The sequence below is a fragment of the Tateyamaria sp. GN1-10 genome, from assembly GCF_055693845.1.
This window is the reverse complement of record NZ_JBVFUR010000004.1, coordinates 3359680-3587282: the sequence shown is the minus strand read 5'-3', so window position 1 is coordinate 3587282 and position 227603 is coordinate 3359680. Positions and strand designations below refer to the sequence as shown.

General features: G+C 58.7%; 214 protein-coding genes, 2 tRNA genes, 13 pseudogenes and 1 riboswitch (2 of these 230 only partly in view). Of the genes and pseudogenes, 124 read left to right on the top strand and 105 right to left on the bottom strand.

Features of this window, described 5'->3' with window-relative positions; translation table 11 throughout:
• Positions 1–516, top strand: the 3' portion of a protein-coding gene (locus ACZ1HN_RS19900) for an NAD(P)H-binding protein (protein ID WP_472728752.1). It extends 489 nt beyond the left edge of the window; only the last 516 of its 1005 coding nucleotides appear in the window; its start codon lies beyond the left edge, outside the window; its stop codon occupies positions 514–516.
• A 32-nt stretch (positions 517–548) separates the two neighbouring features.
• Here the strand turns inward: ACZ1HN_RS19900 and glyA are convergent, their stop codons facing one another.
• Positions 549–1844, bottom strand: a complete 1296-nt coding sequence (gene glyA / locus ACZ1HN_RS19895) for a serine hydroxymethyltransferase (RefSeq protein ID WP_299599312.1) — start codon at positions 1842–1844, stop codon at positions 549–551.
• 182 nt (positions 1845–2026) lie between these two features.
• On the opposite strand from glyA, the gene ACZ1HN_RS19890 reads away from it, so the two are divergent.
• Entirely contained in the window at positions 2027–2788 is a 762-nt protein-coding gene (locus ACZ1HN_RS19890) for an NAD kinase (RefSeq protein ID WP_299698723.1), read from the top strand.
• Positions 2789–2871: 83 nt separating this feature from the next.
• Here the strand turns inward: ACZ1HN_RS19890 and ACZ1HN_RS19885 are convergent, their stop codons facing one another.
• Genes ACZ1HN_RS19885 through ACZ1HN_RS19875 form a run of 3 tightly spaced genes read right to left on the bottom strand, consistent with a single transcriptional unit; the run spans position 2872 to position 4368 of the window.
• The gene (locus tag ACZ1HN_RS19885; protein WP_472728751.1) at positions 2872–3336 is read right to left on the bottom strand and encodes an SCO family protein; all 465 of its coding nucleotides are present in this window, start codon (positions 3334–3336) and stop codon (positions 2872–2874) included.
• Positions 3337–3355: 19 nt separating this feature from the next.
• Positions 3356–3919, bottom strand: coding sequence for a hypothetical protein (locus ACZ1HN_RS19880; protein WP_472728750.1), 564 nt, complete (start codon positions 3917–3919; stop codon positions 3356–3358).
• The gene (locus ACZ1HN_RS19875; RefSeq protein ID WP_472728749.1) at positions 3916–4368 is read right to left on the bottom strand and encodes a hypothetical protein; all 453 of its coding nucleotides are present in this window, start codon (positions 4366–4368) and stop codon (positions 3916–3918) included. Before ACZ1HN_RS19875 ends, ACZ1HN_RS19880 begins: the two co-directional genes overlap by 4 nt.
• On the opposite strand from ACZ1HN_RS19875, the gene ACZ1HN_RS19870 reads away from it, so the two are divergent.
• Positions 4367–5554: a M48 family metalloprotease gene (locus tag ACZ1HN_RS19870; RefSeq protein WP_472728748.1), complete on the top strand. Its 1188-nt coding sequence runs from the start codon at positions 4367–4369 to the stop codon at positions 5552–5554. The two genes, ACZ1HN_RS19875 and ACZ1HN_RS19870, sit on opposite strands and share 2 nt — an antisense overlap.
• Before the next feature lie 3 nt (positions 5555–5557).
• On the opposite strand, the gene ACZ1HN_RS19865 is transcribed toward ACZ1HN_RS19870, so the two are convergent.
• From ACZ1HN_RS19865 to ACZ1HN_RS19840, 6 genes are all read right to left on the bottom strand, one after another.
• Positions 5558–6856: an SPOR domain-containing protein gene (locus ACZ1HN_RS19865; protein ID WP_472728747.1), complete on the bottom strand. Its 1299-nt coding sequence runs from the start codon at positions 6854–6856 to the stop codon at positions 5558–5560.
• 65 nt (positions 6857–6921) lie between these two features.
• Complete coding sequence (gene upp, locus ACZ1HN_RS19860; RefSeq protein WP_299698728.1) at positions 6922–7554, bottom strand: uracil phosphoribosyltransferase; 633 nt, start codon at positions 7552–7554, stop codon at positions 6922–6924.
• Positions 7555–7699: 145 nt separating this feature from the next.
• Positions 7700–8869 (bottom strand): phosphopentomutase, encoded by a 1170-nt coding sequence (locus ACZ1HN_RS19855; protein WP_472728746.1) that lies wholly within the window; start codon positions 8867–8869, stop codon positions 7700–7702.
• Positions 8869–10176 carry a thymidine phosphorylase gene (locus tag ACZ1HN_RS19850; protein WP_472728745.1) on the bottom strand — a complete coding sequence of 436 codons (1308 nt, stop codon included), beginning with the start codon at positions 10174–10176 and terminating at the stop codon, positions 8869–8871. Before ACZ1HN_RS19850 ends, ACZ1HN_RS19855 begins: the two co-directional genes overlap by 1 nt.
• The gene (locus tag ACZ1HN_RS19845) at positions 10173–10571 is read right to left on the bottom strand and encodes a cytidine deaminase (protein ID WP_472728744.1); all 399 of its coding nucleotides are present in this window, start codon (positions 10569–10571) and stop codon (positions 10173–10175) included. The genes ACZ1HN_RS19850 and ACZ1HN_RS19845 overlap by 4 nt, the downstream gene beginning before the upstream one ends.
• A gap of 111 nt (positions 10572–10682) precedes the next feature.
• Positions 10683–11768: a cupin domain-containing protein gene (locus ACZ1HN_RS19840; RefSeq protein WP_472728743.1), complete on the bottom strand. Its 1086-nt coding sequence runs from the start codon at positions 11766–11768 to the stop codon at positions 10683–10685.
• 190 nt (positions 11769–11958) lie between these two features.
• Here ACZ1HN_RS19840 and ACZ1HN_RS19835 point away from each other — a divergent pair, with 190 nt between their 5' ends.
• On the top strand, positions 11959–14232 hold the full coding sequence (locus ACZ1HN_RS19835) for an NADP-dependent malic enzyme (protein WP_472728742.1): 2274 nt from the start codon (positions 11959–11961) through the stop codon (positions 14230–14232).
• Between the two features lie 595 nt (positions 14233–14827).
• Positions 14828–16717, top strand: coding sequence for an AMP-binding protein (locus tag ACZ1HN_RS19830; RefSeq protein WP_472728741.1), 1890 nt, complete (start codon positions 14828–14830; stop codon positions 16715–16717).
• A 26-nt stretch (positions 16718–16743) separates the two neighbouring features.
• On the opposite strand, the gene ACZ1HN_RS19825 is transcribed toward ACZ1HN_RS19830, so the two are convergent.
• Positions 16744–18282 carry a DUF427 domain-containing protein gene (locus ACZ1HN_RS19825; protein WP_472728740.1) on the bottom strand — a complete coding sequence of 513 codons (1539 nt, stop codon included), beginning with the start codon at positions 18280–18282 and terminating at the stop codon, positions 16744–16746.
• Between the two features lie 285 nt (positions 18283–18567).
• Positions 18568–20187, bottom strand: a complete 1620-nt coding sequence (locus ACZ1HN_RS19820) for an AMP-binding protein (protein WP_472728739.1) — start codon at positions 20185–20187, stop codon at positions 18568–18570.
• Between the two features lie 75 nt (positions 20188–20262).
• On the opposite strand from ACZ1HN_RS19820, the gene ACZ1HN_RS19815 reads away from it, so the two are divergent.
• From ACZ1HN_RS19815 to ACZ1HN_RS19805, 3 genes and pseudogenes are all read left to right on the top strand, one after another.
• Positions 20263–21195, top strand: coding sequence for a DMT family transporter (locus ACZ1HN_RS19815; RefSeq protein ID WP_472728738.1), 933 nt, complete (start codon positions 20263–20265; stop codon positions 21193–21195).
• Positions 21192–21837, top strand: a pseudogene (locus tag ACZ1HN_RS19810) (sulfotransferase family 2 domain-containing protein). The gene ACZ1HN_RS19815 and the pseudogene ACZ1HN_RS19810 overlap by 4 nt, the downstream one beginning before the upstream one ends.
• Positions 21838–22039: 202 nt before the next feature.
• Positions 22040–22675, top strand: a complete 636-nt coding sequence (locus tag ACZ1HN_RS19805) for a Hint domain-containing protein (RefSeq protein ID WP_299201806.1) — start codon at positions 22040–22042, stop codon at positions 22673–22675.
• Positions 22676–22685: 10 nt separating this feature from the next.
• Here the strand turns inward: ACZ1HN_RS19805 and ACZ1HN_RS19800 are convergent, their stop codons facing one another.
• A complete protein-coding gene (locus ACZ1HN_RS19800; protein ID WP_472728737.1) occupies positions 22686–23309 on the bottom strand; it encodes a LysE family translocator in 624 nt (207 codons plus the stop codon).
• Positions 23309–23701 carry a GFA family protein gene (locus ACZ1HN_RS19795; protein WP_472728736.1) on the bottom strand — a complete coding sequence of 131 codons (393 nt, stop codon included), beginning with the start codon at positions 23699–23701 and terminating at the stop codon, positions 23309–23311. The genes ACZ1HN_RS19800 and ACZ1HN_RS19795 overlap by 1 nt, the downstream gene beginning before the upstream one ends.
• A gap of 199 nt (positions 23702–23900) precedes the next feature.
• Here ACZ1HN_RS19795 and ACZ1HN_RS19790 point away from each other — a divergent pair, with 199 nt between their 5' ends.
• Positions 23901–24395, top strand: coding sequence for a GNAT family N-acetyltransferase (locus tag ACZ1HN_RS19790; RefSeq protein ID WP_472728735.1), 495 nt, complete (start codon positions 23901–23903; stop codon positions 24393–24395).
• Between the two features lie 80 nt (positions 24396–24475).
• On the opposite strand, the gene ACZ1HN_RS19785 is transcribed toward ACZ1HN_RS19790, so the two are convergent.
• From ACZ1HN_RS19785 to ACZ1HN_RS19755, 7 genes are all read right to left on the bottom strand, one after another.
• Positions 24476–26674 carry a 3-hydroxyacyl-CoA dehydrogenase NAD-binding domain-containing protein gene (locus ACZ1HN_RS19785; protein ID WP_472728734.1) on the bottom strand — a complete coding sequence of 733 codons (2199 nt, stop codon included), beginning with the start codon at positions 26672–26674 and terminating at the stop codon, positions 24476–24478.
• Between the two features lie 15 nt (positions 26675–26689).
• On the bottom strand, positions 26690–27901 hold the full coding sequence (locus ACZ1HN_RS19780; protein WP_299743594.1) for an acetyl-CoA C-acetyltransferase: 1212 nt from the start codon (positions 27899–27901) through the stop codon (positions 26690–26692).
• A 96-nt stretch (positions 27902–27997) separates the two neighbouring features.
• On the bottom strand, positions 27998–28630 hold the full coding sequence (locus ACZ1HN_RS19775; RefSeq protein ID WP_472728733.1) for a glutathione S-transferase family protein: 633 nt from the start codon (positions 28628–28630) through the stop codon (positions 27998–28000).
• A 306-nt stretch (positions 28631–28936) separates the two neighbouring features.
• Positions 28937–30085: an acyl-CoA dehydrogenase family protein gene (locus ACZ1HN_RS19770; RefSeq protein WP_472729356.1), complete on the bottom strand. Its 1149-nt coding sequence runs from the start codon at positions 30083–30085 to the stop codon at positions 28937–28939.
• Positions 30086–30114: 29 nt separating this feature from the next.
• Positions 30115–30327 (bottom strand): hypothetical protein, encoded by a 213-nt coding sequence (locus tag ACZ1HN_RS19765; RefSeq protein ID WP_299201830.1) that lies wholly within the window; start codon positions 30325–30327, stop codon positions 30115–30117.
• Between the two features lie 46 nt (positions 30328–30373).
• Positions 30374–32155, bottom strand: a complete 1782-nt coding sequence (locus ACZ1HN_RS19760) for an acyl-CoA dehydrogenase C-terminal domain-containing protein (protein ID WP_472728732.1) — start codon at positions 32153–32155, stop codon at positions 30374–30376.
• Between the two features lie 25 nt (positions 32156–32180).
• Positions 32181–32582 (bottom strand): MerR family transcriptional regulator, encoded by a 402-nt coding sequence (locus ACZ1HN_RS19755; RefSeq protein WP_472729355.1) that lies wholly within the window; start codon positions 32580–32582, stop codon positions 32181–32183.
• 227 nt (positions 32583–32809) lie between these two features.
• On the opposite strand from ACZ1HN_RS19755, the gene ACZ1HN_RS19750 reads away from it, so the two are divergent.
• A complete protein-coding gene (locus ACZ1HN_RS19750) occupies positions 32810–33256 on the top strand; it encodes a universal stress protein (RefSeq protein WP_299599268.1) in 447 nt (148 codons plus the stop codon).
• Between the two features lie 48 nt (positions 33257–33304).
• Here the strand turns inward: ACZ1HN_RS19750 and ACZ1HN_RS19745 are convergent, their stop codons facing one another.
• The gene (locus ACZ1HN_RS19745) at positions 33305–33676 is read right to left on the bottom strand and encodes a MerR family transcriptional regulator (protein ID WP_299201842.1); all 372 of its coding nucleotides are present in this window, start codon (positions 33674–33676) and stop codon (positions 33305–33307) included.
• 125 nt (positions 33677–33801) lie between these two features.
• Between ACZ1HN_RS19745 and ACZ1HN_RS19740 the strand changes: the two genes are divergently transcribed.
• The 3 genes from ACZ1HN_RS19740 to ACZ1HN_RS19730 are packed head-to-tail and all read left to right on the top strand — an operon-like array spanning position 33802 to position 36059.
• Positions 33802–34230 (top strand): PaaI family thioesterase, encoded by a 429-nt coding sequence (locus tag ACZ1HN_RS19740; protein ID WP_472728731.1) that lies wholly within the window; start codon positions 33802–33804, stop codon positions 34228–34230.
• The gene (locus tag ACZ1HN_RS19735) at positions 34227–34727 is read left to right on the top strand and encodes a PaaI family thioesterase (RefSeq protein WP_189369240.1); all 501 of its coding nucleotides are present in this window, start codon (positions 34227–34229) and stop codon (positions 34725–34727) included. Before ACZ1HN_RS19740 ends, ACZ1HN_RS19735 begins: the two co-directional genes overlap by 4 nt.
• Complete coding sequence (locus ACZ1HN_RS19730; RefSeq protein WP_472728730.1) at positions 34728–36059, top strand: MATE family efflux transporter; 1332 nt, start codon at positions 34728–34730, stop codon at positions 36057–36059.
• Positions 36060–36109: 50 nt separating this feature from the next.
• On the opposite strand, the gene ACZ1HN_RS19725 is transcribed toward ACZ1HN_RS19730, so the two are convergent.
• The 3 genes from ACZ1HN_RS19725 to ACZ1HN_RS19715 are packed head-to-tail and all read right to left on the bottom strand — an operon-like array spanning position 36110 to position 37922.
• A complete protein-coding gene (locus ACZ1HN_RS19725) occupies positions 36110–37153 on the bottom strand; it encodes a quinone-dependent dihydroorotate dehydrogenase (RefSeq protein ID WP_472728729.1) in 1044 nt (347 codons plus the stop codon).
• Entirely contained in the window at positions 37150–37578 is a 429-nt protein-coding gene (locus tag ACZ1HN_RS19720; protein WP_472728728.1) for a DUF1330 domain-containing protein, read from the bottom strand. The genes ACZ1HN_RS19725 and ACZ1HN_RS19720 overlap by 4 nt, the downstream gene beginning before the upstream one ends.
• Positions 37575–37922 (bottom strand): DUF952 domain-containing protein, encoded by a 348-nt coding sequence (locus ACZ1HN_RS19715; protein WP_472728727.1) that lies wholly within the window; start codon positions 37920–37922, stop codon positions 37575–37577. Before ACZ1HN_RS19715 ends, ACZ1HN_RS19720 begins: the two co-directional genes overlap by 4 nt.
• Before the next feature lie 141 nt (positions 37923–38063).
• Between ACZ1HN_RS19715 and ACZ1HN_RS19710 the strand changes: the two genes are divergently transcribed.
• Together ACZ1HN_RS19710 and ACZ1HN_RS19705 are read left to right on the top strand one after the other, a co-directional pair.
• Positions 38064–39623: a bifunctional metallophosphatase/5'-nucleotidase gene (locus ACZ1HN_RS19710; protein ID WP_472728726.1), complete on the top strand. Its 1560-nt coding sequence runs from the start codon at positions 38064–38066 to the stop codon at positions 39621–39623.
• Positions 39624–39791: 168 nt separating this feature from the next.
• Positions 39792–40464, top strand: a pseudogene (locus ACZ1HN_RS19705) (SOS response-associated peptidase).
• On the opposite strand, the gene ACZ1HN_RS19700 reads toward ACZ1HN_RS19705, so the two are convergent.
• Positions 40461–40811, bottom strand: coding sequence for a cupredoxin domain-containing protein (locus tag ACZ1HN_RS19700; protein ID WP_299201867.1), 351 nt, complete (start codon positions 40809–40811; stop codon positions 40461–40463). The pseudogene ACZ1HN_RS19705 and the gene ACZ1HN_RS19700 overlap by 4 nt on opposite strands.
• Before the next feature lie 227 nt (positions 40812–41038).
• Between ACZ1HN_RS19700 and ACZ1HN_RS19695 the strand changes: the two genes are divergently transcribed.
• Positions 41039–42262 (top strand): acyl-CoA dehydrogenase, encoded by a 1224-nt coding sequence (locus ACZ1HN_RS19695; RefSeq protein ID WP_472728725.1) that lies wholly within the window; start codon positions 41039–41041, stop codon positions 42260–42262.
• Between the two features lie 84 nt (positions 42263–42346).
• On the opposite strand, the gene ACZ1HN_RS19690 is transcribed toward ACZ1HN_RS19695, so the two are convergent.
• Positions 42347–42760, bottom strand: a complete 414-nt coding sequence (locus ACZ1HN_RS19690) for a hypothetical protein (RefSeq protein WP_472728724.1) — start codon at positions 42758–42760, stop codon at positions 42347–42349.
• Positions 42761–43474: 714 nt separating this feature from the next.
• Here ACZ1HN_RS19690 and ACZ1HN_RS19685 point away from each other — a divergent pair.
• From ACZ1HN_RS19685 to ACZ1HN_RS19580, 22 genes are all read left to right on the top strand, one after another.
• Positions 43475–44521 carry an ABC transporter ATP-binding protein gene (locus tag ACZ1HN_RS19685; protein ID WP_299698757.1) on the top strand — a complete coding sequence of 349 codons (1047 nt, stop codon included), beginning with the start codon at positions 43475–43477 and terminating at the stop codon, positions 44519–44521.
• 94 nt (positions 44522–44615) lie between these two features.
• A complete protein-coding gene (locus tag ACZ1HN_RS19680; protein WP_299698758.1) occupies positions 44616–45836 on the top strand; it encodes an ABC transporter substrate-binding protein in 1221 nt (406 codons plus the stop codon).
• 56 nt (positions 45837–45892) lie between these two features.
• Positions 45893–46057, top strand: a complete 165-nt coding sequence (locus ACZ1HN_RS19675; protein WP_299698759.1) for a hypothetical protein — start codon at positions 45893–45895, stop codon at positions 46055–46057.
• Complete coding sequence (locus tag ACZ1HN_RS19670) at positions 46054–47082, top strand: carbohydrate ABC transporter permease (protein WP_472728723.1); 1029 nt, start codon at positions 46054–46056, stop codon at positions 47080–47082. Before ACZ1HN_RS19675 ends, ACZ1HN_RS19670 begins: the two co-directional genes overlap by 4 nt.
• Entirely contained in the window at positions 47082–47438 is a 357-nt protein-coding gene (locus ACZ1HN_RS19665; RefSeq protein WP_472728722.1) for a hypothetical protein, read from the top strand. Before ACZ1HN_RS19670 ends, ACZ1HN_RS19665 begins: the two co-directional genes overlap by 1 nt.
• Positions 47414–48235 (top strand): carbohydrate ABC transporter permease, encoded by an 822-nt coding sequence (locus tag ACZ1HN_RS19660; protein WP_472728721.1) that lies wholly within the window; start codon positions 47414–47416, stop codon positions 48233–48235. Before ACZ1HN_RS19665 ends, ACZ1HN_RS19660 begins: the two co-directional genes overlap by 25 nt.
• A gap of 78 nt (positions 48236–48313) precedes the next feature.
• Positions 48314–48844 (top strand): ester cyclase, encoded by a 531-nt coding sequence (locus ACZ1HN_RS19655; RefSeq protein WP_472728720.1) that lies wholly within the window; start codon positions 48314–48316, stop codon positions 48842–48844.
• A 9-nt stretch (positions 48845–48853) separates the two neighbouring features.
• Entirely contained in the window at positions 48854–50182 is a 1329-nt protein-coding gene (hisD, locus tag ACZ1HN_RS19650; RefSeq protein ID WP_472728719.1) for a histidinol dehydrogenase, read from the top strand.
• 35 nt (positions 50183–50217) lie between these two features.
• Positions 50218–51264, top strand: a complete 1047-nt coding sequence (locus ACZ1HN_RS19645; RefSeq protein WP_472728718.1) for a nuclear transport factor 2 family protein — start codon at positions 50218–50220, stop codon at positions 51262–51264.
• A complete protein-coding gene (locus tag ACZ1HN_RS19640; RefSeq protein WP_472728717.1) occupies positions 51261–51896 on the top strand; it encodes a glutathione S-transferase family protein in 636 nt (211 codons plus the stop codon). The genes ACZ1HN_RS19645 and ACZ1HN_RS19640 overlap by 4 nt, the downstream gene beginning before the upstream one ends.
• On the top strand, positions 51893–52654 hold the full coding sequence (locus ACZ1HN_RS19635; RefSeq protein ID WP_472728716.1) for an SDR family NAD(P)-dependent oxidoreductase: 762 nt from the start codon (positions 51893–51895) through the stop codon (positions 52652–52654). The genes ACZ1HN_RS19640 and ACZ1HN_RS19635 overlap by 4 nt, the downstream gene beginning before the upstream one ends.
• 44 nt (positions 52655–52698) lie before the next feature.
• On the top strand, positions 52699–52929 hold the full coding sequence (locus ACZ1HN_RS19630) for a hypothetical protein (protein ID WP_472728715.1): 231 nt from the start codon (positions 52699–52701) through the stop codon (positions 52927–52929).
• Entirely contained in the window at positions 52929–53948 is a 1020-nt protein-coding gene (locus tag ACZ1HN_RS19625) for a LacI family DNA-binding transcriptional regulator (protein WP_472728714.1), read from the top strand. The genes ACZ1HN_RS19630 and ACZ1HN_RS19625 overlap by 1 nt, the downstream gene beginning before the upstream one ends.
• Positions 53945–54913, top strand: a complete 969-nt coding sequence (locus ACZ1HN_RS19620; protein ID WP_472728713.1) for an ester cyclase — start codon at positions 53945–53947, stop codon at positions 54911–54913. The genes ACZ1HN_RS19625 and ACZ1HN_RS19620 overlap by 4 nt, the downstream gene beginning before the upstream one ends.
• 16 nt (positions 54914–54929) lie before the next feature.
• Positions 54930–55211 carry a hypothetical protein gene (locus tag ACZ1HN_RS19615; protein WP_472728712.1) on the top strand — a complete coding sequence of 94 codons (282 nt, stop codon included), beginning with the start codon at positions 54930–54932 and terminating at the stop codon, positions 55209–55211.
• 3 nt (positions 55212–55214) lie between these two features.
• Positions 55215–55829, top strand: a complete 615-nt coding sequence (locus ACZ1HN_RS19610) for a pyridoxamine 5'-phosphate oxidase family protein (protein ID WP_472728711.1) — start codon at positions 55215–55217, stop codon at positions 55827–55829.
• On the top strand, positions 55826–56362 hold the full coding sequence (locus ACZ1HN_RS19605) for a DUF6653 family protein (protein WP_472728710.1): 537 nt from the start codon (positions 55826–55828) through the stop codon (positions 56360–56362). Before ACZ1HN_RS19610 ends, ACZ1HN_RS19605 begins: the two co-directional genes overlap by 4 nt.
• A complete protein-coding gene (locus tag ACZ1HN_RS19600; protein ID WP_472728709.1) occupies positions 56359–57324 on the top strand; it encodes a cupin domain-containing protein in 966 nt (321 codons plus the stop codon). The genes ACZ1HN_RS19605 and ACZ1HN_RS19600 overlap by 4 nt, the downstream gene beginning before the upstream one ends.
• Positions 57321–57923: a class I SAM-dependent DNA methyltransferase gene (locus tag ACZ1HN_RS19595; protein WP_472728708.1), complete on the top strand. Its 603-nt coding sequence runs from the start codon at positions 57321–57323 to the stop codon at positions 57921–57923. The genes ACZ1HN_RS19600 and ACZ1HN_RS19595 overlap by 4 nt, the downstream gene beginning before the upstream one ends.
• An 11-nt stretch (positions 57924–57934) precedes the next feature.
• Positions 57935–59059, top strand: coding sequence for a cobalamin-independent methionine synthase II family protein (locus tag ACZ1HN_RS19590; RefSeq protein WP_472728707.1), 1125 nt, complete (start codon positions 57935–57937; stop codon positions 59057–59059).
• 3 nt (positions 59060–59062) lie between these two features.
• A complete protein-coding gene (locus ACZ1HN_RS19585) occupies positions 59063–59755 on the top strand; it encodes an RraA family protein (protein WP_472728706.1) in 693 nt (230 codons plus the stop codon).
• Positions 59752–60282, top strand: a complete 531-nt coding sequence (locus ACZ1HN_RS19580; protein ID WP_472728705.1) for a CIA30 family protein — start codon at positions 59752–59754, stop codon at positions 60280–60282. Before ACZ1HN_RS19585 ends, ACZ1HN_RS19580 begins: the two co-directional genes overlap by 4 nt.
• Before the next feature lie 10 nt (positions 60283–60292).
• Here ACZ1HN_RS19580 and ACZ1HN_RS19575 read toward each other — a convergent pair.
• From ACZ1HN_RS19575 to ACZ1HN_RS19535, 9 genes and pseudogenes are all read right to left on the bottom strand, one after another.
• Positions 60293–61509: pseudogene (locus ACZ1HN_RS19575) on the bottom strand (mandelate racemase/muconate lactonizing enzyme family protein); the annotation flags it as partial.
• Positions 61510–61613: 104 nt separating this feature from the next.
• On the bottom strand, positions 61614–62708 hold the full coding sequence (locus ACZ1HN_RS19570) for a Zn-dependent alcohol dehydrogenase (protein ID WP_472728704.1): 1095 nt from the start codon (positions 62706–62708) through the stop codon (positions 61614–61616).
• A 73-nt stretch (positions 62709–62781) separates the two neighbouring features.
• Positions 62782–64011, bottom strand: coding sequence for a TCR/Tet family MFS transporter (locus ACZ1HN_RS19565; RefSeq protein WP_472728703.1), 1230 nt, complete (start codon positions 64009–64011; stop codon positions 62782–62784).
• Positions 64008–65330 carry a lyase family protein gene (locus ACZ1HN_RS19560; protein ID WP_472728702.1) on the bottom strand — a complete coding sequence of 441 codons (1323 nt, stop codon included), beginning with the start codon at positions 65328–65330 and terminating at the stop codon, positions 64008–64010. The genes ACZ1HN_RS19565 and ACZ1HN_RS19560 overlap by 4 nt, the downstream gene beginning before the upstream one ends.
• A 3-nt stretch (positions 65331–65333) precedes the next feature.
• Complete coding sequence (gene pcaD / locus ACZ1HN_RS19555) at positions 65334–66122, bottom strand: 3-oxoadipate enol-lactonase (protein ID WP_472728701.1); 789 nt, start codon at positions 66120–66122, stop codon at positions 65334–65336.
• A 4-nt stretch (positions 66123–66126) separates the two neighbouring features.
• Positions 66127–67317 (bottom strand): endonuclease/exonuclease/phosphatase family protein, encoded by a 1191-nt coding sequence (locus tag ACZ1HN_RS19550; protein WP_472728700.1) that lies wholly within the window; start codon positions 67315–67317, stop codon positions 66127–66129.
• Entirely contained in the window at positions 67314–68303 is a 990-nt protein-coding gene (locus ACZ1HN_RS19545; protein WP_472728699.1) for a threonine ammonia-lyase, read from the bottom strand. The genes ACZ1HN_RS19550 and ACZ1HN_RS19545 overlap by 4 nt, the downstream gene beginning before the upstream one ends.
• Positions 68282–69100 (bottom strand): alpha/beta fold hydrolase, encoded by an 819-nt coding sequence (locus tag ACZ1HN_RS19540; protein WP_472728698.1) that lies wholly within the window; start codon positions 69098–69100, stop codon positions 68282–68284. The genes ACZ1HN_RS19545 and ACZ1HN_RS19540 overlap by 22 nt, the downstream gene beginning before the upstream one ends.
• Positions 69097–69783: a haloacid dehalogenase type II gene (locus tag ACZ1HN_RS19535; protein ID WP_472728697.1), complete on the bottom strand. Its 687-nt coding sequence runs from the start codon at positions 69781–69783 to the stop codon at positions 69097–69099. The genes ACZ1HN_RS19540 and ACZ1HN_RS19535 overlap by 4 nt, the downstream gene beginning before the upstream one ends.
• 134 nt (positions 69784–69917) lie before the next feature.
• Between ACZ1HN_RS19535 and ACZ1HN_RS19530 the strand changes: the two genes are divergently transcribed.
• A complete protein-coding gene (locus ACZ1HN_RS19530; RefSeq protein ID WP_472728696.1) occupies positions 69918–70352 on the top strand; it encodes an FKBP-type peptidyl-prolyl cis-trans isomerase in 435 nt (144 codons plus the stop codon).
• A 43-nt stretch (positions 70353–70395) separates the two neighbouring features.
• Here ACZ1HN_RS19530 and ACZ1HN_RS19525 read toward each other — a convergent pair whose 3' ends face one another.
• Positions 70396–70683, bottom strand: coding sequence for a hypothetical protein (locus ACZ1HN_RS19525; protein ID WP_472728695.1), 288 nt, complete (start codon positions 70681–70683; stop codon positions 70396–70398).
• Between the two features lie 256 nt (positions 70684–70939).
• Between ACZ1HN_RS19525 and ACZ1HN_RS19520 the strand changes: the two genes are divergently transcribed.
• A complete protein-coding gene (locus ACZ1HN_RS19520) occupies positions 70940–71743 on the top strand; it encodes a sulfotransferase family protein (protein ID WP_472728694.1) in 804 nt (267 codons plus the stop codon).
• Between the two features lie 10 nt (positions 71744–71753).
• On the opposite strand, the gene ACZ1HN_RS19515 is transcribed toward ACZ1HN_RS19520, so the two are convergent.
• The 4 genes and pseudogenes from ACZ1HN_RS19515 to fabA all read right to left on the bottom strand — a co-directional run bounded on the left by ACZ1HN_RS19515 (position 71754) and on the right by fabA (position 74882).
• Positions 71754–72545, bottom strand: a complete 792-nt coding sequence (locus tag ACZ1HN_RS19515; protein WP_472728693.1) for an enoyl-ACP reductase FabI — start codon at positions 72543–72545, stop codon at positions 71754–71756.
• A gap of 9 nt (positions 72546–72554) precedes the next feature.
• The gene (fabB, locus tag ACZ1HN_RS19510) at positions 72555–73784 is read right to left on the bottom strand and encodes a beta-ketoacyl-ACP synthase I (RefSeq protein WP_472728692.1); all 1230 of its coding nucleotides are present in this window, start codon (positions 73782–73784) and stop codon (positions 72555–72557) included.
• A gap of 75 nt (positions 73785–73859) precedes the next feature.
• Positions 73860–74320: pseudogene (locus ACZ1HN_RS19505) on the bottom strand (GNAT family N-acetyltransferase).
• 52 nt (positions 74321–74372) lie between these two features.
• Positions 74373–74882: a bifunctional 3-hydroxydecanoyl-ACP dehydratase/trans-2-decenoyl-ACP isomerase gene (fabA, locus tag ACZ1HN_RS19500; RefSeq protein WP_299201973.1), complete on the bottom strand. Its 510-nt coding sequence runs from the start codon at positions 74880–74882 to the stop codon at positions 74373–74375.
• Positions 74883–75005: 123 nt separating this feature from the next.
• On the opposite strand from fabA, the gene ACZ1HN_RS19495 reads away from it, so the two are divergent.
• Entirely contained in the window at positions 75006–75791 is a 786-nt protein-coding gene (locus tag ACZ1HN_RS19495; protein ID WP_299743454.1) for a 2OG-Fe(II) oxygenase, read from the top strand.
• A 73-nt stretch (positions 75792–75864) separates the two neighbouring features.
• Positions 75865–76284, top strand: a complete 420-nt coding sequence (gene irrA / locus ACZ1HN_RS19490; protein WP_299201978.1) for an iron response transcriptional regulator IrrA — start codon at positions 75865–75867, stop codon at positions 76282–76284.
• 71 nt (positions 76285–76355) lie between these two features.
• Here the strand turns inward: irrA and ACZ1HN_RS19485 are convergent, their stop codons facing one another.
• The 3 genes from ACZ1HN_RS19485 to ACZ1HN_RS19475 form a co-directional block, all read right to left on the bottom strand.
• A complete protein-coding gene (locus ACZ1HN_RS19485) occupies positions 76356–77642 on the bottom strand; it encodes an MFS transporter (RefSeq protein WP_472728691.1) in 1287 nt (428 codons plus the stop codon).
• Positions 77643–77819, bottom strand: a complete 177-nt coding sequence (locus ACZ1HN_RS19480; protein ID WP_472728690.1) for a hypothetical protein — start codon at positions 77817–77819, stop codon at positions 77643–77645.
• A 144-nt stretch (positions 77820–77963) separates the two neighbouring features.
• Positions 77964–78830, bottom strand: a complete 867-nt coding sequence (locus tag ACZ1HN_RS19475; protein ID WP_472728689.1) for a hypothetical protein — start codon at positions 78828–78830, stop codon at positions 77964–77966.
• Between the two features lie 128 nt (positions 78831–78958).
• Between ACZ1HN_RS19475 and miaB the strand changes: the two genes are divergently transcribed.
• From miaB to ACZ1HN_RS19430, 9 genes are all read left to right on the top strand, one after another.
• Positions 78959–80281, top strand: coding sequence for a tRNA (N6-isopentenyl adenosine(37)-C2)-methylthiotransferase MiaB (gene miaB, locus ACZ1HN_RS19470; RefSeq protein ID WP_472728688.1), 1323 nt, complete (start codon positions 78959–78961; stop codon positions 80279–80281).
• 276 nt (positions 80282–80557) lie between these two features.
• Entirely contained in the window at positions 80558–81076 is a 519-nt protein-coding gene (locus ACZ1HN_RS19465; protein WP_299599679.1) for an OmpA family protein, read from the top strand.
• 10 nt (positions 81077–81086) lie between these two features.
• Positions 81087–81401: a hypothetical protein gene (locus tag ACZ1HN_RS19460; RefSeq protein ID WP_299201990.1), complete on the top strand. Its 315-nt coding sequence runs from the start codon at positions 81087–81089 to the stop codon at positions 81399–81401.
• Positions 81402–81573: 172 nt separating this feature from the next.
• A complete protein-coding gene (locus ACZ1HN_RS19455) occupies positions 81574–82539 on the top strand; it encodes a PhoH family protein (RefSeq protein WP_299202556.1) in 966 nt (321 codons plus the stop codon).
• A gap of 84 nt (positions 82540–82623) precedes the next feature.
• Positions 82624–83094 carry an rRNA maturation RNase YbeY gene (gene ybeY, locus ACZ1HN_RS19450; RefSeq protein ID WP_299599677.1) on the top strand — a complete coding sequence of 157 codons (471 nt, stop codon included), beginning with the start codon at positions 82624–82626 and terminating at the stop codon, positions 83092–83094.
• Between the two features lie 45 nt (positions 83095–83139).
• Positions 83140–84027 (top strand): hemolysin family protein, encoded by an 888-nt coding sequence (locus ACZ1HN_RS19445; protein ID WP_472728687.1) that lies wholly within the window; start codon positions 83140–83142, stop codon positions 84025–84027.
• Positions 84024–85538: an apolipoprotein N-acyltransferase gene (gene lnt / locus ACZ1HN_RS19440; RefSeq protein ID WP_472728686.1), complete on the top strand. Its 1515-nt coding sequence runs from the start codon at positions 84024–84026 to the stop codon at positions 85536–85538. The genes ACZ1HN_RS19445 and lnt overlap by 4 nt, the downstream gene beginning before the upstream one ends.
• A 9-nt stretch (positions 85539–85547) precedes the next feature.
• Positions 85548–85597, top strand: a riboswitch (SAM-SAH riboswitch).
• Positions 85598–85600: 3 nt separating this feature from the next.
• On the top strand, positions 85601–86782 hold the full coding sequence (gene metK / locus ACZ1HN_RS19435; RefSeq protein WP_472728685.1) for a methionine adenosyltransferase: 1182 nt from the start codon (positions 85601–85603) through the stop codon (positions 86780–86782).
• A gap of 117 nt (positions 86783–86899) precedes the next feature.
• Entirely contained in the window at positions 86900–87499 is a 600-nt protein-coding gene (locus ACZ1HN_RS19430) for a hypothetical protein (RefSeq protein WP_472728684.1), read from the top strand.
• A gap of 12 nt (positions 87500–87511) precedes the next feature.
• On the opposite strand, the gene ACZ1HN_RS19425 is transcribed toward ACZ1HN_RS19430, so the two are convergent.
• The 3 genes from ACZ1HN_RS19425 to ACZ1HN_RS19415 all read right to left on the bottom strand — a co-directional run bounded on the left by ACZ1HN_RS19425 (position 87512) and on the right by ACZ1HN_RS19415 (position 89217).
• Positions 87512–87997: a hypothetical protein gene (locus ACZ1HN_RS19425; protein WP_472728683.1), complete on the bottom strand. Its 486-nt coding sequence runs from the start codon at positions 87995–87997 to the stop codon at positions 87512–87514.
• A gap of 144 nt (positions 87998–88141) precedes the next feature.
• Positions 88142–88462: a hypothetical protein gene (locus tag ACZ1HN_RS19420; protein ID WP_299202010.1), complete on the bottom strand. Its 321-nt coding sequence runs from the start codon at positions 88460–88462 to the stop codon at positions 88142–88144.
• Positions 88463–88584: 122 nt separating this feature from the next.
• Complete coding sequence (locus ACZ1HN_RS19415; RefSeq protein ID WP_472728682.1) at positions 88585–89217, bottom strand: hypothetical protein; 633 nt, start codon at positions 89215–89217, stop codon at positions 88585–88587.
• Positions 89218–89700: 483 nt separating this feature from the next.
• Between ACZ1HN_RS19415 and rpsA the strand changes: the two genes are divergently transcribed.
• The 5 genes from rpsA (at position 89701) to trpB (ending at position 94232) form a co-directional block, all read left to right on the top strand.
• Complete coding sequence (gene rpsA / locus ACZ1HN_RS19410; protein WP_472729354.1) at positions 89701–91362, top strand: 30S ribosomal protein S1; 1662 nt, start codon at positions 89701–89703, stop codon at positions 91360–91362.
• Between the two features lie 273 nt (positions 91363–91635).
• Positions 91636–91920: an integration host factor subunit beta gene (ihfB, locus tag ACZ1HN_RS19405; RefSeq protein ID WP_076626727.1), complete on the top strand. Its 285-nt coding sequence runs from the start codon at positions 91636–91638 to the stop codon at positions 91918–91920.
• Positions 91920–92270 carry a LapA family protein gene (locus ACZ1HN_RS19400; RefSeq protein WP_472728681.1) on the top strand — a complete coding sequence of 117 codons (351 nt, stop codon included), beginning with the start codon at positions 91920–91922 and terminating at the stop codon, positions 92268–92270. Before ihfB ends, ACZ1HN_RS19400 begins: the two co-directional genes overlap by 1 nt.
• Before the next feature lie 9 nt (positions 92271–92279).
• On the top strand, positions 92280–92927 hold the full coding sequence (locus tag ACZ1HN_RS19395) for a phosphoribosylanthranilate isomerase (RefSeq protein WP_472728680.1): 648 nt from the start codon (positions 92280–92282) through the stop codon (positions 92925–92927).
• A 57-nt stretch (positions 92928–92984) separates the two neighbouring features.
• A complete protein-coding gene (trpB, locus tag ACZ1HN_RS19390) occupies positions 92985–94232 on the top strand; it encodes a tryptophan synthase subunit beta (protein ID WP_299202027.1) in 1248 nt (415 codons plus the stop codon).
• Between the two features lie 48 nt (positions 94233–94280).
• Here the strand turns inward: trpB and ACZ1HN_RS19385 are convergent, their stop codons facing one another.
• From ACZ1HN_RS19385 to ACZ1HN_RS19360, 6 genes and pseudogenes are all read right to left on the bottom strand, one after another.
• On the bottom strand, positions 94281–95807 hold the full coding sequence (locus ACZ1HN_RS19385) for a hypothetical protein (RefSeq protein WP_472728679.1): 1527 nt from the start codon (positions 95805–95807) through the stop codon (positions 94281–94283).
• Between the two features lie 187 nt (positions 95808–95994).
• Positions 95995–96363 (bottom strand): DUF2237 family protein, encoded by a 369-nt coding sequence (locus tag ACZ1HN_RS19380; RefSeq protein WP_299202032.1) that lies wholly within the window; start codon positions 96361–96363, stop codon positions 95995–95997.
• 3 nt (positions 96364–96366) lie between these two features.
• A pseudogene (locus tag ACZ1HN_RS19375) lies at positions 96367–97532 on the bottom strand (serine hydrolase domain-containing protein).
• 63 nt (positions 97533–97595) lie between these two features.
• Positions 97596–98567 carry a DUF2332 domain-containing protein gene (locus ACZ1HN_RS19370; protein WP_472728678.1) on the bottom strand — a complete coding sequence of 324 codons (972 nt, stop codon included), beginning with the start codon at positions 98565–98567 and terminating at the stop codon, positions 97596–97598.
• Between the two features lie 58 nt (positions 98568–98625).
• Complete coding sequence (gene pth, locus ACZ1HN_RS19365; RefSeq protein ID WP_472728677.1) at positions 98626–99309, bottom strand: aminoacyl-tRNA hydrolase; 684 nt, start codon at positions 99307–99309, stop codon at positions 98626–98628.
• A 365-nt stretch (positions 99310–99674) separates the two neighbouring features.
• Entirely contained in the window at positions 99675–100322 is a 648-nt protein-coding gene (locus ACZ1HN_RS19360) for a 50S ribosomal protein L25/general stress protein Ctc (protein ID WP_299599109.1), read from the bottom strand.
• 148 nt (positions 100323–100470) lie between these two features.
• Here ACZ1HN_RS19360 and ACZ1HN_RS19355 point away from each other — a divergent pair, with 148 nt between their 5' ends.
• On the top strand, positions 100471–101643 hold the full coding sequence (locus tag ACZ1HN_RS19355; protein WP_472728676.1) for an MFS transporter: 1173 nt from the start codon (positions 100471–100473) through the stop codon (positions 101641–101643).
• A gap of 63 nt (positions 101644–101706) precedes the next feature.
• On the opposite strand, the gene ACZ1HN_RS19350 is transcribed toward ACZ1HN_RS19355, so the two are convergent.
• Positions 101707–102870: an alpha-hydroxy acid oxidase gene (locus ACZ1HN_RS19350; RefSeq protein ID WP_472728675.1), complete on the bottom strand. Its 1164-nt coding sequence runs from the start codon at positions 102868–102870 to the stop codon at positions 101707–101709.
• Positions 102871–103029: 159 nt separating this feature from the next.
• On the opposite strand from ACZ1HN_RS19350, the gene ACZ1HN_RS19345 reads away from it, so the two are divergent.
• From ACZ1HN_RS19345 to ACZ1HN_RS19325, 5 genes are all read left to right on the top strand, one after another.
• Positions 103030–104175 (top strand): Acg family FMN-binding oxidoreductase, encoded by a 1146-nt coding sequence (locus ACZ1HN_RS19345; RefSeq protein WP_472728674.1) that lies wholly within the window; start codon positions 103030–103032, stop codon positions 104173–104175.
• The gene (locus tag ACZ1HN_RS19340; protein ID WP_472728673.1) at positions 104168–104614 is read left to right on the top strand and encodes a MarR family winged helix-turn-helix transcriptional regulator; all 447 of its coding nucleotides are present in this window, start codon (positions 104168–104170) and stop codon (positions 104612–104614) included. The genes ACZ1HN_RS19345 and ACZ1HN_RS19340 overlap by 8 nt, the downstream gene beginning before the upstream one ends.
• A gap of 72 nt (positions 104615–104686) precedes the next feature.
• Entirely contained in the window at positions 104687–105385 is a 699-nt protein-coding gene (gene trmB, locus ACZ1HN_RS19335; RefSeq protein WP_472728672.1) for a tRNA (guanosine(46)-N7)-methyltransferase TrmB, read from the top strand.
• Positions 105386–105532: 147 nt separating this feature from the next.
• Positions 105533–106879: a 3-phosphoshikimate 1-carboxyvinyltransferase gene (gene aroA, locus ACZ1HN_RS19330; RefSeq protein ID WP_472728671.1), complete on the top strand. Its 1347-nt coding sequence runs from the start codon at positions 105533–105535 to the stop codon at positions 106877–106879.
• 3 nt (positions 106880–106882) lie between these two features.
• On the top strand, positions 106883–107512 hold the full coding sequence (locus ACZ1HN_RS19325; RefSeq protein ID WP_472728670.1) for a (d)CMP kinase: 630 nt from the start codon (positions 106883–106885) through the stop codon (positions 107510–107512).
• On the opposite strand, the gene ACZ1HN_RS19320 is transcribed toward ACZ1HN_RS19325, so the two are convergent.
• The 3 genes from ACZ1HN_RS19320 to ACZ1HN_RS19310 form a co-directional block, all read right to left on the bottom strand.
• Positions 107509–107877 (bottom strand): hypothetical protein, encoded by a 369-nt coding sequence (locus ACZ1HN_RS19320; RefSeq protein ID WP_299698809.1) that lies wholly within the window; start codon positions 107875–107877, stop codon positions 107509–107511. The genes ACZ1HN_RS19325 and ACZ1HN_RS19320 overlap by 4 nt on opposite strands.
• A gap of 173 nt (positions 107878–108050) precedes the next feature.
• On the bottom strand, positions 108051–108845 hold the full coding sequence (trpA, locus tag ACZ1HN_RS19315) for a tryptophan synthase subunit alpha (RefSeq protein WP_299698810.1): 795 nt from the start codon (positions 108843–108845) through the stop codon (positions 108051–108053).
• Positions 108846–108904: 59 nt separating this feature from the next.
• Entirely contained in the window at positions 108905–109390 is a 486-nt protein-coding gene (locus ACZ1HN_RS19310; protein WP_299202070.1) for an acyloxyacyl hydrolase, read from the bottom strand.
• A 189-nt stretch (positions 109391–109579) separates the two neighbouring features.
• Here ACZ1HN_RS19310 and ychF point away from each other — a divergent pair, with 189 nt between their 5' ends.
• A complete protein-coding gene (gene ychF / locus ACZ1HN_RS19305) occupies positions 109580–110674 on the top strand; it encodes a redox-regulated ATPase YchF (RefSeq protein WP_472728669.1) in 1095 nt (364 codons plus the stop codon).
• Positions 110675–110719: 45 nt separating this feature from the next.
• Here the strand turns inward: ychF and ACZ1HN_RS19300 are convergent, their stop codons facing one another.
• Complete coding sequence (locus ACZ1HN_RS19300) at positions 110720–111565, bottom strand: NADP-dependent oxidoreductase (RefSeq protein WP_472728668.1); 846 nt, start codon at positions 111563–111565, stop codon at positions 110720–110722.
• A 357-nt stretch (positions 111566–111922) separates the two neighbouring features.
• Here ACZ1HN_RS19300 and ACZ1HN_RS19295 point away from each other — a divergent pair.
• From ACZ1HN_RS19295 to ACZ1HN_RS19260, 8 genes and pseudogenes are all read left to right on the top strand, one after another.
• A tRNA-Ser gene (locus ACZ1HN_RS19295) sits at positions 111923–112012 on the top strand.
• Positions 112013–112159: 147 nt separating this feature from the next.
• Complete coding sequence (locus tag ACZ1HN_RS19290; protein WP_472728667.1) at positions 112160–113341, top strand: tyrosine-type recombinase/integrase; 1182 nt, start codon at positions 112160–112162, stop codon at positions 113339–113341.
• Positions 113334–114035 carry a hypothetical protein gene (locus tag ACZ1HN_RS19285; RefSeq protein WP_472728666.1) on the top strand — a complete coding sequence of 234 codons (702 nt, stop codon included), beginning with the start codon at positions 113334–113336 and terminating at the stop codon, positions 114033–114035. Before ACZ1HN_RS19290 ends, ACZ1HN_RS19285 begins: the two co-directional genes overlap by 8 nt.
• 445 nt (positions 114036–114480) lie before the next feature.
• The gene (locus ACZ1HN_RS19280) at positions 114481–115257 is read left to right on the top strand and encodes a hypothetical protein (RefSeq protein ID WP_472728665.1); all 777 of its coding nucleotides are present in this window, start codon (positions 114481–114483) and stop codon (positions 115255–115257) included.
• A 177-nt stretch (positions 115258–115434) separates the two neighbouring features.
• Positions 115435–115785: a plasmid mobilization protein gene (locus ACZ1HN_RS19275; protein WP_472728664.1), complete on the top strand. Its 351-nt coding sequence runs from the start codon at positions 115435–115437 to the stop codon at positions 115783–115785.
• Positions 115782–116189, top strand: a pseudogene (locus ACZ1HN_RS19270) (relaxase/mobilization nuclease domain-containing protein); the annotation flags it as partial. The gene ACZ1HN_RS19275 and the pseudogene ACZ1HN_RS19270, both read left to right, overlap by 4 nt.
• 391 nt (positions 116190–116580) lie before the next feature.
• The gene (locus ACZ1HN_RS19265) at positions 116581–117126 is read left to right on the top strand and encodes a hypothetical protein (RefSeq protein WP_472729390.1); all 546 of its coding nucleotides are present in this window, start codon (positions 116581–116583) and stop codon (positions 117124–117126) included.
• Entirely contained in the window at positions 117127–117423 is a 297-nt protein-coding gene (locus ACZ1HN_RS19260; protein ID WP_472729389.1) for a hypothetical protein, read from the top strand. It abuts the gene before it with no gap.
• 97 nt (positions 117424–117520) lie between these two features.
• Here ACZ1HN_RS19260 and ACZ1HN_RS19255 read toward each other — a convergent pair whose 3' ends face one another.
• Complete coding sequence (locus tag ACZ1HN_RS19255) at positions 117521–119329, bottom strand: hypothetical protein (protein ID WP_472728663.1); 1809 nt, start codon at positions 119327–119329, stop codon at positions 117521–117523.
• A 36-nt stretch (positions 119330–119365) separates the two neighbouring features.
• A complete protein-coding gene (locus ACZ1HN_RS19250; protein ID WP_472728662.1) occupies positions 119366–119620 on the bottom strand; it encodes a helix-turn-helix domain-containing protein in 255 nt (84 codons plus the stop codon).
• 82 nt (positions 119621–119702) lie between these two features.
• Here ACZ1HN_RS19250 and ACZ1HN_RS19245 point away from each other — a divergent pair, with 82 nt between their 5' ends.
• From ACZ1HN_RS19245 to ACZ1HN_RS19200, 10 genes are all read left to right on the top strand, one after another.
• On the top strand, positions 119703–120335 hold the full coding sequence (locus tag ACZ1HN_RS19245) for a hypothetical protein (RefSeq protein ID WP_472728661.1): 633 nt from the start codon (positions 119703–119705) through the stop codon (positions 120333–120335).
• A gap of 69 nt (positions 120336–120404) precedes the next feature.
• A complete protein-coding gene (locus ACZ1HN_RS19240; protein WP_472728660.1) occupies positions 120405–120968 on the top strand; it encodes a metallophosphoesterase in 564 nt (187 codons plus the stop codon).
• Positions 120969–121018: 50 nt separating this feature from the next.
• The gene (locus ACZ1HN_RS19235; protein WP_472728659.1) at positions 121019–121234 is read left to right on the top strand and encodes a hypothetical protein; all 216 of its coding nucleotides are present in this window, start codon (positions 121019–121021) and stop codon (positions 121232–121234) included.
• Positions 121219–124371: a type I restriction-modification system endonuclease gene (gene hsdR, locus ACZ1HN_RS19230; protein ID WP_472728658.1), complete on the top strand. Its 3153-nt coding sequence runs from the start codon at positions 121219–121221 to the stop codon at positions 124369–124371. The genes ACZ1HN_RS19235 and hsdR overlap by 16 nt, the downstream gene beginning before the upstream one ends.
• Positions 124368–124661, top strand: a complete 294-nt coding sequence (locus ACZ1HN_RS19225) for a type I restriction-modification system subunit M N-terminal domain-containing protein (RefSeq protein ID WP_472728657.1) — start codon at positions 124368–124370, stop codon at positions 124659–124661. The genes hsdR and ACZ1HN_RS19225 overlap by 4 nt, the downstream gene beginning before the upstream one ends.
• Positions 124589–125842 (top strand): HsdM family class I SAM-dependent methyltransferase, encoded by a 1254-nt coding sequence (locus ACZ1HN_RS19220; protein WP_472728656.1) that lies wholly within the window; start codon positions 124589–124591, stop codon positions 125840–125842. The genes ACZ1HN_RS19225 and ACZ1HN_RS19220 overlap by 73 nt, the downstream gene beginning before the upstream one ends.
• Positions 125839–126765: a GIY-YIG nuclease family protein gene (locus ACZ1HN_RS19215; RefSeq protein ID WP_472728655.1), complete on the top strand. Its 927-nt coding sequence runs from the start codon at positions 125839–125841 to the stop codon at positions 126763–126765. Before ACZ1HN_RS19220 ends, ACZ1HN_RS19215 begins: the two co-directional genes overlap by 4 nt.
• The gene (locus tag ACZ1HN_RS19210; RefSeq protein WP_472728654.1) at positions 126762–128471 is read left to right on the top strand and encodes a restriction endonuclease subunit S; all 1710 of its coding nucleotides are present in this window, start codon (positions 126762–126764) and stop codon (positions 128469–128471) included. The genes ACZ1HN_RS19215 and ACZ1HN_RS19210 overlap by 4 nt, the downstream gene beginning before the upstream one ends.
• Positions 128468–130069, top strand: a complete 1602-nt coding sequence (locus ACZ1HN_RS19205; protein ID WP_472728653.1) for a restriction system-associated AAA family ATPase — start codon at positions 128468–128470, stop codon at positions 130067–130069. Before ACZ1HN_RS19210 ends, ACZ1HN_RS19205 begins: the two co-directional genes overlap by 4 nt.
• On the top strand, positions 130069–131157 hold the full coding sequence (locus tag ACZ1HN_RS19200; RefSeq protein WP_472728652.1) for an HNH endonuclease: 1089 nt from the start codon (positions 130069–130071) through the stop codon (positions 131155–131157). The genes ACZ1HN_RS19205 and ACZ1HN_RS19200 overlap by 1 nt, the downstream gene beginning before the upstream one ends.
• 916 nt (positions 131158–132073) lie before the next feature.
• Here ACZ1HN_RS19200 and ACZ1HN_RS19195 read toward each other — a convergent pair.
• A complete protein-coding gene (locus ACZ1HN_RS19195) occupies positions 132074–132925 on the bottom strand; it encodes an ergot alkaloid biosynthesis protein (RefSeq protein ID WP_472728651.1) in 852 nt (283 codons plus the stop codon).
• A complete protein-coding gene (locus tag ACZ1HN_RS19190) occupies positions 132918–133373 on the bottom strand; it encodes a nuclear transport factor 2 family protein (protein ID WP_472728650.1) in 456 nt (151 codons plus the stop codon). Before ACZ1HN_RS19190 ends, ACZ1HN_RS19195 begins: the two co-directional genes overlap by 8 nt.
• A 19-nt stretch (positions 133374–133392) precedes the next feature.
• Between ACZ1HN_RS19190 and ACZ1HN_RS19185 the strand changes: the two genes are divergently transcribed.
• The 4 genes from ACZ1HN_RS19185 to ACZ1HN_RS19170 all read left to right on the top strand — a co-directional run bounded on the left by ACZ1HN_RS19185 (position 133393) and on the right by ACZ1HN_RS19170 (position 136418).
• Positions 133393–134061, top strand: coding sequence for a TetR/AcrR family transcriptional regulator (locus ACZ1HN_RS19185; RefSeq protein ID WP_472728649.1), 669 nt, complete (start codon positions 133393–133395; stop codon positions 134059–134061).
• Between the two features lie 433 nt (positions 134062–134494).
• The gene (locus ACZ1HN_RS19180; RefSeq protein WP_472728648.1) at positions 134495–134617 is read left to right on the top strand and encodes an NmrA family NAD(P)-binding protein; all 123 of its coding nucleotides are present in this window, start codon (positions 134495–134497) and stop codon (positions 134615–134617) included.
• A 62-nt stretch (positions 134618–134679) separates the two neighbouring features.
• Positions 134680–135441, top strand: coding sequence for a YHYH protein (locus ACZ1HN_RS19175; protein ID WP_472728647.1), 762 nt, complete (start codon positions 134680–134682; stop codon positions 135439–135441).
• A 260-nt stretch (positions 135442–135701) separates the two neighbouring features.
• Positions 135702–136418: a hypothetical protein gene (locus ACZ1HN_RS19170; protein ID WP_472728646.1), complete on the top strand. Its 717-nt coding sequence runs from the start codon at positions 135702–135704 to the stop codon at positions 136416–136418.
• A 220-nt stretch (positions 136419–136638) separates the two neighbouring features.
• Here the strand turns inward: ACZ1HN_RS19170 and ACZ1HN_RS19165 are convergent, their stop codons facing one another.
• From ACZ1HN_RS19165 to ACZ1HN_RS19145, 5 genes are all read right to left on the bottom strand, one after another.
• Positions 136639–137511, bottom strand: coding sequence for an isocitrate lyase/PEP mutase family protein (locus ACZ1HN_RS19165; RefSeq protein WP_472728645.1), 873 nt, complete (start codon positions 137509–137511; stop codon positions 136639–136641).
• An 8-nt stretch (positions 137512–137519) separates the two neighbouring features.
• The gene (locus tag ACZ1HN_RS19160; RefSeq protein ID WP_472728644.1) at positions 137520–138794 is read right to left on the bottom strand and encodes a TRAP transporter large permease; all 1275 of its coding nucleotides are present in this window, start codon (positions 138792–138794) and stop codon (positions 137520–137522) included.
• Positions 138791–139288, bottom strand: coding sequence for a TRAP transporter small permease (locus tag ACZ1HN_RS19155; RefSeq protein ID WP_472728643.1), 498 nt, complete (start codon positions 139286–139288; stop codon positions 138791–138793). The genes ACZ1HN_RS19160 and ACZ1HN_RS19155 overlap by 4 nt, the downstream gene beginning before the upstream one ends.
• Positions 139289–139346: 58 nt before the next feature.
• Positions 139347–140339, bottom strand: a complete 993-nt coding sequence (locus tag ACZ1HN_RS19150) for a TRAP transporter substrate-binding protein (protein ID WP_472728642.1) — start codon at positions 140337–140339, stop codon at positions 139347–139349.
• 446 nt (positions 140340–140785) lie between these two features.
• The gene (locus tag ACZ1HN_RS19145) at positions 140786–141640 is read right to left on the bottom strand and encodes an NmrA family NAD(P)-binding protein (RefSeq protein WP_472728641.1); all 855 of its coding nucleotides are present in this window, start codon (positions 141638–141640) and stop codon (positions 140786–140788) included.
• A gap of 220 nt (positions 141641–141860) precedes the next feature.
• Here ACZ1HN_RS19145 and ACZ1HN_RS19140 point away from each other — a divergent pair.
• A pseudogene (locus ACZ1HN_RS19140) lies at positions 141861–142070 on the top strand (IS5/IS1182 family transposase); the annotation flags it as partial.
• Positions 142071–142128: 58 nt separating this feature from the next.
• Here the strand turns inward: ACZ1HN_RS19140 and ACZ1HN_RS19135 are convergent.
• The 7 genes and pseudogenes from ACZ1HN_RS19135 to ACZ1HN_RS19105 form a co-directional block, all read right to left on the bottom strand.
• Positions 142129–143274, bottom strand: a complete 1146-nt coding sequence (locus tag ACZ1HN_RS19135) for an iron-containing alcohol dehydrogenase (RefSeq protein WP_472728640.1) — start codon at positions 143272–143274, stop codon at positions 142129–142131.
• Between the two features lie 4 nt (positions 143275–143278).
• A complete protein-coding gene (locus tag ACZ1HN_RS19130; RefSeq protein ID WP_472728639.1) occupies positions 143279–144646 on the bottom strand; it encodes an aldehyde dehydrogenase family protein in 1368 nt (455 codons plus the stop codon).
• 3 nt (positions 144647–144649) lie between these two features.
• Positions 144650–146014 carry a glutamine synthetase family protein gene (locus ACZ1HN_RS19125; protein WP_472728638.1) on the bottom strand — a complete coding sequence of 455 codons (1365 nt, stop codon included), beginning with the start codon at positions 146012–146014 and terminating at the stop codon, positions 144650–144652.
• A 58-nt stretch (positions 146015–146072) separates the two neighbouring features.
• Positions 146073–147106 (bottom strand): annotated as a pseudogene (locus tag ACZ1HN_RS19120) (TRAP transporter substrate-binding protein).
• A 46-nt stretch (positions 147107–147152) separates the two neighbouring features.
• Positions 147153–148478, bottom strand: a complete 1326-nt coding sequence (locus ACZ1HN_RS19115) for a TRAP transporter large permease (protein ID WP_472728637.1) — start codon at positions 148476–148478, stop codon at positions 147153–147155.
• On the bottom strand, positions 148478–149047 hold the full coding sequence (locus ACZ1HN_RS19110) for a TRAP transporter small permease subunit (RefSeq protein ID WP_472728636.1): 570 nt from the start codon (positions 149045–149047) through the stop codon (positions 148478–148480). The genes ACZ1HN_RS19115 and ACZ1HN_RS19110 overlap by 1 nt, the downstream gene beginning before the upstream one ends.
• Entirely contained in the window at positions 149035–149811 is a 777-nt protein-coding gene (locus ACZ1HN_RS19105; protein ID WP_472728635.1) for an N-formylglutamate amidohydrolase, read from the bottom strand. Before ACZ1HN_RS19105 ends, ACZ1HN_RS19110 begins: the two co-directional genes overlap by 13 nt.
• Before the next feature lie 112 nt (positions 149812–149923).
• Between ACZ1HN_RS19105 and ACZ1HN_RS19100 the strand changes: the two genes are divergently transcribed.
• From ACZ1HN_RS19100 to ACZ1HN_RS19020, 17 genes and pseudogenes are all read left to right on the top strand, one after another.
• On the top strand, positions 149924–150796 hold the full coding sequence (locus tag ACZ1HN_RS19100; RefSeq protein ID WP_472728634.1) for a MurR/RpiR family transcriptional regulator: 873 nt from the start codon (positions 149924–149926) through the stop codon (positions 150794–150796).
• A gap of 403 nt (positions 150797–151199) precedes the next feature.
• On the top strand, positions 151200–152510 hold the full coding sequence (locus ACZ1HN_RS19095; RefSeq protein ID WP_472729353.1) for an ABC transporter substrate-binding protein: 1311 nt from the start codon (positions 151200–151202) through the stop codon (positions 152508–152510).
• A 103-nt stretch (positions 152511–152613) separates the two neighbouring features.
• Positions 152614–153561: a carbohydrate ABC transporter permease gene (locus ACZ1HN_RS19090; protein ID WP_299598966.1), complete on the top strand. Its 948-nt coding sequence runs from the start codon at positions 152614–152616 to the stop codon at positions 153559–153561.
• 115 nt (positions 153562–153676) lie between these two features.
• Positions 153677–154614, top strand: a pseudogene (locus ACZ1HN_RS19085) (carbohydrate ABC transporter permease).
• Between the two features lie 119 nt (positions 154615–154733).
• A complete protein-coding gene (locus tag ACZ1HN_RS19080; RefSeq protein ID WP_299202240.1) occupies positions 154734–154928 on the top strand; it encodes a hypothetical protein in 195 nt (64 codons plus the stop codon).
• 1 nt (position 154929) lies between these two features.
• Positions 154930–155298: a bleomycin resistance protein gene (locus ACZ1HN_RS19075; protein WP_472728633.1), complete on the top strand. Its 369-nt coding sequence runs from the start codon at positions 154930–154932 to the stop codon at positions 155296–155298.
• Positions 155291–156388 (top strand): ABC transporter ATP-binding protein, encoded by a 1098-nt coding sequence (locus tag ACZ1HN_RS19070; RefSeq protein ID WP_472728632.1) that lies wholly within the window; start codon positions 155291–155293, stop codon positions 156386–156388. The genes ACZ1HN_RS19075 and ACZ1HN_RS19070 overlap by 8 nt, the downstream gene beginning before the upstream one ends.
• Complete coding sequence (locus ACZ1HN_RS19065) at positions 156381–157379, top strand: ABC transporter ATP-binding protein (RefSeq protein ID WP_472728631.1); 999 nt, start codon at positions 156381–156383, stop codon at positions 157377–157379. The genes ACZ1HN_RS19070 and ACZ1HN_RS19065 overlap by 8 nt, the downstream gene beginning before the upstream one ends.
• A 14-nt stretch (positions 157380–157393) precedes the next feature.
• Positions 157394–159016 (top strand): dihydroxyacetone kinase subunit DhaK, encoded by a 1623-nt coding sequence (locus ACZ1HN_RS19060; protein WP_472728630.1) that lies wholly within the window; start codon positions 157394–157396, stop codon positions 159014–159016.
• Between the two features lie 6 nt (positions 159017–159022).
• Positions 159023–160075, top strand: a complete 1053-nt coding sequence (locus ACZ1HN_RS19055; RefSeq protein WP_472728629.1) for a LacI family DNA-binding transcriptional regulator — start codon at positions 159023–159025, stop codon at positions 160073–160075.
• 23 nt (positions 160076–160098) lie between these two features.
• Positions 160099–161157, top strand: coding sequence for a sugar phosphate isomerase/epimerase family protein (locus ACZ1HN_RS19050; protein ID WP_472728628.1), 1059 nt, complete (start codon positions 160099–160101; stop codon positions 161155–161157).
• 94 nt (positions 161158–161251) lie between these two features.
• Positions 161252–162381 (top strand): annotated as a pseudogene (locus tag ACZ1HN_RS19045) (Gfo/Idh/MocA family protein).
• Positions 162382–162444: 63 nt separating this feature from the next.
• Positions 162445–162518 (top strand) — tRNA-Gly (locus tag ACZ1HN_RS19040).
• An 85-nt stretch (positions 162519–162603) separates the two neighbouring features.
• Positions 162604–164415, top strand: coding sequence for an ABC transporter transmembrane domain-containing protein (locus ACZ1HN_RS19035; protein ID WP_472728627.1), 1812 nt, complete (start codon positions 162604–162606; stop codon positions 164413–164415).
• Positions 164416–164575: 160 nt separating this feature from the next.
• The gene (locus tag ACZ1HN_RS19030; protein WP_472728626.1) at positions 164576–166474 is read left to right on the top strand and encodes an acyl-CoA synthetase; all 1899 of its coding nucleotides are present in this window, start codon (positions 164576–164578) and stop codon (positions 166472–166474) included.
• Between the two features lie 324 nt (positions 166475–166798).
• The gene (locus ACZ1HN_RS19025) at positions 166799–166930 is read left to right on the top strand and encodes a hypothetical protein (protein ID WP_472728625.1); all 132 of its coding nucleotides are present in this window, start codon (positions 166799–166801) and stop codon (positions 166928–166930) included.
• On the top strand, positions 166927–167265 hold the full coding sequence (locus ACZ1HN_RS19020; protein ID WP_472728624.1) for a hypothetical protein: 339 nt from the start codon (positions 166927–166929) through the stop codon (positions 167263–167265). The genes ACZ1HN_RS19025 and ACZ1HN_RS19020 overlap by 4 nt, the downstream gene beginning before the upstream one ends.
• Before the next feature lie 182 nt (positions 167266–167447).
• On the opposite strand, the gene ACZ1HN_RS19015 is transcribed toward ACZ1HN_RS19020, so the two are convergent.
• The 7 genes from ACZ1HN_RS19015 to ACZ1HN_RS18985 form a co-directional block, all read right to left on the bottom strand.
• Positions 167448–168284 (bottom strand): alkaline phosphatase family protein, encoded by an 837-nt coding sequence (locus ACZ1HN_RS19015; RefSeq protein ID WP_472728623.1) that lies wholly within the window; start codon positions 168282–168284, stop codon positions 167448–167450.
• A gap of 144 nt (positions 168285–168428) precedes the next feature.
• Entirely contained in the window at positions 168429–170063 is a 1635-nt protein-coding gene (locus ACZ1HN_RS19010) for an ABC transporter ATP-binding protein (RefSeq protein WP_472728622.1), read from the bottom strand.
• 70 nt (positions 170064–170133) lie between these two features.
• Positions 170134–170952 carry an ABC transporter permease gene (locus ACZ1HN_RS19005; RefSeq protein ID WP_299202281.1) on the bottom strand — a complete coding sequence of 273 codons (819 nt, stop codon included), beginning with the start codon at positions 170950–170952 and terminating at the stop codon, positions 170134–170136.
• A gap of 93 nt (positions 170953–171045) precedes the next feature.
• Complete coding sequence (locus ACZ1HN_RS19000) at positions 171046–172002, bottom strand: ABC transporter permease (protein WP_472728621.1); 957 nt, start codon at positions 172000–172002, stop codon at positions 171046–171048.
• Between the two features lie 105 nt (positions 172003–172107).
• On the bottom strand, positions 172108–173700 hold the full coding sequence (locus ACZ1HN_RS18995) for an ABC transporter substrate-binding protein (RefSeq protein WP_472728620.1): 1593 nt from the start codon (positions 173698–173700) through the stop codon (positions 172108–172110).
• Between the two features lie 137 nt (positions 173701–173837).
• Positions 173838–175790, bottom strand: coding sequence for a CocE/NonD family hydrolase (locus tag ACZ1HN_RS18990; RefSeq protein ID WP_472728619.1), 1953 nt, complete (start codon positions 175788–175790; stop codon positions 173838–173840).
• 308 nt (positions 175791–176098) lie between these two features.
• Complete coding sequence (locus tag ACZ1HN_RS18985) at positions 176099–177199, bottom strand: glycerate kinase type-2 family protein (RefSeq protein WP_472728618.1); 1101 nt, start codon at positions 177197–177199, stop codon at positions 176099–176101.
• A gap of 220 nt (positions 177200–177419) precedes the next feature.
• On the opposite strand from ACZ1HN_RS18985, the gene ACZ1HN_RS18980 reads away from it, so the two are divergent.
• The 4 genes from ACZ1HN_RS18980 (at position 177420) to ACZ1HN_RS18965 (ending at position 185481) form a co-directional block, all read left to right on the top strand.
• The gene (locus ACZ1HN_RS18980; protein ID WP_472728617.1) at positions 177420–180590 is read left to right on the top strand and encodes an Ig-like domain-containing protein; all 3171 of its coding nucleotides are present in this window, start codon (positions 177420–177422) and stop codon (positions 180588–180590) included.
• A 144-nt stretch (positions 180591–180734) separates the two neighbouring features.
• Positions 180735–182072 (top strand): TolC family protein, encoded by a 1338-nt coding sequence (locus ACZ1HN_RS18975; protein WP_472728616.1) that lies wholly within the window; start codon positions 180735–180737, stop codon positions 182070–182072.
• Positions 182069–184303 (top strand): ATP-binding cassette domain-containing protein, encoded by a 2235-nt coding sequence (locus tag ACZ1HN_RS18970; protein ID WP_472728615.1) that lies wholly within the window; start codon positions 182069–182071, stop codon positions 184301–184303. Before ACZ1HN_RS18975 ends, ACZ1HN_RS18970 begins: the two co-directional genes overlap by 4 nt.
• Entirely contained in the window at positions 184300–185481 is a 1182-nt protein-coding gene (locus tag ACZ1HN_RS18965; RefSeq protein WP_472728614.1) for an HlyD family type I secretion periplasmic adaptor subunit, read from the top strand. The genes ACZ1HN_RS18970 and ACZ1HN_RS18965 overlap by 4 nt, the downstream gene beginning before the upstream one ends.
• Before the next feature lie 746 nt (positions 185482–186227).
• Here the strand turns inward: ACZ1HN_RS18965 and ACZ1HN_RS18960 are convergent.
• Both ACZ1HN_RS18960 and ACZ1HN_RS18955 read right to left on the bottom strand, forming a co-directional pair.
• Positions 186228–186854: a LytTR family DNA-binding domain-containing protein gene (locus ACZ1HN_RS18960; protein WP_472728613.1), complete on the bottom strand. Its 627-nt coding sequence runs from the start codon at positions 186852–186854 to the stop codon at positions 186228–186230.
• 298 nt (positions 186855–187152) lie between these two features.
• Complete coding sequence (locus ACZ1HN_RS18955; RefSeq protein WP_299202314.1) at positions 187153–187557, bottom strand: YbaK/EbsC family protein; 405 nt, start codon at positions 187555–187557, stop codon at positions 187153–187155.
• A 161-nt stretch (positions 187558–187718) separates the two neighbouring features.
• Here ACZ1HN_RS18955 and ACZ1HN_RS18950 point away from each other — a divergent pair, with 161 nt between their 5' ends.
• The 5 genes from ACZ1HN_RS18950 to ACZ1HN_RS18930 all read left to right on the top strand — a co-directional run bounded on the left by ACZ1HN_RS18950 (position 187719) and on the right by ACZ1HN_RS18930 (position 191563).
• The gene (locus ACZ1HN_RS18950) at positions 187719–188408 is read left to right on the top strand and encodes a GntR family transcriptional regulator (RefSeq protein ID WP_472728612.1); all 690 of its coding nucleotides are present in this window, start codon (positions 187719–187721) and stop codon (positions 188406–188408) included.
• A gap of 247 nt (positions 188409–188655) precedes the next feature.
• Positions 188656–189675: a polysaccharide deacetylase family protein gene (locus tag ACZ1HN_RS18945; RefSeq protein ID WP_472728611.1), complete on the top strand. Its 1020-nt coding sequence runs from the start codon at positions 188656–188658 to the stop codon at positions 189673–189675.
• Between the two features lie 187 nt (positions 189676–189862).
• A complete protein-coding gene (locus tag ACZ1HN_RS18940; RefSeq protein WP_472728610.1) occupies positions 189863–190390 on the top strand; it encodes a DUF4440 domain-containing protein in 528 nt (175 codons plus the stop codon).
• 81 nt (positions 190391–190471) lie between these two features.
• Positions 190472–191287, top strand: coding sequence for a class D beta-lactamase (gene blaOXA / locus ACZ1HN_RS18935; RefSeq protein ID WP_472728609.1), 816 nt, complete (start codon positions 190472–190474; stop codon positions 191285–191287).
• Positions 191288–191362: 75 nt separating this feature from the next.
• Complete coding sequence (locus ACZ1HN_RS18930; RefSeq protein ID WP_299698896.1) at positions 191363–191563, top strand: hypothetical protein; 201 nt, start codon at positions 191363–191365, stop codon at positions 191561–191563.
• 197 nt (positions 191564–191760) lie between these two features.
• Here ACZ1HN_RS18930 and ACZ1HN_RS18925 read toward each other — a convergent pair whose 3' ends face one another.
• Together ACZ1HN_RS18925 and ACZ1HN_RS18920 are read right to left on the bottom strand one after the other, a co-directional pair.
• The gene (locus tag ACZ1HN_RS18925) at positions 191761–192306 is read right to left on the bottom strand and encodes a dihydrofolate reductase family protein (protein ID WP_472728608.1); all 546 of its coding nucleotides are present in this window, start codon (positions 192304–192306) and stop codon (positions 191761–191763) included.
• 78 nt (positions 192307–192384) lie between these two features.
• On the bottom strand, positions 192385–193452 hold the full coding sequence (locus tag ACZ1HN_RS18920; RefSeq protein ID WP_472728607.1) for a zinc-dependent alcohol dehydrogenase family protein: 1068 nt from the start codon (positions 193450–193452) through the stop codon (positions 192385–192387).
• Between the two features lie 114 nt (positions 193453–193566).
• Between ACZ1HN_RS18920 and ACZ1HN_RS18915 the strand changes: the two genes are divergently transcribed.
• Positions 193567–194463 (top strand): LysR family transcriptional regulator, encoded by an 897-nt coding sequence (locus tag ACZ1HN_RS18915; protein WP_472728606.1) that lies wholly within the window; start codon positions 193567–193569, stop codon positions 194461–194463.
• A 106-nt stretch (positions 194464–194569) separates the two neighbouring features.
• On the opposite strand, the gene ACZ1HN_RS18910 is transcribed toward ACZ1HN_RS18915, so the two are convergent.
• Positions 194570–195418, bottom strand: a complete 849-nt coding sequence (locus ACZ1HN_RS18910) for a LytTR family DNA-binding domain-containing protein (RefSeq protein WP_472728605.1) — start codon at positions 195416–195418, stop codon at positions 194570–194572.
• Between the two features lie 246 nt (positions 195419–195664).
• On the opposite strand from ACZ1HN_RS18910, the gene ACZ1HN_RS18905 reads away from it, so the two are divergent.
• The 4 genes from ACZ1HN_RS18905 to ACZ1HN_RS18890 all read left to right on the top strand — a co-directional run bounded on the left by ACZ1HN_RS18905 (position 195665) and on the right by ACZ1HN_RS18890 (position 202542).
• Entirely contained in the window at positions 195665–196456 is a 792-nt protein-coding gene (locus ACZ1HN_RS18905; protein ID WP_299598872.1) for a MipA/OmpV family protein, read from the top strand.
• Between the two features lie 76 nt (positions 196457–196532).
• Positions 196533–197810: a fumarylacetoacetate hydrolase family protein gene (locus ACZ1HN_RS18900; RefSeq protein ID WP_472728604.1), complete on the top strand. Its 1278-nt coding sequence runs from the start codon at positions 196533–196535 to the stop codon at positions 197808–197810.
• A gap of 1129 nt (positions 197811–198939) precedes the next feature.
• The gene (locus ACZ1HN_RS18895) at positions 198940–200328 is read left to right on the top strand and encodes a hypothetical protein (protein ID WP_472728603.1); all 1389 of its coding nucleotides are present in this window, start codon (positions 198940–198942) and stop codon (positions 200326–200328) included.
• Positions 200329–200541: 213 nt separating this feature from the next.
• Positions 200542–202542: a DEAD/DEAH box helicase gene (locus tag ACZ1HN_RS18890; protein WP_472728602.1), complete on the top strand. Its 2001-nt coding sequence runs from the start codon at positions 200542–200544 to the stop codon at positions 202540–202542.
• A gap of 1007 nt (positions 202543–203549) precedes the next feature.
• Here the strand turns inward: ACZ1HN_RS18890 and dtd are convergent.
• The 11 genes and pseudogenes from dtd to ACZ1HN_RS18835 all read right to left on the bottom strand — a co-directional run bounded on the left by dtd (position 203550) and on the right by ACZ1HN_RS18835 (position 213459).
• The gene (gene dtd / locus ACZ1HN_RS18885) at positions 203550–203996 is read right to left on the bottom strand and encodes a D-aminoacyl-tRNA deacylase (RefSeq protein ID WP_472728601.1); all 447 of its coding nucleotides are present in this window, start codon (positions 203994–203996) and stop codon (positions 203550–203552) included.
• Positions 203993–204664 carry a nitroreductase gene (locus ACZ1HN_RS18880; protein ID WP_472728600.1) on the bottom strand — a complete coding sequence of 224 codons (672 nt, stop codon included), beginning with the start codon at positions 204662–204664 and terminating at the stop codon, positions 203993–203995. Before ACZ1HN_RS18880 ends, dtd begins: the two co-directional genes overlap by 4 nt.
• Entirely contained in the window at positions 204661–205782 is a 1122-nt protein-coding gene (locus ACZ1HN_RS18875) for a TFIIB-type zinc ribbon-containing protein (protein ID WP_472728599.1), read from the bottom strand. Before ACZ1HN_RS18875 ends, ACZ1HN_RS18880 begins: the two co-directional genes overlap by 4 nt.
• Complete coding sequence (locus ACZ1HN_RS18870; RefSeq protein WP_472728598.1) at positions 205779–206198, bottom strand: hypothetical protein; 420 nt, start codon at positions 206196–206198, stop codon at positions 205779–205781. Before ACZ1HN_RS18870 ends, ACZ1HN_RS18875 begins: the two co-directional genes overlap by 4 nt.
• A 160-nt stretch (positions 206199–206358) precedes the next feature.
• Positions 206359–207734 (bottom strand): annotated as a pseudogene (locus ACZ1HN_RS18865) (FGGY-family carbohydrate kinase).
• Positions 207731–208045 carry an L-rhamnose mutarotase gene (rhaM, locus tag ACZ1HN_RS18860; RefSeq protein WP_472728597.1) on the bottom strand — a complete coding sequence of 105 codons (315 nt, stop codon included), beginning with the start codon at positions 208043–208045 and terminating at the stop codon, positions 207731–207733. The pseudogene ACZ1HN_RS18865 and the gene rhaM overlap by 4 nt, the downstream one beginning before the upstream one ends.
• Positions 208046–209029: an ABC transporter permease gene (locus ACZ1HN_RS18855; protein ID WP_472728596.1), complete on the bottom strand. Its 984-nt coding sequence runs from the start codon at positions 209027–209029 to the stop codon at positions 208046–208048.
• A complete protein-coding gene (locus ACZ1HN_RS18850; RefSeq protein ID WP_472728595.1) occupies positions 209026–210009 on the bottom strand; it encodes an ABC transporter permease in 984 nt (327 codons plus the stop codon). Before ACZ1HN_RS18850 ends, ACZ1HN_RS18855 begins: the two co-directional genes overlap by 4 nt.
• A complete protein-coding gene (locus tag ACZ1HN_RS18845) occupies positions 210003–211553 on the bottom strand; it encodes a sugar ABC transporter ATP-binding protein (protein WP_472728594.1) in 1551 nt (516 codons plus the stop codon). The genes ACZ1HN_RS18850 and ACZ1HN_RS18845 overlap by 7 nt, the downstream gene beginning before the upstream one ends.
• 70 nt (positions 211554–211623) lie before the next feature.
• The gene (gene rhaS, locus ACZ1HN_RS18840) at positions 211624–212625 is read right to left on the bottom strand and encodes a rhamnose ABC transporter substrate-binding protein (protein ID WP_472728593.1); all 1002 of its coding nucleotides are present in this window, start codon (positions 212623–212625) and stop codon (positions 211624–211626) included.
• A 36-nt stretch (positions 212626–212661) separates the two neighbouring features.
• On the bottom strand, positions 212662–213459 hold the full coding sequence (locus ACZ1HN_RS18835; protein WP_472728592.1) for a DeoR/GlpR family DNA-binding transcription regulator: 798 nt from the start codon (positions 213457–213459) through the stop codon (positions 212662–212664).
• Between the two features lie 186 nt (positions 213460–213645).
• Here ACZ1HN_RS18835 and ACZ1HN_RS18830 point away from each other — a divergent pair, with 186 nt between their 5' ends.
• Together ACZ1HN_RS18830 and ACZ1HN_RS18825 are read left to right on the top strand one after the other, a co-directional pair.
• Entirely contained in the window at positions 213646–215748 is a 2103-nt protein-coding gene (locus tag ACZ1HN_RS18830; RefSeq protein WP_472728591.1) for a bifunctional rhamnulose-1-phosphate aldolase/short-chain dehydrogenase, read from the top strand.
• A gap of 9 nt (positions 215749–215757) precedes the next feature.
• The gene (locus ACZ1HN_RS18825) at positions 215758–217038 is read left to right on the top strand and encodes an L-rhamnose isomerase (protein ID WP_472728590.1); all 1281 of its coding nucleotides are present in this window, start codon (positions 215758–215760) and stop codon (positions 217036–217038) included.
• Here ACZ1HN_RS18825 and ACZ1HN_RS18820 read toward each other — a convergent pair.
• From ACZ1HN_RS18820 to ACZ1HN_RS18795, 6 genes and pseudogenes are all read right to left on the bottom strand, one after another.
• A pseudogene (locus ACZ1HN_RS18820) lies at positions 217001–218102 on the bottom strand (SPFH domain-containing protein). The gene ACZ1HN_RS18825 and the pseudogene ACZ1HN_RS18820 overlap by 38 nt on opposite strands.
• Before the next feature lie 72 nt (positions 218103–218174).
• The gene (locus ACZ1HN_RS18815) at positions 218175–218819 is read right to left on the bottom strand and encodes a DUF4241 domain-containing protein (RefSeq protein ID WP_472728589.1); all 645 of its coding nucleotides are present in this window, start codon (positions 218817–218819) and stop codon (positions 218175–218177) included.
• Positions 218816–219778, bottom strand: a complete 963-nt coding sequence (locus tag ACZ1HN_RS18810; protein ID WP_472728588.1) for a DUF2927 domain-containing protein — start codon at positions 219776–219778, stop codon at positions 218816–218818. Before ACZ1HN_RS18810 ends, ACZ1HN_RS18815 begins: the two co-directional genes overlap by 4 nt.
• A gap of 10 nt (positions 219779–219788) precedes the next feature.
• Positions 219789–220985, bottom strand: coding sequence for a toxic anion resistance protein (locus ACZ1HN_RS18805; protein WP_472728587.1), 1197 nt, complete (start codon positions 220983–220985; stop codon positions 219789–219791).
• A gap of 17 nt (positions 220986–221002) precedes the next feature.
• A complete protein-coding gene (locus ACZ1HN_RS18800) occupies positions 221003–221902 on the bottom strand; it encodes a 5-bromo-4-chloroindolyl phosphate hydrolysis family protein (RefSeq protein WP_472729352.1) in 900 nt (299 codons plus the stop codon).
• 259 nt (positions 221903–222161) lie between these two features.
• Positions 222162–223013 carry a pseudouridine synthase gene (locus tag ACZ1HN_RS18795; RefSeq protein WP_472728586.1) on the bottom strand — a complete coding sequence of 284 codons (852 nt, stop codon included), beginning with the start codon at positions 223011–223013 and terminating at the stop codon, positions 222162–222164.
• Between ACZ1HN_RS18795 and ACZ1HN_RS18790 the strand changes: the two genes are divergently transcribed.
• The gene (locus tag ACZ1HN_RS18790) at positions 223012–223461 is read left to right on the top strand and encodes a nucleoside deaminase (RefSeq protein WP_472728585.1); all 450 of its coding nucleotides are present in this window, start codon (positions 223012–223014) and stop codon (positions 223459–223461) included. The genes ACZ1HN_RS18795 and ACZ1HN_RS18790 overlap by 2 nt on opposite strands.
• A gap of 12 nt (positions 223462–223473) precedes the next feature.
• Here the strand turns inward: ACZ1HN_RS18790 and ACZ1HN_RS18785 are convergent, their stop codons facing one another.
• Positions 223474–224166 (bottom strand): metal-dependent hydrolase, encoded by a 693-nt coding sequence (locus ACZ1HN_RS18785; protein ID WP_472728584.1) that lies wholly within the window; start codon positions 224164–224166, stop codon positions 223474–223476.
• A 342-nt stretch (positions 224167–224508) separates the two neighbouring features.
• On the opposite strand from ACZ1HN_RS18785, the gene ACZ1HN_RS18780 reads away from it, so the two are divergent.
• Positions 224509–225180: a ceramidase domain-containing protein gene (locus tag ACZ1HN_RS18780; RefSeq protein ID WP_472728583.1), complete on the top strand. Its 672-nt coding sequence runs from the start codon at positions 224509–224511 to the stop codon at positions 225178–225180.
• On the opposite strand, the gene ACZ1HN_RS18775 is transcribed toward ACZ1HN_RS18780, so the two are convergent.
• Entirely contained in the window at positions 225159–225572 is a 414-nt protein-coding gene (locus ACZ1HN_RS18775) for a VOC family protein (protein ID WP_472728582.1), read from the bottom strand. The genes ACZ1HN_RS18780 and ACZ1HN_RS18775 overlap by 22 nt on opposite strands.
• A gap of 115 nt (positions 225573–225687) precedes the next feature.
• On the opposite strand from ACZ1HN_RS18775, the gene gatC reads away from it, so the two are divergent.
• The 3 genes and pseudogenes from gatC to ACZ1HN_RS18760 form a co-directional block, all read left to right on the top strand.
• A complete protein-coding gene (gene gatC, locus ACZ1HN_RS18770) occupies positions 225688–225975 on the top strand; it encodes an Asp-tRNA(Asn)/Glu-tRNA(Gln) amidotransferase subunit GatC (protein WP_472728581.1) in 288 nt (95 codons plus the stop codon).
• Positions 225975–227458: pseudogene (gene gatA, locus ACZ1HN_RS18765) on the top strand (Asp-tRNA(Asn)/Glu-tRNA(Gln) amidotransferase subunit GatA). The gene gatC and the pseudogene gatA overlap by 1 nt, the downstream one beginning before the upstream one ends.
• 34 nt (positions 227459–227492) lie before the next feature.
• On the top strand, positions 227493–227603 hold the 5' end (the start) of the coding sequence (locus tag ACZ1HN_RS18760; protein ID WP_472728580.1) for a hypothetical protein. 717 nt of this gene lie beyond the right edge of the window; only the first 111 of its 828 coding nucleotides appear in the window; the start codon lies at positions 227493–227495; the stop codon falls past the right edge of the window.

The following is a 227603-nucleotide window of genomic DNA, read 5'->3' as shown; positions in this document are numbered from 1 at the left end:
TATTTCAAGTCACTCTCCGGCCAGATCGCGCGGGTGCAGAGGGGCAAGCCGTACCTGTTGTTCGGGGGCGGTGAACTGACAGCATGTACGCCAATCAGTGACCGGGACCTAGGGGAATACCTTGTATCATGCCTCACCGATCCGGGGCTACGAAACCGTATCCTGCCCATCGGTGGGCCCGGACCTGCCCTGACCCCACGCGCGCAAGGCGAACACCTGTTCTCGTTGTTGGGGCGTAGGCCCAGGTTCAAACATGTCCCGGTTGGCATGATGCGCGGTATTGGAGGGGTACTGGGTGCAACAAGCCGCGTGGTGCCATCGCTGTCTGCAAAGGCTGAGTTCGCCCGGATCGGGCTGTACTACGCGACGGAGTCCATGCTTGTACTTGACCCCGAAACAGGCCGCTACGACCGCGCGGCGACGCCTTCAACCGGTCAGGATACACTGTTTGACTACTATGCCTCCGTCATCAACGGCGAAACCACTGTCGAGCGCGGAGAGCACAGCGTGTTTTGAAAGCCCCCGCGCGAAGCAGGGGGCTTTGTGATTTATAGGTTCGGATAGAGCGGGAAGCGGGCGCACAGCGCGGCCACTTCTGCTTTCACCTTGGCCTCAACAGCCGCGTTACCATCCTCGCCGTTTGCAGCCAGCCCATCAACAACCTCGATGATCCAGTCACCGATCTGACGGAACTCGGTTTCGCCAAACCCGCGCGTGGTGCCTGCGGGGGACCCGAGGCGGATACCAGACGTGATTGTCGGCTTTTCATCATCGAAGGGCACGCCGTTCTTGTTGCAGGTGATATGCGCCCGGCCCAAGGCCTTCTCGGTCGCGTTGCCTTTGACGCCCTTGGGGCGCAAGTCCACCAGCATCACGTGGGTGTCGGTGCCGTGGGTGACAGTGTCCAGACCGCCCTTGTGCAGTTGATCAGCCAGCGCTTGCGCGTTCTTAATCACCTGCTGCTGGTAGGTTTTGAAGGACGGGTCCAGCGCCTCGCCAAAGGCAACGGCCTTGGCGGCGATCACATGCATCAGCGGGCCGCCCTGGATGCCGGGGAAGATGGCCGAGTTGAACTTCTTGGCCAGCGCCTCGTCATTGGTCAGGATCATGCCTCCGCGCGGGCCGCGCAGGGTCTTGTGCGTGGTGGTCGTAGCCACATGCACGTGCGGGAAGGGTGAAGGGTACTCTCCAGCCGCGATCAGTCCGGCAAAGTGCGCAACGTCTGCCAGCACGTATGCGCCCACCTTGTCCGCAATCTCGCGAATGCGGGCAAAGTCGATCACGCGCGGAATGGCCGAGCCACCTGCGATGATCATCTGCGGCTTGTGCTCAAGCGCCAGCGCTTCGATCTGGTCATAGTCGATGTCCAGCGTGTCGCGGCGCACACCGTACTGAACGGCGTTGAACCATTTGCCCGACTGGTTGGGGCGCGCACCGTGGGTCAGGTGACCACCGGCGTCCAGCGACATGCCCAGGATGGTGTCACCGGGCTGTAGCAGCGCCTGGAACACACCCTGGTTCGCTTGGGAACCTGAGTTCGGCTGCACATTGGCAAAGCCGCAATCAAAAAGCTGTTTGGCACGTTCGATGGCGAGGTTCTCGGCCACGTCTACGAACTGGCACCCACCATAGTAGCGGCGTCCGGGATAACCTTCGGCATATTTGTTCGTCATCACCGAACCCTGCGCCTCAAGCACTGCGGCGGACACGATGTTCTCTGACGCGATCAGCTCGATCTCGTCCCGCTGACGGCCCAACTCATCGCGGATTGAGCCGAACAGCTCGGGGTCACGATCGGCAAGGCTCTGGGTGAAAAAACCATCTGTGCGGTGGGGCGCATTCATGGGAACTCTCCTGCGTGGACTGAGTCGATTTGATTTGCCGTTTCCTATCGGAAACTGGCCCTTTGAGCAAAGGATGTATCCCGACCATTTGCGCACTACCAGCGACAAAGCGCGCTCAGTACTGGTAAGGCGCGAAAAGATATGGTTCTTTCGGCGCAGAACGAACGCCATAGGAAACACCGATGTCTCTCAAGATCGCCTTTGCGGCCAGCCGCGCGCCGGTTGCGCAAACAGCGCGGGCGACATTGATCGGGCGCTATGGTGATGTGTCCACCGAAGCGGCGGACGTCATCGTTGCGCTGGGCGGCGATGGGTTCATGTTGCAAACCTTGCACGCCTCACAACATTTGAACGTGCCCGTCTACGGCATGAACCGTGGGACAATCGGCTTTCTGATGAACGAGTATGGCGAGACCGATTTGGAAGCACGCCTCGAAGCGGCCGAGGAAGCGGAATTGAACCCGCTGTCCATGACGGCTTTGGATACCGAAGGCAAAAGTCATCATGCGCTTGCCATCAACGAGGTGTCTATGCTGCGCGCGGGCCCGCAGGCTGCAAAGTTGCGGATCACTGTGGATGGCCGCCTGCGTATGGACGAACTGGTTTGTGACGGTGCGCTAGTGGCCACGCCCGCAGGCTCAACCGCCTACAACTATTCGGCACACGGGCCTGTCCTGCCCATCGGATCGGACGTGCTGGCCCTTACTGCTGTTGCCGCGTTCCGTCCACGCCGCTGGCGGGGGGCATTGTTGCCAAAAACGGCCAATGTCAGAATTGACGTGCTCGAGGGCGACAAACGCCCGGTCATGGCCGAGGCGGACTCTCGGTCTTTCCGCGACATTGCCGCGGTGGAAATTCAGTCGGAACCATCTGTCGTGCACCGTATCCTCTTCGACCCCGGTCACGGGCTCGAAGAGCGGCTCATTTCCGAACAGTTCAACTGATCTAGCCCTGTGGCGTGATGTAGCTTCTGGCGATGTTCGTGGCCTGCGTCACGTCCAGGATGGGCGGCAACAGGGTCAACAGTTCACCATCGCCATCCAGAAGGTGTACGAGAACTGCCATGGGAGTAGATCCAGCCGTATTCCGGGTCCTGAAACAGCGGCTCTACCTCGACCTTGAACGCATCATAAGCCACCTGCAAGGCATCTTCTTCGCCGGTCAAACCAATGAAATCGCGATGAATTTCAGCCAATGGAGCACCCATCGTATCAACCTGATCCTGGTCCGGGGCAACCGTGATCATCACTGGGGTGACTTCAATTCCATCAGCCGCCAGTTCGTCCACAACCTGCGCCATAAGGGGTAAGGCGGCTGAACAGATGTTCAGGCAATTGGCATAGCCAAAGAACAACAACTGGTGCTTGCCGTCCGGATCAGCCTGCGTGCGTGTCTGGCCGTTCTGATCCAACAGCGCGTAAGGCCCACCAATGTCCACCGGAAACGGGCTTTGGCTTGCGGCGGGCATCCCCGCCACAAGCGTGATCGCCATCAAAGCTGCGCGCACCACCTCAGAAGTTGTCCGCAATCCAGGCCTCATCGAGTTCAACTCCCAAGCCAAGATATCCTTCTTCAGCGATGATGGATTTGATGCGCGGATCTCGCCGGAACCACGGTCCCTTACCTTTCGCTTCGGGATGCTCGGCGGCCCAGTTCTTGGTCCACGTGTTCGCCTTGATCTTGTCGCCACCACCCGGCGGCACAATGGTTTGCACCAGGTAGACATTGTTGGCCCCAAGCTCGGGGTCATCAATCATCAGCCCGTCCACGGTGATGGTCTGGTTGCAGAAGGGCTGCAGTTCCACCGCCGCGCCGGTAAAGGCCGGCTGGCTGTTTTTCATAGGAAGGATCAGAGCATCATCAGCCGTGCGCAACAGACCCAACTGCCGCTTACCTGCACCGCAATCTGCGGGGCAATCGCCGGTGAACGTGCACAGCAGATCGACAACCGTCGCTTCGAACTTGGCGGGCACCTCGGCGTACAGGTTCCAACTGCGCGCCTCGGACCCTTCCGAGAAATCCTGCGCTGTGAGCGGGCTGGCCATCATGGCCAGAAAAGCAATCAGTTTCTTCATTTGTTCGGATCCGGGATCGAGAAGGGGGGCACGTTGCCGTAATCGTCGTGGTTCTGGTTGGTGATATCGAGGTCGGACACCACGTCAGCCACAACAAGGTAGTTCAGGCCGTCACGTTCATAGAGCATACCGTCGGCCTCGACCGTATGCGCCGCCAGCTTGAGTGTGGTGTCACCACCGGCTGTCTGGTCATCCTCACCCACCTTGAGCACCATGTAGACGGTGCCGTCCTCAGCGAGCAGGCCAACGGGGATACCGCCCGCACTGCACCACAAGGCGCAGGTGTGGTGTGCCGACCCCACAACCGCATCGGGACTGCCCATAACACCAGAGTAATAACACCAGGTGTCAATAATCTCCCCTGTCACCTGAATACGTGTGCCTTCCGCAGCCTGTCCTGCCAGCGGTAAGCTCATCGCAGCAAGCGCGCTCAGAATGAGTGATCGCATGATACGGCCTTTCCTGTTCAACTGTTTTTTTACGCTGACAGTTGTAACCAATCCGGTCAAATCACGCTTTTGGTTTCGACCATTTTGTGATCGCTTGGCGCTTGGCTACGGCTCTGTTATCCTGACGTCCAAAGACAGAGGCAAAGAACCCGCCCGCCGAAGTACAGGTATGACAGCACTCAGCAAATATGATCGGCTCGAAGCAACGGGCTTGTGGCGTGACACGGCGGATGCGCAACGGCGCGAAGTTATCGTGTCCATTGGGGATGCAACCTTGATCATCTCCGATCTAAATGATCGCGCCATCACCCATTGGTCTTTGGCTGCCGTCGAAAAGGCACCCGCCCCAGACAATGGGGGCGCGGCTTTTCATCCAGATGGAGATCCGGACGAGGTTCTGGAACTGGGAGCGGACGAGGCGGCGATGATCGACGCCATTGATACGTTGCGCCGCGCCGTTGCACGCGCACGGCCCAAGCAGGGCCGGCTGCGCTGGCTCGGGGCAGCGGTGTCCGTGTCTGCCGTAGCTGCGCTTGCGATTTTCTGGTTGCCTGGCGCACTGGTGGACCATGCCATGCGTGTGGTTCCCCCGGTCAAAGAGGCCGAGATCGGTGCGGCCTTACTGGCCAGGATCGAACGCGTGTCCGGTCAACCCTGCAAAAGTATCGAGGCACGCCCCGGTCTTGTTGCGCTCGCAGGGCGCACCGGGGTGGCACGTGTCGTGGTATTGCCCGCGGGCGTCCGAGAGGCATTGGCCTTGCCCGGTGGTACAGTGTTGGTGAACCGGACGCTGGTTGAAGACTACGAAGAACCGGATGTCGCGGCGGGGTACATCCTTGTCGAACAGACACGCAGCGCCGAAACACCACCTCTGCGCGCCTTGCTGGAACATGCCGGTCCGCGCGCCACGGGCACCTTGTTGACAACTGGATCGCTTCCATCCAGCGCGCTCGAAGCGTTTGCGGAGGACCAGTTGGCCAAAGCCGTTTTTGAAATGCCAGCCGAAACCCTTTTGCCAGCCTTTGCAGCAGCAGAGGTTCGCAGCACGCCTTACGCGCGGGCGCGCGACATTTCGGGCGAGGCGACCTTGCGGCTGATCGAAGCTGACCCGATGTCAGGTCAAGACCCAGTCCCCATTATGCAGGACCGGGATTGGCTTCAACTGCAGGCGATCTGTGAAAGCTGACCACTACTTCCTGACAAAGGCGTCAGAAAAACCCAACGCCCGGCTGCGCGTCAGCCCGTTTGACAGGTCAGCAGACGACCCGAACGGTCCGGCCAGGACAACCTGATATGATTTGCCGCCGCGCTTGAGCTTGCCAATGCGTGCAGGCAGACCAGACCGTGCAATGCGTTGTGCCGCAGCCTTTGCATTGGCCGGCACACCATAGGTTCCCACTTGAACATAACGGCCCGTGACCACTTGCGTTGACGCCTTGGGGACCGCGCGCGCGGCAGTTTTCACGACGGGCTCTTCAGCGGACCGCGTTGAAACGACAGGTTGCCGCGCCTTTTTGCGCGTCTTGCGCTGCACCCGTTTCATGAGCTGTCCGTCGCGCTTCACCAAGGTCACAGTGCCAAGGTCACGCTCTTGCGTCGCGACATCCACATATGGGTATACGAGTGGAACGGTCGCCGTGACATCACGACCTGTACGGCGGTCGATCAGGCGCCGTGGCACGGTACGTGTCCAGGCAAGTCGGGTTTGCGCAATGCCATTCAACGACTGCTCCGCACGTCTCCGGTTCAGACGGTCATCCTCCCAAACCGGTTGGTACCCCTCAGGTATCGGTGCGGGGCGCTGCGCAATCCTGTTGTCATACACGTGGAGTGGAACAACCCGTGTTTCGGGATCGACCGCTTTCGGTTGCGCGGAATTATTGATTGATGCGACCGGTACCCGACGAACAGTCGTGGTCTGGGCTACTCTGGCCTGTCTGACGGAAGGCACGGTCCTCTGTGGTGCAGGAGCCTGGGCGCGGGCGGGGGTCGTGGGTGGTGTCGCAACTTGCCGGGTCGGGGCTGTTGCCGATACGGACCGACGCACGATCACCCGCCGGGTTGGTTGCGCGGGCGCGGCCTGCACGGTCTGTGTCGTCCGCACAGTCGGGCGCGGTGCCGGTGTTGGTTGCACCGCTGTTACCGTGCCCGAGGCAGAAGGCGCGATTGTAATCTGCTCTGGTGCTGCCCCCGCCGATTGGTTCGGTGTGACACGCGCCGCAGCGGCAGCCACGGACGACAGGCTGGGTGTTTGCCCGCAAATCAACTGGCGCTGTCGATTGACCCGAGGGACCCAAGTCACATTCCCATCAATGCCTGCACGGACAAAGACACAGCCCTGGCTGTCGACATATTGTGTCCCTTTAAAGGACGCGGGTGGAAACTCGGCCGGAGCTTGCGCGTTTCGTAAGGATTGGGCGTGGCCAAACCCGATAGACAACGACGCCGCGATAACGGCCCAAGCTGCAATTCTAGTTACTTTCATCATATCCCCCACAAGATATGGGAAATACGATGCCTCAACACCCGGCGTGAGTAAAGCGGCGATACCTGCTATTTGGTGCCAAACATGCGATCGCCTGCATCGCCAAGTCCCGGAACGATGTATCCCACGTCGTTCAACTGATCATCGACGGCAGCCGTCACGATGGGCACGTCCGGATGCGCTTCCTTCATGCGTGCGATGCCTTCGGGGGCAGCCAACAGGCACAGAAAGCGGATATTGGTCGCTCCGGCCTCTTTCAACTTGTCGATGGCCGCGGCGGATGAATTGCCCGTGGCCAGCATCGGATCAACCGCAATGACCAGACGATCTTCCAATGATTCCGGCACCTTGAAATAGTATTCGACGGGTTTCAGCGTCTCTTCGTCCCGGTAAAGACCCACAAACCCGACCCGGGCCGATGGGATCAATTCCAGCACCCCGTCCAGCAACCCATTGCCCGCCCGCAGGATCGAAATCAGGGCCAGCTTCTTGCCATCCAGCGTCGGTGCATCCATCGCCTGCATCGGGGTCTCGATACGCTTGGTGGTCATCGGCAACCCGCGCGTCACCTCATAAGCAAGAAGTTGCGAAATCTCCCGCAAAAGCTGCCGAAACACGGCCGTTGGCGTGCCCTTGTCACGCATGATGGTCAGCTTGTGCTGGACAAGCGGGTGATCAACAACGGTCAGATGTTCGGACATGGCGCAGCTCCTTGGTGATGCCTTCTTCTGCCGTGTCGGGCGCGCGACGACAATCCCCAGTTTCTTCTGACCGTAAATACCACGGGGTTTGGGGCAGGGCCCCAACGCGCGTCAGCGCCACGCAATCGCGCGCGCCGTCAGGCGCTCATTTTGGTGAAACGCCCAAGTGCCGCGCCACCAAATGCGCAACATCCTGAAAGCCAATCAACCCCAGCGGCGCGCCATTCCCGCCATGCACCAGAACAGGCACCCGCTCGCGCGTGTGGTCGGTGCCCACCCAAGTGGGGTCATTCCCATGATCGGCGGTCAGAACCATCAGGTCATCGGCGCGCAATTGCGGCAGAAGACGACCAATCTCGGCATCAAACCACTCCAGATGACGGGCATACCCGGAAACATCCCGGCGATGCCCATACAGGCTGTCGAACTCGACAAAGTTGGCAAAGATCAGGCTTCCATCCTCAGCCGAGGCAACCAGATCAGCCAAATGCCCCATCAGGTCGGCATCCGCGCCCTTGCGCACCTCGTCAAAGCCCTGCATCGAAAAGATATCGCCAACTTTCCCAACGCCGTAGACCCGGTGCCCGGCATCCTGCACCCAATTCGTCAGAATGGGGGCGGGCGGCGTAATAGCATAATCCCGACGATTGACCGTTCGCTCAAATGCGCCCTCCACACCGACAAAGGGGCGGGCAATCACGCGCCCAACGCGCATCTTATGCAGTACCGGCGCCACGGCTTGGCATAGGTCCAAAAGTCGGTCCAGCCCGAAATGTTCTTCATGTGCGGCAATCTGGAACACGCTGTCGGCAGATGTATAGCAGATGGGTTTGCCAGATCGGATATGTTCGGCACCATGCTCGGCAATGATGGCGGTGCCCGGCGCGTGGCAATTGCCCAGTATCCCGTCAACACCGGCCGCGGCACAAACGGCCTCAACCACCTCGTCCGGAAAGGCCGGGCGCGTGTCAGGGAAGTAATGCCAATCCCAAGGCACTGGCACGCCCGCCAATTCCCAATGGCCCGAAGGCGTATCCTTGCCCTGCGACACCTCTGTCGCAGCACCCCAAGGCCCCGCAGTGCCATCTTGATCATTGGCAAGGGCCATGGCCTCAAACAACCCAAGCGCCTGCAGATGCGGCACATCCAACGCTCCGCTGCGGCCATCCTCTGCGCGGCCACCGGCACAGGCCTCGGCAATATGACCAACGGTATTGGCGCCGGTATCTGGCACATCCCCGTTGAAATACGCAGCCGCGTCAGGTGCCCCGCCAATCCCGGCAGAATCCATGACGATGAGGAATGCGCGTGGCATCAGCCGACCCGTTCCGCGATCAGGTCGGGTACATCCGGCGCTTGCCTGCCAATAGTGATGGCCCTGCGCACCGCAGCCTCGGCCCGATCCGCATCCGCCGGACGCGCCGCATGGATGACGCACAAAGGTTGCCCCTTGGAAAGTTTGCTGCCCAACCGCGCGACGTCAGACAGGCCAACGGCCGGATTGATCACGTCCCCTTCGGCCTTGCGCCCACCGCCCAGATCGACAACGGCCAATCCCAGCGCCTCGCCATCAATGGCGCAGATATATCCCGGGCCCCTCGCGTTGATTTCACGGATAACGGTCGCTTCCGGCAGGAACCTCGACCAGTTCTCGACAAAATGCAGAGGGCCGCCCATTGCGGCGATCATGGTCCCAAACCGTTCCGCCGCACGCCCATCTGAAATAGCGGCAACAATGGCATCTGCGCCCGCCTGCACATCGTTGACCAAGCCGCCATTGGCCAGAAGTACACCACCCAAAGCGGCTGAAATCTCGACCAGCGGCCCCTGTGCCGGGCCGGTCAGGGTGCGCATGGCCTCTGCCACCTCAAGGGCGTTGCCAAGGGCCGGGGCAAGGGGCTGCGACATGTCCGTGATCAGCGCCGTCGTCTTGCACCCGGCGGCATTGGCCGTCTTCACCAGCGCATCGGCAAGGGCGCGCGCAGCTTCCGCATCTTTCATAAAGGCGCCGGACCCGACCTTGACGTCCAGCACAAGCCCATCAAGGCCAGCGGCGAGCTTTTTCGACAGAATGGACGCGGTGATCAGGTCCATGCTTTCGACCGTGGCGGTCACATCGCGCACCGCGTACAGACGTTTGTCTGCAGGGGCGACCTTGGCCGTTGCACCAACAATGGCGCAACCGGCCTTGGTCAACACGTCCCGCAACCGCTGTTCGCTCAGCTCGGTCGATACGCCCGGGATGGCGTCCAATTTGTCCAAAGTACCGCCTGTGTGACCCAACCCGCGCCCCGAGATCATCGGAACGTAGGCCCCACAGGCCGCAAGGGCAGGGGCCAGCACAAGGCTCACGCAATCGCCAACTCCGCCCGTCGAATGCTTGTCGAGGACAGGACCATCCAGATCCCAGTCCAGAACCTGCCCACTGTCGCGCATCGCCATAGTCAATGCGACCCTGCCCACATCACCCAGGCCATTCAGACAAACAGCCATGGCAAAGGCCCCGGCCTGCGCATCGGTAACGGTGCCATCGGCCAGCCCCTGAGCAAACCAGCTCAGTTCCTCACGCGATGGGGTTTGACGTTGGCGAAGTTTTGCAATGATGGATCGTGCGTCACTCATGCATCGCCATCCATATGAGCGGCAACAAAGGCGCCAGGCAGCAATTCGGCCAGCGTCATCACCTGTTCCACGCCTCCGGTGGTGGCCATGGTCACGCGCACATCGCCCGCACCGAATTCTGCCAGCTTCTGACGGCACCCGCCGCAGGGTGTGACAGGCATCGCGCTGCCCGCGACAACATAGGCTTCGGTGATCGTGCCCTGACCGGCGGCCACCATGGCTGCGATGGCCCCAGCCTCGGCGCAGGTCCCCTCGGGATAGGCGACATTCTCGACATTGCAGCCCGCAAACACAGTGCCATCTGCCGCACGCAGGGCTGCACCCACCTTGAAATTCGAATACGGCGCATGTGCGTTTTCTCGCACGGCCAACGCCGCCTGCTTCAACTCGTCCATATGTATCCTCGTTTCGGAGCCCCGACACTAACCAAGCGTTCCAGCGTTGGCTACAGCTTTCAGATGGGCAAGGATCACGAGACACAGCCCGTCATCGCCAAACACGACATCCTAGTCGGTGCGCGTTCCGAACGCCCCCGGCAACGATACCTCAAGCAACTCGATGTCATCAGACAGGTTGGTGTACCGCGTGGCCATATCCGGTGGAATAACAAAGGCATCCCCCGCCTCGAGCACTTGCGGACCGCGCCCTTCGCCCTCAAGGGTCATCGCGCCTTCAAGCACAAAGGTGAACAGGATGTCGCTATCATGCCGGGTCCACGCAGTGTTGCCATGTCCCTTCCGCGCCACCTGAACGCCAGCAACACCAACGGTGCCCGCTGCAATACCAGTGTCGCGGGCCTCAAATCCCGGCAGGCGAAACGGCCCCCACGCTGCATCCTCGACCTTGTGGTGCACAAAGGACTGTCCCTGGAACCGCCGATCCGGGTTCGCCGGACCGTTCGGAAGCTCCATTTCGTGATCAATGGTCGTGACATGCTCTGCAGGCACACCGATCTCGATCACCTCGATATTTTCGCTCGCATACAGCACACGGTGTCGGATCTCGGGCGGCTGGATCACACAGCATCCCTCCGCTAAGCGAAACGGCTCCCCCTGATCCTCGTACACAAGGTCCACCCAACCGCGGTAGCAATAGATCAGCTGAAACCCGACGGTATGATAGTGGACCATGTCCGGCACCGGCCCGCCATCCGGAATGCGGATGTGGCTTGCAATGATCGACCCGCCGAGCCGATCCGGGATCAGATCGCGATAGTGCATACCGGCTCGCCCGATGATCCAGGGGGCCTGATCGGTCAGGCGCCGCACGACAAAGCTGTGCGCGGTCTTGGGCATGACCAAAGGCGGGTTCAGCCCATCAATCTCGACACGTGTGCCATTGGGGGCTGTCAGGATACGCTGACCGTCTGCAAACCCATCCGGATCATCGGTCAGAATGCGCAGCGTTCCCGGCGGCTCATGTGCGCCCGCTTCAATCCGCACCCGCAGCCCATGACCGGAAAACACGGCCACCGAAGGATCATCAGCGGGATAGATCATGTCCATCCGCATGCCCAACACTTTGGTAAAAAACGGAATGTCATCCCGCAATTCTTGCGTCGGCAACCGTATCTCGGCGCGTATCTCAGCCATTTCAATCCTCTTCACTTTGCCAAATAAACTTCGGGGGAATTGCGAATGCAATGGGGGCAGCGCCCCCTTAAAAAAGTCGTGCGCGCAGCGCTCATTTGGGTCACGATGGCTTGACGTGACCAAACGTTATTTGGCGACCTCGAAAAAATAGTTTAACGCTAAACCAAATCCGAACACCCAAGGGGATTCCATGTCCGATACACCGAACCTGCGCGACGCGGCACTTGCCTACCACGAATTCCCCAAACCCGGAAAACTCGAAATCCGCGCGACCAAGCCAATGGCAAACGGTCGCGACCTGGCCCGCGCCTATTCTCCCGGCGTTGCCGAGGCCTGTCTGGAAATCAAGGACGATGCCGCCAACGCCGCCCGCTACACCGCACGCGGCAACCTCGTGGCCGTGGTGTCGAATGGTTCAGCAGTGCTGGGCCTCGGCAATATCGGTGCTCTGGCCTCGAAACCGGTGATGGAGGGCAAGGCGGTCCTCTTCAAGAAATTCGCCTCCATCGACTGCTTCGATATCGAGGTGAATGAAAGCGACCCCGAAAAGCTCGCCGACATTGTCTGCGCGCTCGAACCCACCTTCGGCGCCATCAACCTCGAAGATATCAAGGCGCCCGAATGCTTTGTCGTTGAAAAACTGTGCCGCGAGCGCATGAATATCCCTGTCTTTCATGACGACCAGCACGGCACTGCCATCGTTGTGGGCGCGGCCGCCAAGAACGCACTGCACGTAGCCAACAAAAACTTCGAAGACATCAAGATCGTCAGCACCGGTGGTGGGGCAGCGGGCATTGCTTGCCTCAACATGCTCCTGAAACTGGGTGTGAAACGCGAAAACATCTGGCTGTGCGATATCCACGGCCTCGTCTACGAGGGCCGGACCGAAGACATGAACCCGGCCAAAGCCGCCTTTGCCCAAAAGACCGACAAGCGCACGCTCGATGACGTGGTCGACGACGCGGACCTGTTCCTTGGCCTCTCCGGCCCCGGCGTCCTGAAACCCGAGCACGTCCAGAAAATGGCGAAACAGCCCATTATTTTCGCCCTGGCCAACCCAACTCCCGAAATCCTGCCCGAAGATGCCCGCAGCGTTGCCCCTGACGCGATCATCGCCACGGGCCGCAGCGATTTTCCCAACCAGGTGAACAACGTCCTGTGCTTCCCCTTCATCTTCCGCGGCGCACTCGACGTGGGGGCCACCACGATCAATGACGAGATGCAGCTGGCCTGCATCGACGGTATCGCGGCACTCGCCCGCGCCACCACCAGCGCAGAGGCGGCAGCGGCCTACCAGGGCGAACAGCTCAACTTCGGCGTAGATTACCTGATCCCCAAACCCTTCGACCCGCGCCTTGTGGGCATCGTCAGTTCCGCCGTTGCCAAAGCGGCGATGGAGACGGGCGTTGCCACCAGACCCATCGAGGACCTCGATGCCTACAAGACCTCGCTTGACGGGTCTGTTTTCAAATCCGCCCTTCTCATGCGCCCCGTGTTCGAAGCGGCCCGCGTTACCTCGCGCCGCATCGTGTTCGCAGAAGGTGAAGAAGAGCGCGTGCTGCGGGCCGCCCAGGCGATGGTTGAGGAAACGACAGAACGCCCAATTCTGATCGGGCGGCCAGAGGTGATCGAGGCACGGATTGCCCGCGCAGGCCTCACGATCAAGATCGGCGATACGGTCGACCTCGTGAACCCCGAGAATGACCCGCGCTACCGCGACTACTGGGGCACCTATCACGAGCTCATGTGCCGTCGCGGCGTCACACCCGATCTCGCCCGCGCCATCATGCGCACCAATTCCACCGCAATCGGTGCGGTCATGGTCCACCGTGAGGAAGCCGATAGCATGATCTGCGGCACGTTCGGCGAATTCCGCTGGCATCTCAATTACGTGCAGCACGTGCTTGGTCGCGACTCCTACCACCCCGTGGGGGCGCTCAGCATGATGATTCTCGAAGACGGGCCGCTTTTCGTGGCCGACACGCAGGTGCATCTGCATCCCAATCCAGACGAGATTGCCGAGATTGCCATCGGTGCCGCGCGCCACGTGCGCCGCTTCGGCATCGAACCGAAAATCGCCTTCTGCTCGCAAAGCCAGTTCGGCAACCAGGGCGACGGCTCCGGCTGGCGCCTGCGCGAAGCGATCCGGATGCTCGACGCGCAGAACCACGATTTCTGTTACGAGGGCGAGATGAACATCGACACGGCGCTTGATCCCGAACTGCGCCAGCGTCTGTTCCCGGGCAGCCGGTTGGAAGGAGCCGCCAACGTGCTGATCTTCGCCCACGCCGACGCCGCTTCGGGTGTCCGCAACATTCTCAAGATGAAAGGGGGCGGGTTGGAGGTTGGCCCGATCCTGATGGGCATGGGCAACCGTGCCCATATCGTGTCGCCGTCCATCACGGCGCGCGGGCTTCTGAACATGTCGGCTGTGGCGGGCACACCGGTAGCGCATTATGGCTGATGACCGCATGCGCCTTTGCAATGGTCTGCAAAAAAATGCTTTTGCGCAGGTGTTTTGCCCGAGCGGGCCCACTATCTGAAGATGATAGAGACTGCGCGAGAGAGACATGCGACTGACTATAGTGATCATATCTTTGTTGTCCCTTGCCGCTTGCGCTGAACAGATCAGCGAAACACGCGGGACATATTCCGAGTTTGGGCGCACATTCCCAACGGTGACGCGCACGTATCGGGCAGATGACGGCAGCACCTATTCGAGGACCACGATCATCGTTGGGGCTCAACGTACCACGTGTATCACCGGTGATCGTTCTGACTGTAACGCAGCCTTGAACGTGATACTCAGCCGGACCGCGTCTCGCTAACTAAACATGTCGGCAATGGGCTGTGACCGGATTTTCAACACGTAGATCGCCTGAAATGGCACCAGAGGATCTAATTGATCCGCTCCGATGCCCCACGAGTTGCTGAGGTGGCTGCCGTCAATATCCTTCATGTCCACGTGATATTCTGCCACAGTTGGCGCTCTCAGCCCTTGCCCCCGACAGTTGTCGCCGCGTAACCCTGATGGAGACTATGACGGAGGAGTATGGGCCATGGGCTATCGGGCGGAGTATGACAGTTGGAAAGCGGACCCCGAGGGGTGGTGGATGCAGGCGGCGCAAGCCATCGACTGGGTCAAGGCCCCAACCAAGGCGCTGAGCCAACGCGGCGAACACCTCTATGACTGGTTTGCAGACGCGCAAGTGAACACCTGCTGGAACGCCGTCGACCGGCATGTCGAAGCGGGGCGTGGCGACCAGGTGGCCATCATCTATGACAGCCCAATCACCGGGGCCAAATCCAAGACAACCTATGCCGAGCTGCGGACGCAGGTCGCGTCGCTCGCCGGTGCGCTAGCTGCCAAGGGCGTCACGGTGGGGGATCGGGTCATCATCTACATGCCCATGGTGGCCGAGGCGCTGGTGGCCATGCTGGCATGTGCACGGATCGGGGCGGTCCATTCGGTTGTGTTCGGTGGCTTTGCTGCCCACGAACTGGCTGTGCGCATTGACGATTGCACCCCCAAGGCGATCATCGCCGCCTCTTGTGGCCTCGAACCGGGGCGGGTCGTGGAATACAAGCCGCTGCTCGATGGCGCGATCGAAGAGGCGGAGCATACCCCCGAATTCTGCGTGATCCTGCAACGCGAACAAAGCCCTTGCGACCTTGGCCCTCGCGATGTCGACTGGCATGCGGTGCAAGAGGGGGTAGACCCCGCACCCTGCACACCCGTTGCCGGGACCCATCCCGCCTATATACTCTACACGTCCGGCACCACCGGCGCGCCCAAGGGCGTTGTGCGGGCCACGGCAGGCCACCTCGTGGCGCTGAACTGGACGATGAAGAACATCTACCAGATGAACCCGGGCGAGGTGTTCTGGGCCGCCTCCGATGTGGGCTGGGTCGTCGGTCACTCTTATATCTGCTACGCCCCGCTGATCCACGGCAACACCACCATCGTGTTCGAGGGCAAGCCCATCGGCACCCCCGATGCGGGCACCTTCTGGCGCGTGATCGAAGAACATGACGTCAAATCCTTCTTCACCGCCCCCACCGCCATTCGGGCCGTGAAGCGCGAGGATCCCAAAGGCGAATATCGCGCAAAATACGACCTCAGCTGCCTGCGCGCGCTCTACCTCGCAGGTGAACGGGCGGACCCGGACACCATCGAATGGGCCAAGGACCTGCTGGACGTTCCGGTCTACGATCACTGGTGGCAAACCGAAACCGGCTACACCATCGCGGGCAATCCCGCTGGGCTCGAAGCATTGCCGGTCAAGGTGGGTTCACCCACCGTGGCAATGCCCGGCTACGATGTACAGATTCTGGATGATGCGGGGCACCCCGTCGCTCCCGGCGAACTTGGCGCCATCGCGGTCAAGCTGCCGCTGCCCCCAGGCACTCTGCCGACCCTCTGGAATGCAGAGGATCGGTTCATCAAGTCCTACCTCCACACGTTCCCCGGCTACTACGAAACGGGCGACGCGGGGATGATGGACGAAGACGGCTACCTCTACATCATGGCGCGCACCGATGATGTCATCAACGTCGCAGGCCACCGCCTGTCCACTGGTGCTATGGAAGAGGTGCTGGCCGGCCACCCGGATGTGGCCGAGTGCGCGGTCGTGGGCGTCTCGGACCAACTCAAGGGGCAGTCACCTGTCGGTCTGTTGTGCCTGACCAACGGCGTGAACCGGGCGCATGACGAGATCGTCACCGAATGCGTGAAGCGGGTGCGCGACCAGATCGGTCCAGTGGCCGCCTTCAAACAGGCGGTGGTCGTGGATCGCTTGCCCAAAACCCGCTCCGGGAAAATCCTGCGCGGTACAGTGGTCAAGATCGCGGACAATCAGGACTTCAAGATGCCTGCCACCATCGACGATCCCGCCATTCTGGACGAGATCAAGGACGCGCTGCAAACCATCGGCTACGCCAAGGGGTGACGGGCGGGGCGGAGGACACCTCCGCCTTACGACATATCGCCAAGCGCGTGAACCGCTGCGCTGACACCGCGCAACTCCAAAGGGCCCAGATCGGACAATCCGGTCTGACCCGCCGCCACCTCGTCCGTGACCATGATCGCGTGGCCCTGGCGCTTGCCCGCATCGCACAGGCGTGCGGCCACATTGGCGGCAAGGCCGATCACGGTGAAATCCAACCGCGTGCTTGACCCGATATTGCCATAAGTGACGCGACCAAAGGCGATCCCGATGGCGCAAGACGTTTGCGCTGTCACTTCGTCTTCTGCCACCTTGGCAACCACCTCCCGCGCCGCCTCAAGGGCCGAGGCACAGGCCGTCGCCGCATCCTCACCCGCGGGGAAGACTGCCAGCACAGCGTCGCCAATGAATTTCAGAACCTCGCCGCCATGCGCGTCCACGATGGTCGAAGTGATGTCCAAAAACGCGTTCAGAAGTGCAATATACTCATCCCGCGGCAACTCCTGCTCCAATCGGGTTGACCCGCGCAGGTCACAGAACATGATCGCCGCATCAATCTCGTCCCCATCGCCGCGCCGGATCTCTCCGCCCAGCACCCGCGCGCCGGACCGCTTGCCCACGTAAGTCTCCAGCAGCGCCTGCGCATTCTCGCGCTGCATGAACACTTCGTAGTACCGGCTGATGACGGTCGCACATTCAAACACCAGCCCCAGGTTCTCGGTCGTGAAACCGTCGGAGTGGTTCGTAGTCAGGGTCAGCACATTCGTGCGCCCATCGGAAAAGGGCAGGGGCATGGCCACATAATCGGTCGCCCCCTCGGCCCGCAGATCGTCCATAATGGGAAAGCGTGACGCCTCGTCCGTATCCCCCAACCGCTGTCGCACGCCGCCCAGACCCTTGGACACATGCTGCAATGGGCTGTTCACAAAGCCCGGATAGCTGTGAATGTCATAGGACGGGGCAAAGGTCTGCACGTCATCCGTATCTGCGCGCCAGATATAGTTCTTGCCCGCAATCATTGGATGCAGCGACCAGATCAGAACGGCAAGGCGTGATACGGCGATCCCGTTCTCACGCATCTTGGTGGCCAGGGCGCGTGTAAAAGCCTCCGGGTCGGGCAGCGTACCCGCCTCGCGCATCAGCCAGTCGACCAGCGGCCCGGTGATGTTGCCATCGCGCTCGGTCTGCAACTGATTTTCGCCCAATTCGACGCGCGTGGCGGCATTGGGCATGAAGCCGACATAGCCTTGAATGGCCTTGCTCTCGGGCAAGGCCGACACATAGGACCAGACACCGTTTTCGATGGTTTCACCATCCAGCAGAACATCATGATAGCTCGCCGTGCCCTTGAACGGGCAGAAAGTCTGAAGGCCGGTCTGGGGGCCAAGATCTACCAGAATATCCTCGCGCGGGACATAGATGGCTGTCGGCAACCGCGTTTCATACATCGCGCGGGCGCGCGAGGTGTCGGCCAGCAACACGTCGTTGTGCCAGATGCGCACCGGGCGCGTCAGCGGCTCTACGTCAATGCTGTAGCCACTGGGTTTGGGCAGGTCGTCAAGGCTCATGGCAAGTCCCCCTAAGCGTTCATCCTACATGGGCGCACAAGGTCAAACCACCAAGAGGGGGCAGGGCATTTGGAAAAACTGCGGCCTCTTGGCCGTCAGTTTGAAATTTTTTGGTTAAATTTAACTAAAACGACCGCTCGGTGGGGCAGGCTCTTGAAAACAGGCACAAATCAGAAAGCCATGAAAATCACGCAAAGGCTCAGAAGAGGTTGTCCCCGCGGGGACAAACCCCAGGGGGACAGCCTTTTTTGGTTCAAATGGCACCAGATACGACGAAAACGAGGATCACAAAGCGGCTGCGGATTTCCGCAATTCAAACTTCTGGATCTTCCCGGTCGAGGTCTTTGGCAACTCCTGAAACACAACCTGCTTCGGGGCTTTGAACCCGGCCAAAGTCTCACGCGAAAACGCGATCAAATCCGCCTCGCTCGGGTTGGTGCCGGGCTTCAATTCCACAAACGCACAGGGCACCTCACCCCATTTGTCGTCCGGTTTTGCAACAACAGCGGCAAGGTTCACATCCGGATGCCCCATCAGCACACCCTCCACCTCGACGGAACTGATGTTCTCCCCACCCGAGATGATGATGTCCTTGGCGCGGTCCGCGATCTGGATGTAGCCATCGGGATGCTGGATCGCGATGTCGCCAGAATGGAAGTACCCGCCCCCGAAGGCCTCCGCCGTCGCATCCGGGTTCTTCAGATACCCTTTCATGACCGAGTTGCCCCGGATCATGATCTCACCCTGCGCCGCGCTGTCCATCGGCACCTGAGCCATATCGGCATCCATGACGGTGATATGCTCCATCATCGGAAACGCCACACCCTGCCGCGCCTTGATGGCTGCCGTGTCCTCGGCCCCGTCCCAATCGCTGTTCCAAAGGCATTCGGTGACGTGGCCATAGGTTTCGGTCAGCCCGTAGACCTGCGTCACGTTGAACCCCAACGCTTCGATCTTGGACAGCGTGGCGGGGGCAGGGGGCGCACCAGCGGTGAACACCTCGACCACGTGATCAAAGGTCCGTCGATCCTCGTCCAGCGCGTTCACAATCATGTTCAGGACGATTGGCGCACCACCGAAATGGGTCACGCCTTCGTAGTGGATCGCATTGTAGATGGCCGTGGCCGTCACATCGCGGCAGCACACCAAGGTGCCGCCCAGCATCGGCATCATCCACGTGTGGTTCCAGCCATTGCAATGAAACAGGGGTACGATGGCCATGAACACCGGATGCAGAACCATGCGCCATGACACGACGGTGCCCATGGTCATTAGGTATGCGCCCCTGTGATGATAGACGACACCTTTGGGCCGTCCGGTGGTGCCCGAGGTATAGTTGAGGGCAAGGCTTTCCCATTCATCCTCTGGCATGATCCACTCAAAGGCAGGATCGCCTGCTGCAAGCAGATCCTCATAGGTCTGATGCCGTCCCGACGCGGGAAAACCGGCATGGGCATCCGGGCACTCGATCAGCACGGGCGCTGGTTCGTCCATCTGCTGCGCTGCGGCCTCCGCCAGCTCCAGGAACTGGGAATCCACCAGCACGACCTTCGCGCCGCCATGGTCAAAGATATAGGCCACCGTATCCACGTCGAGGCGGGTGTTGATCGTGTTCAGAACGGCACCGCATGCTGGCACGCCGAAATGTGCTTCTGCCTGGGCGGGCAGGTTGGGGATCAGGGTCGCCACGACATCGCCCGGAGCCACGCCCTTGGCGGCCAGCGCGGACGCAAGGCGCGTGCATCTCTCGTAGTACTGTGCGTAGGTCACGCGATGCGATCCGTAGATCACCGCCACCCGATCCGCAAAGACCGATGCCGCCCGCCGCAGATGCGACAGCGGTGTCAGCGGCACATAGTTCGCAGCCGTCTTGCCGAGGCCTGTTTCATCTGCCATCCAACCCATATCGGTCCTCCCCGTATCGTCTTGCGCAGCGATGTTGCGTCGTTATGGCGAGGGGCGCAAGCAATGGAAAGTCCCATGACGACATATCAGAGCCACCACCCGACAGCCGCTGCGCTGAACATGGTGGGGGCAATGTGCGTGATCGGTGCCATCGATATCTATGTCGCCGTGATTGCCGAGACGATTTCGGTGTGGCAGTTCCTGATCATGCGGCTGCTGCTCGCCGCCCCCATCGTGCTTGCCCTGTCAGCCTTGGGCTTTGGGACCTTGCGTCCCCGCAGGGTCGGCGCCGTGGCGTTTCGGTCCATGCTTATCGCAACCGGCATGTTCTGCTATTTCGGCGCACTTGCCTTCATGCCCATCGCAATGGCGTTGGCGGGGCTTTTCACCTCGCCCATCTTCGTGCTGCTGCTGACGGCCTTCGTGCTCAGGCAACGGATAGGTCCGTGGCGGATCATTGCCGTGGCTGTCGGCTTTGCGGGCATCCTTGTGGTTCTTGGCCCATCCGGGGGCACCCTCGGTTGGGTCGCGGCGCTGCCAGTGGTGGGCGGGATCCTCTACGCCTCCGGGGTCGTCGCGACGCGGGCGCTGTGCGATGGAGAAAGCACGCTGACTTTGCTGTTCGGTATCTTTGTCGCGCAGGGCGCACTCGGGACGGTCGTGCTTGCGCTCATCACCGTTCTTGATCCTCCGGTCGGTGCAGGGGGCATGGCCTTTCTGACGCGCGGTTGGGTCTGGCCCATTGACGCGGCATGGCCCTATCTGCTGGTGCAGGTGTTTGGGTCCGTGCTGGGCGTTGGCCTGTTGAATCGCGCCTACCAGATCGGCGAGGCCAGCCATGTGGCAGTCTTCGAATACTCGATCATGATCTTCGGGCCTTTCTTTGGCTGGATATTGCTGGGTCAGCCCGTCACTTGGCTGCAAGGTGCCGGAATTGCATTGATCGTGGCGGCCGGGTTCATCATCGCAGTGCGCAGCCGGGAAAGGGCGGCTAAGCTTGCGTCATGATCCTGAGCACTGGCCGCAAATACATCTTTGTCCACGCCCCCAAGACCGGGGGCACGGCCATGGCCCAAGCGCTTGAGGCGCGGGCAATGAAGGACGACATCATGCTGGGCGATACGCCCAAAGCATTGAAGCGGCGGCACAAGGTAAAGAACATCAAGGCGCGTGGCCGGTTGTGGAAGCACTCGACGCTGTCGGATATCGAGGGGTTGGTGCCCAGCCTTGACGGTCTTTTTGCCTTTGCCCTTGTCCGCAATCCCTGGGATCGGATGGTCAGCTATTATCATTGGTTGCGGGAGCAGAGCTTTGACCATCCCGCCGTCGCGCTGGCCGGTCAGATGGAGTTTTGCGATTTTGCCTGTGCGTCCCAGACGCGGTCGTCGATGCAGGCAAACCCGGCGCGTCGCTACATGATCGATGCTGCTGGGCGCGAGCGCTGCGATCTTTACATACGGCTTGAGCATTTTGACGCGGATGCTGAACCGCTTTGGGATCACTTGGGGTTTCGCCTGCAATTGCCCCCACGCGTCCAACGCGTCAGACAGGGTTGCAGATTACCGCGGTTATTACTCGGATGATGCACGTGATGCCGTCGCCGAAGCTTGCGCCGAGGACATCGAAAGATTCGGTTATTCCTTCGAATGACACCCCATTTACCCGCATGCGCTGAAAACTGTCCTTAATTTGTAAACAACGAGGCAGTGGCTGGGTCACTGGAGCCGTTTGGGGCGACAGTGCCTCATTCCCGCCCAGATTGCGGCCCGTCTTGGCCTTGGGAATCACTGCAATTGGCGACATCAGAACAAAACCGGCGCGCTGCCAGCGCCGCACCATGGGGATGGAAAAGATGTTTGGATGGGCAAAGACGCAAGCGCCACGCCGGATGCCGGAATCGACGGCAGCTTGGGATGGTGGGGTCATGACAACGCGGGGGCTGTTGGCAGGCACGCGGGTGGCAACGTCGATGGGGTGGCGGGCGGTGGATGCTTTGGCCGCGGGCGATCTGGTTCTGACATTCGACGCAGGTTTGCAGCCCTTGGTCGAGGTGCGGCGCGACATTTTCTGGACCGCAGATGCGTCGGTGCCTTCCGCCTATCATTCGGTCCTTGTCCCCGCGGGGACACTTGGCAACAGCGCTGATCTTGAGCTGTTGCCTGATCAGGGTGTGCTGGTGGAAAGCGACGCGGCTTGCGATGCATTTGGCGATCCGTTTGCGGTTCTGTCGGCTAAGTCGCTGGAAGGGTATCGGGGTGTCCGTCGCATGGCGCCGCGGACGCAAATCGAAATCATCACTCTGGTTTTTGCCGGGGAACAGGTTGTGTATGCCGAAGGGGGTGCTCTCGTTCATTGCCCCCGGCACATGATGCACCTTGATGAACTGTGCGCCGCGGTGCCGGGCTACGATGTGATCCCGGCCCGCGATGCGGCTTTCCTTGTTGAATGCATGAAGGTCGAAGACGCACGCTACGGGATTGTGGCCTGATCCGGGGGACTCAGGTGCCGGGCAGCGCCCGGTAGCCTTTGACAATCATTGTCAGGCCCACGCCCGTCAGCCCGGTCCCGGTTAGCACATGAGGGTTGAGCCAGCGTGAGGTCGCGCGGTTGACCGTGTGCATTGTCAAAAGGGCGTAACCGATGATCGACAGGGCATCGAGCACAAGAAAGATCGCCCCGTAGATCAGGGTTTGCACCAACACGCTGTGATCTGCCGAGATGAACGCCGGAAACAGCGCCACGAAAAACACGATGGCTTTCGGGTTTGAGACGCAGGCAAAGAAGCCTGCCCAGAACGTCACCTTGTCCGCAGGCTTTGCCCGGAACGTGGTGCCATTGCGCATGGCGACAAAGGATTGCAGGCCCATCCACACGATGAAGACCCCACCGGCGATTTGCAACGGCGGCAGGATCACATCGGACAGCGCCAGCAGTGTGGCCAGTGAACTGGCCGCAATGGTGATGTGAACGATCGTGCCCAGACCGTCCCCGGCGACAGTGATGAAGAGACCACGACGCCCGTGTTTCAGCCCCTGCGCTGTGGCAAAGGCGACGGATGGGCCGGGAGCCGCAACGAACAGCAGTGTCGTGGTGATGAAGGCGATGAGCAGGGTCGGGTCCATTATGTCTTCTCCGATACTGGTGTGTCGCGCCCAAGCGCGTATTGGGTCATGCCGGGGAAGGTGGGTAGCCAGGGTTCCCGGCGGATGGTCCAAAGCTCATAGGTTGGGGTGAACCGTCCGGGTTCGTCGAGCGCACCCAGGTGTATCTCGACCTCGTTGTCGCTGATGGCAAAGACGGATGATCCGCAGGTGGTGCAGGTGTGCCGCCCTTCGTGTGCCCGCGTTTCGCCCGTGATTTCAACGGCTTCGCGCGGGAAGATGGCGGCGGCAAAGAACAGTGCGCCGTGGTGCTTGCGGCAATCAAGGCAATGGCAGATGCCCACGCGATCCGGTGACCCCGTGGCAACAAGGCGCACGGCACCGCAGACGCAACCGGCTGTGATCTGGTCCATGTGCAGGCCTCCCCCTTGACGCGTTTGCAGTATGCCCATGGGTCCAACCGCGTCCACAGGCGAAAGCAGGTGGTGCCGCCATTCCGTGGCAAGGAAGGCCGATGTCCGCTGGTTCAGGCGTATTGCGGGTTCGCGCGGTGCTCGATCAAGGAACAGGTTCTATGGTCGCAGCACACAACCTAAACCGGAGCGTAAAGCATTGTTTTTATACCGTAAGTTGGGGATCGAAGACGCACAGGCATGGCTTGTTCTGCGTCAGGAAGGGGCCACTGTTGCGCCAAGCGGTTTTCTGGTGACCGAGGCTGAAAGCCGCGCGATGACTGTCGAGACGGCCAGCAAGGTTCTTGCTTATGGTGGGCTGCGCGGCGTGTTCGACGACGATGCTCTGATCGGGTTTTGCGGCTATCGCCCGCAACGACAGGCGCGGACGCGGCACCGGGCGGAGTTGGGGCCGTTCTACGTCACACCCGATTTCCAGGGGACAGGTGCTGCGCAGGCCATGATGAAGGGTGTTCTGGACGAAGCGAAGGAGGGTGGGGTGGAGCAGATCGAACTGAGCGTTGCACCCGCGAACGCCCGGGCCATCGCGTTCTATGAGCGGCACGGTTATGTGCAGTTCGGTGTCTTGCCGGATGCCATCAGGGAGAATGGGGCTTCTGAGGACGCGCTGTTGTACCGTCTGCAATTAGGCTGATGGCGTTTGAAACGGGTCGCTTTAATGCAAAAGGGGCCGCGTAGAACGCAGCCCCTTGAATGATTGCCTTTGGGTGCCGATCAGGCTGCCGCGGCTTCCTTTGGACCGAAGCGGCCATAGAAGCTTTGGTTCTTCTCGGCCATCTCGCGCAGGAGCGCTGGACACTTGAACCGTTCGCCATATTTGGCTTCGAGCTGGTCGCAGCGTTCGGCGGCGTAGGGTGCACCGATGATGTCGAGCCAGCTGAGCGGGCCACCGGACCACGGGGCAAAGCCCCAGCCGAGGATCGCGCCTACGTCGCCTTCGCGGATGTCCATCAGGACGCCTTCTTCCAGCGCGCGGACGGCTTCGAGGACTTGGGAGAACAGCAAGCGGTGCTGGACTTCGCCCAGGTCGGGCTGCTCGTCCATCAGCGGGTACTTGTCATGTACGCCGCGCCAGATGCCCTGACGTTTGCCCTTCTCATCGTAGTCATAGAAGCCTGCGTTCGCCTTGCGGCCCATGCGGCCCAGCTCTTCCAACCAGAAAATCAGGTCGTCGGAGGGGCTGTCGGGATAGTCGTCGCCCATGGCGGCCTTGGTCGCGCGGGCGATCTTGGCACCCAGATCGATGGCCGTCTCATCCGTCAATTGCAGCGGACCCAAGGGCATGCCGACCATCTTGGCGGCGTTTTCGATCAGCGCAGGTTCGACCCCTTCGGTGACCATCCGCGTCCCTTCGTTGATGTAAGGGATGATGCAGCGGTTGGCGTAGAAGAAGCGCGCGTCGTTGACCACGATGGGCGTCTTGCGGATTTGGCGCACGTAGTCGAGCGCCTTGGCCACGGCCCGGTCGCCGGTGTTGGCGCCCTTGATGATCTCAACCAGCAGCATCTTTTCGACGGGCGAGAAGAAGTGGATGCCGATGAAGTGGTCCTGATTTTTGGACGCTTTTGCCAGTTCGGAGATCGGCAGTGTCGAGGTGTTGGAGGCAAAGATGCAGTCGTCGGGGATGATCGCCTCAACCTTCTGCGTGATCTCGGCCTTGACCTTGGGGTCTTCGAACACGGCTTCGATGATCAGGTCGCAGCCTTTGAGTTGGTCAAGGTCAGGTGTGGCGGTGATGCGGGACAGGAGCGCCGCGCCCTTTTCCTGCGTGGTCTTGCCGCGCTTGATGCCGCCTTCGACATATTTCTCGGAGTAGTTCTTGCCCCGATCCGCGCTTTCCTGATCGCGGTCGATCAGCACCACTTCGATACCGGCCTGAGCCGAAACGAGGGCAATGCCCGCGCCCATCAGGCCCGCGCCTAGAACGCCAAGTTTCTTGACCCGTTGGTCTTCGATGCCTTGCGGACGCACAGCGCCTTTTTCCAGCGCTTCCTTGTTGAGGAAGAGCGAGCGGATCATGGCACCGGAGGAGGGGTTCATCAGCACGTTGGTGAACCAGCGCGCCTCGATCTTCAGCGCCGTGTCAAAGGGCACAAGTGCGCCTTCGTAGACGGCACTCAGCAGCGCCTTGGCGGCAGGGTAGACGCCTTGGGTCTTGCCGTTCACCATGGCCGCAGCACCGACAAAGGTCATGAAGCCTGCGGGGTGGTAGGGGGCACCTCCGGGCATCTTGTAGCCCTTCTGGTCCCAGGGCTTCACAAGGTCGGCGTCCGTCGCGTTCAGCACCCATTCGCGGGCGGCGGCGACAGGGTCTGCGACGACCTCATCGACCAGCTTGCCCTTGGCTTTGGCAGGGGAGACCATCTTGCCTTCCAGCAGGAAGGGCGAGGCGTCCATCGCGCCCAGCTTGCGCGCGAGGCGCGTTGTGCCACCGGCACCGGGGAAGATGCCGACGAGGATTTCGGGCAGGCCGACCTTGGCCTTCGGGTTGTCCGCGATGAAAGTGCGGTGCGTGGCCAGCGGCAGCTCCAGACCGATGCCAGCCGCAGTGCCGGGCAGGGCAGCAGCAATCGGCTTGCCGCCCTTGTTGGTCTTGGGGTCCATGCCCGCGCGTTCGATCTTGCGGAGCAGACCGTGCATTTTCATCGTGCCTTCGAACAGGCCCTTGGCAGGGTTGTCGCCTGCCTCTTCCTTCATCTTGGCGAGCAGGTTCAGGTCCATGCCGCCAGCGAAGGTGTCCTTGCCCGAGGTGATCACCACGCCCTTGACCGCGTCATCGGCGAGCACGTCGTCGATGTGGTCGTTGAGTTGCGCCAGCCCTTCGAGGGACATGACGTTCATGGTCTTGCCTTCGACATCCCATGTGATGGTAGCGATGCCGTCGGCGTCTTTGGTCAGTGTAAAGTCAGCCATTGTTCTCTTCTCCCCTTACACGCGTTCGATGATTGTGGCGGCACCCATACCGGAGGCGACGCAGAGTGTGGCAAGACCGGTTTCCTTGTCGGTCCGCTCCATCTCGTCCAGCAGCGTGCCGAGGATCATGGCACCGGTGGCGCCCAGCGGGTGGCCCATGGCGATGGCGCCGCCGTTGACGTTCACCTTGCCGTGGTCGACGTCGAATGCCTGCAGGAAGCGTAGGACGACGGCGGCGAAGGCTTCGTTCACTTCGAACAGGTCGATGTCACCGATGTTCATGCCGTTGTCGCGCAGGATCTTTTCGGTGACGGGCACGGGGCCGGTCAGGTTGATGGTGGGATCAGTGCCGATCTTTGCGGTGGACTTGATGCGCGCGCGGGGCTTGAGGCCCAGCTTCTCGCCCAGTTCCTCGTTGCCGATCAGCAGGGCTGCGGCGCCGTCAACGATGCCCGACGAGTTGCCTGCGTGGTGCACGTGGTTGATGCGTTCGAGGTGGGGGTATTTCATCAGCGCGACCTTGTCGAAACCGGGCATGACCTTTCCCATGGCTTCAAAGGCTGCGTTGAGGCTGCCCAGCGACTGCATGTCCGTCTGCGGGCGCATGTATTCGTCGTGATCCAGGATCGGCAGGCCGTTCTGGTCCATGACGGGGATGATGGATTTGGAGAACCGCTTGTCGTCCCACGCTTCTTTCGCGCGGCGCTGGCTTTCGACCGAGTACTGGTCGACGTCGTCACGGGAGAAGCCGTATTCCGTTGCGATCAGGTCTGCACCGATACCCTGCGGGGCAAAGTAGCTTTCCATGGCAATCGACGGGTCCGCAGCGATGGCAGCACCATCGGACCCCATGGCCACACGGCCCATCATTTCGACGCCACCGGCAATATAGCCGTCACCGGCTCCGCCGCGCACCTGGTTGGCAGCGATGTTCACGGCTTCAAGACCGGAAGCGCAGAAACGGTTGATGGCGATGCCGGGGATGGCCTCATCAAGGTCGGAGGCCAGAACGGCTGTTCTCGCAAGGTTGCCGCCCTGTTCCATCACTTGCGTGACGTTGCCCCAGATCACATCCTCGACCACGTGGCCGTCGATGTTGTTGCGCTCTTTCAGCGCGTTCAGGGTCAGGGTCGAAAGGCGCAGCGAGGTCACCTCGTGCAACGCACCGTCCTTGCGGCCCTTGCCGCGCGGGGTGCGGATGGCGTCATAGATATAGGCTTCGGTCATCGTGTTCGTCCTCCTGCCGAATGGCGTGTCTTTGTCTTCAAGTGGGGTAGACCGGATGGTCTAATCAAGGGTGACGTTGCGGCGCTTTACGTAAACTTACGCGCGGTCGGCGGGCGAGCCGGGCATGAGGTCGTAGGGCGCCTTCCAACCGGGGGTGTCCGAGATGTTGGTCAACCAGCGGTCGATGTTGGACCAATCGGCGCGGTCGAAGCCGAAAGGTTCGGGGTAGTAGAGATAGCCACAGCAACTGAGGTCGGCATTGGTCAGGCCGTCACCCACGATCCAGTTCCGGCCTTCGAGATGATCGTTTAGTATGGCGTAGGCAGCTTTGAGACGTCCTTGGTTGAACGCGATGACCTCTTGTGGGCGCTTGTCTTCAGGCAGGAAGTTCATCAGGAACCGGGTGACGCCGCACATGGAGCTGAGCTTGTGGTTGTCCCAGAGGACCCAGCGCAGCACTTCGTATTTGTCGTCACCTTCACCGCCGAATTTACCGGTCTTGTCGGAGACGTATTTCTGGATGACGCCCGACTGGCTGATCTTGCGGTCCCCATCCACCAGCAAAGGCGCCTCGCCCATCGGGTTGAGGGCGCGGTATTCGTCTGTGCGCGCGGCGCCGCCGAAGAAATCAACGAAGACGGGCTCCCAATCGAGACCGGAGAGTTGCAGAGCGAGGGCTGCCTTGTAGGAGTTCCCGCTTTCGCCGAAGCAGTGCAGTTTGAGGGTCATTGGTGCGGGCCTTTCCGGTCTTGAGATTTGGGAGGGCAAGACCGGTGGGTTTCACACCCCCGGACCCCCCGTGCGGTTTATCTGGCGAAATGAAGATGATCCCGTTTACGCCACATTAGGGTTAATGCCCCGAAGATGAGAAGGCATGGCAGGCTGCGGAGCTGAGCCATGTGCGAAGTGAAACCCTGCTTTCCCGGCCTCGGTGGACGCCGCCCGCGGAAAGCAGGGTGGACCCCACCTTCATTTCGCCAGGTAAACCGCCCCCGGAGGAGGGCCGGCTGGCGGCAAGCGCCAATGCGTTTCGCATCAAAACGCCCTCGCAATCAGCTCTTTCATGATCTCATTGGTGCCACCATAGATGCGCTGCACCCGCGCGTCCGTCCACATACCGCCGATATCGTAGTCGTTGGTGAAACCGTAACCGCCATGCAGTTGCAGGCATTCGTCCAGCACCCAGGCTTGGGTGTCCGTGGTCCAGTATTTGCACATGGCGGCTTTATCCACGGTCAACTCGCCGCGGATGTGTTCGGCCATGCATTCGTCAAAGAAAGACCGGCTGACCATGGTTTTGGTCTTGGCTTCGGCCAGTTTGAAGCGGGTGTTCTGGAATTGCAGGAGGTTGCCACCGAAGGCCTCGCGTTCCTTGCAGTAGGCCAGCGTCCGCTCGACCGCGCCTTCCATTGCTCCGACGGCAGCGCAGGCGATGACCATGCGTTCCTGCGGCAGTTGCTGCATGAGCTGGTAGAAGCCTTGGCCTTCGGCCCCGCCAAGAATGTTTTCAGGGGCGATCTCCACGTTGTCGAAGAACAGCTCGGACGTGTCCGAGGCGTGCATGCCGATCTTGTCGAGGTTGCGGCCACGGTCGAAGCCTTCGGCCCCGTCGGTTTCAAGCACTACCAGCGACACGCCTTTCGATCCTTGTGACGGGTCGGTCTTGGCGGCGACCACGATCAGGTTGGCGTGTTGGCCGTTGGTAATGAAGGTCTTGGAGCCTGTCAGTTTGTAGGCGTTGCCGTCCTTGATCGCGCGGGTCTTGATCGCTTGGACGTCCGAGCCGGTGGAGGGTTCGGTCATGGCAAGCGCGCCGACGAGTTCGCCAGTGACCAGCTTGGGCAGCCAGCGTTGTTTCTGGTCGTCGGTGCCGTAGGCCAGCACATAGTGCGCGACGATACCGGAGTGAATGCCGTGGCCCCAGGCCGCCAGGTTGGCGCGGGATGCTTCGACAAGGATCGCGGCTTCGTGGCCGAAATCACCGCCTGCGCCCCCGTATTCCTCGGGGATCGACGGGCAGAGCAGGCCCAGCTCGCCCGCTTGTGCCCAGGTTGAGCGGTCCATTTCGCCCTGTTTGCGCCAGCGTTCGAAATGGGGCGCCCATTCATTGATGATGAATTGCGCCGTCATGTCGGCGATCATCTGATGCTCTTCCGTCATCCATGCGGACGGCCCAGCAGCCATGTCTTTCATATCTCTCCTCCCCAGGAGATTTAGCGTTTGCGCGCCTCCAACTCGGAATTGAACAGCCGCAAGCGGGCTGTCAGGTTTTCCTCGTTCATCACGCTATCGAAATTCTCGAACAGGAACGACAGGGCCTCGCCCTCGTCCAGCCCTGCTTCGGCGGCAAACCGCTTGAGGCGGCGATAGCCATCCTCGGTCATGGCGACGGGAAAGCGGCGGGTCAGGCGAAAGCGTTTGGGCATGCGGTCTCCGAAAAGCGGTAGGGCGGGGTTTTACCCCGCCCTAACTTTAGAAGTTTGCCGCTTCCAGCGCCATCACAGTGTCGGCACCGGTCTGGATGCGTGTCAGGTGCAACGCTGTGGCGGGCAGTTGGCGTGCCATGTAGTAGCGGCCCGTTGCCAGCTTGGTCTCAAAGAATTCCGGGTCGGACGTTCCACCCGCCAGTGCTTCGCGCGACGCCTTGCCCATCTTGGCCCACATCAGGCCCAGGCAGACATGGCCGAACATGTGCATGAAGTCGTAGCTTCCGCTCAGCGCGTTGTTCGGGTTCGTCATGCCGTTCTGCATGAAGTACATGCCAGCGGCCTGCAGGTCCTTGGACGCAGCTTTCAGCGGTTCCAGGAACTCGTTGTCGTAGGCTTCGTCCTGGCCTGAATTGTCCTTGATGAAGCTTTTGACCAGGTCAAAGAACGCCATCACGTGCTTGCCACCGTCTTGCGCCAGCTTGCGGCCCACGAGGTCCAGCGCCTGCACGCCGTTGGCCCCTTCGTAGATCATCGCGATACGGGCGTCGCGGGTGTATTGCGACATGCCCCATTCCTCGATGTAGCCATGACCGCCATAGACCTGCTGGGCCTTGATGGTGTTGTCGTAGCCTACATCCGTCAGGAACCCTTTGATGATCGGGGTCAGCAGCGACACGAGGCCGTCGGCGTCCTTGTCACCGGCCCGGTGGGCGGCGTCGATCATTGTCGCGCCCCACAGGATGAACGCGCGTGCGCCTTCGGCAAAGGACTTCTGGTCCATCAGCGAGCGGCGGATGTCGGGGTGCACGATCAGCGGATCGGCGGGCTTTTCGGGGGCCTTGGCACCTGTCACGTCACGCCCTTGCAGACGGTCGTTGGCGTACTCAACGGCGTTTTGATAGGCGACCTCGGCCTGGGACAGGCCCTGCATGCCGACACCAAGACGCGCTTCGTTCATCATGGTGAACATGGCGCGCATGCCCTTGTGCTCTTCGCCAATCAGGTAGCCTACGGCCCCGTCATAGTTCATCACGCAGGTGGAGTTGCCGTGAATGCCCATCTTCTCTTCGATATTGCCAACGGCGACACCGTTGCGGGCACCCAGCGAGCCGTCTTCGTTCACGAGGAACTTGGGCACGATGAAGAGCGACACGCCCTTGATGCCTTCGGGACCACCGACGATCTTCGCCAAAACCAAGTGGATGATGTTGTCGGCCATGTCGTGCTCACCAGCCGAGATAAAGATCTTCTGGCCGGAGATTTTGTAGCTGCCGTCGTCTTGAGGCTCTGCCTTGGTGCGCATCAGGCCCAGATCGGTGCCGCAATGCGGTTCGGTCAGGTTCATGGTGCCGGTCCATTCGCAGGACACCATCTTGGGCAGATAGGTTTCCTTTTGGGCTTGGCTGCCGTGCGCCAGGATGGCCGAGGCCGCGCCGTGCGTCAGACCCTGGTACATGGTGAAGGCCATGTTGGCGGACGAGAACATCTCGCCCACTGCGGTGCCGATGACGTAGGGCATGTTTTGGCCGCCGAATTCCTCGGGCATGTCCAGACCGGGCCAACCGCCCTCTTTCACCTGCTCGAACGCGTCCTTGAACCCGGTGGGGGTGTAGACAACGCCGTTTTCCAAACGGCAGCCTTCCTTGTCGCCCACGACGTTCAGCGGGGCGAGGACCTCGGAGGTCAGTTTGCCAGCTTCGTCGAGGATGGCGGAGGTAAAGTCGGCCTCCAGTTCATCGTAGCCAGGGATGTCTGCGCCTGTGACGTTCAGTACGTCGTGCAGGATGAATTGCATGTCCTTGGTGGGGGGCGTGTAGCTTGGCATAAGTCTCTCCCTAGTGCGGCGGCGCTTATTCAGCGGCCTTCTTCGTGGTATTCATCGAGGCGATCATCTTTTCGCCCCACTTCAATTGGTTCCGAAGGTCATCTATGGCCTCGGTCAACTCATCGCGTTGGCGCTCCATGTCGGCCAGTCGGTCACGGGCGATGTCATAGGTGCGCGCCAGTTGCGTCTGCTGCTGGTCACCCATGTCGTAGAGGTCCAGAAGCTGGCGGATTTCCTCAAGGCTGAAACCAAAGCGCTTGCCGCGCAGGATCAGCTTCAGACGGGCCCGGTCGCGTTTGGTGAACAGGCGCTTTTGGCCCTCGCGGATCGGGAACAGCAGTTCCTTGGCTTCGTAGAAGCGCAGGGTCCGCGGTGTGACGGCAAACGCGCCGCACATTTCGCGGATGGTCATGGTTTTCTCACTCATCGGATCACTCGCATATCCTGTTGCGCCCATCACATGGTGGAGACGCGGATTCGATGCAACCGACAGATGACGTTGACGTAAGCTGTACGTTGCGTCACGAAGGAGGTTGACGTGATTTTTTACCACGTCAACTGACGGCACGACGGATTTTTCCACCTTGATGCATATCAAGGTGGCGTACTCATCGCCTCGCTACGTTGCGCATGCAGTCAAAGGGAGTGCATGACATGTTCAAGAGAATTGTAGTTGGCGTTGATGGATCAAGCACATCGGACAATGCGGTGCGCATTGCCTGCGATTTAGCCGGCAAGTACGACAGTGCGCTCTATCTGGTGCACACCCCACAGCCACAAACGGTTGCTTTTGCGCTCGGGGCCGTAGCGGGATACCACGCCGTCACCACGATGCCGAGCCTCGAAGAGGTGGAGGAAGCGGCAAGCAAGATTGTGGAGGGCGCCACCGCAATCGCGAACGAATGCGGCAACGAGATCGTCGAAGCACGTACGGATCAGGGGGATCCCGCCCAGAAAATCACGGCATGCGCACAGGATGTGGGTGCCGATTTGATCGTCACGGGACGGCGTGGTTTGGGAAGCATTGGGTCGCTGGTCCAGGGAAGCACCAGCCAGCAGGTCAATCATCTGGCGAAATGCGCGACCCTGTCCGTTATCTAGGGCGTTTTGAAATGATGACCGGGTGCGGCGGTGTGTGCTGCGGTCGGTTTAACCCTTGAGTTCCCCGGCAACGCTGTCGCGCAGGCCCTGTAATTCGTCCCGCGCTTCGTCCAGTTGTTTACGCTGCTCGTCCAGTTCTTTGAGCTGCCCGTCGGCAAGTTCGATCCAGGCACGCATTTGGGCCTCGGTGCCTTCATGTTCGTAGATGAGTAGCCACTGCCGAATGTCTTCCAGTTGGAAGCCAAACTTGCGTCCGCGCAGGATTAGTTTCATGCGCGCGCTTTCCCGGGGGCCGTAAAAGCGCGATCTGCCTTCGCGGTCCGGTTGCAGCAATTCGATGTATTCGTAGTAGCGCAGCGTGCGCGGCGTCACATCAAATTCCGCGCACATCTCTTTAAAGCTCAAGCGGTCGTCTGCCATGACTTCCTTTGTCTCCATCCCTGGACTTCAAGCCTAAGGCGCGTGCGCGCGGCACGCAACAGGTGCCTTGCCCAATCTGCGCACAAGACCCATAACTTGCATCCACGACCGTGTGACGAGGCCATATGTCCGATCCAGACAAACTCAAGCTTGCCCGACAATTCATTGAAGCCATTCCACATTCTCGAGATTTGGGGATGAAGCTGACTGAGATGGAGGATGGTGTTGCGGTAATCACCATGCCCTATGATGACCGGTTGATCGGCGATCCTGAGACGGGCGTGATCAGCGGCGGCGCTGTATCCGCGTTAATGGACACCTGTTGCGGGGCCGCGGTGATGAGCCACCCGGAAAACCTTGGCGGTACGGCCACGCTTGATCTGCGGATTGACTACATGCGGGCGGCCACGCCCGGCCAAGCCATCACCGCCCGCGCGACCTGTTACCATGTCACGCGATCGGTGGCTTTCGTGCGGGCCAACGCCTGTGATGATGACAGCGACAATCCTGTGGCCACGGCCACGGGCGCTTTCACGGTGGAGGGCAAGCGATGAAGCGGCCCGAGCCTGTGCAGGTCGTCAAGCAACGGCGCGATGCTGCGCTATCGGCGCTGGTCAGCGGTGTGCCTTATATCCAGTATCTTGGCCTGACCTTTGATCGGCGCGGGGACGAGTTGACCGGCGTGCTGCCCTTTGATGAAAAGCTGATCGGCAACCCGCTGTTGCCCGCGCTGCATGGCGGGGTGACGGCTGCGTTCCTGGAAGCGACGGCGGTGATCACCTTGTCTTGGTCCTACCTGTGGGAAGACATCGAAAGCGGTGCGCTGGACTTTGATCCGAGTACCGCACCCAAACTGCCCCGTTTGCCCAAGACGGTCGATTTTTCGGTCGACTATCTGCGCTCAGGCTTGCCGCGTGACGCCTACGCCCGTGCGCGCATCAACCGGTCGGGGCGGCGCTATGCCTCGGTCCATGTGGAAGGCTGGCAGGACAATCGAGACCGGCTGTTTGCGCAGGCCACCGGGCATTTTGTCATGCCGCAACGGCGCTAGATGGAGGCGACAGCCACCACCGAACCACCAGCGCCGCTGACCCACAAGCGGGTGCTCAAGATTGCGCTGCCCATTGTGTTGTCCAACGCCACCGTACCGATCCTGGGGGCTGTGGATGTCGGTGTCGTGGGGCAAATGGGAGAGGCCGCGCCTATTGGCGCAGTGGCGATGGGGGCCATTATCCTCAGCACCGTTTACTGGATTTTCGGGTTCCTGCGCATGGGCACCGTCAGCCTTGCCGGGCAAGCGGCAGGCGCAGGGGATGATGACGAGGTATCAGCCTGGTTGACCCGTGCCTTGCTGGTAGCTGCCATGGGCGGCGCGGGTCTGATCCTGTTGCAATTCCCGATCGTCTTGCTGGCCTTCCAGCTTTCGCCTGCCAGCGCCGAGGTCGAGAGCCTGGCCCGCGATTACCTGTTCATCCGCATCTGGACCGCCCCGGCGGCCATTGCCGTTTATGCGCTGACCGGCTGGCTTGTGGCGATGGAGCGGACGGGCGGCGTGTTCTGGGTGCAGCTGGTTATGAACGGGGTGAACATCGTCCTGAACTTTGTCTTCGTGCTGGGCTTTGGCTGGGGGGTGAGCGGCGTGGCCATTGCCACCGTCATCGCCGAGGTGCTTGGCGCGGGCTTGGGGCTGTGGTTCTGCCGAGCCGCCTTTGATCGCCCCGCGTGGCGTGACTGGCCGCGCGTGCTGCGCCGGGCGCAACTGATCAAGATGGCGCTTCTGAACACGGATATTCTGCTGCGCTCGCTGATGCTGATGATCATCTTTTCCAGCTTCGTGTTTCTGGGCGCGCGGTTCGGTGATGTGACGCTGGCCGCGAACGAGGTGTTGATTCAATTCATGTACATCACCGCCTATGCCATGGACGGCTTTGCTTTTGCCGCTGAAACCCTGATTGCCCGCGCCTACGGCCGCCGCGATCCCATGCGCGTGCGCCGGTCCGCGCTGATGACATCCATGTGGGGCATGGCTATTTGCTGCATCACCGCGGGTGCGTTTCTTTTTGTTGGTCCGTGGCTCATTGATGTGATGGCCAAGGATGTTGAGGTGCAGGTGGTGGCGCGGGAGTACCTGTGGTGGATGGTTGCCGCCCCGTTGGTGGGGTGCGCGGCATGGATGTTCGATGGCATATTCATTGGCGCTGGCCGGGGCAGGGATATGCGCAACATGATGGCGATATCCTTTGTTCTGTATTGGCTGGCCGTGCTGATCCTGCTGCCGCTTATGGGCAATCACGGGCTGTGGGCTGCGATCCTTATTTCATTTGTCGCGCGGGGGGTGACGCTGGGGCTACGTTATCCGGCGCTGGAGCGGGCGGCCGGGTGAAGGACTGGGGCGCTGCCCCAGACCCCGTGGTATTTTCAGTCAGAAGAAGCTTAGAGCCAGTTCTTTGTTTCCGTGCCGACCGCTTCCGCCACGGATTGGAAACTGTCTTGTTGCAGTTGGGCGTCCACCCCTTCCGCGATGCGAGCTGCGAGGCTGAGACCGCCATAAACGAGGCCTGTGTAGAGCTGCACCGCTGACGCCCCGGCCTTGATCTTGGCGTAGGCTTGTTCGGCGGATGCCACGCCACCGACCCCGATCAGAGGAACCTTGGTCAGGTTGTGCAGTTTGGCGAGGACGCGAGTGGATTTTTCGAACAGCGGAGCGCCGGACAGGCCACCCTTTTCCTGAGCATGCGCGCTGCGCAGGCCGGTGCGGTCCAGTGTGGTATTCGTCGCAATTATCGCGGCCACCCGGGCGTCTTCGGCCACTTTGGCGATGTCGGCGAGGTCCTGATCGGTCAGATCTGGTGCAATTTTCAGGAAAACGGGGATGTCACCGCGCACCTGCATGACGCCGTCAAGCAGTGCAGCCAAGGCCATTGGTCCTTGCAGGTCCCGCAGTTTTTCCGTGTTGGGGCTGGAGACATTGACCGTGGCGAAGTCGATGTAGGGTGCACAGTGCTGTAGCACCTTTGCGAAGTCTTCGGCCCGGTTCGCGCTGTCCTTGTTGGCACCGAGGTTCAGGCCCACCGGCACGCCTTTGGGGCGTTTTGCCAAGCGGGTGGCGATCGCCTCCATCCCGTCATTGTTGAAGCCGAAACGATTGATGGCCGCGGCATCCTGGGTCAGCCGGAAAAGCCGCGGTTTGGGGTTGCCGGGTTGGGGCAGTGGGGTGGCGGCGCCGACCTCGATCCAGCCGAAACCGGCCCGGCTGAGGGGGGCGATGGCCGTGGCGTTCTTGTCGAAGCCCGCAGCAAGGCCCACGGGGTTGGGCAGATCCATACCGGCCAGCGATGTGCGCAGACGGTCGCTTGTGATCGGGCCTGGGAGCGGCGCAAGCGGTGTATGCAGTGCCTTGAGTGCCAATCCGTGCGCAATTTCCGGGTCCAGCTTGCGCAGGGCCTGGGTTCCGATCCGTTCCAGTGCCTGTTTCATCCGAAAGACGTGCCTCCGTCTGCTGGTTTGCACCGGATCAGGCGCGAGGTTTTGACCGCTGCCTGTCGGTGCACCACAGCGCGCTTGTAGTCGGGATCAGTGACCATGGCGAGGAAGGCACCAGCACTCGGGTAGTGGGCGATGAACACGGCGTCCCATGCTTCGTCCGCGGGTCCGATCAATGTGGTTTCAAACCCGCCGCGCCATGCAATACGACCGCCAACCTTGCCCAAAACCGGCGCAGAGTGTTTGCCATAGAGCCCATAGGCCTGCGCGCCGGTCAGTCCGTCGCGCGCCAATTCGTGGTCGCCGGGGTAGTTGGCGAGATCGTTGAAACGGACGAGGTTGAGCATCTCGATCGGTGTGTCGCGCGGCAGGTCCTTGAAGGCCTGAAACTGTTCTGCTGTGGGATCTATATGGGTCATGTGTCGAACCCTGCGCCCGGCGGGAACTGGTGAATTCCGTTTTCTAGTGGCAAGGGTTGGGCCCAGTGGACATCTGCCAGCCGCATCTCGCGGTACAGATGCGGGAACTCGGCCCCGCCGCGGGACACTTCCCATTTCAGGTTATCACCCAGGGCGCCTGTATCGACCGCGATCAGGAACAGGTTGTCTTCGCCTGCAAAATGCTTGGCGGCGGTTTCGGCGGCCTGTGTGGCGGTCGAGAAATGGACATAGCCGTCCTGCACATCAATCGACGCGCCGGGCGTGCTGCCGTTTTCGCGCAGATGCGCCCATTCGGGGGCGCGGAAAATCTTGTAAATCAGCATGGCTGCGTGATGCAGCTTGCTTACGCAGTGGTCAAGTGCGCGCTGTCATGGATTTGTTGCGCGCTTTCCCTAAGGAACCGCTTTGACTCGTGGTGCAGATTGTTGTCACGATATGGACATAACCAATGAGGGAGACACCAGATGACCCGATTTCTGATGGGCACTGCTGCGCTGGCGCTGAGCGCGGGCATGGCATCCGCCGAATATACGCTGCATATTTTGCACACCAATGACATGCACAGCCGCATTGAATCGATCAACCGTTTCGATTCGACCTGCAATGCCGAGGGCGAAGCCGAAGGCGAATGCTTTGGCGGTGTGGCGCGGGTCAAGACGGCCATCGACGCCAAGAAGGCATCGCTCGACAACCAGAACGTCGTCGTATTGGACGCAGGCGATCCGTTTCAGGGCTCGCTCTTCTACACCACCTACAAGGGCGCGGCCGAGGCCGAGTTTATGGAGCAGATGGGCTATGATGCCATGGCCGTGGGCAACCACGAGTTCGACGATGGCCCGCAGGGCCTCGCCGATTTCATCGAGAAGGTCAGCTTCCCGGTCATCTCCGGCAACCTTGATCTGTCTGCCGAAGAAACGCTGAGCGGCAAGGTCGAAAATCATGTGGTGCTCGAAGTCGGCGGCAAGAAGATAGGCGTGATCTCCGCGCTGGCCACTGACACGGTCGAGACATCCTCGCCCGGCCCCAACGTCGTTTTCCAGGACGAAATCGAGGCGCTGCAAGCAGACGTCGCCACCCTGCAAGGCGAAGGCGTCGACATTATCATCGCACTCAATCACGTGGGCCTGAACAAAGACCTCGCGATTGCCGAGGCGGTCGATGGCATCGACGTGGTGATCGGCGGTCATAGCCATACGCTGATGTCCAATGACGATGCAGAAACACCGGCCTATCCCACCATGGTGGACGATGCAGCAGTGGCGCAGGCCTATGCCTATACCAAGTACCTGGGTCATCTGACGGTGACTTTTGATGACGACGGCAACGTGACTGCAGCCTCGGGTGATCCGATGTTGCTGGACGCTTCCGTTGAGCCCAACACTGATTTCCTTGCACGGATCGCAGAGATGGGCGCGCCCATCGAAGAGATGAAAACGCGGGTCGTGGCCGAAGCCGCTGAAGCCATCGAAGGCGGTCGCGACACGTGCCGCGCGATGGAATGCCCCATGGGCTCGCTCATTGCAGATGCGATGTTGGATCGGGTGAAGGATCAGGGGATCGAGATTGCGATCCAGAACGGTGGAGGCATTCGTGCGTCCATTGACGCGGGCGAAGTGACCATGGGTGAGGTGCTGACCGTTCTGCCGTTCCAGAACACGCTGTCGACCTTCCAGGTGTCTGGTGCTGCTATCGTGGCTGCTCTTGAGAACGGTGTAGGCCAGATTGAGGATGGCGCCGGACGTTTCCCGCAGGTTGCGGGAATGAGCTATGCCTTTGACGTGGCAAAGCCCGCTGGTGAGCGGGTTAGTGATGTCATGGTCGGCGACGCGCCCATCGACATGGACAAACTCTATGGCGTGGTCAGCAACAACTACGTGCGCAATGGCGGCGATGGGTATGCGATGTTCGTGGATGCGGAAAATGCCTATGATTTCGGCCCGGATCTCGCAGACGTGACAGCTGAGTATTTGGCCGCGCAAGGGCCGTTCACGCCCTACATCGACGGTCGGATCACGGCCAAGTAATCTGGCAGGGCGCAGGACACCTGCGCCTTACAGGACCAAGAGTAAGGCGGAGCTGATGCTCCGCCTTATTTTTTTTGTACCCAATCGTAAGGCGGAGGTGTCCTCCGCCGCGCTGGCGGATCAAGATCCGCCTTACGGTTTTGGGATATACGAGATAGCGTCATCTGCATGTGTGGACGTTTTTCTATATCGCTGGCCCCTGAAGACATGTCCGAGATGTTTGCTGCGGTTGCTGCGAATGACATGCCCGACATACCCAACTTCAATGTCTGCCCGACCGACGCCGTACACACCGTTACCCACCAGCGTGGGCAGCGATGGCTGACCCCAATGCGGTGGGGGTTCATCCCGCATTGGTACAAGACACCCACCGACGGTCCGCTGCTGATCAATGCGCGGGCCGAAACCATTGCCGAAAAACCCGCTTTCCGGGCCGCTTGTCGGGAACGGCGCGCCGTGATCCCGGCCTCTGGCTTCTATGAATGGACCCGGGAGGGTGATACGCGCTTGCCTTGGTACATCACCCGCAGCGATGGTGCGCCGCTCGTATTTGCAGCAGTTTGGCAGGAGTGGGCGCCAAAGGACCCTAATGGTGATCGAGATCCGTACAGCGGCCATTGTGACCACGGCTGCCAACGCACCCATGTCGGCCATCCACCACCGCATGCCGGTGGTTCTGGAGCCTGAGGATGTCGCACTTTGGTTAGGCGAAAAGGGCAAAGGGGCCGCCACGCTGATGCGCGCCGCCCCTCATGATGCTCTGAAGTGGCATCGGGTTGATGTAGCGGTCAATTCGAACCGAGCGTCTGGTCCGGACCTCATCAACCCAATGGGCACTTAGTCGAGTGGTGCGTCTGCAAAACTCAGATTGCCCTCGACGAGGAAGGATCCATCCTCCTCTGAAATGGCATTGGCGTCGTAGAACGTGGTTTGAACGCCCTGTTCAACAACCATGGTCATGGATCCCTGATCCGCGATCGGACCAAGTGCCCAGCTCTCATGTTTCGAGATGATGTTGTGTTCCGAGCCGGTGAGGTTGGTGAATTTCACCGTGTCGCCCTCGTCAAGATACACAACCGACGGGAAATAAGCGTCCGGTAGGATCAGAACCTCGTGTTCAGCTGCAGAGACCGCGGTCGCAGCCGTCAGCGTGGCCAGAACGGCCCCAATTTGCATCGCGCGCTTCATGCCAGCACTCCTTTTGCTTCGGCCCCACCCGGAAGACAGAATCGTATCTGTTGTCTATGAGTGGAGAATGAGGCCGAATTGGGGCAGGCTTGCGTCCAGCCTGGGGCATGTCACCCGAATTGGTCTGGCCCCAAGTGCCGATGACGCATGGTGTTGCCAGTCGCGTCGCACTACATACCGATTGAAAGACATGCCGATCCGGCACACGCACATGGATGGAGGACCCTATGAACGTTGAGACAAAGATCCTGAAGGCCAAGGATGCGCCGGACCTCGGGTCCTTTGACTGGGCCGATCCGCTGCGCCTGTCCGATCAGTTGAGCGAAGACGAACGCATGATCCAGACCTCGGCCCACGCCTACGCCCAGGAAAAACTGGCGCCCCGTGTGGTCAGTGCTTTTGCCGATGAGACGACGGATGCGGGTATCTTCCGCGAGATGGGGGACATGGGTCTTTTGGGGGTGACACTGCCCGAAGAATATGGCGGGCTTGGCGGCTCGTATGTCTCGTACGGTCTGGTCGCGCGCGAGGTCGAGCGGGTCGACAGCGGGTATCGGTCCATGATGTCGGTGCAATCCTCGCTCGTCATCTATCCGATCTATGCTTACGGATCAGAAGAACAGCGCAAGAAATACCTGCCCAAACTGGCGTCGGGCGAGTGGATTGGGTGTTTTGGTCTGACGGAACCTGACGCAGGCAGTGACCCGGCTGGTATGAAGACCACGGCCAAGAAAAACGACAGCGGCTATGTCTTGAACGGGTCCAAGATGTGGATTTCGAATGCACCTATTGCCGACGTTTTTGTGGTTTGGGCCAAGTCCGAAGAACACGGCGGCAAGATCCGTGGCTTTGTCCTTGAGAAAGGCATGGCGGGTCTGTCCGCCCCCAAGATCGAAAACAAGCTTTCCTTGCGCGCCTCAATCACCGGTGAGATCGTGATGGAGAATGTCGAGGTGGGTGAGGACGCGCTGCTTCCCGATGTTCAGGGGCTCAAAGGGCCGTTTGGTTGTTTGAACCGTGCGCGCTACGGCATCTCTTGGGGGGCCATGGGCGCGGCCGAGTTCTGCTGGCACGCCGCGCGTCAATACGGACTGGATCGCAAACAGTTCGGCAAACCACTGGCGCAAACGCAACTGTTCCAAAAGAAGCTGGCCGATATGCAAACCGAGATCACATTGGGTTTGCAAGCCTCATTGCAGGTGGGACGTTTGATGGATGCAGCACAGGCCGCGCCCGAGATGATCTCGATCGTGAAACGCAACAACTGCGGCAAGGCGCTGGAAATTGCGCGCGCGGCCCGTGACATGCACGGGGGCAACGGTATTTCCGGTGAGTTCCAGGTGATGCGTCACATGGTGAACCTTGAGACAGTGAACACCTATGAGGGCACCCATGACGTCCACGCCTTGATCCTTGGGCGCGCGCAGACAGGTTTGCAGGCATTTTTCTGAAGGTGACTGGCAGACGATTGCGAACAGGGCTGGGGGCACATCGCTGTGCTGCCCCACGCCCTGCGATAGCGTGGTTTCAGTTGTTTAGAGCGCACGAAGATAGAAGCCGAAGATCGTGACGCCCGCGTAGAATGGAACCGCTACACCCAAGACAATGAACGTGAAAACACCGGCGGCTTTCACGAGCAGCATATCTTTGGCGTTGGGCGGCACCTTGTGAAAGTTCAGGATGTCCATAATCGTGCTGCCTGCATTCGCGAAGCACAGCCCAAGCCCAGTCAGCAGGGTCAAAAGCCCGACGCCCCAAATCATGATCCCTTCCGGCAAGCCCGCCAAACGCCCCAAATCAATTGCCGAAAGAGGTGCCTCGTTTTTGACGGCGGCACGCATCATTTGCGCACCGACCGCTGCCAACGATCCAAAAATCGCGTAGTTCCGGAGATACGTCCCGATGTAGTTTACAGTGTATGGGTTGGGCGTGGTGTCGTCGGTTTTCATACGGTTTGACTTTCATAACTGGGTGGCTGCAGGGCCTGATATGCCGACCCTCGGGATGCGCGCTCAGACATCTTGAGGGATTGATGCGTGACGCGATCTTGGGGGAACTGCATGGCCTGCCGCCTGGTGTAGGTATTTTCATTCACTGTCTGAAACGCGACCGAAGGTCATCATGATCCGTCGCTCGGGTCATAAACATGCCGATCCTCGCGCATTTGGTAAGGATTGTGCGGAACGCGACAGTCTGGGCGGGTCCCTATCCTTGGGGTTCGATCGGTTCTTGAAACCATGGCCGATTCGCCGGAACGGTACGGGCGCGCGGTGTGGCAGAGCGTTCGGGTGCGCGGACAAGCGTGGGTATCTGGTGGCTGCGCCTCGCATTGTTTGCGGCCGATGATGAAAGTTTCATCGCCTGTCAGGCGCGCGCTGCGGTGCAGCACCGAGCAGGCTGGAATGCTCGGATTGGGTTTCAACAAAGCTGTAGCAATGGTCTTGAAATGAAGGCCTTGTGATCTGCACTGCGTTTCTCGCAGCGCTGCGGCGTTGCAGCATTATCGACTGCCCAAAAGCCGTGTATTTGCCTTTTCGAAAGACCCGACCGCGTGGTTGCAAAACGGGTTTTCAGACGGTTTTGCACACGTGTGCAAAAAACTGTTGCCAAGTCCCCAGCCCGGTGTCTAGCCTAAAACATCAACCTTTTGGCCGGGGGGTCTTATGGCAGAAATCCAGCTGCGTAACATCAATAAGCGGTGGGGCACTTTCGTGGGGGTCGATAACTTTGACCTGACCATCGCAGATGAGGAATTTCTGGTTCTGCTCGGCCCATCAGGCTGCGGCAAGACGACGACGATGCGGATGATTGCAGGGCTTGAAGATGCCACCGAAGGCGACATCATGATCGATGGCAAGCGTGTCAACGATCTGGACCCGAAGGATCGGGACGTGGCGATGGTGTTCCAATCCTATGGTCTTTATCCGCACCTCAACGTCTATGAAAACATCCGCTTCCCACTGAAGGTGCGCAAGGTCGATCCGGCCTCGCACGACGAAAAGGTGCGCCGCGCCTCTGCCATGGTTGAGCTGGACGAATTTCTGCACCGCAAGCCCGCCGAGTTGTCGGGCGGTCAGCGTCAGCGTGTGGCACTTGCCCGCGCCATCGTGCGCGAGCCCAACGTGTTCCTGATGGACGAACCGCTATCGAACCTCGATGCCAAGCTGCGCGTGTCGACCCGTGCCCAGATCAAGAACCTGAGCCACGAGTTAAAGGTCACGACCGTCTACGTGACCCACGACCAGATCGAGGCGATGACGCTGGCCGACCGCGTCGTCGTGATGAAGCAGGGCAAGGTCCAACAGGTTGGCACGCCGACCGAGATTTACGATCGGCCCGCAAACACCTTTGTGGCGAGCTTCATCGGTTCACCCGCCATGAACCTGATGGATGGTACGATCAGTGGGGGCACGTTTACGGGTGACAATGTCACGATCAGCGGTCTGACCGCGCCCGATGGTCCGACCACACTAGGCTTTCGGGCCGAGGACGCGGCGCTGGCCGAAAGTGACGGTCAGATCACCGCGCCCATCTACACGATCGAATTGCTTGGCGATGCCACCATGCTGACCGTCCGCGCGGGCGGGCAGCTTGTGTCGATCAAGGCGCACAAAGAGTTCCGAGCCGAGATTGGCGACACGGTGTCCTTCTCGGTTCCTGCGGGTATCTGCCACGCATTTGATACTTCTTCCGGCGAACGTCTTGCCTGAGGAACCTGTCTGTCCGGGGGCACCCGGGCGGACCAATCCGGCCAGTGCAGCCTTGCAAGATGCACTGGCGTCAAACAAAACAGGGAGTCTGTAAATGTATTTGAAGAAACTGGCACTGGCGGGCGCTGTCTCGCTTCTGGGCACCACGGCCTTCGCCGCGTGTTCCTATGAAAACGAGGTGCCGCTCAAGTCGCTGACCGCCGGGTTTGAAGCATGGAAAGCGGTGACCGATGCGATGGCCGAGTGCGGCAACTTCCAGGCCGAACTGGACCAGGAGTTTCGCACCAAGCAACCCGCAGCATTCGAGGCGAACCCATCGCTGTATCAAATCGGCGGTGTGTCAAACGGCACGATCACTCCGCTCTTGAACGCGGGCACCATTCGGCCGCTGGACGATCTGGTGGCGAAGTATGGTCAGAACCTGTCCCCCAATCAGTTGATCCGCGTGGATGGCAAGATCATGGCCGTGGCCATGATGGTGAACACGCAGCACCTGATGTACCGCAGCGATATTCTGGCTGATCTGGGCATCGACACCCCCACCACGTGGGACGAAGTGTTCGCTGCCGCCGATAAGATCAAGGAGGCGGGTGTCGTCGATCACGCCATTGGCGCGACCATGAAGTCCGGCTGGAACCTCGCCCAGGAATTCGTGAACATGTATCCGGGCTTTGGCGGGGCGTTCTTTAACGACGACAATACAGCCGCGGTGGATTCGGACGCTGGGATGAAGGCGCTGGAAGCCATGAAGAAGACACTGGACTACACCGATCCAGAGGTTCTGGTCAGCGACTCCACTTACGTTCAGCAGCAGTTCCAGCAGGGCAAGATCGCCATGGCGAACCTGTGGGCATCGCGGGCCGGTGCGATGGATGACGAAAATGAAAGTCAGGTTGTCGGAAAAGTATCTATGGCTGCGGCACCCATGGCGATGGACGGCGGCGCGCCTGCCACGACCCTGTGGTGGGACGGTATTGTGATCGCCGCCAACATCACGGACGAGGAGGCGGACGCGGCCTTCCGTCTGGCGATGGAAGGGCTGGACACCGAGATGGTGCAGGGCGCAAACGAGGCCGCCATCTGGCTCGTGAACGGTTACCAGCCCGGTCCGCTGGCCGAAGGCGCGATTGCGACAGCAACCGCAAACCCGGCACCGCCCGCATACCCTTCGACCACTCAAATGGGTCTGCTGCACACGGCGTTGGGCAACGAATTGCCTGCCTTCCTGACAGGTGATCGTGATGCGGCTGCGACGCTCGCAGCTGTGGAAGAAGCCTACACCACCTCGGCCAAAGAGGCTGGCGTGCTGCAGTAAGCAACTTGGGCTGGCCGGGGTGCATACTCGGCCAGCCACTTCTTTGATGGGAACAGATGGCCATTGAGTTCAACCATATCGATGTGAGCGGTGGCTCTGCTGGATGCGCGGGGATCGCGCGTCTTGCCGAACGACCGGATACAAACTCGAGTGCGGTGAACGTGGTGATCGAATGCCAGGGCGAGGTTGCCTTGGGCATGGTGGAAAGGACAGCAGCATGAAGTTCAAAACCTTCTTCTGGTTCGTGGCACCATCGGTGTTCATGATGCTGCTTTTCATCGCGGCGCCTCTGGTTTCGGTCTTCATCCAGTCATTCCAGATCACCCAACCTGTCATGCAGCAGATTGAGGTCGAAACCTGTACTCCTGGCTTTTTGACCCAAACCTGCACGACGGAAATCAAGACGGTTCCCGTGATCGATGGGGAAACGGGCAGGACGCAGACAACAACGGCATGGGTGGGTTTCCAGAGCTACAAAAACGTCTTGCAGATGGACAAATTCTGGGCCGCCATCGGCTCCGGGAACTGGGGTGACATCCTTCAGATCGACTTCTGGAAGGCGTTGCGGTTCACGCTGATGTACACGCTGGTCACCCTGCCACTTGTTGTAGGTGTCGGTTTGATGATTGCGCTGGCGGTCAACAGCGCGGCCAAGGTGCTGCGCGGGCCGGTGATCTTTGTGTCGCTTCTGCCGTTCATTATCACGCCGGTGATCGGCGCGCTGTCGATCTATTGGCTGTTTGTCGGGGACGGCATTCTGACGGCAATGCTTGAGCGTTGGCTTGACCGCGACATCGCCATGTTTGCCCAGGCATGGACCATTGAGTTGCTCATATATTTCTACAGGGTCTGGCACGTGGCCCCGTTTGCCTTCGTGATTTTCTATGCCGGCCTACAGACGGTGAACATGGATACGCTGGAAAGTGCGATCATTGACGGGGCCAACAGGTTCGAGCGGCTGCGCTACGTGATCGTACCGCACCTCATGCCGCTGATTATCTTCATCGCGCTGATCCACCTGATGGATTGCTACCGCGCGTTCGATGAAATCATCGGCTTCCGTAGCGAGGCCTACGTGACGTCGCTGCAATGGCTGACCTTCGATTTCCTCACACCTGACGATGCGGGCAACCGAGCGATCAGCCGTGCGGCAGCCAGCGCCATGCTCACGATGATCGGGATCGTGTTCCTGCTGATCCTGCCGCTGCGCCGCACATGGCGCGACCACAAGGGAGGGGCGCACTGATGGCCTCGAAAGCTACTGCACAGCCGCTTTCGCTCAAGATTGCGTCTGGTGCGTTCCTCGCTTTCTGGTGCGTGCTGGCTGCTTTCCCAATCGCGTGGATCGCCGTCATGAGCGTGAAGTCCCCGCGCGACGCCTTTGCTGCGAGTGCGTGGGATGTGATTACCGGACCGGTTACACGGGACAGCGGCAATGGGTTGAGTTTCATTGATATCGCGCTTGGCTTGACGTTCCTGTTTTTTGCGGTGCGCTGGGCCTTTACGCGCCTGCCCAGGATGGTCGAGCAATTCTCGCCCCCGGTTTCATTGTGCTTGGATGGCTTGTCGGATCGGCTGTGTACGGTATTCTGTTCGTTCTGATCTTCTTTGGTGTGCTGCCTTCCGTTTTTGGTGCGCTCAACAGTATTGCCGGGCCGCTGGGTACGCCGATCTTGGGCCTCACGACCGAACATTACGTGGCGGTTTGGGCTGAAAACCAGTTCTACCGCAACTTCATGAACTCGATGATTGTGACGGCCGGTGTTGTCACAATCTCGCTGACCGTGGGCACCCTTGCAGGGTACGGGCTGGCACGGTCGGGATCGAACCTTGCCTTCTGGCTGCTGATCCTCGCGCTTGTCTTCCGCGCGCTGCCACACTCGGTGCTGGTGGCCGGTTACTTGCCTTGGTTCATCAACTCGGCAGAGATCCTGAGACCGATTTTTGGAGACCTGAGTCCAACGCTGTATGGCCAGCCTTGGGCCGTCATCGCGGTGCTGGTGTCTATCAATCAGCCCTTCACCATCTGGATGCTTCGGTCGTTCTTCCAGAACATCCCGAGTGAGTTGGACGAAGCGGCGCGGGTGGACGGCTGCTCTCACTTTCAGGCGTTTCGCCGGGTGATCATGCCGGTCATGTGGCCGGGGGTCATCACCACGGGGCTGTTCAGCTTCCTTCTGGGCTATAACGACTTCCTGGTGACGGCGCTGCTGCTTGATGCGCAGAACCAGACCATGGTTCCGGCCATCGCGGGCTACTTCAACCGCGAGACGACCACGACCGACCAGGTCGAAGCGGTCGCCGCCGCCGTGTCCATCACAGCGCCCTTGTTCCTGCTGGTCATGGTGTTCCAGCGCCAAATCGTGTCGGGCCTGACTGCGGGCGCGGTGAAGGGGTGATGATTTCTTCTGACTGAAAATACGACGGGGTTCGGGGCAGAGCCCCGGTTCGGCCCTATCAAAAAGGAAACAACACTGATGAAAGGTTCCCGACCGGAACAAGCGGTACTGACCCGCGATACAGACATGACCAAGACCGACGAAACGCGCGCGGTCATTGAGGGTATGGTAGATGGTCTGAACGACCACCGCATCGATGATATCGGCCAGTTCTTTGCCCAGTCCTTCCGCTGGATGGGCAACAGAGGCTGCGGCACCAAGACCGGGCTGCAAGAATTCCAGGACAACTGGCAGCGCCCGTTCCAGGTGGCCTTTGCCGACAAGGTCTGCGTGGATGAGGCGCGGCTTTACATGGGGGAATGGGCCGCGGCCTTTGGCCGTCAGGAAGCCACCCATGCTGGTGAGTTCATGGGGATTGCGCCCACTGGCAAGCGGATCGAGATCCGGTACATGGACTTCTGGAAGGTCGAAGAGGGTCGCATCACCGACAACTACGTGATGGTCGATTTTCCCCACGTCCTCGCCCAACTGGGGCGGGACGTATTTGATGGTGAAGGCTGGGAAGCCTTCGATCGCGGCGACAAGATCCCGCCGCGCCCGGATGTATGAGGTGACGAGATGACAATCGAATATTTGAAACGCGGCAAGCCCGAGGCGGAGCGGGCTGAAGACGACGCCAAGACACGGGCCATCGTGGAGGCGACGCTGGCCGATATCGAGGCGCGCGGGGATGCGGCGGTGCGGGATCTGTCGGAGAAGTTTGACAGCTACAGCCCCGAGAGCTTTCGCCTGGCGCAATCCGACATCGACGCACTGATGGCAGAACTGACCCCACGCGAGATGGAGGACATCAAGTTCGCGCAGCAACAGGTCCGCGACTTTGCGCAAGCACAGCGGGATTCGATGCTGGATATCGAGGTCGAGACGATGCCGGGCGTGATCTTGGGCCACAAGAACATCCCTGTTCAATCAGTGGGCTGCTATGTGCCGGGGGGCAAGTTCCCCATGGTCGCGTCTGCCCACATGTCGGTGGCGACGGCGAGCGTGGCGGGCGTGCCGCGCATCATCGCCTGTACTCCACCGTGGCAGGGCAAGCCGAACCCGGCTGTGATTGCCGCCATGTACTTGGGTGGGGCGCACGAGATATACGTTATGGGCGGCATTCAGGCGGTGGGTGCCATGGCCATCGGGACTGAGACGATTGACCCGGTCCACATGCTTGTTGGCCCGGGCAACGCCTTCGTGGCCGAGGCAAAACGCCAGCTTTTCGGGCGTGTGGGTATCGATCTGTTCGCTGGGCCGACTGAGACGATGGTGATCGCAGATGAAACCGTAGATGCCGAGATGTGTGCCACAGACCTGCTGGGGCAGGCGGAACACGGTTACAACTCGCCTGCTGTTCTGCTCACCAATTCGCGCAAGTTGGCGGATGAAACGGCTGCTGAAATCGAGCGTATCCTCGGTATCTTGCCCACAGCCGATACGGCACGCAAAAGCTGGGAGGACTACGGTGAGATCATCCTGTGCGATACCTATGACGAGATGTTGGAAATGGCCGACGATGTAGCGTCCGAGCACGTCCAGGTGATGACAGACCGCGACGACTGGTTCCTCGAACACATGACCTGCTATGGCGCGCTGTTCCTTGGCCCTCGCACCAACGTGGCGAATGGCGACAAGGTGATCGGCACCAACCACACCCTGCCAACCAAGAAGGCGGGACGGTATACGGGCGGTCTGTGGGTTGGAAAGTATCTCAAGACGCACAGCTACCAGAAGGTCACCACGGACGAGGCAGCGGCAGAGATCGGGGCCTACGGTTCACGGCTTTGCATGCTCGAAGGGTTCGTGGGACATGCCGAACAGTGCAATCTGCGGGTTCGTCGCTATGGCGGCATCAACGTACCGTACGGCGAGGGCGCACCGGCACGTGATGCGGCAGAGTAGGCACGCGCCTCGCAACAATTCTGGACAGGGATAAGATGGATCCTCACTCGCGGCACAAGGCCCTGATCGCACCTCTCCGACAGGCTTTGTACGACTTTGACCTGGGCGCTGTGCGGGCGCAGTTGCATACCCTATGCGCGCCTGACGCTGTGTTCCGCCTCGCTTTTCCGTTCGAAAATGTGACGGGTGTGGATGCGCATGTGGACCGGGCCTATGGTGCGTTGGCCACGGCATGGCCTGACCTTGAGCGGCGGGACACCATCGTGATTGCCGGGCCGACACCGGACGGTGCGGATTGGGTCGGCTGCGGTGGCTACTACACCGGCACATTCGCGGCCCCGTGGCTCGATATCCCGCCGACGGGCCACATTGTGCACATGCGGTTCCACGAATTCTACCGTTTCGAGAATGACAAGATCGTCGAGATGCAGGCCCTTTGGGACATTCCGGAGGTGATGATGCAGGCGAACGCCTGGCCGATGGTGCCGTCATTGGGTCGCGAATGGCATGTGCCGGGGCCCGCCACTTGCGACGGTTTTGTTCAAGGACCACGTGATGATGTGACCAGTGACGCATCCTGCCAGCACATCATCGACATGTTGGATCATCTCAAGAAACACCCAAGCCAGGGTGGGCCTGAAGTGATGGAGATGGAGCGGTTCTGGCACCCCAAGATGATGTGGTATGGGCCAAGCGGTATCGGGTCGGGGCGCGGCATCTCGGGGTTCCGCGACTGGCATCAGATTCCTTTCCTGAATGGCATGCCGGATCGCGGGAAATACGTTGACGAGATCGCCTACCACTTCTTCGGTGATGGGCCTTTTGCGGCGGTGACGGGCTGGCCGGACATGTACCAAACCATCACCCATGATGGATGGTTGGGCATCCCGCCCGTGAACAAGCGGATCGAAATGCGCAGTCTGGACTTCTGGCGCATCGAAAAGGGATTGATCCGAGAGAACTGGGTGATGGTCGATCTGTTGCACATGTATGATCAGATCGGTGTCGATGTTCTGGCCCGGATGCGCGAATTCAACAAAGCGCGCGCGGGTTTCGATCCTGAAACGGGACGAGCGATATGACCCTGATCGTTCATGGGCGTGCGACGTCGTCCAATGTGCAGGCGGTGATGTGGGGGGCTGCCGAATTGGGCCTTACTGTCATGCGGAAGGACGTTGGCGGTCGGTTTGGCGGCACTGAAACGGCGACCTTCCGATGTATAAACCCAATGGGGCTGGTTCCCGTACTGGAAGATGGTGACACGGTGATGTTCGAAAGCGCCGCTATCCTGCGGTATCTTTTGGCAAGATATGGTGCAGGCGGCCTTGTGGCATCCCCGCGCGATGACATGTGGGCCGAATGGGCCAAGCATACGCTGTGTCGGTCCTTTACCGTGCCGCTGTTCTGGGCCTACTACCGCACCCCCGAGGCAGAGCGGGACATGGCAGCCGTGGATCGCGCTTTGCGCCAGTTCGAAGCCCAACTTGCCGTGGCCATGTCGGAAAGGGGCAAGCGTGCTTGGATGTCGGGAGAAGACCTCGGGCTTGCGGACATCTGGGTTGGTCATGTTCTCTATCGCTACTTCACGCTGGGTCTTGACCGGCAGGTGCCGACGGGCGCGCAGGACTACTTCGACGCCTTGACCGCGCGGCCTGCGTATCGGACGCATGTGATGGTGGATTATCCTGAATTGAAAGGGAGGCTGTCGTTTTGACCGAACTGCCCCGTACCCCATCCTTTGATCTGTCTGGCAAGCGCGCGCTTGTGACCGGTGCGTCGTCCGGCATCGGCCTTGGATGCGCTGTGGCTTTGGCCGAGGCGGGCGCGCATGTCGTGTGCGCCGCGCGCCGCGCAGATGCCTTGGCCGATGTGGTCACTGCCATGGCCGATCAGGGGTGGAGTGCTGAAGCCATGCCGCTGGATCAGTCAAGTATCGAAGCGATCAACGTAGCCTTTGATGAACCATACGATATCGTCCTGAACTCCGCAGGGCTGGCGCGCCATGGCCCGTCAATGGAGACGAACCCCGACGATTTCGACGCGGTGGTTGGTATCAACCTCAAGGGGGCTTACTTCCTGTCCACGGCGGCTGCGCGGGCGCTCACAAAAGCGGGCAAGCCGGGGTCGATCATCCATATCTCATCGCAAATGGGTCATGTGGGGGGCATTGATCGCGCCGTCTATTGCGCCACGAAACACGGGGTCGAGGGGATGGTGAAGGCCATGGCCATCGAGTGGGGCAAGGCAAATGTTCGGATCAACACGGTCTGTCCGACCTTTGTGCGCACGGCCTTTACCGAGAAATCGTTTCAAGACCCGCAGCGTTATGCGTGGATCATGGACAAGATCAAGTTGCCGCGCGTGGCAGAGGTCGAGGATATCATGGGGGCCGTGCTATTTCTGGCCTCGGATGCGTCGGCCATGGTCACCGGCACCTCGATGCTGATCGACGGCGGGTGGACGGCGGACTGATGCGAGACCCAATGAAGCAGCCCGCAAATGATCTTGAAAAGCGTATGCAAAAACGCGCTGAAGAGGCTTGGGCGACCATGTCATCCGACGTGGTATTTGCCCTTCGAAAGCGGCTATTTCAAATGAATCCGATCAATGCAATCAAGGAAGTCGGGACACATTACCGCGATGGCGCATGGTCAATCACGCCATTTCCCGGCGCGTCGGGATTTGGCGAGCTTGGCTTGAGCGGATGCAAGTACATTCATGACAAACTCTGTGAGCGGGGAGACTGATGCCAGACAAGGTGACAGCACTTGATGTTGCCGAACGGGCGGGCGTGTCCCGCTCGGCTGTTAGTCGTGTCTTCACCCCCGGTGCATCAGTGTCCAAGCGCACTGCCGACAAGGTGCGGCAAGTGGCGGATGATCTGGGCTATCGGCCCAATGTGCTGGCCCGCAGCCTGATCACCGGGCGCAGTCGTATCATCGGCCTCGTCGTCGCCTATCTGGAAAACCACTTCTACCCCGAAGCCATCGAACGGCTTAGCCGTAAGTTGCAGGAACAGGGCTATCACGTTCTTGTTTTCCTCTCCTCCAACAGTGGGGAGGAGGCGGACGAGGTCATGGCTGAATTGCTCGACTACCAGGTGGACGGCATCATTGCCGCCAGCGTGGGCATGTCCAACGACCTTACGCAGCGGTGCGAGGCGGCAGGCATTCCCATCGTTCTGTTCAATCGGGCGCAGGATGATGATCGGCTATCTGCCGTGACCTCTGACAACTACCATGGTGGCCGCAAGCTGGCCGAGTTTTTGGTGGCGGGTGGGCACACGCGTATCGCCCATGTCGCGGGGTGGGAGGGCGCTTCGACCCAGCGCGATCGCGAGGCGGGGTTTGTTGCGGGGCTTCAAGCTGCCGGTCAGACGCTCGTTGCCCGTGGGGTGAGTGACTTCAATTTCGAACAGGCAAAGGATGTTGCACGCGAGATGTTTGCAGGGCCGGACCGTCCCGATGCAGTCTTTTGCGCCAATGATCACATGGCCTTTGCGGTCATGGATGTTTTGCGGTTCGAATTGGGGCTGAGCGTGCCGACGGATGTGTCTGTTGTCGGCTACGACGATGTGACCCTTGCGGCGTGGCCCAGCTACGATCTGACAACCGTGCGCCAGCCCGCCGGTCAGATGGCTGAAGCCACGGTCGATATTCTGATGGACAGGCTTGCCGATCCCGACACCAAACCCCGCCGCGTCGCGCTGGACGGACCGCTGGTCCTGCGCGGGTCGGCTCGCATACCCAAAGGATGGACCTCATGAAGGGTTTTTCGGACCGGTGGAAAGACTTCCCCGACTATATCATCGGCATCACCAAGGAGATATGGGAAGACCGTGGTATTGCGACCCTGCATCACTACTACAGCTCTGACATCGTCGTGCGGTCGCCCGGGTCCGTTGTGATCGGCAATGAGAAGGTGATTGGGGCCACCATGGCGACCCTGGCCGAGTTTCCCGACCGGACGCTGCTGGGTGAGGACGTGATTTGGAGCGGAACGCCGGAGGAGGGCATGCTGTCCTCGCACCGCATCTTCTCGACCGCGACCCACGTGGCGGACGGGGTTTATGGCAAGGCCAGTGGCAAGACCCTGCAGTACCGCATCATCGCGGACTGCCACGCCATCAACGACCAGATCAACGACGAATGGTTGATCCGCGACCAGACCGCCATTGTGAACCAGATTGGGTGGGAGGCGAAAGCCTATGCCGCTGACCTGATCGAGCGCGAGGGCGGGATGGAGAATGCGGTGCGTCCGTTGACCCCTGTGACGGACCGGTCCGGACCCTACAAGGGGCGGGGCAATGACAACGAGTGGGGTGCGAAATACGCTGACATCCTGACCCGGATCATGGGTGCGGATATGGCGGTAATTCCCTCTGAGTATGATCGTGCCGTACAATCCGAGTATCCCGGCGGAGTGACAGGTCATGGCACCGGTCCGGTGGATCGGTTCTGGATGGGCCTGCGTGCGTCCTTTCCCGACGCCGCATTCACCATCGACCATCAGATTGGGCGAGATGACGATATGATGCCGCCGCGCGCTGCCATCCGCTGGGCGTTGCATGGCAAGCATGACGGTTGGGGCTATTTCGGTACGCCCACAGGGGCTGAAGTCTATGTGCTGGGCATTTCTCATGCCGAGTTCGGGCCATGGGGTTTGCGCCGCGAATATGCGTTGTTTGATGAAACGGCGATCTGGAAACAGATCCTGCTGCAGACGGGATAGGTCAATGCGGATAGCTTTGTCATACGACGATAATGGCCAAGTCTTTTTATACCTCGACGAGGAAGGCCGGGAAGAGTTGCTTGCTGAACTGAATGCATTGGAGTTTCCAAAGGATCGCTCGAGCCATGAGCACTTCCATTTGATGTCGGAGCATTGGGGCATGGACACACTGGATATCGTGAGCGCTGACTTCTTAGACCAAATAAAGCAAAAAGCGGTACATCATTTGCGTGTGAGTATGCGCCCAAAGATTGATCATGTTTGGGCTAAAGACAACTCTGACGATGGTGGTCACTGAACCATGCGTCGGTACGATGAGCTCATGTTCACGGATGCGGTGAAGGCGTTGCAAGAGGCAGACAGATCTGCCGACATGTACGCGCGCAGCTATGGCGCGCGCACGCATGCCCTTTCAGCGGATGAGGTGGCCTTCATCACTTCGCGCACCTCATTCTACATGGCGACGGTCTCTGAAACTGGATGGCCCTACATTCAGCATCGGGGTGGGCCTGCCGGGTTTCTGAAGGTGCTTGATGACCACACGCTCGCTTTTGCGGACTATCGCGGGAACAAACAGCATATCAGCGAGGGCAATCTGGCTGGCGACGATCGTGTTTCAATGTTCCTGATGGACTACCCTCGCAAGGCGCGGATGAAGCTGCAAGGGCGCGCGACGTTTGCACAAGCACAAGACAATCCCAACCTTGCGGAGCAACTGGCAGTGGACGGGCAGGGTCGTGTTGAGCGTCTGGTGACCATCCGGCTTGAAGCCTTTGACTGGAACTGCCCCCAGTTCATTACACCGCGTTTCGATGCGTCTGAAATTGCGCAACTGGTTGGACCGGAGATGGACAAGTTAACCGCGCGAATTGCTGAGTTGGAAATCGAGAACGCGAAGCTGAAAGAGCAAGGATGACCGATCTGTACCGTGCCGCCGAACGCCTGATGGGGATGCAAGATGCCGATTGGCGGCGTCACGCGAACCCGTGGAGCGTTTGGACGCGGTTCTCGTGCCTGCCGCTGATTGTTCTGGCCATCTACGCCCGCCAGTGGATCGGCTGGTGGTGCGTACCGCTGATCTTGCTCGCGATGGCCTGGACATGGATCAATCCGCGCGCCTTTCCGCCACCCGTCGATTTCGGATCTTGGGCGTCACGTGGCACTTTGGGCGAACGCATCTTTTTGGCCCGCGACCAATATGAGGTTCCAGCCCATCACATGCGTGCGGCCAATGTGCTGACGACGTTGGCCGCTTTGGGGGTCTTGCCACTCATTTACGGCCTGATCTTTTTGAACCCGTGGGCAACGGCGCTCGGTTTGGTCGCGACCATCCTGCCCAAGGTCTGGTTCGTTGACCGTATGGTCTGGCTTCACTCTGACCTCACCAAGACTCTACCGGGTGATCCGTTGCCCGACCAACCCCTCCCACATGAAAGGACCCCTACATGACCCCCGCCGAGATGGAGCCGCGCATCGTGCGCTATGGCGACCTGATGCCGTGCAAAACTGCGTTCATTGACGCGCACACGCCGGGTTCGGACCAAAAGGAAAACTTCACCATCATCGGCGGCGGCGTGTCGGAGAGCCCGGATCAGCATGTCCACATCTCAATCCCGCATGGGTTCAACATCGGGGCAGCAGGACAGCCGCCAAAATGCCGCAACTCCCTGCACAGCCACCGCACGGCCGAGGTCTTTTTTGTCTTGTCGGGCCGTTGGCGGTTCTTCTGGGGACGCTGGGGAACCGCGGGCGAAGTGGTTTTGGAAGAGGGTGACATAATCAATATTCCCACGGGCATCTTCCGCGGGTTCGAAAACATCGGCACCGATTACGGGATGATAATGGCGATCCTTGGCGGGGATGATGCTGGTGGCGGTGTGATCTGGGCCCCGCAGGTGATTGAGGACGCTGCGGATCACGGACTGGTGCTGGGTGAGAATGGGAGCCTCTACGACACAAAGAAAGGCGAGAGCCTGCCCGACGGGGTGAACCCCATGCCTTTGCTGACCGAGGAGGAACTTAAGGACTACCCCGAAATGGCCCCCATGCAGGTCGTGGGCATGGGCGTGCGTCGCTATTGGGACATGGTGTGTCTGGCCAAGGATGCGCCCTGCAAGGTGATTGGTGAGACGGGTATCATCCGCGACAAACCGGGATTCGAAGTGGACCTGATTACCCGCAGCAGCGCAAGTGACGCCATGCACAGCCATGACAAACCCTCTGTTTTGATGCCGATGCGGGGACATTGGCGCGTCACGTGGGAGGGTGGTGCCACCACGCTTGCTCCGGGCGACACGATGAGTGTGCCAGAGAACCTGCCACACAGCGCAGTGCCTTCCATGACGGGGGAAGCATCACTGTATCATATCGTCGGTACGGACGATCCCGCTGGCCCCACGTGGACAGGATGACAGCGGGTCCTGATGATATACGCGGCGTCTATGACCGCCAGGCCGCTGTCTACGATGCCCAACGATCCCGCGCGTTGTTCGAGGCGCGCTGGCTTGCGCGCTTTGCCGCCGGGCTGGCGTCGGGCGCGCGGGTACTCGATCTGGGCTGTGGCACGGGCGAGCCCATAGCACGCTGGTTTAAGGCCGAGGGGTTCCACGTTACAGGCGTCGACTTCTCTGAGCCGATGCTCGACATCGCACGCCGCCGCTGGCCCGACGGGGATTGGCGGCAGGCCGATATGCGCCTCCTTGATCTCGGCGAAACCTTTGACGGCATTATCGGGTGGAACAGTTTCTTCCACCTGACCGCAGATGCGCAGCGCGGTTGCATTGGACGGATCGCTGGCCACCTTGAACCGGGTGGCATTCTGATGCTCACCGTCGGCCCTGACGCGGGCGAGGCGCACGGCGCCGTTGGCGGTGAGCCCGTCTATCACGCGTCACTGTCTCCTGCTGAATATGCCACATGCCTTGAGGCAAATGGTTTGCGTTTGACCGGTTTTTTGGCCGAAGACCCCGAGACCAATCGCCATTCCGTTCTGATGGCGCGCAAGATTTGAAGGAGAGTACCATGCCTGTTACCACCACCCACGTGGGATCACTTCCCCGTACGCAGAAGGTTGTCGACTTCATCTTTGCCCGCGAGCGGGAGGAAGCGTTTGACCAGGCGGCATTCGATGCGGCCATGGCGGAAGCGGTGGATGACACCGTCGCCAAGCAGGTGGCTGCGGGCGTGGATATCGTCAGCGATGGTGAGACGTCCAAGATCAGCTATGCCACCTATGTCAAGGATCGCTACTCAGGGTTTTCCGGGGACAGCCCGCGGAATGCGCCGGCCGATCTCAAACAGTTTCCCAGTTTTCTCAAGCGCTTGGCGGATGATGGAGGTACGCCGAAATATGCCCGCCCTATGTGCACGGGTGAGGTGAAGAGCAAGGGACAGGGCGAGCTGGAAAAAGACATTGCCAACTTAAAGGCCGCGATGTCCAAACATAGGGTTGAGCGCGGGTTCATGAATGCAGCATCGCCCGGTGTGATCTCGCTTTTTCTGCAGAATGATTTCTATCCAACCCGCGACGCTTATCTCGCCGCCCTCGCGGATGCGATGAAGACCGAATACGAAACCATCGTGGGTGCTGGGCTGGACCTGCAGCTCGACTGCCCGGACCTCGCCCTGTCGCGGCACATGCTGTTCAACGAGCTGAGCGATGCGGAGTTCCTCAAGATTGCCGATGCGCATGTTGAGGCGCTGAACCATGCGCTGGCCGATGTTCCGGCCGAGAAGGTCCGCGTACACATCTGCTGGGGCAACTACGAGGGGCCGCACACCTGTGACATCGCGATGGACACGGTGTTCCCGACCTTGATGGCCACCAAGGCGCGCTATGTGCTATTCGAGACGTCGAACCCTCGCCATGCACATGAATGGACTGTGTTTCGTGACCGTAAATTCGAAATTCCAGACGATAAGGTGCTGGTGCCGGGCGTCGTGGACACCACCACCAACTTCGTCGAACACCCCGAAGTGGTACGCCAGCGTATCGAACGGTTCACCGGCATTATTGGGTCCGACCGGGTTATTGCAGGCAGCGATTGCGGTTTTGGCACGTTTGCGGGCTTCGGGTCGGTTGATCCGGAAATTGCCTTTGCCAAACTGACCGCGCTGTCCGAAGGCGCAGCACTGGCGAACGGGTAAGCCATGGATGACGCGCTGCATGACCTGCTGAAATCGGTCGACACGCCAACTGTTTGCAACGCCATCGAAGTGGCGCAAGGCAGGCGGGGGTTCAACGCCTTCACGCGCGGCACAATGCTGGCCTCCGACCCTGACGGCGTCATGGTAGGCTACGCTCGCACCGCTCGCATTCGCGCACTTGCCCCGCCGACCGAAGCGCCCCAGGTGGTCAAGGCCAGGCGTATGGCCTACTACAAATACATGTCCGAAGGACGCCGTCCCGCTGTCTGTGTCGTGCAGGATCTCGACGTGCCAAACGCGATTGGTGCCTACTGGGGTGAGGTGAACACGAACATCCACAAGGCATTTGGCCTGTCCGGCACATTGACCGACGGTGTGATGCGGGACCTTGGCGATCTGGCGGATGGCTATCCGGTCGTGGCGGGGTCAGTGGGACCAAGCCACGGATTTGTTCACGTTGTCGACTACGATCAGCCGGTGCAAATCCATGGTCTCGACATTCGACCGGGTGATCTTGTGCATGCCGACAGGCATGGTGCGGTTGTCATACCCGAGGATGTGGCGCCCAAGCTGGCCGAGGCCATCGCCACGCTTGTGCGCTCCGAGACCATCGTTTTCGATGCGGTTAAAGGCAACCGCATCGGCTTTGAGGAGTTTGAAGCCGTCTGGACCGCATTTGAGGCTGCGCGCACATGATCCGCTGGGCGGCATCCATTGTCCTGCTATGTTGGGCGATGATGACACAGGCACAAACCCTCGATCTGGACCCGCAATGGGAGTACGTGGCCGACACGGTTATGGGTGGTGTGTCGTCGGGACAGGCGACCCGAGAGGTCGTGCAAGGCCGGGACGCGACACGCCTGACCGGGATCGTCTCGCTGGACAACAATGGCGGCTTCGTTCAGATCGCCTTCGACCTTGCCGGGGGCGCGGCGTTAGATACAAGTGCTTTTAAGGGCATCGCTCTGGATGTGCTTGGCAATGGCGAAACCTATGACTTGCGTTTGCGGACCGATGCACTTACGCGGCCGTGGCAATCGTTTCGAACCGAATTCACCGCCCCCGATACGTGGACAACGATCCGTCTCCCATTCACTGCTTTTACAGCGCACCGCACCGACGCCAGTTTTGACCCGATGCGCCTCCGCCGTATCGGAGTCCTCGCCATAGGGCGCGAGATGCAGGCAGACATCGCTGCGTCGGGCGTGCGCCTTTATCGCTAATCGCGTGGCGCGGGCGCACCCCCTCGAAATTATTGCCTGTTTCATAGTCACAAGGCGCATCCTGCATCTGAAGGTGCAACCCATCGCCAGTATACGGGTGCGCGCGGGCCAGATCCTCGTCAACGTCGATGCCCAGACCCGGGGTTTCAGGGGGGTGATGAAACCTCCCTCGATGCGGATGGTCCCCTTGATCAATTGGTCATGGAACGGCGTTTCGATTGTCTCGCACATCAGCAGGTTCGGGATTGATGCCGCTAGATGGATGTTCGCGGCCCACTCAACTGGCCCTGCATAAAGATGCGGTGCCATTTGCGCGTTGTAGACCTCGGCCATGGCGGCGACCTTCTTCATCTCCCAGATGCCACCCGCGCGGCCCAAGGCCGGTTGCAGGATTGTGGCGGCCCCACTGCGCAGAACAGGTGCAAACTCCGCCTTTGTGGTCAGTCGCTCGCCCGTGGCAACCGGGATGCGCACGGCGCGCGCCACTTTTGCCATCTCTTCAACGGCATCCGGCGGGATCGGCTCCTCGAACCACAGCGGGCTGAAAGGCTCGAGCGCCTGCCCAAGCCGAATGGCTCCGGCGGTGGTGAACTGGCCATGAGTGCCGAACAGTAGATCAGCCCGGTCGCCCACGGCCTCGCGAATGGCTTTGCAGAACGCTACGGATTGCGAGATATCCCGCATCCCCGGCATATGCCCACCGCGCATGGTATAGGGGCCAGCGGGGTCAAACTTCACCGCCGTATAGCCACGATCCACGCAATCCTGCGCCGACTCTGCCGCCATTTCAGCTGAGGTCCAAAATGCATCCAACCCATGATGGGGTAGGGGATACAGGTAGGTGTATGCACGGATGCGATCATTCATCCGACCACCCAACAGCGCCCACACAGGCCGCCCGCGCGATTTTCCCAAGATATCCCAGCATGCGATCTCAAGGCCCGAGAATGCCCCAATTACGGTCAGGTCAGGGCGCTGGGTAAAGCCCGAGGAATAGGCGCGGCGAAACATCAGTTCGATGTTCTCAGGGCTTTCCCCGCGCATATGCCTGTCAAATACATCTTCAATGACGGCCCGCATCGCCTCTGGCCCAACGGACGAGGCATAGCATTCACCCCAGCCGACGATCCCGTCATCTGTTGTGACCTTCACGAGGATCCAGTACCTGCCGCCCCAACCGGGGGCTGGGGGCGCCGTAACGATGATATCGAGGTCCTTGAGCTTCATTCTACGGTCCCTCTGCTTTGTTCCAAAAAACCCCGGGGGTGAATGGCATCTTTGTTGTGAATGGGTAAAGGCCAGGGTTGCCAAAGCCCGAGGGGGCTGGCCCCTTATGACCTGTCAAAAAGGATCACGTTGCGCCGCGCGGTTCCGGACTTGGTGTCGGCAATCGCTTCATTGATCTGATCCAGTGACCACCGGCCGGATATCAGGCTGTCGAGCTGTAGTCGGCCCTGTTCATACAGATCCACCATCCAGGGGATGTCGCGTTGGATGACGACATCGCCCATCTTGGACCCAACCATGCCTTGTCCGATCGCGGCCAGAATGACGGGTTCGTACGTGGCGGTGTCGCCCGAGTGCGGCATACCCACCATGACAACCTTGCCACCACGGCCCAGATACTTGGGTGCCTGCTCATAGGCGGGGATAGCGCCCACGGTGACGATCACCGCCTCGGCCCCCTTGCCACCAAGGGCCTTGTAGCTGGCGCGCCATGGCGACTTGCCCGTCGCCAGAACACCGTGGGTCGCACCAAACGCCTTGGCGTCGTCCAGCTTTTCTTCGGTCATGTCGACCGCGACGATGCGGCGGGCCCCCGCGATGCGAGCCCCCTGAATGGCATTCAGACCGACGCCGCCGGCACCAATGACAACCACATCCTGCCCGGCGCGCAGGCCGGCGGCGTTCACAACGGCGCCGACACCGGTGATGACCCCGCACGCGATCAGGCTCGCCGCCTCTTTCGATATGTCGGCGGAAATTTTCACGAGCTGCTTCTGATCCACGACGACCTTCTCGGCGAATGCCCCGCAGGCCATTGCCTGATGCAGCTTGCCATCATCGGTGGTGCGAATTGGCCCCTTGTCGCCATCATACGGTGTTTCACACACCGTTGGTTTGCCGCTTGCACAAGACGGACACGTTCCACAAGCTCGGATCAGCGTGACAATCACACTGTCCCCTTCTGACAGGCCCGTCACACCGGGACCAACCGCGCTGACCACACCGGCCGCCTCGTGCCCATAAACGGCAGGCAGGCTGCCGCCCCATGCGCCATCGGCATAGGAGATGTCGGAATGGCAGATCGCGACCGCGTCGAGCGTAACCTCGACCTCGCCCATCTCGGGGGCACGTATCATGATGTCTTCCACCACAAGGGGGGCGCCAAACGCGTGGCACACAGCGGCTTTGATTTTTTGCATGTTGTCCCTTTGTCTCCCTTTCCGGCGACGGTGACGCAGCGGCGTTTTGCAGGCAAGTCGGAAAACGACCGATCTAGGGCGCAGTTGAACCACTGACGTTGTGTGAGGCCGTTGTTCCCGCTTTCCGAACAAAAACCATCAGCGCCACAGCCATCAAAACAGCAGCCAATAGGAACGGTGCGCCCGGCAGGTACACGCCTGTCTCCGGCGTTGTGAAAGTATAGAAGACTGAAGTCATCAGCAGTGGTGATACTATCATTGCGAGAGCCGCAATCGAGACAAGCGCGCCTTGCAATTCACCCTGCTCATCGTCGCCCACGGCCTGCGACATGATGCTTTGTAAGGCGGGCGTAATGACTGCAGGCAGGGCGGCCAACGGGGTCAGGATCAGCAGCCATGTCCCGGAGCTGACAAAGCCGATAAGCAGGAACACGGCGACATCCGCAATGTGGCCGTAGACGACCGCGCCGCGCTCCCCGAAAATGCGCAGCATGGGGCGGATCAATCCGCCCTGCACCACGGCCATCGAGATGCCAAACAGGCTGAGTGATAGGCCGACCATACCAGGCGACCAGTCGAAACGTTCTGCCGTGTAGTAGGCCCAGATCGCCGGATAGACGATGAACGCGATCTGGTAGATGAAGAACACCAGCAAGAGTGGTCCAAGACCGGGTAGTTTACCCAAGTGTTTGAACAGCCCAAAAGGATTTGCGCGCGACCAGGCGAACGGGCGCCGAATACGGTCATCAACGGTTTCTTTCAGAACGATATAGCCGAACACCGCATTTGCAGCGGCGAGGCCCGCCGCCGCGTAGAATGGTGCACGGGTACCATATTCAGCCAGAAATCCACCCATTGCGGGGCCCAGCACAAAGCCAATGCCAAAGGCGGCTCCGATCAATCCGAAATTGGCGGCCTTCTGTTCGGGTTTCGAGATGTCGGCCATATAGGCGTTTGCCGTGGATTGGGTTGCAGCGGTGATGCCTCCGACAATCCGACCTAAAAACAACAGCCAAATGGTGCCCGCGACGGCCATGACCAAATAATCGAGCGCCAGCACAACCAGTGATACAAGTAGAATTGGGCGGCGCCCGTAACGGTCAGACAACGCGCCCAGAAGTGGACCAAAGAGGAACTGCATGGCGGCAAAGGTGGTCGACAGCACTCCGCCCCACAGGGCTGCGGTGCCCAGCCCCATCCCCTGCACCTCTTGGATGAGGTCCGGCATGACCGGCACGATCAGGCCGATGCCCATCGCGTCGATCATGACCGTCAGCAGGATGAAAATGACGGGCAGCTTCACAGGGTTTTCACCCGATTGGCAAAGGCGCGTGCGTCTGCGGGGGCCGTGCCCAGTTGGGTGGATGGGTGAAAAATGCTGTCGGGTAAATCGGGATGTGCGATGCGCGCGACGCTCTCCAATGACTGCTTTGATGCGACAGCGTCGGCAATCAAAGCCTTGGTTGCTGCCTGCGCGTCAGGCCGGGCCATCTGCTGTGCCAAGGCAAAACTCAGCGCTTCGGCATGAACACCGCCAAGGCCGTCAAACTTGGATGCCATGGCTGCTGTATTGGGCTTCCAGTTTTTTACAAGCGCGTGCGCGACGTTAATTGACGCTGCCCAGCACAATGCAATCTGCGGCATCACCATCCATTCTGTGAACCAAGCCGCGCCGTCACGCTGGTGCTGGTGTGCTGCGGCTGCCTGCAACGATGCCCGCAAACCCGTCATCTGATGGCCGAGAGCCGCCAGCGTTGATGGCCCAACCGGGTTTTGCTTCTGTGGCATGGTCGAGGATGATCCCGCCGCATCCAGTGCAATCTCCTGAGACTCCGTGGCTGCAAGCGCGACAGCAGTCTGCCCCATGGAGGAAAGGGTTGCCACGATCCGTGTCATCCAATCCGCAATACGCAAGACCGGCCCACGGTCAGTATGCCAACTGCGGCCGGGATCGTGCAGCTTCAGCGTATCGGCCAGCTCTGCCCGTGTCTCATTCGCCTTCGGCCCCAATGCGGACGCCGTCCCTGCTGCTCCGCTGAGCGACACCCACAAAGAGCCATCCCGCAAGGCCGGCAGTTCCAGCATCGCATCGGTCAAGGGTTGCCCCCATTGCGCCAGCACCGCGCCCCAGCTGGTGGGCGTCGCATGCTGCCCATAGGTTCGGGCGACCATCGGTGTCTCGGCATGCATCTCCGCCTGAAGCGCCATCGCTCTAAGCACGTCGCCAAATACATCTTGCTGCGTGCTTAGCGTCTGGCGCAGGCGCAACATCAACGCAGTGTCGATAATATCCTGACTGGTCGCCCCCCAATGAGCGTATTGCGCATGTTCCGGCGCTTCCATGGCCTTGCGGAATTCGGCCACGAGGGCAGGGACGCTGACCCCGTTCTGTCCCGTCGCGTCAGCAAGGCCCGCAGGATCAATTTGGACCTCCAAAGACGAGCGATGGATAAAGGCCGCACTCAACTCCGGGATGACGCCCTGTGCACCCTGAACTTTGGCCAATGCGCCCTCTACCAGCAGCATTGCCCGCACTTCGGCGCTGTCGGACCACAACCGCCCAACCTCACCCGTGGGGAACAATTTCCCATACAGGGCTGACGAAAAGACCGATGCCGCCATGTATCAGATGTGCCCCGTCGCACGCATGAAGTCTGTCAGCACGCGGGCGAATTCTTCGGGTCGCTCGACGCATGGCAAATGGCCTGCCTTGCGGATCAGGTGGAACTGACTGCCGGGGATCAGATCGACGGTTTCGCGCACCAGGTCGGGCGGGGTCGAGCCGTCTTCTGACCCCGCTATGCCCAACGTGGGCAAGCGTAGCGTGGCCGTCGTCGCATAGAAATCCGTGCCCGAGATCGCAGCCGAGCATCCTACGTACCCTGCGTCCTCTTGCCGGACCAGCATGTTGCGCCACAGCTCCAGGTCCGTGTTTCGATGAAATTCCTTTGAAAACCAGCGATCCATGACCGCATCGGCGAGCGCCTCGATCCCGCCGGTCATCACATCCTGAATGCGGTCCGCCCACATCTCTTTGGTGCCGATTTTGGCCCCGGTGTTCGACAGAACCATGGCGCGCATCAGGTCCAGCCGTTTCACGGCCAGCCCTTGGGCAATCATGCCGCCGATAGAGAGGCCCACGAACATTACGTCCTTGAAGCCATGCAAATCCATCAACCGTTCGCAGTCACCGACAAGCTGACCCATGGCGTAGGGCGCAGGTGGGCAGGTCGACAGGCCATGTCCCCGCTTGTCGAACCGAAGGATGCGCAGGCCATCGGGCAACAAAGGCAAAATCGGGTCCCACAACCGCATGTCTGTTCCCAGCGAGTTCACGAAAACAATCGGCGCGCCATCGTCCGGTCCGTCGATGCGGTAATGCAGGCGTACGTCGCCCAAATCCGCCATGTGCATGGTATTAATCCTTCAACCGCATATGCGCGATGATCTGCCCGTGATCCGAGGCCAGCTTGTTGTACGGCGCCTCGGCATGGCTGCCATCGGTCAGATGATCGTTCAACACGCTGAAATAGTCCATCTGCCCGATGCTTCCCTTTGCGTCAGGTAGAAAATGGCGGGACATGTAGATCTGGTCGATGCTCTCGTACACGCCGCCAAACGCTGCCGTATACACCATGTCGCGGGACGACTTGCGGATGAACTGTTTTTCCGCCGAATGCAGGCGCACCGTCTCAATATCCTCGCGTATTTGCGCGTCTTCTTCCTCTGAATACCGGTCGCGCGGGGTTTCGGCATCGTGCCGCAGCATCCATGCGTAGTTCTTGAAAGGATGCTCGCCGCTGATGATTTCCGAACTGACGGCATTCTCACCATCGTTGAAATCGCCCATGGCCATCACCGGGTGCCCGGCCCGTAATTCTTCGACAATGGCACGGCGCAGCACCCACGCCTCTGCCATCCGGCGCAGGGAAGCGCGCAGCCCACCCAAGGCGCGACCCACCGGATCATAACTGGTCAAATCCACTTCGGGGGGAAAGTCGGCACCTTCGGGCGGAACAAACTCACCCAGTTTCGATTTCAGATGGCAGTTGAAAACGGTGATGATATGATTGCCGACAGGGATGCGCACCTTAAGGATCGGGCGGCTCAGCCGGGTCAGGCGAAAGCTGCCGCCGCCATCCGGTCCCATCGGGCCAAAGTCGATGTCCAAGGGTTCAGGCAGATCCTGAATGATCTCTGGTTGACCTTCAAAACCGAACCGCGACAGGATCGCGACACCTGGACGGCGCTGCCCCGGTCCGCCGTCGTTCACATTCGGGGCCACAGCCAGCGCTGCGTTGGTATAAGGGCGATAGGCCAGCTTGCGAAAGATTGCCTTGCGCCGATAGCGTTTGTTGGGGCCGGGGATATGCTGGGCATTGTCGGCCATGCCTTCAATGTCCGCGGCATCAATTACCTCGCGCAGCGCGCGCTCCTCAAAAATCTCTTGAAATCCCACGATGTCGGCATCCATCGTCTGCACCTGCTCGGACAACCAATCAACTTTCCAAGCGTATTCTTCGGGCGTGTATTGCTGAAACTGGTAGTATTCCTGATCCGGTCCGATCAGGTTCTTGACGTTGAAACTGGCGATGGTGAATTCGGTCATGCAAGCGTGTCCAATGCGCGTTTGAAAATGTCAGGGTCCACGTTCCCGCCAGAGATTGTGACGATCACGTCGTCCCCGTCTATCTGGTCCTGCCGACACAAGGCGGCAGCAAGGGCCACGGCCCCGCCGGGTTCAGCGACGACTTTCAACCGCAAAAAAGCCTGCGCGACAGCGTGCAAAGCCTCGTCCTCGCCGACGACAAGGCCGGGGCCACACAAACGCTTCATGATGGGAAAAGTCAGGTCGCCGGGCTGTGGGGTGATGATGGCGTCACATATGTTGCCCGATACTGCGTTGTTCCGCTCGATCCCGCCTGAGCGCAGCGAACGAGCCACATCGTCGAACCCTTCCGGTTCCGCTGGGCGCACACGCAAGCCCGGCGCCTCAGCCTCAAGCGCAAGGGCGATGCCGCTTGTTAAACCACCACCGCCACAACAGACAATCACGTCAGCAGTCGTCACCCCCACAGCCGCCGCCTGTTCCGCGATCTCCAGCCCGGTCGTGCCCTGGCCCGCAATCACCTGCGGCTCATCGAAAGGTTTGATCAGGGTCAGACCGCGCTCCTGGGCTAGTTGTGTACCGATCGCGTCGCGATCACCTGACCCACGCTCATATAACACCACCTCAGCGCCAAGCGCCTTGGTATTCGCGATCTTAAGAGCAGGCGCATCGCTAGGCATGACGATGACAGACGGCACGCCATGCATCTGCGCCGCAAGCGCCACTCCTTGCGCATGATTGCCACTGGAAAAGGCGATGACACCTGCGGCCCGCGTGGCCTCGTCCAAGGCTGACAGGGCCGACCACGCGCCACGGAACTTGAAGCTGCCGGTATGTTGCAGGCACTCTGGCTTGATCCAGACACGGCGGTCCGCGATCTCGTCAATAAATGGGGAACTCAGGAGAGGGGTCTTGCGCGCGTGCCCTTCCAGCCGCGCTGCCGCCGCGCGGATTATTTCAATATTCAAAGCAGCTTCTCCATCCATGTCCGTATTGCCGCCAAGGCTTCGGGCTCATCCAGAAACGGGACATGGCCGCGCCCCGGGACCTCGGCAAGGATCATGTCGGGGCGACGATCCTGCATTTTCTGCGCTGTTTGCGCGCTCAACAAGTCAGATCCTGCACCGCGGATCAGGGCCAGCGGCTTGCCTGCCAATGCATCAAAGAAGGGCCACAGGTCCGGCATCTCGCCACCTGCCTCGACCGCATCACGCAGACGCGGATCGTAGGTGATGTCGAGGCCGTCTTTTGTTTCGACAAAATGCGTGTTTGCTTCCTGCACCCAACGCTCTGCGGGTACGCCTTCGAAGCCCTTCAGGACATGGGGCAAAGCTGTCGCCGCCTCGGTCAAAGTGCGGGCGGCCGGGCGGCGCCCCAGATACGCCATGATGCCGGACAGCCCCAATGGGTCGAATTCCGGTCCAACGTCGTTCAAGGCAGCACCCAGCAGGCGATCCGGCGCACTTGCCGCTAATCCCATGGCATTCAGTCCGCCGCGTGAGGTGCCAAGGATGGCGACCCCTGACAACGACAGATGATCCATCAATTCCATCACATCTCGCACCTCGACCGGCAAGGTATAGTTCTGCCACTTGTCATCCCACTGCGATTGCCCGCGCCCGCGATAGTCCATCTTGATCAGGCGGCAGGGCGGAAGATGTGGTGCGATGTACTGGAAATCTTGCGTGGTGCGGGTCAAGCCGGGCAGGCACAGCAGCGGCAGCCCTTCGCCATGATCCTCGAAATACAGTGACAGGCCATCCGACGTTTGAAACGTGCTCATGCGCTGGCCAGCTGCGGTATGCCAGTCAGATCATTCAACACGTGCTGCGGCACCCACGGTAAACGGTCCACAGGCTCACCTGCGCGGTTCACCCAAGCCGTGTTGAACCCATAGCCGGACGCGCCTGCGGCATCCCATCCGTTTGAGGATATAAAAAGCACTTCGTTCGCAGCACATCCAAAACGTTGGCCGACAAGGTCATATACCCGGCTGTCCGGTTTGAAGATGCCGACGCTTTCCACGGACAGGCAATCGTCCAGCACATCGCCAATCCCAGCCGATTGAACAGCCCCGTTCAGCATATCTGGCGATCCGTTGGACAAGATAGCGGTGTTTATCCCGGCATCCTTCAAAGCATGCAGCATCGCTGGCACTTCAGGATAGGCTTGCAATTCCCAGTACAGTGCCAGCAAACGCTCGCGTAGGGCTGCGTCGCCTGCAAGGCCGTTGCGCTCCAGTGCCCAATCAAGCCCCTCCTGCGTGACCTGCCAGAAATCGGTATGCGCATCAGTGATGGCGCGGAGCCATGTGTATTGCAATTGCTTCTGCCGCCAGTGCTCGGCCACCGCAGGCCATGTGTCGGTCAGCTGCGGAAAGGCTGGCTCTGCCGCGGCAATGCGTGCGGCTGCCGCCACATCAAAAAGCGTGCCGTAGGCGTCAAAAATACAAGTCGTGATAGGCATTAGTGGCGCTCCTTTGGGCGCAGACTGGCACGGAGGGACGCCAACGAAAAGAGGCGAGGTGGGGTTTACCCTACTGCCATGGGCGGGCAGTGTGTGCCATCTGTTAAATGGACAGACATGTTGGGAGATGGATCATGACCGCGATCAAGGATGGCGACACCGTGCGCATCCACTACACCGGGACTTTGTTGGATGGCACCGTCTTTGACAGCTCGGATGGTCGTGACCCGCTTGAGTTCGTTGTCGGGTCGGGTCAGATCATTCCGGGGCTTGATGTGGCCCTGCCGGGCATGATCGAAGGCGATAAGAAAAAGGTCAACATCCCTTGTGACCAAGCCTATGGTCCGATCAACCCGGCGCTGCGACAGGGCGTGCCGCGTGATGCGATCCCCGATGAAATCCCACTTGAGATCGGCCTCCAACTGCAGATGCAGACGCCCCAAGGCCAACCTATGCCTGTGACCGTGGTCGAAGTGGGTGAAGAGGAGGTTACGCTGGACGCCAACCACCCGCTGGCTGGTAAGGACCTGACCTTTGATTTCGAAGTGGTGTCTATAGACGCTGGCTAACGTGCGTTGCCGCTGTCGCGCAACGACGTCCCCCACCATCTTGTTAACCGCCCGGGTTTAGACCGCGCAAGGCGTTTGCAATGGCGTCAGCCTGCTGTTGTGTGTCGTCGCTGGCCGTTTGGGTTTGTGGCAATGTGCCCGCGCGGCGCACCGGCACCATGTCCCTTGGCATATGACGTACGTGTACGGGCTCGGGTGGTTCAAAATTCGCGGGTTGCGACCGCTTTGGGACATCGTGGGCCATCGCCACAACCTCTTCTACGATGCCGGGATTTAACCGCAACGCCAAGAGAAGCCCCATTCCAGTCAGCGAAAACAACAATCGTCCCAACCATTTGGATCGCCGGGTGCGTGCTGCCCTGCGGTTCAATATGTGCGCTTGACGCGCGGGGTCGTGACGATCTTTTGCCATGGTGAACAACCTCGCAATTCAAATTGGCGATTTTGCGGCAAATTGTGGGGTAAACCCGTTAAATGAGACCTAATCGGTCCCAGACAGCCTATGTGAATCCTCGGGTAGAACTCATTCAACCTACTCGCCGCGCCCGGTCATTTGCACTAAGCACTGCAATGGCAGAGGAGGCGCCATGAGTGATCACTTGCAGATAGAGCAGGAAATCGAAAGCTGCCGAACTCAGTTGCCGGGACGGACTTTGCCAACCTTTCTGACGATTGGCGCGATGAAATGCGGCACATCTACTCTGCACGCACATCTCGCTTCGCACCCAGACGTTTTTGCACCGCAACGAAAAGAAGTGCACTTCTTCAATCAGAACTTTCTAAAGGGACTCTCTTGGTACGCAGATCAATTCAGCGATGCCGGTGACAGGATGTGCTTCGAAACAACACCTGCCTACCTGTTCGAGCCTGACACGCAGCACCGCGTAAAGGCCGCGCTGCCAGATGCGAAATTCATTGTCATCCTGCGCGACCCGGTTGAAAGATGTGTGTCACACTACCATCACATGCTGCGTACAGGACGGGAGAAAGAGAGCTTCGATGTCGCGTTATCATTGGAAATGGAACGCACGCGTGATGCCTACGAGGGGGTCAAAAATCGGGAACTGGTGCACAGTCCGCAACTGAATTGGTTCAGCTATGTGCGGCGGGGTTACTACATCGATCAATTGGAAGCATGGGTCCAAGTCTTTCCGGTGGATCGATTTCTGGTGTTGGATTTCCTTGACCTGTGTGAAAACCCGCAATCAGTGGTCGATACCGTGACAAACTTTCTTGGGGTGCCGGGCCTGCTGATTGACCCTGTGCTTAGGGAAAACGCGCATCCAAGGGGCACGTTGCCATCGGCACAGAAAAGGCGCCTTCGTGAGCTTTATGCCCGGTCCGACGCGCGGCTTGAACAGTTTCTGGGCCGCAAACTATCGTGGATGTAGTTCCAACTGCTCACAGGTGATCCGGCTGTGGCATACCCAGCACATGAAAGCCGCCATCGACGCGAATGATCTCGCCCGTTGTGCAGGCCCCGGCGTCTGAACACAAATACACTGCGGTGCCGCCCACGGCCTCAAGCGTGGCGTTCGAACGCATCGGGGCGTTCTGATCCGTGTGCTTGTAGGTCTTACGCGCCCCGGCAATGGCCGAGCCTGCCAAGGTCTTCATCGGACCGGGCGAAATGGCGTTCACACGGATGCCTTCGGGACCCAGATCGTTGGCCAGGTACCGTGTTGCAGATTCAAGCGCTGCCTTGGCCACACCCATCACGTTATAGTTAGGCACGACCCGGTTCGACCCTTGGTAGGTCAAGGTCAGCAACGTGCCGCCATTCTCAATCATCATTGGATGTGCACGGCGCGCAACCTCGATGAAGGAATAGGCCGAGATGTCCATCGAATGCTTGAAATTCGCGCGGCTTGTATTGAGGAACCGGCCAGTCAGCTCGGATTTGTCAGAGTAGGCGACGGCATGGACCAGGAAATCGATTGTTGGCCAGCGGGCTTCCAATGCTTCAAATGCAGCATCTAGGGACGTGTCGTTTGTAACATCGACGTCGACCATGAAATCCGACCCGACACTCTCGGCCAATGGGGTAAGCCGTTTACCAAATGCCTCGCCTTGATAGCTGAATGCCAGCTCTGCCCCAGCCTCATGCATCGCCTTGGCAATGCCCCAGGCAATGGACCGGTCGTTTGCGACGCCCATCACAAGGCCGCGTTTTCCGTCAAGCAATCCTGTCATAGTGAATTCTTACCCGTGAAACTTTGAAAGGATCATCGATCCGTTGGTGCCGCCGAAGCCAAACGAGTTGGTCATCACCGAATCAAGGCCCGCATCCGCGCGCATCTCGGTCGCGATCTCGGACGCGCTCAGCCCGGGATCCAGTGTTTCGACATTGATGGACGGCGTGATGAAATCGTTGTCGAGCATCAACAAGCTGAAGATGGCCTCGAGCGCGCCCGCAGCACCCTGCGCGTGGCCGGTCATCGACTTGGTTGAGCTGACGGGAGGTGTGGTGCCCTCGCCAAAGACGCGGCGTACGGCTTCGATCTCGCCCACATCACCGACAGGGGTCGAGGTGCCGTGGGCATTGATGTAGCTGACGGACCGGTCTTGCGGCAGTGTCTCCAACGCCGCGCGCATCGCCCGCTCACCACCTTCGCCCGAGGGGGCCACCATGTCATGGCCGTCAGACGTTGCAGCATACCCTGTCACTTCGGCATAGATTTTCGCACCACGTGCGCGGGCGTGCTCCAACTCTTCCAGCACAACCATGCCACCACCGCCGGAAATGACGAACCCGTCGCGATCCGCGTCAAAAGCACGGCTCGCCCGTGCAGGGGTGTCGTTGTATTTGGATGACATCGCGCCCATCGCGTCGAACAGACAGGACAGTGTCCAGTCCAGTTCTTCAGCGCCACCGGCAAACATCACGTCCTGCTTTCCCAACATGATTTGTTCGGCCGCATTGCCGATGCAGTGCAGCGAAGTCGAGCATGCGCTGGTGATGGAATAGTTGATCCCCTTGATCCTGAAGCCGGTCGCAAGGTTCGCGCTGATGGTTGAGGACATGCATTTGGGCACGGCAAAGGGGCCGATGCGTTTGGTGGCACCTGTCTTCAGTACGGTTTGATGTGCCGTCAACATGGCCGAGGTGGATGGCCCACCCGAACCTGCCACCAACCCGGTGCGCGGGTTCACAACATCGCTTTCTTGCAAACCGGCATCCGCAATGGCCTGAGTCATCGCGATATGGGCATATGCCGCGCCAGGGCCCATGAACCGCAGGGCGCGCTTGTCTACATGTTCCTTGACTTCCAGCTTGAGCGTACCAGCGATCTGGCTGCGAAAGCCATGTTCCGCCATCTCTGGGCTGGCTTCGATTCCCGAACGGCCCGCCTTGAGCGACGCCAGCACCTCATCGGTGTTGTTTCCGATGGATGAGACAATTCCAAGTCCCGTCACCACGACGCGCCGCATGTGCGCACTCCTTCGTTCTACTCAGGGGGTATGTAGGACGGGGGGCAGGTGGGTGCAACCGCCTTGCTTCGCAAGTCAATTGCCGCCCGTGTTCGGATAGTGTGAAAAAACGACTTGATTGGCACCAAATCTGTGCAGTCGCGTGACTTCTTGAAAGCCAAGGCGTCGCAAAAGACGCCGGGCTGGTGCGTTGCGTTCCTGAGTTTCTGCCATGATAGGTCGTAGGCGCTCATCGTCTGCCCAGCGGTTCAGCACGCGTTGACAAGCTTCATATGCTAGCCCTTGCCCCAGTAGCGGGGATCGAACTGGAAGGACAATTCTGGCGCCGCCCCGTCATGATGCGGGGTGACAAAGACCAATCCAACAGCGATGTTTCCGCCGAATTTGGCAAGCCAGACATGTCCGTCACGCCGCATTTCGAGATATTTTCTAACAATGCCGTCAAGCTGGTCTGCTGGAACAACACCGCCAATATAGGCGCGAACACGCGGGTCCTGAACCAATCGCTTCACAAACCCACTGTCATCAACGGTCATGGGATCAAGTGCCAGCCGTTCCGTCATCAGTCGGGGTGCTGGCATGGCGCGATCAACTTTCGCTCAACGCAACCCTCATGTCTTTGACCTCGTAGATGACGTCGCCGTCGGCTTCCACGATACCATCCGCAACGCCCATGGTCAGCCGACGGGTCTGTATAGCCTTGGTAAAGTCGATCTTGTAGGTCAGCATCTTGCGGTCAGGGCGCACCATCCCCCTGAGCCTCACTTCACCCACACCCAACGCATAACCGCGGCCTGTCCAGCCGCGCCATCCCAGATTGAACCCGGTCAATTGCCAAAGACCATCAAGGCCAAGGCACCCGGGCATGATCGGGTTACCGGGGAAATGGCAGTCAAAGAACCACAAGTCAGGTGCAATATCGAACTCGGCCACGATATGGCCTTTGCCGTTTGCGCCGCCATCTGCAGACACATCCGTGATCCGGTCCATCATCAACATGGGCGGCTCTGGCAGTTGCGCATTGCCGGGGCCGAACAGCTCTCCGCGTGCGCATTTCAACAATTCGTCCTTGTCGAAGCTGGTGGGATAGTCTGCCATTCGGGCCTCTTGTTTGTCTCAGGTCTGGTCCCGTTATTGGGTCCAGTTCGTCTAGCACCGGCTGGGCAAAGGGCGCAAGAGCGGCGACTTGTCTGGTCTTGGAATGTGGGGCAGAGTCAAACGATGAAAGACATTATCGATCTCGACCGCTACCCGCTGCATCGCCCGCATTCGCCGGAATGGGACGCACTGGTGGCCCATGCCAAGGATGGGCTTGTGCGCGACGGCCTGTTCAATCTGCCGGGTTTCATGCAGCCCGCAGCACTCGCTTCGGTCCTCGACCACGTGCATCCGCGAATGCAGGTAGAGAGCTTTCATCACAGCCGCTTGCACAACATCTACTTCCAGGATGCGGTTGACGGGCTTGCCGACGACGATCCGGCGCTGACCAAGGTTGAGACGGCCAACCACACGCTCTGTCACGACCAGATGCGGGGCACAGCGTTGGACGAAATCTACCAATGGCCAGCCTTTGCGGTCTTTCTGGCGGCCGTGATGGACAAGTCGCAACTCTACACGATGGACGATGCGCTGGCAGGACTGAACGTGCTGGAATACCGCTCAGGCGAGGCACTGAACTGGCATTTTGATCGCTCGATCTTCACCACGACACTGCTGTTGCAAGAGGCCACGAAAGGCGGGCTTTTTGAATATGCCAAGGACTTGCGCAGCGATGACGACCCCAATCACGCGGGCATCGCCGCACTTTTGGCTGGGCGGATCACACCGACCCAACTGACCCAGGATGCTGGCACGCTGAACGTGTTTTTGGGTGTCAACACGGCGCATCGCGTCTCTACCGTTGGTTCTGGGACATCCCGAATTGTCGCGGTGCTGTCGCATTATGACACACCGGGCAGATCCTTTTCAAAGCAAGAGCAGATGGGGTTTTTTGGGCGTGTGGCATAATGCCATAAACCCTTTTGCGATTGAATTGCAGAACGATGGCCCTTTATATGTAAGGCAAGGGTAAGAGGACCAGATGACCGAAACACAGCACAAAGTAGGAAGCGAATGGCTTGCAGGGGCCGGGCTACGCCCGACACGGCAACGCGTAACGCTGGCGGCGCTGTTGATCGGTGATGGTCAACACCGCCACGTCACGGCTGAAAGCCTGTTTGAAGCGGCCAAGGACCAGGGCGAAGCGGTATCGCTTGCCACCGTCTACAACACCTTGCGTGCGTTCTGTGATGCTGGACTGATGCAAGAGGTGACGGTTGACGGCTCGAAAAGCTACTTCGACACAAACACGCATGATCATCCCCATTTCTTCTGGGAAGATGATGCGAAACTGACCGATGCGCCATCGGATCAGCTGGTGATCGCACAACTTCCCGATGCGCCTGAAGGGGCGGAAATCGCATCTGTGGACGTTGTGATCCGCTTGCGCCGCAAGGATTGATTTCCCTACAGCGCCCAAGGGCGCTACAGGCTCCAACGCTGGAAAACGCAATCCTATCACATCATTTGCTTTTATAGGCGGTGCTTCAGTCTTGTGGCCAAAAGCCCTGTCAGAAGCACGGCGCCAAGAGTAAATAGCGCTCCGACCATCCAGCCAATCGGGGTCGAATATCCTTCGGCAATTGCGCCGACAAGGATCAGACCAAAGGTTGCCCCCAATTGTTGCACCAGCGAACGTAATGACAGCATGGTAGACCGTTGATGGTTCTCCACACTGGAATGCAGAATGCTGCTGGCAGGTGTTTCCCCAACCCCGAGGATCACGAAGTAAATGATCAGGACAATGACAAAGCCCACCACACCACCCTGCAGAGCCAACGCAATCTGCAACACAGCAAGGCATCCCACAGCAGCCGTAAGTGTCATCGCGTTCTGACGTCTGAATACTCGGTTGATATGCGGCGACAGCGATGCACCAATGGCGATCGAGAAAAAACAGGCTGCGGTCAACAGGCCAATCACGGTGTTGGCGTAACCCTCTTCCAGCATTGGTTTTATATGGGTAGGCCAAAGCACTTCGACCGGGTTCGTCGCCATAAGCAAAAGCGCTAAGGCCGCTAGAAGCAGTGAAAGCGTGGGGTGCCTCATTGCGAGGAGACCGGCGTCGCGGACAACAACCGGAACATTGGCAAATCCCTGGACAAGCGCCTTTGGATGCAGCGGCCGTGCTTCTTCGACTATGGCAAAGAGGGTGTAGATCAGAACCGCAGTCATCATCGCAAAACTGGCTGCGTAGGCGACATCATAGGCGCTAAACCCATATTGGACCGCGATGGCACCGAAGGCGTCCGGCAACCAACCTCCGACGATCGCTCCGAATGCCAAACCCATTCCGTTGGCCCATTGCGCTTTTGCGAGGGCCGGTTGCACGTCCACGTTTTGCGCCTCGGCTTTAAAGTGCTCAATAAACCACGCATCCAACGTGCCGGAGCGCAGCGCACGCCCGAAGCCAATAAAAGCAAAGGAAAGGGCCAGAACATAAAAGTCGCTTGATGACAGGAACAGGGCCAGTGAAATCAGGCTGGCAACCACCGCCGCCAGAAAAACCGGCTTGCGCCCGATGTTGTCTGCCAACCCTCCAAAGGGCAATTCCATGGTCAGCGTCGTGACGGAATAGGCACCGAACAACAGCGAAATCTGGAACAGGTCCATGCCGCGGTCGACCAACGCCAATGCAACCACGGATACGGTCAGTCCCATTGCAAACCGGTCCAGGAATTGATGAAGCTGGAACACCCGGATATGCCGCTTTGCAGCGGGTGTCAGGTTCTGGAATGAAAATTCGATATCCGATTCCATCTACGCACCATGGGTGGCATAGGGCGCGGGTACAAGAGTGCTGGAGCCGCCTGTGCGGTGTTTGTCTTGACGGTTGAAGAAGCTGCGCGGCCCCTCCTGCTTCGCAGCACCGTGACGCGCGGCGGCGCCGTATTCAATGCTGTTGCACAGCCACAGCGGTGGGTAGCCAACAAACATGCCACATGCGTTCCAGCGCTGGGATCACTTCCGGTCGGTACAACTCCGTTTGCAATGGTTTAAGCTGAGCGAACGATCGGACAAGGATTTGTGAGTAATATTTAACAAAATCATGCGGTTACCCATGGGTAACCTCTGCGATTCTTAGAACCATTGCCCCGGTTCCATCAATCCAAGGTCCAGCAACTGCCGCGAATGCCATTCGAATGGGGCAGAGTTGTGCCATTTGAATGTCTCGATGTCATAGGTGCTTCCAGGGTTCAGTTTCAGCGCCTTTGCGGTTCGGAAGGAACAGATCGCTGCGGTCAGGTTGTGGTGCCATTCGCAGGCATAGGTGTTGTATTCCTCGTCGTTGAACGTGTGATCGTTCCGCAGTTTTAGGCCGGGTTTGGCTTTAAAAAGGGAAATACGATCGATCTTGCGCCGTACTTCGGGTACGTGCTCTTCAAATCTCCAACGCAAACCACCGTAGAAGTTCAGTTGCCGTTCCTTCGGATGCCCTTTTTCATCGGGACGGGCGAGCGCGTAATACCCGGATCGATCCAGATGTGCACGATCTAGTGACACCGCGTTGGGGCAAGACCAAAGATCGTCCGCATACAGATCTACCACATAGGTCAACATCGCATCGCGGCGTTCTTCAGTGTGAAATGTAAGCATCTCCCCGACGGATCTGGTTTCGCAGAACGGGTGGAACAGGAATTCCGCGTTGTAGCAGTAGTACATCCATGTGTCGGCAGGCACCGCGCCAATCACCCCGTTCACTGCCGTCTCAAGCGCATCCGACGCAGAGGTGTCAAAATCAATGCGTATCAGAGACTCTGACAGGTCGCGGGCCAGTTTGAACCGTTTCGGCATGAACGCGATTACCTGTTTGAAACCGGCTTGCTGATGGTGGCGCAGGGTCGTGTCCACCTCAATGTCGTCCTCAACCACAACAACCGCTATCGGTCCCTTTTGTGGAACGGCGTCCTTGTCACGAATGAAGTTGCTTAGACTGTCGAATTGCATTTGCGTGCCTCGGTTGGCGTCTTTTGGCGCGGTTGAGATCAAATTTCGGTTAATCCGCGCCGCATTGCAAGATGTCTGGCAGGCTGGTACAGCCCCCATTCTATCCGCATGATCCGGGATCGAAGCCCATGACGAAGCAGAAGAAGCTCTTTATCAAGACCTATGGCTGCCAGATGAACGTCTATGACAGCGAACGGATGGCCGAGGCGCTGGGCGAGCAGGGTTATGTCGAGACGCAGACGCCTGATGATGCGGACATGATCCTGCTGAACACCTGTCACATCCGCGAGAAGGCAGCGGAAAAGGTCTATTCCGAGCTGGGGCGGTTCAAGGGGCTGAAGGCAGAAAAGCCTGGCCTCAAGATCGGTGTAGCAGGCTGTGTCGCACAGGCGGAAGGCCAGGAAATTATGCGACGTCAGCCCTTGGTGGATCTGGTTGTCGGCCCTCAAAGCTACCACCGTCTGCCCGAGATGGAAGCAAAGACGCAAGCCGGGAAAAAAGCGCTCGATACTGATTTCCCGGAAGAGGACAAGTTCGAGAAGCTTAAGAGCCGTCCAAAGGCTCCACGAGGCCCGACCGCGTTCCTGACCGTGCAGGAAGGGTGTGACAAGTTTTGCGCCTTCTGCGTGGTGCCGTATACGCGCGGAGCCGAGGTGAGCCGTCCAGTGGATCGCATCCTGACCGAGGCGCGCAATCTCGTGGAACGCGGTGTACGCGAGATCACGTTGCTGGGTCAGAACGTGAACGCTTACCATGGGGTTGGTCCAGATGGGTCCGACTATACGCTGGCCAAGCTGATCTGGGACCTGGACAGGGTGGACGGGCTTGAGCGTATCCGCTTTACGACCAGCCACCCCAACGATATGACGGATGACCTGATCGAAGCGCATGGCACCTGCGCGAAGCTGATGCCCTACCTACACCTGCCTGTGCAATCGGGCAGCGACCGCATCCTGAAGCGCATGAACCGCAGCCACACCGCCGACAGCTATCTGCGGTTGATCGAACGCATCCGTGCAGCGCGGCCTGACATCCTGATGTCTGGTGATTTCATTGTTGGCTTCCCCGAAGAAACTGAGGCTGATTTTCAAGCGACGCTCGATCTGGTGGAAGCGGTGAACTATGGCTACGCCTATAGCTTCAAATACTCGACCCGCCCCGGCACACCCGCCGCAGAACGATCGCAGGTGGAGCCAGCAGAGGCGGACGACCGGTTGCAAAGGCTGCAAGCCCTGATCACGCGCCAACAGCGATCCATACAGGAGGGTATGGTGGGTCGGACTGTGAATGTGCTGTTTGAAAAGCCTGGTCGCCTGCCGGGACAAATGGGCGGCAAAAGCGATTATCTACATGCTGTCCATGTCGCAAATGCCAACGTGAAAGCGGGCGACATTGCACCCGTGAGAATCGTTGAAGCCGGAGTGAACTCTCTTGCGGGGGTGATCGACTGATCCGGGTTACTGCTAAAATTTTGTGCACAAATTGCTCGGTTCAATTGTAAGCCGGCCCAATTATGGCACAATATGTGGTGAAAAACGGGTTCACAGATTGTTAATAATTGCCTACGCTTTTGCTCAGAGTAGCGAGGGTCAGCTTGTTTCAAGCATGTTGGGGATCTTTGCGGGGGATCAACATAAAGGGACAGGACTGTGGCGAAAATCTTTTCGAAAACAGTTGATAAGCTTATAACTACAGTGGCTGCCACCGCTGTGGCGCTGACATCACTGATGGCCGCCGATGTGTCTGCACAGGCTTTTGGTCAAACACGGTCGCAGGAAGGGCGTGACAAAGGCCAATACATTCCGGGTATCTGGGTCGATCCCGATGGGTGCGAACACTGGGTCATGGATGACGGAGCGGAAGGCTATATGACGCCCCACGTCACCCGTAAGGGCATACCGGTCTGCCGCCGTGGCAATCTATGTGGCGTCATGAACACCGATCAGTTCTTCAAGACCGACAGCTTCCGCATCCACAAAGCGGGGCGCGAGCGCCTTGCTCAATTCTTCCAGGGTTCCACTGCACAAGCGTTTATCATCACAGGTCACACAGACAGTCGGGCCAGTGATGCGTACAACCTGCGTCTGTCACTCAACCGCGCGAATGCGGTTGCGGCCGTTGCACAGCAGTCGGGCGCGCGCATTGCGGATGTGCGTGGTTACGGTGAACGTCTGCCAGCGCAGCCCAACAACACTGCAAAAGGCATGGCTGCAAACCGCCGCGTCGAAATCATTTGCATTCAATAGGGGACGCATCATGACAAAACTGAAACTCGTCACGCTTTCCATTGTCTGTCTGTCTATTGCAGCTTGCTCCGATGGTTTGGGAGACGGCCTGTCACCAGACAAGACAATCGACCGCGGGACAGATCGAAAGAGCCTAAGCCAACTTCAGGCGGGCATCTGGGTGGACCCGAATGGCTGTGACCACTGGATCATCGATGATGGGATCGAGGGATACCTGTCGGCACGGCTTGATAAATATGGGAAGCCTGTTTGTTCCGGGGTTGCGCCGCCAACTCAAACTGTTGGCGATTTCAAAGGCGGATCGAAAATCAACGACCCCAATTGACCGACAGTGACACACATTTCTAGGCCGGAGCGAACCTAGCGCTCCGGCCTTTTTTGTTTCAAATGTGTGAAAAGAGCCAACATCCCGTTGCACCCCCAAGCTGAACTTGCAACGCTGGGTGAAACACAGACTCAAGGAGTGACATTTGACCCTAGACCAACCGTCCCAGGAAATGGTCCTGGAATTTCCCGACAACCGTTTGCTGATTGACCTGTGCGGTCCTTATGACAGCCATTTGACGGCCATCGAGTCCGCCCTTGAGGTGCAGATCGTGAGACGGGGAAACGTGTTGGCTGTGCTGGGCGAAGAGGGCGCACAGAAGCGGGCTGCTGATGTTTTGAATGCGCTTTATCTGAGGCTGGAGACAGGCAAGGATGTTGAACCTGCCGATGTGGATCGTGAGTTGCGCATGGGCCAGTCCGAAGAAGGCACAGGCACCCGGCAAGGCGATCAATTGGAGATGCCCGTTGGCACCCGGATCGAGATCAAGACGCGAAAGAAACTGGTCGAACCGCGCACCGATGCGCAAAAGGCCTATGTTCAGGCACTGTTCGAGAATGAAATGGCGTTTGGCATTGGTCCTGCCGGCACTGGCAAGACGTATCTGGCTGTCGCAGTCGGCGTGTCGATGTTCATATCGGGCCACGTGGACCGGATCATTTTGTGCCGCCCCGCAGTAGAGGCGGGCGAGAGGCTGGGGTTTCTGCCGGGCACGCAGGAAGAAAAAGTCGACCCCTACATGCAGCCCCTTTATGATGCGCTGAACGACTTTCTGCCCGGCAAGCAGCTTGCCAAGCTGAAAGAGGAAAAGACAATCGAGATTGCGCCGCTTGCCTTTATGCGCGGGCGGACCCTGTCCCGCGCTTTCGTGGTGCTGGACGAGGCACAGAACGCCACGACTATGCAGATGAAGATGTTTCTAACCCGCCTGGGCGAAGGGTCGCGCATGGTTATCACCGGCGACCGCACTCAGATCGACTTGCCGCGCGGCGTTTCCTCCGGCTTGGCCGATGCTGAACGGTTGCTCAGAACCATTCCGAACATCAGCTTCAACTACTTCACGTCAAAGGATGTCGTGCGCCATCCGCTTGTGGCCGCGATCATTGAAGCGTACGAGGCAGATGCAGAAGCGTCCTGATACGCTTTTATCTTGCTTAGTAAACTCCGGGGGTCCGGGGCTGGCCCCAGGTGCTGACAATTGCCATACCATATCGACATCCTGATGGAAGATAGCCGCTGGCAGGATGTCGGTCTTGAGGCGTTAGCTGACACTGCGATTGTCGAAACCTTGTCAGCGCTGGGCTTGGCGCGGGCTGAGCTATCGGTGCTGGCCTGCGATGATGCGCGCATTTCCGTTTTGAACGATGATTTTCGTGGCAAGGCGACGCCGACCAATGTTCTGAGCTGGCCGGAAGAGGACTTGTCGCCTGAAGTGGATGGCGCGGTACCTGTACCACCTCAACCCGATCCGAGCGGTTCAATCAGCCTTGGCGATATCGCCATCGCCTATGACACATGCGCGCGGGAGGCCGCCGAGCAAAGCAAGCCCTTGGCTGCTCATGTGACCCATTTACTTGTTCACGGAGTGTTACATTTGCTTGGTTATGACCATATCCGTGACCATGATGCCACGCGCATGGAAGCACTTGAGGTCGAAATACTTGGCAAACTGGGGGTGCCTGACCCATATTAGGTCGCATTCAGGGTCATGTGGCCCAAACGAACTGGATAGGAGCCAATGGGCGACATCGACGGATCGTCTGACGCGGCGCGACGCGCGCAGTCAGATAATGACAGGACCGAACCTTCCCAAGGTGGTGGATTTCTGGCGCGCGTGATTGGCGCGCTCAGCCCATCGGACAACAACCCCAATATGTCCGAGGTCCCAAGCCCGCGGCCACAGTCTCATGGCATGATCAACCTGCGCCGTTTGCGGGTCGAGGATGTTGCCGTGCCCAAGGCTGACATCACCGCTGTGCCGGATACCGTCTCGTTGGACGAACTGGTGGAGGTGTTCAAAGAAAGCGGTTACACCCGATTGCCGGTATTCGAGGGGACGCTGGACACGCCCGTCGGTTTTGCCCACCTCAAAGACGTGGCGCTGCAACACGGTTTCAACGGAGGTGCAGCCAACTATGATCTGCGTGCAAGGTTGCGCCCGCTGCTGTTTGTTCCGCCTTCGATGACCATCGGTGTTCTGCTGACAAAGATGCAGACCGAACGGCGACACATGGCGCTTGTCATTGATGAATATGGCGGTGTTGACGGGCTCGTCACGATCGAGGATCTGATCGAGCAGGTAGTTGGCGAAATCGAGGACGAACATGACGTCGATGAAGGCGCTTTGTTCACCCGCGAAAAGTCCGGATGCTACCTTGCGCTTGCCAAGACACCACTGAAGGAGTTCGAGGCTGAGATTGGGATATCCCTGACGACGCATGACGATGTGGATGAGGAAGATATCGATACTCTTGGTGGCTTGGTCTTCATGTTGGCGGGGCGCGTGCCTGCGCGAGGAGAGGTGGTGTTGCACCCTGACGGTCCGCAGTTTGAGGTGATCGATGCCGATCCGCGTCGCATTAAACGGATGCGTGTGCGCCTGAAGGGCCCGGAGCCTGCCGAATGAACCGATCCCGCGTCCATGTATCGGCATGGCCGATCTGGGCGCAGGTTCTGCTGGCCCTAGCGGCGGGCGGCTTCGGGGCATTGTCCCACGCGCCTGTTGGTTTCGCCCCTGCGATAACCGTTCCGGTCATGGCCATGTTTCTGCTGCTGCAGGTGGCGCGCAGCACGCGCCATTCGGCCCTTTTGGGCCTTGCTGTCGGCGTCGGTTACTTTGCTGCGACGCTCAACTGGATTACTGAACCATTTCAAGTCGACGCCGCCAATACGGGTTGGATGGCGCCTTTTGCTCTTGTTCTGTTGTCGATCCTGCTTGGGATGATCTGGTCTGCGGCACTTGCGCTCGCGAAGTGGTGCGGGGGGCAGCTTTGGATTCTGGTGTTCAGTTGGGTCGCGGCGGAAATCTTGCGGGCTTATCTATTGACGGGATTCCCTTGGGCTACGCCACCGCAGGCTCTTGTGGGCAGCCTCGCTGGACAAGCTCTCGCATTTGGTGGGCCGCATGGGATGATGCTTGCGTTGCTCGCGTCGATGGCATTGATATTCGCTGTTCAGCGTGTCTGGTTGCAGGCGGTTCTGTTGATGGCCGTTTTGGTACCAATCCTTTTGCCAACGGCAGGAGGCCAGGCGCCACTGACCGATCATACGGTGCGTTTGGTTCAACCCAATGCGCCACAGGACGAAAAGTGGAATCCTGCGCGCATTCCCTTCTTCATCAACCGCCAGATCGACTACACTGCTGCAGGGCCGGTTCCCGATCTTATTGTTTGGCCCGAGACGGCCCTTCCTTACCTTGTTGAAAATGCACAACCTGCCTTTGACGTTATCGCCGATGCAGCGCGGGGCGCACCGGTTGTTCTGGGCATTCAACGCCGCAGCGAGGACGCATATTTCAACAGTCTTGTGATGCTGGATGCAGCGGCGCAGGTCACACAGACGTACGACAAGCACCATCTCGTACCCTTTGGAGAATACATGCCTTTGCCAGGGTTGTTTCGAGGCTTGGGTATTCGTGCACTGGCTGAAAGGACGGACAGCGGGTACGGGCGCGGGCCGGGGCCTCAGATAATGGATATGGGACCTCTCGGATCGGCCTTGCCGCTTATCTGTTATGAGGCCGTTTTTGCACATGATGTTGGCGGAACGTCTGAGCGTCCGACGTTTCTGATGCAACTGACCAATGATGCTTGGTTTGGAATGCGGTCGGGGCCGCAGCAGCATCTTGCACAAGCACAGATGCGGGCTATCGAGCAGGGACTGCCACTGATCCGGGCGGCCAATACCGGCATTTCTGCGGTGATCGATCCGAAGGGGCGCATCACCGCTTCACTTGCTCTCAACGAGGCGGGCTATCTTGATGCCAAACTACCGGCGCCAGCTGCCCCAACATTGTACAGCATGACGGGTGATTTGCCTTGGATTCTGTTGGTCTTGTTCGGTCTGATTGTATCAGTGTTGCATCGCGCCCGAACGCGTCGCACGCCCCCCATTGACGCGCCAGCACTTCGGGCGTAAATCCGTTCGACCCCGTCACAACGGCTTCCTGACGTGACGCGGATTAACCTAATGGAGCGCTTATGTCCCGTCAGAATTACATTTTTACCTCGGAGTCCGTTTCCGAGGGCCACCCAGATAAGGTGTGCGACCGAATTTCAGATGCAGTGCTGGATGCATTTCTTGCCGAAGAACCCGAAGCCCGTGTCGCTTGCGAGACATTTGCCACAACCAATCGCGTCGTCATTGGCGGTGAGGTCGGGCTGAGCGATCAGGGTAAACTTCATGACTACATGGGCAAGATCGATGAAATTGCCCGCGCCTGCATCAAGGATATTGGTTACGAGCAGGACAAGTTTCATCATGCCACTTGTGAGGTTACTAACCTACTGCATGAACAATCTGCACATATCGCACAAGGTGTAGACGCTGCTGCGGACAAGGACGAAGGTGCAGGCGATCAGGGGATCATGTTCGGCTATGCCACGAATGAAACACCTGATCTGATGCCTGCACCGATTCAGTATGCGCATGCGATCCTGCGCAGATTGGCCGAGGTCCGCAAAGACGGGACTGAACCAGCCTTGGGCCCAGATGCAAAGTCGCAGCTGTCGGTGATCTACCGCGATGGCAAGCCTGTTGGGATTGGCTCGCTGGTTTTGTCCACACAGCACTTGGACGAAAACCTGAGCAGCGATGATATCCGTGCCATTGTTGCTCCTTATATTGAGCAGGTGCTGCCGAATGGCTGGCTGACGGATGAAACCGAGTGGCACGTCAATCCGACCGGCAAATTTGTCATCGGTGGTCCCGATGGGGATGCAGGCCTGACCGGTCGCAAGATTATCGTGGATACCTATGGGGGCGCTGCACCGCATGGTGGCGGCGCATTCTCCGGCAAGGACCCAACCAAGGTGGACCGCTCGGCGGCATATGCTGCTCGCTATCTGGCCAAAAACGTGGTTGCCGCTGGACTGGCTGACAAATGCACCATTCAGCTGAGTTACGCCATCGGTGTGTCGAAGCCGCTGTCGATCTATTGCGACACGTTCGGTACGGGCGAGGTTGCAGATGCCGCAATCGAGGCTGCCGTAGCACAAGCTATGGATCTGACCCCGCGCGGTATTCGTGAACATCTGTCCTTGAACAAGCCTATCTACGAGCGCACCGCAGCATATGGCCACTTTGGCCGCGCACCAGATGCGGATGGCGGCTTTAGCTGGGAACGAACCGACTTGGCTGACGCGCTGAAGGCAGCTGTCTAAGACATAGCAGGTGCGGCTTTCAGCTGCGTCTGTTTCAATCCATCACCAAACGGTGCTTGGTATTTGAGCCCGGCCTGACTTAACTTTTATCTGTTCGCAGATAAAAGGCATTGGCTCATGGGACTTTTTCGCACGGCTTGCATGGCGGCCATACTAGGTGGAATGGCTATCTTTGGTGCGGTGCACGCGCAAACAACGCCGCAGACCGGATCCGAGGCCGAAGCGCTTCCGGATTCCGATGCACTTCCCAGCGCACCGGTGGAACCGCCAATGACGATGCTGCGCATGGCAGAGATCATTCGCGCCATTGATCCGGAAGCGCAGCCTGCTGGCAACACTATTCAATTCACCATCGACGACATACCAGTCATTGTGATTGCAGATCCGGTGGCAGACCGGATGCGTGCCATGGTGCCTATTCGGTCTGCTGACGGACTAAGCGCGCAAGACTTGATGCGCCTGATGCAGGCCAATTTCGATAGTGCGCTTGATGCGCGCTATGCCGTTGCGCAAGGGCGGCTTTGGGGTGTGTTCATCCATCCGCTTAGCCCCCTGGAGAAAGATCAGCTGTTGTCGGCATTTGTCCAAACGATCAATGTGGCGCGAACATATGGTCAAACCTATTCCGGAGGCGCCACCGTGTTCGGGGGTGGCGATAGCAACGGAATCTATCAAGAGCTTCTGAAAGAGCTTCAGGAACTTGGTGAAGAGATTTGAGATCTACGTTTTCTAGTGCCGCGCTTTTCGCATGTAGCGGAAGACGCACATTAGCAACGCAAGGATGGCCAACAGCCCAAGCATGTCGCCGATCATGTATTTGAGCATGCTTACGATAAAGTCATCCTGCGGGATGTTCCGGTGCCTAATGACGTGCACCAGGACCGAGATGATAACGGACGAGGCGGCCCCGCCCACAATCATCGTGCGCCATGCCTGCCCGGCTGTTACGTTTCGGCGATCGTTACGAATGGTCCAGTCGAGCATGGCGAATATGGCGGGTGCTGTTCCATAGCTGGCAGCCCATGCCGCGTAAGTGGTGAGTGTGTCAAACGGCATGTTCACCCAATACATGTTGCCAATTGCAATGCCGGGCATCATGTAGATGATTGAGCGCCATCCTTCAAAAAAGGCTGATATGACTTTTATTCCGAAGGGCAGGTAGAACAGCGTTGCCAGAGTGGGCAGCATCGTCATGAAAAGCTTCTGCCCGGGCATGATCAGTTCCCAAGTCACGACATACGCGATCACAAGAGCGCCGCTGTGCAAAGCGGTTTTCACAACGAAATCGTTCGTAAGGCGAATGGGTTGATTTACGGGGTTTGACAAGCACTTTGCTTTGCTGTTTGGGCGGCCAGCCCTCTAAAATTGGCCTGACGCGCGATCAGAGAGCCGATAAAGACCCATTGGAAACCCCTCGCACCGCTCGATCAATCCCCGTTTGATCAACTGTTTGAGAGTTCTGTGAAAAGTTGGCTGCGAAATCTCTTTCACGATCGGGTTGGCTCGAACAACATCCGTCGAACACATCTCGTCGCCAGCTTTATTCTCTTTGATACATGCACAGAACGCTAAGACGATGTCACGCTCATTGCGCGACAACTCATGCATTCCGAAATCCTTCTCCATCTCTTCGAGCAGTGAGCGCAGTTGTGCGATCTGCCCTAGTATTTTTGTATCCACTTTACACCTTTAACGCCACACCATCGCATCCAGGCGTTGTAATCAACGCATAGTCATTTCGACAACAACAAATCGGCAGGAAACCGCGTCTCCTGCCGTTATTCGGTAAGTTTTCCAGTTCTCTATCCCCCATCATCGTAGCATGTTCGGAAGAACGCGTTTGTCACTGCAAAGTGCAGAGCAACCGACGTCTCATATTTCGAAGCTGGCAGGCGCAGACTTGCATCTGCGATGTAGGAGTGATGCGGGTGCAAATCCGTTTCAACGAAGGAGCGTGACATGATCAGAATTGCCAGTGTGCTGTTGGCATGCCGAAGCTTGGCGAGATTGGCGATTGTACCATCGAGGTCCGGGATCATGTCCAGATCAACAGCAAGCAGGGTTTCGGATCCGTCACAGCGCGCAGCCAATTGTAGTGCTGATCGAAACTGGTTCAGGATCGTGAGGGACTGCATGCTGTCAGACAACTCAGTCAGCATAGACGTTGCAGTGGAGCCGCTTGGACAAATCAGAAAAACGTCCCGTGCCCACAGATCATCACCCGTATGCGGGGCGAATGCATCATTTGGTCCGCTGGCGGTGTTGTTCTCGGGCTGATCACTTCGCTGGGTAATCAGCGGGAAAGGCACCACGTTACTTCTAGGGCGTAAATCCCGTCTTGCAGTAGTCGAGCCGTTCTTGGAAACGGCATCGTAGCTGTAATTGCTTGAAAAGTCGTTATTATCCGGTTCAAATCCCGATTCGTAATAGTCCATCTTCTTCCCCAGGATAGTCCAAGTGAGAATTGCTGTTCGGGAGGGGTCGTGAATTTCCCCCTGTTTTTTAGAGGTTAGAGTTGCGCGCTACCCCTAGTGGTAGTCATTATGACTTTGGTTGTAGGTTGTCAATTCGGTCTTATTGCTTAAGCGCATGCTAATTTCGGTCGCCCCGTGACTTACCGACCCCGCGACTTACCGACAAAGTTGCATGGTGGCGGAGGTTTTGGTGCTGAGCGTTCGAATGGCTTGACCGCGATGCGTCTTGTCACTTTGACGGAGCTGATCTATACCGCGCTCGTTGACGCGGCGTGACGAGTCACGAGGAAATGCAGGGCCCCGGTTCATCGGTGGCCCTTAACTCGTTTGTTCCAACGCGACGTGTTGGCCAATAGCTCAACTTGACAAGACCGGCGGAGACAACCGCGCGGCCCGTAAAACTGAACATAGTTAGGAAAACGACGCCACATGGCTGATAAATTGATGGAGGAATTCGAAGCCCTCCTGCAAGAAAGCTTCGAAATGGACACGCCCGAAGAGGGTTCTGTTGTCAAAGGTAAGGTTCTCGCCATCGAGGCAGGCCAAGCAATCATCGACGTAGGCTACAAGATGGAAGGCCGCGTCGAGCTCAAAGAATTCGCAAATCCCGGTGAAGCGCCCGAAATCGCTGTCGGCGACGAGGTCGAAGTGTACCTGCGCGCCGCCGAGAATGCCCGCGGCGAAGCTGTCATCTCGCGCGAGATGGCCCGCCGCGAAGAAGCCTGGGATCGCCTGGAAAAAGCATATGCCGACGACGCCCGCGTCGAAGGGGCTATCTTTGGCCGCGTCAAGGGTGGCTTCACTGTCGACCTCGGCGGTGCCGTGGCCTTCTTGCCCGGCTCTCAGGTTGACGTCCGCCCCGTGCGTGACGCAGGCCCGCTAATGGGTCTGAAGCAGCCGTTCCAGATCCTGAAAATGGACCGTCGTCGTGGCAACATCGTTGTGTCGCGTCGCGCGATCCTCGAAGAATCGCGTGCCGAGCAGCGTGCTGAAGTCATCGGCAACTTGACCGAAGGTCAGAACGTCGATGGTGTGGTCAAGAACATCACTGAATACGGTGCGTTCGTTGATCTGGGCGGTGTTGACGGTCTGCTGCACGTCACAGACATGGCATGGCGCCGGGTGAACCACCCGTCCGAGATCCTCACCATCGGTGAGACGATCAAGGTGCAGGTCATCAAGATCAACAAAGAAACCCACCGCATCAGCCTGGGCATGAAGCAGTTGCAGGAAGATCCATGGGATCTGGTCGCCGCGAAGTACCCGCTGGAATCGACCCACACTGGCCGCGTGACCAACATCACCGACTACGGTGCGTTCGTCGAGCTGGAGCCCGGTGTCGAGGGCCTCGTTCACGTGTCCGAAATGTCCTGGACCAAGAAGAACGTGCATCCCGGCAAGATCGTTTCGACCTCGCAAGAAGTCGAAGTCATGGTTCTGGAAATCGACGGTTCCAAGCGCCGCGTGTCCCTGGGCCTGAAACAGACCATGCGCAACCCATGGGAAGTGTTTGCAGAAACGCACCCCGAGGGCACCGAGGTCGAAGGCGAAGTCAAGAACATCACCGAATTCGGTCTGTTCGTTGGCCTTGAAGGCGACATCGACGGCATGGTTCACCTAAGCGACCTGTCATGGGACCAGCGTGGCGAGGAAGCCATTCAGGATTACCGCAAGGGCGACATGGTCCACGCGGTTGTGTCCGAGGTGGATGTCGAGAAAGAGCGCATCTCGCTTTCGATCAAAGCGGTTGGCGGCGACAAGTTTGCCGAAGCCGTGGGCGGCGTGAAGCGCGGCTCGATCGTGACCGTGGAAGTGACAGCTATCGAAGATGGCGGTGTCGAAGTGGAATACGAAGGCATGAAATCCTTCATCCGCCGCTCCGACCTGTCGCGTGACCGCGCCGAACAGCGCCCCGAGCGGTTCTCGGTCGGTGACAAGGTTGATGTCCGCATCACCAACATCGACAGCAAGACGCGCCGTCTGGGCGTCTCGATCAAGGCACGTGAAATTGCCGAAGAGAAAGAAGCCGTGGAACAGTATGGTTCGTCCGACAGCGGCGCATCGCTGGGTGACATCCTTGGCGCAGCCCTGAAGGGCGACGAATAAGACTTTGTCCAACTGACAAGTTCGCGAGGGGCCCTGCGGGGCCCTTTTGCTGTCCGGAACATGGTATCGAGATCACGTATCGGTTTAGCTGTGCACAATGCTGCATCGCTGGACACGGCAGCGGATCAATGCTGATTTTCGTGCCATGGTCCTGTTCAGACATCAAAAAAACTGACTTCGCCCAAAATGGGGCTATTCCCGAAAGGCCCGTTTGTTCCTATAGTTACCGGACGCATAAAGACAAAAAACCGAGTCCCTCGGGAGGAATTAAAGATGATCCGGTCAGAGTTGATCCAGAAGATCGCAGATGAAAACCCACACCTGTATCAGAGAGACGTGGAGCGGATCGTGAACACCATATTTGACGAAGTGACGAACGCGATGTCGCGCGGGGATCGCGTCGAGTTGCGCGGCTTTGGTGCTTTTTCCGTGAAAAAGCGGGATGCGCGTACCGGTCGGAACCCCCGCACCGGCGAAACCGTGGAAGTCGAAGAAAAGCACGTACCCTTCTTCAAGACGGGTAAGTTACTGCGTGATCGTCTGAACGGGAAAGCTTGATGCGCTACATTCGCTATGCCTGCATTGCCATTTTTGCCGTGGCTTTGATTGCCGTTGCGCTGGCCAATCGTGGTATGGTGACGCTCAAGTTGCTTCCGACCGAGATTGCGGGTCTTTTTGCAGTCGCTCCGACTGTTGAACTGCCGCTGTTCGTCGTGATCTTTGGCGGGATTGTTGCGGGCTTGTTGGTTGGTTTCGTGTGGGAGTGGATGCGTGAACACGCCGTCCGCGCCGAGAATTCCCGCAACGCACGCGAAGTGCGGCGGCTGGACCGTGAGGTCAAGCGCCTTAAATCTGAGAAGCACGAAGGCAAGGACGAGGTGCTGGCGCTTTTGGACGAAGCCAGCTAAGCACTCAATATGCCCGGCGTGTCTGTCAAAATTTGCGGCCTGAGCCGCCTTGAGCACGTGTCTACAGCGGTGGACGCGGGCGCCAAGTACATTGGCCTTGTCTTCTTCCCGAAATCTCCGCGCAACGTAATATTGGAAACGGCTCGAACGCTTGCACTGGCTGTCCCGCCAGGTGTTGCAAAGGTTGCACTTGTTGTCGATCCTGATGACACATTCCTGGACGAGTTGACCGCGACTGTGCCGCTGGACATGCTGCAATTGCATGGTCAGGAAACACCCGAACGTGTGTCAGAGATCAAGAAACGCTACGGTCTGCCTGTCATGAAGGCAGTAGGGGTGGCGGATGCTTCGGACATTGAGGCTCTGGACATATATGGCCGGGTGGCGGACCAGATACTGGTCGACACCAAAGCCCCCAAGGGAGCTGATCGACCCGGTGGGAATGGGCAGACATTTGACTGGAGCCTGATTGCCGGTCGGCGCTGGCCCGTGCCATGGATGTTGGCCGGCGGATTGACCCAGGAGAACGTTGCGCAAGCAGTGGCTGCGACGGGTGCGCGGCAGATTGATCTAAGCTCTGCCGTGGAAACGGCGCCCGGTCAGAAAGATGCGGGCCTGATCCGCGACTTTATGACGGTCGCAAAGGCCGTCAGCTGACCCTTTACCCGGCCCACTAACCCCGCTAGGTCAAAAGCTCTGCAAGTGAGGTGCGCGATGGCCAACGATCTTTTCAACTCCTTCATGACCGGCCCGGATGAAAACGGGCGCTTTGGCGATTTTGGCGGACGGTTCGTGTCCGAGACGCTGATGCCGCTGATCCTGTCCTTGGAAGAGGAATATGAAAAGGCCAAGACTGACGATAGTTTCTGGGCTGAGATGGACCATTTGTGGAAGCACTATGTGGGTCGTCCCAGCCCTCTGTATTTTTCCGAACGCCTGACCGAACATCTAGGCGGTGCCAAGATCTATATGAAACGGGACGAGCTGAACCATACCGGCGCGCACAAAATCAACAACGTGCTGGGCCAGATCATCCTGGCCCGCCGTATGGGCAAGACCCGGATCATCGCCGAAACCGGGGCAGGGCAGCACGGTGTCGCCACGGCCACCGTCTGTGCGAAGTTCGGCCTGAAATGCGTTGTTTACATGGGCGCGCACGACGTTGAACGTCAGGCCCCCAACGTGTTCCGCATGAAGTTACTGGGCGCGGAAGTGATCCCGGTGACGTCGGGCCGCGGCACGCTCAAGGACGCGATGAATGACGCCCTGCGCGACTGGGTGACCAACGTACGTGATACGTTCTACTGCATCGGCACCGTGGCAGGTCCGCATCCGTATCCGGCCATGGTCCGTGATTTCCAAAGCATCATCGGCAAGGAAGTGCGCGAACAGATGGTTGAGGCGGAGGGGCGTTTCCCTGACACGCTCATCGCAGCCATCGGCGGCGGATCAAACGCAATGGGTCTGTTCTTCCCGTTCCTTGACGAGAAAGAGGTCGGGATCATCGGCGTCGAGGCTGGCGGCAAGGGTGTGAATGCCAAGATGGAACATTGTGCGTCGCTGACCGGTGGACGCCCGGGCGTGCTGCACGGCAACCGCACCTATCTGCTGCAAGACGACGATGGACAGATCCTCGAAGGCTTCTCGATCTCGGCTGGCCTTGACTATCCCGGTATCGGGCCCGAACACGCTTGGCTGCATGACATTGGACGGGCAGAATATGTGTCCATCACCGATGTCGAGGCGCTGGAAGCATTCCAGCTGTGCTGCACGACCGAAGGGATCATCCCTGCACTTGAACCCAGCCACGCGCTGGCCCATGTGATGAAAATCGCTCCGGAGCTTCCGTCCGATCACATCATCTGCATGAACATGTGTGGGCGCGGAGACAAGGATATCTTCACGGTCGCGCGCCACCTGGGCTTTGATATGTCTGGGCCGGAAGGGCGCAACGTCGAGTGAATCCACGCCGGGGTTTGAGGGGCACGGAGCCCCTCAAACCATGATGGTTTAGGCCAAAACAAAGTCGTTTTCGCCCAGGTCGAACCAGAACCGGTTGCTTGCATCATCCACAATCAGCGTTTCGGACCCGAAACGCACTGTCACGTTGTCCCACCCGGTTTGCCGTATGTCGAGTTGACTGAATGAGGTCGCACCCCAATCTGACACATCGATCAGGTCTTGTCCCTGTTCGAACGACTCGATGCGGTCTGTGTCCCCGTCGTAACTGAGCACAAATACGTCCGCGCCCGAGCCACCATTCAACGTATCTTGACCGTCTCCATCTGTAAGAACGTCATTTCCGTGTCCGCCTTCCAGTTTGTCGTTTCCGGTGCCGCCCTGCAAACGGTCGTTGCCACGCCCGCCTTTAAGCCAGTCATCGCCAGCGAACCCTTCCAGCGCATCGTCGCCTTCCTGTCCGCGCAAACGGTCGTCGAAAAGTGAGCCGAGAACATAGGCGTCGCCGCCGTGGTGACCGGTCGAGGTGAAGAACAGGTTGATGTCCTCGACCCAAGTGGTGTCACGGCGTTGGTCCGACAGATCTGCGATCACGATCACGCTGTCACGGTCAAGCTCGTCATAGAACTCGGACCGCAGGATGGTATTGAACGCATTGAGATAGGCGTGATCGAGATGAGCTGTCCACGCCAGAAGGTTAACAGGCGACGCCCCTGCCGAGAAAACCGGCGTATCATAGAGGTCGTTGAACAAGACGACGTTGTTCGTGCTGAACGCGTAGTCGTTGGAATTGCCCAAAAGCTGCGGGATGCCGTCGACAATGGCTCCGCCAATCGGGTCGTTTTCGAAGTCGAACGTGAAAACCTCGGCCCCGTTTGATAGGATGGCTGCGCCATTTTCAACCACGTAGTGTGCGGCGGCGCCGATGTAGTTGGCATCGACAAAGAAGCCGTCGAGAAAGCTGTCGCTGGTCTCGGCCAAGTTCACGGCCGCTCCGCCGCCAAGCGAATGACCTGTCACCAGGATATCATTCGCATCCAGTCCATTGGTCTGCGCGAGATCGCGGATGGCAGTTAGCACGTCTGAGAACGCTTCTTGGGTATAATTTGGATTGGCGCTTAGAAACTCGAGGTAGTCGAGTACGTCGCCCGTGGTGTCGCCGATGAGATCGTCAATCGGGCCTGATGTGCCGCGAATAACAAAACCGATTTCCACCAGATTTCCTGCGGAATCGTATTTTCCAAGCACATCGGCCTGTGCATTCTTGAATTGAGGGGTTGCGCCCGAAAACGTGTGGAACGCGTCGGTGCGGCTGTTCGGCAAACCCAAATCTGCCGCCGTCAATATTGTCCATCCAGCGGCTGTTACGTTCGAAACGGCGATGTCATTGCGGGCGCCACTGTCGGCGCCAAATAACAACTCGACGCCAGTGGCAGTAACACTGAATGGATTGTACCCATCTTCGAGATACCGTTCACGCTCCCCCGCGAACAGACCGTGATACGAGTAGTCGATCAGTGCCATTGCATCTTGCACAAGTGTGCGGCCATTCTGACCGCGATAGTCAAATAATCCCATGTTTTCCTCCCTGGGCACGCTACCGATGCGTGTAATTGCAGCGTGCGAGAGGCAGGTTTTTTACGTCAATCGAAGGGGCAGGCGGACCAAACGTCAACTTGGCGATGACGTTGCGTTCCTTTGATAAAGTTGCCCTAGTTTCCGGAAAGATATTGATTTTATGCAGAAAAGGTAGCGGTCATGCTATTCAGGCTGCGTGTTGCTGCAGAACATCCAATGGCACGATGTCGAGCGCGCGTTGGTGTGTCGCTGCGAGCGACACTTTTGGTGCGCAGCCTTCGTCGTGTGCCTGTAGAAAGCGGGAGGCACACAAGCACCAGCTGTCGCCGGGCTTTAGCCCTGCAAAACGGAATTCAGGGCGCGGTGTGCTCAGGTCATTGCCGACATATTTTGAATACGCGAGGAATTCGGCCGTCATCACCGCACATACTGTGTGACTGCCTTGGTCTGCGGCGCAGGTATTGCAATGCCCATCCCGGAAGAAGCCGGTGACAGGGTCCATGCCGCAGGCTTGCAGTGCAGTGCCCAGCACGTTGACGCTTTCATCCGGTTCCATCTCTCACTCCGTTGCGATCACGATCTCGCGGAACATGTCGATGTTGGCATCATTCACGCCCGCTTCGCGAAACTGGCGATCAGCCGCAGTCGTGACGATTACGACACCCGCCTGCTGATCGATATAGAGGTATTGCCCGTAGATACCACGCCCCATGAACTGACCCTCGGTTGCGCCAGCTGGAATCCACCATTGATACCCGTAACCGATGCGACCCGGTTCTGTCGGCGCGCTGGCGTGGGTCGAGGCAGCTATCCAGTCCGCGGGCACGATCTGTTGGCCTTGCCACATGCCGTTCTGCAGGATCATCTGCCCAAAACGGGCGTAGTCCCGCGTGGTGATATTCAGACCGCCAAGCACAAAGGCGACACCGACGCCGTCTGTCAGGTAGAGGGGGAGTGTTCAAGCCCGAGCGGCTCAATCAGCTTTTCCGCCATCAGATCGGGGATATCGCGCCCCGTGGCGCCGCGCGCAACCATTCCAACAATATGGGTGTCGATTGACGTGTATTGCCACGTCTCGCCCGGCTGGACGAAGGTTTCGGTCAACCCGGCTGCGAAGTCATCCATCTTGCCGCCCAAGGCGAGAACACGGCCCATCCGGTTGATATCGCTGTCATAATCTAGGTAGTCCTCGTCAAATGTGACGCCGCTCGTCATTTGCAGGACATTACGGATCGTGGCGCCATCATAGGCTCCACCTTTGAGCATGGGCGCGTAGTCTGTGACCGGGGCATCCAGTGATGTGATGGCACCTTCATCAACCAGAATGCCGAACAGGGCTGAGAGATAGCTTTTTGCGACGGACCAGCTGATCCGCCGGTCATCGGGTTTCGTGCCTTGGTAGTACGCCTCGTGCACGATTTGACCGTCTTTAAGCACCAGCGTTGATGTGACTGTCCTGTCGGTGACCCAGGTTTCGTAGGTGGTGGGCATATCCGTGGCTATGCCCACGGGCAACGGGCTGACTGGTCCCGAGCCGTTGGAGATTTCTCTGTGGAGAAATGCCCCATCCATGTTGGAGAAATTCGACACGATCCGATCTTCGTTGAATAACGAGTTGACTGCGAGCAGTCGCATGATCTCCTCTCGCTTCCAAAAACCAACCAATACAACGGCAATAATCAACGCAATGATTGCACGAATTATCCATTTTAAAACAATTCGCATCTTTATCCTCCACCCCGCGCATTTATTCACAGGGCCGCATCGTCAGGCAATTGTGCCCCGGCGTCAGCCTGTCCAGTTGATCCAGCGACCGTGAAAGTCGGCACGACCGAGGTTCAGGGTGACGTCACCGGGCCAGAGCCGCAAGGTCAGAGCCGCGCCAATGGCACCGGTTGTGTCACCATCTGTTTCCATTTGCATCCAGGCAAGGGGTGTTTCCGGCGTTGCATTTGCGCCCGCCGCTTCGATCAATGCTGTGCCTTTATCTTGTTTTTCCTTGGGAAAATACTGCCAGGCGACCGTGTGCTGGATCATGTGCATATGCCCTTCGGGCGCGGAAGCGAGGCGGGTTTCGAGCCAGTCAATGGCGTCCCCCTTGTCCACCTGTGCTGACAGGATCGACATGGCGCCGCGCGTCAGTTCCACCCGGTGTGGCTGGTCTGCCCAGAGGTAGGATAGCAGACGCAACGTGTCATTTTTATCATTGAGATTCAACGGATTGAGGTCCACGCCTGACCTATCGACGACGTGTGGGAGACTGGTTGGTGGTGTTGGGCCTGACCATTCTGGTTGCAGTGTCAGCACAGCATCTTGCGGGCCGAAGCGGTCTCCGTTTGCTTGGAGCGCGAAACGATCCCACATCAGGTTCAAACCACCGCTTGCGCCCAGCTCGGACAGAACGATTGGTCGATCGAAGTAAGACGTCGCTACCCGGGCCATGGCAATCAGCGCAGCGCTGCGCCGGACTTCATTTGTCTGGGGTGCGTTCAGTGTCCAGTCGAGGAAGAAATCCTCGCTTGTTTTCAGGGCATTAACGACAGCTGTCTCAAGGGTTGCATCATCTGCTATATTCGGAGGATAGGCGGCCGCGAGGGCGGGGTCCTTGGCCTGCAGCACAAGTGCGTGCAGACCGCCTCCGATCCGTAGAGGCAGGGAATGGCCGGCAGGGCCAATATCCCCCTGATATTCCTCCATTTTCTGACCCAATGCGCTGGTTGCGTCCCATCGATTTGCGAGGATTTTCAACACACGTCCCATGAGGGGGAGCCCATACGGGTGCAGGTTTCGGATTGATCGAGGAAGGCTTGGGTCAACGTCATGAAAAGCGGTCCATCAGTTTCTGAAGGGCGGATCGTGTGTCTGCCTGCTTGGTTTGAATATCTTCTGAAGTCTTTGGCTTTTCAGACTTTTCCCTGCCTGACCCCGACCGTGGCGGGGCGGTGCGCAGGGCAACGGCATTCATGAACTTTGGCCCATCCCCAGTCGCCAGATGCGGCGCGCCGTCTGAACATCCGCGGATCACGTCATCAAGCCATGCCTCATCCGCCTTGGGAAAGTCGCGCAGCACATAGCCGGGCACGGCATCCTTATGGCCCGGATGGCCGACCCCCAGACGGACGCGAGCATAATCGGCACCGATATGTGCATGCAGGGATCGCAGCCCGTTGTGACCGGCGTGACCACCGCCCACTTTCCAGCGTACCTTGCCGGGGGCAAGATCGATTTCGTCATGTAAAACAATGACATCCTCTGCATCTAACTTGTAGAACCGCATCGCGGCCCCCACACTGTCACCGGATTTGTTCATGTAGGTTTCCGGCTTCAGAAGGACCACACGGTTGGACCCGAAACGTCCCTCGGACACCACGCCCTGATGTTTGGATTTCCACGCCGGGAAGCCGTGATCCGAGGCAATCCGGTCCAGAACCATGAACCCGATATTGTGTCGGTTCCGGACATATTTCGCGCCTGGGTTTCCCAGTCCGACGATGAGTTTCATTGCGGTCCTCGCTTGATGTTGCAGCGCAGCATAGGGAAGGGGGCATGGGTGGTCCAGCCAAGTCTAAACGCACCGTGCGATGGGGGTTTACGCGGCGTGGCGGATGAAACTGCACAGTTTCACGCTGAAACCGCGATATTCTGCCGGTCTGAAATCCCCGGGTTTCGACCGGTTTTCCACAAACTGCACAGTTTTGTCACCAAACTGCGCATATTGCCTATCTCATGGCCGTTAACGCATTGGTAAGCATTAACCTTTGTGCCGAGTGGTTTACGCTTTGTTAAAGACCGGTGGTCTGACCCCAAAACAAAAGGGCCGCCCCGATCAGGAGCGGCCCTCGTAACGTTGGTCCTTGGCAGGACGGTTTATTCTTCACCACCCTCTTCGGTGGTGGCCTCTTCGGCTTCGTCCTCAGCACCTTCTTCGTTTTCGGAAGACCGCAGGCCGGACGGCGCGGTGATCGTCGCGATCACAAAGTCACGGTCGATGGTCGGCTTGGCGCCTGCGGGCAGTGTCACCGACGATATGGTGATGCTGTCGCCGACTTCGGCTTCGCTGACGTCGATGCTGATGCTTTCAGGGATATCGCCGGCTGTCACGACCAATTCCACCTCGGGGCGGACCAGCGACAGCACGCCGCCTTTTTTCAGGCCGGGCGAGACGTCTTCACCTTCCACATCAACACCGATGAACAGGTTGATCTTGGTGGTGCGGCGCAGGCGCATGAAGTCCACGTGCGTCGGCAGGTCCTTGACCACGTCGCGCTGCACGTCGCGGCAGATGACGCGCACGTCGTCGTGGCCGTCGACCTTCATGTTGAACAGGGTCGACTTGAAGCGACCGGCTTTCAACATTTTCAGCAGCTTGTTGAAGGGCAGATTGATTGGCAGCGGATCGTTGTCACCACCAAAAACAATCCCTGGAACCATGCCGTCGCGGCGGGCCTGACGAGCGGCGCCCTTGCCTGTCCCCGTACGTTCCAGGGCTTCGAGATCAGGAATCTCTCCAGCCATAGTATTTCTCCAAAGTTAGGGCAGGGTGCCTCCAAGGCTGTCACCCCGCGTGAAGGCTGCGTCTTAGACCGGTTCCCGCCGCTTGAAAAGATGCAAAATGCGCAGTCTGGGGCTGGACCATGGCAGCGGCCCGTGTCACCGCTTGGTCATGCGGATATTGAGCGATCTCTTTGCGTCTCGCCGCGCTTTGGCGGGCTTTGTTGTCGTTGGCTTTGGCTGGGCCGCGTTTTCGGCGCAGATGCCTGTGATCAAGGCGCAGGTGGGCGTGGGCGACGGGGCCTGGGGCACGCTGATCCTGATCGGGTCGACCGGTGCATTGATGGCGATGTGGCTCGCACCATTGTTCTATCGTCTGTTCGGGCGGTGGGCGATGATCGTGGGGGCGGCCTGCATGGTGGCGGGGTTCGTGTTGGCCGGTGCTGCGCATACGCCCATTGTCATTGGCATCGCGCTTTTCTTTGCGGCCGGGGGCTCCGGCATTGCGGATGTGTTGGCCAATGCCGAGGTCAGCGAGGCCGAGGCGGATACGGGCCGCAGTCTGATGAATCTGAACCACGGCTTGTTCTCGGTTGCCTATGCGGTGGCCGCGATCGGGGTTGGGATTGCGCGTGAGGGCGGGTTTGGCCCCGTCGCGGTTTTTGCTGCGATGGGCTTGGCCGTCGCCGTCCTGTTCCCGTGGATGGTGCTGCCCATGCGCGCGCAGGCCGAGGAAGACGCACAGGACGCGACGGGCATGCCCCGTGCCCTTGTGTGGGTCGGTGGACTTGTGGTTCTGGCAGCCTTCCTGGGCGAAGCGGCATCCGAAGGCTGGTCCGCGCTGCATGTCGAACGCACGCTGGGCGGTGGCCCGGCAGAGGGCGCGATGGGCCCGGCCTTGCTGGCGGTTGGCATGGCTGTTGGCCGCCTTGGCGGGCATGTGTTCGGGGCCGGTTGGCCGCCACTGCGCGTCATGATGCTGGCGTCCTGCATCGCAGGCTTCGGGCTTGCGCTGGCGGGCATGGCACCGGGGTTGAACACGGCCTACCTTGGCTTCCTGCTGGGGGGCTTGGGGGTTTCGGTTGTTGGCCCATTGGCGCTTGGCCTTGTCGGGCAGGCCGTGCGTCCAAAATATCGTCTGGCGGCGATCAGCCAGGCGGCAGCACTGGGATACGCTGCGTTCTTCCTGGGCCCGGTCATCATGGGGTTCGTGGCCGAAGGGTTTGGCTTGCGCGTATCCTTCTATGTCATCGCGGGCATCATGTTTGCGGTCGCGGCCATCCTGTTGCCTGCATGGAGCCGGATGCTGACGGCGCGCACCACGTCCATGTCTTCTTCTGGCTGAAAATACCGCGGGGTCTGGGGCAGAGCCCCAGCCGGTCGCCTCAGTATACTGAGGCGAAATCCCTTACTGCCACTGGCCTTCGAAGCCTTTGGGCACCAGAAGATTATGCCGCCCGAGATTGGCCACGTTCGTCTCGCCACACAGGGCCATTGTCGTGTCCAGCTCGCGGTGAATCACATACAGTGCTTCCGTCACGCCAGCTTGCCCCATGGCGCCCAGCCCATAGACAAAGGCACGGCCGATATAGGTGCCTTTTGCACCCATCGCCAACGCCTTGAGCACGTCCTGACCGGAGCGGATGCCGCTGTCGAGATGCACTTCGATCTGATCGCCCACTGCGTCGAGGATCGGGGGCAGGGCGCGGATGGAGGACAGCGCACCATCAAGTTGTCGCCCGCCGTGGTTTGACACGATGATGGCGTCGGCACCGACCTTGAGCGCCATTTTCGCGTCATCCGCATCCAGAATGCCCTTGAGGATGACCTTGCCGCCCCATTGCTCTTTCAGCTTGGCGACCTTGTCCCAATCGAGGGTCGGGTCGAACTGCTCTGCCGTCCACGCGCCCAGGGATGAAGCATCGCTGATCCCGTCCACGTGGCCCACGATGTTGCCGAATTCGCGCCGTTTGGCTGACAGCATTTCGATGCCCCAGGCCCATTTGGTGGCGAGGTTCGCAAGTGTCCTGGCCGTCAGCTTGGGCGGGGCGGAGAGGCCGTTTTTCAAATCCTTGTGCCGCTGTCCAAGGATCTGCAGATCGAGCGTGATGACGAGGGCCGAACAGTTCGCATCCTTCGCCCGTCGGATCAGGCGGCTGACATAGTCCTGATCCTTCATCGTATAAAGCTGGAACCAGAAGGGGGCGTTGGTGAAGCCTGCCACATCCTCGATCGAGTTGATGGACATGGTTGACAGGGTGAAGGGGACGCCGAATTTTTCCGCCGCCCGCGCCGCCTTCATCTCTCCGTCGGCGTGCTGCATGCCGGTAAGGCCAACGGGGGCGAGGGCCACGGGCATCGCGACGTCCTGCCCGATCATCTGGGAAGCGGTGCTGCGCCCGGACATGTCGACGGCCACGCGCTGGCGCAGGCGAATGTCATCAAAATCGGAGGAATTGTCGCGGAATGTCTGCTCGGTCCAGCTTCCGGATTCGCAATAGTCATAGAACATCCGGGGCACGCGGCGTTCGTAGAGGCGCTTGAGATCTTCGATATTGGTGATGACGGGCATGGCGAACCTTCGGTATTGGTTAGGTTTGCTTACCAATTTGGTGCGTTTCAAACAAGAGATGATGTGGCGTTCAGGATTGTAGTGCGAAGTGGAACTTGTTTTGTGCGATATCGCATTATATCAACTATATAGTTCGAAATCGCACCAATGGAAACTCCGATGTCCTTATCCCGTCGCAAAACGCTTGCCCTGATTGGAGGTGGATCGATCCTCGCCGCCTCTGGTGCCGGGGCGTTTGCCGTGACCCGCACGCCGCAGACCGCCCTGAAACCGTGGTCGCTTGCGGGCACCTATGCCGAACCCCGGATGCGGGCGCTGTCCTATGCCATCCTCGCCCCTAACCCGCACAACCGGCAGCCCTGGCAGGTTGATCTGCGCACCGCAGGCGAGGTCACGCTGCGTGTCGATACGGATCGCTTGTTGCCCCATACCGATCCGTTCAGCCGTCAGATTGTGGTGGGCCTGGGCTGTTTCCTGGAGCTGATGGTGCTGGCCGCGGCGCAGGATGGGATTGGGGTGGAGCTGGATGTGTTTTCGGATGGAGAGGACACGACCGTGCTGGACGATCGCCGGGTGGCCGTGGCGCGGCTCACGCCCGGCGCGGCAGAGCCGTCGCCTTTGTTTGCGCATGTGATGGACCGGCGATCGTTGAAAGAGCCATATGACACGGAGCGGCCCGTGGCGCAGGCGGTGTTGCAGAGCATCATGGCGCCCGTCATCCGGGGGGCGGGCGTTGAGACCAGCAATGATCCGGACCGCGTTGCGGCCCTGCGCCTGCTGACCGCCCGCGCCTTTGACATCGAGTTCGAGACGCCGCGCACGTACAAGGAAAGCGTGGACCTGTTCCGGATCGGGCATCGCGAGGTGGATGCGAACCCGGATGGCATCGACTTTTCCGGGCCGCAATTTGAGGCCCTGCGTCTGGCTGGTCTGTTCAGTCGCGAGGCGGCGATGGACCGGGATGGGCTGTCTTACAGGCAGGGGCTTGAGATGGTGAAGGCCACGGCGATGACCGGCATGGCCTATGTCTGGTTGACGACGGCGGGCAACAGCCGCGCCGATCAGATCACGGCGGGGCGCGATTGGCTGCGTCTGAACCTTGCCACCACAGCCGCCGGGTTGGGCATGCAGCCGATGAGCCAGACGTTGCAGGAATTCCCGGAGATGGCTGCCCTTTACGACGAAGCGCATGGGATGCTGGCGAAGGGGGGCGAAACCGTGCAAATGTTGGGGCGATTGGGCTATGGCGCGGCTGTGCCGCACAGCCCGCGTTGGGATTTGGAAAGCAAGATCGTGCATGCATAACACTGACCCGTCGGTCTTTTTCGAAGTGTTCAACGAGATCGGCATCATCGAACAGTTGAGCCGCGCCATCCTTGAGGCGCGGCTTCCGCATGGGCTGATTGCCCCGCATTTTTCCGTGTTGAACCATCTTACCCGTGTGTCGGATGGACGCACGCCGGTGGAGATGGCGCGCGCCTTTCAAGTGCCCAAGACATCTATGACCCACACTTTGAAGGGGCTGGAGGCACATGGGTTGGTGGAAACACGGCCCAATCCCGAGGATGGGCGATCAAAGCGCGTTTGGCTGACGCAGGCAGGCCGCGATCTGCGCGCCGAGGTGATTGCTGCCCTTGGGCCTGACTTCGCGAAGCTCGCCCGAGAGTTTGACGTGGCGCGGTTGGTCGAGATCCGACCGGTGTTGAGCGATCTGCGTGCATATTTGGACGCCGCACGCGATTGATGCTGGGGTGGCACAGGACACCTAAGCCTTACGCCATTGCCCCGGCGCGGGTGGCGCGATACATGCGCGCCCATGACAGAACGCCCACACCGCAACTTCTATGGACGTCTGAAGGGCAAGGCCCTGAAGGACAGTCAGAAACGTTATCTGGATGAGGACCTTGCCGCCTTGTCCCCAGGGCCCGTGTCCTGGGAAGACAATCCGGCGCGTGATCCGCTTGATCTGGACGCGCGGTTTGAGGGAAAGCCCGTCTGGCTTGAGATTGGCTTTGGCGGTGGCGAACATCTTGTGCATCAGGCCGCTCAGAACCCGGATGTGGGCATCATTGGCGCGGAGCCGTACATCAACGGTGTTGCGATGCTGCTGGGCAAGATCCGGCGGGCCGGGGTGGACAATTTGGCAGTGCATCCCGGAGATGCGCGGGACCTGATGGATGTGCTGCCGGAGGCGTCGATTGACCGGGCCTTTCTGCTCTATCCCGATCCGTGGCCCAAGGCGCGCCATCACCGCCGCCGTTTCGTGACGCCGGAGCATCTGGACCCCTTGGCCCGCCTGTTGAAGCCCGGGGCGATCTTTCGCGTGGCGACCGATATCCCCGACTATGTGCGCCAGACGTTGGAAGAGGTGCCCAAGGCCGGTTTTGAATGGCTGGCCGAGCGCCCTGCCGATTGGCGGGCGCCGTGGGACGACTGGATCAGCACGCGCTACGAGCAAAAGGCGCTGCGCGAGGGGCGGGTGCCGCATTATCTGACCTTTCGGCGGGTTTTTTAGGGAGATATTGGGGGCTCTGGCCCCCTGCGCGTTCCGCGCTCCCCCGAGGTATTTTCAGCCAGAAGAAGAGACAGGCGCGTGCGCGGTCTGGACGGGCTTGTGCGGGCGGGGTAGGTCTGCGCCGAAAGAATTGATGCGAGCGCAAACATGTCCAGCCACGGTGATCCGATCCCCATGACCTCTTCTGCCTGTGGATCCCTGTCGGGGACTGCAGATGTGCCGGGCGACAAGTCCATTTCGCATCGGTCCCTGATCCTGGGGGCCATGGCCGTGGGGGAAACCACGATCACCGGGTTGCTGGAAGGGCAGGATGTGCTGGACACGGGCCGGGCCATGCAGGCCTTTGGCGCCGAAGTAATCAACCATGGCGGCGGGTCGTGGTCTGTGCATGGTGTTGGTGTGGGGGGCTTTGCCGAGCCTGATCAGGTCATTGATTGCGGCAATTCCGGCACCGGGGTGCGCCTGATCATGGGGGCGATGGCGACATCCCCCATTTCCGTGACGTTTACCGGCGATGCCAGCTTGAACGGTCGCCCGATGGCGCGTGTGACCGATCCGCTGGCGCTGTTTGGTTGTGAGGCTGTGGGCCGGTCTGGGGGGCGTTTACCCATGACCTTGGTGGGGGCCGCGGACCCGGTGCCTGTGGAGTACACCGTGCCGGTGCCTTCGGCGCAGGTGAAGTCCGCCGTGCTGCTGGCTGGGTTGAATGCGCCCGGGCAGACGGTGGTGATCGAGGCCGAGGCCACCCGCGATCATACCGAGCGGATGCTGGCAGGGTTCGGGGCCGAGATTTCGACTGAGGTGACAGACGCGGGCCGTGTCATCACCTTGAAAGGGCAGCCGGAGCTGAAGCCGCTGCATATTGATGTGCCGCGTGATCCGTCCTCGGCCGCGTTTCCGGTCTGTGCGGCGCTGATTGTGCCCGGATCGGATGTTTTGGTGCCGAATATTGGGTTGAACCCGACCCGGGCCGGGCTGTTCACCACGCTGCGCGAGATGGGTGCGGATCTGGTCTATGAGAATGAGCGGGAAGAGGGCGGGGAGCCAGTGGCCGATCTGCGCGTCCGGTTCTCGCCCGATCTGGTGGGCATTGAGGTGCCTGCGGAGCGTGCGGCCAGCATGATTGATGAATATCCTGTGCTGTCGGTTGTGGCGTCTTTTGCCAAGGGGCAGACGCACATGCCCGGCGTGAAGGAACTGCGGGTCAAGGAAAGTGACCGGATCGACGCGATGGCGACCGGTTTGCGTGCCGCCGGTGTGACCGTTGAGGATGGGCCCGATTGGTGGACGGTGACTGGCCTGGGTCACGGTAATGTACCGGGCGGCGTGACCTGTGCCAGCCATCTGGATCACCGGATTGCCATGTCGTTCCTTGTCATGGGGATGGCCACGCAGAAGCCGATGTCGGTGGATGATGGTGGGCCGATTGCCACGTCTTTTCCGATTTTCGAGCCGCTGATGGGTGGGCTTGGCGCGCAGTTGCGTCGCGATTGATCCATGAGTTCCGCGCCTTTCACCGTTGCGATCGATGGGCCTGCCGCGGCAGGTAAGGGGACGATCAGCCGCGCGATTGCCGCGCATTTCGGATTTGCGCATCTGGACACCGGGTTGTTGTACCGGGCGGTTGGGGCGTTGGCGCTGGACGGGGCGGACCCGATTGAGGCGGCGCGGGCGTTGTTGCCTGAGGCGCTTGAGCATGGTCGGCTGCGCACGGCAGAGGTGGCGCAGGCGGCCAGCCGTGTTGCTGTCATACCAGAGGTGCGCGCCGCCCTACTGGACTTTCAACGGGATTTTGCCCGCCGTCCCGGTGGTGCGGTTCTGGATGGGCGGGACATCTGTACGGTGATCTACCCCGATGCCGAAGCGCAGCTGTTCGTCACCGCGAGCGCCGAGGTGCGGGCGGAGCGCCGATGGAAGGAATTGTCCGGAAAGGGCGATGACCGCACCCTGGAGCAGGTGCTGGAAGATGTGCGTATTCGGGATGCGCGGGACAGCGAGCGAGATGCGGCCCCGATGAAGCCTGCAGTGGGTGCGCGCGTCATTGATACCTCTGATATGTCGATTGAAGAGGCAGTCGCCGCGGCCATATCACATGTTGAGATGTGCCGAGGGGCAACCGCCACCTAGCCGGCTTGCAATGCGCAGTTCAATTCTGCCGAATCGACAATGACATAGGACGTGCAGGTGATCCGCCACTCCCCATCCGCACCCCGTTTCAGGAGCGAGAATGCAGGATAAGGTTGCTGCACCAGAATATCCCGACTGAGCAGCCGGGTTTCATGTGTCGCTGCAACTTCGTTATCGCTTCGGAAGCTTGCTGACACGCAATGGCGGGCCATTATGGTCACCTGCTGTTTGACCAAATGAGCGTGTACCGCGTCGAATGTGGTCTTCAGATCTGCACGGGTGTGTATCTGGCGCTGCCCTTCAAGCGTTTCCAGATCGTAGGGAAAAGAGAAGCACTGGGCAAAGCTTTCAAAATCTCCCGACATCAATGCAGTCCCGGTGCGCGCAAGCAGATGCTCTGAAACTTCAGATGGGGATCGTAAGTCGTTCGACATCGTTAACCACTGTTCAGGTACTCGTACAACTGTGTCACATTTGTAAGAAAACTCAATGATTTCAGAAATTTCCCGCGAGGCGGGAAGTCTGTCTCCTGAGTGGGTCAGGCGGCGTGTGCACCATCCGCCAGCGTTTTGACAAAGGCCAGCACCGCGTCGACGCTGTCACCGGCTGCGATCCGGCCGACGATGGCCGATCCCACAACTGCGCCATCTGCCACCGACGCGATGGCCTTGGACTTTTCGGGTGTGTTGATGCCAAAACCGACAATCACGGGCAGGTCGGTGGCGGATTTGATCCGTGCCACTTCGGGACCTACATCGCCTGCCTCGGCTTCGGCGGCACCTGTGATGCCGGTGATTGATACGTAGTAGACAAAGCCGGATGTGTTTTGCAGCACGCGCGGCAGGCGCTTGTCATCGGTTGTGGGCGTGGCCAGCCGGATAAAGTTCAGGCCCGCGTCTTGCGCCGGGATGCACAATTCGCTGTCTTCTTCGGGCGGGAGGTCAACGACGATCAGGCCGTCGATTCCTGCGTCCTTTGCCTTTGTAAGAAAGGCGTCGACGCCACAGGAGTAGATCGGATTGTAGTAGCCCATGAGAACGATGGGCGTCGTGTCATCTGTTTCCCGAAAGCTGCGCGCCAGGTCGAGTGTGCGGTCAAGCGTCATACCGGCTTCGAGCGCGCGCTGCCCGGCAAGCTGAATGGTTGGTCCATCCGCCATCGGGTCCGTGAAAGGCAGACCAAGCTCAATGATGTCCACGCCCGCTGCCGGCAATCCCCGGACGACCTCGAGGGATGTATCGTAGTCGGGGTCACCCGCCATGATGTACGACACAAAAGCCTTGCGTCCTTCGGCTGCCAGGGCCGCGAATTTGGCGTCGATCCGGGTTGTCATCTCAGTCTCCTGTCCGTCCTGTCTCACCTGCCAAAGCGATGCAGGAAAGGCAAGCACTGTCAGAATTTGAAATGATATCGGATGGAATATGCATTCATGCCCGGATTGACATCTGCCAGGTCGGCATTTGATTTGTGTGAAATTACCGCAGAGATCGCGTGCCCGTTTTCGAACTGGTATCCGACCCCGAGAAGAGATCGGATTTGAAACGTGGACCCAAGGAAATTCTGAAACGTGCCTTCTTCGTAGAGGCCGGGCATGATGCTGTTATCGATGAACCAGCCACTGTTCCACTGCCAGCGTGACCAGACACCACCGCCTATGAACGCATCACCTTCGCCAGTGAGGCTAAGGCTTGCGCCCCAAGCGACGGACAGAACGCGCTTTTGCACAAATGGTGTGTGGCGATACTCAAGATCAAAGGCCGCACCGTCCCGTCCGCCTTCGCCAAAGTCTGATGTCCCAAGCGCAAAGGTCAATTCCTGTGCAGATGCGGCAGTGATGCTGAGCAGCAGTGAAATGATGGCAACATAAATACGGTTCATGTTGTTCTTCCTAATTCTAAATTTCCGCCGCAGCTAATATCTATCCGCGGCCCGAACCACCATGGCCAATGCGGCTGCATCAATTCAATTTCTTTCAAGAAAACGCGATCACTTTGTCTGAACCTGTCACCGCCTTGCACCTGTTCACTGTCCTGCTAGAAGCAGCGCAACGGCTGAAAGGACGATGAAATGGGTTTCAAGATGGGAATTGTGGGTTTGCCGAACGTGGGCAAGTCGACACTTTTTAATGCGTTGACCAAGACGGCGGCCGCGCAGGCGGCAAATTTTCCTTTCTGCACGATCGAGCCAAATGTAGGCGAAGTTGCTGTTCCTGACGCCCGCTTGGACAAGCTGGCGGCAATCGCGGCATCCAAGCAGATCATACCGACCCGGATGACTTTTGTAGACATCGCTGGCCTGGTTAAAGGCGCATCGAAGGGCGAGGGGCTGGGCAACCAGTTTCTGGCCAACATCCGCGAGGTTGATGCGATCGCGCACGTCTTGCGCTGTTTCGAGGATGGAGATGTCACCCATGTTGAGGGGCGTGTCGATCCGGTTGCCGATGCCGAGACCATCGAGACGGAGTTGATGCTTGCCGATATCGAGAGCCTGGAAAAGCGGTTGCAAAACATCGTGCGCAAAGTGCGCGGTGGCGACAAGGAAGCAGTCCAACAGGAGCGTTTGATGAAAACAGCGCTTGGTGCCCTGGAAGATGGTCAACCGGCCCGCGTGGTCGAGGTGGATGACGAAGACGCCAAGGCGTGGGCCATGCTGCAACTGCTCACCAGCAAGCCTGTTCTATATGTCTGCAACGTCGGAGAGGCAGAAGCGGCCGAGGGCAATGCCCATTCTGCCAAAGTGGCTGATATGGCGGCGGCGCAGGGTAACAGCCATGTCGTGATTTCGGCCCAGATCGAGGAAGAAATCAGCCAGCTTGAGGATGACGAAGCACAGATGTTCCTTGAGGAAATGGGACTGTCCGAAGCGGGGCTCGATCGGTTGATCCGCGCAGGCTACGACCTGCTACATCTCGAAACATACTTTACTGTTGGCCCCAAAGAAGCACGAGCCTGGACGATCAAGGCTGGGACGTCTGCGCCCAAGGCGGCTGGTGTCATTCACGGCGATTTCGAGAAAGGTTTCATTCGTGCAGAAACCATTGCCTATGACGATTTTGTCACCTTAGGAGGAGAGCAGGCGGCCAAGGACGCTGGGAAGATGCGCGCCGAAGGCAAGGGATATCAGGTGAAAGACGGGGATGTCCTGCATTTCCTGCATTCGTGAAAGGCCGAGCAGCGCGGTGATCCGCAGCACACCCGGCCAAGCGTTTTACACCATGCGCACAAGCACCTTACCGGTGTTACCGCCGGTATAGAGCAGATTGACGGCGTCCACCGCGTTCTCCAGCCCATCCACCACATGAAGCGGCAGTCTCAGCTCACCCGCCTTTACCCATGCGCCCAGATCGGCCTGCACTTTCGGCATGAGATCCATGTAATCGAGGATCACGAAGCCGCGCATGCTCAACCGTCGCATGATGATGTTGCGGAACATGTAGGGCCCGGGCACCGGGTCCTTTTCAGTGTAACTTGAGATCAGTCCGCAAATCACGACACGCCCGAAGTCGCGCATATGCGTGAGCGAAGCGTCAAGAATGTCACCGCCGACATTCTCGAAGCACAGGTCGATGCCGTCTGAACAAGCCTCGCCAAGGGCCTCCGTCACATCCTGGGTTTTGTAGTTGATCGCCGCGTCGATCCCGAAGTCTTCTGTGAGCATCCGGCATTTGTCATCGGAACCGGCAATGCCAATCACCCGGCACCCCTTCCTCTTGGCCATTTGGCAGACCATCAACCCCACGGCTCCTGCCGCTCCACTGACAACAACTGTCTCGTTGTCTCGCAGTTCACCAATGTGGTGCAGGCCGACATGTGCCGTGGGGCCCGCAATGCTCGTGACAGCGAAGGCCTGCCCCAGATTTTCTTGCGCGGGGAAAGGCGTAAAACTTGTTTCATCGCCAATCACTTGGTTTGACCACGAGGCCATGCCAGAAGCAAAACTTCCAACTGGAAAATTGGTGTTTCTGCTTTCTATGACCTCTCCGACGACGAAGCCGCGCATCGGATCGCCGATGCGTACGGGATCCATGTAGATATCCCAGTCCGACACCCACACACGGTTCTGTGGCGTCGAGGGACAGATAGTGGATCTTCACTCTGAACTGACCTTCCGTCAGGTCAGTCAAAATATGCTCCCGTAGGGTGAGGGTTTCTGTCGTAAATACATCGTTGGGGCGCTCGTTAAAAAACCAAGAGATCGCTGTATGCTTAGACATAATCTTTTCCCGGGTTGAAGAGTTGCACCGGATGGTGCAGTTTCAATCCAAGGTTGAATTTCTTGCTTATGCAAGGATTCTATGTTTCGCGGCCTGAAGCGCCGATCAAACTGCATCAAATTGCATCAGCGCTGCTCCTTGTTGGACGCTCTGCTTTCTGCTTGCTCTGGCTGGAGTGGGACGATAGACGGGTCAACGGAGACGTGGCCGAGTGGTCGAAGGCGCTCCCCTGCTAAGGGAGTAGGCCCGGAAGGGTCTCGAGGGTTCGAATCCCTTCGTCTCCGCCACCCACCATTTTCATTCAGTTCTGTTGGCACTCATTCAACCCCTTATGGGGCTGTTTTTGTTGATCTATCTGCATTCGTAGTTGCTTTTCACTTCTCTTCGAATACACTCGTTTCTATTCATTGCGTGGTAGAAATCGTGGTACTTTTATGGCTGCACTTGGCGGAAAGCTGACGAAAAATCTGGTGCGAACCCTCGGCCCCGGTCGCCACGGCGACGGGAGCGGCTTGTACCTTGTGGTCGACCCATCCGGCGCACGACGCTGGATTGTGCGTGTCACAGTGAAGGGCCAGCGCAACCGCGAAGGGAAGCCTCTACGCACCGACTTCGGGCTCGGTGGCGCTGATGTCGTGACATTGAACGAAGCGCGTGATCGCGCCTTGGAATATCGCAGGCTAGCGAAGCGAGGGATCAATCCGCGCTACAATGGGAGGCAGGAGATCCCTTGCTTTGAAGATATCGCGCGTCAGGTTCACATCGAACGGTTACCAACGTGGAAGAACCCAAAGCACGGCCAGCAATGGATCAACACGCTGGCCGAGTATGCCTTCCCAAAGATTGGGCGTTTGCCAGTGTCCGAAGTGGGTCAACCTGAGGTGCTGCAAGTCTTGTTGCCTGTCTGGACCGAGAAGCACGAAACTGCCAAACGGCTCGCGCAGAGGGTCAAGGCGGTGCTGGACGTGGCGAAGTCGAAGGGTTTTCGAGATGGCGAGAACCCGGTAACGACGATCCGCGACGCCCGTGTGCTGCCACAGGTCAAACAGAAGGTGCAGCACCATAAGGCAATGCACTGGAAGGATGTGCCCGGCTTCTTCGCTGATCTTGCTACAAAGGATGCGATGGCCGCAAAGGCGTTAATGTTCACTTGTCTGACGGCCGGTCGCACAAGTGAGGTTTTGCATGCCCGCTGGGAAGAGTTTGATTTCGATCAGAAGCTATGGATCGTTCCAGCTGAACGCATGAAAGCAGATCAAGAACACCGTGTGCCGCTGACGCCTCAGATGCTGGCAATTGTTGAGCCGCTCCAAGCGTTTAAGTCGGAGGTGGTTTTTGAGGGTCAGAAACGGCATAAACCCATGAGCAATATGTCCATGCTTATGTTGCTCCGTCGGATGCAGGTCGAAAATGTAACTGTGCATGGGTTCAGATCTACGTTTCGTGACTGGGCATCTGAGCAGCCGGGTGTGTCGCGAGAAGTGGCTGAGATGAGCCTTGCTCATCAAGTTGGTTCTGAGGTCGAACGTGCCTACGCTCGCTCGGATCTCTTGGCCAAAAGACGAAACCTGCTAGAAACTTGGTGTGATTTTATCGGCGGAAAGCCTTATGCCTGAACTACGGGTTCCTTCAGAAGGCTTTCCCTTCATTTCGTCGGCAGAAGCTCAATGGTTAGCAGTCGAAACCCTTTTCCTGAGTCGTTCAAAGGCGATTAGTTTTGACAGAACATATCTTGGGTTTCTTTCATTTTACTACATCGAATGGGCGAAGGCGGATCTTGATCAAGGCAATGAGCTCAATGCCATGACGCACTTCAAGGTTCTCGAGGAGTCGGAAGAACTTCGATGCGAATTGCATAGTCCGAGCGCTTTGATCTTGGACGTGATTTTCAACGACGTGCAACCCTTGAGGATGGTGCTGGAGGCCGTGCTGCGAGGAGCAAGCAAAGAAGAGGCCTATGCAATGGTGTCAAAAAGCTTGGTCGAACTAAACAATATGCGCGGCGAATTTCAAAAGGACCCCGAGTTCAGGAATGCGCTGCCAAGAGCTCTGAAGCAGACTAGTCCCAGCCGTCTCGAAGGGCTCTGGAGGCAATACGCTGATATTTTACACTACGTCTTTCTTTGGAAGGCTGGTTATCAGCATGCCAGACTTCGCAACGATCTTGAGATAGTGCAGGGGGAGGAGCGTGTTGTGGACTTCCTGAAGGAACGATTTGCGTCTCAAAAGAGAACTAATCCCATCAAGATGAAAGCGCCGCTCTTTCTACATTTTTTGCCAGTTGCAGCGTGGGCGGAGGAAAAAAGATAGATTCCTGAAAGCTGTTTGAGGAATTCAGACGGCCCTGCATGTGCCAGCATTCGGTCAAACCCAATCAGTGTGGAGGCCTTGAATGCGACCTGACATCTTTGAGAATGATAGAATTTACGATGACAACGATACGGAGCTCGATGTCATCGCCCCCGAAACAAGCGTGCGCAGTGGCGACATCGAAGGGTGGGGCCCAATTTTTTGCGATTTGGTAGAAGAATAAAATACCACGGTGCTGACCTGAATGCCTGGGTTCAACAAGCACTCGTCGTAAACGAAAGTCCATCACCCTAGAACGAACAAAACCCCGCGCGAGCGAGGCTTCGTCAGATGGTTCTAGCATCCCTTTCCTATCGGAATCTTGTTCGCAAATCAAACTAAACCGACCCACAAGAGCGTGGATTAAGCACGGTGTTGCAACATTTCGAGCGAAGGAAACTAACATTTGGGACAGATGAAATTCGTTAAATCGAGAGCCGACATCCACAGATCAGATGAACTGGTTAGCCTGGGAAATAACCATCCCGCCCGGACCACGTATTGGGTGGCTCGCGTCAATGCGAACTCGGTCTACCTTGGCTTTTACCGCTTCCCCAGGCGCGATTTGATCAACGAATGTTTCGTAACTGAGGCTGAGCTCAACGAGGTTATTGAAGTGCTCAAAAATGCCAATCTGATCGACTACGATGATGAAACAGGATTCATCCGCGTTGTTGGTTGGTTCTACGAAGAGTACGCGCCTGAAAACCGGTCACAGGTAATCACTCGATCAAGGGAGTATCTTACCAATCGCGTTCCCCGTGCCAAGATCACCGCTCGATCAATTGCAGAATTCTTGTGCGGTAGCGCTATGCGCGTCAGTGAATACGACCCGAACAGCAAGCATGGGCCGGAGGTCGTTGAGGAACTTCGAAGGTTCATTGTTCAGGCACGGCATAAACATCCTGACCTCGACTATGCGATGGTTGAAGAGGTTCGCCGCCAGCGTTTGGAGGAAGTGCCTGAGATAAAGGATATCAGCTTCGGCTTCTTCGACTACAGCACGGTGCCTTCACCGTCCCCTCAGGATGGCCTCACGATGCTGGCACAGGAAAGGAAAGCAGAATCAGAAAAAGAAAAAGAAAAAGGCGTTACACCAATAGAAGTGGTGAAGATTTCACCAAGGACTGAGACGCTTAAGAGTTCGATGGCGCAGAATGCAATAGCATCGGGGAAGGGCTAATGATGTGCCGGTTCTCTGCTCGATTTGGCTACATGCTAAACCCTGCTGTCCATAGGCGGAGCAAGGTTACGCTTGTGCCTACGGCACCGCACCTTGTGGGGGAATGGGTGCACCCCTTCCCCTCAACCCCAACCCATATCGATCACGAAGGCATGAGTTGTTCACGGGAGGAACACAGTGGTCTCGTTAGCAGAACCTGAGAAACGGTCCCGGCTAGTTCGAGTGCGTTGTACGCCCGCGGAATTGGAGCGTTGGCAGGCGGTTGCGAATTCTCGCGATGAAACGTTGTCAGGTATCGTTCGCCGCCTCATGGACGGCACGCCCGAAAAAGTTCGTGTGCCAATCCCGCCCGCCGACGCACGCTTAGTCCGTCAAGTCGCCATGGTTGGCAACAACCTCAATCAGATCGCACGGGTTGTAAACGAGGCCCGAGTGATTGAGGCTCACGCCGATGCGCGGGACATCCTAGGCCATCTCGTGATCATCGAACGCACGCTTAGTAAGCTGGTGCAGGAGGCATCAGCATGATGATACGTTTTTTCAAACACGGTGACGGAAGTGGGCGGGCGGCGGTTCGATATCTACTTGATGAAGAAGTCGCCGCCTATGATGCGAACCGCAAACGCATTTCGGGCAAGACAGAAGTCCGAACTGTGCCGCCAGAGATCATACGTGGCGACCCAGATCAAACCATCGCCTTAATTGACAGCAATCATCGGAAATGGCGGTACGTGAGTGGGGTGATCGCCTTCGCTGCTGAAGACCAACCAAGCCAAGACGAGCTGGCAGCCGTCATGGACGATTTTGAGCGTACGGCGTTCGCTGGGTTGGAAACAGACCAATACCAGTGCCTTTGGGTCAAGCACGTTCACAAGGGAAATGTGGAGCTGCACTTTGTTGTGCCTCGCGTAGAATTGTATGAAGGGGCCGCCTTCAACCCGGCACCACCGCGATCTGAGAGCTACTTCAACGCATTTCGTGACTTCTGGAACACCGCCAAAGGCTGGGCCAGCCCCGACGATCCCAAACGGCGGCGAACACTTCGGCACGTCTTTGAAAGCGATGACCGCACGCAAATCCGAGACGCCATTAGAGCGCATGTGATCTCAAAAATCGAACTGCGCCAGGTTCGAGATCACAGCGATGTCCTTGCCGCCCTGCGCGAGCTGGAAGAGGATGGCATGGAAATCAAGCCACCACGCCCCTCAAAAAGGCCCTCTAAAAAACCGGCTTCGAAAGTCGTTATGCGAGTGATCGGTTCAGAGGGCACCTCTCAGACATATCGACTGACTGACAGAATTTTTCACGAGGATTGGACCTACGATGAATGGGTTGCTGCAAAGAATACAAGAGAGAACGGAACGGGAGGTGAAAGCGTCCGAAGACCGGATTTGGCAAGAGCTGAACGACTTCGACGAAACCTTGAAAAGGCAGTTGCTCGCCGTGCAAGCCTTAACCGAGAGAGATATGAAAGAAGTCGCCGAGCGCACGCGCTCCGCCTTGAAGCTGCTTCAGAAGGACGTTCTGACCCAGGCGGAAGAGGTCCAGCAGACGATGCGCGAAATGCAGGATCGGCACCAGCTCTGGCGGAGCAAGGGGGAGTGGCGTTTCATCGTGACGCCCATGGGGATCGGCGCGGTGGCGATGCTGATTGGGTCGATGATAGCCTTCGCGAACATGCCGATCCCGGTCCAGACGAAGGTGGAAATTCAACCGCCGATCAACGGGCTGGAGAACTCAGCGAGGGTGATGGCCCTCGGCGGTGCTGGGACGGTCCTGGTCCTTCCGGAGGGTGTGGAGCAGAGAACCTGCCCGCTGCGCGTTCCGGAGGGCCGCATCTGCGTCAGAACACCAAGAACGGAGGATTGAATGTCCAACTTGACACCTATGGAGCGCGAATTGCTGAAATCCGTCAATCAGTTGATCGAGCGCTCAGACAAATCAGCGAAGGATATAAGGCTTTCCGCCGACAGAATATCGATGGCAACGCGACGAGACATGGAGTCTTTGAGCGAGTGCGTGAAGCTCTTGGCCGAGTGTCAGATGCGATTGGTGGACTGGTGTCGCGCCTCCGCCGAGGAAGCGGCAATCGATGGTTCAGCGACGCGCGCGTTGGCGTCAGTGCAGCAAGCACTCCACAAAGCGATGGTCGAAGCTCAGCGCTAAGGCAGGACAGCTTGCGTGGCTTTGGTCCGTTTCCTTGAACACTGAGAAGCCAATCGGCCACGTGGGAGCATCGTGTGCTGTGCACTACAGATGCTGGCTAGACCAGTAGGGTTCTGTGAGCAAAGTACCTCCAAGAGGTAACTTGCGACGGCGTGTCCAGGATTGTGCGGTTGATGATTTTCTGTGGGCGTAGCGAAAGAAGAATCGCTCCATCCCCTTTAGGCAACTCAAACGTTCTAGTCAGCCCAGTCTCATCTTTCCAGAGTGCCACCGAGCTGCTTCCGGTTCCTCTGATCTTTATGGATCGCCTAACTAATCCAGCTGAGGTTAGGCTTAGGACAGAGGAGCCAGGGTCGTCGGCTAGCGCCGTCGCATAGCTTCCTGGCCATCGCCCAGGAATCTGCGCGCTATCCATAAGAAGAGCGAAGATTAGGTTTGGGCCAACCGCACGAAGCGCATCATGACACGAGTCGGAGCGTGCAAGCTCCTCGCAAATCAAGGAGGTGAACACCGTGTCATCCCGCAATGAGTGAAAGGACAGGCTGCGGTTGCCGATGTGAGCATCTTCCCACCAGAACTTGGTGGTGGCATCTACTAATGAGGTAAGCCCGTACATTTCCAACTGGTTGAGGTCGAGTTTCCAACGTTGTTGCTTTGATCTAATTTGAATTCTCGTATGGTTGCTGGTTTCGCCCCACTCTCTGATCGCGAGAAAATTTCCATGTTCTGCGTTCATATTTGTTGCCAAGCCAGCGAGACATAGCTCTGCTTCTGGGCAAATCTCTTTGAATTGTTCGCCCAGCTTGACGTAGAGTTCGTAGTCCAGTGACAATTCCGGCAGGATTATCCCGTGGATTTCATCGACTTCTCGCTTCGCTTCGTCCAACATGACCGAAACTTGGGCTAAAAAACGCTGCCTTTTGTTGGCGTCATCAATCCAGTGTTGTTTGACGCGAAAACTCTGCCAGTCACGTTCTCCGGTGATCTTCCTTTCACTTCTGGAGGATGGTTCAAACGCGAGTGCATCTATCTCAAACGGGAATGGTATGAGTAGCAGGTTCAGCGGCTTACCCCTTGCCTCGCATTCGGCACCTGAACTCAGTTCCCGATGTATTTGCGGCGAATAGCTAAGCCTTAGCTCCGAGCTCCCTGGAAGTAAGGCCAAATTCCTAGATAGATTTCGCAAACCAACGCCGACACTGGGGATTCTTGATTTAGGCAAAACGGTAGCTAATGCTGTGTTCGCCATCATAGTGATACTGGACGGCGGATCGCCCACTAGCACTAATGCACCGTCGTCAGAACTACTCATTGCCTTTTCTTCGGCAAGGCTTTCTGTGAAGGCTCCCAGTCGCAGCGCAGAAACCCAAGCCGCCATAACATTGCTATCGTCGATTGTTGTTCGGTCGAAGTATGCACGCGAAAATGCCGTATCTGATATAATGAATAATGACAAAGCCGCCTTGGCCCAGCGAGGTGCATACTTTTCGTCGCTGGTGTCTCTCTTAAGCAGAACACTTTCGTTCCAAGACGCGATGATTTCATCCCAGAGCCTAACCACTGGCTCGGGCATCGCTTCTTCAATATGTCCCTTGACGGGGTCTGCCGAAAGTCTCGCCCAGCTCGCTCCGCAATCAACAAGGATTCTTCTTTCATCTGACGAGACTTGGAAACCTGGGTTGTCTCGTGGCTCAATGTGCGGGTCCAAATGCCCGACAAGGCTTGAAACCTTACAGATGTATCCGGCTATGGCGAAAACATCGGACGGCAGAAGCGGCGGAAAGAGCCAAGGTGCGTTGGGGTTTCCTGCAGTATCGGCGTCAAGATGCTCCAGCATGGCAGCAGTATCGGGCTGCGTGCCTTCCGGAAAAAGTGATTTGATGATGTTTCCGATAGTCTTATTCAATGCCTTAAACCAATGCTAAATTTCTGACCTGCAGTGTTATTTCAGGGAAACTCGAATGCGATCTTCGATCTCCGAAAGGGTTGAGCCTGGACTAAGCTCTAGTTCCTTCGTCCACTCAATGAACTCGATGACATCCAGCCTACGTTCGCCTGTTTCGACCTTCGCTATGTAGGACTGCGGTCGATCCAGGCGGTTGGCGAGCTCTTGCTGCGTGATCCCTTTCAATTTTCTCGTTTCAATCAGCACCTGCATCAACGCCTGGTGCCCCGGCGTTCGCAGACTTCTGGTCATGCGGCATCTCCATTTGGCCTAAGCCCTTGCCGCGTAATCCTGTTATGGTATTATCCCATTATAGGATATTATGGGGGAAGCTATGTCTGGTTCCCAAAAGAACAAGCCGAAAATGCCGCCCGGATACAAAGTCATCCGTGGCAACGTTGTAGACATTGTTGATCGCGTCGAGCGGGAGGTGAACCGCCGGACCAGGCGTGTCGAGCGTTCACGGCAATGGCGGGAAATGACACTTCGGGAAGCGGGCGGGCAAGAACACATGTTCATTGGGGAAGTGCTCAACCGCGCTCGTCAAGGTGACGATGTCGCCGTTGTCTTGGCACCCGTGGGGCGTGAACCAGTTGCGCTGGCGAACCTGACGGCTCAATGCTTGCAACTGCATGGGTCTGCCGACCCGGACACACCGGAAGGTAAACTCTCTGCCACGTTTCTGGTGGCGCTCATCGGCGCTTTACCAGGTCTTTTGATCTACTATGCGGTCCTAGCCGTGTTTTTCCCGAACATGAGCGACAGCATGTCGGCGACGGCGTTGAAGTTCTATCCTTTCGTCCTGTTGCCAGCCGCATGGTGGATTTCCACAAGGTTGACCGCTTGGGCACGGGAGCGCGCAGAGCGTGCCTCAAAGGAGGTTGAACAGGCGTTGGTGGCCGCTGGAATAACATCGGACACCGAGGTTCGTGACATCCACGGAGTCAGACAGGTGGCGCTGGCCTAGCCAGAATAGACATTGGATGCTACGAGGCGGACCCCGCCTTTGATCGCCTTGCAGAATTTGAGAACAGCCATGAAGCATTGGTACACTGCCGACACGCATTTCGGCCATGACAACATCATCAAGCATTGTGCTCGTCCGTTTACGTCTGCGAGCCACATGGATGCCGTTTTGCTCGAAAACCTTGCCTCGAAGGTCGGTCCGCAAGATGCGCTTTGGATTGTTGGAGATTTCGCCTTCGGACCTAAGGCCAAAGATCGCAGGTGGTTGTCGAACCTGTTCTCTCGCCTGCCAGGCGCAGAGAAGCACCTTGTCGTTGGAAACCATGACGGCGAAGCCACGCAAGCTTTGCCTTGGACCTCGGTCACACATTTAACCGAGGTAACGGATGGCGCGGGCTCGCCTTCCGTCCTTTGTCACTACCCAATGATCACCTGGCACAAGGCCCGGAAAGGCGCTCTTCACCTGTTTGGCCACGTTCATGACCAATGGATGGGTAGCCGAAATGCGGTGAATGTTGGGGTGGATGTCTGGGGCTATGGGCCCGTAACTATCCGAGACATTAAGCAGCGGGCCGAGACACTGCCCGCAAACAAGCACTGGGACGACGTGGAGCACAATGCGGAGATAAGTTGAACGCACGCTATTAGCTTGTTCCAGAATAAATTTTAAGCAATCCTGTGTGCATGAATGCGACCGAAAGTAATTTTCAATTTCTAGATATTCTTGACGAGCAACTGGTCAATTTAGGCCGCCTCGCTGAGAGCTATTTCCATGACGACCCCAGTACTTCAATTATCAAACTGCGCCAGTTTTGTGAGCATTTGTCTCAACGACATGCGGCTAAGGCAGGCATCGAGTTCGAAGCCGGGGATCTCAATCCGAATTGCTGCGCACTCTGAAATTCGAACGCGCGGCACCAGAAAAGGTCCTCGATGTTCTTCACCACGTCCGAAAACTCGGGAACGAGGCAGTTCACGGAGGAAAAGGAAACCATCGGCAGGCACTGACAGCGCTTAAAATGTGCGTCCAGCTCGGGGTATGGCATGTAAGGTCAGCCACAAAGGATGGTACATTCTCGGTTCCTCCTTTCTTGCCGCCTACCGCTCCTGAACAGTTGGCTGGTGAGCTGCGAAATGAGATCGATAGGTTGCGGGCAGAGCGAAACGATGCAATTTCAACCGCCCAAAAAGCGGCCGAAGCGGGGCAAGCTGCGCAAAGGGCAGCAGAAACGGCATCTGAGCGAGCAAATCGTGAGGCGGAAGAGCGTCGGATTTGGGAGGATTTGGCCCAAGAGGCAGAAGCTAAACTGCATGACTTCGTCTCCAAAGCCTCCGACGACGACAAGCTCGAGCAGAGCGCATTTCTATCTGCGTCAATGTCTGCTGATGGGGCGATTGACTTGGACGAGCAGTCAACACGCGCTTTGATCGATCAGCAGTTGAGAGAAAGAGGCTGGGAAACTGACAGCATCGAGATCCGACATTCGAAAGGGAACCGCCCAGCCAAAGGCCGCAATATGGCCATTGCTGAGTGGCCGACCGAGCATGGACCAGCTGACTACGCCCTGTTTGTAGGTGAAGTCTGCCTAGGTATCGTGGAGGCCAAGCGATACAGAAAGAACGTTTCGGCTGCCATAGATCAAGCTGAACGTTACTCGGAAGGTTTTGGCCCGCAAGGGAGCGCCCAGATTTGGGATGAACGTTACCGAGTTCCGTTTTTGTTTGCTACAAATGCTCGACCGTACCTGAAACAAGTCGAGACCGAGAGCGGTATTTGGTTCCGAGATGCAAGGCGTGCACAGAACCACCGACGTGCTCTCATGGATTGGTTCACGCCTGATGAACTTGCCTCGCAAATGGAGGTCGAGAAAGAAGCGGCGCAAGAAGCGCTCAAGTCGCGCAGTTTCGACTTCGGTTTCCAATTGAGGCCCTACCAAAGAGCGGCGATCCAGAAAGTTGAAGAGACACTTTCAACAGAACAGCGCGAAATGCTTGTGGCAATGGCAACTGGTACTGGCAAAACCAAGCTGGCCATAGCCATGCTTTACCGCCTGCTGTCGACTAAACGGTTTCGAAGGGTTTGCTTTGTGGTCGACCGATCTGCTCTCGGCACACAAACCAGTGACGAGTTCATGAGCACGGCTATCGAAGGGCCAAAGACGTTTGGTCAGTTATTTGGTATCAAGGGCCTAGAAGACATCAAGCCCGACCCTGAAACTCGTGTTCATATCTGCACGATCCAGGGCTTGGTCAAGCGAGTTCTCTACAATGATGAACCCGCCGATGTCCCGCCGATTGGCCAGTATGACTTGATGGTTATTGACGAGTGCCATCGAGGTTATTTGCTGGACCGCGAGATGTCGGATGCAGAGCTTAGTTTCAGAAGCCAGGACGACTACGTTTCCAAATATCGCAGGGTTTTAGAGTACTTTGATGCGGTGAAAATTGGTCTGACGGCAACCCCGGCCCTTCATACAGCTCAGATTTTCGGCGAACCAATCTACACCTATACCTATCGAGAGGCAGTCGTGGATGGCTGGCTTATCGACCACGAGCCTCCCACCAGGTTTGAGACAGCCCTGAGCGCTGCAGGCATCAAGTTTGAGGCTGGTGAGGCGATGGAAGTACTTGATTCGACCACGGGCGAAATTGATGAAACCACGGCACCTGATGAGCTGAGTTTTCAGGTCGAGGCCTTTAACAGAAAGGTCATAACACAGAAGTTTAACCGTGTTGTTGCGGAGGAGCTCGCGAAACACATCGACCCAAGCCTTGAGGGTAAGACCCTTATTTTCGCTGTGACTGATGCGCATGCGGATATCGTGGTTGCGGAGCTCAAGAAGGCCTTCGCGGCGCAATATGGCGAGATCGAAGACGCAGCCATCCGCAAGATCACAGGCAGTGTTGACAAGGTCGGTAAGCTGATCAGGTCCTTTAGGAACGATGCTTTCCCTCAGATAGCTGTAACAGTCGATCTTTTGACCACTGGCATCGACGTTCCAAAGATCACAAATCTTGTTTTCATTCGGCGAGTAAACAGTCGCATCCTCTATGAGCAGATGCTTGGGCGCGCCACTCGGCGGTGTGATGAAATTGGGAAGGACGTCTTTAGGATCTTCGACGCCGTTGATCTATACGCGTCACTTCAGGACATGACCCAGATGAAGCCCGTTGCAAGCAACCCTTCATTGAGGTTTGAGCAGCTCTTTGACGAGTTGGCGACTGTTGAAGAAGCTGAGCAACAAGAGCTTATCCGAGATCAGATTTTGGCAAAACTGCACCGCAAGCTTAGGAATATGCCAAGCAAGATTAGCGAAGCGTTGACTGAAGCTACCGGCGAAACGGCTGAACAGCTCAGAGATCGTTTGCGGAATACCCCAATCCAAGCGGCTGCCGAATATGCGAAGAAGTACACGAGCATTGGCAAAATTCTCGACTGGAAGCCAGAGGGATCAGGTCCAAACCTCATCCCGATTTCAGAACACGAAGATGAAATGAGGTCTGTCACGACCGGCTATGGCGACTACTCGAAACCAGAGGACTTTCTTGACACCTTCTCCTCGTACGTGAAGAACAACCAAAACAAGATCGCCGCACTGAACGTTGTCGTTCAGCGCCCACGAGACCTTACTCGTGGACAGCTTCGCAGTTTGCGTCTTGAGCTCGACAAGATGGGCTTCTCGGAGACATCGCTAAGAAAAGCATGGTCCGACGCATCCAATGAAGACATCGCCGCTTCGATCATCGGATTCATCCGGCAAGCGGCAATCGGCGATCCGTTGATACCGTTTGATGAAAGGGTGCAGGCTGCGACAAAAGCCATTCTCTCGAAGACCAGCTGGACCTCGCCGCAAAAGACTTGGCTTCGACGGATCGCTGATCAGATCGCGCAGGAGATCGTTGTGGATCGAGAAGCGATTGACCAAGGTACATTTCAAGCCCAAGGAGGCTTCAACCGGCTCAACAAGGTCTTCAATGGCCAGCTGGAAGCCATCCTGTCGGACTTTAACGAAGAACTCTGGAAAACGAGCGCATGAATCCAAAAACCGCCGAAATCGTCGCCAAGCTATGGAAGGAGTGCAAGACGCTCCAATCAGCTGGTGTTTCATACAGTAACTATGTCAACGAGCTGACCTACCTCTTGTTCCTCAAGATGTTGGAGGAGACCGGCCAAGAAAATAGGCTTCCGAACGGACATTGCTGGAGCAAGCTTGCCAAGATGGAAGGGGGGACCAGCTCGAGTACTACAAGTCGATGTTGCTTGAATTGGGCAACCCGAAAAAGACCAAAGATCCGGTCACACTGGCTATCTTCACGGATGCGATGACGCACCTTCGCCTCCCCAAAGACCTGAAGACACTGACCACCAACATCGACAAGCTTGACTGGTTCACTGCTCGGGAGGATGGTCTGGGCGATCTCTACGAGGGCCTCCTCGAGAAAACGACCTCAGCGACGAAGTCCAAGGCCGGTCAATACTTCACGCCGCGCGCGCTGATTGACTCAATCATTCGCCTGATCAAACCCAAGCCAGGTGAGGTCATACAAGACCCGGCCGCTGGCACCGGTGGCTTTCTCATTGCGGCAGATCAGTACATCAAGGATGCGACTGACGATCTGTTCAAACTTTCAGATGCGGAGGGGCACTTTCAACGGCACCAAGCATTTGTGGGACACGAATGGGTGCCAGATACGAACCGGCTCTGTGTCATGAACATGTTGCTCCATGGTATTGAGAACATTGTGGGATGCGAAGACAGCTGCGCCCCGCAAGGTGCCCAGTTGGGCCGTGCTGACGTGATCCTCACCAATCCACCGTTCAACAAGATGTCCGGCAACGTAAACCGCCCTGACTTCACGTTGACTGCGGGAGAGCGGGTCGGCCCAATGCCATTTCTTGAGCATGCCATTCGCAGTCTGAAACAACACGGGCGCTGTGCCATCGTTATGCCGGACAACATTCTGTTCGGAGATGGCGTCGGCACAGAGCTGCGCCGCTTCTTGATGGCGAACTGCAATCTGCACACGATCCTTCGCCTGCCAACCGGGATATTCTATGCGCAAGGCGTCAAAACCAATGTCATGTTCTTCAGTCGCGTGACAAAAAAAATTATGCCCGCTGACCATAAAAAACAGGCAACGGAGGAAGTTTGGTTCTACGACCTCCGCGCTAACATGCCGTCATTCGGCAAGACCAACGCCTTGACCGACAAGCACTTTGAAGTATTCGAGGCACTCTTCGGCGATGATCCGTTGGGCGCATCCGACCGGGAAGAACAAGGCGAAGATGGCCGCTGGCGCAAGCTGACACGGGAACAGATCGCGGAGCGTGGCGACAACCTCGACTGGTCATGGCTGCGCGACGAAAGCGGCGATCCCGAGGATGACATGACCGACCCTGACGAGATCGCAGCGGCAATCATGGGCCACCTCCGCGCAGCGCTCAACGAGATTGAAGCGCTTAGTGAAGAGTTGGAAGAAACCACCGAAGTTGAGTCCGCTGAATGACTGCGGGCGATACATTCGGGCGCACGATCCAACTGTTCCTCGTCGATGGCAAACCGACTGGTCTGCGCAAGGCCACCATACACGGCTGGACGGGGCTGCTGTTTGTCAGCGGAGCCTCCGCCTTTGGTGATCTGACCGCACGGGAAGAAGTGGACCGCACAGGCGTCTATATCCTCTCTGGTCCTGATCCTGAGAAGGCAGGAGCCACGCGCGTCTACATCGGCTCGGGCAATTCAGTGGCCGAAAGGATCAAGCAAAGCGCCTTGAAGCGTGACTTCTGGGAAACGGCCATCACCGTCACCACCAGCGATGACGACTTGTCCAAGGGCCATGCCGAGTACCTTGAGGCGCGGCTGATCGAGCTGACCTCGCAGGCGGGACGTGTGACGCTCGACAATGGCACCCAGCCTGACACCAGCCGCCGTAGACTGCCTGAGGCGGACGTGGCGAATATGGAGCAGTTCCTTGCTAACCTGCGGATCATCTTGCCGGTGATCGGGCTGGACATGCTCAAACCGCAACCGCGCGCTGTGACGCAAACTGCCAAAACGGTAGAGGAGCGCACCACGGGCGATGTGCAATTTGAAATCCGTCACAAAAGCGGGGTGCAGGCCACGGCAGTGGAGGAAGACGGCGAATTTATCGTGCTGGAAGGGTCAGAGGCGCTGACCGGTACAGGCTATGTCCAGCAGAGCTATGGCGGACTGAAAGAGAAGTTGATCGGGGATGGTGTGCTGATCCCGCACGGGGCGGACAAGCTGCGCTTTGCCAAGCCTTGGTCTTTTAGCAGCCCCTCGGCAGCCGCAGCAGTCGTGCTGGATCGCAACAGCAACGGCCGGATTGAGTGGAAGGTGAAAGGGTCAAAGCAGACCTATCATGATTGGCAGCAGACGCAGGCTGCAAAGCAGGAGGCGGCGGAATGAGCAATGAACGCTGGCCACTGCCCGAAACCTGGTCTTGGGCAAGGAGCGCAGATATTGCCAGGATCGTCGGTGGCGGTACTCCTCGTGCTGACGATGAACGCAATTTCACTGAAAACGGCATCAAATGGATCACGCCTGCTGACCTCACAAGGTATTCAGACGTGTATATCGGCGGTGGCCGGAGAGACCTGAGTGAGAGAGGCCTTAGTACGTCTGGGGCTACTCTTTTGCCCAAGGGTACAGTCTTATTTTCCAGTCGTGCTCCCGTCGGTTATTGCGCAATCGCTGCGAACGAGATTTCGACAAATCAGGGTTTCAAGAGCCTGGTTCTGGAAGATGAAATTCTGCCGGAATATGTGCGGTATTACTTGTTGAGCGCTAAAGAATATGCGGAGAGTTTGGCGTCAGGCACGACATTTCTTGAGCTTTCCGGAAAGCGTATGGCTGAGCTAAAAATCCCTCTTGCACCTATTTCTGAACAAACGCGGATTGTGAGCAAGCTCGACATTCTCAGCGCCCGCACTTTTACCGCTCGGGCCCACCTCACCGCCATCGCAAATCTTGTGGAGCGATATCGCAACTCAGTATTGGAAATCGCTTTTAAGGGAGCACTCACAGCCGAGTGGCGGGCTATCTGCGAAATCGGTAATATTGCCTCTGCTGAGACTAAGATACGGCTGGACAGGCAGCGGTTATCTCTTTCGAAAAAGAATGAAAAACTGCGCAGAGCTCGAACAGCAAAGGCGGATCACCACAGAGTTCCCGTGGAGCTACCAATTCCAGAAGAATGGACTCTTACGACCATGGAGGATATCTCCAGTCCCTTGCGTCTCATACAATATGGAATTCTTAAACCCGGCCCAGATGAAGCAGGTGGAGTTCCGTACGTAAAGGTGATGAACATTAAGGGCGGCGTCGTCGAGCCTGAGAAGATCAGGCATACGACAAAAGAAATTCACCAACAGTACATGCGATCTTCATTGAAAACAGGCGATTTACTTCTGACTATCCGTGGCACGGTCGGGCGCATGGCATTCGTACCTGAAAGTTTGGATGGTGGGAACATCACCCAAGATACAGTTCGGATTGACCTACTTGATGGTATGAACTCGCACTATGTGTTCTGGTATTTCCACAGTCCGCAGGCTCAAAAGTACTTCCAAGAAAACCAAAAGGGCGTTGCCGTGAGAGGCATCAACGTTGGTGATGTTCGACCAATGGAAGTACCTCTGCCCAGTCGTCTCGAGCAAGATGAAATCGTCAAACAGATCGAAACGGCTTTCGCAAGGATCGACCGCCTCGCGGCTGAAGCTGAAAAAGCCCTGAAGCTCACCGACCGCCTGGATGAACGCATCCTCGCCAGGGCCTTCGCGGGTGAACTTGTCCCCCAAGACCCGAAAGATGAACCGGCCAGCATGCTGCTTGAACGCATCCGCGAGGCCCGCGCCAATGCACCCAAGAAACCGCGCCCAAGGCGCACGAAAGCGACCGCCATGAAGAAAGACCCCAAAGACCTCTTGCTCGCCGACAGCGCTAATTGGCCCACGAAAGGTGTCTCCTACGAGGAACTCTCAACGCGAGTTGTAATGCCCCATGATGATCTCCGGGATGCTATGTTTGAGTTGCTCGGCGGGACGAACCCCAAGCTGGTCCAATTCTTTGATACCAGAGCGCAGCGTATGCGGTTCAAGCAGGCTACCGAATGAGGTTGAAGTTTCTAAAGATAGAGAAATCAGCCGCGGCTGGTGGCTTGTTCGACGGCTCCGAGATTTGGTTCGGTCGCGGCATAGATGGAAACACAAACGAGCCTCTTGCGCCGTTGTGCCTTATCGGGCCGAACGGATCCGGTAAGTCCCAGCTGCTTCAGCTGATTGCAGAGATTTTTCAAGCCGCGTGGTACGAACACGATCCAAAAGAGGAGCGCAGCAGTGCGAACGAGGAAGTCCTTTTTGACGTGGAGTACATCATCACTCCTAAAGGACAGGATGTGGCCGAAACCGTGCGGCTGAAACGCACCAAGAAAGGAAGCAAAGTTGGCGCAATTGAGTTGATCCTTGACGAAGAAGTTATTGTCAAAGCGGGAACGTCAGAATTCGCCAAGTACTTGCCGTCAATCATCATCGGCTACACTTCTGGAGACAATGAGACTCTCAGCCTTCCGTTCTTAGCAAGTCGAAGCGGATATGCAGATGATGTCGCCCGAGCGGCATTGGGAGCTGAACCAGATGAAGAGGTGCCTGATAACCGGCTAATGCTCGTGGACTATGCGACGAATCTTGAAGTAGTTTTTTCGAACTTGATCCTCGGGTCGCAGCATGTCCGCGATGAACTTCTAAGGCATGCAAGTCTGGGTGACTTAGCATCCTGTCGCTGCGTTGTCCGGCTCGCTCACTCTGCCGTTCCCAAAGCTCCAAAGAAGCAAGCCGTGAAGTCCAAGCGCAAAGGCATCCAACTCACAGCCGAGCTGGAAGAACTGATAGACCGACTAAAGCGGACCGCAACCTGTTGGAGTGTTGACGAAAAGACGGAGTCCTACACCTTCGACTTTTTCATAACTGAGGCTACGAGAGAGGCCTTTGGGCACTTCTGGGATGGCGCGTTTCCACTCTATAAATCGCTGCATAAGCTGGCGTTGCTTAACGACCTTGCGATCCCAAGGCCGACACGAGAACGGTTGAAACGGGAAATCAAAGACAGGCGTTTCGCATCTAGGCCACCCCAACCTCAGCAAGAGCAAATGGTATTTGCGTTTGAGGAAGTGAAGTTCTGGCCTGAAGACCGGTCGTCATCGGCGGTGGACTACGTTTCTTTGTCCGACGGTGAGCACCAACAAGCTTTGGTCCTTGGGACCTACGCCATGGTTCGCGACACCAATGCGCTCTTTTTGTTGGACGAACCTGAGTCCCACTTCAATCCAAAATGGCGCGTGAAGTTCTTTCAACGACTCCTCGACATGACCGGAGATCGTGGAAACCAAGAAGTACTCCTCACAACGCATGCGCCATTCGTTCCGTCTGATATGCCCAGCGAACAGGTTATGATTTTTGCAAGGGATCAGGAGACCGGCAAGGTCGATGTGATCCAGCCGCCCATTGAGACTTTTGGAGCCACCTTTGACCGAATTCTTGAAACCTGTTTTGACATTCGCCCACCGCATTCATTCATGGCGGAAAAGCAAATAGAAGTGCTTTTGAAATCGGAGGATGTTGAGACGGTAGAAGCGGGCTTCAATGAACTCGGCCCCTCTACTGGCAAAGCCCTATTGGCGGATCATCTCCGCAAGCTCAAAAAGAACACCGGATAATGCTCTTCACATATCCTGTCGAAGCTTTGGCCTGCAATTGGCTCAACGATAACATCATCACGTCCTTGGTGGATGGCATGACAGCAATTGATGGGGGCGGGACACCTCTGGCCTGGCCGAATTGCCTCCCCGTCCTTGCACGAGAGAGACTGCGTCGTCAAACCGGACTAAGGACCAGACTCACAGCTTTCTGGACGGCGTATGCCAATTTAACACCAAACGAGCGAGCGACGGTCTGGGAAGTGGTATTGCAGCAAACGAATGTTCCAAACGTTTACGGTGATACTACTCTACACTGTTGCCGCCTCGATACCTTGCCGCCTGAAGTCCAGCCGGCAGCAGAGGATTTGGCAGATTATGCCTTTGACAAACTCTCATCCTTAAAGGTTGAAGGTACCGCACTTAGGGATATCCACTTCAAAGCCATTCAGGATAGAGGTGTGAAGGTGTGCCCATTCTGCGGATTGCAGAACTTCCAGCCCGCCGGTCTAAAGCGAAACGCTCTCGACCATCTAATGCCTATTTCAAAGTATCCATTTGTATCATCCGACTTCAGAAATCTGCCACCGGCATGTCATGCCTGCAACTCGCTTTACAAAAAGGACGCCGACGTTCTCTACGACAACGCTGGCAACCGTCGATCATGTTGTGACCCATACAGCGGGCCAGTTTATCACGTGAGTTTGCTTGGGAGTAGATTTGGGGAGGGCAACGAAGTTGGTGGATACACGATGCCAAGATGGTCAGTTAGCCTAGAAGGAGAGCCCGCTCTTCAGGCCAATACCTGGGATGCGATCTATAGTATCAAGCTGCGATACGAGCACACCTTAGACCGAGACTTCTTAGGTTGGATAAAACGATTTGCCTTGTGGCTTGTTCGAGAAGATCCGGCCTTCCGGGATAAGCCGCCACATCAGATTTCGGTAGAAGTACCACGATATGTTGAGAACGTATTGCAAGAAGGATTCGATGACGCTTCGTTCCTCAAGGCCGAGGCATTTCAGGTAATTGCTTCTGCTTGTGATGATGATCAACTCGGAGATGATGCTAGAGCTTGGCTGGCTAACTTTGTCTACTATGCAACTTGATGCTTACGAGGTAGTTTTTGTGGTATAAATAGAGTTGAGAGTATTTCTTATTATAAAAAACAATAACTTATTTGTATTGTGATGCTCCCTTCGTCTCCGCCATTATACATTGAGTTCATTGGATAAAGCCAGGAATTGGCCAATCTACCCACGAGCTACCCAAAGCTTGAAAGGGTCTTGGAAAGGCTGAAACCTTCGATCTGGACGACTTCGACAATCCGTCGCCACCGTAGCGATGCGTGTGCAAGTATCTCCCTGCGGAGCGGGTGGGCAACGTCTTGGAGGGTGGGACCGTGCGGTTTACGCCCTTGATGAACACGAGAGATACGTTTGAGGTTCGTCCGACGTCCGAAAACCTGGCTGGTCCGAAGTTTCTTACGATGCTACCGCAACAAATGGACACGACCGTCGTTCAACGACCCGAAGAACATAGAAGGTTCGCTTGAGAAACTAGGCCGCGAATTGCTTTCCTGCTCATTGTCGGAACGTATGGGCGTCGCCCGGATGGGGGCACAGTGCGACGACAACAATGGCAGCTTCGTGGTCGCATTCGACACAGAACATGAATGGTTCCAACGCCGAAAAGATGGCCAGAAAACCTGTCTGCAAAAGGTAATGTATTTCGACAGGAAGGTGAGGAACCTTTGGTAGACATTCAGGCCGCGCTCATTTCAAGGACTAGAGCGTAGGAATTCGGCCTGCGCACTGATTTACCTGCACAGCAAACTGCTGGGCCGACGGACCTCTTCATATAGGTCAACGTTGATTTTCACGATGCCCATGGCATTCCTCACAAAGTTGATGGATGTGCGAAACGTACATGTTTCTTATCAATGATGGTTAATCATACGGATTGGAAGTGGTTCAGCCCGAACGGCGGCGTCGAACTGCGCAATTAAGTACGCCAATCGGTCTGTCACCGGGGGTGTCCTTTTTTCCACACACCCGCATTGGCGGCCACGAAATCCGCCAAGGTCTGCGCTGGTCGTCTGGCCATGCGCGGCACTGCATCAGTGATGCGATCTTCTGAACCCGCAGCGATGTCAGCATCCATCTGCGCAAGGGTCTGGGCATAGGCTTCTGGCAGGCCGGATTGATCCCTATGTCGCGCGGCAAGCTCATCCACGCTCAGGTGATGGTGCATGACCGGGTGCTTCAGCACATCGCTGATCGTCGCCGCCACATCATCGTAACTGAGTGCCGCAGGGCCCGTAAGGATCATGTCGCCCGTCACACATTTTGGCTGGGTCAGTGCTTCGACTGCGACGGCTGCAATATCCTCTGCATCGATGAACCCGATCCGCCCTTGATCTGTTGCGGTGTAGATCGCGCTCTCATTGCGGATCGTCACAAGGTGCTGGCCCTCCGAGAAGTTCTGCATGAACCATGTCGGGCGCAGAACCACCCATTCCGGCGCGTGATCGCGCAGCCAGGCATGTACCGCGCCCATCATCGGCCCACCCGGTTCCAACGAGGATGCGCTGAGCAGGACGAAGCGTCTGACGCCATTGCGGATCGCGAGTTCCATGAACGGGATCATCACGGGCAACGGTCCAGCGATGCCACTTGGCGCGACGAGATAAATGCTTTTGACGTCTTCCAGCGCTGCCGCCCAGGTGGTCTCAATCATCCAATCGAAGCGGATGTGGTCTTTGGCGCCGGGATTCCGTGTTGCGACGCGATGCCGAAGGCCGCGGGCGGAAAGCTGAGCGGATACACGGCGTCCGGTCGTGCCGGTCCCGCCCGTGACAAGGATTGTATCAGGCACGGGTAAAACCCTCCCCCTCAGGCTGGGGAACAGCGTCTCCGGTTGCAGCAAGCGTGATCCGTGGATCCCAATAGTCGGCGTAATAGACAATTTTGCCGTCGCGCGTTTCGATCACCGATATCCATTTCTGATCGTAAGATGCACCGGTTCGGCCTTCGCCGCTGCCGCGAAACTCCAGCACGACTTTGTTGGGGTCCGCCATTTCGCTGACCCGCAGGTCAAAGAAATCATCGATGCGGATCAGGTCGGGCAAAACCATCAGGTAACGCTCCAACGCATCTCGACCGTCGATTCGGGCAATGAATCCCGGCGGTGCATAGGGAGCCTCAAACACACAATCCTCGGCGAACATGTCGAGGAAATCCTCCGCCTCCGAAGCGATCCGGGCACCGAGCCCTTCGCGCAGGATATCGGCAAGTCCTTCAAAACGGGTTTGTTGGGTGGTCATTGACAAGCCTTTCTTTTGGATGGAACGATGCCGTATCGACCATATGGGAGATCAGTGGATGGAACGCAATCGTTCCGACGGAAAATTGGCGATGAGCGCGCCGCCGCGTGCGCCCAGTGGAGCGGCCGTGATGCGCCCGTCCGTGACCGATGCACTGACCCGCGCGTTTTTTGAGGAATGGGCGCAGACAGGTCTTGGTGCGCTTAGCTTGGAACGCGTCGCCAAGCGGGCCGGTGTTGGAAAGGCAGCGCTCTATCGGCGCTGGTCGTCAAAACAGGACATGGCGATCGAACTGATCAAGACGGTTGGCCTGAACCTCACATCCATCCCCGACAGCGGGTCGTTATTGGGGGACCTGCGGCTGATCCTGTTGTCCCTGCGCCGGACGCTTCGCCACCCGCTGATACGGCGCATTCTGCCCGACCTGCATGCCGAGATGGCCAGAACCAGCGCATTGAGCGCCGAGATAAGGAACACTCTGCAATATGAGCGCCGCGAACGCGGTAAGGTGATCGTCGATCGGGCCATCGCACGTGGTGAATTAACTGCAAGTGCGGACCGCGACCTTGCCAACGACGCGCTTGCAAGCATCATTTATTGGCGAGTCATCGTGACCGGAAGTCGCGTCAGCAGAGTGGAAATAGACAAGATCGCACAGTTCATCGCTGCAGGTCTTGGCCGTCAGTGAAGCAGGTCAGCCAACCCCTGCACGAGACCGGAAAATCGGCCTTCGTCGGGAAAGGCTTCATTTTATAGGACCAAAAGCAGACGATCGAGGATCACACCGCGCGCATTGCGCTGGTTGCGATATCGTCGTCCAGCAAACGCGCCAGTGCGGACAGGCGATCATTTTTCCGGACGATGACAGTCTCGGGCAAGAGTGAGACCGGCAAGGTCTGCGGCAGGTGAACCAACTAGAGGCAAGACTGGATCACCATCTTGACATCGATCGGTGTATCCAAGTCGCCCACACGGTATTCCCCGCCCGACAAATCAAGGGGAAGCGCCGAACGGGCGGCGCCAGTCATATCAAATTTGCCCGACACCATGAAATCGGCAGCCGATGGGGCCAAAGAAAGTCGACAGCCAAAACCCAAGCCAACTGATCCAAAGGCAATTTTGTGGATCTCGTATTCGGAGCAACCGGGAATGTCGGGGGAGAACTCGCAACCCAGCTCGTGAAACAGGGCCATGCGGTGCGCGCGTTGGTTAGCGACGAAACACGCGCCTACATCCCCCGATAAAAAGAACGACAGAAATACCGTTCCCGCCCGTAAGACAATTATACAAGCAACCGGAGGGCCTCATGAAGACACTAGTAACCACGCTCGCTCTAACGCTTTTGGCAGGCGGTGCGCTTCAAGCGCACGTTACGATCACCGTGGAGGGGGATCAGCGCTGTATCACATCCGATGGCGTGCCCGATCATGACACCGGCTCATGGCGGGCCGGGGCCTCGGTGGAAGAGCAGAACCATACGTTTTGCATGGATGCGACGCCGGAGCTGACCGACACCATCATCCGAAACGCCCGTATTTCGGGTATTACCCTGACCGGAATTCCAATGCGTCCGGGCACCGCGGAATACTATGATCCTACTTCTGAGCGCGGTTATTCGCGCGACCCGTCTTCGGGATGGAATGTCGAAGGCGTAGGCGGGCTCATCATGGACGCACAAAACGCGCATGTGGACGGTGACGGGATGTACCACTATCACGGCATCCCCTCTGCAGTTGTCGACAGACTTGATGGCACGCTCTTTGGCTATGCCGCGGACGGGTTCGAAATCCACTACGTGGGTGCCCAAGCGCAATCGTCTTGGCAGTTGAAGTCGGGGGAGCGCGAGTCCGGTCCAGGTGGCACACATGACGGCACCTATGTGCAGGACTACGAATTCGTTGCGGGCTCTGGCGACCTCGACGAATGCAACGGGGGTATGTTTGGCGGGCAATATGTCTATTTCGCAACCGATACCTACCCGTTCTTCCCGCGCTGTTTCAAAGGAACAGTGTCGAGCGACTTCATCGGTGGGCGCGGCAATCGGCCCCCGCCGGATGGCGACGGCTGAAAGGGTCTGCCAAACGGGGCGTTGCGTTCATTGACGGCGGCATCAGTTGGAAGAAACGGCGTCATGCCGGTTTTCCGCTGACAGAGGTCGGTCGCAAAGACGAGGATCGCTTCCGGCTGAGTGCAGAATGATACCCCAGGCGGCAACCGCATTTTGTATCGGTAACGCTTGGGTCTCGTTGATTGGGATACTGGTAGAGATGCAGTTCGATGGCAGGTTCCGGTCTGCGCATGCTGAATTTCTAGAGGAGACATCTAACTTTGGTTGATGAACGGGCGATCTGCGGTGCAAGAAACAACGCTGATTGGTACGAGGCTGTATTTTCGGTTCATGGACTAGAGTATCATCGCAAGGAACATGCCTTTGTGGCTCAGGATGTTCCGCCTCCATGTTATTCCAAGTTGACGGTCCTTTCCCCAAACGAGACAGAGGCAATTACTGCAGAGCTTGTGGAGCTGGCGGAACGCTTTGATGGTGACATTGGTCTCAAAGACAGCTTTTGCCAACTCGACCTGACCAAGAATGGTTTCGAAACGCTTTTTGCCGCTACTTGGATATGGCGGTCACCTCGTTCTGCCATGATGCCGGCTGGGTGGGAAATCGTGAGAGATGGCAGTGATTTGTTGTTGTGGGAAGACAGTTGGAAGCGCAACGGTTCGCCCGCCGAACAAAGAATGTTTCCAGATACCCTTCTTGCCCGCAATGACGTTGTTTTTCTGGGACATCGGGCCAATGGACATTTCAATGCGGGCTGCATCGCGAACAAATCAGCCGATAGTGTGGGCCTCTCCAGTCTATTCGCTGAAGAACCTTCTGCACTCTTGTTCTCGCAGGCTGCTGACGCGGTTTCGTCGGTTGGCGGAGATTTACCCATTGTAGGATACGAGTCGGGCGATAAGTTGGCGTTCTCCAAGAAAGCTGACTTCGATTTAGTGGGCCAACTGCGTATCTTGGTAACGCGAGCCGCAGATTTCTGAAGTGACGTGGCTGTCAAAATTGGCCGGTAGCTTCTCGCCGAAGCAAACATGTTGGAAACCGGTTTGTCCGCATTGCGCGCGTTCACCTGGTTCGAAATTTCGCAGTCGTGGCAAGTGTCCGGAATGCGGGCTGCAGACGCGGCGTTCTTACGACATGCTTAAGGTCGGCTAAGGTCCGCTCGCGAAAGCATGAAACCTTGCTGGGCGTGGACTCCAAAAGCTAACGTTGTGAAGACCGGTAGCGTTCGGAAGTGGCATAGTAATCATCAAACCCGATCCGTGCGCGCAGGTCGGCAAAGTCCATCTGGGCCGGGCGCTCGTCATCACGCATGGCACGCAGGGTCGTGACCATTGCTTGCATTGCCGCCGCCATCAGCGACAGGGGATAGGCCGCAATGCTGTATCCGATGTCGTGCAAGATAGCGTTTGGCAGGTCAGGAGTCTCGCCGCCCTCAACTATGTTGGCCATCTTCGGACCCGGTAAAGAGGTACAAACCTCGCGCATTTCCTGCTCGGACCGGGGGGCTTCTACAAACAGGATATCTGCGCCAAGCTCAGCGAATTTGGCAGCGCGCTCAATCGCTTCCCCAAGACCGTGTTCATGCCGCGCATCCGTCCGAGCAAGGATCAGGATATCACTGCCTTGAGCGCGCAGCGCGTCGCGTTCGTCCACCGCTGCGCGCACACGGTCGAAAGCCTCATCACGGGACACCACCGCCTTGCCCGGTGTGTGTCCGCATCGTTTGGGTGCCAGTTGATCCTCGATCATGATCGCGGCGGCTCCGGCCTTGGCAAAGCCCGCCACGGTGCGGCGCACGTTCATGGCGTTGCCGTACCCGGTATCCCCGTCACCGATGAGCGGAATGGTGGTTGCATCCGTAATGTTGCGCACCTGATCAAGCACCTCGGCGTAGCTCATGAGGCCCAGGTCGGGGGCACCAATGCGGCTGGCCGACGCGGCAAAGCCAGACATGAACGTCAGTGCATAACCTTCCTGCGCGATCAACTTGGCGGATAGCGCGTCAAAACAGCAGGGCATGATGTGGCACGTATTCTGCTTCAGCAGGTGGCGCAGGGTCTCGGTTGGGGTCATTTGGCTGGTTACCATTTGAAGGGGATGTAGAGGGCGAGGTCCGGCAGGACATACAGCAACACAACCGTGAAAAGCATCAAAGCCAGAAATGGCCAGACGCCCCGCGCGACATTCGAAAGACTGGTCCGGGCCACCGATTGAATGACATAGAGGTTCAACCCCACGGGCGGTGTGATAAGCGCGCATTCCACCATGATGACCATGTAGATTCCAAACCAGATCGGATCAAAGCCCATACCGAGGGCCGCAGGCAACAGAACCGGTGTCATGATGAGGATCATTGAGAGCGCCTCGAACACCAGTCCCATCAGCAGAAGCACTATGGACACCACGAGGATGAACATGATCGGCCCGTCGATGGTTTGTGTCAGGAAGGCTGAGATATCCTGGGGTATTCGATAGAGCGCGATGGCTTTGCCAAAGACCTTGGCGCCCGCCACGATCAGCAGGATTGCCGCCGTGGTAATGGCGGACTCGCGCACGGCTTCCCACAACGTCGCCCAAGTTAGCGTGCGTAGCCAGAAGGCCACGATACACAAGGCCGCCGCTGATCCGACCGCTGCAGCCTCTGTCGGGGTGAAGGCGCCGGAGTAAAGCCCGATGATCACCAATGCGGCCAAGGACACTGAGGGCAAAGCACGTTTTGAGGCTTCCATCCGCTCGGACATGCTGGCCTTGGGGACATTTTCAAAGTTACCTGAAAGCTTCGCGTGCAGCATCGCAAACACGATGAAAAGCAAAACCAACACAAGCCCCGGCCCGATGCCCGCAAGGAAAAGCGCAAGGACGGATTGTTCGGTGACGAAACCGTAAACGATCATCGGGATCGAGGGCGGGATCAGAATGCCCAGCGTGCCGCCTGCGGCCAGCAACCCGTAGACGAAGCGTTTTTCATAGCCACGGTTGATCATTTCCGGGATCGCGACCGTACCGATGGTGGCTGCCGTGGCCACCGAAGACCCGGAAATTGCAGCAAACAGCCCGCAACTGATGATGGTTGCTACAGCCAAGCCTCCGGGCCAGTGCCCGACCCAGGCCTGCACCGCCGCAAAGAGATCCCGCCCGACGCCGCCCTTCAACAGCAGGTTCGACATCAAAAGGAAAAGGGGCACGGCCAACAGGATGAACCCGTCCAGTGTGGACAGGATGGATTGCGGTGCCATCAGTGGGGAAAAGCCGCCCAACAGCAACATGCCCAGCCCCATGCCACCCAGTGCAAAGGCCACCGGCACCCCCAGAAGCAGCAAAGCAAACAGGCAGGCGAGGATCAGTAGGATTGTCATTCGTGCGTCGCTCCGAGATGAGCGGTATCGGAGCCGCGCAACTTGATCAGTTCCACGACGCCCTGCAGCGCCAGAAGTCCGAAGCCGATTGGAACAGATGCCTCTGCGATCCACACAGGCAGGTTCAGAAGCGAGCCGGTTGTGCGGCCGCGAACGAAACTCTCAAGAAAGATGTCGAAGCCCCAGAAGGCGACAATCGCCGAAAAGACGACGACGATCACCAGCGCAACAGACGCGCAAACCTTTTGCGCCATGGGCGGCAGGAGGGTCGTGATCGCATTCACGGTGATGTGCCGCCGCAGGGTTAGCAAATGTGCCATGGCCAGCAAGCAGCCCCAGATCAGGCATAGCTGGCTCAACTCCGCGGCCCAGATCGTCGGGCGGATGAAGAAATAACGTGCGATGACCTCGTAGGTCAGCATGACGCCGGTGGCCGCCAGCATGACCGCACCGAGGACACAGGCCCCCTGTGACAGCGATGTTATGACTTTCATGTCGCGGACAAACAGGCGGCCCAAAGGTCGCCTGTAACATTGTGCTGTGTCATCTGGATCAGGAGCCCGAATTCACACCAAGCGCGTCCAGCACCTGCTGCCCGGCCTCACCCGTGGCGGCCAGATAGCCGTCGATCACCGGCTGGGAAACTGCCTGCCATGCGGTGAGTTCCTCGTCGGTAAGCTCCACGATATTCATGCCGTTCTCTTCTGCAGCCGCGTAGGCATCCGCCTCGATCAGGCTCATACGGTCACGCACATCGCTTTGCGCCACGTTGGCCGCATCGCGGATATGACCTTGCGTTTCTGCATCAAGACCGGCCCACCAGTCATTGTTGACCACAACGACGAATTCGATGTTGGCGTGGTTGGTCTTGGTGATGGTGTCCATCACCTCCCAAAGTTTGCGGGATTTCACGCCGGAAACCCCGGTCATGCCCACATCGACCGTGCCCCGCTGGTATGCAAGATACTGCTCGGAACCCGAGATGAGTGTCGGCGCACCGCCAGCAGCCGTCACGAAATCACCCAGTGTTTTGCCAAACACACGGGCCTTTTTGCCCTGCATGTCGGCAGGCGTGCGGATCGGTTCATCCTGCGACAGCAAGATCGCCCCGCCATAGGCTTGCCAATAAAGGACAGAACCCCCGGTCTTGGCGATTTCCGTTTCCAGGATGTCCCGTACAGGCGAGCCTTCGGCAACCGCGGCGCGCACCTTTTCCTCTGTGTTGAACAAAAATGGCATGTAGAACACATCGACCACAGGCGCATCGCCCACATAGCGGGTCAGTGACGCGACACCGGCCTCGATCGCGCCAGAGCCAACAGCAGCAGGCACTTCCTTGTCCTTGTAAAGCGTGGCGCTGTCATAGATTTCTACGTCGATCGCACCGCCTGTGCGTTCCTCCACCTCCTTTTCGAAAAGGATGAGGTTTTCACCGAGGTGGCTGGTGAGTGGAAGTTGTAACGAAACCCGCATCTTCTCTTGTGCGATGGCGGCAGTGCCCAGCAAAGACAGGCTGGCGGCAGCGATTATGGCTTTGTGAAACATTGTATCCTCCCAGAAACAGTACCGATCAGGATTCCCGAGTGACTTGAAATTAGCAACCGGGTATTCGCTTGGGCGCATGGATGCCGGTTTTTTGGACAGACACTGGTTGTTGAAAACACCGTGCGCAAATGAATTGATTTCAGGGCGGCCCGTCTCGGCAGCGCGACTCCGTCCGACGTCATGACCCTGTAGTCGCCCGCGTGACAGCCCAAAGGGCGGCCGGTGAGGCATGGCCAAGATGGATGTCCGTTCCTTAGCCAAGCCCGATGCCAAGATATCGACCACTTGCATCTTGAGCAGGGCGCAGAGCGTGAATAGCGGTCGGTAAAATATTGCTATGACTGCCCCGCCAGTCCACCACTCCAGTGCTATGATGCTGCTGTGCCGCCGCAGTCCAGTTTCAGCACATGACACCCATTGGTCAAGTCGCAACGAATGGCGGCTCTTTAGCCCAATATCGAAGCTATATGGTTCTGAAGCGTGGTCTTACCGCGAACCGGCTTATCTGCCGTATTCGTCTTTCCATCGATCATCCGGCGGGTCATGCAGGCATAAGAAGCCGCCGCCTCTTCCGAAAACCCGAAGCTGCGGAATGTCTCTTCCAGAGCCTCGCGCGGAATTTCCTGAACCTGAACATCACGGCCTATTACTTTTGCAAACGCGGCGGCGACATCGTTCGCCGTGTATCGCTCCGGTCCTTCGATATGCGCGATGCCCACATCTTCGGTTCCCGACAAGAGGCGCCGTGCGGCGGCCTTTCCCAGATCGCGAGGCGCAACCATGGGGATGGAAAGATTGGCCGGGAAAAAACTGAGCAACGTGCCGGACTCTTTCACGGGCTCGACCATCCCGGCCCAGTTGCTCATGTAGTATCCACCCCTGTTGATTGCGGCTGGGATCGGCTGCTCCCGCAACGCTTTCTCAAACGCGTGAAGCACGGTGAGATCGCCGCAGCGCTCGCCTTCAAAAGCCCCGTAAGTTGATTGCGCCACGACTTTTTCAAGCTCTGAGCCCTCGAGTGCCGAAATGATGGCGGCCATGTTCTCGCGTTCTTCTTCATCGGTATCGCCTGAAGGCTCGGCTGGCGGGTTGAGCAGAAACGCACGCGTGCCGGTTCGAAAAACGTCTCGCAAAGCATCGACACTGCGAATGTTGACCTCGGCAATCTGCGCGCCGGCCTCCTTCAATGCGGCGCCATGATCCCTATCGCGCGAGACAATCGTGACTTTTTGACCTGCGTCCAACAAAGCGCGTGCCGTCGCCGAGCCGACCCGTCCGGTTCCACCGAGAATGATATGCATGCTGACCTCCTGCCTTGTTTTCGGTCAGAGCCTATCCTTGCATCGCGTCAGGACTTGTCAGGAACATGCCTCAGACGGTCGAGTGGTGCTCGATGCGGCAAAAGGGAAAGAGAGCACAAATGGGCAGATGCTGCGAGTGGCAAAGAGAATTTCCATTTGAAATGGGCGTGACGGTTTTGGTCGTATGCATCTGATCCGTGTGAGTCGGAAGCTGTGGGGCGACAAGGGCATACGTCTCTGCATCCCGGGTTGGAAACGGCGCAAAAAGACGGTGATATACTACAAGCCCAGTTACAAACGACGCTCTCGCGTCGAGATCATGTTTGGAAAACTCAAGGAGTGGCTGCGCTGGGCAACCCTTTATAACCGCTGTCCAAAGGTCTTCGTTTCCACAAATCTTCTCGCTGCACTCGTCATCTTTTGGCCATGAGCCCTGAGCTTCGCGTCCGGCCGTCAGACGGGGATTTCAACAACGCTTTTCGCATTGCCTATATACAAGCCAACAATAGCCGTCGTGTATTGTCAGCTGTCATCTCGACCGGATTTCCACCGGTACTGGGGTCGCTCAGCGCCCCGGCGACGACTCGATCAATATCAATGCCGTTGATCCCCATTTCGGTGAGGGTTTTGGGAATTCCAAGCGACGCATTGAACTCACCGACAAAGGTGCAGAAGCCGTCGAAGCCGCCCTCAATGTTCAGGTAGTTCGCGGCCTGTCCGATGACGCCAGAGATTGCGGGCTTGTTGAAGTGCAAGACGGCGGGCATGCACACGGCATTGGTGGTGCCGTGATGCGTGTGGTACATGGCGCCAATCGGGTGCGAGAGTGCATGAATGGCCCCCAAACCCTTCTGGAACGCCGTCGCCCCCATCGCTGCCGCAGACATCATATGGGCACGCGCCTCAAGATCAGTGCCATCTGCATAGGCGCGCGGCAGGTAGTCTTTGACCAGACGCATACCTTCCAGCGCCATACCCTGTGACATCGGATGGTAGTGAGGCGAGCAGAACGCTTCGACGCAATGGGCAAAGGCATCCAGACCGGTGCCCGCCGTGATGAACTTGGGCATTCCAACCGTCAGTTCAGGGTCGCAAATCACCACGGTCGGGAGGAATTTCGGGTGGAAGATGATCTTCTTCTCTTCGGTTTCGGAATTGGTGATGACGGAAGCACGACCAACCTCTGACCCGGTGCCTGCGGTGGTGGGGACAGCTACGATCGGGGCGATTGCATCCGCATCGGCACGGGTCCACCAGTCACCGATATCTTCGAAGTCCCAAAGGGGCCGGGTCTGCCCCGCGAGAAAGGCAACGAGCTTGCCCAGATCGAGGCCGGAGCCGCCACCAAAGGCAACCACGCCGTCGTGCCCGCCATCCTTGAAGGCCTGAACGCCGGCAGCGGCATTATTTTCGTTCGGGTTTGGATCAACATCTGCAAAGATGGCGCGCCCAAGGCCCGCAGCCTCGAGCAAATCAAGCGTTCTGGTCGTGATCTCCATATCCGCCAGACCGCGATCCGTGATGAGCAGCGGTTTCTTGATGTTCGCAGCGCAACAGGCATCTGCGATCTCGGCTATGCGCCCCGCGCCGAAACGTATTGCGGTGGGATAGGACCAGTTTGCAGTCAGAGCCATGGCGTCAGACCTTTTTCAGGTGGAAGGATTTTGGACGTGTGAGGTTGTGGTAGCCGATGACCGACAATCCTCCTCCGCGTCCGGTGTCTTTGCAGCCGGTCCAGCACAACCCGGGGTCAAGATAGTCCGCCCGGTTCATGAAGACAGTTCCAGTTTCAATCTGGCCTGCGATGGCTTCGGCGCGCGCGGTGTCGCGGGTCCAGATGGATGCAGTCAGACCAAAGCGGCTGTCGTTCATCAGTTTGATCGCTTCGGCATCGTCCCTGACCGGCATGATGCCGACCACCGGGCCAAAGCTTTCGTCGCGCATGACGCGCATGTCGTGGGTCACATTGGTCAGGATTTGCGGGGTCAGGTAGGCGCCCCCGTCATCCTCGGCAAAGGGGTTGATATGGGCCGTTGCGCCATCGGCAATCGCTTCGGCCGTCTGCGCGCGCACTTCATCGGCAAAACGCTTGTGCGCCATGGGACCCAGCGTGGTGTCGGGATCAAGCGGGTTGCCCAGCTTGTATCCACGTACAATCGCCACGGCCTTTTCGACAAAGGCGTCAAAATGCTGTTCAGCGACATAGATACGTTCAATCCCGCAACAGCATTGGCCAGAGTTGAACATGGCACCGTCGATAAGCGTGTCCGCAGCTGCAACCAGATCCGCATCGTCACAGACATAGCCGGGGTCCTTACCACCCAATTCCAGACCGATGCCCGTGAATGTGCCTGCTGCGGCCCGTTCGATCGCTTGCCCGCCGCCGACAGAGCCAGTGAAGTTCACGAAGCCGAAGGATCGTGCCGCGATCAGGTCGGATGTCGTTTGATGGTCGAGAAAGATGTTTTGGAACACGTCCTCGGGAATGCCCGCAGCATGGAAGGCCTGTGCCATGCGTTCGCCGACCAAGGGCGTCTGGCTGGCATGTTTCAACATCACCGTGTTGCCCGCGATCAGTGCGGGTGCAACCGTGTTGATCGCGGTCATGTAGGGATAGTTCCAAGGCGCAACGACCAGAACCACCCCGTGCGGTACCCGCTTCATGACACGGCGGAAGCTGTTGCTGTCTTCGACCTCAATATCCGCGAGCGCGTCCTTTGCGATTTTGGCCATGTAGCTGGCGCGCTCGTCAAAGCCGCCAAACTCACCACCGTAGCGGATTGGGCGGCCCATCTGGTGGGCCAGCTCGGGCACGATCTGATCGTTCATCTTGCCCACATTCGCGACGCCTGCTTGCACAAGGGCAATGCGGTCTTCCAACGGTCGCGCCGCCCAGTCCGCTTGCGCGGCCTTGGCAAGCGCCACGGCAGCGTGCGCGGCGTCAGCGGATAGGGTGGGGCGTTCGGCATAGACCGCGCCATCAATCGGAGAAATGCAACGGATCATGTGTCAGGCCCTTTCAAAGCCACGGGCGATTTCCCAATCGGTCACCACGCGGTCGTATTCTTCCTGTTCCCACTCGGCACAGCGCGTGTAGTGGGCAACAACGTCCTCGCCAAACGCCTCCTTGAGAAAGGCCGAATTGCGCAATGTCTCGGTCGCAGCGCGCAATGTCTGCGGAATGTCCTGTGCGCCATCCGCGTCGTACACATCACCGGTGGTTGGCGGTGCCAAGGTCATCTTGTCTTCGATGCCCTTGACGCCCGCCGCAAGCATGGCCGCTTGTGCAAGATACGGGTTCAGATCGCTGCCACCGATGCGGCATTCCACGCGCACGCCCTTGGTGCCGTCTCCGCACAAACGGAACCCGGCGGTGCGGTTGTCTACGGACCACACCGTCTTGGTCGGGGCAAAGGTGCCTTTGGCAAAGCGTTTGTAGCTGTTGATGTAGGGCGCCAGGAAGAACGTGTAGTCGGGTGCATAGGTGATCAGTCCCGCCATGTAGTGATCCATTAGCGTGGATTTTCCCAAGTCGGCGTCCGCGTCATAGAATGCAGGTTCGCCATCCTTCCACAGTGACTGATGCACATGAGAGGAGCTGCCCACCTTGGTGTGGTCCCATTTGGGCAGGAAGGTCGCGGCATGCCCCTTTTGCCACGCGATTTCCTTGATCGCATTCTTGGCAATCGTGTGGTGATCGGCGCAGTCCAGCGCGTCCGCATAGCGGATGTTCAGCTCTTCCTGACCGGCCTCTGCCTCTCCCTTCGAGTTCTCGATGGGCAGCCCGGCGGCGAACAGATTGTTGCGGATGGGGCGCATGACGCCCTCTTCCTTGGTGGTTTGCAGGATGTGGTAATCTTCGTTGTAGCCGCTGATCGGGGTCAGATTGCGAAAGTCGCCCTTGCGGATGTCATCGAAGCTTTGTTCGAACAAGAAAAACTCCAGTTCGGTTGCCATCATGGCGTCATAGCCAAGTGCTTTCAGCCGTTCGATCTGGCGTTTCAGGACCTGGCGTGGTGCGTGGGGAACCGGTGCATGGGTGTGGTGATCAAGGATGTCGCACAGAACCATGGCCGTGCCTTCCAGCCACGGAACAAGGCGAAGGGTGCCAAGGTCCGGCGCCATGACATAATCGCCATACCCGCCTTCCCAGCTGGATGCGGCATAGCCGTCGGGCGTGGCCATTTCGAGGTCTGTGGCCAGCAAGTAGTTGCAGCAGTGGGTTTCCTTGAATGACGTTTCCACGAAGTTCACCGCGTGGAACCGTTTGCCCATCAGGCGGCCCTGCATGTCCGGAAAGCAGGTCAGAACGGTGTCGATGGACCCGTCTTTGACCTTCGACTTAAGGTCATCAAAACTCATCAATCCCGGCATGTGCGTCTCTTTCGTAGTGGTGAAGGGGGCGGTGTCGGACCGCCCCCGTGCGATCTGTTTATCCGTAGCGGTATGGCCGTCCGGCTTTGACCATGTCGGCGTTGTACTTCTTGAAGATGTCGACCACCTTGCGCTTCGTTTCGCTTTCGGCGGCGATCTCCTCCCAGAAGTCCTGCGCTGCATTCTCGACCTGCGCCCATTCTTCGTCCGGGATCGTGGTCAGCTCCATTTTGGTGCCGTTCACGCGCAGATCGGCTTCACCCCCCAGTACCAGTGTTGGCGGTAGTAGTGGGACTGTTCACAGCACACCTGGAACAGTTTCTGCAGGTCTTCCGGCAGTTCGTTCCAGCGGTCCATATTAGCAAAGAAGTGACCGATCCAAGCCCCCGAGATGTTGTTCGTCAGGAAGTAGTTGGTCACATCGGCCCAGCCCACGGTGTAGTCTTCGGTAATGCCTGACCATGCGATGCCATCCAGCTCGCCGGTCTGCACGGCAACTTCGATATCCTCCCATGGCAGGTTCACGGGCACGACACCAAACTGGCTGAGGAAGCGCCCGGCTGTGGGGAAGGTAAAGATCCGCTGGCCTTTCAGATCTTCTAGACTGCGGATTGGGTCTTTGGTGGCGAAGTGGCAAGGGTCCCACGCGCCTGCGCTGACGTGTTTGACGCCAACAGCAGCATACTCCTCGGCCCAGATGTCGTTCAGCCCGTAGCGGTTGAACAGCACCGGTACGTCGAGCGAATAGCGCGAGCCAAAGGGGAAGTAGCCTCCGAACACAGTGACTTCGGTGGGCGAGGCCATCGAGTCATCGTCCGACTGCACCGCATCAATTGTGCCGCGTTGCATGGCCTGGAACAGTTCGCCCGTGGGCACCAGTTGGTCGGCATAGAACAACTCGATCTGCATGCGGTCGCCCGCGATGTCGTTGAACATCTTGATCGCCGGGTCAATCACCTCGGCCGCGAGGGCTGCGCCCGCATAGGTCTGCATCCGCCATTTGATTGTGCTTTGGGCCAGGGCCGGGGCGGCCAATGTCGCAGCCGGTGCTGCAATGGCAGCCCCCTGAATAAACTTACGTCTTGTTGTCATAGTTTTACTCCTAGTTGGTTGATGCCGGTTGGCCCGGCTTATGAATTCATTTTCCGTAAACGTAATTGGGAAGCCATGTGGCGAGGTCCGGGAAGCTCATCACCAGAGTAAGGGCGAGGACCATCACAAGGACAAATGGCGTAATAGAAGCATAGATATCGCGCAGGGAAATCTCGGGCGGGGCCATCGCGCGCATCAGGAAAAGGTTATAGCCAAATGGCGGTGTCATGTAAGCGATCTGGGTCGTGATCGTGTAGAGGATGCCGTACCAGATCAGGTCGAAACCGAGGGCACCGACCAGCGGGACATAGAGCGGCGCAACAATCACCAGCATCGCCGTATCATCCAGAAATGTACCCATCAGGATGAAGCTGAGCTGCATCAGGATAAGGATCATCCAGGGGTTCAGGTTCAGCCGCTCGGTGAACAGGCTTTCGATTGCCTTTACCGCGCCAAGACCGTCAAAGACCGCGCCAAACGCCAGTGCGGCAAGGATGATCCACATGAACATGCAGGTGATGCCCAACGTGTTGCGGACCGAATTCTCAAAGACTTCTCGCGTCATGCGCCCTTTTAAGACTGCCACTGCAAAGGCGGCTAATGCGCCAATGGCCGAGCTTTCGACCAGCGACGTCCATCCGTTGACGAAAGGCACCATCATCACGGCGAAGATGATCAATGGCAGCAGTCCGGCGCGCAACAGCTTCAGCTTTTCAGCGCGGGGCATGTCACGCTCTTCGTCGGTCAGAACCGGGCCGAGTGCGGGGTTCATCCGGCAACGGATCGCAATATAGGCAATGAACATTGCCGCCATCATCAACCCCGGCACGATACCCGCCAGCCAGAGTTGCCCCACCGGTTGCCGCGCAATCATAGCGTAGAGCACCAGCACCACTGAAGGCGGGACAAGGATGCCAAGGGATGACCCAGCCTGAATCACCCCTGTCACCATCCGCTTGTCGTAGCCGCGTTTCAGAAGCTCGGGCAGGGCGATGGTTGCACCGATTGCCATGCCGGCAACGCTCAAACCGTTCATGGCCGAGATCAACACCATCAACCCGATGGTGCCGATGGCCAACCCGCCGCGCAAACCGCCCATCCAGACATGGAACATGCGGTAGAGGTCGTCCGCGATCTTGGACTCGCTCAGCACATACCCCATGAAGATGAACATCGGCAGCGTCAGAAGCGGATACCACTTCATCAACTTCATGGCCGCGGCAAAGCCGATGTCATATCCCCCGCGATCCCCCCACAGCAGCAGGGCTGCGATGACCGCAATGAAGCCTATCGCGCCGAACACACGTTGCCCCGTCAGCAGCATGAGCATCATGGAGGAGAACATGAGGGTGGCGATCATCTCGTAGGGCATCAGATCTCGGCCCCCTTGAGACGCAGGATGTCTTTGAAGAACTCGGACAGGCATTGCAGGATCATCAGCAGGAATCCGACGATCATAACGGCCTTGATCGGCCACATGTAGGGACGCCAGGCCGAGGAGGATTGTTCAAGCCGCCCAACCTCCTCGGTGCCGATTAAAACGCCAAGCAGGTAGGAGAACGGCGCATCTTTCCAGTATCCCAACGAATAGGCGGTGGAGCTGACAGCACCATAGAGTAGGACGCAAAGATAGAAGATCAGCAGCAGGACGGTGATCGCGTCGAACCACGCTTTGCGTCGGACCGACCAGCTTCCGTACAGCAAGTCCATCCTGACATTCGAGCCGAGTTGCAGCGAGTACGGCCCGCCCAGGATATAGTAGCCGACCATTACGAACTGTGCCATTTCCAGCGTCCACAGCGACGGTAGGAAAAACGTCTTGCTGATGGATGACCACAGCAAAATAACCATCAGGGCAAAGATGCCGTACATCGCCACGCGGCCAATACGATAATTCACCGCGTCCACGCCTTTGATGTAGCCGCGCATCAAGCCTTGCATGACGTGTGCTCCAAACTGACACCAAGCGTGGCAAGGGCGTCGACCGCCCAGCTGCTCAGTGTGTTCGCCATATCAAGCTGTGTGGATCCGGTTGTGATCAGATCGTTGCGGATCTCGATCATGACATTCAAATAACCGTGCGGCACTGCATGTGTCTTAAGCGTGTGGGTTACACCATGCTCGGGGCCATAGGGCGCGTTTCGCTGAACCTGCAAGTCTGTGTGGTTCGGGGCTGTTGTCAGGAAGGCGTCCGCCAGCCGCGCGTCTGCATCGTGCAGGATTCCAACTTCAACATCGCGGGCGGAGCCGTTGTAGACCGGTGTGAAACTATGGATCGTGATGATGATGGGGGACGTGCGCGCCTGTATCTGTTCTGCCAACGCGTGGTGGAACGGATAGTAATAGGATTGCGCGCGCTGGGCGCGATCCTGCTTCGTTAGACCTTCATTGCCGGGAATGGCAAAAGCCTCGCTCGTTGCTGGCATGGCATCGGTGGCTTCTGGCGGGCGGTTGCAGTCATAAACCAGTCTAGAGACCTTCGCCTCGACCAGTGCAGCCTCTAGATACTGCGACATGCCCAATGCAACGCCTCGCGCACCGGGATCCCAAGCGACATGGCTGCGCCTTGCGGGTTCGGGCAGGCCCAGATCATCAAACTCGCTCGGGATGAAGTGGCTGGCATGTTCACACACCAAAACCATCGACGAGGCCGCATCGCCCCGCGTAATCTGAACCACATTTTTGGTCTGGTTGCTGTGTGCCATTCGGTCCCCTGCGAACAAACTGGTTGCCAAAAGGCGCATCTGTCAACACAGTTGTGAAAAATTTATCACAAGCAGAGATGGCCTGATAAATTATTAAACAATAGGAGGGCGCATGGGAGAGGCGACCCAAACAATCTCGGATCTGATCCAGAGCAAGCTTGATGACCTGACCCGTGCCGAACGGCAGTTGGCGCTGTCCGTCTTGCAAAACTATCCGGCATCGGGCCTTGGTACCCTGACAGCGCTGGCACAGAACGCGGGCGTGTCTGTTCCAACCGTTGCGCGCATGGTGCAAAAGCTTGGATACAAGGGGTATCCCGAGTTTCAGGCGGCGCTGCGCGAAGAGCTGAAGGCGAAGGTCAAAACCCCGATCGCAAAGCACGAGACGTGGGCAGAGGCCGCACCTTCGGAGCATATTCTCAACCGATTTACCGACGCCGTGATCGAGAATATCCGACTGACCCTGAGCCAGATTGATCCAGACGCGTTTGATCAAGCGTGCCGTTTAATTGGCGACGAGAGCCGGCATCTTTACATTGTCGGGGGGCGCATCACACACACGCTGGCCGAATACCTGTTCATGCACATGCAGGTCATCCGGCCAAATCTGACACATGTACAAACAACGTCGAATACGTGGCCGCACTATTTGCTCAACGTGCAAGAGGGAGATGTCCTTGTTGTTTTCGATGTGCGTCGCTACGAAAACAACACGCTCAAGCTTGCCGAAATGGCGGACAAACGCGGTGCGAAGATTGTCCTCCTGACAGATCAATGGCGCTCGCCCGTCCATCAGCTGGCGCACATATGTTTGAGCAACAGGATTGTTGTTCCGTCGGCATGGGATTCGGCCACAACCATCATGTTGCTGGTGGAAACCATGATCTCGGCCATACAGTCGTTGAATTGGGAAGCCACAAAAGAACGCGTCGAAAACCTGGAAGACATGTTCGATCAGACCAAGCTGTTTCGAAAGTTTACCTGAGTAGCCTTGATCGAGGCCACGCATCCGTTTTTCGAATTGGCCCAATTGATGATACCAACGGGCTTTCTTGCTCTACCAACACGAGGAAGGCGGTCCAAAGTTAGATAGAATCTCCTGATACGGACTGGTCAAACATCCCCCCGTTCCTGATTGTACAAGTGTGCACATCGAGTACTGCGGCGACTCGCCCATCTGCGCATTCTGAAAGTAAGCCGTGGACGTATGAGGGAGCAGCACCAGTTCCGATAGCATATTTGTCTTAAAATCAAATACTTAATATCGTCAGCGGCTTCAAATGATGAACGCACCTCAAATATTCGTTGACATGATGTACGTTCCTCAAATAGCGTTTCCGCAGGGTCAACGCTCAACGATGACCCGTAGGGAGGATCATATGAAAAAAATGACTTCAGCCGCCGTAGGTGCGGCCCTAATGACGTCTGTCAGCGTGCCAACCATGGCCATGGCAGAGGATTTGACACTGTGCTGGGCCGCCTGGGATCCAGCCAACGCATTGGTAGAGCTGAGCAAGGAATTCGAGGCCCAATCCGGCCACAGCATGAATTTCGAATTCATCCCGTGGCCCAATTTTGCCGACCGGATGTTGAATGAGTTAAACTCCGGCGGCAAACTCTGTGACCTGCTGATCGGCGACAGTCAGTGGATCGGCGGCGGTGCCGAGAACGGTCATTACGTCAAGCTGAACGACTTCTTCGATGCCGAAAGCATCAGCATGGACGACTTCGCGCCTGCGACGGTTTACGCCTATTCCACTTGGCCCAAGGGCACGCCGAACTACTACGCGCTGCCTGCCATGGGGGACGCCAACGGCTGGTTCTATCGCAAGGACTGGTTCGCCGACCCTGAAATCCAGGCTGCTTTCAAAGAAGCGACTGGTCGCGATCTGGGTGAGCCGCAAAGCCAAAGGGAAATGCTGGAAATCGCTCAGTTCTTCCAGGGCCGCGAGATTGATGGCAAGACTGTCTACGGTGCCTCCATCTTCACCGAACGCGGGTCCGAAGGGATCACCATGGGTGTGACCTCTGCGCTCTATCCATGGGGTTTCAAATATGAAAACACCCCCGGCTCCTACGATATGGAAGGGGCGGTGAACTCTCCCGAAGCCGTCGAAGCGCTGGAATTCTACAAGGAATTCTACGAAACCGCGACGCCGCCGGGTTACACCAACTCCTACATGGGTGAATCGCTCGACGCGTTCAAATCCGGTCAGGTCGCCATGGCGATGAACTGGTTTGCGTTCTTCCCCGGCCTCTACGCTGACCCGAACACCGGTGGGGACAAGATCGACTTCTTCGTGAACCCACCCCAGAACCAAGCGGGTTCGACATTGGGCGGGCAGGGGATCTCGGTCGTGGCCTACTCGGACAAGCAGGACGCAGCGCTTGAATACATCAAATGGTTCGCGAACCCCGATGTGCAGGCCAAATGGTGGGAACTGGGCGGCTACTCAGCCCATAACTCGGTCCTGAACGACCCGGGCTTCAAGGACAGCGCACCGTTTGCCGGTGACTTCCTCGAAGCGATGGGTGCAGTACAGGACTTCTGGCAGGAGCCAGCCTATGCCGAACTGCTGCTGGCTATGCAGAAGCGCGTCCACGACTACGTGGTCGCCGATCAGGGCACTGCTCAAGAAGCCCTCGACAAGCTGATCGAGGATTGGACCGAAGTGTTCGAAGACGAAGGCAAACTCTAAGCCATCCCCGGGTGGGCGATGCAGCCCACCCTCTCTCTTCCCGTAGTCTTTGACACTTCCATGGGTGGGCCCACGGGCCCACCCCACAGGACAGGTTTGCCAGATGACAGACACCATCGCCAATCGCGCCGCCAAGGCGACACCGCAAAAGGTAGCGCGTAAGATCAAGGGATTGAGCGACCGCGCCATCGCGTGGATCTTTGTCGCCCCCACGATCTTCCTGCTGCTGGCAATCAACATCTTTCCGCTGATCTGGACGATCCAGCTCAGCTTTACGAATTACAAAGCCAACCGCCTGAACCGCGAACCGGAATTCATCGGCCTGCGCAATTACGAGCGTATCCTGACCGACAGCGACATCTGGCTGAACATGCAGGCCACCGCGCACTTCCTGTTCTGGACCATCGCGCTGCAGGTGCTGATCGGGTTCACGCTGGCCTGGCTGATCAACAAGAAATTCAAGGGCAATGACCTCTGGACCACGATCATTGTGTTGCCTATGATGCTGTCGCCTGCCGTGGTCGGCAACTTCTGGAAATTCCTGTACCAGCCACAAATCGGGCTCTTCAACTACATCATCGCCTTCTTCACCGGCAAGGAACCGTCAAGCTTCGAAATGCTTGGCTCGGTCCAACTGGCCCCATGGTCCATCGTCATCGTTGACACGTGGATGTGGACGCCCTTCGTGATGCTGATCTGCCTCGCCGGGCTCCGCTCCATACCCGACTACATCTACGAAGCGGCCGAGGTCGACCGCGCCTCAAAACTCCGCCAGTTCTTCACCATCACAATCCCCATGGTACTGCCTTTCTTGATGCTCGCCGTCCTGTTCCGCGGAATCGAGAACTTCAAGATGTTCGATCTGGTGGTGCAACTCACTGGCGGCGGACCGGGTTCGACAACCGAACTCACCTCAATCAACCTAAAACGCGAGGCGTTCGAGAAATGGCGCACCGGATACGCGTCGGCCTACGCCATCATCCTCTTCGTCACGGTGTTCGGCCTTGCCAGCATCTACGTCAAAGCCCTCAACAAAGTGAAGGAACGCTGAGAATGCCCCGATCCATCCTTCATCTTGCAAGAAAAACTTTCGGGGGGCGGCGTGCATGCGCCGGGGGGCAGACAGCCCCCCTCCCAACCCCTAAACCCATCGCGGACCTCACATCATGAGCGCCTATTCTGTCACCGAACCCAGCACGCGCTCCAAATGGTTCGCCGGATCGCTGGTCATCCTCTACGCGCTGATCACGATGATCCCGCTGGCATGGATCATGCTCACCGGGTTCAAATCGCCCAGCGATGCCATCAGCTACCCCCCAAGGTCGTGTTCGAGCCCACGCTTGAAGGCTACGTGAACCTCTTCACCACACGCACGCGGCAAACCCAGGATTTCCTCGAAACCAACCCGCCGCAAAACTGGGCAGACGAGATCGTGCGCGAATACGACATGGTCATCGTCGGCCCCTCGAAATTCGGCGAACGGTTCCTGAACTCGGTCATCATCGGCTTCGGCTCGACATTCCTCAGCATCTTCCTCGGCACACTCGCGGCCTACGCCTTCAGCCGGTTCAAGATCCCGCTGGCGGATGACCTCCTGTTCTTCATCCTCAGTACACGGATGATGCCGCCCATCGCCGTCGCGATCCCGATCTTCCTGATGTACCGCAACCTCGGCCTCAGCGACACGCATCTGGGCATGATTCTGCTCTATACGGCTGTGAACATCTCGCTCGCTGTCTGGCTGCTCAAAGGGTTCATCGACGAAATCCCGCGCGAGTACGAAGAGGCGGCCCTGATCGACGGCTACACGCGGTTCCAAGCATTCTACAAAGTGGTGCTGCCACAAGCCGCGACGGGCATCGCCTCCACGGCCATCTTCTGCCTGATCTTTGCCTGGAACGAATACGCCTTCGCGGTGCTGCTGACCTCTGCCACGGCCCAAACAGCCCCGCCCTTCATTCCAACCATCATCGGCGTTGGCGGCCTCGACTGGCCCGCGGTTGCGGCGGGGGCCACGATCTTCCTGCTGCCCGTGATGATCTTCACCATCCTGCTGCGAAAACACCTGCTGCGCGGGATTACATTCGGAGCGGTGCGCAAATGACCCGTCTATGTCGGACCACAACATCTTGGTGCACCGGGGGGTGCCGGTGGGGTGCACAGGGGGTGTACGGATGCTGTACGGATGTCACCCCCCGTTTTCAACCAATCGGAGGGCACATCATGAGAGGGTTCTTCACCGGCCTCATGCGCCTGCGCCGCGGCCCATGGGAGGCGCTGGCGACCATCATCATCGCCCTTGGCGTCTTCATGCTGATGCAACCTTTCGTGCTCTGGGCCTTTACCTATTCCTTCATCACGACGCTGGTGGGCACGGTTATGTTCATCGTCGTCAGCCACTTTCCGGAGGGTGAATGACATGTGGGAACAAGCCTGCCCGATCCTGCCCTCGCGCAACTTTGACGCGACGCAAACGTTCTACGCTCGGCTCGATTTCGACACCTGGTACAAGGACAACGACTACCTTCTGATGAACCGCGACAAGGTCGAACTTCACTTCTTCTCACACCCCAAACACACCCCCGAAACCTGCAACCACGGGGTCTATATCCGTCCCAAATCGGTCGATGCGTTGTCTGATCAAATCGCAAAGCTGGACCTGCCGCGCGCAGGTGCCTTCCCGAAATTTCTGCCCGCCGAAAACAAGCCGTGGGGTATGCGCGAAGCCACGCTATGGGACCCCGACGGCACCCTCTTGCGGATTGGCGAGGAGACTACAGATGGCTGAAATTGTTATCAAAAACGTTCGCAAGGAATTCGGCGATTTCGTCGCGGTTCGGGAAAGCTCCTTCACCATCGAGGACGGCGAATTCTTCATGCTGCTGGGTCCCTCGGGCTGCGGCAAGACCACAACGCTCCGTATGATCGCAGGTCTCGAACTGCCCACCAGCGGCGAAATTTTCCTCGACGGGGAAGAGATAGGCCAGCGCCCTCCCTCCGAACGCGACATCGCCTTCGTTTTCCAAATGTTCGCGCTCTATCCGCACATGAACGTCTACAAGAATCTCAGCTACCCGCTGGTCAGCCAAGGCATGCCGCGCGCGCAGGTGCGGGCGAAGGTTGACGAGGTCGCGACAATCCTCGGGATCAAGGACATTCTCAAGAAACCCGTGGGCGGGTTGTCGGGCGGCGACCGCCAACGCGTAGCACTGGGCCGCGCCATCGTACGCGAGCCCAAAGCCTTCATGATGGACGAACCACTGGGTGCACTTGACGCTGAATTCCGCGAACACATGGCCGAAGAACTGCGCGCCCTGCACGACCGCATGGGCGCCACCACCGTCTATGTCACCCATGACCAGCTAGAGGCCATGCAGATGGGCGACAAGATTGTGGTGATGAACAACGCCGTGGTCGAACAGTTTGGCAAACCACAAGACATCTACGACATGCCCGCCACGATGTTTGTGGCTGACTTTATCGGCTCACCATCCATGAACTTTTTGAATTTCAACGGTAAAGTAACCGAAGGCGCCGCCCAGGTTGTGTTGGACGGGCAGGCCATGACCATCCCCACCACCCGCGAGGGCGCAGCGGGTGATCTGGTCTTTGGCGTGCGCCCTGAACATATCCAGCTGTCTGACGACGGGGCATATCGCGGCAAGGTCTTGGCGACCGAATACCTCGGTACAACGCAGATCATCACACTCGATACGCCAAATGGTGAGGTCAAGGCGCGCATCGCTTCGGACCAACCCGCCACGGTGGGCGAGACGGTGGGCCTTGGCTTCAACAGCAGGACAGTGACCCTGTTCGATAGGGGTACGGGGCGGGCCTTGCGATCGGAACTGAATGAAGGAGTGCTGGCCCATGGCTGAGGTGCAACTGACCGGCGTCTCCAAATCGTTCAAAGCCACGAAGGCTGTGATCGACATGGACCTGACCATTCCCGACGGCGCTTTTGTGGTGCTGCTTGGACCAACGGGGGCTGGCAAGACGACAACCTTGCGCCTGATTGCGGGGCTGGAAAAGCCGGATGCGGGCGATATCCATATCGGGGGCACACCAGTGACAGGTCTGACCCCGGCCCAGCGTGATGTGGCAATGGTGTTTCAGCAATATTCGCTGTACCCGCACATGTCCGTGCGCGACAATCTGGCCTTTCCTCTCCGCTCGCCCATCCTCAAGACGCCCGAAGATGAGGTTGCGCGCAAGGTGCAAGAGGTGGCCGATGTGCTGCACATCCCGCACAAGCTCGACAATAAGGCAACCGAACTGTCGGGGGGCGAAATGCAGCGTGTGTCCATCGGGCGCGCGCTTGTGCGCGATCCGCAGGTTTACCTGATGGATGAGCCGCTTAGCTCGCTCGATGCCAAGCTGCGCGCGGACCTGCGGATCGAGTTGAAACGCATCCATGCAGAACTGGCAGCGACGCTCCTTTACGTGACCCATGACCAGATCGAGGCGATGACCATGGCCACCCATGTGGGCGTGCTGGACGAGGGCCGTTTGGTGCAGTTCGGCACCCCGCGCGACATCTATGAAAACCCGCGCACGGCCTACGTCGCTGCCCGGCTGGGTCAACCCCGCATCAACCTGCTGCCTGTTGGTTTGTTGGGAGAGGACGCGCCTGCGGGCGCGCATCAAGTTGGATTGCGACCTGAAAACATCCGGCATGGATCGGGCCGTGATGCTCAGGTTGTGCGCGTGGAACACCTGGGAGACCAGACGCGGTTGCACCTGAAAGTTGCAGACCATGATGTCATCACACTGACTGATCCACACACCTCGCTTAGCGCAGGCGAAACGATCCAGATTGCACCGGAAAACCCCGTCTTCTTTGACGCCGCAGGCGCACGGATCACCTGAGAAAGGACAAGCACATGACACAATTCGTCAATGCGAAAGAGGATTTGGTCAAGGAAGCCATTGACGGGCTGCTGGCCTGCTCGGGCGGGGCTTTGACAAGGCTCGACGGGTATCCGCATATCAAGGTGGTTTACCGGTCTGACTGGAGCCGTGATCGGGTGGCGTTGATCTCTGGCGGCGGCTCGGGCCATGAACCGGCACATGCGGGCTTTGTGGGCCCCGGCATGTTGACCGCCGCGGTCTGTGGAGAGGTGTTCGCCTCACCGTCGGTTGAGGCGGTGTTGGCCGGTATTCTTGCGGTGACAGGCGAGGCGGGCTGCCTGCTGATCGTCAAGAATTACACCGGAGACCGGTTGAATTTTGGCCTCGCGGCAGAGCGCGCCCGCGCGCTGGGGCGCAAGGTCGAGATGGTGGTGGTCGATGACGACATTGCGCTGCCCGATCTACCGCAACCGCGTGGTGTTGCGGGCACGCTCTTTGTCCACAAGATTGCGGGCGCCATGGCCGAAGCGGGCGAACGGCTTGAGGATGTGGCGGCTGCTGCGCGTCGGATCATCAAGAATGTGGCGTCCATCGGCACCAGCCTCGACACCTGCACGGTCCCGGGGTCGCCCAAGGAAAACCGCATTCCCACCGGCAAGGCAGAGCTGGGCCTTGGGATTCATGGTGAACCGGGTGTGGAACAGGTCGACTTTTCGGGCGCGGCAGAGGCGATGGATCTGGTCCTGACCAAACTGCGCGACCATGCGCCCGATGGTCCATGTGTTGCATTGGTCAATAATCTTGGATCGACCACACCCCTCGAGATGTCCGTGCTGTGCCATAGGCTGGCACAAGCGGGCATTGCCAGCCATGTCATTGGCCCGGCCTTGATGATGACATCGCTTGATATGCACGGGTTCTCCGTATCGGTTTTGCCCACAACGCAAGAGGATTTGGACGCGCTGGCTGAACCCGTCCCGATGGCGGCATGGCCGGGAATGCAGGCACTGGTGGATGTGCCCGTGACCGCTTTGCCGGATGGGTTGACCCCCATCGAACCCATCCCCTCTGCCAACGCGCAGACCCGGAATACGATTGCTCAAGTCGCTGACGTCCTTATCGCGGCGGAAAGCACCTTGAACGAGTTAGATGCCAAGTCCGGTGATGGAGACACGGGCAGCACCCTCGCGACAGCCGCGCGCGCGCTCAAAGACCGGCTGGATGCAATGCCTCTGGCGGATCTCACCCAGCTTTTCCCCGCGCTAGGGAATGAGTTGAGCCAGACGATGGGCGGATCGTCAGGTGTCATTCTTGCCATCTATTTCAACGCGGCGGGTGATGCCTGCGCGGGCGGCGCTCCGGTCCACAAGGCGTTGGCCGAAGGTTTGAAGCGTGTGAGTGATGTGGGAGGCGCGCAGGTGGGGGATCGCACGATGATCGACGCGCTTGCTCCGGCGCTAGACGCACTTTCAGACGGAATAGATGCGTCGGCGGCCGCGGCGCGCAAAGGGGCCGACAGCACGGCACATATTCACCGTGCAAAAGCGGGGCGTGCGGCGTATGTGCCCTCGGAGAATTTGAAGGGGCACAATGACCCAGGGGCCGAGGCAGTGGCGCTGGTCTTTGAAGGGTTGGCCACAGCCATGAAAGGGTAGGCGCGGTTGAACAAGCAGGACGCCAAGACCGGTATCAAACCAACCGTCAATGACATCGCGCGCGTGGCGGGCGTGTCGCTTGCGACGGTTGATCGAGTGTTGAATGCACGGCCTGGCGTTCGATCCGTGACTATCGAAAAGGTCAACAAGGCCATTGCCGAGTTGGGTTACGTTCGTGACACGGCTGCTGCAAATCTGGCGCGCGGTCGGGTCTATAACCTGCTGTTTATCTTGCCGGATACGGCCAATGAATTTGTGGTGGCGCTGGATCATCATGTGACCGAACAGGCCATCAAGCTACGCCACCAGAGGACAACGCTGGACACAGTGCGGGTACTCCCCTTCGACCCGCAAGCCATTGTTCAGACACTGGACGATGTGGATGCAAACCGGACGGACGGGGTGGCAGTATTCGGACCAGAAACGCCGTCGGTTCGTGATGCGGTCAAGCGCGCCCGCGCGCGCGGGATAGTCGTTGTTGCGCTGGTCGCGGATTTGCCCAGTTCCGAGCGTGATCACTTTATCGGAGTGGACAACGTGGCCGCTGGCAGAACCGCCGCACATCTCATGGGACGCTTCGCCCGGCAAAATGGGCACGTGTTGGTCATCACCGGATCACGGCTGGCCCGCGATCACCTCGAACGTCGCAAGGGCTTTGATGCGGTGATGTCTAAACAGTTCCCGGAGTTGGACGTTGTTGCCTCGATCGAGGGACGGGATGATCCCGAGTTGATCCGCAAGATGCTGCCGGACGTCTTCGCCGCCTATCCCGATCTGTGCGGAATCTATTCGTCGGCCGCGGGCAATCCCGGCTTGATCGAATATCTGAGCGACAATCCGCACTCTGATTTGGTTGTCATTGCGCATGAACTCACCCCAACCTCGCGCACCGCTTTGAACAATGACGTATTCGATGCCATCATCTCTCAAGACACTGGTCATCTTGTGCGATCTGCCGTGCGATTAATGAAGGCGACGGCAGACCGGCAGCCCATCGACCACACACAGGAACGCATCCGTATCGACATCTATCTGAAGGAAAACATGCCAACCACCTGAGCGGCATGAAGGGAGGACACACCATGAAAACCATCAAGGGCCCGGCGCTGTTTCTGGCGCAGTTTGCTGGCGATGACGCGCCGTTCAATTCCTGGGATGCCATCACCAAGTGGGCCGCTGATTGCGGATACAAGGGCGTGCAGGTTCCCAGTTGGGACGGGCGTTTGATCGATTTGGCCACGGCGGCGGAAAGCAAGGATTATTGCGAGACGTTCAAGGGGCAGGCCGCCGAAAACGGGATCGAGGTGACCGAGCTGTCCACCCACCTTCAGGGGCAGTTGGTTGCAGTGCACCCGGCTTATGACGAAGCGTTTGACGGGTTCGCCGCTGAATCTGTGCGCGGCAACCCCAAGGCGCGGCAGGCATGGGCCGTGGATCAGGTGAAACAGGCGATCTCGGCCTCGGCCAATATGGGCATCGGTGCACATGCCACGTTCTCTGGCGCGCTGGCATGGCCTTATATCTATCCATGGCCTCAGCGCCCGGCAGGTCTGGTTGAAACCGCCTTTGACGAGCTTGCAGCCCGTTGGCGTCCGATCCTTGATCATGCCGAGGAAAACGGGGTCGATATCTGCTATGAAATCCACCCGGGTGAAGACCTTCACGACGGGGTGACCTTCGAGATGTTCCTTGAGCGTGTGGACAATCACGCACGTTGCAACATGCTCTATGACCCGAGCCACTATGTCCTGCAGTGCCTTGATTACCTTGATAATATAGACATTTACAAAGATCGTATCCGCATGTTCCACGTCAAGGATGCCGAGTTCAATCCGACGGGACGGCAGGGCGTGTATTCCGGATATCAAAGCTGGGTCGACCGCGCGGGTCGCTTTCGGTCACTAGGTGACGGACAGGTTGATTTCGCAGCAGTGTTTTCCAAGATGGCAGCCAATGACTTTGATGGTTGGGCCGTGGTGGAATGGGAATGCTGTCTGAAGCATCCCGAGGATGGGGCGCGCGAGGGTGCCCAGTTCGTGTCCGATCATATTATCCGCGTAACGGAACGTGCCTTTGACGATTTTGCCGATGGCGGTACGGATGAGGCCGCCAATCGCAAGATGCTGGGCATTGATCGCTAGACGATGGCGTTTTTGACAAACCGACCCTTCGGGGAGGATTTTTTGAAACAGGGAAGAGGAACGGTTGTGCCATTTGGTGAGCCGGGAGAGTGATATGAGCCGGATTAAATTGGGTATGGTTGGCGGCGGCAACGACGCCTTTATTGGTGGGGTACACCGTATTGCCAGTCGGATTGACGACCGGTTCGAACTTGTGGCCGGTGCGCTGAGTTCGACGCCGGAAAAATCTCAGGCCAGCGGTGCGGCTCTTGGTCTGCCGCGCATCTATGACGACTACAAACAGATGGCGCAGCGTGAGGCGCGGCGGAAGGACGGAATTGACGCCGTCAGTATCGTGACACCGAACCACGTGCACTATGCAGCGGCGCGTGAGTTTTTGAAGCGCGGTATTCACGTGATCTGTGACAAGCCGCTGACATCGACCCTTGCCGATGCCAAGAAGCTGGTGAAAGCGGCCGAGGACAGTGAGGCGCTGTTCATCCTGACTCACAACTACACGGGCTATCCCATGGTGCGGCAGGCGCGGCAGATTGTGGCGAATGGCGACATTGGGACCATCCGTGTGGTGCAGGTTGAGTATCCGCAGGACTGGCTGACGGTCGAGCAGGATTTCAAGCAGGCCGAATGGCGCACTGATCCCGCGCGATCAGGTGCGGGAGGGTCCACGGGTGACATCGGCACTCATGCGTTCAACCTGGCGTGTTTCGTGACCGGTCTGGAAGTTGACAGTCTGGCCGCCGATCTGGAGGCGTTCGTGCCCGGTCGTCAGGTGGATGACAACGGCCACGTGATGTTGCGATTCAACGGCGGTGCCAAGGGGATGCTGTGGTGTAGCCAAGTGGCGCCGGGCAATGAAAACGCACTACGCATTCGGGTCTATGGCGACAAGGGTGGCCTCGAATGGGCGCAGGAAGATCCGAACTACCTGTGGCACACGCCGTTTGGAGAGCCCAAGCGCCTTATCACACGCAATGGGGCTGGGGCAGGGGATGCCGCCGCGCGCGTCTCGCGCATCCCCCCGGACATCCCGAAGGGTATCTGGAAGGGTTCGCCAATATCTATACCGAGGCTGCTACTGCCATCGCCGCCGTCAAGGCGGGCGAGGCGGTGCCGGAGGATGTGGTGCATCCGACGATACATGATGGGCTGAGGGGCGTGCAGTTCGTGTCGGCCTGTGTCAAATCCTCGGCACGCAATGCGGCATGGGTGAAACTGGACCACTGACAAAACGGGTACAGGGGTGGCTTGACCCGCCCCGGCCCTTGGCATATCTCAGCACCCGGAGCTGCGGGCGTTGTGTAGTGGTAAGACCTTAGCCTTCCAAGCTAATGACGCGGGTTCGATTCCCGCCGCCCGCTCCAACCCCCTCCCATGCGCTGCCCTGTCCACTTGACCTGACCGCTCGGGTGCGGGCATGTGCGCACTGCATATGTTGCCGGAGACCGCATGGCCGACCAGACGACCACACAAATGCCCCCCAAGGCAGGCACGCCAGAGCGTGAAAAATCCAAGCAGCTTGGCGCGTTACGTGCGCTTTGGCCTTTTGTTCAGCCCTATTGGAAGCTAATGCTCGCCGCCATCGCGGCGCTGGTGTCCACGGCGATTGTATCATTGGCCCTGCCTTTGGCCGTGCGTCGCGTGGTGGACAATTTCAACACTGAACAGTCCGAGATTCTCGACCTTTACTTCCTCGCAGCCATCGGAATCGCCGGCCTTTTGGCCGTGGGCACAGCCGTGCGCTATATGCTGGTGACGCGCCTGGGAGAGCGCGTGGTGGCAGACATCCGCAAAGCGGTGTTCAACCGCGTCATCGGCATGTCGCCCAGTTTCTACGAAAATATCATGACGGGTGAGGTGTTGAGCCGGATCACCACGGACACGACCTTGATTTTGAGCGTTATCGGGTCGTCTGTTTCAATCGCCCTGCGCAACTTGCTTATTTTTATTGGCGGGTTGGTCTTGATGCTGCTGACCTCGGCCAAATTGACCGGGCTTGTCCTGCTGATTGTGCCTGCCGTCATCATTCCCATCCTTGTTTTGGGGCGTCGGTTGCGGGTGCTGAGCCGTGAGAACCAGGACTGGATCGCTGCGTCCTCAGGCCGGGCGTCCGAGCAGTTGAGCGCGGTGCAGACTGTTCAGGCCTTTACCCATGAAGCGGCCAGCCGGGACATGTTTTCCGAAGTGACCGAGCAAAGCTTTGGGTCGGCGCGCAGGAGGATTGCGACCCGCGCCTTGATGACGGCAATTGTCATTTTCCTGGTCTTTGTTGGGATCGTCGGTGTGCTCTGGATCGGGGCCAACGATGTGCGCTCTGATACGATGACCATGGGCGCCCTGATCCAGTTCGTCATCTATGCGGTCATGGTTGCGGGTGGAGTTGCCGCCTTGTCCGAGATCATAGGCGAGTTGCAGCGTGCCGCCGGTGCGACCGAGCGCTTGGTGGAACTGCTGCAGACCACAGATGCAGTTCAGGATGTCGAGCAACCCTTGCAACTGCCTCAGCCCGTGTCTGGGCACATCACCTTTGATGACGTACGCTTTGCCTACCCGGCACGTCCGGCGATCAACGCGCTGGATGGCGTGTCATTGGATATTCAGCCCGGCGAAACAGTTGCTTTTGTTGGCCCTTCAGGTGCCGGGAAAACCACGATCATCCAGATGCTCTTGCGCTTTTATGATCCGCAAGAGGGACGCATTTTGCTAGACGGAACAGATGTGGCGCAGATGGAGCGCGAGGCCTTCCGTCAGCACATTGCTCTCGTGCCGCAGGATCCGATCATCTTTGCAGCATCTGCAGCCGAAAACATCGCCTTCGGACGTCCCGGCGCAACGCAGGCCGAGATTGTTGCCGCGGCGCAGGCCGCCGCGGCGCACGATTTCATCTCGGCCTTGCCGCAGGGATATGACAGCCCATTGGGCGAGCGTGGTGTCATGCTTTCAGGCGGTCAGAAGCAGCGCATCGCCATTGCGCGGGCCATTCTGCGGGATGCGCCTGTCTTGTTGCTGGACGAGGCAACCAGCGCATTGGACGCCGAGAGTGAACGCGCGGTTCAAGAGGCGGTGGATACGCTGGCGCAGGGGCGGACCACGCTGATTGTGGCGCACCGGCTCGCAACGGTCAAAAAAGCAGACCGTATCGTCGTTCTGGATCAAGGTCGTGTTGTGGCGCAGGGTCCTCACCATCAATTGGTGTCCGAAGATGGTCTCTATGCCCGGTTGGCACGTCTGCAATTCACAGACGGCGTCGCCGCAGAATAGCGCAGGCGCTTTGTGACCCTAGGTTACTGTATCTGACGCGACGTCCCGGCAGGTCCCAGCCCCTTGCAATGCTTGAACATTGCGGCAATCCACCGCATCTTGTTGCGGAGGAATTATTGCGCCGTAACAAAAAATACATGGCGCTACAGGGAGGATGACCATGCCATTTGCCGGGATCGCGGACCGCGACGCCATTCAGAACGAGATGCCCTGGGAAGAGCGTGATGTCGCCAAAACCCTGTTTGGTATGTTGAGCAGAACGGCGGAGAAATACCCCAGTCACAACGCCATCAGCTACCAGATCTTTTCGGACCCAAAGTCCAAAGCCGAGACGCTGACATGGTCACAGCTTCAGGGCCGCACGGCGCAATGCGCCAACATGTTCCGCAAGCATGGCATCGGTCCGACCGACGTTGTTGCGTACATCCTGCCCAACGCCACCGAAACCGTTGTGACGCTTTTGGGCGGTGCGACGGCAGGCATTGTGAACCCGATCAACCCGCTTCTGGACGCCGAACAGATCGGTGCCATCCTTCGCGAAACAAACGCCAAGGCCGTGGTCACTCTGCGTGCGTTTCCGAAGACGGACGTGGCAGAAAAGACCACCGAAGCGGTGAAGCTGGCGCCCAACGTCAAGACCGTGTTCGAGGTGGATCTGCTGGGCCATGTGTCCGGCCTCAAATCCTTCATCATCCCACTGATCCGTCCCAAGATGGAAAAGGCGTCAGGCGTTACATACCTGAATTTCAACGCAGAGTGCGCCAAGCATCCGACAACGCTGCAGTTCGAGGATGTGCAGGAAGACCGCGTCGCGTGCTACTTCCACACCGGCGGCACAACCGGCATGCCGAAAGTCGCGCAGCACAAGTATTCCGGCATGGTCTACAACGGCTGGGTCGGTGCGACCGTTCTGTTGAGTGCCGAGGATAACATACTGGCACCACTGCCACTTTTCCACGTCATGGCGGCTCATGTGCTGCTGTTGGGCGCAGTTGCGTCGGGGGCGCATTGCATCTTCCCCACGCCGCAAGGCTACCGGGGTGAAGGCGTCTTTGACAATATCTGGAAGCTGACCGAGCGGTGGAAAATCACCTTTATCGCGTCGGTGCCCACGGCCATTGCGGCCATGATGCAGCGTCCGATTGATGCGGATATCGGCACCGTGAAATCGACATTCTCGGGTTCGGCCCCGCTGCCTCAAGAGCTGTTCAAACGCTATGAAAGCGCTGCAGGCGTGGAGATCGTTGAGGGCTACGGCATGACCGAGGCAACCTGCCTTGTGTCCGGCAACCCCATCGACGGCGAAAAGAAAATCGGCTCTGTTGGCATCCCGTTCCCCTATACGGACGTCAAAATCTACAAGGGTACACCAGATGGTCCGATTGAGGCCGGTGTGGATGAGATTGGCGAGATTTGTGTGAGCAATCCGGGCGTCTGGGCGGGCAACACCTACACCGAGGCCGACAAGAACAAAGACTTGTATTACAACGAAAAATACCTGCGGACGGGCGATCTGGGCCGCTTTGATGAAGACGGGTATTTGTGGATCACGGGTCGCGCCAAGGACCTGATCATTCGTGGTGGTCACAACATCGATCCGGCCGAGATCGAAGAGGCGCTGCTGGGTCATGAGGCCGTCGCCTTTGCCGGTGCGATTGGTCAGCCTGACCAGCATTCGGGCGAGTTGCCATGCGCCTATGTCGAGTTGGTCGACGGTGCGACGGTGACACCGGATGAGTTGATGGCGTTTTGCAAGGAACATGTCCACGAGCGGGCGGCACAGCCCAAACACATGACCATCATGGACGAGCTGCCAAAGACCGCTGTCGGAAAAATCTTCAAACCCGATCTGCGCAAGGAAGCGATCACACGTGTCTACAACGCGGCGCTGAGCGAGGCGGGGCTGAAGGCGCAGGTTGTGGCCGTGACGGATGACAAGAAGCGTGGTTTGGTCGCGCAGGTCGCCGCCAATGGCGAGGGCGAGACAGCGATCCAGACCGTTTTGGGTGACTTTGTCCGCCCGTGGGACATGGCGTCCGAGGCGATGGCAGCCCAGTAAATCCTAACGCACCGTGCGGTGCGGTTTGACAACGTGAAAGGCGCGGAACTGCGAAGTTTGCCGCGCCTTTTGCGATTTTTGCACCCCTGCATTTCGCGTGATTTTCGACCACTTGGGGCATTCCGCACATTTTTGCCGGGAAACTGCGCATTTTGTCCCCTCGGGGCCTGTTAACCTGCGATTTATAAATACCTTGCCGTTAACCTTTGGCGACCCTCGTTAACCTTGTGTTTACAGACGGGTACAGACCTGACGCAGACGTGACCGCATGCCTGTTTGTTCTGTCCTATCGTTCTGCCAAGAGATGTCGGAAAAGGGGACAAGATGCCGAAGTCGAAAAAACGTGTGAAGGCGGCACCATCGAAGTCGGAGAAAAGTGGGTTGTCACGCCGGTCGGTGATGGGCGGTGGCGCGGCTGCCTCGGCCGTGGTTCTGGGTGGTGGGTTTTGGGGGTGAGTTCGTTCCGGAGCTATGCGGCTGAGCATGATCTGACCCGCGTGGGCAAAGGCGACCTGGCGATCGTGCAGGTCCATGACCCGCAATGCCCGACCTGCACGGCTTTGCAGAAGCAGACCCGGAAGGCGCTGCGTGATTTTGACGATTGCGGATTGGTGTATCTGGTTGCCGATATCAAGACGCCCGAGGGCGCAGCCTTTGCCCGGCGGTTCAATTCACCGCATGTGACGTTGTTGCTGTTTGACGGGCAGGGTGAGTTGCAGCGCAGGGTGCAGGGGATGCAGCAAGCCTCGGCTTTGGTCGAGGTGTTTGCAGATTACAAGGCGACGGCCTGAGCTGAGGACCTGGGCACGGAATCAAGCCGAAGGCGCCGTGCCAGTGGCGCCCCGTCCCGGCGGGCTGCCGCTACGTTTCCGTCGGCGCGCTGTGGACCTGTCATAGGCAAATGACCACGATAAAGTGCGCTGAAAGAGCGATAGAGCGGCACCCCACGGGCCACCACTTGCACGGCTTGGATTCAACTCAGGAAAGTTTTGCCCTTCATCGTGTCGGGGATGTCGGCACCGAGGCGATTCAGGATCGTGGGGGCCAGTTGCAACTGGTCGATCACGGTGCCTGTGTCGGGGCCCTTAGCCTCTCCGAAATAGTAGAGCGCCGTTTCCTGTTGCAAGGCGCCACGCCCGCCATGGTGCCCGCGGTCATCCTGCCCGTGATCGGCGGTCACGATCACCTCGTATCCCATGTCGCGCCAGCGCGGGATGAAGGGGGCCAGCATCTCGTCCATGACGAAACAGGCCTGATCCATTTCCTGACAATCGTGGAAGAACCGGTGCCCCATACTGTCGAGTGTACATGTGTGCAGCATGCCGTAGGTCAGGTCGAACCGGGCGCAGAGGTTGGTGAGTGTGCCGAAGAGGTCCACGTCGGACGGTGTCATCTGGTTGTTGGCGCCGTAGCCTGTCATTGTGTGAAAGCGACCGTGGTTGATCGTGTCGCTGGCTGGTTCGTCATATTCGATGTCGCGGACAAAATCGAAGGGCGCGCGGTTGAAAAACTCGGACCAGAAGGAATGGGCGACGGCCCCCGTGGTGCCGCCTGCCTTGCGGACCTGCCCGAACACGTCTGGGTGGGTCAGGCGGGACACGTTGCCGTTGCCGGTGCAGCCATGTTCGGCGGGCGTGACCCCGGTGTGGATCGAAGCATAGCAGGAGGCGGAGATTGATGGGATGACGCTGCGGTGTGTCCACGTCTGCGCGTCGCCGCTGTCCACCCAGCCTTCGAGATTGCCGAAGAGGCGGCGGAAGTTTCTGAGCGGTACGCCGTCAAGAATGATGAGCAGGAGTTTGTGTGTCATGGCCGGTCCCTTCGTGTCGGGGCACTGTAGGCATAGGGATATGTCGGCACCAAGACGTTGTTGCGCAGGTCAGGTTGCAGAATTGAAAGATGGGACGGGTCGGACGCGCTTTGCCCTTGGCAAAGACGCCCCGCCCACCGTCCCTTAGTTCCCGGCGCTTTCCATCTTGCGATTGGCGATGACGTCTTCGAGCCAGCCCAGTTTCATTTCCGGCACAGAGCTGAGCAGGAGGTCGGTGTAGTCGTCGAACGGGGGCGTCAGCACTTCGGACTTGGTGCCGTAGCGCTGGACCTTGCCCTGGTACATCACGGCGATGCTGTCCGAGATTGCTTTGACCGTGGCGAGGTCGTGGGTGATGAAGAGGTAGGCCACATCCTCGATCTTTTGCAGGTTCAGGAGCAGTTTGAGGATGCCGTCCGCGACCAGCGGGTCAAGGGCGGAGGTGACCTCGTCACATATGATCAGTCTGGGTTTGGCGGCGAGGGCACGGGCGATGCAGACGCGCTGTTTTTGCCCGCCTGAGAGTTCGGCCGGGTAGCGGTCCTGAAAGCCTTGACCGAGTTCAATCTCGTCCAGCAGTTCCTGTATGCGTTTCTGTTTCTCGGCGCCCTTGAGGCCGAAATAGAATTCGAGCGGACGCCCGATGATCGTGCCCACAGTCTGGCGCGGGTTCATGGCGGTATCCGCCATCTGGTAGATCATCTGCAACTCGCGCAGGTCTTCGATGCTGCGGTTGGGTTGGTCGGGGGAGAGGGCGCGGCCTGCGAAGGTGATCTTGCCTGCTGTCGGAGGCAGGAGGCCGGTGATCACGCGGGCGAGGGTGGATTTGCCGGAGCCCGATTCGCCCACCACCGCCAGCGTTTGTCCCGGGCTGATGTCGACGCTGACATCGTGCAGGACGTCGAAATTGGTGCCTTTGTAGCGTGCGGTGATGTTTTCGACTCGCAGGACCGGCTCGGTGGGTTGCTTTTCCTCGTGTTCGATGGAACGGACGGAGACGAGCGCCTTTGTGTACTCTTCCTGGGGTGTATTGATGATCTGGTCTGTTGTTCCGTATTCGACCTTTTCACCGTGTCGCAACACCATGATGTGGTCGCTGACTTGCGCTACGACCGCGAGGTCATGTGTGATGTAGAGGGCGGCCACTCCGGTGTCGCGGATCGCGTCCTTGATCGCTTTCAGCACGTCGATCTGGGTCGTGACGTCGAGGGCCGTGGTGGGTTCGTCGAACACGACGAGGTCGGGTTCGGGGCAGAGCGCGAGCGCCGTCATGCAGCGTTGCAGTTGTCCGCCCGAGACCTGGTGCGGGTAGCGGTTGCCGATTGTGTCGGGGTCGGGCAGGCCCAGCTTGGTGAAGAGTTCGACGGCGCGGGCCTGTGCCTTGGCTTTTGTGAATTTGCCCTGACCCACGGCCGCCTCGATCACCTGTTCCATGATCTGCTTGGCCGGGTTGAACGAGGCAGCGGCCGACTGGCTGACATATGTCACCTCGGCCCCGCGCAGCTTGCGGATGTCCTTGAGCGGTGCCTTCAGTACGTCGCGCCCGTTCACTTCGACAGAGCCATCGGTGAGTTTCACGCCGCCGCGGCCATAGGCCATGGAGGCGAGGCCGATGGTGGATTTGCCGGCACCGGATTCACCGATCAGGCCGAGCACCTTGCCCGGTTCGACATCGAAGTCGACGCCGTGCACGATTTCGATGTCGTGGGGTTTTTCGCCGGGCGGATAGACGGTGGCGCCGATCTTGAGGCCGCGGACTTTGAGCAGTGGTGTTGTCATGTTGGCATATCTCCGGGGCTCTGCCCCGGACCCCGAGGTATTTTGGGCCAGAAGAAAGGAAGGGTTTGGGTCATCCGCGGCCCCCTTTGAGTGAGGTGGTACGGTTCAGGATCCAGTCGGCAATGAGGTTCACGCTGATGGCAAGCGTGGCGATGGCCACCGCCGGGTAGAGCGCGGCGCCGATGCCGAAATTGATCCCTTCCTTGTTCTCTTTCACGATGCCGCCCCAGTCCGCGAGCGGGGGCTGCACGCCTATGCCCAGGAAGGACAGCGTAGAGATGAAGAGCACCATGAAGATGAAGCGCAGGCCCATTTCGGCCACCAGCGGTGAGAGCGCGTTGGGCAGGATTTCCCGGAAGATGATCCAGCCGAGTTTTTCGCCCCTGAGCCGGGCAGCTTCCACGTAGTCCATGACGCTGATGTCTACGGCCACCGCGCGGGCGAGGCGGTAGACCCGTGTGGAGTCCAGAAGGCCCATGATGACGATCAGGGTCAGCACCGTGGCCTCGATACTCGACAGGATGACCAGCGCGAGGATGAGCGACGGGATTGACATGAAAAGGTCGACGAGGCGGGACATGACCTGATCGACCCATCCGCCCGAAACAGCAGCGAGGAAGCCCAGGACCGAGCCGGTCGTGAAGCTGAGGATCGTGGCGGCGGTGGCGATGAAGATCGTCGTTTGGCCGCCGAATATCATGCGGGTGAGCAGGTCGCGGCCAATCTGGTCGGTGCCAAGCCAGTGGGCGGCGGAGGAGGGCTCCCACACGTCACCCACGGTTTCGGCCATGCCGTAGGGGGCGATGAGCGGCGCGAAGAGGGCTGCGAGGAAGTAGGTGCCGGTGATCAGAAGGCCGATGGCGGCGGAGAGGGGGATGTTTTTTAGCATGTTATGTTCCCAGAATAGCGACCGGGTGCCTCCCCGCGCCTTTGCCTTGCAAAGACGCTTGGTCGCACGAAATGAGTTTTCTCGGTGAAAAACTCATTTTGGGTGCCTCAAACGCGGGTTGGCGAGAATACTCACCACGTCAGCGACAATGTTCAGGATGATGTAGACGGCGGCGAATATGACGCCGCAGGCCAGCACGACCGGTACGTCCCGTTTGACCACCGCGTCCACAAGATATTGGCCCATGCCGGGATAGGCAAAGACCACTTCGACCACGACGACACCCACCACGAGGTAGGCGAGATTGATCATCACCACGTTGACGATGGGGGCGATGGCGTTGGGGAAAGCGTGGCGGTAGATGACCTTGAACGTGGTCAGGCCCTTCAGTTCAGCCGTTTCGATATAGGCCGATTGCATCACGTTCAGGATGGCTGCGCGTGTCATGCGCATCATGTGCGCCAGAACCACCATCGTCAGCACTGCGACGGGCAGTGAGATGGCGTGCAACTGATCCAGCAGCGGCATGCCCGGCGATACTGAGGCGAACGAGGGCGCCCAGAAGAGTTTCACCGCGAAGAAGAACACCAGGATGTAGGCGATCATGAATTCGGGCAGCGAGATCGAGGCGAGCGTGATGCCCGAGATCAGCTTGTCCGGCCAGCGGTTCTGGAAGCGCACGGCGATGAGGCCCAGCAGGATGGCCAGCGGGACCGAGATGATGGCCGCCCAGAAGGCAAGGAAGAGGGTGGAGGACATGCGGCGCGCGATCTGTTCACCGATGGGCAGTTTGTTGGTCAGCGCCACACCCATATCCCCGGTGACGATGCCGCTCAGCCATTCGACGTAACGGGTGACGGCGGGGCGGTTCAGCCCCATTTCCTCGCGCAGGTTGGCGAGGCTTTCGGGCGTGGCGGATTGGCCCAGAATGGCCTGTGCTGCGTCGCCTGGCAGGATTTCGGTCAGGCCGAAGATCAGGGCAGAGGCCGCGAACAGCAACAACACACCAAGGGCGAGGCGCTCTGCGACAAGTTTTAGAATGGGGTGCATATGGTCGGGTCCTGATGGGACCGATGCCGCCCGGCTAAGGGCGTGCGCAGGGTCGTGAATTGAAAAACCGCGCCCGTTTGTGTACGGGCGCGGTGTGATGTGGGCTTAGGCTTTCCAGGTGTACTTGCCGGTTTTCCAGTACATCTGCGGGCCGTTCGGGTTCGGCTCCCACCCCTGGACCGATGCGGAGACCGCATCCACGAAGTCGTTGAACATGGGCACCATCACGCCGCCCTCTTCGTTCATCATGCGACCCATCTGGGAATAGATATCTTTCCGCTTGCCTTCGTCGATCTCGGCGCGGGCTTCCAGAAGCATCGCGTCGAATTCAGGGCGCTTCCAGCGTGTGTCGTTCCAGTCTGCCGTGGACAGGTAGGCCGTGGTGTACATCTGGTCCTGCACGGGGCGACCACCCCAGTAGGAGCAGCAGAACGGTTGCACGTTCCAGACCTCGGACCAGTAGCCGTCATTGGGCTCGCGCTTGATTTCCAGCGGGATGCCTGCCGCCTGGCAGGACTGCTGGAAGAGGGCTGCGGCATCGACCGCGCCGGGGAAGGCGCCATCGGCGGTGCGCAGGATGATGGGCGATCCATCGTGGCCGGACTTCTTGTAGTGCTCCGCCGCTTTTTCCAGATCAAAGCTGCGCTGCGGGATCGTTTCGTCAAAGAAGGGATAGGCCGCGTTGATCGGCATGTCGTTTCCGACGGATCCATAGCCTTGCAGGATCTTTTCGACCATTTCCTCGCGGTTGAGCGCGTGTTTCAGGGCCAGACGCAGTTCGTTTTCGTCGAAAGGCGCGGTGTCCACGTGCATGATAAAGACGTAGTGGCCGCGTCCTTGGGTCGACAGTACGTTGACGGTCGGGGCACGGTCCAGCAGCTTGGCGATCTTGGGTTCCACGCGGTTGATGGCGTCGACCTGACCCGATTGCAGGGCTGCCGTGCGCGCGGTGGCATCGTTCAGCACGATGATTTCGACTGCGTCGTAGTGGGCCACTTGCGTCTGGTCGCCGCCCCAGTAGTCCGCTTTGCGGGCGAAGGTCATGCGCACGCCGGGCTCATCCATTTCGAGCGTGTAGGGGCCTGTGCCGATGGCCGCTGCCGGGTCGTCAAAGCCGCCGCCGGGTTGGATGATCAGGTGATAGTCCGCCATGAGGTAGGGCAGGTCGGCGTTGCCGACGCCCAGCGTCACTTCGAACACGTCGCCGTCGGTGCGCATGCTTTCGATGCCCTGCACGATGCCAAGTGCGCCCGATTTCGATTCCTCGTTCGAGTGGCGTTCCATTGTCTTGAGCACGTCGTCGGCGGTGACCGCCGCGCCGTTCGAGAAGGCGACGCCGCTGCGGATCTTGAACCGCCAGACTGTGGCGTCGTCTGACCCTTCCCAGCTTTCCGCAATCAGCCCCTTGAGGCTGCCGTCAGCGACCAGTTCGATCAGTGGTTCACCCCACAGGAAACCGCCAGCAAGCGGGACATCGGAGGCCCACGTGGCAGGGTCCTGGCTGTTGGTGGATTCACCACCCTGAATACCCATCTTGAATGTACCGCCCGCGACCGGTGCGGCCTTGGCTTCGGTGGCGAGCATCGAGGATGCAACGGCCGCCGTGACGCCAAGGGCTGCTGCGCGCGCCATGAATTCACGTCGCGTCATCTTGCCTGCCGCCACCTTGGCTGACAGGTGTTCCAGTTCATTTGACATCAATTTCTCCCGGTTGGTCCCCTGCGCCTTGGCGGCGCGTTTCTTGTTTGCGCCGTTAGCGTACCCATTTGATGACACCCCGCAAGGGGTAATCCGGGAATGTTTTCAGCATTGTGAGCGTCAGCGGCATGCAGCGCCTATAGGTTCCGCCGCGGAACCTTGTCGGTTATCTCGCGTTGGTAGACACGTATATCGTTCTCGAACGCGTCCAGTTTTGCATTGAGGTGAAAGTGGGTGGCGTCGGACCACATCTCGCACCGCGCTTCGGTGCGTAAGCGTATATCGTCACGTTCAATTTCGTCCGTCCAGTGGCAAGTACCCCTTGCGGACAAGGGATCATCGGGATGGATGTCCCACCGTTCGCGGGCGATAGAGCCGTGGATCAGGCCGTGATCCAGATCGCGAACCTTGCCGAAGTCGTCTTCGATGATCAGGGAGGTGACGCCTGTGACCATATCGGTTTCCTGACGGCGGGTGTGGGCTTCGGGGCGACGTTCTTCGGTTTGCCAAGGTGCTGCAGCGTCAGGTGGTTCGAAGTGGCAGGGGTCGGCGTCCGTCAATGCGTCAATCGACAGTGAACCCGCGTGCAGCGTGACGGTGGTCGCTTCGGGCGCAGGCCAAATCAGGGGCCAATAGGCCGTGGACACAGAAACGCGCATGCGGTGGCCTGCCGGTACAGAATACGTAATGTGATCCAGATTGAGCCGAACCGCTTCCCGCTGTCCGGGCACCAATGGTCCGCCCAGGTGGTCTGCGAGGTTGAGAAGGCCATAAGTGATCCGCGTAGAGGCGCCGTCGGGATGCATGTGGTTCAGCCGCACGGCGATATGGGCGACGGGCTGGTCAGCACTCAGGTTCAGGCGAATGACCGGGGCGCCTGTAATTGCGAGTTCTGCACCCAGAGGTGCGCTGTCAAAGCTTGCGCTCAGCGCGTCATCGCGCCTCTGATCTCCGGGTAGTTCCGGGCCCAGCCAGATGGCGCAGTATTCCCCAGCGTCTGCGCCGGTGTCTTGAGGCGATGCGATCTCGCGCTGGATGGTGCCTTGCTCCGGACCGAGGCCGGCGTCGGTCATGTGCCAATGCTGTGTTTCAGTTTGCGGATCTGCAAGCCATCGTCCGGGCCGGTTGGTGTACCACGTGGCGGGTCGAACGCCGTCCATGAGGTAAGTGCGCAGGTCCGGGTCATCTTCGACCCCGGTGTCCGCGCCTTTCAGCCAGCGATCCCACCACCGCAGCGCCTCTTGCAGGAAACCGATCCGCGGTTCGGGCACGGCGAAATGCGGGTACTTGTGCACCCATGGGCCAATGATGCCCTTGGCGCCGGGCAGGTTCTGCACGATCTGCGGCACGGCGTTCTTGTAGGCATCGCCCCAGCCGCCGACGGCCAGCACCTTGGCCTTGATCGTGTCGTAGCTTTCGCAGACGGACCCGTGTTTCCAATAATCGTCTCGCGTCTGGTGACGCAGCCATGTGCTGGGCAGGAAGGGTTCGTGTTCGAGCCGCTCCAGCCACATCTCGCGCCAGTCGTGTCGCAGGGCCGGGTCGGGCGCGCGGGACGAATAGCTCCACATCGTGGCGCCCCAGCCGAGGTTTTCGTTCAGAAGGCAGCCGCCCTTGTAATGGATGTCATCCGCAAAGCGGTCGACGGTGGAGCAAAGTGTGATGATGGCCTTCAGCGGCTCCGGCGCCATCGCTGCGACCTGAAGGCTGTTGAAGCCGCCCCAACTGATCCCCATCATGCCAACAGAGCCATTGCACCACGGCTGGGCCGCCGCCCATGTGATGACCTCTACTGCGTCGTCAAGCTCCTGCTGCGTATATTCGTCCTCCATCACCCCTTGGCTGTCGCCATTGCCGCGCATGTCGACGCGCAGGCAGGCATAACCGCGCTGGGCGAAGTAGGGATGTGTGAGCGCGTCGCGGGCGCAGGTTCCATCGCGTTTGCGGTAGGGCAGGTATTCGAGGATCACCGGGACCGGATCGTCAACGGCGTCAACCGGGCACCACATCCGGGCGGACAAGCGGGTCCCGTCGGCGAGGGTGATGCCCAGATCAGGCTGCTCTTCGATCTCGCGGAGTGTGTTTTTCATGGACGCACGGTGAGCCGCGCCATGCGAGACTGTCAAGCGGCAGAGGGGGCCAGCCCCTCGCGCTGACGCGCTCTCCCCCGAGGTATTTTCAGCCAGAAGAAAGAGATTGTTAACCTGAACAGATCATGTTGCGCATACGGTACAGGCGGAGGCGCCGATGGCTGTGCCAGGAGAAGGGGTCACCTTTCTTCATGAGGGGAGGGCCGGACGCCTTCCCCTTTCTTCTTCTGGCTGAAAATACCTCGGGGGAGGCCGCAGGCCGGGGGCAGCGCCCCCTAGAAATATGTCGTCGCGCAGCGACCTTTGGATCACGCCTTGTATGCGATGAGCACGTCCATGACATTCGTGCCCGTAGGGCCAGTGATGACAAGGGCGCCGCGGTCTTTCAGCCAGGGATAGGCGTCGGCCCGCGCAAGTGCGTCTGCGCCACCGTCTGCCCATGTGGTGCCGTCGATCAGGGCACCTGCCGCGTCGGTGGGGCCATCCGTGCCATCTGTGCCCGCCACGAGGATGCGCAACCCTTGGGTCCCGGCGATCTCTCGGGCAAGCGCGAGACCCAGTGCCATGTTGCGCCCGCCTTGTCCCGGATTGTCAGGCAGTTGAACGACGGGCTCACCGCCGAAAATATGCAGGCCGGGTGCGGCATCTCGCAACATCCGGCCGAGGCGCGGCGCGAGGTCTGTGACATCGGCATAGAGTGTTTCGCTGTTTGTCAGCACGGTCACCGGGCTGGCCTTTGCCACCGCCTCCCGCGCGATGGCGTTGCTGGCGATGATGTGCGGTGCGAAGGTAAAGCCAGGATCGGATGGCGCGTCCCCGATGCCGGAGCCGATGGTGCCCAGGCTGTCGCCCTCTACATCCGACAGCGCCAGTGTTGTGACATGTGCCCCTTTGAAGCGGGCCAGCAGCTTGCCGCCCTTGATCTGTGACCGGGACGTGCGGTGGGTGTTCATGTCTCCAATCGGCGCGCCGGAGGCCAGAAGTGCCTGCGTTTCGGCCTTGAGTGCGTCCAGTGTCATGTCGCCTGCCGGAACCTCTGCCAATGAGGACGCCCCGCCTGAAACCAGCATGAGGAGATGACTGCCGGGTTTGCAGGACTGAACCGCATCGATCAGGGCCTGTCCCGCCGTTACGGAGGCCGCATCCGGCACCGGATGGGCGGCCTCGATCACTTGCGCCCCGGTCGGTGTTGTTTCGGCGTGGCCGTATTTTGTGACGATGAGGCAAGGCGTATCAGGCCAGGTTCGTGCCGCGGCGGTCGCCATGGCGGCGGCGGCCTTGCCGACAGCTATGATCCTATCAGGTGCCTGCACGTCTCCGGCGGCAATTGTTCGGCTGACGGCGGCATCCCCCTCGACGGCATTCACACCCGTATACCAGAGGTTGAGAAGATCAGGTGACTTGGGCATGGGGTGACCTCGTTGCGACAGTAAGTGAGTCCGAATCAACACAATATGTACCTGGAAACGCTGGAAATTGTGATCGGTTGAAAAAAGACTCTAGCCCTAGAATCATGATTCGCTTATCACTGCCTGCAGAACAAGTGGTCAGCACGGCAAACAATGTCGGCGGCGCGTTACCTGAAGGGACTGCACCAAAGCGGTCTGGGGCGAGAGTGGTGGTACTGAGATGAAGGCGATTGATTTCGTCGTCCGCGATGGCGCGGGCGCATTGCAGCGTGGAGTCGTGCCAATTGATGGCGCTACAACGGTTTCACTGGCAAGCGGGCAGGAGATTTCGTTCAACCTGCGGCAAATAGATCTGGCAGGTCAGCAGCGCAGTGGCGACGACCTGATCATCACCTTGGTTGATGGGCGCCAGATCACTCTGGAAAACTATTTCAATGATGTTGGCGATGCGAACCGGCTGTTCATCTCTGCCGATGGCTACCTGAACGAGGTTGCGTTTGTCGAGACCACTGACGGTGAGCTGTTTGCCCAGTTCGGGCCGACTGAACAGTGGGGCAAGTGGAGCCCGTCGGACGACCTGATCTATCTGGGCCGCACGGAGGTGGCACAGGCCGCTGTCGCGGACGAAGAAAGTGTGTCGATGTTGGGCGCGACCCTTCTTGGGGGTGGTCTTCTTGGGGGTGGCGCTGCGGCGGCTGCCGCTGTGATTGGCGGTGCTGCCGTCATCGGCGGCGGTGGAGGCGGCGGCGGTGTTGGTACGCCAGCTGACACCCCGGCGGACCCGACTGTAGACAATGTGGGCACATCTACGAATGTGGGTGGCGACGATACATCAACCCACCGCTTTACCGTGTCCGGTACTGGTGAACCCGGTGATACCGTTCAGGTGACGGCTGGCGGGCAGGTTCAAACTGTTACCATTGCCGATGACGGCACATGGTCGGTCGAGTTTGCCGATGGCACTTTCCCGGCGGATGGAACGGTGGAGACATCGGCGCTCTTTACCCATGCGGGTGGCGGGACGACCACAATTGCAGGCCCGGTGTTTGTCATCGACACAACCCCGCCCGAGGTGGCCGTGACCGAAGGGGTCGACTCGGTCGGTCATATCGTGAACGGGACGGAGCTGTCGGGTGGTGTGACACTTGAAGGCACCGGCGAAGCGGGTGCAACCGTCGCCATCACCGTTGCGGGTGTCACGCGCACGGTGACTGTGGCCGAGGACGGCACTTGGGAGGCCACGTGGCAATCTGGCACGATTGCCGACGGGGAATATTCAACCGATGTTGCCATCGTGGCGACGGATGCCTTTGGCAACAGCACGACCGTCAGCGATACGCTGGTCGTTGACACTGTTGCTTCGGTGACGATGGAGACTGCAACGGTCGAGACGGACGGTGTTGTCAACGCGGCAGAAGCCTCGGATGGCGTGACGCTGACCGGCACGGCGCAGCCCGGATCGACGGTCGAGGTGACCTTTGGCAGCGTGACGCGCAGCGCCACGGTGGATGCTGCGGGCAACTGGTCGGCGGTGTTCGTTGCCTCTGAAATCCCTGCGGGTGAGACTGAGGTTGCCGTGACGGCTGTGGCAACGGATGCCGCCGGGAACAGCGCAACGGCAACCGGGTCGGTCACTGTGGATACGTTTGTCAATGCCCTGGGTTACACCTCCACCGCGGGCGGAGACGGGACAATCAACGCGGCTGAGGCGGCGTCGGGCCTGGTGGTCACAGGCATCGTCGAGCCCGGATCAACCGTTGTTGTTGGGCTGGGCGGTGTCACTGCGAATGCCGTGGTTGCTGCGGATGGCACATGGACCGCAAGTTTTGCGCCGGGGCAGGTGCCGGCCGGGACCTACACGACGGACATGGTGGCAACAGCCACCGACGCTGCGGGCAACACCAGCAGCGTGACCCAATCGGTGAACGTCGACACGCAGGCAAGCCTCCTGACGCTCGACGGTCCGGTTGAAGGGGATGACATCATCAACGGAGCAGAGGCGAGCGACGGGGTGGTCCTGTCGGGCACCGCTGATCCCCGTGCGCTGGTCAACGTCACGTTGCACGGTGTCACGCATCAGGCCGTCGCAGGCACCAACGGTGTCTGGCAGGCGTTCTTCAACGCGACCGAAGTTCAGCAAGGCACCTACGATGCGCAGATCACGGCGACCACAACCGATGCAGCCGGAAACACGGCCACGGTGACGGATACCGTGCACGTGGATACACGTGTCGACAACCTGTCTGTCGCGGCGGATGTGATTGAAGGCGACAACGTGATTTCCGGTGCTGAACGGGCCGATGGGGTTGTCGTCAATGGAACGACAGAGCCCGGATCGACCGTAACAGTCACCTTGGGCAGCCAGACGGTGCAGGCCATCGTGGATGCCAATGGGAACTGGCAAGCGCCCTTCGCGGCCTCGCAAATTCCCGAGGGCGAATATACAACCAGCGTATCTGTGACTGCGACGGATCTTGCGGGCAACGTGGCCACGGTGTCGGACACCGTGCGGGTCGATACGCTGGTCAACCAGCTTGATATCCAGGACAACGTGACCGCTGACGATGTGGTCAGCGGGGCTGAGGCCCGCGAGGGCATCAACCTTGGCGGACAGGTCGAGCTCGGCTCGACCGTCATGGTCGATTTCAATGGCACCGTTCTGGCGGCAACCGTCGATGCGGCCGGAAACTGGTCGCTGGATATTCCGCCATCGGCCATTCCCAGCGGGGAATATGACGCCGCGATCACTGTTATGGCGACAGACGCTGTAGGCAACACTGAAACCCTGAGCGACACTGTTCGCATCGATACAGAAGCGCCCGATGGTCCTGTCATCGCCAGCTTTACCCGTGATGCGGATGGTATCCGCGGCATCTCGACCGAGCAAAGCGATGGGGATCTGGCCGTGGCGCAGGTCAACGCGGACGGGTCAATCACCGACGTGGCCGCGACGCAGATCGACATTGATGTGCTGGGCGAAACGAACTTCCAGTTCCAAACCGATGTACCAGATGGCTCGCACCTTGTGGTGAGCAGCGCGGATGCGGCGGGCAACACCGTTGGCACCTACGTGGTGCTGGACGATGAAAGTGCCAATTCCACCGTCGATCTGGGCAACCCGGCTTTGGGCAACTACCAGATCGAAGCGGTTGAGCTGCAATTCGCGGAAGAGGCCAACCTGACGATCACCGAAGCGCAGCTGCTTGGGCTGTCGGACAGCACCAACACGCTGACCATTCATGGCGGCAGCGACGACACGGTGACCATCGCCGGTGCCACGCGCACGGGATCGACCACCGTGGATGGTCAGGCCTACGACATCTACAGCCTTGGGACCGAAGGCACGATTATTCTGGACGACGATATCGCGCTCAACACGGGCGTCGTCTAAGACACTGACAAAACGAAATTTTCACTGGGCAAGAACAACTACAAAAAACAATCGAGCACACTCCAGAACGATATGAGGCGCGGACCGGGTTCCGTAACCGCGCCCACACAACCCAACGATAAAAACCCGAAACGGGACAGGACTATGGGGCAAGGTGGTATCAAGTTTGCGGCGCTTTTCGCCGCCGTCTCGCTGACTGCGGGGTGTACGGGGGATATGGGCGACGTGCCCTTTGTTTCCCGATTGAACACGAGCGTGGCTGACACTGCGGGGCCCGTATCCCAAGCCGCGTTGCGGGCGACACCCACGAAACATGATGAAACACTGAATACCGAAAGCCCTGTTGTTCAGGGCCTGCTAGCGCGCCGGTCCGTGCTGCCTGTGGGCAGTGCCTATGAAACGGTTGCCACTTCAGTCTTGGCCGCCAATGCGCGGGCGGCTGAAACAGAACTGCGTGCCGCGCGCCTGCGTGCATCGGCGGCGTCGAAGAACTGGTTGCCGACCATTGGACCGCGCGTGTCGCTGAATTCCTTGGGCGATGTGATCACGCAGATCGTTGTGGATCAGGTGATTTTCGACAATGGCCGCAAGAAGGGTGAACGCGCCTTTGCCAAGGCCGATGTCGAAGTGGCGGCCGTGGCGCTGGCCGAAGACACCAACGCCCGGGTGGCCACGGGGCTTGGTCTGTATCTGGACGCTGTTGAAGCGCGCGAGAGTGCAGCCGCCCACCGCGCGACCCTGCGCGAGATGGAGCATTTTGAATACATCATGTCCGAGCGCGTCCGGGGCGGCGTGTCCGACATGTCGGACCTGAACGTGATCCGCCAGAAATTGGCTGAGATCCGGGCCGCTATCGCTGCCAGCGATGAAGTGGCGACCACGGCCATTGCAGAGTTGAACGCGATGTCGATCCAGCCGCTGGATGATGTGCGCGGGCTTGAGGCGTTGACCATCAGCGGCACAGCCGCGCAACCCCTGTCCGTCACCCGCGCCGAAGCCGAGAAAGAGCGCAGCATCGCGCAGGCCCAGATTGATCGCGCCAGCCAATTGCCCGGCATCAACGCGCAGGCCACCGTTGGCGAAAACAGCGGCACGGGGATCACGGCGGGGGGCATGTCGCTTGGCCTTGGCACCGGCGCGCGCCTGCGGGCGATCGAGGCCGCCAAGGAAGCCGCTCGCCGACAGGTCGCGCAGGCGAATGAGGATGCCAACCGCACATTGCGACGGCTTGAAGGAGAGGTTGCTGCGACCGCCCGTCAAGCAGGTGAGGCGCGCGGGTTGACCGCGCAGGCCAAGGCGAACCTGGACCTGTTCCAGGAACAATATCAGGCCGGGCAGCGGCAGGTCATGGACGTGGTGGGCGTCTATGAAACCTTTGCCGCGCGTCAGGTGTCAGAAGTGCTGTTGAAATACGAAGCCATCAGGCTGCAGGTCGAACTGGCCCGCGTGCAGGGTGTGCTTGCGGACGGAGAGCAGATTTGACCGACAAGCGGCCTTTTACCCTGACCATCACCAATGGAAATCGCGCGCAGATCAAGGCAGCCCCGGTCAAGGAGGCACCGCGTGCGGACAACACCAACCGGATTGCCGATCGACTGAATGCGCGGGCGGATATGGCGGTCGCCTATGCGGGGTTGCTTGGCGTGTCCTCGGCCCGGTCCGACATGGTGGAAACGCTGTCGCTGCAATCGCGGGAGGGGGCGAGCGACAAGGTTGAAGCGAGTGCCATTGCTTCCTGCCTCCAGGCGGCCGGGTTGCGGGCGCAAGTACTGTCCGTCAAGGCGCTTGGACCCGATCATTGGCCCGCACTGGCCTATATGACCAGCGGTCAGGTCGTATTAGTCGTCGGACAAGATCGGGATGATCTGGTCATTTTTGACAAGACCTGCCCGGACAATCGCGCTCATGTACCGCTGGCGGAATTTACACCTTTTTTTATGAGTTTGCTGGTCAAAGCTGAGGCACCGCTTGAACGTGTGGCCGAGGTGCACAAGACGTTCAAAGTCGCCAATCATTGGTTCTGGGGGCAGTTCTCACGCTTTCGTAAGGCGCTGGCCGAGATCGCGTTGGGGTCCTTTGTTGCGAACCTGCTGGCCGTCGCCGTGGCGCTGTTTTCCTTGCAGGTCTATGACCGCGTGATCCCGCATCAGTCCGAGGCGACGTTGTGGGTTCTGGCGGCGGGCGCATGTCTGGCGCTGCTGCTTGAGGCGTTCATCAAGATTGCCCGTGCTCGCTTGATGGACGGGGCCGGGCGGCAGATCGAGCTGTCGGTGCTGACGTTGCTGATGCGGCGTGTGATGGGCATGCGGTCGGATGTGCGCGGGCAGTCGCCCTCGATGACCTTTTCAGCCATGCGCGAGTTCGGGTCGGTGCGCGAATTCTTTACCGCGTCGACCATCGGCACCATTGCCGACATTCCGTTTATCTTTGTTTTCTTGCTGCTGGTGGCGTCCATCGCCGGGCCGGTTGTGTGGGTGCTGATCCTGGGTGGCATCCTGATGGTGGTGCCGGGTTTCTTCCTGCAAAAGCGGATGCTGCGGTTGACACAAGAGACGCAAGGGGCCTCCGCCAAGTCGTCGCGCCTGTTGCACGAGGCGATCTTTGAGCGGGATACGGTCAAGACGCAGCGCGCCGAGGACCGTGTGATGCGTCTGTGGCAAGAGTTGACGACGCTGTCGGCCATGAAGTCGTCAGAGCAGCGGCGGCTGGCGTCCGTTCTGACGTTCTGGTCGCAGGGCATGCAGCAGATGACCTATGTGGCTGCGGTGATTGCCGGCACCTATCTGGTTTTCGCCGGGCAGTTCACTGTGGGGTCGATCATCGCGGTGGGCATTCTGACCTCGCGCACGCTGGCGCCGCTGACCCAATTGGCGGGGACTATGGCCCGCTGGGGCAATGTGAAGGCGGCGCTGGATGGGCTGGATGCCATTGCCGAGGCGCCGCAGGATGTGGATGAAAGCCGGACCTATCTGCGCCGGGACAGCCTGAAGGGGCATTTCGAGCTGCGCGAGGTGCAGTTTCAGTACGAAGACGACGGCGCGCCGACGCTGGACATTCCGGGCGTGCAGGTCATGCCGGGGCAGCGTGTGGCCGTTCTGGGATCGAACGGGGCGGGCAAGTCATCGCTTTTGAAGATCCTGTCGGGGGTCTATGCGCCGACCAAGGGCCGTGTTCTGATCGACGGCACGGATATGAGCCAGATCGAGCCGCGCGACCTGCGTCGGTTGATCGGCTATCTGGGGCAGGATGTGCGCCTGTTCTCGGGCACGCTGCGCGACAACCTGAACCTGACTTTGCTGGAGCGCGACGATGACCGCCTCTATGCAGCGCTGGACTTTGCGGGACTTGGCCCATTTGTGAAGGCGCACCACAAGGGCCTTGATCTGGAGATCCTTGATGGCGGGCAGGGCCTGAGCATCGGGCAGCGACAGTCCATTGGTTGGGCACGGCTGTGGTTGCAGGACCCGGCCATTTGCCTGCTGGACGAACCCACCGCCGCGCTGGATCAGATGCTTGAGAGCACTCTGGTCAGTCGGTTGGAGACATGGATGAACGGTCGCACGGCCATCATCGCCACCCACCGGGTGCCGATCCTGTCGCTGACGAACCGCACACTGATCCTGCAAAATGGGCGTATGGCCCTGGATGGCCCGCGCGATGAGGTGCTGAACCATATCGGCAAGACCGTTTCACTGAAGGGCAAGATCGCATGAGCATCGCGGGCACCAATCTGAGCGGTCAGCTTGAGGCTGATATGCGCGGCCCGTCGCTGGTGGTGTGGCTGAGCGCGGGCGCCGTTTTGGTGTTTGTGCTTTGGGCCGCCTTTGCGTGGGTGGACGAGATCGTGCGTGGCTCGGGCGAGATGATTTCATCTTCGCGTCCGCAGATCATTCAGAACCTCGAAGGGGGTATTCTGGCTGAACTGGCCGTGGCCGAGGGCGATATCGTCGAGCGCGGCGATGTGTTGGCCCGTTTGCAGGGTACGCAGTTTCAAAGCCAAGCCGATGATCTGCAGGACCAGATCACGGCGCTGGCCGTGCGTCAGTTGCGCCTTGAGGCCGAGTTGGCGGGGCAGTTCGACTTTGCCGTGCCCGGCGGGCTGGAGCGGCAGATGCCGGGGCTTGTTGCGTCGGAACGGTCGCTGTTGAACGCGCGTCAGACCGATTTCCTGAGCCGCCGCGAGGGCGCGCAGCGGGTGTTGGATCAGGCGGCCAAGGAACGTGCGCTGCTGGAAGATCTGTTGGAGCGCAAGATCGTGGCCCTGATTGAAGTGACCCGCGCCCGCAAGGCCCATGCGGATGCCCGGATCAAGCTGGACGAGATCATCACGCAGACCGAGCTGGAACGCGCGCAGGCCTATTCGGACACGTTGAAAGAGCTGGGCACGTTGCGCCAGACCTATAAGTCGGCGCAGGACCAGCTGAACCGGACCGTGCTGGTCAGCCCTATGCGGGGCATCGTGAACAATTTGAGCGTGACGACCATCGGTGGTGTCGTGCGTCCGGGCGAGGAAATCCTGCAGATCATTCCACTGGATGAAGAGTTGTTTGTGGAGGCGCGGGTGTCGCCCAAGGACATCGCGGGCGTGCGTCCAGGGCAGGAGGCCAGCGTGAAGCTGAGCGCCTATGATTACACGATCTATGGAGCGTTGAAGGGCGAGGTGAAGCTGATCTCGGCCGATACGTTCAAGGACGAGCGCAAGCCGGATGGCGATCCGCACTACAAGGTGACGGTGCGGGTGGATATGTCAGCGCTGACGGAGCGGCAGAAATCGGTGTCCATCCGTCCAGGTATGCAGGCCGAGGTCGAGTTGCACACGGGGTCGAAGACGGTGCTGCAATACCTGATGAAGCCGCTTTATAAATCGCGTGAGGCGTTCCGGGAGCCGTAGGGTCGGGTCGGCTTAGAGCGCAAGGTGGCGAATGCGGCGCGACGCATGAAGGTCTGCTGTCACCTAGGCTTTCTTGTATTGTATGATCGATCATGTCTGTTTCCAGAGTGATGATCATTGGTGGGCCAGGTTCAGGCAAAACCTGGTTAGCTAAGCGAATGAGCAGCCAACTGGATCTGCCTGTCTACTCTGTTGATGACGCGGTCTGGGATTGCGACGGCAATTTGAGACCGGAAACGACAATAGATGCACTGGTCCGCGCGCAGATCTCTAAAGAGCGGTGGATCATTGAGGGTGGCAACACACGTACATATGAAGAACGGGGGTTGAGATCACACCTCATCATAAGGCTGAACCCTCCAGTCTGGCGTCGTTTCATAAGAGTTTTGCGCCGAGATGGTCCGAAGTTTTCCCTGCTTTTTTGGACATTTAGATACGACAAAGTCTTTGGGGATAAGGATCAGGCGATCCTACGATCTGCAAAAGACATCGCAAACTGTGTTGAACTTAGGTCCAGCAATGACAGCAAAGCTCTTCTTAACAAGCTTTCTGCCGAACAATCGACATTGGCGTAGTCGCAGCGAAAACTAACTTCGTCCCGCTTTTGTACAAGCTGCGGCGCGAACTGGTAGATGAATGCGATTTGTGGGCCACATCCAATCAACGCAGATCGGCCCTCAACACGCCCAGAACGTCTTGCAATCGAGGCCCGAGCAAACATGTGGGGTTTTTGTCTAGCGATCATATCAGATCCAACCGTTTTCGCGCAGCACGGACAAACGAGACCTGGCAATTGGAACTTGTTCGCCATCTGACAGAACTATTACCTTGTCGCGTCCTCTCGTCTTGATGTGCACAACTGCCTCTGGCGAAACCCACCACGACCGATGAACCTGCAGGCCGGACGTGTCCGCCAGGAGAGCAACGGCGTCTTTCATCCGCCCTCTGACAAGACAGCACCCCTCTTCCAATCTGAACTCCAGATAATGATCGTAAGCCCTGACAGCCATCACCGCCGATTTTGGCCAGCCCAACGTGGCTGATGCGCCCAATTTCTTGTCTATGTTGATATGAGCCTCGACTTGCCGTTCATTGCCAAGTCTTTCGGGGTTGTCACGCCTCTGATCGAACAAGATCCAGATCAAGACCGTCACACCAGCCAATGGCAGCACCGCTGGAGAAAGAAAAACGATGAATTCCAGCATGGGATCAGGGTCTTTTGGCAGCAGGCCGATAACCTTCATGCCATGAATTTCAAATCCGGCAACGACGTTTGTCGCCAGCATCGAACCGAGTGCAGCCAGTGCCTGGGAAATCCATCCATCCGACATGGCCCATAAAATGAGAGCTCTGAACAGGATCGCCTGTGCCACGACAAGCACCTTGATTGTCGTCCATAGGATCAGGCGATGATCGAGGCCAAGCTCACCGGTGTCATAGGCACCTGCCACCGAGAACAAAAGCGCAAGCGACAACGCCATCACACTGCACAGTACTACACAGTTTCGCGCAGCTGCACGCGAGCGAGGGATCTCCCGAAGGTCCGGATGATCGGCATAGTGCACGTCGCCGACTGATTGCTCTGACAAATGAGTATGTCGGCCCAAATCGTCCATCCTTTCGAGCGGGAACAGCGTGTAATATGTTCCGCGCGTTGGCGCGGCTTCTGCATTAACGCGTGTTGTTGGTAAAAAGCCTGACACCCGGCAGGCGCGCGAGGCTCTTTGGATCGACACGAAAGACAGCGTTTGGTGCTCCGGCCGCCGCCCATACTTCGTTGTACTTTAGGAGCGCACTGTCCATCCAAGTGTCCAACGCACACAGATGCCCAATCGGTGCAACTCCGCCAATGGCAAACCCGGTCTCGGACCGCACTCGCTTTGGATCTGCCCGCTTGAGCGGTTCGCCGAAGTCTGCGGTGGATCGGTTCAGATCGAGATCATGGCACCCACTGACAAGGACCAACTTGAGTGCTGAGCTTTGTGTCCCCTCGAAGACCAGCGACTTTACGATCTGTCCGACTTCGCAGTCACAAGCCAGAGCTGCATCCGCAGCGCTTCGTGTTGTCTCTGCCATTCGTCGCACAGTCAGATCGAGACCGAGGGAGTGGGCGGCATCGTGAACGCGTTTGATACTTTTTGACATAAGAATCCTATTTTTATTTTTGTATACAAAAATATTTATTGAAGACATTTTATCCCTCGTGCAAGGCTGCGAAATGACTTAGTGAGCGGATCATGGCCAAAACAAGCACACGCAATGGAGCGCGCACGCTCCAGATCGCAGAGGAACTCAGGCAAAGCATTGTCCGTGGCGAGTTGGCGCCCGGTACGGTCCTTAGACAGGAAGACCTGGCCAAGAGGTTTGAAACAAGCAGAACGCCGATCCGGGACAGCCTGCGTCTGCTGGAACGGCAGGGCCTTGTCTCTGTACCCACGAACAAGGGCGCGGAGGTCACCCTACTGAACGCAGATGATTTTGCGGAGATTTCGGAGATGCGGGCGCTCGCCGAACCTTTGGCACTGCGGCACGCCATTCCCAACCTTACGAACCGGCACCTTGAGGTGGCAGAGAGAATTCAGGCCAAAGCGGAGACGGCCTCGGTCGAGACATTTTCGGACTTGAACAAGGCATTTCACGCCAGCCTTGTTGCGCCATGCAACCGGCCCCGGCTGCTGGCGCATCTTGCCAGCCTTAGTAATCTCAACGAGCGTTACTTGTCGTATGCCGTGACGACATTGGATTACGTTGCGCGGTCCCATGACGAGCATCGCGAGCTCTTGCAAGCATGTTTTGCGCGCAATGCAGATCAAGCCTGTTCGCTGTTGGAACAGCACATCAACGACGCGAAAAACTCGCTACTGGCTCGGATGCAAGACGCGCGGGCGGTCATCCATGACGGGGGCTATGACATCTGCCCATCCTGATTCTCGAAGGGCGCGTCGCAACAGTTTGTCCGGAAGATGGGGTGGTCGCCAACGGCCTGGCGACAAACTGCCCATCCCGTGCAGGGCATGTCACGACAATTGCAGACACTTCACGCCTTTGATGTTCTCTCTGCGCGTCCTCTAGCGATAGCTTGCGTCATTGTACCTCGCGTCTCCGGCCGCCAGTCGTCCATGTGCGAAAAACATGGACGCCTGCGTCCCGAGACACATCGCCCAAAATGGAGCCGTGTCATTGTTGATCGCATTTCGAAGATATTTCGCCAGCCCGTCGTTGGTTATCCGCCCGATCGCCGCCGCGCTGGTCGTATTCAGCACCACACCGCAGCCGCTCTTGTCAAAAGATGCAGCTGAGACGCCTCTACCTCAACGCGAGATTGCGCTGAGCTTTGATGATGCACCACGGGGCGACGGCCAGTTGCTGGACGGGCGTACAAGAACCGTCATGCTCATCCAGGCGCTGGAGAGAGCGGGTGTCGAGGGAGCGGGGTTTTTCGTTCTGACGGGGCAAATTGCTGAGACCGACGGCGGATCAGAACGTATCGCAGCCTATCAAGCGGCGGGCCATGTGCTAGCCAATCACACGCACACACATCCGTCCCTCAACAGGACGGAGACCGACGCATTCCTGGCGGATGTCGACCTGGCCGCGGAGGTGCTGTCGGAGTTCGGTGGTTCTATTGACCTGTTCCGCTTTCCCTATCTGCGCGAAGGTGACACGACGGAAAAACACGCTGCGGTGCGCGAAGGGCTTGCGGACAGGGGGCTACGGAATGCCTATGTGACCGTTGATAACTATGACTGGTATCTGCAGGCCTTGGTCGACGAGGCGGTCAGCGCAGGGCACCCGCTGGATCGCGCGGCTTTGGGACAGCTCTACGTGGATGTCATTGTTGATGCCGTTGAGTTCTACGATGCTGTCGCAAAGCGCGCTCTGGGTCGATCGCCACGGCACATTCTTCTCCTACATGAAAACGATCTGGCAGCGCTTTTTGTCGATGACCTCGTGATCCGCCTAAGGGAATTGGGTTGGACCATCATTTCCGTGGACGACGCTTACGAGGACGACATTGCAAACCAGCAGCCCGACACGCTGTTCCACAACCAGGGGCGGGTGGCTGCTTTGGCCCATGCGGCCGGGGTTCAGCCCAAAGAACTGATTAATGTCGCCGAAGACGAAAGCTATTTGCGGGCGCTGTTTGAAGATCACGGACTTCTGCCCAAGCCAGACAGCCCCGGGAGCGATTAGGTCACCGCACCAAAGAACGCGTACCGCCCCGCCCGCGGTGACCGTTCGCGACATGAGATGACATCTGGCGACCCTCGGGCTTTCGCAACTCGCATTGGGCGGGTTAGTCGCCAGCATCGATAGATTTCGCCTCACGGATCAGTGCCTTTGCGCGCACCCTCACAGGGGCAAGAGGAGCCTGCTTAACATGAAACCCATCGCCCTCGCTGCAGCTATTGCCTGCGCCATCCCGTTTGTCGGTCAAGATACATCGCTTGCACAGGATCGGCGTGAGGTCCCGCCGTTTCGGACATATGGTGCGGTGTCGGATCAGGCCCATGCGGACAGTATCGTCCAGTTCCTTGCGGCGTTCAGGACCGCTTGGGCCGGTCAGGACATCGATGCGCTCACCAGGCTGCATGCCTCCGATACTGAGTGGATCAACGCTTATGCGCGCATTTTTCAGGGACGCGCGCCTCTCATGAATTTCCTGCGCGACAGTCTCTTCCCAACCTTCGGGTCAGAGGTTTCCCAAACCGAGATGCAGGCGCTGAAACCCATTTCCATCCGCTATCTCGGCGAATACGCAGCGGTCTTGCATCTCTATGCCGATAGCAGGCGCGGCGCATCGCGCAATCCGGGCGAAGATCTGCGTCGCACGCATATTCACCTCGTACTCAACCTCGACAGGCAGGGTTGGCAGATCGTTCATACCGCCATCATGGATGCACGATGACATCAGGATAGCCGTCGTCCTCGCAAGATACCGTCACAGCGACCCAGCGAATTAACTATGTCAGAAAAAGGAGAGATTGATATGCGATTACAGGTATTGGCCATGGTCATTCTGGTCTGCCAGGCTGCCAGCGCCGCTGCGTCAGAGGTGATAGAAGAACGCGACGATTGGGCAGCCTTCTTTTCGGATGCAGGTGTCACCGGAACAATTGCCGTCATTGACGAGCGGGAGGAAGGAGCTGTCTTTGTTCACAATGCAGACCGCGCGAAGCAGCAATTCTTACCGGCGTCGACCTTTAAGATCGCCCATACGCTCTTTGCTCTGGATGCCGGTGTCATCGAGGATGAGTTTCAGACTTTTCCCTGGGATGGCATAGAGCGGTGGTATGGCGCGTGGAATGCCGATCAAGATCTGAGGTCTGCGATGCGGCATTCCGCCCTGTGGCTATATCAGGAATTTGCCAGAGACATCGGAGCAGAACAGGAGCGCAACTACCTACAGCGCGCGGCGTATGGCAATGCAACCATCGGCAGCAAGGTGGATGAATTCTGGATCGATGACACGCTGCGTATCTCGGCCTTGGAGCAGGTGGCATTCCTGCGCAGTCTTTACCACAACGAACTGCCGTTTTCGGTGGCTGATCAGCGTCTTGTTAAGGCTCTGATGATCAATGAGGCTGGTTTGAACTGGGTCCTGCGCGCCAAAACAGGTTGGGGTGTACGATCGAGTGGGAACCTCGGCTGGTGGGTCGGTTGGGTTGAAACGCCCAGAGGGGCGGTGTTCTTCGCCCTCAACATTGAAATGCCCAAGGGGGGTGACGACGCTTTCAAGCGCAAGAGCATCACACGGGCGATTTTGCAGGATCTTGATGCACTTGATCAGGAAAAAACAAATTGATGCGGGCATGGCTCTGATCATCAGGCCCGGCGTTCGGCCCAAGTAAACTGCTCAGGCCAGCTAAGGAAATGCACGATGAACAGTTCCGGCCCTAGGAAAGAGATATCCTACTACACACGCCTCGGAGTTGCCTTCGGGGCGTGTTTCGGCATCCTCGGCGGCGCTGCTTTCGGCGACGCCAGCACGTGGATCGCGCTTGGCCTCGGGTTGGGGTTGGTCATCGGCAATCGTTTCGGAGTTTGGAAGCAAAGGCGGTCAAGGGACGAGGGAGAATGACCATCTCGCGATGTGAACCGCATTCACTGCGGTCGACGTTGCTGTTTCGTCAAGCCGCACGCCACGCAGTTCAGATTGACCGGTGTCGAACGTCCTGTTTTGTCGGCGGCACGATCGTTGCAAGCTTCGCTTGAACTGTAACAATCAGCTTTTTGATCGCGGTCGTGTAGCCAATTGAAGCGCTCAAGCGCTATCCGTCATGTCCCGCGGTCTTGTATGCTGTAGGTCAGATCCACCAAACCGGACTGAAATTGCTTTGAACCCTCGAGATTCAAATCGATATCGTGCAGGAGGTCGCCGAAAATTCGGATCCCTTCGCCAATCAAGATCGGGACGATCGTAATCTTCATGTCGCAAATGAGCCCCGCCTTGAGAAAGGATTGGATCACGGCTCCGCCATCGACGTAGGCACGTTTGAAATTCCGCGCGGACAAGGAGCTCATAAGTGCTTGGGGCGCAAGGCTACTGATCTCGACCTTTTCTACTAGTGGCGTGGGAATATCCCGCTGATCAAGTGTTTTGCTGAGCACGATGACCCGTTTTTCGTATGGCCACTGCTCAAAATCCAGAACGGTTCTGAACGAACCGCTGCCCATGACAATGACGTCGACACTTCTCTGAAACTCTGCAAAGCCGTGATCTTCTCCGTCAGTTTTCTGCTTCATCAACCAGTCGAGTGAATGGTCTTTGCGAGCCACAAAGCCGTCTAGGGTCATCGCCATCATTATGTGTCCGGTCGTCATGAGATCATGCTCCTTGATCATGTGATTGGGTCTCGACTATTTTCGTGAGCTTTGCTTCCTCAGGCTTCCCGGTTCGGCTCAAACTTCAGTTGGGTGTTTTGCAATGGTTTCTTTTTTGGCCGTGTTTGAACCAGCAACGTCAATGACAACCTTGCCGATATGCTGTTGAGCGTCGAGCCGCGAAAATGCGGCTCGCGCGTCCTCGAAATCAAATCGTTGCTCGTCCAGAACGGGGTGTAAGCCATTGCTGTCGAAGAAGGCCATTGTGTCTCTGAGCATGCGCGCGCTTCCAACATAAATCCCGTTCAACGTGATGGATTTGAAGATGATGCTTGTCGGATCTACCGCACCTTCGACGCCGGCAAGAACCCCGACTGCCGAGATACGCCCCCCGAAGGCAACTGCGTTTAGGGACCGTTGAAACGTCGGAGCGCCACCGACTTCGACAACGACATCCACACCCACCCCTCCCGTTAGTTCGAGCACTGCACGGTCCCAGTCTTTGACCTGTCTGTAGTTGATGACGTGATCCGCTCCGGTTTCTTTCAGAACGGTTTCCTTCATCTTGCTGCCGGTCAACGATACAACGGTGGCACCCATGGCTTTCGCGATTTGCAACGCAAACATCGAAACGCCGCCGGTGCCCATGGTCAATACAGTGTCACCCTGCTGCAATGCTGCCTTTTCAACCAATGCATTCCAGGCGGTTGCTCCGGCACATGGGAACGACGCTGCCTCGGCGAAGTTGAGAGTTGATGGGATTCTGACAAGAGCATGCGCGGGCAGCCTGACAAATTCACTCAGCATGCCGGGGCGTTGGTGCCCAAGCGATCTCTCATCGCCATTTGGGTCTTCATCGCGCCAATCTGGAAAGAATGCTGCTACAACCCGTTCACCAATCTCCAGTCCGATTGCGCCAGAGCCTTTTGCAACGATACGCCCGGCGCCATCGGACAGCGGCACATGCTCGGCACCGCCGTTGTCGAGCGGCAGCACACCGCGCGCTAGGACAAGATCTTTGTAGTTCAAAGCTGCGGCTTCGATCTTAACGATCACATCAGTTTCGTTTTTGGGAGCTGGGACGTCCCCATGCCGCATCGTCAGGTTTCTGATGCTGCCGACCGGCTCAAGTGCGTAGTACCGCATGGCAAGGTTCCCTTCTCACTTTGCTGCTGCAGAAAAGTAGATCGGCGAACGTTGACAAAGAAGACGCGGGTTGTTCACTCAAAGGTGTCGATTTGGTTGACAAAGGGGCTGGAAATGGCGCTGAAAACGAAAGTGTACCTTGCGCGTACCCTGATTGCTGCTGTCGAAGGTGGTAGCATCGCCAACGGGGCACGAGCGCTGAACATCACGCGAAGTGGGGCCAGCAAGAATATCGCCGCTCTGGAAAGCGCCTTGGGTGTAAAGCTCTTGAATAGAAACGCGCGCAACATGTCTTTGACCGAAGCGGGCGAGACGTATGTGCAGGGCGTCAAGTCCGCACTTGACCAGATCGAAAGCGCCGAAAGCGCGGTCTCGCAGTATCGCGCGGAACCGTCTGGCGTGTTGTCTATCGAGTCGACGATCCTGTTCGGGCGGCTTTATCTGGCCGAAATGGTGCGCAAGTACCTGCGCGCATATCCCAAGATGAGCGTTGATCTGCGTTTGAATGACAGCGCGCCGGACGTCACAACAGGCGAGGTTGATCTGTATTTTCGCACCGGACGGATCAAGCATCTGGACATGATCGCGATAAAACTGATGGATATATATTTTCGAACCGTGGCGTCACCTGAATACATCGAGATGTTTGGAGTACCTGCCACGATCGCATCATTGGCAGACCACAACTGCCTCAACTTCCGGTTTCCATCTGATCACTCGATCTTTCAATGGCGACACATGATGGAAAGCGAAGCCGTTTTTCAGAACTTCAACGGGAATTTCATCTCGACGGACGTTGCAGAAATTCACAGCGCCGCCCTGGCCGGAGAAGGTATCGCTCAGCTTCCCAATCAACTCGTGGATGAGGACATTCATTCGGGCAGACTTGTTGAGCTGTTCCCAGACGCGGCATTTGCCTCCAACGCCCTCCATATGTGCATTCCTTACAACCGCAAATCCGATCTGAAAGTGACAAGTTTCAGGGCGTTTGTAGCAGATCACAAGTTTTGAAAGGGTGTTTGTCGGATGTCCGCGGCAAACGCCTTGTTGTTTGATACCGGGCGCCGGAGTGATCCTTGATCCACGGTCACTCATCCTTTGTAAAGAGTGGTTCCCTCTATAGCATCTTCTTTAGATTTCCGTAGCGGCGCCTGCTGACCGGGATTTCGGTGCCATCGTCGAGGGTGCAGACATAAGCGCTGCCAGAGCGACGAATTTTTTTGATGTGCTTGAACCTGACCCAATGCGACCGGTGGCATTGTATCCCTCGGAAGGTACTGAGTGCGGTCACGCAATCAGCAAAGGCCAGTTTCAGTGTCGCAGTCCCTTGGGTGGTTGTGATGGTGACATAGTGATCCTGCGCTTCGGCCTGCATGATGTCATCACCCAGTTTGTGGGGAACAGAGGGCAAGACGCTGCGCAATGTGGGCTCGGGAAGATGTCGAGATCTCATGACTTTCCGGTATCGCTCAGCAATGTCCGCCGCGCGATAGGCAAATATGGCGACCAGGGCGGAGAGTCCCAGAGACGGCGGAGCCAAAGCCATGAGCTCCGACAGGTAGAGCCGGCCAGCACCAGCCGCCGTGATACCAGTAAAGCGCACACCTTCAAGCAGGGCCTCGGCAGCCAAGGAAAACGGCACGAGTAGAAATGGCAAAATGCAAACGGCAAGGATCAGTGGCCATGGCATCTTTGCACCCAACAGAACGCCGAGCGCCGTCGTACCTGCGAGCAAGCAAGCAGCCACAAAAAGATGGGTGAACCAATGCACCGCCGACAGCCAAAGCGGAAATTGCGCGGTTACAAGAGGATCAAGGCTTGTAATCACAAGCCCACCAACGGCTGAAAACGCCACGCAGTATTTGGTGAGCTGTCGCCACGAGGTGTCTTGCGAGCCGAAAAGCGTCAGCAACACTGTCGAAAGCTGGCGTACGTCCCTATCAATTTGGTTGTCGCTATTTTGCATCGCACTTGGTTCTCATCTGGCGGTTCAATTCGCCCAACGTACGGAGTCGCCACGCAAGCTAGAATGGCAAATTCGCGAACGGTAACAAAACGACCGTTCGTGAATGGCTGCCAACCGCTGACGCATTTTTGGGACGACTTCGAGAACTTGTTGTTCTCAAGCCCCTCCATCTTTCGCTGTTTGAGCGCGCGCCAATTGTTTGGGCGCATCGCAAGACAAATCAAACACTAAGAAGAGGATGCTCCCATGTCGGGACCTTACAAAATTTCGCTGCCGTTTTACAGCGCGCTGGTGTTGGCAGCACTGTACGGGCAGCAGGTTTTTGCAGATGAAACTGGACGTGACCTGTCAGGTGTGATCGGTATCGGGTTAAGCTCGGCACCGGAGTTTTCTGGATCGGACGAAGACGAGACGAGCATCATTCCGATTATCGATCTGACCTGGCGTGACCGCTACTTTCTGAACGAACGTGGGCTTGGGTTCTATGCGCTCAGGAATTCGGGGCCACAGAATTTGTCGCTTGGCTTTTCCGTTGGCTACGATTTCAACGAACGATTGGCAGAGGACGACGCTCGCTTGACAGGTCTGCGGGATGTGGAAGCTGGCGCCTTCATATCAGCGCACATGGAATTCCAAGTGGGTGTTGCTGCTGTTGAACTGGAAATCAACCATGGGATCAGCAGCGACGGACATGAAGGAACCCGCGCCATCGTTGGAGCAGAGTTTGGCCGGACACTTGGAGAGCGCTTGCAGCTCTCGGCCAAACCGTTTCTGGTTTGGTCCGATTCATCATATGCCAGCGCATTTTATGGTGTCAGCGGGCAAGAGGCTGCGGCATCCTCATTTACCGCCTATGATGCCGGGTCGGGTTTCGAGCGCGTCGGGATTGAACTGCAAGCCTCCTATAGCCTGACATCCCGAACCGGGCTTTTTGTGAGTGTGGAGCACTCTCAACTGCTGGGCGACGCAAAGGACAGCCCGATTTCCTTCGACAACGCTCAGACAGGGATCTCGACCGGCGTTTTCTTTCGCTTTTGATCACTGGTTGGTGCGGCGGGTCAAACGGTCGCCGCATCCGACGCCAGTTATTCCATGACATACATCGAGGTTCGACATGAGACCTGTTCTGTACATCCCTGTTTTGGCAGCTCTAATCCCGATCGCGCTTGTCTTCGGCATCCAGGACGACCCTGAGCGCACCAACCCTATCTCAGCCGAAGCAGAGATGTTGAAGCCCGCCATTTTGCCCGTGACCCAAGGCTTTACACTTGCGCTTACACAAGACGAGGCAGGGAGGCCCGCTCCGCTTTTGGTCACGAACCTGTCCGGAGCGGAGATTTCCGCGATTGATCTGACCGAGCACGGTGCAGAAAACACCAAAGATCTATTTGGTGCGATGCGGGACGTTGGAGAGCGGCAGCTCGCAATCCTGTTTCGTCAGGCGCAAGAACCCGGTAACGCCGATCTGACGCAATCCTATGGGTTCGATGGGCTTTTGTCTGTTGCCGGTTCCGGGAACCGGCATGTGGCCTCAGGCACCAATTTTGTAGAGCACGCGGAGGAAACCCAAAGCCAATCCGTATTTAACTTTCCAAAGTTCGGCCAACCGACCCCACCGGTCACGGAAGTGACACACGCCCCTGGGGTGCTGCTCGATTACGAGGTTGAGCTGTGCATGCTATTCGACCGCAGCATTGCCACCATTGATGACTTTGACGAGGCGGAAAAGGGTCTGTTTCTTTGCGGTGATTTTACCGATCGCGCGGTGTTGTCCCGGATGATCGACGTCGACAACTTCGATTCAGGTTCGGGGTTCAGCGATGCCAAAAGTGGGCCTGATTTCTTTCCCACCGGCGGCTTTCTGGTGGTGCCCAATGATTGGAAAAGCTTTGTCGACAACGAACGGATCGTCACCTTCCGCAACGGTCAACTACGTCAGGATGCACGCGGAGGCGAAATGATCCTCGACTTTCGTCAACTGACCGAACGGGTGCTGGCAGATGCGACGTCAACCCGGTTCGTCTATCAGGGACGCGCTCATACTTTGATAGAGGATCGCAGGATAGCCCGGGGTCAGGTTTTGATGTCAGGTACACCCGAAGGAGTTATTTTCATGCCTCCGAGCTGGCGGCAGATGACCCGGGGGATCATTCGATACCTTTGGTCCGGTGCGTTTCTGAACGGAACTTCAGGATACGAAGGTGTGGTCAATTTCTTTATTCGCGATGAGTTGGAATCCAAAAGGTTTCTCCAACCTGACGAGCAGATCACCTATGTGTCCGCCTCTATGGGCACTGTAAGTGTTACAGTCGTTGGGGATGATGGCGACGCCACAGGATTGCAAACCGCGTCATCACTACCAGTTGAGATCGAGTGGAACGACCCCAGCTGACTATCATAGCGTGCCGGTCAAACGAGCAGTTTCATTTGAGGTGCAAGCAGTGGCGAAAGTCTTGATCCTAACTTTCGGAACCAAAGGTAATGTGCAACCCTATGTCGCCATCGGAAGCAGTTTGGAGACCAGAGGACACGATGCGACGCTGTCAGCCGGCGTAGGGTTTGCGATCTGCTTAGCGCGCATGAGTTTGTCTCAAAACCTTTGTCCATCCGTGTTCGCGATTTGATGGATACGCTTGAAGTGCAATCCGCGTTTGTCCATTGGCGTTGCAGGCTCAAAGCCATGTGCAGCATGAAGGGAGGGTTGAACAGGCAACTCAGTAAGATGTGGTAGGTCACACAAGAGGTTCAATCAGATCTGGTCATTTACCTCTCGGTGTGCCGCAACTTGCTTAGGCGACCGGTGCTACTGCAGTCCCGAGCTTTCTGCAGCTGACCTTTGTTGTAACGCGGGATTCCCAGCCATTCTGGTGCCAACATTTCCACTTGGTTCAACGGGAAACAAGTTGGTTGTTCTCGCAATTGCAACGCTAGCGCGGGTCAGTCTGACCTTTTTCTTGTATGGCTGTTTGGCACTGCCAGCTTCATTTGCTTACTATGGTAGCGACTGGTATCCCCGCTAAGAACAACGCAGCAGTGCCAATTTCAGAATTCGTTGCCTGCCGATACAAAGCACTTGGATTTTCTGAGTTTGCAGCAGATTTCGTCGGTCATCTGTCTCTCAACAACGCAGTCTTGGCCAGAAGCGCGGAGGCTTCAAGTATTGCAGCGGTTTTGACCAACGCGTGCCACCCACTTTGCTACAGATGCGCCTTTTTTGCGCCAGCAACACGTTGTTTTTCTGCAGAATGGGCGGAAAGCAGTCATTCGTTTCGGCGACAATGACGCAAGCAACCGCTGACCAATGTGTATCCTTATCACACTGGCCCATTGATTGGTTGGCACGCCAGCTTCAGATTCAGGGGGACTTCCAGCAGCGGCATACATTCCCGCAACTGGCAATATCCATTGCTCCACTTTTAAACATACAATTCAACTTCAGATTGACGTTCTGTCCGCCAGTGTGATCCACGTATCCAAGATGTCTTTAACAGGCTTCTTTGTTAACAAGTTCCGAGGATATTATGTCGAGTATCACAATCACCCTTACAGATAGCTCTGGCCTGACCGCGCTAACCGGCACTGTTTATGTTGCTGGCTGGATCAATGGCGGCAGCGCAGATTTCAAGGTTCTGGGCAGCGATGGTACATTCGGTCCGCTCGCGGCTGGTACCAAAACTCTATCTTTTTACGAGGTGTCCAGCATCCCTTCCGTTGTATTGACTGACAGCACCAACGGCGATGATCGGCTGTTGTTCACAGCCTGCCCTAACGCTCCGGCTGCGCTGGACCTCATCGCCAACAGCAGTGGTGTCTATGACGACGTCCTGATGTACACGCAGTACCCCTATCTTCCGGCACCCGGCGTCGCCCCCGGGGGTCCGTATGACGTGTTCGAATTCGGAATGAACGCAGCTTTTGACCTTTCGTCTGTAAATGGCTTTGGGTTGAACTTGCGCTTCTCCGTACCTGCGAATGGCAACAACCCGGCACAAAGCTATGGCGCACAAAGCGGTGTAACTCGCAAACAGATAGGAGAGGCATTCACCTCATGTCTCGCCAATCAATCCGGCATTCCGGGGGCTTCTGCGTTTTCCGATCTGCTGTACGATGGCGCGATGCCAAACAGCACATACACACCGCCCATGGTGGACACGCAATTCTTTGCTATCGCAGATCCCAATGACTTTCTGGCGGCAAGTACGAGGAACTATGTGAATTCCACCACAAGCGGCTTGCAAACTTATTGGACCTCTACGCTGCAAGCCTTCTTTGCCGCAGGTAACACACTGGCCATCAGCGTCCCGGTCGCCGGCGATCCCGGCAATATCTACTCTGGCTCCTGCATCACCCACACCAACCCGCACACAAACACAGAGATGTTGGCCTACAAACTGACCAATTCCGAAGGTGACAAGACATACTACTTCTACAACCCGCTGGGCGCCGACCCTATCAATTCCCCCAATGACCTTCAGGGCGCACAGTACGTGTTCCAACAGGCCTTCACCGACACGTTGACGCCCGGCATCATCGGCGAAAGCGAAGCGATGCTGGTTCAGGATACGATTTGGGAAGCCATCTGTCGCGGCGTCGTTATGAATGGCACATATGCCGACGCCTTCCTCACAGAGGACGCGCAGTTCAGCACCACGGCCTGGAACAATCCTACCACGTGGTATGGCGATTCTGCCCCCAGTCACCTCTACGCAAAATTCCTTCATTGCAGTGACGTGAACGGTGACGATCATCGGACGAAGGGCACAGAACCCATCATGCTGGGCGGTGCAGCCTATGGCTTTTCCATGGATGAAACCCCGATGGGTACATATTCCGGTCCACAGGTGCCATCAAAGACCACATACAATATCAGCTCTGGCACGGTCGCGTTGACCGTCGGGGCATGGACCTAGCTGTCCCGAAATCCAGATGACTTGTCTCCGGCCCGACAAAATGGGCCGGAGACGTACGACATCGGCACGTGGCGTCAATCCATCGCAATCGGGTCCGCGTGTCTATACAATGGAACGGACACCCGATAAGGGGCGGTCTTTAACCTTGGCTGATGCACCGCCTGCAATACCGCAGCACTCACATCGCCGGGCCGAGACAAAGAAAACGCCGCCGTGAAACAAACCATCGCCGACGCGCTGGCCCGCAAGGGTTACGACACGCTTACCCCGGTCCAGCAGGCCGTCACAGAACCCGAATTGGCTGGTCGCGACCTTTTGGTTTCGGCGCAAACCGGTTCGGGAAAAACCATCGGGTTTGGCCTTGCCATTGCGCCTGAACTGCTGGGGCCAGAGGACACATTCGGGCCATCTGGCGCGCCGGTGGCCTTGGTGATTGCCCCGACGCGGGAACTTGCACTGCAGGTGAAACGGGAGCTTGGTTGGCTCTATGCAGACGCAGGTGCCTTCCTGACATCCTGTGTTGGCGGCATGGACATGCGTGACGAAAGACGCGCATTGGCGCGGGGTGCACATATCGTTGTGGCGACACCGGGGCGGTTGCGCGATCACATCATGCGTGGCTCCATTGATTTGTCTGCCATCCGCGCCGTGGTTCTGGACGAAGCGGACGAGATGTTGGACCTCGGGTTTCGCGAGGATCTGGAATTCATTCTGGATGAGACACCGGCAGAGCGCCAAACCCTTCTGTTTTCGGCCACGGTGCCGCGTGCGATTGCCAACCTCGCAACACGCTATCAACGGGATGCGGAACGGATCAGCACCGTTGGTGAACGGACCCAACACGCCGACATTGAATACCGCGCAATGATGGTGGCCCCGCGTGACGGCGAAAACGCGATCATAAACGTCCTGCGCTATTATGAGGCGCCAAATGCGATCGTGTTTTGCAACACGAGGGCCATGGTTGCACGTCTGACGGCACGTCTGTCCAACCGCGGGTTTTCAGTTGTCGCCCTGTCCGGAGAGTTGAGCCAGGGCGAACGCTCGAACGCCTTGCAAGCCATGCGCGACGGACGCGCCCGAGTATGCGTCGCCACCGATGTCGCCGCGCGCGGGATCGACCTGCCAAACCTTGATCTGGTGGTCCACGCAGAGCTGCCCAAGACTCACGAAACCCTTCTGCACCGTTCTGGCCGGACGGGACGTGCGGGCCGCAAGGGGGTCAGTGCACTGGTCGTGGTGCCCTCTTCGCGGAAAAAAGCAGAGCGTATTCTGAAGCTCGCCAAGCTGACCGCCGATTGGGGCACCGCCCCGTCTGCCGAAGAGGTCACTGAGCGCGACATGGCCCGGATGTTTGCCGCTGATGACTGGCACGCAGAGATTGCGGACAGCGAACGTACATCAGTCGATCAACTGGTCGAAAAGTTCACACCCGAACAGATCGCGGCGGCTTACTTGCGCCAGTACAAAACACGCCACTCCGCCCCCGAAGAGCTGGGAGATGTGAAAGCTGAGGCGCCGAAACCGCGCGCTGCCTTTGGCCCCAGTGTCTGGTTCTCGGTCTCTGAAGGGCGCAATCAAAACGCATCGCCGCGGCATTTGCTGCCCATGCTGTGCAAGGCGGGCGACATCACCAAGGACGACATCGGCGCAATCCGCATTGCCGATGATGTGTCTTATGTCGAAATCCGGGACAGCAGTGTTGCGGGCTTCTTGGTGGCCATTGGCCCCGACATGAAAATCGAAGGTTCCAAGGACGTTGTGCGCCTGGATGGCGTACCCGACCTGCCCACCTTTGAACGGCCAAAATCCAACCGCTCGTTCAAGAACAAACCACGATCTGCCGAAAACGACGCTGCGCCCGTGGATTGGAATGACGCGCCAACGCCGCGCCGTCGGAAACCCAAGCCCGAAGATCGCAAGCCTGCAAAACCGGCGAACCAGCAAACCAAGGCCGACGGTTCAAACACCTCGGCTCACGGACCGGCACGGCGACGTGGACCCACAGCGGCAACCGACAATGCAGCAACTGACCCTGGCAAGAAAACCCGTGGCGATAAACGCAAAGATAGCGGTGCCAAATCACGGGGCGATGCACCAAAAGGCCCTCCTCCTCCGAAGGGCAAGCCCAGCAGCAAGAAGAACCGGGCACGCGCCACAGCGGCGAAAGCATCAAAAGGAGGGAATGCTGTTCCGAAACGGCGGGCAAAGTAAGCAAGGCGTGGGTACTGTTAAGCGCTTGCTGAGACATCCTTTGCCGGCATTTGGGTTGCGATACGCTCTGTATCGGCCGTCGAAGTTACAAATGTGGGCTTTCTCTTCTCGATCAATAGCAAGGACACGCATCAGATAACGTCACACCAAACTCAGCGCCGAGATACCGGACCATGCTGTCCATTCTTGTATGACCAAATCACAGGCTGGGAGCTTGCTGTCGATTGCCACTTTGAACAGCGCCAGATCGCGATGATTGTCGGCTAGCTCAAGCCGAACCCGAATTGTCCACGTGTGCTTCGGATTCAGCGGTCGTGTCTGGCCGATGATCCCTGTTCAAAGCTGGGCCGAGTGCATGAATGGCAGATAAGTTTGATGTTTCCACGACCAATCCTGCAATCCGCCATGCCCTCCCGCAACCAAACCCCGGTGTTGCTGGTCAATCGTATCGCAGGATGCCGCAGAGGCATTGCCTTTCGACGCAGATACCTTCGACTTGGTTGTGAGTTACCTCAGCCTTCTGGACATTTAGGGCATCGAAGCCGCGCTCGACGAGGTTGTTCGTGTCTTACGCTCCATTGGGCAGTTTCTGATTGCAAACCTGACAGGTTTTCGCAACTGCCGGCGACATCAAGGGTGGTGGTTGGCATCTTGCCTGACGGTGGCCGTGAATTCGTTGTGCACCGCTATTTAGAGCCTCAATCTGTAGTCGTTGAATGGAAAGGTATCGCCGTCACTAATTGGCATCGGCCGCTGTCCTTCTACATGACCCAGCTATTGGAATGAGGCATGACGCTCAAATACTTCGATGAACCAGCAGTTCTGCAACCGGCGGACCCAAAGGAAGACGCCTACAACAACGCTCCCTGCCAACTGATCATGGAATGGCAGAACCCCCATTAGAATTAGGAGATATTGCCTTGCCGCAATTGCGAATTCTGCCGGAGCAGACCTTCGAGTGAACGCGGTGAAATAGCGCTCTGTCCCGAACCGCGGACGATTTCAAGCTAACCAGCCTTAGTGTCCAGCCAAATTGTCACGGGCCCGTCATTCGTCAATCCCACGGACATATCTGCGCCGAATTGACCGGTTTCCGTTTCGATTCCAAGATCGCTTAGGGCGCGGGCAAATTGCAGGTAGAGTGTTTCGGCCTCATCCGGCTTGGCTGCACCCGAGAACCCGGGGCGGTTGCCGCGCGAGGTGTCGGCGGCAAGCGTGAACTGGCTGACCACAAGGGCACTGCCCCCTGATTGCAGGATCGACAGGTTCATCTTGCCCGCCTCGTCTTTGAAGAGCCGCAGCTTGGACACTTTGGCCGCAAGCGCCTTGGCCGTGTCATAGGTGTCGCCCGGCATCGCGCAGACAAGGATCAGGAGACCAGGGCCGCATCTGCCAACCGTTTCGCCGTCCACGGTGACGGAGGCTTCGGACACACGTTGCAGAAGCGCCCTCATTCCTTCCACTCCATGACATCTGCCACGTCCGCACGATCCGTGCGGAAGCTGTTGGCCGGGTGGTTCGGATCGGCATAGCCGAAGGAGATGGCGCAGAGGATCTGGCGATCTTCGGGAATGTCGAAATGGCTGCGGACAAAGGGGGCCTGTGCCGCAATCGCCGCTTGTGGGATCGTGGCGACGCCCAAGGCCTGCGCGGCAAGGCAAAAGGCTGTGACGAAGCCGCCCGTGTCCATGGCGCCATAGGGGCCGAGCACCTTGGGGCTGGTCACGATGGCGACATGCGGCGCGCCGAACAGGCGGTAGTTTTCCATCATCTGACGGGCAGAGGCCGCGCGGTTCCCCTTTTCGATGCCGACGGCATCATAAAGCTGGAAGCCGCAGGCGCGGCGGCGGTCGCCATAGACATCCGGGTACCCTTCGGGCCAGGGCATGTCGGGGGCCGGGGCGGTTGTGCTGGCCGCGGCATAGAGCGCATGGCGGAACCGGTCGGTTTCGGCGCCTGACGTGACGATCAACTGCCAGGGTTGCGCGTTGCACCAGCTTGGCACCTTTTGCGCGGCAGATATGATCCGGGCAACTGTGTCTTGCGGGACAGGGTCCATCAGAAAGCCGCGGCACGAAAAGCGGTCCGACAGAATGTCGTTCAGGGTGTCGTATTGGGTCATTGTTGGAGGGCCACCACTGCGCCGATGGCTGCGGCCACGATCAGGCCCACGATCACCGCGACGGCGATCTTGCCCGCGGACCATGGCCTTTCACCCTGCACGCGCCCCGTGCGCCCGTTGACGACGAAGCGGTAGGTTTCGCCGCGGTACTTGTACGCGGCGAGCCAGACGGGCAGCAGGATATGCTTGAAGGTCACGGCCCCCAGTTTCGTGTCGATGGAATGGATGCGCTGTCGGTCGCCGCCGATGTCAAACTTCACGTCGCGCGCGATGACCCGGTCCATGCGTGCGCGTGCCTCTTCAAACCCGTCTTCCAGCTCGACCGCGTAGCCTTCGGCGCGGAAACCGGCGAGAAATTCGGGCGCATAGGGTTCAAGCGCGCTCAGGTCCCATGGCTCAAGCGCGTCGGTGAACCGTTTGGGCAGGGATTTCGAGGCCAGTACAAGCACGTCGTCGAAGAAGCGGGCCACCTTGCCCCGTGTGCGCCGCCAGCGCACCTTGGTCACGCGCACCTGTTGGCGCTTGCTGTCCCGCATAACGGTTTTGGTCTCGTGATAGACGGTGCCGCGTTCGCCTGTATAGGCGCTGCGCGTGTCGGCGTCGAAGGTCCAGTAGGGCACGTAGATGCCCTGCATCGCGCGACCCTTGCGTGCGTAGTCCTGCAGCCCGTTCGGGGCAAACCACAGCCCACCCAGCCAGTCGGTCATGGCCTTGCGCGCCTGCGCTTCGGTCATGGCAAAGGGCAGAACGCCGCGTGGTTTGATATGCCGGTGTGCGCCGGTGTCCGTCACCACCGGCGTGGCGCAGAACGGGCATTCGGTGGCGTGGATGTCGGCGTTGAATTCGACCTGGGCCGCGCAGTTGGGGCATTTCGAGACGCGCGTTTCCTCAATCTCTGCCGCGGGCAGGTCGGCGTTCAGGGCGGCACGGTAGTCCAGTTCGGCAATGGGCGCGATTGTTCGGGGGGCGTCGCTGTCCATATGTGCAGTGTTGCCGCAATGGTCGCAGACCAGCTGCCCCGCGCCGGGATCAAAGCGGAAGTCCGCGCCGCAATTGTCACAGGGAAAGCGGTGGTCGGCGAGTCCGGCGGGGCCGCCTAGGTCGTGAAGATCGGTCATAGCAGTTTGTGCATTGAAGTTGGTGTCATCCGGCGCAAGGCTCCATCGCCAAGCGCCGTGTGCCGCCAGAGGTGAAAGATGGCGTGCAGGGCAGAGGCCGACATGAGGTAGAAATAGAGGTTGGGCAGGGATGGACCTGACCATGTGCAGCCCAGTTGCGACCACGCGGTGAGCGCAGCCACGACGCCAAGGGCGGCGTACATGGCGCGGCTGAGCCATGGATGTGCGCGGCGCAGGGCCCCTTCGAGTTTTGGACCGGGACCGTTCATCACCCCCTGCGCCACGGCCAGCAGGCACATGGCCAAGCCGGACAGGGTAAAGGCCCACGCCACGACGGGGATTGGCCCGCCCGCCACCAGCAGGATCAGCAGCACCAAGGTGAGCCAGTGAAGCGCAATCGTGGCCTTTCGGCGCATGTCTGTTCCTTCAATTGGAACGGTGCGTGGGTGGTACCATCAACCGTTCAGTGTTTCGCCGCCAGCGTAATGCTGCCGGATCAGGAACGCTACATGCAAGCGGCGTTCTGTCAGTGAAAGTTGATGTGGGACCTTTGCGAATGGGGACTGTGTTACCGGCTTAGTGCCCGCCGACAAGGTCTGACCATCTGCGCGCGTAGGCGGCGTGGTCTTTGGCGGCGGATATGGTCGGTTCTGTCTGCAACGCTTCGGTCGAGCTGTCCGTCATGCGGGCCAGCAAGGCGGCGCCTTCGCTGGTGCCGGTGGTGCTGGTCATGGCGTGCACGGCTGTCCCGGTCGCTGAGGCCAGCATTTTCAGGTAGCTGGTATTTCTTGCGAACGGTCCTTCGACGAACACCGGCCCTTGGTGTCCGGTCAGTGTCAGGCAGTGGGAGGTGATCAGTGCCAGGTAGAAGCTGACACAGGCGCTGCGCAAGCCTGTTCCGGGCGCAGGCTCTGTGCCGACCCAGCGGGCCGACATGCCCTGGAACGGGCCGGTGTCGGAGACGATGGCGGGCAGCAGCATGGGGCCTTCGTTGAGTGCGGTCGCGATGTCTGTGTCATCCGGCTCAACGCTGTTGCCTTGCATCAGGATGTCGTGTTCGCGCCCCCCATGAACCGGGCCGACGGCACAGGGTCACCAAGGGCGTTCACGTTGACCAGCGTGTCCTTGGTGGGGTCGAGTGTGACCGTGTCCCCGCCGATGGTCATGCAGATCACCCATGTACCGGTTGACACAACGTTGAACGGTGGGGTGCGTGCCACCAGATGTGCAAGAAGCGAGGCGTTGGAATCGTGGATGCCGCAATAGACTGGGGTGTCATGCGGCAGGTCGGTCTGTTGTGCGATGGAAGGCAAAATGAGCCCAAGCACCGCGTTTGGTTTGCGGGTGGAGGCGAGCTGCCGTTCGATCCCAAGCCTTGCGACCAGGGATGATGGCTGTCCCTTGAACGGGTTCCACAGGTCGGTGTGGCACCCAAGTGACGTGACATCCGTTGCGGCGATGCCTGTCAGCCTATAGCCCCAATACTGTGGATAGGTCACGATGTGGCGTGTCAGTGCCTTCAGTCCGGGATCTGTATCGAACTGCCAGAACAGTTGCGCGCCGATGTTCAGACCACCGCTGAGCCTTGGGGTGCCGGTTTCTGCGAAGGGGGGACGAATTGCATTATACGCCTCGTTCAGGGCGTCCGGGCCGGTATGTTCGTAGTCGAGGATCGGGGCAGCGAGCCCGCCGTCCTGTCCGATCAGGGCGATGGATGCGCCGTGGGTCGTTATCGAAATCGCGTCAACGCGGTGCGTCGCGTGAAACCGGGCAAGCGCGTCCAGCAGGAAACCCCAGTGCCCGTCCACGTCGAAATGCGGCCAGGGTGGTCCGGGGATCACCGTGTTTGGGCGGGTGACCACGGCCAGTTCTGTCAATGTGTCCAGATCGACAAGGGCCAGCTTGGCGTTGGTCTTGCCGATGTCGATGACGGCGACGTGGGTGCGGGTCATGGCATATGAAACATGGGCGTCAGGGGCACTGCGACCGGGGCATTGTCGGGATGGGTGTCCATGATATCGGCCATGTGTGCCCACCACTTTTGCATGATGTCATGGCCGGGCAGGGCATCCATTCGGTGATCATCCCTGCGCCAGAGCACGCCGAAAAGGCAGTTTGTTTCTTCATCCAGGTGGATCGAATAATCCGAGATACTTGCCTGTTTCAGCAGGGCGACCAGTTCTGGCCAGATATCATCATGTCGCTTGATGTATTCATCCCGGCAACCGGGGTTCAGGCGCATTCTGAAGGCGTATTTCTCCATTCACCCTCTCCATTTCTGCCAGAGCCGTGGCAGCGCGATGACCGAGATCAGCAGCGCGCCGATCACGATGGACATCACGATACCCGGCACGTTCAGCAGACCCAGACCAAAGGTCACCAATCCCATGACAAAGGCTGCGATCACCACTCCGAGGATGGAACCTGAACCGCCAAGAATACTAACGCCGCCCAGCACGACCATGGTGACAATCTCAAGCTCCCACCCGAAGGCGATGGAGGGACGGGTCGAGCCAAGCCGGGAGGTCAAGCAGACCGCGGCGATGCCGGACATCAGGCCTGTCAGCAGGAACAAGGTGAATTTCACGCGGGCCACGCGAATACCGGAAAACAGCGCGCCTGTCGGGTTGCTGCCGATGGCATAGACAGCACGCCCGAAATTCGTCTTGTGCAGCAGGATGGCGTGGATCAGGGCGAGGATGGCGAACAGCACAAATTCAAAAGAGATCACCCAGAACACGTAGCCCTGCCCGAAAAAGGCAAAATCGGGTGGATAGCCGCGATAGGCCTGATCGCCCAACACGATATAGCTGATGCCGCGAAACAGGCTCATCGTGCCGATGGTCACGACGATGGAGGGCAGGCCCATGACTGTCACCAAAAACCCGTTGAACGCCCCGCAAATCAGTCCGACCCCAAGCCCGATCAACACAAGGCCAGGTGTATCCACCCCGAACTGAACGGCCGCCCCCATGGCGGTTGAGGCGAGTGCGATGATGGATGCAACGCTCAGATCAATTTCGCCCGAGATGATCAGCAGTGCCATGGCAAAGGCAATCATCGCCTTTTCGGTGAAGTTGAAGGTCGCGTCGCTGAGGTTCCAGGCGTTGAGGAAGTAGGGGGAGGCAAAGCTGTTGGCGATGAACACCGCGACGGCCACAAGGATCAGCAGGCTTTCCCAGCTTTTCAGGTGCCGTTCGAGCGGCGATTGCAGCCGGTCCGGTATGAAACGTGTTCTGTCGGTCATGTGGCATGCTCGGCGCGTTTCAGGATGATGCGCCCCTTTTCCCGGTTTGCTTGCGCATTGAGCGCCACCGCGATGATGATCGCGCCACCCGAGATGGCGAGCTGCCAGAAGGGCGAGATATCCACCACGGGCAGTGCGTTCTTGATGACCCCGAGGAACAGCGCGCCCAGCATGGCCCCCATCACGGTGCCGATCCCGCCCATGATTGCGACGCCACCGATCACACAGGCGGCGACAACGTCCAATTCAAACCCGCCTGCAAGATCGACGTAGGCCACCGCGTAGCGGGACACCCAGAGATAGCCGGTCAGCCCGGCAAGCGCGCCCGAGATGGTGAAGGCCCAGAACTGCGTCCGCCCAACGTCGATGCCTGCATAGGTCGCGGCATGGGGATTGCCCCCAGCGGCATAGAATGCCCGGCCCAGCGTCGTGCGCGCCATCACAATCGAAAACAGGAGAACGGCGAGGATGGCGATCCAGCTCATGGTCGGCAGGCCGAGGAATGTGGCGCGGGTGAAGGCTTTGAACCCGTCGCCGATCTCGTGACTGTTCACCCATTTCCCGTCAGAAATCACGAAGATCAGACCACGGAAAATCGTCATTGTCCCTAGTGTCACGACGATGGGCGGAATGGCGAGTTTCCAGACAAGGATGCCGTTCACCATGCCCAAGACCGCCCCCAGTGAAATGGCGATGGCGATGATGATCGGAACGGGCAGGCCGGGCATGGCCACGTTGAGCATGGCCACAACCATCCCCGTCAAGGCGAGGTTGGCCGCCACGCTGAGGTCAATGCATTTTGTCAGGATGACGATCATTTGCCCGATGGCCAGCAGGATCAGCGGGGACGTGTCGTTGAACACGTTGCCGAGGTTTTGCGGCGTCACGAAGGCCGGGAACCGTGTGGAGATGACCGCGAGCAACAGAATGATTGCCCCTGCCAATAGCGCTTCGCGCGAGGTGAGAAGACGTTTCAGCATGGCAGCGTCCCCTTGATCCCGGCGGCATGGCGCACCAGCGTTTCGGGGGTCATGTCATCGGCGCCAAGCTCTGCCGCCATCCGCCCCTCGCGCATGACGATGACGCGATCCGACATACCAAGGACTTCGGGGATTTCGGAACTGACCATGATGACGGCCAGACCCTGGGCCGCCAGTTCAGCCATGAACGCGTGCACCGCTGCCTTCGATCCGATGTCGATGCCCTTGGTTGGTTCGTCCAGAATGATGACCTTGGGCTGGGTGGCGAGCCATTTGGCGATCACGACCTTTTGCTGGTTGCCACCTGACAGGTTGCCCACGGGCGTGTCGAGCGAGGCTGCACGCAGGTCGAGCCGTTCGGTGTAGTCGCGCGCCAGTTTGAATTCTTCGGCAAGGCGTAGAAACCCGGAGTGGGATGTGCGGCCTAAAGAGGGCAGGGTGACGTTCTGAAAAATGGGCAGCGCGCCGATGGTGCCCTGCCTGCCGCGATCTTCGGGGACGTAGACGATGCCGTTGGCGACTGCATCAGCGGGTGAGCGGATGTCGACGGTCGCACCGTCGATTGTTGTAGTTCCGCCAGAGCGGCGGGTGATCCCGAACAGCGCCTGCATGAACTCGGATCGGCCCGCGCCCACGAGACCATAAAACCCAAGGATTTCGCCACGATGCAGGGTGAACGTTATGTCCGCAAACTCGGTGGGGTGCGCGTATCCTTTGACCGCGAGAACCTCGTCTCCGATATTCGGTGTCCGGGTCGGGAAGATCTGGCTGACATCCCGGCCCACCATCATCTTGACCAGTTCGGCTTCGGTGACAGCGCTGATTATGCCGTCTCCAACCAGCTCACCGTCGCGGAAGACAGTGTAGCGATCTGCGATGCGGAAAATCTCATCGAATTTGTGGCTGATGAAGAGGATTGCCTTGCCCTGCGCCTTGAGCGTTTCGACAAGCGCGTAGAGTTCTTCGATCTCGTTCTGGCTAAGGGCGGCGGTGGGTTCGTCCATGATCACCACACGGGCGTCGATGGACAGGGCGCGTGCGATGGCTACAAGGTGCTTGTTGGCGATGCCCAGATCCTTGAGCTTGTGCGTCGGATCAATTGCAGCGCCGATGCCGCGCAGGATATCCGCCGCCTGATCCATCATGGCGGCGGTGTCGATCAGGCCGAACCGGCCGCGCGGCGCATGGCCGAGAAAGATGTTTTCGGCCACCGACAATTCGTCAAACAGGACAGTTTCCTGGTGGATGGCGGTGACGCCTGCCGCCCCGGCGGCCTGCGGTGTTGGAAAGGCGATGGCCGTGCCATCCAGCGTGATGCTGCCCCCATCGGGCTGATAGATGCCCGTCAGGATCTTGACCACCGTGGATTTGCCCGCGCCGTTTTCGCCAACGAGGGCCGTCACTTGCCCCGGATAGAGGCGCAACGATACGTCGGACAGGGCTTTGACACCGGGAAACAGCTTGGTCACGCCCTCAAGTGCGATGACCGGAATGGCGTTGCCCTTCGATGGACCGGAAAGATCGGTTTCTGATTGCATCAGCATCGGGTCTGGGGTCCGCCGGAAAATGCCCCGGCGCGATGCGTGCTGCACCGTGCCGGGGCCAGGGGGAGTATCAGAAGATCGACTTGAACTGGTCGATATTCGAGGCGTCATAGACAAACGGGTCCGCCATGGCGGCCGCGTTTGTATCGTCCAGCGTGACCGATCCCATGCGCCCCATCGGAATCTCGGACCCCGGTTCGGCGGTTGCCGCTTCGGTGGCAAGCGCGTGGGCGATCATCGTGGCCGAGTAGCCCAGGTCGATCGGGTTCCAGATCGCGAACGATTTGGACGCGCCTGACTCGATGGCACCCGCCATCTCGGAGGGCAGGCCCAGGCCTGTCACGTTGATCTCACCCGCTTTTCCGGCATCGGCGACGGCTTGTGCGGCGGCGACGATCCCGACGCTTGTGGGTGCGATGATGGCATCCAGATCGGGGTGGGACTGCATCAGGCCCTGCGCCTCGCGATAGGATTTGTCGGCCAGGTCGTCGCCGTAGACCGTGCTCACCACGTTGATGCCGGGATAGTTGCCCATCACCTTGTTCATCTCTTCGATCCAGATGTTCTGGTTCGTTGCGGTGGCTGAGGCGGACAGCACGGCCACTTCGCCACCGTCAGGCAGGTGATCGGCGGCCAGCTTGATGATCATGTTGCCGATCAGGGCGTTCGATGACGGGTTGAGATGCATCTGCCGCCCGTCCTCGGCCACACCGGAGTCCCAAGAGATCACGGTGATCCCGCGCTGCATGGCGCGTTTGAGGGCTGGCACCAGCGCATCTGGGTCATTGGCTGAGATCGCGATGGCATCGACGCCTTGGGCGATCAGGGAATTGATCACCTCGATCTGGCCTTCGGCTGTCGTGTCGGTGGGGCCGGTATAGATGATCTCGACATTGCCAAGTTCGGTTGCGGCCTCTTCCGCGCCTTCGGCAGCGGCTTCGAAGAACCCGATGCCAAGCGCTTTGACCACCAAAGCAATACGCATGTTGTCTTGCGCCATGGCGCTTGTGCCCAGCAGGCTTGCGCCCAGGCTGAGGCCCGCAACCAGCGACGTAAATGTCCTACGTTTCATTTCAATCCTCCCAAATTGTCTTTTGCACGAGGCCGGTTAAGAGACCTCCTCCTGACCGCTGCCCGGTTGGGCAACGACCAGCGTCACGTCCGCAGCGTCCAGCATGGCTGCCGCTTTGTCCGAGATGCCTTCATCCGTGATGACAGTGGTGATGCGGTTGAGCGGGCAGAGCACGAGGCTGGACCGCTGTTCAAATTTTGAACTGTCGACAAGCACGACCAGTTCGTCGGCTTGCCCAATCAGCTTCTGTTCTGCCTGGATCAGCAAGGGATCCGCTTCCATCAGGCCAAGCGGGCCAAGCCCCTGCGCCCCCATGAACATGCGCTTGGCATAGAAATTGCGCGTCACGTCATTGTCGAAGGGGGACAGGATGATGTTTTGTTCGCGGTAGATCGTTCCGCCCGACAGCATGATTGTGTTTTTCGAATGCTTTAGCAGATGTTCGGCAATCGGAAACGAGTTGGTGAACACCTGACAGCGGCGCGTCGCCAGCGGGTGCACCATCTGAAAGGTGGTGGTGCCGCCATTGATAATGATGGAATCGCCGTCTTCGCAAAGGTCCACCGCCGCCCGGGCAATGGCCTGCTTTTCGGAGGTCCGCATGGTTTCGTTGACAGCAAAGGTGCGTCCGGCCAGCCCGACAAACTGCGGCGGATTGATCGCCTCGGCGCCGCCGCGCACGCGGCGCAGCTTCTGTTGAATGTGAAGCGTGGCGATGTCCCGGCGGATGGTCGCCTCGGACGCGCCGGTCAGGTTGCAGAGTTCAACAACGGTCGCAACCGGCCGGTCCTGTACCGCGGACAGAATGATCCTATGCCGTTCTTTTTCGTGCATGATGCCTCCCGTTGACAAAGCCTGTGCAGATTCTGAAGATTCTGTCAATCACAAACAATCAATAGCAGTCATTAATGTGCATTTTGAGATTGATAATGATTGAAAATGATTGACATAGTGCCGCAATCTGATCACACACGCTATGGGTGGTGAGCTGCCCGCTGGCCGCCGGACCGGGAGGATGTCGTGCTGAAAACCTTCGAAGATCAGCTGCTTGAAAACCGTTGGGACAACAATGCGGCGGCGGGGCTGAGCGAATCCGAGCTGCTGCTGTATCGGTCGAATATCCTTGGCGCAGACAAGCGTGTGACGAACTATGGTGGCGGGAACACCTCGGCCAAGGTCATGGAAACCGATCCGCTGACCGGGCAAGAGGTCGAGGTTCTTTGGGTCAAGGGGTCGGGCGGTGACATCGGGTCGATGACGCGCGACGGTTTTGCGACCCTGTATATGGACAAGCTGCACGCCTTGAAGTCGTTGTATCGCGGGGTCTATTTCGAGGATGAAATGGTTGGCTACTTGCCCCATTGTACCTTCCGTCTGAACCCGCGCGCCGCGTCGATCGACACGCCACTGCACGCCTATGTGCCGCGCACGCATGTCGATCACGTACATGCGGACGCCATCATTGCGATTGCCGCGTCCGAGAATTCGAAGGCGCTGACGCAGGATATTTTTGGCGACCGGATTGGTTGGCTGCCGTGGAAGCGGCCGGGATATGAGCTTGGGTTGTGGCTTGAGGCGTTTTGCAAGGACAACCCGGAGGCTGATGGCGTTGTGCTTGAGAGCCACGGGCTTTTTACCTGGGGCGATACGGCGCAGGCCTGCTATGACACGACCATTGATATCATCAATGTCGCGACGGCCTGGTTGAGCGAAAAGACGGATGGTGTGCCGGCATTCGGTGGAGCGGTGCACGACAGTTTGCCTACGGCGGAACGCCGTGCTGTCGCCGCGCAGTTGATGCCCGCGATCCGCGGCTTCGTCAGCGGTAATCAGCATATGGTGGGGCATTTCGACGACAGTGACGCTGTGCTGGACTTCGTCAATGCGCGTGACATGCCGTCCCTCGCGGCCCTTGGCACATCCTGTCCTGACCATTTTCTGCGCACCAAGATCCGCCCGCTGGTGATCAATTTCGATCCGGCAAAGGGGAATGTGGACGAGGTGTTGGCGGGCCTGCCCGCGCAAGTCGCAGCCTACCGCGATGGCTATACCGCCTATTATGACCGGTGCAAACGCCCCGACAGTCCGGCCATGCGCGACCCCAATGCGGTTGTCTACCTGGTCCCCGGGGTTGGCATGATCACCTTTGCCAACAACAAGGCCACGGCCCGCATTTCGGGTGAGTTTTATATCAACGCGATCAACGTGATGCGGGGCGCGTCGGCGGTCAGCACCTATCAGGGTCTGCCTGAGCAGGAAGCGTTCGACATCGAATACTGGCTTTTGGAAGAGGCCAAACTGCAGCGTATGCCGAAGCCGAAATCGCTGGCGGGACGTGTGGCACTGGTCACCGGCGGTGCGGGCGGTATTGGGGCAGCCACGGCCGAGCAGTATCTGCGCGCGGGCGCGTGCGTGATGCTGGCCGATATCAATGCCGAGGGGGTGGAGGCCGTCAAGGACCGGCTTGTGCAATCCCACGGTGCGGATGTGGTGCGCGCGACGATCATGGATGTCACGGACGAGCCGGCCGTGATCCGCGCCATGGCGGACGCTGCCGTGGAATTCGGTGGTATCGACATTCTGGTATCAAACGCAGGCATAGCGTCATCCGCACCGGTGGAAGAGACCACGCTCGCACTGTGGAACCGGAACATGGATATCCTGAGCACCGGTTACTTTCTGGTCAGCCGTGAAGCGTTCAAGCTCATGCGCGTGCAGGACATGGGGGGCTCAATCGTCTTTGTCGCGTCCAAGAATGGCTTGGCCGCGTCGCCCAACGCCTCGGCCTATTGCACGGCCAAGGCGGCGGAAATCCATCTGGCGCGATGTCTTGCGCTGGAAGGGGCGGAGGCCGGTATCCGGGTCAATGTCGTCAATCCCGATGCCGTATTGCGCGGCTCGAAAATCTGGGAAGGCGAGTGGTTGGAGCAGCGGGCGGATACCTATGGTACCGACAAGGAGGGGCTTGAGAAGATGTACCGGCAACGCTCCATGCTCAAACTCTCGGTTCTGCCCGAGGACATTGCCGAGGCGTGCTATTTCTTTGCCTGCGATACTTCGTCGAAATCTACGGGTAACATCCTGAACGTGGATGCCGGAAACGTGCAGGCGTTCACGCGGTAGGAGGGGCAGATGGGGTACGACAGCGCAAGGGATGTCTTTGCTGAGTGGGGTGTTGATACCGAAGCGGCGATCCGCCAGCTCACGACCATCCCGATTTCCATGCACTGCTGGCAGGGGGACGATGTGGTTGGGTTCGAACCCAAGACAGGCACATCCGGTGGCGGCATTCAGGCCACGGGCAATCACCCCGGTCGCGCGCGTACGCCCGACGAGTTACGGGCCGATCTGGAATTTGCGTATGCGATGATCCCCGGCAAGCACCGTCTGAACCTGCATGCCATGTATATGGACACGGATGAGGCACCCGACCGGGACGCGATTGAATACCGTCATTTCGCGCCCTGGGTTGATTGGGCAATGGAGCAGGCGATTGGCCTCGACTTCAATCCGACCTTTTTTGCCCATGAGAAGGCGGACGATAACCTGACCCTCTCGCACCCCGATCAGGGTATCCGCGATTTCTGGATCGAACATGGGCGCCGCACGCGAGAGATCGCAGCGCAGATTGGCGCGGCTCTTGGGACGCCGTGCATCAACAACATTTGGGTGCCCGACGGGTACAAGGATATTCCCGTTGATCGCATGGCTGCGCGGGCACGGCTGGAGGCGTCGTTGAATGAGATGCTGGTGCAGCCGCTGTCAGGTATGCGCGACGCGGTGGAATCAAAGCTGTTCGGGATCGGGGTCGAGGCTTGTACCGTGGGCAGTCACGAATTCTATCTGGGCTATGCGATACGCAAGGGCACGCTCTTGTGCCTTGATATGGGGCACTTTCATCCGACCGAGAACATAGCGGACAAGCTGAGTGCGGTGGCACTGTCGCTGGATAAAATCCTGCTGCACGTCTCGCGCCCGATGCGGTGGGACAGTGACCATGTGATCCTGCTGAACGACGATATCCTGACCATGGCGCATGAGTTGGTCAGTGCCGACCTGCTGGGTCGGACGCGTATCGGGCTGGATTTCTTTGATGCCACGATCAGCCGTACGGCGGCCTGGGTCATCGGAACACGCAACATGCAGAAGGCGCTGTTGCGTGCGCTGCTGACGCCCTTCGATCGGTTGCGGCAGGCCGAAACCGCGCTCGACTTCACGACGCGGCTGACCATGACCGAGGAATTCAAGGACCTGCCATTTGGCGATATCTGGTCCGAATTCTGTCGCCGCAGCGACCGTCCCAATGGACTGGGTCTGATCCGCGAACTTGATTCTGTATCAAGCTCGCGTTGCCGACCGCGGCTAGGACCGTTTCTTACGCGCCGGGCGGAGGGGGCGGGGGCAGAATGGTGAAGAGTTGGGCAAGCTCGGTCACGTCCTCGGCCTTCATCCAGCCGTCCTGACCCGCCGTCCAGACATAGGTCTCGCGGCTCAGCTCACCTGCGGCGGCCATGCGCCCCAACTGGGCTTTGGAAAACGGCCCATTGGTTTCGCCGTTTTCGGCCACGTGCCAGACATGTTCGACCGGCGGAGGGGTGGTGCGGCTGCAGCAGGTTGACGTGCGCCCCACGGACCGCTGGATGCCATTTGGCCCATCTGCATGCCCATGGCCGCCCCAAGGCCCGCTTGCATCGCACCACTTGCATCGCCACCGTCGCGGCTCAACGCTTCCGCCGCTTGGAACTGCATGTATTCGTTCAGATTTCCGATCACACCCATGGAGGACCGTTTGTCCATCACCTCTTCGACCGCCGGGGGAGTGAGATGTTTTCGATGTAGAGCTCGGGCAGGGTCAGGCCGTATTCAGCGATCTGTGCGCTGATTTCCTTGGCGACCAGTTGTCCCAGCTCGCGGGTGTTGGCCGCCATGTCGAGCACCGGAATGCCCGATTTGGCAAGGCTGCGCGACATTTCCTGCACGATGATGTTGCGGATCTGGAAGCTGATCTCGTCCATGGTGAACTCACCATCGGTGCCGACGATCTCGACCAGGAAGCGGGCGGGGTCAGCCACCTTGACCGAATAGGTGCCGAAGGCGCGCAAACGCACGGGGCCAAATTCAGGATCACGGCAGATGATCGGGTTCTTGGTGCCCCATTTCAGATCGTTGAACCGGGTTGTGTTGACGAAATACACCTCGGACTTGAACGGGCTTTTAAAGCCGTGATCCCAGTGCTGCAGCGTCGTCATGATGGGCATGTTGTTGGTCTCAAGCATGTAGAGACCGGGGGTGAACACATCGGCCAGTTGCCCTTCGTGAACAAAGACCGCCGATTGCCCTTCGCGCACCGTCAGCTTGGCGCCGTACTTGATCTCGTGGCCCTCACGCTCGAACCGCCAGACCATGGTGTCGCGGCTGTCGTCCACCCAGTGGATGACGTCGATGAATTCGCCGGAGAGGAAGTCGAAAATGCCCATTGGATTACTCCTGCCTGTGTTGCCCACAAGGATACGTGGCCTTGAAGGGGTGATTGGTGAAACGAGGCCAGCTCATTCGCTGCCCCCGGTTGAGGTGCAAGGGGTGGGCAGCAACCAGTTCCCGTCCGCGTCCTTACCCATGAAATCTGCGTAGATCGCAACCATCGCACCATCCGATGCGTGCAAGCTGGCCACTGGATAACCGCCGTCACCCCACCCGGTCTGAAAGGCCGGAAAAACATGGCCACCGGGCAATTTCAGGAATTTGGCAAAGCTGTGAGCGCCGTCGATTTGCGGCTCCATAAAGCCGCCATAGAGGTCGCCTGTTTCTGTTGCTATCCTATCGAGTGCTTCGGCGGCCTTGCGATCCAGAAAGGCACCTGTACCTGTGTCCACTGGCATGGTTGCCAGATCCTTGCCGCAGCTGGGGTCCGCATCCGAAAAAATCAGGGCGGCCTTGGACACGCGTCCGGTTTCGTCATCGAAAAAGGCGTGAAAATCCGCAGGCCCGTCGGGCACATCAATGTATGGCCAGGAATAGCTTGGCTCGTAAGTCAGACTGTCCACTCCGATGATCGGACCATCCGGATCGTAGCTTCCGATCCGTGTTTCTTTCAGGGGCTGTTGCGTATGTGTCGTGATCCAGTCCACCGCGCCGGGGCCCGCTTGGGCGTCCAACGGTAGAAGGATGAGAAGGGCAGCGGTTCGGATTGTCACAGCCCAGGCTCCGTTACCTCACGGGCGAGGGTGCGCACGATCGGACGCGCCTCGGCCAGGCCCATGCCTGGGCGCAAGCGGTCGTCGTAGAGCATCCCCAAGAGGTGGACATCATGGTCCGTGAGCAGCGCAAATTCGTCATCATCGTTGAAGATTGAGGGGCGCGCGTCCGGGCTGTCATTGGCGAGGCCCAGCCCTTGGGCCAGTTCCTCATGAATGCAGGACAGGCGCAGCAGATCGGGGTTTTCCGACCGGATCACGGCGACCGCGGCCGTATAGGTCGACCGTTCCGACCCACTGGCATAAGCCGCCACCGCGCAATAGGCGTCGGTCGGCAGGTCACGCACCGGGCCAAGGTTGACCCGGTTTACACCCGGTAGGTCTGTTGCCCGAGCGTTCAGTGTGTCTGTTCGATCATCGTCCGAGACGAAGAACACGAGGAAGTTGGGGTTGTTGGAGACCGAGACCGGGTGGCCTGTCGCCCGCGACAGCCGGCGTGCGTAGGCGATTACGTCATTGGTGTCGCGCGTGCGTTGGCTGGGCGGTACTGATGCGCCAAATTCGATCCCGATGCGCACGGGCTCAGACCAGCGGCGCAGGGCGCTGGACGATCCAGGGCGTATGCCAGGACCTGCGTATTCGTTGAAGAACACGATCTCTTCGAAGTTGCGCGCCAGCATGTCAGAGGTAAAGGGCGTATCAGGCCCGCCGCCGTCCTGTCGTAGCAATCCAGCGGTCAGCTGGCTGGATTGCACCTGTGCGAGGTAGGCGCGCAAAGCCGCACTTTCCTGCGATGTGGCCTGCACGTCAGGCACCGGCGGGGGCACCAGACCGGCTGGCCGCACCTTGGGCGTCAGCACGGGTTCCACCGGCATGAACAGATCGCAGGCCGCAAGCAGACCCAGGGCGACAAGGCCGCCCCATACTCTGATCCTGCTTTTGGTCTGTGTCCCTGCCATCGTGGCGAAATCAGCCCGGAACGGCGGTGCCAGCGTTGTCGCCAACACCGTCTTTGCGGGCCTTGGCCGAGGCCAGCGTGTCGCGCAGTTCGGTTTCCATCTTCTTCAGCTCTTCCTCGGCTGCGGCGCGCTTGGCCTTGCCTTCGTCTGCGATCTGCAGCGACTCTTCGATGGTGCCGATCAGGTCTGCATTCGCTTGCTTAACCGCTTCGATGTCAAAGACGCCGCGCTCCATCTCTTTGCGGATCATCTTGTTGCTTTCGCGCAGGTTGGCCGCGTTGGCGGTCAGCAATTCGTTGGTCAGGTCGTTGGCGTCGCGCACGGCGGCGGCCGCTTCGGCGCTGCGCTGGATCGTGACGGCCTGTGCCAGCTGCGTTTCCCACAGAGGCACGGTGTTGACGAGGGTCGAGTTGATCTTGGTCACCAGCGACTTGTCGTTTTCCTGCACCAGCCGGATCGAGGGCAGGGATTGCATTGTCACCTGCCGCGTCAGTTTTAGATCATGCACCCGGCGCTCTAGATCGTCGCGGGCGGCGCGCAGATCGCGCAGTTCCTGTGCGACCATGACCTGATCATCCTCGGCTGCGGCCTGCACATCTGCCTCTTTCGCGGGGATGATCGTGTCGTCCAGTTCCTTGATCTTCTCTTCGCCCGCCGCGATGTAAAGCGCCAGCTCGTCATAGAATTGCAGCGTCTTTTCATAGAGCAGGTCGAGGGACTTGATGTCCTTCAGGAGCGTATGTTCATGCGCCAGCAGGTCATCAGTGATGCGGTCGATCTGGTCCTGCACGGTTTCGAACTTGGCGGTGAATTTGGCGAAAGGTGCCGCGCGACCGATCAGTTTTTCCCAGAAACTGCGTTCGCGGCGCACGTCCAATTCGGATACGGAAAAGCCGCGGATGGTGGTGACGATGTTGCGCAAGCTGTCGCCCGCTGGACCGACATCCTTGTTGCGCACATCCTGCAACATGGCCTGACTGATTTCCTGCAGCTCGGCTTGGGCGGCGGACCCGAAGGACACGATGGATTGCGTGTCCTCCATGTCGATCTCGTCCATACGGGCACGGATTTCTGCACCCACGGGCGCGTCGGCCTGTTCCAGCGGTACGATGGCGGTGGCCTCGGCAGGTTCAGGCAGCACGACGGCTGTCACCTCTTCAACCTGCGCAAGTGCGGCTTCGGCTTTTTGACGAACTGTTTCGGACATGTATGCCCCCTTTGGTTTTATATGTCATCGGCGGGCGACACGCGCACGCCTTCGCGCTGCAAGCGGTCGCGCAGCACGTCGATTTCGACGGTGAGGTCGGTGCGATCCTCGGTGAGAAGCTTGCGCGTGCGCGCCGCGAAATTTTCCTCGAGATCGTCCAGCAGGGCCGCATAGTCGACGCGAGCCTGTGTGTCGCGGCTGCGGCCGTAGATATCGGCAAACTTGACCGTCGCGTCACGCGCGCCGATCAGGTAGACGCCCAGATATTTGCGGGCGGCGGTCAGGTCGCGGGGGTCTTCCTCAACCGTCTGGATGAGGTCGCGAACGGTGGTCTGGAACTGGTCAAGGCGCAGTTCCATCTTGCGGTCCTGTGCACGTTTCATCGCATCGCGCATGTCGGTCAACAGCTCCTCGGCGCCATCGACGACACGTGCCACGCGGTCTTGCTGGAAGGTATCGACACCTTCCATACCCTTTGATTTCAAGGGATCGATGCCGAAAGCCGCCAGATGCAGCCCAAGGGCTGCGAGGCCATAGAGCACAGGCGCGACAATCCCTGGCTCGGACCGGTAGGCGGCCAGCGCGATTCCGAGGCCCACGAGGAGGGCGGCAAGGATCTTGCGGGGCAGGGCAGGGCGGCGGGCCACCTTGCGGGCGACATATGCCGCTTCGGCCTTGAGACCCTCGCGCAGCATGAACGCGCCACCGGTCAGCGCGGCGGCAGAGGTAAGGGCCGTTATCAGCCCGGTCGCCCCGTCATTCAGCGCCAGGAACACCATGGGCACGGCGGGCAGGAACATCAGGTTCGCGCGGGCACCGACGGGGTCAACGCGCGCCTTGTCAAAGGCGGGACGCTCTTTGGATGTGGGCGTGTCTTTGGGATCGGGGCTGAATTTGCCGCCATAGCGCTGCGCCATATCGTCAAAGCCCCCAAGCAAGCCGGTTGTCACGCCGAACATCAGCGCGATCAGAACCGCGAATGCGATCTTTTGAAAAACGGTTGGCTCCATCCCGTAAGTCCCTGTTGGCTATGAGACATATAGCCGGTTTGCGGATGCAGCACTAGAGGCGCGCGCATGTCCATCATTGCAATAGGGGTGTGACGCGCAAATGACAGGCGCAAGGGGAATTATTTGAGTCTCGCGTCACAAATGGGGAGCGGCAAATGGTGGATGTCTACCGCGGTTTGCGCGTCCGGCGCGGTTTGCCGCGTGGTTTGGCCGGTTGCGCGGCCGGTTCCGGTTCCATGCCCAATTGGTCGCGCATCACCCGGCGGCGCACTTCTTCGACAGTCCCTTGTTTCAGTTCCCCTAACTGGAACGGGCCATAACTGACCCTGATCAGGCGGTTCACGGCAAGGCCAATGCTGTCCATGGCGCGGCGGATCTCGCGATTCTTGCCTTCGCGCAGGCCCACGGTCAGCCATGCATTAGCACCTTGTTGCCGGTCGAGCGTCACCTGCATGGGCTGAAAGCGTTCGCCGTCAACCGTGATGCCCTTGCGCAGTGGTTCAAGCTGCGGGTCGGTGGGACGGCCATTCACCCGCACGCGGTAGCGGCGCATCCAACCGGTTGAGGGCAGTTCCAGCTTGCGCTTGATCCCGCCGTCATTGGTCAGCAGCAAGAGCCCTTCGGAATTGAGGTCGAGCCGACCGACGCTCATCACCCGGGGCATGTCCTCGGGCAGGGCGTCAAAGATGGTCTTGCGCCCCTGTTCGTCCTTCGTGGTGGTCACGAGGCCCGCAGGTTTGTGGTAGAGCCACAGCCGCTCCGGCTCGGGCGCGCTCAGCGGCTTGCCGTCCACGGTGATCTTGTCGGAAGGCGTGACATTCAGGGCCGGGCTGTCGATGCGGTTGCCGTTCACGCTGACGCGTCCGGCAGTGATGATCTCTTCCGCGCCACGGCGGCTGGCAATGCCCGCGCGGGCCAGAACCTTGGCGATGCGATCGCCTTTGGGGGTGTCTTGGGTCATGGGCAGGCCATAGCGGTGGGTTGCGCGCGGGGCAAGCGGCGTGGCAGGGGAAGGCATGGAGTTTCGGTCGTTCATGGATCAGGCGCTGGATGAGGCGCGCGCGGCAGGTGCGCGGGGCGAGGTGCCTGTGGGCGCCGTCGTGGTGTCCCCGCGGGGACAGGTCTTGGCGCGGGCCGGGAACCGGACCCGCGAGATGTCGGACCCAACGGCCCATGCCGAGATGTTGGCGATCCGCGCAGCCTGTGCAGAGGTGGGATCTGAGCGCTTGGTGGGCCATGGCCTGTATGTGACGCTTGAGCCTTGCGCCATGTGTGCGGCGGCCATTGCGGCGGCACGGATTGGCCGCGTGTATTATGGGGCGTCCGACCCCAAATCGGGCGGGGTTGCCCATGGTGCGCGGGTGTTTTCACACAGCCAGGCGCACCATGTGCCCGAGGTTTATGACGGCATCGGCGCGGCAGAGGCCGAAGCCTTGTTGAAGGACTTTTTTGCGTCGCGCCGCTAGTTCTTGACCGCCTTAGAGCGTGATGGGCTGCATCACTTCCGGCTCGATCACTTTGACCCCCGGCAGGCCGTTGCGCAGCACTTCTGCAGATTGTTCGAGAAGTGGGAATGTCTTGTAATGACAGGGAATTACGGTGTCGAAGTGGAAGTACTTCCGGGCGGCATATGCAGCACCCGCCATGTCCATGGTGAAGTATCCGCCCGCAGACAGGATGCCGATATCAGGTCTGTGGTAGTCCCCGATCCAGTCCATGTCGGCATGGATGTCGGTGTCGCCCGAGACGTAGATGGTCTTGCCTTCGCCACGCAGGATGAACCCGCATTCCTGGCCTGCGTACCGCATGGTGTCGTCCGCGCCGATGGAGGAGGAGTGCGAGGCCGGAACGAGGGTTGCCGTGACATCTCCGATACTGATTGTTCCGCCACGGCCAAAGGCGTGCCCTTCGATCGCACCCTGGGCAAAGAGCAGCTTGCCCAACTCGTAGACCGCTGACACCGGCGCGCCCGTCTTCTGACTGATCCCGACGATATCTGCCGTATGATCGAAATGGCCATGTGTCACGAGGATATGGGTTGCGCCGTCGATAGCGGTTTCATGTTGGTCTTCGGTCAGCATGGGGTTGCCGTTGAACCATGGGTCGATCAGCAGGATCTGATCCCCAATCTCGATCCGGAAGCTGCCGTGGCCGAGCCAGATGATGTTCATAACGTGTCCTCCCTTTGGGGCGAGTTTAGCGTCGAATTGAGAGTGCGGGAGCCTCCGGCGGGGATTTTTTTGAAACAGGGAAGATGGGGCCGATTCGCGCCGGGGTTTACCCGGTATTCATGGAGGTTAAGGGCGTATGGCAGGGTGTCACCCTGCGTGCAGCATCCGTACACCCCCTGTACACCCCCAACGTGCGGTAGGGGTAGGGTTAACGCAACGCACGGTGCCTTGAACGGCCACGCCGTTTCAAGACCGCGGGCATTGATTATGACGCATAACCAATTGCTGTGCTCTCCCGCTTTGTCTCTTGACCTGCTGGCGGGGCATCGTAGGTGACGGGTCATGGAATTGTTGCGTGAGATCGACGGGTATTGCGAACGGTTGGGTCCGGGATATTGGGCTGAACCGGTGAATGCCGTGACCAACGCCGCCTTTGTCATTGCGGCGCTTTGGATGTGGCGGCGCAGTGCGGGTGTGCCGATGGCCCGGGCGTTGTCGGTTGTTCTGGGCCTGATCGGGATCGGCAGTTACCTGTTTCACACCCATGCGCAGGTCTGGGCGGCGATTGCAGATGTGGCGCCGATCGGTGTGTTCATTCTGGTCTATCTGTTTGCCGTGAACCGGGATGTCTGGGGGATGCGGCCTTGGGTGGCCGGAGCGGCCACGGCGGCGTTCATCCCCTATGCCGCGCTGACCGTGCCGGTGTTCCAGGGGTTGCCTGTGCTGGGCGTGTCGGCGGGATACATCCCTGTTCCGGTGCTGATCCTGATCTACGCCGTATTGTTGTGGCGGCGTGCCCCGGTCTTGGCGCGGGGCTTTGTCATCGGGGCTTTGATCCTGTTTCTGTCCCTGACGGCACGGTCTGTGGATGAAATGCTATGTGCACAGATCCCGCTGGGCACCCATTTCTTGTGGCACATCCTGAACGGCATCATGTTGGGCTGGATGATCGAGGTGTACCGCCGCTACGTGTCGTCCATAGCTGGACGCAATCAAGTCGTGTCGGACACCTGATGCACTTCGATGACATTGCCATCCGGGTCGTAGAAAAAGATCTGGTCCCAGCCCTCGACAGCCTGGTTGCCCCAATCGGCATAGGGAATGCCCTGTGCGTCCAGATGTGCCTTGAACGCAGCCAAATCGTCGGTGCGGTAGGCGATGTGGCCGTGGCTGACCGGGTTGACCATCTGCCCTGACCGGAACCCCGCCAGCGGGTCCTTTTGCGCAAGATGAGTCTGGATGGCCCCGTCGGTGACAAAGGCAACGTCGCCTGCATATCCCTTTTTCTTTTCCAGCGTGGGCAGGCCGTCGGTTTCCCGGTCCAGCCCGAGGGTGTCGCGATAGAACGCGTCCATCCGCGCCACATCGTCTGTCACAAGGTTCACATGGTGTAGTTTGAGCTTCATGGGGTCTCCTTCCTGTTCAAATCTGTGGCGATTGGTCCGGTGGGGCAAGGGCCAAGGCTTGAAGGTGGTCCATCCCTTCGCTATTGCCCGAACTGACGAGAACACGAGGGGTTTCATGTCCATCGATCAAAGCACCGCCGCCCGTGTGGCGAAACTGGCCCGGATCAAGGTCGAGGAAGACCAGCTTCCGGCGCTGGCGTCCGAATTCAACACCATCCTTGGCTTTATCGAGCAGCTGAGCGAGGTCGATGTGGAGGGCGTGGAGCCCATGACATCCGTGACCCCGCAGCGCCTTAAGCGCCGTGTGGATGAAGTGACGGATGGCGGGCAGCAGAACAAGGTGCTGGCCAACGCGCCTGATGCGCGTGAGGGGTTCTTTGCCGTGCCGAAGGTGGTTGAGTAATGGCTGAATTGAACAAGCTGGGGCTGGCAGACGCCCGTGACGCGCTGCGCAACGGCGATGTAACGTCTGTCGAGTTGACCGAGGCATGCCTGACCGAGATCGACGGCGCGGGTGCGCTGAACGCCTTTGTCCACAACACGCCCGAGATTGCGCGGGATCAGGCCAAGGCGGCGGACGTGCGGATCAAGGCGGGCGATGCGCCGGATATGTGCGGGTTGCCCATTGGCATCAAGGACTTGTTCTGCACCAAAGGTGTGCCGAGCCAGGCCGGGTCGCGCATTCTGGAAGGGTTCCTGCCTGAGTACGAAAGCACTGTAAGCGGCAACCTGTTGGATGCGGGTGCGGTGATGCTGGGCAAGCTGAACATGGACGAGTTTGCCATGGGCTCGTCCAACGAGACGTCTGTTTATGGCAACGCGGTGAATCCGTGGCGTCGCGGCAATGATGATGCAGCCTTGACCCCCGGTGGGTCGTCGGGTGGGTCGGCCAGCGCCGTGGCAGCCGACCTGTGCCTTGCTGCGACCGGTACTGATACCGGCGGATCCATCCGCCAGCCTGCTGCCTTTACTGGCATCACGGGCATCAAACCGACCTATGGGCGGTGTTCGCGCTGGGGGTGGTGGCCTTTGCCTCGTCCCTCGATCAGGCGGGGCCGATGACCAAGTCGGTGCGTGATGCGGCCATCATGCTGGAGGCCATGTGCAGCCATGACCCAAAGGATTCGACCAGCGCAGATCTGCCGGTGCCGAATTTCGAAGCGATGCTGACCGGCGACATCAAGGGCAAGAAGATTGGCATACCGGCGGAATACCGCATGGACGGGATGCCCGAAGAGATCGAGACGCTGTGGACGCAGGGTCGCGAGATGCTGGCCGATGCGGGGGCGGAGATTATTGATATCTCGCTGCCCCACACCAAGTATGCGCTGCCTGCCTACTATGTGATTGCACCGGCCGAGGCGTCCTCGAACCTCGCCCGTTATGACGGGGTGCGCTATGGGCATCGTGCCAAGCTGGACCAGGGCGATGGCATCACCGAGATGTATGAGAAGACCCGTGCGGAAGGGTTTGGTGACGAGGTGAAACGCCGTGTGATGATAGGCACTTACGTGCTGTCGGCAGGTTTCTATGACGCCTACTACAACCGCGCGCGCAAGGTGCGGACCCTGATCAAGAAGGATTTCGAGGATGTGTTCGCCCAAGGGATCGACGCGATCCTGACCCCTGCGACGCCGTCGGCGGCCTTTGGTTTGGGCGAGGCGTCGGATGATCCTGTGCAGATGTATCTGAACGATGTTTTCACTGTCACCGTCAACATGGCGGGCCTGCCGGGCATCGCTGTCCCCGCGGGGACAGATGCCCAAGGGCTGCCCCTGGGCCTGCAGCTGATTGGCCGCCCATGGGAAGAGGGTGATTTGCTGAACACCGCTTATGCGCTGGAGGCCCGAGCCGGGTTTGTGGCAAAACCGCAGAAATGGTGGTAGTCCACTTCGACTGTACCAAAGAAGTGTAGAGCAGATGATACTATTTCGCAGTTTCCTGATCCTCGGCGCCGCAGTCGCTGTATCGGCCTGTCAGCCTGTTGTCCCCGACAGCGGGGGCGGCGTTGTTAACCCGGGCCGCGGCGTT

What these genes read in the sequence shown, in the direction of transcription:
- glyA (WP_299599312.1), bottom strand. Translation starts at nt 1,844, where the DNA reads ATGAATGCGCCCCACCGCACAGATGGTTTTTTCACCCAGAGCCTTGCC.
- ACZ1HN_RS19890 (WP_299698723.1), top strand. Translation starts at nt 2,027, where the DNA reads ATGTCTCTCAAGATCGCCTTTGCGGCCAGCCGCGCGCCGGTTGCGCAA.
- ACZ1HN_RS19885 (WP_472728751.1), bottom strand. Translation starts at nt 3,336, where the DNA reads ATGGCGATCACGCTTGTGGCGGGGATGCCCGCCGCAAGCCAAAGCCCG.
- ACZ1HN_RS19880 (WP_472728750.1), bottom strand. Translation starts at nt 3,919, where the DNA reads ATGAAGAAACTGATTGCTTTTCTGGCCATGATGGCCAGCCCGCTCACA.
- ACZ1HN_RS19870 (WP_472728748.1), top strand. Translation starts at nt 4,367, where the DNA reads ATGATACGGCCTTTCCTGTTCAACTGTTTTTTTACGCTGACAGTTGTA.
- ACZ1HN_RS19875 (WP_472728749.1), bottom strand. Translation starts at nt 4,368, where the DNA reads ATGCGATCACTCATTCTGAGCGCGCTTGCTGCGATGAGCTTACCGCTG.
- ACZ1HN_RS19865 (WP_472728747.1), bottom strand. Translation starts at nt 6,856, where the DNA reads ATGATGAAAGTAACTAGAATTGCAGCTTGGGCCGTTATCGCGGCGTCG.
- upp (WP_299698728.1), bottom strand. Translation starts at nt 7,554, where the DNA reads ATGTCCGAACATCTGACCGTTGTTGATCACCCGCTTGTCCAGCACAAG.
- ACZ1HN_RS19855 (WP_472728746.1), bottom strand. Translation starts at nt 8,869, where the DNA reads ATGCCACGCGCATTCCTCATCGTCATGGATTCTGCCGGGATTGGCGGG.
- ACZ1HN_RS19850 (WP_472728745.1), bottom strand. Translation starts at nt 10,176, where the DNA reads ATGAGTGACGCACGATCCATCATTGCAAAACTTCGCCAACGTCAAACC.
- ACZ1HN_RS19845 (WP_472728744.1), bottom strand. Translation starts at nt 10,571, where the DNA reads ATGGACGAGTTGAAGCAGGCGGCGTTGGCCGTGCGAGAAAACGCACAT.
- ACZ1HN_RS19840 (WP_472728743.1), bottom strand. Translation starts at nt 11,768, where the DNA reads ATGGCTGAGATACGCGCCGAGATACGGTTGCCGACGCAAGAATTGCGG.
- ACZ1HN_RS19835 (WP_472728742.1), top strand. Translation starts at nt 11,959, where the DNA reads ATGTCCGATACACCGAACCTGCGCGACGCGGCACTTGCCTACCACGAA.
- ACZ1HN_RS19830 (WP_472728741.1), top strand. Translation starts at nt 14,828, where the DNA reads ATGGGCTATCGGGCGGAGTATGACAGTTGGAAAGCGGACCCCGAGGGG.
- ACZ1HN_RS19825 (WP_472728740.1), bottom strand. Translation starts at nt 18,282, where the DNA reads ATGAGCCTTGACGACCTGCCCAAACCCAGTGGCTACAGCATTGACGTA.
- ACZ1HN_RS19820 (WP_472728739.1), bottom strand. Translation starts at nt 20,187, where the DNA reads ATGGGTTGGATGGCAGATGAAACAGGCCTCGGCAAGACGGCTGCGAAC.
- ACZ1HN_RS19815 (WP_472728738.1), top strand. Translation starts at nt 20,263, where the DNA reads ATGACGACATATCAGAGCCACCACCCGACAGCCGCTGCGCTGAACATG.
- ACZ1HN_RS19805 (WP_299201806.1), top strand. Translation starts at nt 22,040, where the DNA reads ATGTTTGGATGGGCAAAGACGCAAGCGCCACGCCGGATGCCGGAATCG.
- ACZ1HN_RS19800 (WP_472728737.1), bottom strand. Translation starts at nt 23,309, where the DNA reads ATGGACCCGACCCTGCTCATCGCCTTCATCACCACGACACTGCTGTTC.
- ACZ1HN_RS19795 (WP_472728736.1), bottom strand. Translation starts at nt 23,701, where the DNA reads ATGGACCAGATCACAGCCGGTTGCGTCTGCGGTGCCGTGCGCCTTGTT.
- ACZ1HN_RS19785 (WP_472728734.1), bottom strand. Translation starts at nt 26,674, where the DNA reads ATGGCTGACTTTACACTGACCAAAGACGCCGACGGCATCGCTACCATC.
- ACZ1HN_RS19780 (WP_299743594.1), bottom strand. Translation starts at nt 27,901, where the DNA reads ATGACCGAAGCCTATATCTATGACGCCATCCGCACCCCGCGCGGCAAG.
- ACZ1HN_RS19775 (WP_472728733.1), bottom strand. Translation starts at nt 28,630, where the DNA reads ATGACCCTCAAACTGCACTGCTTCGGCGAAAGCGGGAACTCCTACAAG.
- ACZ1HN_RS19770 (WP_472729356.1), bottom strand. Translation starts at nt 30,085, where the DNA reads ATGGCTGCTGGGCCGTCCGCATGGATGACGGAAGAGCATCAGATGATC.
- ACZ1HN_RS19765 (WP_299201830.1), bottom strand. Translation starts at nt 30,327, where the DNA reads ATGCCCAAACGCTTTCGCCTGACCCGCCGCTTTCCCGTCGCCATGACC.
- ACZ1HN_RS19760 (WP_472728732.1), bottom strand. Translation starts at nt 32,155, where the DNA reads ATGCCAAGCTACACGCCCCCCACCAAGGACATGCAATTCATCCTGCAC.
- ACZ1HN_RS19755 (WP_472729355.1), bottom strand. Translation starts at nt 32,582, where the DNA reads ATGAGTGAGAAAACCATGACCATCCGCGAAATGTGCGGCGCGTTTGCC.
- ACZ1HN_RS19750 (WP_299599268.1), top strand. Translation starts at nt 32,810, where the DNA reads ATGTTCAAGAGAATTGTAGTTGGCGTTGATGGATCAAGCACATCGGAC.
- ACZ1HN_RS19745 (WP_299201842.1), bottom strand. Translation starts at nt 33,676, where the DNA reads ATGGCAGACGACCGCTTGAGCTTTAAAGAGATGTGCGCGGAATTTGAT.
- ACZ1HN_RS19740 (WP_472728731.1), top strand. Translation starts at nt 33,802, where the DNA reads ATGTCCGATCCAGACAAACTCAAGCTTGCCCGACAATTCATTGAAGCC.
- ACZ1HN_RS19735 (WP_189369240.1), top strand. Translation starts at nt 34,227, where the DNA reads ATGAAGCGGCCCGAGCCTGTGCAGGTCGTCAAGCAACGGCGCGATGCT.
- ACZ1HN_RS19730 (WP_472728730.1), top strand. Translation starts at nt 34,728, where the DNA reads ATGGAGGCGACAGCCACCACCGAACCACCAGCGCCGCTGACCCACAAG.
- ACZ1HN_RS19725 (WP_472728729.1), bottom strand. Translation starts at nt 37,153, where the DNA reads ATGAAACAGGCACTGGAACGGATCGGAACCCAGGCCCTGCGCAAGCTG.
- ACZ1HN_RS19720 (WP_472728728.1), bottom strand. Translation starts at nt 37,578, where the DNA reads ATGACCCATATAGATCCCACAGCAGAACAGTTTCAGGCCTTCAAGGAC.
- ACZ1HN_RS19715 (WP_472728727.1), bottom strand. Translation starts at nt 37,922, where the DNA reads ATGCTGATTTACAAGATTTTCCGCGCCCCCGAATGGGCGCATCTGCGC.
- ACZ1HN_RS19710 (WP_472728726.1), top strand. Translation starts at nt 38,064, where the DNA reads ATGACCCGATTTCTGATGGGCACTGCTGCGCTGGCGCTGAGCGCGGGC.
- ACZ1HN_RS19700 (WP_299201867.1), bottom strand. Translation starts at nt 40,811, where the DNA reads ATGAAGCGCGCGATGCAAATTGGGGCCGTTCTGGCCACGCTGACGGCT.
- ACZ1HN_RS19695 (WP_472728725.1), top strand. Translation starts at nt 41,039, where the DNA reads ATGAACGTTGAGACAAAGATCCTGAAGGCCAAGGATGCGCCGGACCTC.
- ACZ1HN_RS19690 (WP_472728724.1), bottom strand. Translation starts at nt 42,760, where the DNA reads ATGAAAACCGACGACACCACGCCCAACCCATACACTGTAAACTACATC.
- ACZ1HN_RS19685 (WP_299698757.1), top strand. Translation starts at nt 43,475, where the DNA reads ATGGCAGAAATCCAGCTGCGTAACATCAATAAGCGGTGGGGCACTTTC.
- ACZ1HN_RS19680 (WP_299698758.1), top strand. Translation starts at nt 44,616, where the DNA reads ATGTATTTGAAGAAACTGGCACTGGCGGGCGCTGTCTCGCTTCTGGGC.
- ACZ1HN_RS19675 (WP_299698759.1), top strand. Translation starts at nt 45,893, where the DNA reads ATGGCCATTGAGTTCAACCATATCGATGTGAGCGGTGGCTCTGCTGGA.
- ACZ1HN_RS19670 (WP_472728723.1), top strand. Translation starts at nt 46,054, where the DNA reads ATGAAGTTCAAAACCTTCTTCTGGTTCGTGGCACCATCGGTGTTCATG.
- ACZ1HN_RS19665 (WP_472728722.1), top strand. Translation starts at nt 47,082, where the DNA reads ATGGCCTCGAAAGCTACTGCACAGCCGCTTTCGCTCAAGATTGCGTCT.
- ACZ1HN_RS19655 (WP_472728720.1), top strand. Translation starts at nt 48,314, where the DNA reads ATGAAAGGTTCCCGACCGGAACAAGCGGTACTGACCCGCGATACAGAC.
- hisD (WP_472728719.1), top strand. Translation starts at nt 48,854, where the DNA reads ATGACAATCGAATATTTGAAACGCGGCAAGCCCGAGGCGGAGCGGGCT.
- ACZ1HN_RS19645 (WP_472728718.1), top strand. Translation starts at nt 50,218, where the DNA reads ATGGATCCTCACTCGCGGCACAAGGCCCTGATCGCACCTCTCCGACAG.
- ACZ1HN_RS19640 (WP_472728717.1), top strand. Translation starts at nt 51,261, where the DNA reads ATGACCCTGATCGTTCATGGGCGTGCGACGTCGTCCAATGTGCAGGCG.
- ACZ1HN_RS19630 (WP_472728715.1), top strand. Translation starts at nt 52,699, where the DNA reads ATGCAAAAACGCGCTGAAGAGGCTTGGGCGACCATGTCATCCGACGTG.
- ACZ1HN_RS19625 (WP_472728714.1), top strand. Translation starts at nt 52,929, where the DNA reads ATGCCAGACAAGGTGACAGCACTTGATGTTGCCGAACGGGCGGGCGTG.
- ACZ1HN_RS19620 (WP_472728713.1), top strand. Translation starts at nt 53,945, where the DNA reads ATGAAGGGTTTTTCGGACCGGTGGAAAGACTTCCCCGACTATATCATC.
- ACZ1HN_RS19610 (WP_472728711.1), top strand. Translation starts at nt 55,215, where the DNA reads ATGCGTCGGTACGATGAGCTCATGTTCACGGATGCGGTGAAGGCGTTG.
- ACZ1HN_RS19605 (WP_472728710.1), top strand. Translation starts at nt 55,826, where the DNA reads ATGACCGATCTGTACCGTGCCGCCGAACGCCTGATGGGGATGCAAGAT.
- ACZ1HN_RS19600 (WP_472728709.1), top strand. Translation starts at nt 56,359, where the DNA reads ATGACCCCCGCCGAGATGGAGCCGCGCATCGTGCGCTATGGCGACCTG.
- ACZ1HN_RS19595 (WP_472728708.1), top strand. Translation starts at nt 57,321, where the DNA reads ATGACAGCGGGTCCTGATGATATACGCGGCGTCTATGACCGCCAGGCC.
- ACZ1HN_RS19590 (WP_472728707.1), top strand. Translation starts at nt 57,935, where the DNA reads ATGCCTGTTACCACCACCCACGTGGGATCACTTCCCCGTACGCAGAAG.
- ACZ1HN_RS19585 (WP_472728706.1), top strand. Translation starts at nt 59,063, where the DNA reads ATGGATGACGCGCTGCATGACCTGCTGAAATCGGTCGACACGCCAACT.
- ACZ1HN_RS19580 (WP_472728705.1), top strand. Translation starts at nt 59,752, where the DNA reads ATGATCCGCTGGGCGGCATCCATTGTCCTGCTATGTTGGGCGATGATG.
- ACZ1HN_RS19570 (WP_472728704.1), bottom strand. Translation starts at nt 62,708, where the DNA reads ATGCAAAAAATCAAAGCCGCTGTGTGCCACGCGTTTGGCGCCCCCCTT.
- ACZ1HN_RS19560 (WP_472728702.1), bottom strand. Translation starts at nt 65,330, where the DNA reads ATGGCGGCATCGGTCTTTTCGTCAGCCCTGTATGGGAAATTGTTCCCC.
- pcaD (WP_472728701.1), bottom strand. Translation starts at nt 66,122, where the DNA reads ATGCACATGGCGGATTTGGGCGACGTACGCCTGCATTACCGCATCGAC.
- ACZ1HN_RS19550 (WP_472728700.1), bottom strand. Translation starts at nt 67,317, where the DNA reads ATGACCGAATTCACCATCGCCAGTTTCAACGTCAAGAACCTGATCGGA.
- ACZ1HN_RS19545 (WP_472728699.1), bottom strand. Translation starts at nt 68,303, where the DNA reads ATGGATGGAGAAGCTGCTTTGAATATTGAAATAATCCGCGCGGCGGCA.
- ACZ1HN_RS19540 (WP_472728698.1), bottom strand. Translation starts at nt 69,100, where the DNA reads ATGAGCACGTTTCAAACGTCGGATGGCCTGTCACTGTATTTCGAGGAT.
- ACZ1HN_RS19535 (WP_472728697.1), bottom strand. Translation starts at nt 69,783, where the DNA reads ATGCCTATCACGACTTGTATTTTTGACGCCTACGGCACGCTTTTTGAT.
- ACZ1HN_RS19530 (WP_472728696.1), top strand. Translation starts at nt 69,918, where the DNA reads ATGACCGCGATCAAGGATGGCGACACCGTGCGCATCCACTACACCGGG.
- ACZ1HN_RS19520 (WP_472728694.1), top strand. Translation starts at nt 70,940, where the DNA reads ATGAGTGATCACTTGCAGATAGAGCAGGAAATCGAAAGCTGCCGAACT.
- ACZ1HN_RS19515 (WP_472728693.1), bottom strand. Translation starts at nt 72,545, where the DNA reads ATGACAGGATTGCTTGACGGAAAACGCGGCCTTGTGATGGGCGTCGCA.
- fabB (WP_472728692.1), bottom strand. Translation starts at nt 73,784, where the DNA reads ATGCGGCGCGTCGTGGTGACGGGACTTGGAATTGTCTCATCCATCGGA.
- fabA (WP_299201973.1), bottom strand. Translation starts at nt 74,882, where the DNA reads ATGGCAGACTATCCCACCAGCTTCGACAAGGACGAATTGTTGAAATGC.
- ACZ1HN_RS19495 (WP_299743454.1), top strand. Translation starts at nt 75,006, where the DNA reads ATGAAAGACATTATCGATCTCGACCGCTACCCGCTGCATCGCCCGCAT.
- irrA (WP_299201978.1), top strand. Translation starts at nt 75,865, where the DNA reads ATGACCGAAACACAGCACAAAGTAGGAAGCGAATGGCTTGCAGGGGCC.
- ACZ1HN_RS19485 (WP_472728691.1), bottom strand. Translation starts at nt 77,642, where the DNA reads ATGGAATCGGATATCGAATTTTCATTCCAGAACCTGACACCCGCTGCA.
- ACZ1HN_RS19480 (WP_472728690.1), bottom strand. Translation starts at nt 77,819, where the DNA reads ATGTTTGTTGGCTACCCACCGCTGTGGCTGTGCAACAGCATTGAATAC.
- ACZ1HN_RS19475 (WP_472728689.1), bottom strand. Translation starts at nt 78,830, where the DNA reads ATGCAATTCGACAGTCTAAGCAACTTCATTCGTGACAAGGACGCCGTT.
- miaB (WP_472728688.1), top strand. Translation starts at nt 78,959, where the DNA reads ATGACGAAGCAGAAGAAGCTCTTTATCAAGACCTATGGCTGCCAGATG.
- ACZ1HN_RS19465 (WP_299599679.1), top strand. Translation starts at nt 80,558, where the DNA reads ATGGCCGCCGATGTGTCTGCACAGGCTTTTGGTCAAACACGGTCGCAG.
- ACZ1HN_RS19460 (WP_299201990.1), top strand. Translation starts at nt 81,087, where the DNA reads ATGACAAAACTGAAACTCGTCACGCTTTCCATTGTCTGTCTGTCTATT.
- ACZ1HN_RS19455 (WP_299202556.1), top strand. Translation starts at nt 81,574, where the DNA reads ATGGTCCTGGAATTTCCCGACAACCGTTTGCTGATTGACCTGTGCGGT.
- ybeY (WP_299599677.1), top strand. Translation starts at nt 82,624, where the DNA reads ATGGAAGATAGCCGCTGGCAGGATGTCGGTCTTGAGGCGTTAGCTGAC.
- ACZ1HN_RS19445 (WP_472728687.1), top strand. Translation starts at nt 83,140, where the DNA reads ATGGGCGACATCGACGGATCGTCTGACGCGGCGCGACGCGCGCAGTCA.
- lnt (WP_472728686.1), top strand. Translation starts at nt 84,024, where the DNA reads ATGAACCGATCCCGCGTCCATGTATCGGCATGGCCGATCTGGGCGCAG.
- metK (WP_472728685.1), top strand. Translation starts at nt 85,601, where the DNA reads ATGTCCCGTCAGAATTACATTTTTACCTCGGAGTCCGTTTCCGAGGGC.
- ACZ1HN_RS19430 (WP_472728684.1), top strand. Translation starts at nt 86,900, where the DNA reads ATGGGACTTTTTCGCACGGCTTGCATGGCGGCCATACTAGGTGGAATG.
- ACZ1HN_RS19425 (WP_472728683.1), bottom strand. Translation starts at nt 87,997, where the DNA reads ATGCCCGGGCAGAAGCTTTTCATGACGATGCTGCCCACTCTGGCAACG.
- ACZ1HN_RS19415 (WP_472728682.1), bottom strand. Translation starts at nt 89,217, where the DNA reads ATGGACTATTACGAATCGGGATTTGAACCGGATAATAACGACTTTTCA.
- rpsA (WP_472729354.1), top strand. Translation starts at nt 89,701, where the DNA reads ATGGAGGAATTCGAAGCCCTCCTGCAAGAAAGCTTCGAAATGGACACG.
- ihfB (WP_076626727.1), top strand. Translation starts at nt 91,636, where the DNA reads ATGATCCGGTCAGAGTTGATCCAGAAGATCGCAGATGAAAACCCACAC.
- ACZ1HN_RS19400 (WP_472728681.1), top strand. Translation starts at nt 91,920, where the DNA reads ATGCGCTACATTCGCTATGCCTGCATTGCCATTTTTGCCGTGGCTTTG.
- ACZ1HN_RS19395 (WP_472728680.1), top strand. Translation starts at nt 92,280, where the DNA reads ATGCCCGGCGTGTCTGTCAAAATTTGCGGCCTGAGCCGCCTTGAGCAC.
- trpB (WP_299202027.1), top strand. Translation starts at nt 92,985, where the DNA reads ATGGCCAACGATCTTTTCAACTCCTTCATGACCGGCCCGGATGAAAAC.
- ACZ1HN_RS19385 (WP_472728679.1), bottom strand. Translation starts at nt 95,807, where the DNA reads ATGGGATTATTTGACTATCGCGGTCAGAATGGCCGCACACTTGTGCAA.
- ACZ1HN_RS19380 (WP_299202032.1), bottom strand. Translation starts at nt 96,363, where the DNA reads ATGGAACCGGATGAAAGCGTCAACGTGCTGGGCACTGCACTGCAAGCC.
- ACZ1HN_RS19370 (WP_472728678.1), bottom strand. Translation starts at nt 98,567, where the DNA reads ATGGGACGTGTGTTGAAAATCCTCGCAAATCGATGGGACGCAACCAGC.
- pth (WP_472728677.1), bottom strand. Translation starts at nt 99,309, where the DNA reads ATGAAACTCATCGTCGGACTGGGAAACCCAGGCGCGAAATATGTCCGG.
- ACZ1HN_RS19360 (WP_299599109.1), bottom strand. Translation starts at nt 100,322, where the DNA reads ATGGCTGGAGAGATTCCTGATCTCGAAGCCCTGGAACGTACGGGGACA.
- ACZ1HN_RS19355 (WP_472728676.1), top strand. Translation starts at nt 100,471, where the DNA reads ATGCGGATATTGAGCGATCTCTTTGCGTCTCGCCGCGCTTTGGCGGGC.
- ACZ1HN_RS19350 (WP_472728675.1), bottom strand. Translation starts at nt 102,870, where the DNA reads ATGCCCGTCATCACCAATATCGAAGATCTCAAGCGCCTCTACGAACGC.
- ACZ1HN_RS19345 (WP_472728674.1), top strand. Translation starts at nt 103,030, where the DNA reads ATGTCCTTATCCCGTCGCAAAACGCTTGCCCTGATTGGAGGTGGATCG.
- ACZ1HN_RS19340 (WP_472728673.1), top strand. Translation starts at nt 104,168, where the DNA reads ATGCATAACACTGACCCGTCGGTCTTTTTCGAAGTGTTCAACGAGATC.
- trmB (WP_472728672.1), top strand. Translation starts at nt 104,687, where the DNA reads ATGACAGAACGCCCACACCGCAACTTCTATGGACGTCTGAAGGGCAAG.
- aroA (WP_472728671.1), top strand. Translation starts at nt 105,533, where the DNA reads ATGTCCAGCCACGGTGATCCGATCCCCATGACCTCTTCTGCCTGTGGA.
- ACZ1HN_RS19325 (WP_472728670.1), top strand. Translation starts at nt 106,883, where the DNA reads ATGAGTTCCGCGCCTTTCACCGTTGCGATCGATGGGCCTGCCGCGGCA.
- ACZ1HN_RS19320 (WP_299698809.1), bottom strand. Translation starts at nt 107,877, where the DNA reads ATGTCGGGAGATTTTGAAAGCTTTGCCCAGTGCTTCTCTTTTCCCTAC.
- trpA (WP_299698810.1), bottom strand. Translation starts at nt 108,845, where the DNA reads ATGACAACCCGGATCGACGCCAAATTCGCGGCCCTGGCAGCCGAAGGA.
- ACZ1HN_RS19310 (WP_299202070.1), bottom strand. Translation starts at nt 109,390, where the DNA reads ATGAACCGTATTTATGTTGCCATCATTTCACTGCTGCTCAGCATCACT.
- ychF (WP_472728669.1), top strand. Translation starts at nt 109,580, where the DNA reads ATGGGTTTCAAGATGGGAATTGTGGGTTTGCCGAACGTGGGCAAGTCG.
- ACZ1HN_RS19290 (WP_472728667.1), top strand. Translation starts at nt 112,160, where the DNA reads ATGGCTGCACTTGGCGGAAAGCTGACGAAAAATCTGGTGCGAACCCTC.
- ACZ1HN_RS19285 (WP_472728666.1), top strand. Translation starts at nt 113,334, where the DNA reads ATGCCTGAACTACGGGTTCCTTCAGAAGGCTTTCCCTTCATTTCGTCG.
- ACZ1HN_RS19265 (WP_472729390.1), top strand. Translation starts at nt 116,581, where the DNA reads ATGAATGGGTTGCTGCAAAGAATACAAGAGAGAACGGAACGGGAGGTG.
- ACZ1HN_RS19260 (WP_472729389.1), top strand. Translation starts at nt 117,127, where the DNA reads ATGTCCAACTTGACACCTATGGAGCGCGAATTGCTGAAATCCGTCAAT.
- ACZ1HN_RS19250 (WP_472728662.1), bottom strand. Translation starts at nt 119,620, where the DNA reads ATGACCAGAAGTCTGCGAACGCCGGGGCACCAGGCGTTGATGCAGGTG.
- ACZ1HN_RS19245 (WP_472728661.1), top strand. Translation starts at nt 119,703, where the DNA reads ATGTCTGGTTCCCAAAAGAACAAGCCGAAAATGCCGCCCGGATACAAA.
- ACZ1HN_RS19240 (WP_472728660.1), top strand. Translation starts at nt 120,405, where the DNA reads ATGAAGCATTGGTACACTGCCGACACGCATTTCGGCCATGACAACATC.
- ACZ1HN_RS19235 (WP_472728659.1), top strand. Translation starts at nt 121,019, where the DNA reads ATGAATGCGACCGAAAGTAATTTTCAATTTCTAGATATTCTTGACGAG.
- ACZ1HN_RS19225 (WP_472728657.1), top strand. Translation starts at nt 124,368, where the DNA reads ATGAATCCAAAAACCGCCGAAATCGTCGCCAAGCTATGGAAGGAGTGC.
- ACZ1HN_RS19220 (WP_472728656.1), top strand. Translation starts at nt 124,589, where the DNA reads ATGTTGCTTGAATTGGGCAACCCGAAAAAGACCAAAGATCCGGTCACA.
- ACZ1HN_RS19215 (WP_472728655.1), top strand. Translation starts at nt 125,839, where the DNA reads ATGACTGCGGGCGATACATTCGGGCGCACGATCCAACTGTTCCTCGTC.
- ACZ1HN_RS19210 (WP_472728654.1), top strand. Translation starts at nt 126,762, where the DNA reads ATGAGCAATGAACGCTGGCCACTGCCCGAAACCTGGTCTTGGGCAAGG.
- ACZ1HN_RS19205 (WP_472728653.1), top strand. Translation starts at nt 128,468, where the DNA reads ATGAGGTTGAAGTTTCTAAAGATAGAGAAATCAGCCGCGGCTGGTGGC.
- ACZ1HN_RS19200 (WP_472728652.1), top strand. Translation starts at nt 130,069, where the DNA reads ATGCTCTTCACATATCCTGTCGAAGCTTTGGCCTGCAATTGGCTCAAC.
- ACZ1HN_RS19190 (WP_472728650.1), bottom strand. Translation starts at nt 133,373, where the DNA reads ATGACCACCCAACAAACCCGTTTTGAAGGACTTGCCGATATCCTGCGC.
- ACZ1HN_RS19185 (WP_472728649.1), top strand. Translation starts at nt 133,393, where the DNA reads ATGGAACGATGCCGTATCGACCATATGGGAGATCAGTGGATGGAACGC.
- ACZ1HN_RS19175 (WP_472728647.1), top strand. Translation starts at nt 134,680, where the DNA reads ATGAAGACACTAGTAACCACGCTCGCTCTAACGCTTTTGGCAGGCGGT.
- ACZ1HN_RS19165 (WP_472728645.1), bottom strand. Translation starts at nt 137,511, where the DNA reads ATGACCCCAACCGAGACCCTGCGCCACCTGCTGAAGCAGAATACGTGC.
- ACZ1HN_RS19160 (WP_472728644.1), bottom strand. Translation starts at nt 138,794, where the DNA reads ATGACAATCCTACTGATCCTCGCCTGCCTGTTTGCTTTGCTGCTTCTG.
- ACZ1HN_RS19155 (WP_472728643.1), bottom strand. Translation starts at nt 139,288, where the DNA reads ATGAAAGTCATAACATCGCTGTCACAGGGGGCCTGTGTCCTCGGTGCG.
- ACZ1HN_RS19150 (WP_472728642.1), bottom strand. Translation starts at nt 140,339, where the DNA reads ATGTTTCACAAAGCCATAATCGCTGCCGCCAGCCTGTCTTTGCTGGGC.
- ACZ1HN_RS19145 (WP_472728641.1), bottom strand. Translation starts at nt 141,640, where the DNA reads ATGCATATCATTCTCGGTGGAACCGGACGGGTCGGCTCGGCGACGGCA.
- ACZ1HN_RS19135 (WP_472728640.1), bottom strand. Translation starts at nt 143,274, where the DNA reads ATGGCTCTGACTGCAAACTGGTCCTATCCCACCGCAATACGTTTCGGC.
- ACZ1HN_RS19130 (WP_472728639.1), bottom strand. Translation starts at nt 144,646, where the DNA reads ATGATCCGTTGCATTTCTCCGATTGATGGCGCGGTCTATGCCGAACGC.
- ACZ1HN_RS19125 (WP_472728638.1), bottom strand. Translation starts at nt 146,014, where the DNA reads ATGCCGGGATTGATGAGTTTTGATGACCTTAAGTCGAAGGTCAAAGAC.
- ACZ1HN_RS19115 (WP_472728637.1), bottom strand. Translation starts at nt 148,478, where the DNA reads ATGCCCTACGAGATGATCGCCACCCTCATGTTCTCCTCCATGATGCTC.
- ACZ1HN_RS19110 (WP_472728636.1), bottom strand. Translation starts at nt 149,047, where the DNA reads ATGCAAGGCTTGATGCGCGGCTACATCAAAGGCGTGGACGCGGTGAAT.
- ACZ1HN_RS19105 (WP_472728635.1), bottom strand. Translation starts at nt 149,811, where the DNA reads ATGGCACACAGCAACCAGACCAAAAATGTGGTTCAGATTACGCGGGGC.
- ACZ1HN_RS19100 (WP_472728634.1), top strand. Translation starts at nt 149,924, where the DNA reads ATGGGAGAGGCGACCCAAACAATCTCGGATCTGATCCAGAGCAAGCTT.
- ACZ1HN_RS19095 (WP_472729353.1), top strand. Translation starts at nt 151,200, where the DNA reads ATGACTTCAGCCGCCGTAGGTGCGGCCCTAATGACGTCTGTCAGCGTG.
- ACZ1HN_RS19090 (WP_299598966.1), top strand. Translation starts at nt 152,614, where the DNA reads ATGACAGACACCATCGCCAATCGCGCCGCCAAGGCGACACCGCAAAAG.
- ACZ1HN_RS19080 (WP_299202240.1), top strand. Translation starts at nt 154,734, where the DNA reads ATGAGAGGGTTCTTCACCGGCCTCATGCGCCTGCGCCGCGGCCCATGG.
- ACZ1HN_RS19075 (WP_472728633.1), top strand. Translation starts at nt 154,930, where the DNA reads ATGTGGGAACAAGCCTGCCCGATCCTGCCCTCGCGCAACTTTGACGCG.
- ACZ1HN_RS19070 (WP_472728632.1), top strand. Translation starts at nt 155,291, where the DNA reads ATGGCTGAAATTGTTATCAAAAACGTTCGCAAGGAATTCGGCGATTTC.
- ACZ1HN_RS19065 (WP_472728631.1), top strand. Translation starts at nt 156,381, where the DNA reads ATGGCTGAGGTGCAACTGACCGGCGTCTCCAAATCGTTCAAAGCCACG.
- ACZ1HN_RS19060 (WP_472728630.1), top strand. Translation starts at nt 157,394, where the DNA reads ATGACACAATTCGTCAATGCGAAAGAGGATTTGGTCAAGGAAGCCATT.
- ACZ1HN_RS19050 (WP_472728628.1), top strand. Translation starts at nt 160,099, where the DNA reads ATGAAAACCATCAAGGGCCCGGCGCTGTTTCTGGCGCAGTTTGCTGGC.
- ACZ1HN_RS19035 (WP_472728627.1), top strand. Translation starts at nt 162,604, where the DNA reads ATGGCCGACCAGACGACCACACAAATGCCCCCCAAGGCAGGCACGCCA.
- ACZ1HN_RS19030 (WP_472728626.1), top strand. Translation starts at nt 164,576, where the DNA reads ATGCCATTTGCCGGGATCGCGGACCGCGACGCCATTCAGAACGAGATG.
- ACZ1HN_RS19025 (WP_472728625.1), top strand. Translation starts at nt 166,799, where the DNA reads ATGCCGAAGTCGAAAAAACGTGTGAAGGCGGCACCATCGAAGTCGGAG.
- ACZ1HN_RS19015 (WP_472728623.1), bottom strand. Translation starts at nt 168,284, where the DNA reads ATGACACACAAACTCCTGCTCATCATTCTTGACGGCGTACCGCTCAGA.
- ACZ1HN_RS19010 (WP_472728622.1), bottom strand. Translation starts at nt 170,063, where the DNA reads ATGACAACACCACTGCTCAAAGTCCGCGGCCTCAAGATCGGCGCCACC.
- ACZ1HN_RS19005 (WP_299202281.1), bottom strand. Translation starts at nt 170,952, where the DNA reads ATGCTAAAAAACATCCCCCTCTCCGCCGCCATCGGCCTTCTGATCACC.
- ACZ1HN_RS19000 (WP_472728621.1), bottom strand. Translation starts at nt 172,002, where the DNA reads ATGCACCCCATTCTAAAACTTGTCGCAGAGCGCCTCGCCCTTGGTGTG.
- ACZ1HN_RS18995 (WP_472728620.1), bottom strand. Translation starts at nt 173,700, where the DNA reads ATGTCAAATGAACTGGAACACCTGTCAGCCAAGGTGGCGGCAGGCAAG.
- ACZ1HN_RS18990 (WP_472728619.1), bottom strand. Translation starts at nt 175,790, where the DNA reads ATGAAAAACACACTCCGCGAGATCGAAGAGCAGCCTGATCTGGGCATC.
- ACZ1HN_RS18985 (WP_472728618.1), bottom strand. Translation starts at nt 177,199, where the DNA reads ATGCCCAAGTCACCTGATCTTCTCAACCTCTGGTATACGGGTGTGAAT.
- ACZ1HN_RS18980 (WP_472728617.1), top strand. Translation starts at nt 177,420, where the DNA reads ATGAAGGCGATTGATTTCGTCGTCCGCGATGGCGCGGGCGCATTGCAG.
- ACZ1HN_RS18975 (WP_472728616.1), top strand. Translation starts at nt 180,735, where the DNA reads ATGGGGCAAGGTGGTATCAAGTTTGCGGCGCTTTTCGCCGCCGTCTCG.
- ACZ1HN_RS18965 (WP_472728614.1), top strand. Translation starts at nt 184,300, where the DNA reads ATGAGCATCGCGGGCACCAATCTGAGCGGTCAGCTTGAGGCTGATATG.
- ACZ1HN_RS18955 (WP_299202314.1), bottom strand. Translation starts at nt 187,557, where the DNA reads ATGGCAGAGACAACACGAAGCGCTGCGGATGCAGCTCTGGCTTGTGAC.
- ACZ1HN_RS18950 (WP_472728612.1), top strand. Translation starts at nt 187,719, where the DNA reads ATGGCCAAAACAAGCACACGCAATGGAGCGCGCACGCTCCAGATCGCA.
- ACZ1HN_RS18940 (WP_472728610.1), top strand. Translation starts at nt 189,863, where the DNA reads ATGAAACCCATCGCCCTCGCTGCAGCTATTGCCTGCGCCATCCCGTTT.
- blaOXA (WP_472728609.1), top strand. Translation starts at nt 190,472, where the DNA reads ATGCGATTACAGGTATTGGCCATGGTCATTCTGGTCTGCCAGGCTGCC.
- ACZ1HN_RS18930 (WP_299698896.1), top strand. Translation starts at nt 191,363, where the DNA reads ATGAACAGTTCCGGCCCTAGGAAAGAGATATCCTACTACACACGCCTC.
- ACZ1HN_RS18925 (WP_472728608.1), bottom strand. Translation starts at nt 192,306, where the DNA reads ATGACGACCGGACACATAATGATGGCGATGACCCTAGACGGCTTTGTG.
- ACZ1HN_RS18920 (WP_472728607.1), bottom strand. Translation starts at nt 193,452, where the DNA reads ATGCGGTACTACGCACTTGAGCCGGTCGGCAGCATCAGAAACCTGACG.
- ACZ1HN_RS18915 (WP_472728606.1), top strand. Translation starts at nt 193,567, where the DNA reads ATGGCGCTGAAAACGAAAGTGTACCTTGCGCGTACCCTGATTGCTGCT.
- ACZ1HN_RS18910 (WP_472728605.1), bottom strand. Translation starts at nt 195,418, where the DNA reads ATGCAAAATAGCGACAACCAAATTGATAGGGACGTACGCCAGCTTTCG.
- ACZ1HN_RS18905 (WP_299598872.1), top strand. Translation starts at nt 195,665, where the DNA reads ATGTCGGGACCTTACAAAATTTCGCTGCCGTTTTACAGCGCGCTGGTG.
- ACZ1HN_RS18900 (WP_472728604.1), top strand. Translation starts at nt 196,533, where the DNA reads ATGAGACCTGTTCTGTACATCCCTGTTTTGGCAGCTCTAATCCCGATC.
- ACZ1HN_RS18895 (WP_472728603.1), top strand. Translation starts at nt 198,940, where the DNA reads ATGTCGAGTATCACAATCACCCTTACAGATAGCTCTGGCCTGACCGCG.
- dtd (WP_472728601.1), bottom strand. Translation starts at nt 203,996, where the DNA reads ATGAGGGCGCTTCTGCAACGTGTGTCCGAAGCCTCCGTCACCGTGGAC.
- ACZ1HN_RS18880 (WP_472728600.1), bottom strand. Translation starts at nt 204,664, where the DNA reads ATGACCCAATACGACACCCTGAACGACATTCTGTCGGACCGCTTTTCG.
- ACZ1HN_RS18875 (WP_472728599.1), bottom strand. Translation starts at nt 205,782, where the DNA reads ATGACCGATCTTCACGACCTAGGCGGCCCCGCCGGACTCGCCGACCAC.
- ACZ1HN_RS18870 (WP_472728598.1), bottom strand. Translation starts at nt 206,198, where the DNA reads ATGCGCCGAAAGGCCACGATTGCGCTTCACTGGCTCACCTTGGTGCTG.
- rhaM (WP_472728597.1), bottom strand. Translation starts at nt 208,045, where the DNA reads ATGGAGAAATACGCCTTCAGAATGCGCCTGAACCCCGGTTGCCGGGAT.
- ACZ1HN_RS18855 (WP_472728596.1), bottom strand. Translation starts at nt 209,029, where the DNA reads ATGACCGACAGAACACGTTTCATACCGGACCGGCTGCAATCGCCGCTC.
- ACZ1HN_RS18850 (WP_472728595.1), bottom strand. Translation starts at nt 210,009, where the DNA reads ATGCTGAAACGTCTTCTCACCTCGCGCGAAGCGCTATTGGCAGGGGCA.
- ACZ1HN_RS18845 (WP_472728594.1), bottom strand. Translation starts at nt 211,553, where the DNA reads ATGCTGATGCAATCAGAAACCGATCTTTCCGGTCCATCGAAGGGCAAC.
- rhaS (WP_472728593.1), bottom strand. Translation starts at nt 212,625, where the DNA reads ATGAAACGTAGGACATTTACGTCGCTGGTTGCGGGCCTCAGCCTGGGC.
- ACZ1HN_RS18835 (WP_472728592.1), bottom strand. Translation starts at nt 213,459, where the DNA reads ATGCACGAAAAAGAACGGCATAGGATCATTCTGTCCGCGGTACAGGAC.
- ACZ1HN_RS18825 (WP_472728590.1), top strand. Translation starts at nt 215,758, where the DNA reads ATGGGGTACGACAGCGCAAGGGATGTCTTTGCTGAGTGGGGTGTTGAT.
- ACZ1HN_RS18810 (WP_472728588.1), bottom strand. Translation starts at nt 219,778, where the DNA reads ATGGCAGGGACACAGACCAAAAGCAGGATCAGAGTATGGGGCGGCCTT.
- ACZ1HN_RS18805 (WP_472728587.1), bottom strand. Translation starts at nt 220,985, where the DNA reads ATGTCCGAAACAGTTCGTCAAAAAGCCGAAGCCGCACTTGCGCAGGTT.
- ACZ1HN_RS18800 (WP_472729352.1), bottom strand. Translation starts at nt 221,902, where the DNA reads ATGGCGCAGCGCTATGGCGGCAAATTCAGCCCCGATCCCAAAGACACG.
- ACZ1HN_RS18790 (WP_472728585.1), top strand. Translation starts at nt 223,012, where the DNA reads ATGGAGTTTCGGTCGTTCATGGATCAGGCGCTGGATGAGGCGCGCGCG.
- ACZ1HN_RS18795 (WP_472728586.1), bottom strand. Translation starts at nt 223,013, where the DNA reads ATGCCTTCCCCTGCCACGCCGCTTGCCCCGCGCGCAACCCACCGCTAT.
- ACZ1HN_RS18785 (WP_472728584.1), bottom strand. Translation starts at nt 224,166, where the DNA reads ATGAACATCATCTGGCTCGGCCACGGCAGCTTCCGGATCGAGATTGGG.
- ACZ1HN_RS18780 (WP_472728583.1), top strand. Translation starts at nt 224,509, where the DNA reads ATGGAATTGTTGCGTGAGATCGACGGGTATTGCGAACGGTTGGGTCCG.
- ACZ1HN_RS18775 (WP_472728582.1), bottom strand. Translation starts at nt 225,572, where the DNA reads ATGAAGCTCAAACTACACCATGTGAACCTTGTGACAGACGATGTGGCG.
- gatC (WP_472728581.1), top strand. Translation starts at nt 225,688, where the DNA reads ATGTCCATCGATCAAAGCACCGCCGCCCGTGTGGCGAAACTGGCCCGG.